This is a genomic window from Marinomonas sp. 63XJN7_7_ISO-PGPR-S23-202 (assembly GCF_056173505.1).
In genome coordinates this window covers 1,873,872-2,104,557 of the sequence record NZ_CM149677.1, presented here as the reverse complement: position 1 = coordinate 2,104,557, position 230,686 = coordinate 1,873,872, and the positions used below count along the sequence as shown (strand labels likewise).

Below are 230,686 nucleotides of genomic sequence, written 5' to 3'. Positions count from 1 at the left end.
GAAAAAGAGGTATCCCATGAGTGTGGAAACACTGATGACACTGGCCGAAAAAATGCCAAAAACCGAACTACACCTTCACATTGAGGGAACCTTTGAACCCGAACAGATGTTTGCACTGGCTGAACGCAACCAGATCCCGCTAAAATATTCGAACGTTGAAGACCTGAAAGCCGCTTATCAATTCACCAATCTTCAAGACTTCTTGGATCTGTACTATCAAGGCATGTCTGTCCTGTTAAAAGAAGCAGACTTTTACGATTTGACGATGGCCTACCTAACCAAAGTACATCAAGAAAATGTCGTGCATGTGGAAATCTTTTTTGACCCTCAAGGGCACCTATCCCGTGGAGTGGATTTCGAGCCACAAATCAGCGGCATTTATAAAGCGTTAAAAGACGCAGAAGAACAGTGGGGAATGACCTCCAAGCTCATTATGTCCTTTCTGCGCCATTTAAGCGAAGACAGTGCGTTTGAGACCCTAGAACTTGCCAAACCCTATCTTGATTGGATAGACGGCGTAGGATTAGACAGCTCGGAAATAGGCCATCCCCCAGAAAAATTTGCTCGCGTTTTCAAAGCCTGCCAAGAATTGGGACTGAAAGTCACTGCCCATGCCGGTGAAGAAGGCCCTGCTGACTACGTATGGCAAGCCATCGACCTTATACAAGTAGATCGCATTGACCATGGCAACAGAGCACTTGAGGATGAACAGCTCGTTAAGCAAATCAAAGCCCGCAACTTAACTCTCACCGTTTGTCCCTTGTCTAACCTAAAACTGTGCGTAGTTGATGAGTTAACCGATCACCCCATTAAGCACATGCTAAAGCTCGGCCTCAACGCCACCGTCAACTCAGACGATCCGGCTTACTTTGGCGGGTACATGGTGGACAACTACCATGCTTTGATAAAAGAGTCCGATCTGAGTAAAGCAGAACTGCACCAATTGGCCAAAAACAGCATTGTCGGCAGTTGGATGTCAGCGGATGCAAAGCAACAACATCTGACGACACTTGATCAACTGTTTAGCGCATCTTAATAACCACCTTGACCTTCGGAAAAGCAAAACAAGCGGGTCACCACCCTCTGTTTTGCTTTTTTATCGCCTGCTGTACGATTTTATCTAAAGTATTCTAGCGCTAGGCAGCCCCATTAAGATTTCTTATGATAGAATGCCCTCTTTTTCCATTAGAGCAAAATCCATGACTGAGACTTCTTCTCTTAACGATACATTTTTCCGCTTACCGAGTCGCCAACGTTACGACGAAGTCATCGCACTCATTAAGAAAAAGAACAGTATTTGGACCCTGGCCGATGCGCAAGGCTGCCTAATTCTCCCACTTGGCCAAGATAAAATCTTACCTATTTGGCCAACGCCTGAATTAGCGCTCTCATGGGGACAAAAAGACTATTCCAGTTTTAATCCCCTAGAGATTTCTAGCATGGATTGGACTGACAAATGGTTACCTGGCATGGAAAAAGATGGTTTTGATGTGGGCGTCGCTCCAAATCTTGCCGGTGAATGCATTGTGTCAAGCGCGCAAGAACACGCTGGTGATATTCAAGGTTAAATAACCTCGATAAACGTCTCTCCATAAGGATTGTGTGATGACATGGTCGATGATTCAACCCAATAAGCGAACAAGACGTTTTCCCGTCTTGCTTAGTCTATTTGCAGTCATCGCCATTTATGTCGTTCCTCTCATATCACAGCTGAACATGCAAGCTCATGGAATGAGCCACATGGATATGAATCCAACGATGCATCAGCATCACAACCTTCCCCATTCACCAACCAAACAAGTCATAGCCCAGCCACCATCATCGATGGAGCATATGAATGAACATGGTGGCAGGGAAAAAATGGCGGAATCGGGTTCCATGGACTTCCATGACCCGGATTATTCCAATAAGTCGATGGACGATGGTGATACCTTAGAACTTAGGGCGGCTTGCGGGTTCTGTACACTCCTCTTCCACCTCGCCTGCTTAGCGGTACTTATCTTTATCCTGCCAATCTTAGTGGCGACTTCTTATCCCGCTATATCTTATACTATTAGCACTCATCTCTTACCCTCGCGCTATTCAAGATTACAGCCAAGGGCCCCGCCAAACACTTCCCACGCTACGTTTATATCATCACACAGCGATCTATTGGCATAACATCCTGATGACGGCATATGACAACCAGTCACGTCATATCATCATGTAAGGTGGTTAACCAATAGAAAACTGGGACCTTTGACGATCACGGATAGGTTAAATAAGAGTTCCTCAAGGAACCTTTACGTCCATTGTTCACATCGTATTAACCGACGACGTCATCGAACCCAGGGCACCGATCGCTTATTTTATTGTTAGATAAGTTTCGCTCCTCTTTTGGAGACAACTTATCCTGTTAGACAGATGAAATTTATGTCCAATATACAGAACACAAAGAAGCCAGACGCTTCGAAAAATGCCATGTTATTATTGATCACCCGTTTACACTTTTATATTGGCATGTTTGTCGCCCCGTTTATTTTCATCGCGGCATTGACAGGCACCGTTTACGTATTAACCCCGCAACTTGAGGCTTATGTCTACAAGCACGAACTCAAGACCGACAGTACAGGGCCAAATAAACCCTTAACTGAGCAAATAGCCGCTGCTCGCCGATCCTTATCAAAAGATCTCACCCTATTTGCTGTGCGACCCGCACCGCTACCAGGGGACACCACTCGCGTCATGTTTCTCGATCCAAGCACATTATCGGGCGTTCGCTCCGTTTTTATTGACCCTCATAACTTAGCGGTTCGCGGCAGCTTAGGTGTCTATGGTACCAGCGGCGTCCTGCCCCTTCGTACTACTATCGATTACCTACATCGCACCCTATTACTAGGCGATTTGGGACGAAACTACAGTGAACTGGCCGCTTCTTGGTTGTGGATTGCCGCGCTAGGGGGCGTGTATCTTTGGTACAAGGGAGGTAAAAAGAACCAAACCAAGCTTGCCTCTCGCACACCCTATTTGAGAAAACGTAGAAGCCACTATCAACTTGGCTTAGTGATTTTTCTTGGACTGGTGTTCTTTTCAATTACTGGTCTGACTTGGTCTAAATGGGCCGGTGGTAACATCAGTACAGTCCGCCAACACATTGGCTGGGTCACACCCTACGTCTCTCTAGATATCAAAAAGACGGCGCACAGCACAGGCATGGGTGAGCATGCGAATCACCTTGGTCATTCAAACAACACCAATATGGCCATGGCTCAAACCGCACCATCCGCAACAGAAACCGACCCGCTTTTCGACAAGGTATTAAATACCGCGCGAGCAGCGGGCATCCATTCCACTAAGATTGAGATCAAACCACCAAGAAAAGCCAATACAGCTTGGTTTGTTCGTGAAATCCATCGGGAATGGCCCACTCAAGTCGACTCTGTCGCCATCGATGGCAGCACCTTAGCGGTATTAGATCATGCGCAATTTGCTCACTTCCCATTGATTGCCAAATTAATCCGTTGGGGGATTGATGCTCACATGGGCTTATTATTTGGTTTAGCCAATCAACTCATATTAGCCGCTTTTGGTTTGTCACTGTGTGTCATGATTGTTTGGGGATACACCATGTGGTGGCGTCGACGTCCAACCGCTGGAGCCACCTCCAAACCACTGCTTGATGCTTGGAGTAAACTATCGCCCACATGGAAAGCCATTAGCCTTCTAGTGAGCCTCTTTGTTGCGATCAGTCTGCCCGTGATGGGCATCAGTTTAGTCGTGTTTTTACTTATCGACGCGATTCGTTGGCAAAAACGGCTGCGAACCAAGACCACACTTCTCCAGTAAAGAAATCAAGCGCCCTATTCTAGACGGAATAGGGCATTTTTGTGGGTAGCCTGCCTTACCGCTTTATACTGCCATCTCTTCATATTACGTTGTCACAGTAAGATTTTTTTGAAATATTTATGAAACATTTTTCCATATTTTATACTATAATCAAACGTTTTCATCCTTCTGTTTGGTTTCTAATATGGTAAACGCATTAAATCGATACCGCTCTCCACTCAAACCCTTTCTTACTTTTTTTCTCATTACATTATGTACCTTAACCTTAAGCCGGCTTGCTCTGATCATCTGGCAACATGAACGGGTCGATTCGTTTAAAGATTGGCTCACCATATTAGGGTTTGGTTTGCGTATTGACTTAGCCTCGCTAGCCTACCTAGCCGCCTTACCCGCACTCTTTGCCGTACTGGTCTCCGGCATTCCTTATATTAATCGTGTCTGGGATATTGTATGCCGCATTTGGCTCTCGGCAGCCTTTGTTTTTTGTGTCTTTATGGAAGCGTCAACACCCGCCTTTATCAACGAGTACAATTTACGCCCAAACCGCCTGTTCGTTGAATATTTAATCTACCCCAAAGAAGTGTTTTCCATGCTTATGGCGGGGCATAAACTCACCCTTGCCTTATCGTTACTGGTCACGATTGCCGCTTTTGTGGGCATTTATTATTTAATGCGTAAACAGCACATCACCAACAAACCGCAACCAAAATGGTTTGAACGACCGGTTCTCGCCGTGCTCATTTTACTTCTTGGCGTATTAGCCGCGCGCTCTAGCTTGCAACATCGAGCCATTAACCCAAGCTATACCGCCTTTACCAATGATCCTTTGGTCAATAGCCTAACCCTCAATTCAGCTTACTCCATGCTCTATGCGGTCAGTCAGATGCAAGATGAGGTCAGCTCGTTTCAACTTTATCCGCAAATGAGCAAAGCAGACATTCTCTCCAACATACACAAATCCATGGGCCTAAAAGAAGCGGACTTTGTGTCGAAAGACTTCCCTACTTTGCACAAGCAAACCGCGACCCATCAATACAAACACCCCAAAAACCTCGTGATTATTTTGCAAGAAAGCCAAGGGGCACAATTTATTGGCAGCCTAGGAGGCCTACCGCTATCCCCTGAATACGACAAATTAGCCAAAGAGGGCTGGGCTTTTAACCAGCTTTACGCAACAGGCACGCGCTCTGTGCGAGGAATCGAGGCCGTCGTGACCGGGTTCGTCCCAACACCAGCACGCAGTACGGTTAAACTACCCAACTCTCAAACGGGCTTTTTCACCCTTGCGAAATTACTGGGACAGAAGGGATACGACACCAGCTTTATCTACGGTGGTGGTGCGCATTTTGATAACATGAAAGCCTTTTTCTTAGGCAATGGTTTCGACAGCATTATTGAAGAAAAGGACTTTGTAAATCCTGAGTTTATTGCCTCTTGGGGCGTCAGCGACGAAGACCTGTTCAAAAAAGCCAACGAGACATTTATTGAAAAAGCTCAGCATAACAGACCCTTCTTTAGCCTTGTGTTTAGTTCCTCCAATCACGACCCTTTTGATTTTCCTGATGGCAAAATTGAAGATTACAACACACCGAAAAACTCTCGTGAGAATGCGGTAAAATACGCGGATTACGCAGTAGGCAAATTTTTTGATATGGCGAAAAAGTCTAACTATTGGAAAAATACGGTATTTCTTATTGTCGCCGATCACGATGCTCGCTCCAGCCGACCAGAACTGGTTCCCATTACCAACTTCCATATTCCTGGATTAATCTTAGGCGCAGATGTTCCACCGCAGGAAGATCATCGTCTTATCAGTCAAATAGACCTAGCACCAACCCTGCTGTCTTTAATCGGCATCAACTCGTCGCACCCGATGATTGGACAAGACTTAACCAAACGAGATGCCAGTTATGTGGGCCGGGCCATCATGCAATTCAATCAGAACCAAGCCTTTATGCGTGGTAATCAGGTCGTCATCTTACAACCCAAATTGCCACCAAAGACCTTTATTTATCGAAATCATCGCTTAGAAGCCTCTAAGGATGTCAGTCCAAAGCTCATCAACGAAGCCATTGCCCATCCATTACTCGGCACTTGGCTCTATGAAGACAAAAAATACAACATACCAAGAGAAAGCGAGGAATAAACAAACAGAAGCCGAGCAATGCTCGGCTTCACATTCAATCGGTTAGCAAATTCAGACTCTTAATGTAAAGCCTTTTTGCTGGATAACGACGATCGCGAACCCTGCCATCAAATTTTAGAACGATGATAGCTAAGGACCTGCCCCTTAAAAGGTTTCAGCAAATAACCCGTTTCCAACGGTTTACTTTGACTATGTTGATACCCTAATGACACCATTTTCTTACTAAACACAGCATGATGACCCCGACCCGGATCAACCAAAATCACTTCACAATCTGGCGCTGCATGACAGTCAATAAAATCTGCTAGCATGTCCACATGGGAGCGCTCATACAACAAATCACTACCAATAATGCAATCATACTGACCTAATGAGGTCTCGCCATCTTGCCAACCAGTTCGTACAAATGGAATAGGACGATCCCCATTGAGCAATACGTTCGCACTCAAAAAACGCCCTGCTTCTGGGTGATAATCCGTCGCGGTAATATTGGCATGACGATGATTCAATACCAAACTGGCCAAACCAATACCACAGCCCACTTCTAAAATACGCAACCCATCGATGTTATGGGTATACATCAAATGCGCTAATATCTCACCTGAAGGCCAAATAATGCCGAATAACGGCCAAGTAGCAGAGGAAATACCCAGATTTAGAGCTTCATTATCATCATCAGAAAATTGTTGATTATCGCGAAGAGTACGTACGTGAATATCGGAAAGATCAAACTCTAATGTTTGATAACGCACACGAAAAGTTGACATAGTTGACCTAATTAACGCTCAATACTACTGAGCTAAGAGCGTCATACTAACCGTATCTTGGCCATTTACCTACTCAATAACACAAATTAAATGTTGCGTTATGTGCATAAAGCCTGCCCGTCCTACTAGACATACGATAGTTAAAGCCTCTCTAATCCCCTGCTAAGACATATCTAACCATTCGTTGAAAAATAAACCTCCCACAGAAATAAACGACCTAAACGCCAATAATAAGGAAAAAATGTGAATAAGTTGTCAGGATACTAACACCTGAACTGAACATACATATAATAAAACAATATTGATATTCATTATCATTAGTATTTATAAAACGCATTACATTTCGATATTTTTAGCTTTTATCACTCACAGGCAAGGTGTCACCTATGTTTTTTGTTCCCTTTCTAATCATGCTCCGAGAAGGACTTGAAGCGGCGTTAATCGTCAGCCTTATCGCAGGTTACCTTAAACGCACTCAACGCGGACATTGGATGCCAGCTGTTTGGGGGGGCGTTTTCAGTGCCGCACTACTCTGTTTAGCAATTGGTTATGGCATCAATGAAACCACGGGGGAGTTTCCTCAAAAACAACAGGAATTATTCGAAGCCATCGTTGCTGCCATCGCCGTTGGTATGTTGACCTACATGGTGTTTTGGATGCGTAAAGCAGCGGCCTCAGTCAAAACGGATCTACACAGTTCCATCGATAAAGCATTGGGCAAGTACCAAGGTTCTCGCCAAGGTTGGGCTTTGGTTTGCATGGTGTTCCTAGCGGTCGCCCGCGAAGGGTTAGAATCCGTCTTCTTTCTTCTCTCAGCCTTCCAGCAAGGCGCTGGTACTTCCGCACCACTAGGGGCGGTGACAGGCTTAGCTTTGGCCGTCCTATTGGGCTTTGCCATTTATTTAGGTGGTCTCAAATTACCACTGAGCGCCTTCTTCCGTTGGACCAGCTTATTTATTTTATTTGTGGCAGCAGGTCTTGCAGCAAGTGCCATTCGATCACTACACGAAGCAGGTATTTGGAATTACTTCCAAAGCATCGCCTTTAATGCCAGCGATCTACTCTCGACGCACAGTGTGTTTGGCACCTTATTAGAAGGTTTATTGGGGTATCAAGAAACCCCCACTATCAGTGAAGTTGCCATCTACTTTATTTATCTTCTTCCCGCGCTGTATTGGTTCTTCAAGAAAGATGATCTCACTTCCAGCCCCACGAGTCGTCCGGCGAATAGTGGGACGTCTTAGGTCAATCGGAATAACAAGTAAAACACTCTATTACAAACGCTCTACTCTTAAACAACAACGATACGGAGTCACTAATGAAAACTACTCTCTCAACGCTTGCTCTTGCTGTGTCTATCGCCGCTTGTTCAACCATGGCTCAAGCCAAAACACAGGCTTCTGATTTGGTCGCTCCCATTACCGACTACAAGTTCTACGTGATTGAACAAGTCGATGGTATGGTGAAAGATACGAAAGCCTTTACGGATGCGGTCATCGCAGGGGACGTGCAAAAAGCCAAACAACTCTATTCTCCTGCTCGTGTACATTATGAGCGAATTGAACCGGTTGCCGAATTGTTCTCTGACCTTGATGGCAGTATGGATGCCCGAGAAGACGATTATGCCAAAGGCGCAGAAGACCCCAACTTCACAGGCTTCCATCGTATCGAAAAAGCACTGTGGGCAGACAATACCACCCAGGGCATGAAGCCTTATGCAGAGAAACTTTATCAAGACACACTTGAACTGCATAAACGACTCACCAACTTGGCTTTCCCCCCTAGCGCAGTAGTAGGGGGCGCCGCGGGCTTAATCGAAGAAGTGGCTTCCAGTAAAATCAGTGGTGAAGAAGACCGTTACGCCCGTACCGACCTTGACGATTTTCAAGCAAATGTCGATGGGGCGCAAAAAATCGTCTCCTTGCTAAAACCCATTCTCATTGAGCAAAACCCTACTCTGGTCAAAAAGATCGACGGCAATTTCAAGCGTGTTGATAGTATTTTAGCGAAATACCGTACTCCAACAGGCTTTGAATCCTACGAAAAATTGACCAATCAAGATCGTCTGGCGTTAAAAGGTCCAATCACGGTATTGGCTGAAGACTTGTCTCTGCTTCGTGGCGAACTCAACCTTAATTAATCCATCATACGATCACATCAAACACCACGGTTTGATTGGTTTCAAACCGTGTGTTGCTTATGGAGAGAAACATGTCTGCTTTATTCCAGAACATCTGGCGAAAACCTGCTTTGTTCGCAGTGGCGACAGGGAGTTTGCTGGCATCTTGTAGTGCATTCGCCAGCGATGTCCCGCAATACAATGTCGTCGTCGACGATAAAAAGTGTCAGCCTATGGCCCTTACCGTTCCAGCAGGCAAAGTACAATTTATTATTCGTAACCAAAGTATGCGAGCACTGGAATGGGAAATTCTTGATGGTGTTATGGTCGTTGCCGAACGGGAAAACATCATCCCAGGCTTTCAGCAAAAAATGACCGTTACCCTAGAGCCTGGCACCTATGAGATGACCTGTGGCTTATTAACCAACCCTCACGGAAAACTTACCGTGCAAAGCGACGGTCAGAACAAACCTTATAAAATCACCAGTAACGATTTTATTGGGCCTATTGCCGAGTACAAATTCTATGTAATGAATGAAACCCGCCAATTGACTCAGGCGACTCAAGCCTTTACTGATGCCATTCGTGCCAACGAGATGGACAAAGCCAAGGCACTTTACAGCCAAGTGCGTGTGCATTATGAGCGGATTGAACCTATTGCTGAATTGTTTTCTGATCTAGATAACCGTATTGATGCCCGTGAAGATGCCTTTGCCATGGGGGCAAAAGACCCACACTTTATGGGGTTCCATCGTCTTGAATATAACCTCTGGAAAGCCAACAGCTTGGCAGATAGCAAAGCATTAGCCGATCAGCTTGATAAGGATGTGACCGAACTACAGGGCCGCATACGTAATCTACCCTTTCCACCCTCTACCGTCGTCGGTGGTGCGGCAGGCCTTATTGAAGAAGTGGCAGCCAGCAAACTCAGTGGTGAAGAAGATCGTTACGCCCACACCGATCTGGACGATTTCAACGCTAATGTGGAGGGAGCTCAAAAAATCGTCTTCTTATTCAAGCCGATGATGGACAAGATTAACCCCCCATTACAACACCGTATTGAAAACAACTTCAAACAGGTCAATGAGATTTTGGCACGCTACAAAACCGACACAGGCTTCGAACCTTATAACCAGCTATCTGAGCAGGACAGAAAGCGTTTAAAAGGGCCGATTACCGAACTGGCGGAAGATTTAGCAAAACTGCGCGGCAACCTTGGTCTGAACTAAGCAAGCACGCACAACATATTTGACAAGCGAACAAAAGGCCATGGGCGAAGACATTCGGCCCGTTCATCAACAACCGTTAACGCAATCCGCTGGAGCAGAGCGAAAGCGTAACAAGTGACCATATTTGAGGGGAATAACATGAATTGCCCGTTTCATTCTCTATTACAATCCAGACAGACACAAAAAAACAATCAAACAGAAAAAACCGAACAAAGCCACGACTCAATTGTCGAGGAGCGCCGTAATTTACTGAAAGGTCTTGGCGCCTTTGGCGGGGCTGTTGCTCTCGGTAGCGCCGTCTCTACTCAGGCACTGGCCGGATCAGAGGGTATGATGGAGAAAAACATGAAGGCGAAAGAAGATTCATTCGACGCTGAATTTTACACCAGCCGTCAAATGAAACAGCCTTTTTACGGCGAATATCAAAGCGGTATTTTAAATCCACCTCCTGCGTCAGCTTGTGTCGTATCCTTTGATGTGATCGCTTATAACAACGACGATTTAAAAGGCCTCTTTAAAACCCTCACCGAACGGGCAAGGTTTCTAACCCAAGGAGGCAAACCGCCCAGCACAGGGGATAAGTTTCCCCCGTTGGACTCTGGCATTGTAGGCACTTATATCAATCCAGATAACCTAACCCTTACCGTTGCACTGGGCGCCAGTCTGTTTGATGAGCGTTTTGGTTTAGCGGATAAAAAACCCAAGCATCTCGTCACCATGACACGTTTTCCAAACGATGCCTTACAAGCCGAAAGCTGCCATGGTGATTTATTAATTCAGTTCTGCGCAAATTCCCCCGAAACCGTGATTCACGCGATGCGCGACATCATTAAACACACGCCAGCCACATTGAGCGTGCGCTGGCGCCGAGACGGTTTTATCTCCAACCACGTGGCGGCAACAGCGGGTAAAGAAACCCCAATCAATCTACTTGGTTTTAAAGACGGAACGGTCAATCCCAATACAAAAGATCCAAAAGTGGCTAACGAAGTCATTCTCGTTACACCAGAAAACCAAGAACCCAAATGGGCTACTGGTGGCAGCTATTTGGCCGTACGAACCATTCGCTTTTTCGTCGAACAGTGGGACAGAACACCACTGCAAGAACAAGAAACCATTTTTGGTCGAGAACGTGATACAGGCGCACCGTTGGGCATGAAACACGAGCATGATATTCCTGATTACGCTCAAGACCCTGAAGGAAAAATCATCCCACTGGATGCCCATATGCGCTTAGCGAACCCTAGAACTCCAGGCTTTAATCAACACCAACTGTTACGCCGCGCTTATAACTACTCAGATGGTGTGACCAATGCTGGCCAACTGGAAATGGGACTGCTCTTCCTAGCCTATCAAGCAGACTTAAAGGCGGGCTTTATCACGGTACAAGAGCGCTTAAATGGCGAGCCACTAGAAGAATACATCAAGCCATTTGGTGGTGGTTATTTCTTTGCCTTACCAGGCGTGAAAAAACCAGGAGATTACTTTGCCCAAGAGCTGCTAGAAAGCTAGTCTCTTGTTTCTAGTGGAAAGGGAGATAAAGTGGCCTCTTCTCCCTTTCTGCCCGAGCATTATTACTATGTGGCTTCCGTCGCATACTGGTTAATCGCGGTTTGAATCAAATCAATGACAGACTGGGCAGCAAATTTACGTGGGACCGTGATCGCGTAGAAATTTTCAAACGCCTGTGGAATGCTTTCATAATCCTGCAGCAACTTAGCTTGAATCTCGTCTTTAACGACTACTGGTGGTAAGACAGATAAATAGCCACTGTCACGGGCTAACAATCGCAACATGGCCATATCGTCCACTTCCGCCTTAATCTCCGGCTGATATTGATGGGCGGCACAAAAAGATTCAAACGAAGAACGAATATCGGTATTTTTCCCCGGCACCACCCATTTTTTATCCCGATAGCCCTCTGGAAAGCCCGTGCTTGGCTTGTCACCATAAGGCCCGATAATGGCCACCGCTTGGCGGGCAACCAACTGGTTTTGCCAAGTGGTCTCTTGGCTTTCGCTTAAAATCGCTCGATTGGTTAACGCTAAATCCAACTCATGGTTCACCAAACCATTAAGTAAATCTGTCATCCCACGAGAAGACAAAGAAAAACTCACATGCTCACTTTCTAGTAACGGCTCAATAAAGCTCTCAATAAAATTTCTTGATAGATTACTCTGTATGCCCAAAGTAATGTGCTGCACTTGTGTGGCCCTGCCCTTTTGTAAAAAGTTTTCAAGTTCCTCACCGGTATTAAAAATGTCTTGCGCATAAGCCAACACGCGTCGCCCCACATCCGTCAGAATCAATTTGCGACCCTGGCGCACAAATAAGGTCACATTCAGGCTGTGCTCTAATTGCTTGATTTGTGCCGACAGAGCCGACTGGGAAATATGCAGAACGTCAGCCGCCTCCGTTAAGCTCGGACTCTTCGCAACCTGCCAAAAATAATACAAATGATGGTAATTCAATCGCGCCATAGGTCAGTCCGCCCATTCAGATAATTCAGACTCATTCTGCTTAGATACATACAAAAAACAGAACGATTGGTTTTAATATATGTATTTTTATTAACAAAATAAAGACTTCATAATACCTACATCCGATGTAAGTTCTTGTTTAGAGGTAATACATGTCTCTCATTGCTTTGAGTTTTTTGCCTATCTGCATCCCATTCGCCTACCTTCTCGGCGGCTGGTATGTTGGACGCGCTACAACTACCGCCGTGTCAACCAAAGCCACTTGGTTAAGCCGTGGTCTATTGGTCGTTTTCTTAATGACCTTTCCTGTTAGCTATTTCTTCGCGGATGCGTGGCAATCTTCTGACTTAATCCGTCACACCTCATTAAGTCAGGTCATGTTAGGATTAGTGACCATCATGGGCTGGGTACTGATTACCTTCTCCCGACACTACATGGCAGGACAAGCCAATAGCAACCAATACTACCGCTGGATGATGTTTACTTTGGCATCCGTTGCCATCACGGTGACAACTAACCACTTAATCATTTTCTGGTTGGGGTGGCTGGGCATTAGCTTGTCTCTACATAATTTGCTGACCTTCTATCCAGATCGGCCTCGTGCCATCCTAGCGGCCCATAAAAAATTCATCTTAGCGCGTATTGCAGAGTTGTCCTTGTTGGTGGCCTTTGTATTGCTTGGCCTACAACATGGCACCCTCTATATCAGTAATATTTTGAGCAGCTTAACCATCGACTCCAACGCGGGATACCACCTCACGACACCAGATCAAATCGCGGCGGTACTCATTGCTTTTGCCGCCTTAATCAAATGCGCTCAGCTGCCCTTTCATGGTTGGCTCATACAAGTGGTCGAATCACCAACCCCAGTCAGTGCTTTGCTTCACGCCGGTGTCATTAACCTAGGGGGTTACATGGTGCTGTTATTTACACCACTAGTCGCGCAAAGTACCGCCGCTCTTTGGTTACTGCTATTAGTTGCGGGGTTTTCGACCTTAGCCAGTGCCTTGGTAATGACCACTCGTATCAGCGTCAAAGTTCGTCTTGCTTGGTCCACCAGCGCACAAATGGGACTAATGTTGTTCGAATTCGCTTTAGGGATGTATGAGCTGGTGTTATTGCACTTATTGGCTCACTCTTTCTATAAAGCCTATTCATTCTTAAATTCCGGCAATGCGGTTAACGATCACCTTCGTCTACTGTTGTCTAAGCCCTTTGTTAAAGGTATGCCCAAAAAAGAAGTACCGAGCGGACAAGAGTGGTTTTCGACCATCGCCATCACCACCGCCTGTGTCGTCGTCGTAAAAGCCTTATTTGATTTTGAAGGCGCCTTTAGTACTTGGTGGTTATTTTCTCTGGCACTGACCGTCTTAATTATCCAGTGGCGAACATCCGAACATGCCCCCTCAAGCGTCTATACCATGATAGTGGGCCTCTTATTGTGTGTGGTTTACGCCACATTGAAAAAACTGATCGATATGACGATTCCTATTTCAAACATAGGTCATATTAGTGCCTTTTCTTTGGCCGACGTCTGGGCAATGCTGCTCTTTACCAGCCTCTTTGTACTGAATGCACTACTGTATTACCAAGTACACTGGCCGGCGGTGCGCAGGCTGTCTATTGCCTTGTTCGCAGGCCTGTATCTAGACGAATGGCTCACTCGTGTTGCCCTTAAAATCTGGCCCGTCACCTTACCTGCCAGAGCAAAGGAACAACATATTTCTCCTGTTACCATTAATTCACCCGCTAAACCATAGGAAGATTGCATTATGGTTATGACTCACACACAAGATCTGTCACCATCTGAGCCAATACTCAGTTCACGCCAGCAGGCAATCTTGACGCATGCGGCAAGTAACATCGCTCCCAGTTGGCCACTAGACAAACTCATTGCGGTTAACCCTCTGTGGTCCATGGTAAACCAACCCTATGATCAGGTCGCCAGTGAGCTATCGGCCCTAGCAAATGTTAAAACTCATCTGCCTCTGGAGACTTACGTAGCCTGGTATGAAGAAGGTCGAATCCAGCTCGATAAGTTGGAAAAAGCCGCCAAACAGTATGGCCTTACGCTATGCTCAACAGAACTGCTAAACCACTTAAGCAAACCGCGCTTTCAGCCGATTTCATGGCAGTCCATTGCTGACCTAGCGGACCAACAGCGCCCAGCGACCAAAATGTCATGGCATGATGAAATCACCCATCAAGTGAGTCAGTTCTGTGCGGCCCATTATCAAAAACAAAGCCCGACCTTAAGACAGAAAGACAGCCACCATGAGATTGGGCTATATCCTCATTGGTTAGAAATCACCACCGAAGACCGAGGCTTAAGCATTATCATGGGAGAAGCCAATCTCAGTCGTTTTTTCCACGAATTGCCTAAAGACCAAAACGAACTGTTTGCGTTGGCCATACGAGAACTTGGCATAAATGACGAAGCCTTAGCCGCCTACGCTCACGCCCTGCTGCTCGATATTAACGGTTGGAGTAGCTATCTTGCTTATTTAAACTGGCCCAGCAATACAGAAAGTGACCAACAAGAACACCATGTTATGGCGTTGCTTGCCATCAAAATGGCGTGGGAGCTGGTTATCTGGCGTTACTTAAATCACGCCAAACCAGCTTCATTGAGTAGAATAGCCAAGAAATGGACACTACAAAAAAAGAACATTGAATCTCTGTACAATGCACATCATGATGCCCTAGAGATACCTAAGATCTGGGCATTAGCGCTGGAATACAGCGAACAAGCCGATTTTCACCACATACTGCGAGAACCACTACCATCACAGGAGCCATTCGACAATCCACAGCTGCAGGCAATTTTTTGCATCGATGTTCGCTCCGAAGTGTATCGTCGTGCCTTAGAAAAACAATCTAATCATATTCAAACATTGGGGTTTGCAGGCTTTTTTGGTTTGCCCATTGAATACCAAGCAAAAGATACGCAGTTCGCCAGACCACAGTTGCCAGGCTTGCTCAGCCCTGCGATTACCGTGAGCGAAACCAAGTCGAACGCCAAGCACGTCCATCACCAACAAAATGAAGCCCGTTGGCATCGTTGGGGACACGCAGCCCCCGCTGCCTTTTCCATGGTAGAGTCCATGGGGTGGTGGTATGCCTTTAAAATGTTTAAACAGACACTCTTTCCAAAACGTCAAGTTCATCCGGCTAACCGTCTCGCTCCTGACACCCAATGGCAACTCACTCAACAGGGCATGGCATTAACGGACCAAGACAAGGCAAACCTAGCCAAAGGTATATTGGATACTATGGGGCTGAAACACTATGCTCCTATCGTTATGCTAGTCGGCCATGGTAGCCACACCAGCAACAACCTCCATGCTGCTGGACTAGAATGTGGTGCCTGTGGCGGACAAAGTGGTGAAGTGAATGTTAAAGTTTTAGCCACATTATTGAACGACACCAAAGTACGGACGCTTTTGAATCAAATGGGCGCCAATATTCCCGACACCACACAATTTATCGCGGCGCTACACAATACCACCACCGACCAATTGACTTGTTTTGAATCCGTCGATGGCCAAATCTCAAGCTGGTTAGAACAAGCCACTTATCTCGCACAAAAAGAGCGTGCCAAAAAGCTCGATGCGTCACTTGTCGACTTATCCAACCTAGAGCGCTTTCATGCTTTTATCCAACGGGCAAATGATTGGTCACAAGTCAGTCCTGAATGGGGCTTGGCAAACAACCACTCCTTTATCATTGCACCGCGCCATAAAACCCGTCATATGGACCTGAAAGGGAGAAGTTTTTTACACGATTACGATGCGAACCATGACCCAGATTTCAGCATTCTAGAACGTTTGCTAACGGCCCCTATGCTAGTAGCCCACTGGATCAATATGCAATACAACCTTTCCGTCACAGACAACTATAAGTTCGGTAGTGGTAACAAAGTACTGCACAACGCTGTAGGCGGTAATATCGGCGTATTTGAAGGCAATGGAGGGGATCTGCGGATCGGTTTACCGATGCAATCCATCAGCGATGGTACCAACTGGATGCACACACCGATTCGGCTCGCCGTCTACATCGACGCCCCTAAGCATGCAATTGAACAAATTACCGCTAAGCACGATATCGTCAGACAACTGATCGACAATGATTGGCTTTATTTATTCCAATGGGAGAATGGTAACAACATTGAACGCTTTTATAAAAAGGAATGGTTAAATACTTCGGCAGATAATTAAGCGGCAGATAAGTAAATGGACTGTTAAAAGATTACAGAGCCTTTGCACTATACTCTCGAACAGAGGTCAGTATTCAAGCTGCAACGACGAACCAATATGTTGCTATAACATACCCAAGTAAACCCCTTACCTCTCAGTCAGTTTGGGCATTTTTGCCCAAACTGGGCTCAATTCAAATTCACCATTTTTAAGCCTACTTGCACCACGATGTGACATTTTTTATAGCCAGTAGACCAATCGACAATAAATCCTCACCTCTTCCTTTTTTTATGCAATAAAAAGGCGAAATATTGAATATAAAAATCAACAAAACCATGTAGCATTTTGTAACAGAAACAAGGATTTTCTTATATAAATCTAACACACAACAAATATAATTATAAAACTTGGAGTGCTACATGAAAAAAAGATACCTAAACCTATCTTTAACCACCGCCCTTGCAACAACCGCTTTTCTTGGCCTAGCCTCTACACAAGCGTCAGCATCCGATTTAACCGTACGATTTGCATGGTATATGCCACCGCATACAGCTACGGCTAATCAAGCAGAAACCATTGCCAAAAACATCAAAGAAATGAGCCATGGTAGCATTAAAGTGCTTACCTATCCTTCTGGCTCTCTCCTCAAAGCCTCTAACATCGCCAATGGTTTAGCAAATAACACGGCTAATATGGGCATTAATGCCATGCACTGGTGGTCTAAATACGCTCCAGCGCTACAGTGGGATACCATTCCTTTCCTCGCTCCAAATGCGACAACATTACTAAAAGCATTACACGGTAAACTGGGTAAAGATGTTGATGCTATTTTAGAAAAGCACGGCGTTCACGTTGTTGCTTGGGGCTTCTACGGTTATGCTAAATCTTATGTAAACAGCAAAAAAACAATCATCAAGCCAGCAGATCTTAAAGGCTTAAGAATGCGCTCAGAAGGTAGCCTTTCAGCCATGTTCCTTAAGAGCCAAGGCGCCACTCCCGTTGCCATGGACTCCAGTGAAGTCTATACCTCCATGCAACGAGGCGCTTTAGATGGCGCCACATCGGGCCTATCTACCATCACGTCACGTAAATGGTACGAAGTAGGCAAATACGTTACCGCTATTCACTATGTTCCTTTGGTTTACCCTGTTCAAGTCAACCTACAATGGTGGAAAGGACTAACCCAACAACAGCGTGATCTGATCAGCAAAGCCGCTAAAGCGTCAGAAAAAGCAGCCGTTCAAGACATCGAAAATGAATTTACTAATGACATCAAGTTCCTGAAAGCGAAAGGCAACCACGTCACGCAATTAACTGGCAAGCAGTTAACGCCTTGGAAAGAAACCGCTGGCGTCATGGAACGTAAATTGTATCTTAAAGAAACAGGGGCAACTGGTCAGAAAATTCTCGATGACCTAAAACCCTACAGCAAGTAACACGCCTCCTTTTCTTCTAGGTATATTCAATGACACATACAACTGAAACATCCCCATTTGGCCGTTTGGTCAAATGGGTAAGGGATCTAACGGGAGGGCTGGCTAAATTAGTCAGCACCATCGCAGCCCTATCCCTCATCTTATTATCCATGTCCATCATTGCCGGTATCGTCCTACGCATGATGAACATAGACAACTCTTGGACTTACGATCTTGATTTATTTTGCTTAATTTGGCTGGCCTTTACGGGGGCCGTTGCGACGGCAATGGGCCGCCATCATGTAACAGCAGGTATTGCCCTAGAAAATATAATCGGACGAGGAAAACTACTGATCATTCTGCGTTTTTTAATCCTATTTAGCTTTTTGTGCTTTATGTCATACGCTGGCTTTTTGCAGGCATTAAACAGCTTCACCATGCAAGAAATCACTTTAGATGTGGTTCAGTGGCCAGTATGGATTGCTAAAGCGGCTATTCCTTTGGGAGCCGGTGTCTGGGCGGTGGCAGAATTACATAAGTTCATACTGGATATCAGCCAAACCGATTAGAAACATTGCTACGACACATGTTTTATAAATTCGCGACTTCGTGAAAAAAGTCTCGATTAATTAGTACTTATTGGAACTCATCAATGACCTTTACGATCACTATCTGTGCCTTGGCTGTACTCATGATTCTGGGGTTGCCAATCTCCGTATCACTACTTATTAGTGGTATGCTCGGTTACATGATAACCATTGGTGTTGGGCCTGGCATTAACGCGCTCACACAAACGGCCTACAGTGACCTCAATTCTTTTGTTATTATTGCCATTCCGCTCTATATCTACATGGGCCAGCTCATGCTCAAAGGAGGAGCAGGGAAAGACTTATTCAGCTTTGCTCATCGCATAACAAGAAAACTTCCTGGTGGTCTCGCCATCGCTGCCACCTTAGCCAGCACTATATTTGCCGCGATTTCAGGCTCCTCCACAGCAACGGCTGCCACCATCGGTTCGATTAGTATTCCAGAGATGCGTGAACGTGGTTACCCAAAACGGCTCAGTGCAGGCTGTGTTGCCGTATCGGGTACATTAGGGATTTTGATACCGCCAAGCATTTCATTCATTCTCTATTCATTAGTCACCAATAGCTCTGTTAACCAGTTGTTTTTAGCGGGCATTATTCCCGGCTTAATGTTGGCTGGATTGTTTTCTCTCTATTCCATCTATGCCATGCGTAAGCATCCCATTAACCCTACAAATAGCGAGCAATCGGCAGAGGCGAAAGCCCCTATCACCTTTGATATGATTGCCAGTTTGTTATTGATTCCAGTGGTGCTGGGCGGGATCTATACGGGACTATTCACCCCAACAGAAGCCGCTGGTGTCGGGGTAATCTATGCTCTATTACTGACCATATTTGTTAAACGCAGTTTATCACTTAAACTCTTCTGGCAAGCCACCATGGCCAGTGTCGAAACCAGCGCCATGATACTGATGTTAATCGCAGGGGCATCCGTATTTGGTAACACTCTGTCACTTCTGCAAGTGCCTCAAGACGTGGCGCAATGGATAGATTCACTGAATTTATCCGCCATTCAGTTTTTAATCTTAATCAACATCCTTTACTTAATACTCGGTATGTTTATGGATGCGGCCGCAGCAATTCTTGTCACTGTCCCCATTCTGTTACCAGCACTACAAGCATTGGATATCAACCTTGTCTGGTTTGGCGTGATTCTGGTTATCAATATGGAAATCGGGGCCGTGACGCCACCTGTTGGCATGAACCTATTTGTGGTTAAAGCCATCTGCGAAGATTACACCATTAAAGATGTACTGGTTGGCGCCTTTCCTTACGCCATGATGGGATTGTTAGGATTAGTATTGATTATGGTCTTCCCTGACATTGCGATGTTCTTACCCAACCTATCTCCAAATTAATCCCCAAGAGCGACCTATAGAAGAAATATAGGTCGCTCTTACTTAATTAATAAAAAAAAGCGAACCAAATGTTCTGATTCGCTTAAAGTAGGGGTCTCTAATTTATTGCCATCATCAACTAGGCTAGTTCTAACCTATGCATGACGATAATAGCCGTACTCATTTTCATATTCTTCGTATACATCACGGGGCATTTTCTTTGGCGCTCTCATCTTGTGAAAGGCCGCTTTCATGCGCGTTGCTTTGGCTTGCAAACGCTCAATACGTCTTGATACCGTTCGGCTTGTACGGCTGGCAGCATTGTCGATAGCATAATACATATCGGCTTGCCGCTCGTTTATCACCACTTCTTTCTGGCCATTGATTTTAACCAAGACTTGGCAGTGTTTGTCTTCACCACCCTTAGGACCGTTAACATCCGTCAACATAACGGTCACTCGTTGAATATTGTCATAACGGGAATTCAATGCAAAATTCAGACGACGTTTTACATAAGCTTTCAAGCTTTTAGTAAGAGATAAACGACGTGCTTGCACTTTGATTTTCATCTTCTTCTCCTTTACCCAAGAATGGATAAGTTATGTTTGAAACTTTAAGTTAGCTGCAAAATCTCCTAAGATATAATCGATTTATTCAGAAAAATAATCAGTTTTTCTCGAACTATTGGTGAAATATGATCAATTTCAAGCATTTGCATTACTTTTGGGTGGTGGCTAAGCAAGGTGGTATTGGCAAAGCCAGTGAGAAATTACATATCACACCACAAACCATCAGTGGACAAATCCAGTTACTGGAAGAACAGTTTGGCAAAGCCCTTTTCGTCAAGGTAGGACGTAATCTTAAGCTGACGGATACTGGCCGTATGGTACTCAGTTACGCCGACGAAATTTTCTCTCTGGGCAGCGAACTAGAACAATCCGTGCGCACCGCGTCGACCGATAGGACCCAATTGCTGCGAGTCGGTATTGCCGATTCCATCCCAAAGTCCATAGCCTATCGCCTCCTCGCTCCAGCCATGACACTAGAAGACCCGGTTCGATTGGTTTGCAAAGAAAACAGTTTAGAAGATTTACTTGGCGCACTGGCGCTGCATAAACTGGACTTGATCATCGCCGATGGGCAAATTCCCACGCAACTGGGCGTGAGGGGGTTTAACCACTTTTTAGGAGAATGTGGCACCTCTTTTATGGCCTCTCCCACGCTAATCGATACGTTTCAAACCACCTTCCCTGAATGCCTCGCAGGCGCGCCTTTTCTCATACCAAGCGACCAATCCTTGATCCAGATACAACTTTTACAATGGTTAGAAAAGCATAACATTCACCCAAAAATCACTGGCGAATTTGATGATCGCGCACTAATGAAAACCTTTGGGCAAGCTGGCGTGGGCGTGTTTATCGTACCATCGGCCATTGCAGAGGAAGTCGCTGAGCAATTCAAAGTCGAGATCATTGGCAACACTGAAGAAATTCGCGAACAATTCTATGCCATCTCGACAGATCAACGTCTCTCCAACCCTGCGATTATCGCGATTAATGACGCCGCAAAGGATTGGTTAAGCTAACCTTTGTCGCTTAATTAACCTAAATTTAGGAGCGCCCTAGAAATAAACAAACTTGCTGCTAGCGCATCATAGAAGGCTAAGCGATCAATCCTTAATCGCTTAGAAGACAGTGTCTACAAAAATGCTTCAGAGATTTGAGGAATAAAGGCAATTAACAAGGCAGCCACAAGCATGCCTCCTAATGTTGGTAGAGCACCAATAAACACACTTTGAACAGATGTTCGACTTATCTGATTGGCGATAAATAAGTTTCCTCCCAATGGTGGCGTCACAAAACCCAAGCCTAGACACACTATTAGAATAATCCCGAAGTGATACGTGCTGATACCATATTGACTGACTAGTGGATACAGCAACGGGGTAAGCACAATAATCGACGCCAAAGTATCCATAAAGCAGCCGATAAAGAGTAACAGCAAGATGATCAAGAGAATGGTGGCGACCTTTCCATCCATAAACCCTGATAGTGAGTGTGTCATTAACTCTGGCACCTGTTGTGAGGAAAGTAACTTCCCTAGCGCGACCGCAAACGGAATAAGAAACATCGCAACAACAGACATAATGGCTGACTTAGAAAGGATATCAAATATGTTAGTAACCTTTATTTCCTTATGCACAAACATGCCGATTATAAATGCGTAAAGCGAAGCCACGGCTGCGGATTCGGTTGGCGTGAAAACACCTGAGTAAATTCCTCCCAAAATGATTACTGGCGTTAGAATGGCCCATTTTGCCTCATAAATTGCTTTCCCACGGGTTCCCCATGTTCCGGCGGCTCTGGTTCCACCCCAGCCGTTCTTCTTCGATACCCAATACGCTGGTATTGCAATACCCAGCGCCAATAAAAACCCTGGCAAGATCCCGCTCAAAAACATGGCCGACACGGACGTTCCTGGTTGGGATAATGAATAGATGATCATAGGATTTGATGGTGGCACCAAAATCGCAATGACGCCAGAACAAGCCGTTACACCAGCAGCAAACCCTTTGCCATAACCTTGTTTAATCATTTCAGGAATGGTGATTGCCCCTATCGCCGCAACCGTAGCAGGCGCAGACCCAGATAAACCACCGAACAACAAACAAGCAAAAATAGTCACGATGGCAAGGCCGCCAGGCAAATGGCCAACAAATTCATCGGCAAGCCCTAATATACGTTTTGCTACGCCACCTGTCGCCATCAGTGTGCCAGCAAGAATAAACATCGGGATTGCGAGCAAGGGAAAACTATCAAGAGACTGATAAGCGTCCATGACTAATTCGATGGTGTTGAACCCCATAATGTAATAGCACAAAAACAGGACCGTTCCTAATGCAATCGCAACGGGAACTTGAAGAGCAATAAACGCAAAAAACGAGCACACCATCAGTAAAACTTCAAAACTAGACATGAGGCACCTCGTGCTCTTCTATTAAGGTTTTATTGGTAAGCAATAAATAAATTCGTTGTAACAGACGAATGATGGTTAAACCGAATATGGCAGGTAAAATAGATAGCGGTATCCAATAAGGAATTTCCATGCCTTCCGTTACCGTTCCCAACATGTGATGGAACTCTGCTGCATGTATTGAAGCAAAGATAAAACAGATGCTAAAAGCGATAAAAATTAGGTGTGAAATTAAGGCGATTACACGACGCCTAGTACACCACTTTTCTGAAACAGGGATCAAATCAATAATGACATGTTTATCAAGTTTGACAGCCCAAGGCACGCCAAGAAACACTATCATGATCATGAGCAATCGAGCGGCCTCATCTGTGTAGGCAGATGGCGAGTTCAACACATAACGATTAAATACTTCGATATTCAAGGAAACCATAATGTAGCCAAGCATAAGGCTACAGAGAAACTCTTCGAAATGTTTCTCTATTAATTTTATAGGCTTTAGCATAATAGGTACTACTTATGAAATTGGGCAGGTTGCCCTGCCCTGATGACGTTACTTAAAGCTTTTAATAGTCTCTTTCACCGTTTGGTAGAACTGCTTCTCACTGCTATTAAACTCTTTCGTCGCCACTTTACTAGCCGGCCCTTGAATAACATCCGCAAAGGCTTTTTTCTCAGCGGCCGTAGGCTCAATAACATTGGCACCCTTTGCTTTGAATTTATTAATTGACTCGGTTAAGACGGACTTAAAGAGTGCCGCATTGTTATGCACCGCATCATCAGCCGCTTTTTGAAGTTCATCCTGAATATTGTTTGGAAGCCTCTTCCAGGCAAGAGCATTCACTGTCATAAATGAGCCATGCGGTTGAAAGTTCAGCTCATTGAAATTGCCCGCCACTTCATCTAAACCAAATGCGACAGCGGTAATTGGAGGGATAGCCAAGCCATCAACGGTTCCCGTTTGAAGAGCTGTGTAAACCTCTGAAATACCTAATGTTGTCGCGCCAGCGCCAAGAGATGTAATAATGGTACGTTCAACATCGCTTGGTGTTACTCGCATTTTCAAGCCTTTCATATCGCTCGGCATGCTCACTTTCTTGTCCGTCGTTAAAATGCCACGGAATTCAAACGGCATTACGTAAAGCAAACGAAGATTCTTTTTCGCCATTAAGGCTTGGAGCTCATCCACTACTTTGCCGCCAAGCTTTCCATTTGGATAGAAAAGCTTCATCCCGGTTTCGACGCTGTTAAAAATATAGGGAATATCAAATACTTTAAAAGCGTGAACTGTCGTGCCTAAGTTTGCTCCAGAGGATTGAGCACCTTGTACGATAGAACCTAGCTGAGCTTTTTGAAGTAACTGGGTGTCATTACCTAAAGCACCGCCGAAGCTTGTCTTAATTTCAACTTTACCGTGGGTGTATTGCGCCGCTAAGTGTTGAAAGTTTGTTAGCGTCTTCCCCCATGGAGAAGATACCGGCATAGTTGTCGCCATCGTAAAATCATATTGCGCTGCAAATACAGAACTTGCAGTAAAGACAGTAAGCCCCAAAGAAAGTACTTTCGCTAAAGATATGAACTTCATTTTATTGTCCTTTGTTAACCTTGTTATTAGACGATTAAAGTTGGAGGCCCCAAAGCCCCCTTTCATTAAAGAGCAGACAAAATCTCCGCCGTGTTATGACGAGGTACATCACCGATTTCGGCCATCTTCTGATCAAGCGCAATGGTCAGCTCTCGAACAACCTCTTTGTATTCAGGTTTGCTATAACAGTTAAATAGCTCTAGAGGGTCTTCTTCACAGTCGAAAAGCTCCCACTCTTTCTCTTCACCACCCGGCTGTGTACCAGGTAAGTCAAAGCCTTCGTTGTACCAGAAAATTAATTTGTAGCGTTTATTACGAATACCGTAATGCGCATAGGCATTATGATGCTCATCGCTGTGCATCCAGTAACGGTGGTAGGCCACTGTTTGCCAATTCCTAGGAGTATTGCCTTCCAGTAAAGGACGTGCGCTTGTACCTTGCATATAACTTGGTACTGTGATTTTGGCGTAGTCTAGAAAAGTCGGTGCAAAATCCACATTGGAGATAATGTCATTGCAGACGCTTCCTGCTTTGATGCCATTGGGATAACGAATTAAGAATGGCATTTGGAAAGATTCTTCGTACATAAATCGCTTATCAAACCAGCCATGTTCACCTAAAAAGAACCCTTGGTCTGAAGTGTAAATAACGATGGTATTATCGGCTTGGCCTGTTTCATCTAGATAATCCAGTAAGCGACCAACACTTTCATCAATGGAAGCAATGCTGCGAACATAACGCTTGATATAACGCTGGTATTTAAAATGCGCTAACGCTTCATGAGTGTTAAAGGTAAATACTTCGCCAGTGGCTTTATCAATAAGCTTGAAATGACTCAAATCTTTTGGCGTAGGAATTTTGCGGTCTTTTGAGCCAATAAAGGAGGCTTCACCAACTTCTGCACCGCCTTCTGGTTGCACAAGACCTAAGTCGAAATACGTGATATCGCCATCAACACGCATTTTGGCGGCTTTAGCGGCTTTTGCACGGTTTTTGTAGTCATCCGTAAAGGTATCTGGAACCTTAATATCATCAGTGTAGATATCGCGATATTTTGGATGAGGCTCCCAAGAACGGTGTGGCGCTTTGTGATGACACATTAAAAAAAACGGCTTATCCGTAGAGGTTTCTCTCAGCCAATCAATGGATTTATCTGTGATGATGTCTGTCGCATAGCCAGACTCATGAACCTCTTTACCCATTTCAATAAATTCGGGGTCAAAATACTCCCCCTGCCCCGGTAAGACAGACCAAAAGTCAAAACCAGATGGCTCGTGATCTTCACCTTCTCCTAGATGCCATTTGCCTATCATTGCAGTCTGATAACCGCCCGTCTGAAGATGCTTAGCAACATTGGGGATGTGCTTATTAATCTTACTTGCTAAGGTCATGACGCCGTTTACATGGTTATAGTTACCACACAAAATGCTGGCACGGCTTGGTGTACAAATTGAGTTGGTGACATAACAATGGTTAAAACGCATACCTTCTTGACCAATACGATCAATATTTGGCGTTTTGTTTAAGCCATGACCATAGCAACTGATTGCTTTTGAAGCATGGTCGTCGGCCATGATAAATAGAATGTTTGGCTGCTTTTTCATGTTTATTTGACTACTCCCTATGAAGAAAGGCGGTTAACTTAGCGGCGGCTTCGTTAATGATTTTTTTATTACTTTCGATATGCGATTGAATGTCGTGCTTGGATATGGCAGCTTCAGCAATACAAAGCAGATGAACAAACTGTCCATGACGATCAAAAATGGCTTTTGAAAAACGTCTTATGCCTCGAATATTCCCTTCTACGTCGTAAACCACATCGGTTAGGCAAGTATTTTGAAGGCGGGATTTCAGTGATGCCTTAGACACCTTTTCTCTTTCCATTCCCGTTTCAAAAAAGGCATTGACATCAAATTGCTCGCGCACTTTATCCCATCCCATTGCGGCGAGGCTTAATCGAGAAGGCGAATCGAGTTCATACAACGGACGCTTGAATCCTGGATAGGCTTTCAAACGGAAGGCAACATTCTTAGACTCTTTTTTGGAAAGCCAATGCAACTGACTGTTTTCAATAAAAATGGCTTCACTGGACTGCTCAGATAACTCTGACACATCTTCTAAGACTTGTTCTAAGCAACTTAAGTACCCTTCAGACAGATTCATTTTTTTCTGTAAAGAGAAGTTACGGTAATACATCTTGTCTCTTGAACGATGTAAATACCCTTCGCTCTCAAGCGTACCAACAATACGAGAAGCCGTTGCCATCGGAATACCACACTTGCGTGAGATAGTGGCTAACGTTTCAGGTTTGTCACTTTGAGCAAATAGTTCAAGGACTTTTATTGTTCTTATTACTGGTGTTGATGTCATATTGATCTCCGATACCGAATCTTAGAAAAGAGAATTTATCGAGTAAACCATATAAGAAATTCATATTTCCATATATGAAACAAAGTCCATAACGCCATGTTTTAAAAAAATTTATTTAAAAATTTGCATTAGTAAGAACGAACTTAGAAGGGGAAGAAATCAATAGAATCCATCAGAATCAACTCCGTAATGGCTTGCATCCGACAGAGAGTTAAGAAGACACAAACCAAAAAGAGCATTGTCAAAAGAGCCGTTTTTACGCGAATTCGATTTCTAAGAGCGACACTTTCCTATGATCGCTCGACCAATCCAGACGGTTTGATCTGCCAAATCAGTTTGAAGCCTTTTGTGCCTAAATACAGAAACAAAATGGGAATGAATACGGTGTTGAAAGCAAACAAGGCTAATAAGGTGAGAAAGTCGTTCACTAGGCCGTTGAGTGTTTCTACATAGTGGCTGATTTTGTCTTTAAAATGGCTCAAACCAACAACATTTTGTTTTAAATTGTTCAACAAGCCATCGTTTGAGTTATCTGAACTCAGCTTTTGGATGGACTCTTGTATGGCACGAATCTGACGTTGTGTGCTTTTCATGCTCTGCTCTGTTTGCAAACGCTCGTCGTTAAGGGCGCTTTGCTTGTCTTCTAGGTCAGACAATGCCTTATCGTTATTAAACAAAATATCTAACGTGGATAACGCTTTTTTACGCTCGGTAATTTGCTGATTTAACGCCTCATTTTGCAGGATCAATTGTCTTAAATGGACACTCTCATCAGCCAGCACTTGCTGCTGTGTGTCGCGTTTTTCTTCGAGTGTTTGTTTGTCTTTATCAAGGGACTGTTTTAAATCCGCAGCGACACCCAGCCCTGTTGTGACCTCGTCCATATCGGCGGAATGTGCTTGGATTTTGTCCATGGTTTGGGTCTTCTCATGACTCAAAAAAGACACGTCCACCAGCGCGGACAATAACACCACCAACACCAATAGAAACTTGGCCCCCAACGCGCTCACAAATATTTTATAAGCGAATTCCGTAAAGCGACTTTTGATCCTGTATAAATAGCCAAACAGTAAGGCCGATAGGGTTAAAAACCCTTTGAAATAGACAGTGGAAATAATTTTAATCAGAATGCTTTGAAAAATCAGTGACGTGACCGCGATTTTCATCACACCGGAAAAATCTTCGATCATGTCGTTAAAGGGATCTAATAACTCGCCAATAGTCACCGAGCTGACAAACACACTGATCTGCACACTTTGCAGCACAGACACCGTGGCATTGAATAATTTAGCGAGCCCAAAAGCACTCAACGCCTGTACCAGTGACGACGAAATGTATTCCGACGCTTTGCTGTCCAACAAGCCCCACCAAGAAAAGACAATCGCCACAATAATCGCGATGTAGTAACCGTTTATAGTGCGTTTTGGCTTGATCACTCATTTCCCCTCGCTATGATATAGGCCAGATTACCGTATCTGGTGGGAATAAACGAGTAGTAAGGACAGGCTGAACTAATCCAGTAACAACCCCATACTGACTCGGGGCTCCACAGAAAAACCAAGGGCTTCATAAAACTGCACAACTTGTTTGTTGTCCTCTCGCACCTGTAAATTGACCTTAATGCAGCCTATTTCTCGCAAGGCGTCTAGTGCATGAGTCACCAAAGCTCTACCAATGCCTTCGCCTTGATGGTCAGGCCTTACAGACACAGCATATAGCCATCCACGGTGGCCGTCATATCCTGCCATGCAGGCTCCTACCAATTCCCCACCCTCCTTGGCAACAAAAATCAAGTCATCCACCTCGCGCTTCGCCGCCAACATTAAAGCGGGTTCATTATGAGCACCGTTATTGGGAAACAATTGCTGCCATAACTCAATCAAGTCCTGCTGATCATTGGGGTGATAGGTTTCAATCGCCATATTCTGCTTCCTTCCATTGCATTTAATACTGGGTTAAAACAACAATACGGCCTGATAGACCGTATTGTTCGTTGTAAATGTGCTAATCGTTTATCCTACTAGAAAGTCCTCCTAAAACAGAAGAAAGCCGGCTGAAATAATCACCCCAGAGCCTAGTAGCGCCATAATGCAATAGCCCATCACGTCTTTTGCCCCAAGCCCTGCAATCGCCAAGGCAGGCAAGGCCCAAAAAGGTTGGATCATATTCGTCCAAGCATCGCCCCAGGCAATGGCCATGGCCGTTTTTGCTGCATCCACACCCAGCGCCGCGCCCGCTGGCATCATGATAGGTGCTTGTACCGCCCACTGACCACCGCCAGAGGGCACAAAGAAATTCACCACACCAGCACTTAAAAAGGTAAACAATGGAAACGTCGTCTCATTGGAAATGGACACAAACAGCTGGGAAATAACCCCAGCGAACGACTGACCGGTTGGACCGACCGCCGTCATCATTCCCATGATCCCCGCGTAGAAAGGGAACTGCAGCAGAATGCCCGCACAATTCCGCGCCCCTTGGGAGACCGAATTCAACAAGCTCTTAGGGGTACCATGGAGCAAAATCGCCGTGAACAAAAAAGTAAAGTTCACGATATTCAAATTCAAAGCAAACCCTTTGGTCACAAAATAATAAATAATATGAGACCTTTGTACGATGTCACGAGCGACGCCAAGACGCGGCAAAAACAGACGAGAAAGCGGAGTTTATAGCGATAAATGAGCATTTTGAGTCTGTTTTTAACAAAGTATTGGCAAGCGCAGTAGTCGTACAAACGTCTCAATATAAGCAAAGCCCATAACGCCCAATAACCAAGACAGTAAACGGCTGTTCTCTAAACGCTCGGCAACTTCCAAAATCCACCCGCCCACGCGTTTACTACATGCATTGGCGATTGTCCCGTGCTGGGCATTACCATCACAAAAACCACTAAGGTCAATACAATGGCGAAAATAAACGGGTCAGGCAGATAACGTTGCAGTAATACTACAAAGAATTGGCTAATTTTTTGTAAGAGCGTTTTCTCTTGTGTGAGAGTGTTCATAAGTCTTCCTGTTTTTGTATTTGTTATAGGAGATACGAAACGATCGCCTGTAGACGACCGTTTTATTAATACCAATGGATAAGGCTTTTAAGATTGTGACTGACTAGAGGGTGACAGACTAACGAGACACCAACATGGCGACGCCCATGCCACCACCAATGCATAAAGTTGCCAAGCCTTTATGGGCATCTTGCTTATGCATTTCATTCAACAAAGTCACTAAAATACGACAGCCCGATGCGCCAATAGGATGACCCAGTGCCACCGCACCCCCATTAACATTGACTTTGCTGGTGTCCACGCCCAGTTCTTTATTGACACACAACGCTTGTACGGCAAAAGCCTCATTTGCTTCGATAAGATCCAAATCCGCCACCGACCAATTCACCTTCCCTAAGACTTTTTGCGTCGCCGAGATCGGGCCTGTTCCCATAATGCTGGGATCAACGCCTGCACTGCTGCAAGCTTCAATGGTGGCCAATACCGTTAAGCCTAAACGCTTCGCTTCGTCGTCGGTCGTCACCACAACCATGGCAGCACCGTCATTCAATGATGAGGCATTGCCCGCCGTAACGGTGCCTTCTTTATTAAAAGCGGGACGCAACTTAGCTAATGAGGCTTCACTGGTATCCGCACGGATTTGTTCGTCTTCTGAAACAATAATCGGCTCCCCTTTTCGTTGCGGAATGGAGATCGGAAAAATTTCATCAACAAAGCGCCCTGCTTCTCTGGCTTTAGCGGCTTTTTGCTGAGATTGAACAGCAAACGCATCCTGTTCATGGCGACTAATATCCCAACGGGAAGCAATATTCTCAGCGGTTTGCCCCATATGATAATCATTGAACGCATCCCACAGACCATCTTTTACCATGGAGTCCACCAACTCCCAGTTGCCCAATTTCTTACCACTGCGACTGTTCGGCAACACATGGGCCGCTTGGCTCATGCTTTCCTGCCCGCCAGCCACTACCATCTTGACATCTCCGTTCAATACGGATTGTGCCGCTAGTTGCACCGCTTTTAAGCCAGAGCCACAGACTTTATTGATTGTCATGGCTGACACCGTATGGGCTAGGCCCGCATGAATCGCCGTTTGACGAGCTGGGTTTTGCCCACAACCCGCCGTTAATACCTGACCTAAAATGACTTCGTCTATTTGCTCTTTTAACTCAGGCTGTTTGGCTAACAAGCCTGATAACAATTGCGTTCCCAATTGAACCGCACTCAATGAAGATAACGCTCCATTAAATGACCCTATGGGCGTTCTACCCGCAGCAACAATAACAGCTTTCATATCGGCTCCTTTGACGGTCTCTTATCTTTATGTATTTTCGTTTGTCGAAACAGCGTTTTACGACGCCTGCGCGAACTGCATCTCTGGTACATCATCCGGCACGATTAATTTACCCTGTGTTTTCGCCTGAATCTCTTCCACGGTCACACCAGGGGCACGCTCTTTAAGAATAAAAGCACCATTCTCTATTTCTAACCAGGCCAAATCGGTCAGCACTTTTTTGATACAGCCTTTGCCCGTCAAAGGCAAGCGACAAGACTCCAGCAATTTGGAATCGCCATCTTTAGAAGCGTGGGTCATGGTGACAATGATATTGTCCGCGCCGGCGACCAAATCCATCGCTCCACCCATGCCTTTCACCAATTTGTTTGGAATCATCCAAGAAGCAATACTGCCCTGAACATCCACCTCAAACGCCCCCAATACGGTTAAATCCACATGCCCACCACGGATCATCGCGAAGGATTCAGCCGAAGAAAAAATCGATGCCCCCTTTATCGCCGTGACCGTCTGTTTGCCCGCATTGATCATATCCGCATCAATGGTCTCTTCAGTAGGAAACTCTCCCATGCCCAATAAACCATTTTCGGATTGCAGCATCACCGCCATGTCTTGTGGAATATAATTTGCCACCAAGGTTGGAATACCAATCCCCAAATTGACATAAAAGCCATCTTTTAACTCTTGAGCGACTCGCTGCGCCATTTGTTCTCTTGTTAAAGCCATCTGACACCTCGTTATTCTTTTAGTGTGCGTTTTTCGATGCGTTTCTCAAAGGTACCAAGAACCACCCGATCCACGTAAATACCTGGCGTATGAATTTGCGACGGCTCTAACTCACCGACGTCAACAATTTCTTCCACTTCCACCACTGTGATTTTCCCTGCTGTGGCGGCAAGGGGATTGAAGTTTTGCGCCGTATGACGATAAATAACATTACCATAGCGATCCGCTTTCCAGCCTTTAACAATAGCAAACTCACCGGTAATGGCTTCTTCCAATAGATATTCACGCCCTGCAAAGACACGAACCTCCTTGCCTTCTGCAACCGGTGTGCCCACCCCTGTTGCGGTGTAGAAGGCCGGAATACCTGCGCCGCCCGCCCGCATTTTTTCAGCGAGGGTTCCTTGGGGCGTGAGCTCTACCTCCAGCTCACCATCAAGAAGCTGCTTTTCAAATAGCGCATTCTCGCCAACGTAGGAAGAGATCATTTTTTTGACTTGTTTCTTTTCTAACAAGAGACCAAGGCCAAACCCATCGACCCCACAATTATTGGAAACAATCGTGAGCCCCGTGGTCCCTCTGCGTTGAATTTCGGCAATCAGATTTTCTGGAATACCGCATAGACCAAAGCCGCCAGCAAGGATAGTCATATCATCTTCTAACCCCTGCATGGCTTCTTCATAACTGGAAACCACCTTATCAAACCCCGCCATTATTATTCTCCTTATGAATCGGTGTTTAAAACAGATAAGTTCAGTTTGACGGATCGTGACAAATAAATTAATTTTAATTTTTATATTTATTAATAAGTTTTACAAAACAAGGGCAGCAATGAATATAAAGCAACTACGGGCCTTTTTGTGTGTCGCGCAAAGCATGAGCTTTGCCAACGCTGCCAACCAACTACACCTATCGCAACCGGCATTGAGCTTATCAATCAAAAGCTTAGAAGCGAGCCTCGGCGGAAAGCTACTGACTCGCTCCACCAGAACGGTATCATTAACGCCCGAAGGGGAAGCCCTGTTGCCCATAGCCAAACGCTTATTAACACAATGGGAAAACGCCGAAGATGAAATGAAGCAACGTTTTGCCTTGCAACTAGGTAAAATCAGCATTGCGGCCATGCCATCCTTCGCTGCCTCCTTACTGCCCCAAGCCATTCGTCAATATCACCAACGCTTTCCCAACGTCCAAGTAACCATTGACGATGTACTATCCGATGCGGTGGTCGACATGGTCGCCAACAATCAAGTGGAGCTCGGCATTTCCTTTGAACCAGACACCCTAAATGACCTCACCTTCCACCCTCTGTACGAAGATTGCTTTATTGCCATATTGCCAAAAGACCACCCACTCACAGAGCAAAACAGCATCACTTGGCAAGCGCTCCTCGCCTACGACTTTATTACCCTACAACGTCCCTCCAGCGTACGCGCCTTAATAGAAAGCGCCCTGGCTAATGCTGGCATTCAACTCCATGTCGCCTTCGATGCCCACCAACTCGCCACCGTAGGACGCATGGTCAGCGAAGGCATGGGCGTCGCCGTCGTGCCCGCCCTTTGTCGCAAGCAAGCCAACGAACAAGGCGCCATCTGTCGCCCTATCACCACCCCCGATATCCGCTGGCAAGTTGGCGTCGTCTGCAAACCCAGATCCCACCTCTCCGTTGCCGCCGCCGCAATGCTGGATGTACTGATCGACTCTTATCGATCACTCGACATGGCCACCCTATAAACAAACACCTAATGATTCCAAGTAGCGTATCTCATCATTTCCAATTTCCTCAACTCACTACCCCACTATATCCACACTCATCCGTCATTTCCTCATCCACCCGTTATTCCGGACAGTAGTACGCGAAGGTGGGAACCTATTGTTGGCAACCTTCCTGTTCGACGGTGAACGTAAACAGCTAGGTCAATATGGGACGGGAGATTTTCTAAGCCACGTATTTGGCAATTATTGTTGTTTATTTCAAAATCCGTTTATACATAGCGTTCTCCTCGAGAAAGCCCAGCACCAATCTTAAATACGAGTAATCGCTTCTTTAAACACTTCTCGTAACCAGATCATTCCGAGGTCGGCATTTTGGTATTTGTGCCATTGCATGCGCTCATTTAAGTGAGGCAGTTCAATTGGCAACGCCATTGAAGTTAGTGCCATACCTTGAGAAATAGCTTTTTTAACCAGTGTATTTTGTAAAGTGGCAATACGATCTGTGCCAATCAATAAACTGGGTAAGCATGAAAAACTAAAGGTTCGGATTTGTATATTGCGGTGAATGCCAGCTTTTTCGAAGGAGTACGTCTCAAAAGAAGGGTTCGAGTTGGGTGGCTGCATACAAATATGTCCAGCAGAAAGAAACTTTCCGATAGTCATGTCACCGAGTGCAAGGTGACTTTGGCTCCATACGACACATCGAAACTCATCCTCATGAAGAGGTTCGCTTGGGTGATCGTCCGAACAGAAGATACTCGGTATGATAAGTAAATCGGCCTCACTTCGATCTAGCTCTTTTTTAGGATCACTAACCTGAGGGAGAAAGTTCAGTTTCACGCTACTGTTCTGCTCATGCACCACTTCTAATACATGAGGCACTAAGGTATAGAGCGTGTAGTCAGATACGCAAATTTTAAATTCTCGATCCGTGATGGTTGGGTCAAACTCTGGTGAGAGCATGAGTGACGCCTCAATGCGCCCCAATATCTCTCGAACAGGATGTTCTAATTGTTGTCCATGGGGAGTCAATACCATCTTACGACCGACTTGGGTCAATAGATCATCTTGAAAATAATCTCGTAATCGCGACAAAGAGTTACTCATCGCCGATTGGCTAAGGTGCAGCTCTTCCGCCGCCAAACTCACACTTTGTCGGCGAATTAACGCATCAAGCGCCACAAGTAAATTCAAATCTAACTTTCGAAAATGCATGGTTATTCTTCTTTTTTTGTTTTTGTTTTTTATAAAGAGAGACCTTTATCTGAAGCAGATTACACTCTTCGAATCGATCTTATCAATACATAATAGAAATACAATCCATTTAAACAATGCTTTTTTTTATTCTAGGATGATTTTCATCATAGCAAATCAGACGTAATCGTGAACATAACCATACGATGGCCACTTTTCTTTTTTTGTTCACAATAAAAATAATAAGGAGTTATCTATATGTTTCGTTTCTTTCCTACCAATTACGTTTGGGATTTATCGATTAACCTTGCCCTAGAGATGGGAACGAAAATTGGAGAAGTTCAAGAAATGTGTGGCCCTCTTCAAGCGTTTGCGGATAAACCTAATGCCGCTGCATCCATTTCCTTTCGTGAAAGTTGGTCAAAAATGGCGGACAAATTATACGAGTTGGCCGAAGAAGAATGACCCAGTGAACATTGAATACAAAAAGAACCAGTTTCTCTCAAAAGACACGAACCACATTATTTGCTTTGCTCACTGAGCTCGGTTTGAAGCTAAAACAGGACCTTGTGTCCACGGATCTTGCTTAGGAGAACGGCTGTCTAAGGTCGCTTTTCGCGTAATAGACAAAAAACTCTACCTCGACAGATAGGTTGTTTTCCTAGTTATTTTCCTACTAGGAAGGCAGTCATAAAAAATCAATAAAAATAACAAAATAAAAATAAGAGGCAACATACCATGAACAAACACCACGCCGGCTGGCCTCAGTCCATCCTTCTGCTGCTTGGCAGCTGTTTGCCCGTACTGGGAGCAGTACTCATTGCTCCCGTACTACCCAAGATGCAAGCGCATTTTGCTGACAATGCCATGACAGCGGTGTTAGTGCCTATTTCACTCACCTTGCCAGCATTGATGGTTGCCTTTTTCTCTCCCGTTGCTGGGTTGATTGCTGACAAATTAGGTCGCAAACGCATTCTGGTGTATTCCATGTTGATGTACAGCATTTGTGGAGTGTTGCCTATCTGGCTACCTACATTAGGAAATATCGTCATCAGCCGTGCTGGCATTGGTTTAGCAGAAGCCGCCATCATGACGTGCTGTACCACCTTAATAGGAGACTATTTTGATGGCAAGCGCCGCGAACGTTTGTTTGCCTTACAAATGGTTGCTACGTCTCTGTCTGCCGCTATTTTCATCTCTGTAGGTGGGGTATTGGGCCAAGAAAACTGGCGAACGCCATTTTGGCTTTATGCATCGGGCCTGTTGTTTCTTCCATTAATGGCATGGCTACTTTGGGAACCCGTTGCCAAAATCGACGATAAGATGACATATCAAGATGCAACAACCAAAGCTTTAGCGGCGCAACGTCAACCCATCCCATGGAAAGCACTAACCCCGCTCTATTTTCTCACCATAGTGACAGGCATAAGCTTATTTTTAGTACCAGTTCAGGCTGGTTATTTGCTCAACCTGATTTCGGTGGATGATCCAAGCAAAATTGGCTTAACCATGGGCGCCAACCAAGTCGGTATTTTATTAGGAGCGATTGGTTTCCAAGCGCTTGCTCGCTACAGCCGTACCAGCATATTCATTGCTGGCTTAACACTTACCGGTATAGGCAGCCTGTTAATGTCGCAAGCGAATCAATACACCTTGATGACACTCGCCGTTTCTCTTTCTGGGTTGGGTGTCGGACTGATGATGCCGACCTTAATCACTTGCATCATGTCTTTTGTGAACATGGCACAACGTGGCCGAGTAACAGGTGTCTTCACAGCAATGCTCTTTCTTGGTGAATTCATTAGCCCGCTCATCGTGCTTTCCATGACTCATGGAGACATCAGACAAATTCCTCACGCATTATTTGTCGTCGCTATCGGTCAGCTCGTCATCAGCGCCTTGATCGTCATTCGTATTGTCAAAATCCAACTTTCTGTCGCAGTACAAGGACACAACTTATGAAACTCGCCAGCCTTAAATCCACCCATCCTGACGGCTTATTAGTACTTGTCTCTAAAGACATGCGCCAAGCCTCGTTAGTCTCTGATATAGCACCAACATTTCAAGAGGCGATCAACCATTGGCATCGAGTCGAGCCGTTATTGCAAGCCCGTTATGCCCTATTAAATACAGGAGAGGACAAAACCGCCTTTGCTGCAAAGAAAATGAAAACAGTCTTTGGGTTCATTCAAGCCAAACCTTCCACCAGCTTTGCACCTATCGCCATCACCCCAGATGAACTTGGGGAGGATTGGCAAGATGGCCGTGTAAGCCGCCCTCTTACTATTTCTTGGAATAAACAATGGTTTGGTCACCCAAATGGCAAGGAGATGCACTTTGGTTTTCACCAACTGATCGCTCATGCATCGATCAATACGTTCAACCTAATCGCGCTCAACAGTAAGGAGAAAAACATGAGACTTTCAAGCAACCGCCGCATCGTGGATCTTTCCGACACATTGGATAATACCCCTTACACCGACCCACCACCGCTGCTACCTAAAATCGAATATACGGACCATCAACAAGGTTGGCCTGAAATGGCAGACATGTTTCCTGGGGTGAAAAAAGAAGACCTTCCTGGGATCAGAAGCCAGGGCTGTCGAGAGAATGCAAATTAGCCCGCACAATGGCACACACATGGATTTGTCTTGGCATTATGCCTCTGAATAAGTATCACAAAAACTATTGTGTTTTAAGACATAAAAATAATAAAGCCTTACTTGGATCAAATTATGAAAAACAATAAAATTTCTTTCGCCCTTTCAGCTATCACTCTAGGCATTGTAATGGGTATTTCCTGCCCCGCATTTGCCACAGAGGATCAAGCTCCCACTCCGGTTATGGGATTAGTCGATTTTGGAGCTGGTTTTTTACCTCCAGTCACTCCAATGGGTCTTTTTGCTACTCGAACTGCCTACTATAAAGCAAAAACGATGCATGGTGGTAACGGTAAGGATGTCCCAGGAGAAGACTTCTCAATGGGAATTTTAAGCGTTTCTGCTGCCTATGTTAAAATGACAAATCATAAACTTTGGGGAGGCAACTACGGTGTTGCCGCTGCCTTACCCTTTTTCAATATGAATGGGTCACTTGATATGTATGGTAACCATGTTGCCAGTAGTAGAACGTTTAACGTTGGAGATTTAGATTTCACACCTCTTATCGTCGCTTGGAAACCATCGCCAAATTTAGGGATAAATACTCAGTTTCAAATTCAGATGCCTACAGGTAGCTATGATAAAAACCGGTTCACCAACCCCGGTCTAAACCATTGGGCATTTACACCTAAATTTGCTGTTAGTTATATTAACGACGAAGGTTATGAGTTTTCCTCAAGCTTTGAGTTAGATATTAGCACACAAAATAAGGATACAGATTATACTAATGGCATTGAATACCTACATGAATTTGCTGTTGGTAAACACATTAATCATTGGACCATAGGTCTAGCTGGATACTATTACAAACAGCTCTCAGATGATAAAAAAGATGGCGTCACTTACAAAGATGGCAACCGAGGTAAAGTCGTTGCGATAGGACCTTCAATTCAATTTTTATCGCCACGACTACCAACAATAGACTTCCATGCTTACAAAGAGTTTGATGCAGTAAATCATGCAGAAGGGTATAACCTTGCTCTTATTGTTGCGCAAGCTTTTTAGAAAATAAAAGTGACATAACTAAGAGACTTATGTATAAAATAACCGTCTCTGAATAATGGCGTTTCTGATAAGGAGCGCCATTATCTTCTATAAACCTACTCAAGTAAAAGGCTTAAAATTGAGCCTTGCTGGTGGCCCAAGCAGATCTTTTAGACGAGATTTTGACAATACTCATCATTAAATAGCGTCGCGTTGTTTAAATTATCTTGATAAATAGAAATCTTATTTAAATCATTTACCTTAAAACAATATTCAAAGAGAAAGCTAATGAAAAACTAATCAGATATTTTTGCCAAAAAGATGTTGAACTTATCTATGGCAAGCGCTATTGCGTTATTAGTCGGCTGCGCATCACCCGCTCAATACCTCAAATAGACCTACCTATCATGATCCAAAAATGGTGATGCAGCATTGGCGACGACATGTTGAACAAAGAACCCTCAACCTTATTAGCCTTTAATGATGCTGTAAGAAAAAGTCGGGCTGATGCTTCTGCGACAGAAAGAGAACACTTAGCAATAACGCCAAATCGTACATTGATGATCAGCATATGCGGCTGTTTTATTTCCACAATATGATTACTACCCCCCTAAGCTGTGGTCAGACCGAGGCTTTTCTCTACCTCTTATAACTTAAATTTATATTCTATATAAGAATATATAGATCATTTTTTATTTCTTTTAATTCTTAAAACACGCTCTAGAATGCCTTTTATCCGATTCTTTTCTTTGCCATCAAACTAGGAGCCTATATGGGTTGGGACGGTTGGTTTTCGTTAACTCTTACCATTGTTGTTTTAGCTACATTAATCGTTTCACGCATTGGCCCTCACATTGTGATGATGGGAGCGCTGACCTTGCTCAGTTTATTTGGCATCTTATCTCCTAAGGAGGCCGTTGTAGGGTTTAGTAATACAGGATTAATTACGGTCGCGGCGATGTTTGTGGTGGCAGCAGGCATTCATTCCTCAGGCGGTGTCGATTTGTTGGTCAACAAGCTCTTGGGGTCACCAAAGTCCGAACGCTCGGCCTTGCTTCGCATATTTTTCCCGGTTGCTTTGCTGAGTGCTTTTTTAAATAACACGCCAGTGGTCGCCACTATGATTCCAGCGATTCATTCGTGGTGCAAAAAGATCAATATACCAGCCTCTAAATTAATGATCCCATTGAGTTATACGGCCATTTTGGGCGGTACGGTGACGTTAATCGGCACCAGTACAAATTTGATTGTTAATGGGCAATATAAAGCCTTAACGGGCCACGCAGGTTTTAGCTTGTTCGATATCACTGCCTTAGGTTTGCCCGTGGCCATTCTTGGCGGGCTATTTATGTTTATCTTCTTTCCTAAGCTGTTACCCAATAAGAAAGACAATCAAGCGTTTGCAAATGTTAGAGAATTTACTCTAGAAGTGATGGTGACAGAACATGGTCCCTTAGTGGGTCGATCCGTTGAAAACGCAGGCCTGCGTGATATCAAGCGCATATATTTGGTTGAGATTGAACGCAACGGTGCCAGTATTTCTGCCGTGTCGTCAGATGAGGTCTTATTTGCTAACGACCGCCTTGTATTTGCTGGCGATACGGAGGCGATTTCAGATTTACTAAAAATTCATGGGTTAAGTGCCCCACAACATGATGATCATCTGGACACTCTCAAAGAGCCGAAAGCAGGACGACGCCTTGTTGAAGCGGTTGTTTCACCTCACTGTGATGTCATTGGCAGCAATATTCGTAGTGCCCAGTTTCGTAACCGCTATGGGGCTGCGGTATTGGCCGTTGCCAGAGCGGGGGAACGGGTAAAAGGCAATTTAGGGAACATTACCCTGCGCGCAGGCGATACGCTTTTATTAGAAGCTCGTCCCGCCTTTGTCACTCGTCAACAATATAACAAAGACTTTTTGCTGATGAATGAGCTTGATCACGATACCCCACGCCATGAAAAGGCCTATTTAGCGTGGGCGATTCTCACGTCGGTTGTGGTTGCAGCGGGATTGGGCGTGATATCTATGCTCAATGCGGCTCTGTTAGGGGCTGGGTTGATGCTGTTAACGGGCTGTTTGAGCGTCTCTCAAGCGGAAAAAAGCATTGATTTAACCGTGATCATCACCATTGCTGCCTCGTTTGCCCTTGGCGCTGCCTTACAAAAAACAGGGGTTGCCGAGTATATTGCGACCAACATAGTGGCGTTAAGCGCTGGCAACGCCGTACTCTTGTTGATCCTCACGTACATCACTATCTCCATATTAACCGAAGTGATCACCAATAATGCCGCCGCTCTCTTAATGCTACCGATCGTATTAGAAATCACCAATAAGGCGGGTTTAAACCAAGAGCCCTTTATCTTCGCCATTATGATGGCCGCGTCGGCCAGCTTCGCTACGCCACTTGGCTATCAAACCAACCTAATGGTGTACGGGCCGGGGAACTATCGCTTTGGGGACTTCCTAAAAGTTGGCCTTCCCATGAACATCTTTGTCGGCATTATCACCCTTAGTCTATTAATTAACTTTTGGCCATTGCACCAATAATTAATCATCTATTCTCCTTAGTTAATACAATTACGAATCAAATAAGAAAGGATGAAAAGCGACTTCTAGGAGGTCGCTTTTAGCGTGTTTTTGGGTCGTAAAAAGGACTATCCTAATAATGATTGGTGACAATATGACCAGTCATTCCATACATAAAATAAAAAAGGATGTCATATATGAACAATCATGCAAATCGCGGTGTCGTCTATCAAGGTAATGGGACAGTCAAAGTTAATGCGATTCCCTTCCCTGAATTGTCTTTAGGAAAACGTCAGTGTCATCATGGGGTTATCCTGAAAGTCGTCACCACTAACATATGCGGTAGCGATCAGCACATGGTTCGTGGTCGAACCACCGCCCCAACAGGATTAGTACTCGGGCATGAAATCACAGGTGAAGTCATCGAGTGTGGACGAGATGTTGAGTTCATCAAAGTGGGTGATTTGGTGTCTGTGCCATTTAACATTGCCTGCGGCCGTTGCCGTAATTGTAAGGAAGGCAAAACGGGTATCTGTTTGAATGTTAACCCTGCTCGACCAGGAGCGGCCTATGGTTATGTCGACATGGGCGGCTGGGTGGGTGGACAAGCCGACTACGTCATGGTGCCTTACGCTGATTTTAACCTACTTAAATTCCCTGATGCGGACCAAGCCCGCGAAAAAATCCAAAGCCTCACCCTATTATCTGATATTTTCCCAACAGGCTACCACGGCTGTGTAACAGCTGGCGTTGGTCCTGGCTCTACCGTCTACATTGCAGGGGCAGGTCCGGTTGGTTTAGCGGCGGCGGCCTCGGCTCATTTACTAGGAGCAGCCTGTGTCATCGTTGGTGACATGATCGAAGATCGTCTGAATCAAGCCCGTTCATTTGGCTGTGAAACTATTGATCTAAAAGAAGATGGCGATATTCAAGATAAGATTGAAGCCATTCTTGGTGATCGCGAAGTGGATGCGTTCGTGGACTGTGTCGGTTTTGAAGCTCATGCTTGTGGCTGCAACCACCATCAAGAAGCCCCTGCTGTGGTATTGAACTCTGCGATGCAAATGACCCGTGCAGGCGGTCAGATCGGTATTCCAGGGCTGTATGTAACAGAAGACCCAGGCGCCCAAGATGATGCAGCAAAACATGGTAGCTTAAGCATGCGTTTTGGACTTGGATGGGCAAAATCTCATTCCCTACATACGGGTCAATGCCCTGTGATGAAGTACCATAGACAGCTCATGCAAGCCATCTTGTTTGATAAAATTGACATCGCTAAAGCCGTGAACGTGCAGATGATCTCCCTAGACGAAGCACCACAAGGCTATGCTGATTTTGATGGCGGCGCGGCGAAGAAATTCGTTATCGACCCTCATAAAATGGTGAGCTAATCAGTTAATTATGTGTCGTCCTAAAATAAGTTGACGGTTGTTAGGCCAGCTCCCGTAGCTGGCCTTTCTCTTTCCGCACTTGATTTGGTGTCTTCATTTTAATACTTAAATGATTATACATATTGACTGATTCATTAATCCAAACAGCAAGATCGTCGAAGGTCTGGCAATCATATATCAGAAACTCCAGTTTCAAAATGCCGTTCACTCTCTCTGCTAGAGCGTTTTGGTAGCCATCATACCCATCCGTCATTGATGGTCGCATTAAGTGAACTTGAGCCTGTTTATGTCAACGTATTTCAGGACTGCCTCCAAAAAAAAGCAGCTCCGTATAGTGCTTTTCTAAGCTGTGTATTTGGCGGTGAATACTTATTTCTGTCTCGTTTTTTAATTCAAAAGCAGTTAGCTACGAAGCCAAGATTCAACATTCTCGGTTGAGGGAATGCTTCCCTGATGGATCACTTTCTCATTCATAACAACCGCTGGCGTTCTCATCACGCCGTACGCCATGATTTGTTCTGGGCTTTGTATTTTCTCAACAACGATTTCAATGCCTGCTTTTTCGGCGATTTGCTTGAGTTTCTTTTCGGTGTTTTGGCATTTTGTGCAGCCTGAACCAAGTACTTTGAAGGTTTTCATTATTTTCCCCTGATGATTTTGTAAGAAACATGGCTTTATAAAAAAGCCACAAGGCCATTAAATACCCAGCCTAGTAGTGTGAATGACACCAATAAGATGGCGAATAAAACGGCTAATAATCGCCAATGCATGACTTGCTTGAGCAAGATAAATTCCGGAAAACTGGCGGCGACAGTGCTCATGCAAAACGCCAGTGCGGTACCGATTGGCAAGCCATTCACGATTAAACTTTCCATAATGGGAATCACGCCAACGGCATTGGAATACAAAGGAATGCCCAATAATACGGCCACAGGAACCGACCACCATTGGCGACCTCCTAAATTCGCTTCGATCCAGCCATTAGGAACAAAACCATGTAGCGCTGCGCCTAATCCCACGCCCACAATGACCCAGAGCCAAACGCGAGAAAAAATATCCGTGGTTTCTGTTTTGGCAAACTGATGACGCTCAGGCCAAGTCAATTTAGTGGGCTGGTTCGCTTCTGTTGCTTTATTGGCTGTCGTGTTTGTATTCGTCGCGGATTCTATTCGTCCCCGTTGTAAGGCTTCTAAAGCGAAAGATTGCAGCCAACGTTCGGCTTTGATGGCATCCAAAAACACACCGCCTAAAATACCGACGACCATGCCTGCCACCACATATAAGAGAGTGAACTTCCAACCCAGTAAACTCAACAGCAGCAACACAGCCACTTCGTTGATCAAGGGAGAGGTAATCAGAAACGACATGGTAATGCCGATGGGAATACCAGCAGAGGTGAAGCCTAAAAAAACAGGAATACTAGAGCAGGAACAAAAAGGTGTGATGGCTCCAAAAGCCGATCCTAATAGGTAACCAACAGCACGATGCTTGCCACTTAAATAATCTCGTACTCGCTCCACGTTTAATGAAGCGCGAAGCAAGGAGATCAAATAAATCATCACCACCAGTAAGACTGCGATTTTACTCACATCTTCGACGAAAAAGTGCATGGCGTCGCCGAGTTTGCTGGCTGGCGATAAGCCTAAAAGCTGGAAGGCAAACCAATCCGAAAATGCTGTAAATATCTGAAACATAGTTTGCCCCCGCTGGTAAGCATGGCATGGTGGTTTTAAGGACTCATCTTAGGTTCTTTTTTAGGTAATGCTTCCTAACCACTGTTTCCTAGTGACTTCGTTCTAACTCTCTATTCTTAGCTAGAGGGAAGCTGGCTTTTAAGAATGGCGATGTGTTTTTGCAGATCGTCAATTTCATCCAGCAGTTCAAGGGTTAGAGCCACACCCGATAAATTCAATTCCAAGCCTTCCATCAAGCGTTGTGCTCGTTGCAATCTTACTAAGGCATGAGAGTTAAAATACCAATCCGATGGTGACGGCTGCTCAATCGGTTCGACAATGCCGTATTCGACCATCTCGACGATGAGATCCACATGAGCTCCGCATCGCTCACAGAATTCCTCTAAGGTAAATATTCGATATTCACTTGGCGATTCGATAACCACTATCTCTGATTTGGTCATGATCTACCTCTCGAAAACGTGTCGTGGGTTAAAGTTGGCTTCACACTCAGACAATTGTCGATAAAGTGCTTCAGCTTCGGCGCTGTGTGTCTTAGGCAAATGCACTTGTAGTGTGACAATTTGGTCGCCAGGGGTCTTACCGCCTTTACCGAGCAGACCTTTGCCTTTGATGCGCAGCTTATTACCACTGCTGGCCCCTTTGGGAACCTTCACCTTCACTTTGCCACTGATGGTCGGTACTTCAATGGTTGCCCCTAAAGCCGCTTCCCAACAGGTAACGGGTAAGGTGAGTAAAATATTGACACCATCGACGGCAAAATAAGGGTGGGGAGCGAACTCGATTTCCAGTAATAAATCACCCGCTTTGCCATTGCCAACGCCTGCTTCGCCTTGTCCAGCCAAGCGAATATGCTGACCTTGTGTGACACCAGCAGGAATTTTGACATTTAGGGTCTTTTCTCTTTGTCTTGAAAAACCATTTTGATCAGGCTCAAACACCAAAAACGAAATTTGTCGTTGGCAGCCTGCATAGGCTTCTTCTAGAAATAAAGCAATTTTGTGGTGCATATCGCGACCACGTTGATTCGCTTGGCGTTGGAAACCATCTGCTTGATGAAATCTGCCTCCATTTGCTCCAAAGATAGAATAGAAGAAATCACTAAAGTCGCCACTCGAACTGTGGCTGTATTGTCTGTGGTCTGCCTGAGACGACTGCCAATCTGGCGGTGGCTGGAATCCACCATCGGCTCGCCGGGTTCCTTGCTGACGTAATAAATCGTATTCAGCGCGTTTTTCAGTATCTTTTAATACGGCGTAGGCTTCGCCTACTTCTTTGAATTGCTGCTCAGCATTGGCTTCTTTGCTGACATCAGGATGATATTTTCTGGCCAGCTTTCGGTAGCTCGCTTTTATTTCGGAGGCATCGGCTTGTTCACTGACGCCGAGAATCTTGTAGTAGTCTTTAAACTCCATGGTATTCTGCTTCCATCGTAACGTCACTCCTCTTACTAAAGATATTCGCTCGTAACGCTGCTATCGCGAATCACTAAACCTCCATCATAGGCTTTTTCTAATGAATTAGAGTTTAAATTTCAAACAAGCCTGATTTAGATCTATAAAACTCCATGCTTAATAAAAGCTAACTAAACCTGCCGTGTTTTTTTGTTATCAATACTTGTATGGCAACTTGCTGACAACAGCAAGATATCGCATTATGATCGTATCGAATGCGATACACTCGCCCTCTCTTTTTACCGTTCTTACATAACACGATGCCGAGCTTAAGGATACGCTGCATATTATGCCTGCTTTAAACAAATTCACCGGATGGCTGGTGTTAGGGACACTCGTTTTTTATCTTTTATCGGTCGCAGACTGGGTAAGTACCGCGTTGCCAACCTTATGTGCTTGGGGCGCTAATGCGGCAATGTGGAAAACTCTGCCCAAAGGCGCGAAACGTCAGGTGCTGATTTTAATGGGCATCGGCGTGCTTGCTCTGATCTTTGCAGCAACACAAGGCATTTGGATGACATGGCGGGAAGTACTGGCCATCAATTTACCCATGCTTGCCATGTTCGTTGCGGTGTCTTTTTTGGATTTAACCAGCTCAAGAGATACCAGCCGCCCTTTACCAAAAGGACTAAAAGCCATTGTGAATACGGCTTTTGGAGTTCAATTATTGGGGGCGGTGATTAATATGTCGGTCATTATGGTCTTTGCTGATCGAATGAAAGGCATCGGGCGCTTAAGCTCAACACAACAATTTGTCATCACTCGCAGCTTTTCCGCCGCCGCTTGGTGGTCGCCATTTTTTGTCGCAACCGGGGTCGCCTTGACCTATGCCCCTGGGATGAAATGGCAACACACGGTAATCCCCGGCATTTTCATGGGGTTAATGTCTGTGGCTTTTTCTACGATTCAAGCCTATCGACGCACCAAAGGCGATTTCGAAGGCTACCCCATCCGGCGTGAAAGCCTGTTTGTACCCTTGCTTTTGTCCATTGCAGTCATCATCTGCCATTTTACCTGGCAAAACGTCAGTATCTTGGTGCTTATTTGTCTGATCGCGCCAATAGCAACCATGTTACTCATGAAAGCTCGACCTAGAAAACAAGCGTTGCTGAGCTTTGTGGATGACAAATTACCCCGTATTGGCAGCCAATTTGCGCTGTTTCTTGCGGCAGGCCTGTTTTCAAATGGCATCAAAGCCATTATTTTGTGTTACCCACAGGTCTTTGATGTCGCGTCCTCTCATTTCAGTGTGTTTATCTTCGCCATAACCTTAGCAGGAATGATATTGGTCAGTTATGTCGGCGTTCACCCTGTCATCAGCGTCGCGGTTGTCAGCCCAATTTTGTTGCCTTTGCATCCTGAGCCGACCCAATTGGGTTTTCTCTTTTTTAGTGCTTGGGCCATCTCCACGGGGAGTAGCGCGTTAACAGGCCTCGGCTTATTGATGACTGGCCGTTATCAGGTACCCGCTAGCGTTATTGTCAAAAATAGCTGGCGATATGCCTTATGCATGTGGTTCCTTGCCTCGTTCGTGAACGCGGTCTTTTTATAATGGCGATTTTTCAAGCAAGCATTGAGGACAAATCTTTTATTAAGTGATAATACGTAGGGGCCTTCTCAAAGAAGGGGCGAGCATTGGCAAAAAAATCCACGTATAATCTGGGATAATTGCAGCAACAAATACAGGAACAAGGTTGTGAAAAAAGTATTTATCGATGGCGAAACAGGTACCACAGGCCTTCAAGTTAGAGATCGTTTAATCAAGCATCCGAACATTGAAATCATCAGTATTGATCCTGAAAAAAAGCGCGATGTCGAAGAAAAGCGTCGTTTGATGAAAGAAGCCGATGTCACCGTTTTGTGTTTACCTGACGATGCCGCAAAAGACAGTGTTGCGCTGGCGAAAGAAGAAGGCTGCCGCATTCTCGATGCCAGTTCAGTACATCGAGTGGCTGAGGGTTGGGTGTATGGCTTACCTGAATTGGATGCTACCCAACGCGAAAAAATTCAACAGGCGCAGTTTGTTTCTAACCCAGGCTGTTACCCTACCGGCGCGATTTTACTGCTTAAGCCCTTAGTAGAGGCAGGGTTGTTACCCTCTTCGGGGGATTATAGTGTCAACGCAGTGTCTGGCTACAGCGGTGGCGGTAATGCCTTGATTGATCGCTATGAAAGTACTCATAACGCTCCGGCATTCGCGGCTTACGGCTTGAACTTTAGCCATAAACACCTTCCTGAAATGCAAATGTGGGCTGGATTAGACAAAGCCCCTCTTTTTGTTCCCAGCGTTGGGCATTTTCGCCAAGGGATGCTGACCTTTTTGCCGATTCAGTTAAAAGATGGGGTCACCATGGCCCAGTTGCACACCAAGCTGGCGGAGGTATACGCTAAGGATACGTTCGTGACAGTAAACGATCTTAATGTGGTGAAAGACAACTCGGCGCCTTTCCTAACGCCCCATGGTTTGGAAAATACCAATCAAATCGAGCTATCTGTTTTAAGCGCACCAGACAACCAATCTGGCGTTCTCGTTGCGAAGTTAGACAACTTGGGTAAAGGAGCATCTGGTGCGGCGGTGCAAAACCTCAACATCATGTTAGGTTTTGCGGAAGACATAGCGGTTAATCTATAAGCTCTCTAGCCGCGACAGTGCCTTACTAAAAGTCACCCAAACAAAGCCCCTCTTTGCTAAGCCGCGAAGAGGGGCATTTTTTACTCCTTATTTTTTAGCGTTAATGTCACCCCTGTTGGTAAAAAACGTACACCTTTGCGGTTTTGCCATTCCCCCCAAATACCATTAGGCGCATAAAGCGCAAAGAGAATCGCAATCACCCCCAATCCCGCTAAATACCAAGCGCCATAGTTCCCGAAAAACTCCTGCAATAGAAAGAAAACGATGGCCCCTAATATAGGCCCTTCAAAGGTTTTTAGCCCACCGACTAATACCATAAACAACATAAAGACGGTCCATTGCACGCCAAAATAGGTTCTTGGTTGAAAGGTGACCGAACTGGCCAGCCACAATGACCCTGCCAGCGCACAACCAAAAGCGGCCACCACAAAGATGATCTGTTTCACCCGCATAACCCGAATACCAATCGACTTGGCAGCCTCTTCATCATCTCGAATCGCCTGGGCCGCTGCGCCAATACGGCTGTTCACCAACCAGAGAACAAGCCCTAACATGCCTGCCACCACCAGCAAGCCAAACCAAAAGTTAATATTACGCCGCAGCTCCGGAGCATACTGGTTCATGGCTAATAGCGACGTACCAGTTTCTCCTTGAACAATGGGATCAAACATCACTAAGATGCGAATGACTTCCGCTGTCACCCACATGGCAATAGCAAACTCCCCTTCTTTTAAGCGTAATGCGAATACCGAAATCACCAGAGCGACCACAGCACAAATCAACGCGCCCACTATAAACGCAGGGTAAGGAGACATACCAATGTCCACCAGACGCAGCGCAAAATAGCCTCCTAACCCCAAGAATGCCTGTTGCCCAACGGATACCAAGCCCGCATAACCAGCTAGCAAATTCCACATAACAGCCAGCAGAATATAAACAAACAAGGTTGTTAGTTTATCAACCACTAAGCCACTGCCCCAAAAAGGCACCGTCGCAAGTACGAGGAAGAGTAAGCCCCCAACCATTAAAGCGGGTCGACCTACTTGATACCAATGCTCGGTACTAAAACCTTCTGTATTCACTTGTGAAGAGATTTTCATTCCAGATCACCCATTTTTTATTTTTGTTTTTGTCACTTTTGACGGCAATGAGCCCGTTATAGAAAAATAAGACTGCTTGAGAAACATCCGCCAACCGCCCCGTTGATGGGCAATAGCGCTGTAAAACCGAGCCGTTAAAACAGCAAGAAACACAAGGTGTCCGGTTAATTGAAACCATTGTGCAGAGATTAACGTGGCACCCAGGCTTTGAGAGATGCCTAAGACAATGCCGCCAATCAAGGTCCCCCATAGGGAACCAATGCCACCGATGACAACGGCTTCAAATGCAAAGATTAATTGCACGGGGCCATCATAAGGTGTGATCTGCGCACGCATGGCTAAAAAAGCCCCAGCAAGGCCCGTCACCATCACCGCAATCGCGGACACAGAGCAGTGCACGGCGTTGGCATTAATGCCATTGAGTTCAGCTGCTTCAGGGTCGCTCGCTGTGGCTCGGATGGCTCGCCCAAGGCGAGTAAAACTCAGCATCAACTGCAATCCGGCTAACACTAGGATCGCGCAAGCAAAGGTTATCACCGGTAACTTACCTACGCTGATCTGATCGGTGAGTTGCCAACTATCCCAGGATAAATCGCCAATGTAATTGGCAAGGGAACGAGTATCTGATCCGAAGACGCCGTATAATCCATTTTGTAATACCGCTCCCAAACCAAAGGTCACCAGCAAGGGCAACAAAAAGCCCGCCGCCTGAGTTCGAGTAAACAAATATTTCTGCAATAACCAGCCCAGTATGCCCATGATAGGCAATGACAATAAAACAGACAGCCAAGGGGATAAGCCCAACACTTTCACACCAAACAACACGAGATAGGCGCCAAGGATGGCTAAATCGCCGTGAGCTAAGTTAATAAATTTGGCCACACCAAACAGCAGGGATAAACCCGCCGCGAGCATGGCGTAGTAACCGCCTAGTAGAAGGCCTTGAATAATGGCATCAAGCATTCTCAGTCTCCTCTGCTTCCAACCCAAAATACGCTTGCGTAATGGCTTTGTGTGTCAACTCATGCGAACAACCAGACAAGGCAACACGGCCTTCCAATAAACACAGCAAGTGATCAGAAAATTGAATGGCACGTTTTAAATCTTGCTCAACAATGATCATGCTGGTTACTTTGCTTTTTTTGAGCTGTTCAAGAGACTGGTATAAACCCTCTACAGCAATAGGAGACAAGCCCAACGAGACTTCATCTAATAGCAATACCGATGGGTTACACATCAAGGCACGGGCAATCGCCACGGCCTGACGCTGCCCACCTGATAAGCCACCTGCCACTTGATTCAAAATAGGCTCAAGCACTGGTAACGCGGCTACGACTTTGTCCAGTACCCAATCTCCTGAACGGCCGTGCTCAGCGGCGATTTGTAAGTTTTCACGCACCGTCATATCGACAAATAAACGCCGACCTTCAGGTACCATCGCCAGTCCACTGCGCACTCGTTGATGAGCTGGCCAAGCGGTAATGTCTTCGCCATTTAGAGTAATGTGCCCTGAGTCCACAGGATGTACACCACTTAAACTACGAAACAGTGTGGTTTTACCCGCCCCATTTGCACCCACAATGGCCAGTATTTCCCCCTTCTCTAGAGAAAATGAGACACCACGAACAGCCATCAATAAACCATGCTTGGCAACTAATTGGTCGACCATAAAAGCACTCATAGGGCCACCTCCAGCTCAGAACCAAGATAGGCTTTCATAACCTCATCATCACTCATCACATCCTTAGGATGTCCCTGGGCAATGACACGGCCTTCACTCATACACACTAAGCGATCAATTACTTTGAGCAAGGCATGGAGAATATGCTCGATCCAAACAATGGTCAGCCCATCGTCTTTTAATTGACTAATCAGTGTGACCAATTGATGAAGTTCGCCTTCGGTTAATCCTCCACCAATCTCATCTAATAGCAGTACTTTAGGCGCTGTTGCCAACGCGCGGGCAAGTTCTAAGCGCTTACGATCCAACAAACCCAACGCCGCTGCAGGACGGTTCGCCAACGGTGACATCCCCGTCTGAATCAAAGCCCGTACAGCGAATGCTTCCGCCTCATACCCAGTCAGCCCCGCGCCATTGGTCGCCGCTGTGAGCAGGTTTTCAAATACCGTCATCCCTAAAAAGGGTCTAGGAACCTGATGGGTTCTGGCGATGCCGGCATGACAGCGTTGGGCCGCATTTGTCGCCGTTATATCAATATCTTGATAGGTAATGACTCCGGCTGACGGTGCTGTCGAGCCGGCTAATACACCAAATAAAGTCGTTTTTCCGGCCCCATTGGGACCCACAATGCCAACGGCTTCCCCCTTATTCGCAGAAAAATTCACCCCATGAAGAACCTGAAAAGCACCATAGTGTTTATCAATCCCGATTCCGGCAATGACCGACGTCGAACCAAGCGTCATCCTTTAACCCCCTATTCTATAAGGCGTCATTGTGCTCGTCACTTTGACCAGAGGATGGTCCGCATTGGACACAATATTGAGCGCAAACTCCCATGGCCCTTGTTGTGCTTTCACCCACTGCACGCCCACTAACCCCGTGGTCGCACAGTTGGGAACAGGGCCTTTGGTAAAGTCGATAATGCCGACGGCGGTTTCAGTGCGTAATTTCGTGATGGCCATCACCAGTGCAACTTTGTCTTTAGGTGCATTGGATTGAATCAGGGCTTCAATGGCAGCATCAAACAAAGAGGCTGTAGCCCCCACTTGCTGATTCCATTGTTTTCCTGTGCTTTTCTCAAAGCCACTCGCGATTTGTTGACTTGACAGCCCTGTTGATCCTGAAGCAAATGGAAAGTCTTTATGCCAATAGGCCCCAGCAGCTAAGCCGTAACCCAAGCGTCCTAATGAATTCAGTTCGGCAGGAAACAAACCTGCTTTTGCTAATTGCGCAATTTTCACCCTCTGTGCATAGCCTTTTTGCGCCGCTTGTCGCCAAAATACGGGGAAATCTGGTGGAAATGGGAAGGTATTAAAAATCTCGCAATGTTCTTTTTTAAATAAGTTAATTTGTTGAGAAAAATCACTGGCACCGTCTTCATACGGACCCGCATCAATCACGGTATAGCCGGCTTTTTCTAAATCAGGGATAAGCAAATGCCGAATAGAATTACCATCGGCGTCATTTGGTAATAACATACCAACACGGTTATTGGTTTTTACCTTACTCCATTGATCAATATACAGTTTGGAAAAATCCGCTACCCCAAAACAAAAATGGTAGGTCCATTTAAAAGGCGATGGCTGGCCAGGTTTGGCCCCACGGCCGTAATAAAAACTTTCCCATGGCGCCGTGGTCGATAAGCATGGTACCCCTGCGGCCTCACAAGCATCGGCAACGGGGTTCACCGTTTCCGGTGTGGATGAGGTCAGCATTAAATCAATGTTTTTGCCGTTAATCAGATCAGAGGCAACCTGACTCGCGCGTATTGTGCTTGATTGTGTATCGCCAAGAAAGAATTCCAACGCATACTGCACACCATTAATATTCAAGCCATTGGCCAGTTGCTTATGAACCTGCTTCAGAAGAAAATCGTCCCCTTGGGAAAAGGAACTGAGCGGACCTGATCTCGGCATCACGTACCCGATACGGATCACATTATCTGGATTAGCGAATAGAGACGATGACCCTAACAATCCAAGAGAAACAATACCTCCACTGGCACCCTTTATGAATTGACGGCGAGAGACAGACGAACGAATCAATGTGTTCTTAGACATTATTAAACTTCCTTTATTTTTATTATTTTGCTGAATCAATCACGAGCAAAAGGATTGCAACGAACATGCCGTCAATCGAAAAATCTAAGAAAGTTATTTTAATACATTGATTTATAATGACTTTCGTTAAGTATCACCCGCCCCACTATCATTTTTGAGCTGCCGTGACTTATTCATTTCGTCAATAAAAACCAAAAGTCGATCAAACAATATGATGATTTCATAAACAATATGAGACCTCTGCACGATGTCACGAGCGACGCCAAAACGCGGCAAAAAAAGATGAGAAAGCGGAGTTTATAGCGATAAATGAGCATTTTGAGCCTGTTTTTAACAAAGTATAGGCAAGCGCAGTAGTCGTGCAAAAGTCTCAATATGGCACGGAAGAGGCTGCCTTCAGAAGGAGGTTATGCGCAAGGTTCTGCCGCTTGGATCCTGGCGTGTTGTCGCAACCATAATAAATGCTGTTGATAAAATGGCAGCTCCGCCATGCCATGTTGGCGTGCTTTTTTATAAATGCTGGCCACAAAGATATCAGCAATGGAGAAATGCTTTCCTATGGCAAATGGTGAGTCTGCACACAACTGCCCCATTAACTGATTTAGACAAGTCGCGATCCAATGCCCTCTAAGCTCACGTTTAGACTGCTCCGTCAGCTCTGGCCGAAACGCTTTGAGTACCGTTCTATTTTGAGGCGAATGAATACTCGCATTAACGTATTCACATACACTTCGAACCGCCGCTCTTTCCAGAGCAGAGCCCCCTATCAGCTTATCCTTGGGGAAGGTTTCTTCTATGTATTCAATAATGGCCATGGATTCTACAAGCGTATGACCCGACACCGCTAAACAAGGCACATAGCCAAAAGGATTAATTTCACGGTAGGTGGTATGCAACGCCTCGTTGGTCACTTCGATTCGCGTATAAGGAATACGCTTATAATCCAGAACCCACTCCACTCGTTCGGAACTATTGGAACCTTGTGCACTGTATAAAATGAGCTCTTGCAACATAAACACCTCTTGTTTCTATCTAACCCGTTACTAATCTTATAAGGCAATTTTGGCATAAACCACTGTATTACTGACTTTGCCATTTGGTAGGATGCGCCATTAATGGTGCCACTAATTTGAGGCGTTTACTTTCCACTATTGAATCCTTCTCCCTTCGCTCATTATCATTAGGTTTTCATAACCATATGAATCACCCCATAGATAAACAATAGTAAACCTAAACTCGCTAGTGGAATTGGCTCCACTCACTGCGCAAGATAGCCAACACCACCGTATCCCACCATTGACCTTTGAAAAATCGATGTTCGCGAAAAATAGCCTCCTGCCTCATTCCTAACGATTGACACAAGCGCACTGCGGCGACATTTTCTCGAATCGTTTCAGCATAAAGCCGATGAATACCAAGTTCCGCAAAGCCAAAACTCACTAATGCTTTTGCCGCTTCCCGAGTTAGTCCTTTTCCTTGGTATAGCCTAGAGACTCCACACCCTATCGAAGCTTGGTGGTCTGATTCTAAACGTAGGCAAACCGTACCAATAAATTTTCCGCTACTTTTATGCTCAATCGCTAGTTGAAAAGCTTTTCGGGGCACCTCATGCGACTGATCAATAAATAACTTAGTTAATTGTCTGTATTTGTCAGGATCGCAATCATCCTCATTATAAAATCGCTGATATTTATCATCCTGAGATATCGCAACAAAAGAGGCCTCATCATCAAACTGCATATCACGAAGTAGCAATCTTGGCGTATCAAGCTTAAACATTTTATACCTATGACTTTGTTGAACAATAAAGTTTAGATTACCAACATAACATTCATAATCGTTATCCAGCTCATCAATTTGAAAGCCAACCCTTAATATAAACAGCTTAACCCCAAAATCTACAACACTTTTCCATTGATTCCAGACAATGGTGTATTTTGGGGGAATACTAAAGACCATTTCCAATTATTTAAACTCAAGCATGAAGGAGTCAACGACCTTCGAACGGCTGTGCCGAATAGGTAAAAAGCTGAGCCCGAGAGCCACTGCTCCGTGATAGACTAATTTTTACGATGTGTTTCTGAAAGGATTGTGGCAGCCCTTTTCTAGTAAAAAGAGTACCAACGATCTTACAGTAGATTGGTTGCGGGAGCCGCTGTTTATAGCATAAGAAAGGGAACCAACGACCTTCGAACGGCCGTGCCGAATGGGTAAAAGGTTGAACCCAAGAGCCACTGCTCCATCCCGCGTCAGATTTGTGATCTTGTCACAAGCAAATTTGCATTGCATTGAAGTGGTTGCGGGAGCCGCTGTTTATCACATAAGAAAGGAACCAACGACCTTCGAACGGCTGTGCCGAATGGAAAAAAGCTGAGCCCGACGAGCTACCAGACTGCTCCATCCCGCGCCAGATTTGTGACCTTGTCACAAGCAAATTTGCATTTCATTGAAGTGGTTGCGGGAGCCGGATTCGAACCAACGACCTTCGGGTTATGAGCCCGACGAGCTACCAGACTGCTCCATCCCGCGTCAGATTTGTGATCTTGTCACAAGCAAATTTGCATTTCATTGAAGTGGTTGCGGGAGCCGGATTCGAACCAACGACCTTCGGGTTATGAGCCCGACGAGCTACCAGACTGCTCCATCCCGCGTCAGATTTGTGACCTTGTCACAAGCAAATTTGCATTTCATTGAAGTGGTTGCGGGAGCCGGATTCGAACCAACGACCTTCGGGTTATGAGCCCGACGAGCTACCAGACTGCTCCATCCCGCGTCAGATTTGTGACCTTGTCACAAGCAAATTTGCATTTCATTGAAGTGGTTGCGGGAGCCGGATTCGAACCAACGACCTTCGGGTTATGAGCCCGACGAGCTACCAGACTGCTCCATCCCGCGTCAGATTTGTGACCTTGTCACAAGCAAATTTGCATTTCATTGAAGTGGTTGCGGGAGCCGGATTCGAACCAACGACCTTCGGGTTATGAGCCCGACGAGCTACCAGACTGCTCCATCCCGCGACTAATTCTTTTTTCACAAAGTGAAACGTTAAGATAGGCGTTAACTTAAAAGCAACGATTTATTTTGCTTTCCCCGTCTCAACGAGGTGCGTATTATAGGTAAGTTATAAGAATAGTCAACAGGGAATTATCCATTTTGCCTTTTTTATTTTAAAAAAGAAAAACTTAGCGTGAAATAATGCAAATAAAACGCAACAACAATGTTCAATCATCTATGTATTGTATTTTATGATTACAACACTATTAACATCCTCAACAACCATTCATCATGCTTGAGAAGAGTATGCGCTATTGGAGAAGAATCGTGTCAAATAGTATTGAAAAAATTCTTAAAAAGTCTTCCTTACCCGCGAATAAAAACGCTGCCTTACCGGGCAGGCAGGAACCGCTTTCTATCTCTGGCATTCATGCCGTCAATTCAGAATCCATGACACGTCAACCAAGTGCCGATGAAAGTGAAGTTGTACTAGGAATGGGTTGTTTTTGGGGAGCTGAACGTCAGCTCTGGAATACGCCTGGTGTTGTGACCACATCGGTCGGCTATGCAGGCGGCTTCACGCCTAACCCAACCTATGAGGAAGTCTGTTCAGGGCAAACGGGTCATGCTGAAGTGGTAAAAGTCTTATTTAATAAAAAAGAAACGTCATTAGAAGCTATTTTGAAAGTCTTTTGGGAAAACCATGACCCAACACAGGGAATGCGTCAAGGCAACGATATTGGTAGTCAATATCGTTCTGCTATCTATGTCATGAGTGATGACGATATTGCCATCGCAGAAGCTAGCAAAGCGGCCTATCAAAAACAGCTCTTAGAAGCAGGCTACGCGATGATCACCACCGAGATAGAACCTCTAGAAGCTTACTATTTCGCGGAAGAGTACCATCAACAGTACTTACACAAAAACCCAAATGGCTATTGTGGACTCGCGGGCACTGGCGTCAGTTGCCCCATTGGCTTAGGCGTATAAACACGGAGTCTATCCACAAAATAGTCCGTTTTATTCATTACATTGAAGACGTAAAAAAGCCCGAGTTACAAAGTAATTCGGGCTTTTTTCATCCATCTATCGGTAAAGAAAAGACTTAACCGTCTAGGTTGATATTGTACTCGTGATCGTTGTAAACCACTTTGACTGAATCAGTACTGTTTACATGACCATCACCGTTGGAGTCAAATGATGTATGATCCGCAATACCAGAGTTGCCACTGCCAAAAGTTGCCACATCGTGACCATCAACTTTAACGTGTTTGTCGGTGACCGACACATGGGCTGATAGGAAGCTTTCAATCGCGTCAGCCGACGCATCCTTACCTGGGTCACCATTAGCACCAGACAATAAATCCGTTATGTCTAACGCATCATCTTTGGCATTAAAGTCAGTAATGGTATTGGTAGCGCCTTTATCTAAAATAAATAAATCATCACCAGACCCGCCAGTAAGGACGTTATGACCAGATCCACCGTCCAAGACGTCATTACCAGAGCCACCAAATAGCATATCATCACCATTACCACCTAATAAGTAGTCATTACCGTCTCCGCCATATAGTGTATCATTACCATCATCACCGATAAGCCAATCATTGCCACCCTTACCGTCAATAATATCGTCTCCGCTGGTACCATAAATAGTATCATTAAAAGATGTACCAGAAAGGGAGTGGTGCCCAGGATGATTTATGCCACTTATAACAAAACCACCATTATAAGAACCCGCTGCATTTTCTATAGCCGATGCACCAGACTCAAAAGTGGTGCCTCTCGATTCAGTAACCGTACTTCCTGTACCATGAACGGTAATATTAATGCTATTGGTGACCGAATCACCGTCCTTATCAACCACGGTATACTCGTAATTCACGTCTTGAGAATGACCTTTACTTAATGATCCTATGAGACTATCACTGGCCGTATAGGTGTAGTGGCCATCAGCACTTACACTAAATACGCCCTGATCATTAGTAATGGTACTGACGCCATCAACAGTAGAAAGTTTATCTCCAGGCTGACTCACGCTTGCGACGACATGGTCTACAGGGTCGTCAGCAGTCGCTTCCGTATGTAATGCACCTGTTATCGAGTTTAGTGAATCCGAGTTAACGGGCTCTACATGAGCCACAATAGAGTACGTATCCGTTTGATTTTCAGGAGTCGTTACAGTCGTCACAACTTGGTTATTACTGTCTAAGAAACCATCCAAAGACACTTTGTAACTAACACCATTCACCTCCACCAGTACCGGTGTACTGGGTATACTCAAAGCCAGCGAATCACCCGTCTGATAGCCTGAGTTCTGTGTCTCATCTACTTTAACCAGCGATGATAAATCAACTGTTTTCTCCATTCCATTAATCACCAAAGTGGCATTAATACTTAACTTCGTTGACTCTAAACGATCCTCACTCCCACTTGTCGCCTTATTGACATGTGTCAGTCTAGCAACAACGAATTCATCTCCCGTGTTAACATTGTTCAATGAACCAGCACTTTCAACATGCAATGAGCTTCTATCATCGGGCACCTTCTCGCCCCAAGTCAAGAAAGTATCCGACAGACTATGGCTATCTCTATCAGTATCATGAAACTCATCATTAACAAATTTAACTGACGTTGCAGCCATAGCCACACCCAAGTCTAGCTCTGCGTGCTGAGCTGACATATGAGCGGACTCACTGTCACCGCCAACACTTTCTGTTGAAGTTGCTTCTGCTGTGACTGTAAATTGATCCGAGCCATTCGGAACAGTAATTGTTATATGAAGATCTTTTAATTCTTTATCCGCTGTTTTACCACTAACTAACCAATCTCCATTTTCTTGTTTGGTAAGATTTATACCTTGATTATCGTCTGCTGTGACTTTTGCATTTTCAGGAATGCCTTTTAACGTGATCCCTGATAACGTTTCACTACCATCGCTATCAGTAAGTGCAGCAGACACATCAACCAAAAACTCTTGGCTAGTGGCCATTTTTTCAATTGTTGTATCACCTTGGTTTGGCCCAACTAGCGTTCCATTTCCATAGATAACACCTTCAATATGGTTACTACCTTGGACATCTAGTGATTGTGTTCCATTTGTGATACGTATATTTTCGAGTGTATTAACCTGTGTGTCACTATTATTATTAGTCCCATAACTAACATCTAAACCTGAACCATCACCTGATAAGAAAATGTAATCCTTCATTGCATCACTGCTTTGAGATACATTATTTCCATCAACAGAGTGAAGGGGTTTCAATTTCTCAGATTGAGTGTCATAAAAACCACTTCCAGGATGAATTACAAATATATCCGCATATCCTTTGGTACCATGAGCATTACCACCATTAGAGTAATATTCAATAGCGCCTGCATTAGAAGACCCAGGGTTAGCTATCTCTGGTTCAGGATCACCTTTGGTCAACCATACATGAACGCCATCACCAATCTTGATAATTTGCCCATTTTGAACATCAAAACCGCCAGGCTGACCACTACCACCATTAACCTGAAGAATGTCAGTCGCACTAGAACTCACACTTGACTCCGTTGGTGTGACCGTAAGCTCAACTTTAGGCGCATCAGCAACCGGTTTAATATCCACTGCTAGCGTGGCTTCGTCTCCTTCTAGCCCGTGGCTATCAACCGGTTTAAAGCCAATATGAGCGTAATCAGCTTGCTGATTACCTACTCCTGTACCGCCATAACCATTAACACCAGACTCATTTTCACCGGGAACAAAACGAACATGCCCCCCATCAAATTGTGCCTTAGTCAATTCACTTCCAACGACCACTGCGTGCCAGCTTCCATTATCATCTTGGACTTGCAGTTCACCGCCACCTGAAAGCTGAGTCACTTTGATACTTAACGACGAGTCGCTATTCGAATCACTAATATTAAGCTCACTCCAGCTAAGCGACAAAGCCGTATCCTCAACACCCTCTACACTACCACCAGAGGCTGTTGGCATATTATCGACCGTGACATTGATCTCTTTTGTCGCACTCGCTGTACTGCCATCACTTGATTCAGTCGATGTCGCTTTAAACGCTAAAGAGAAGCTACCTGAATAATCATCCGGAGCCTTGATCGACATATTATTAAAATCAGTCGTCGTACCAAGATCAATCACTTGATTTGTCGATTCGAAGGTATAGGTAACAGGGTGACCTTGCGAATCAGTAATGGTTAACGTCGTACCAACAGGTGCACCCGTCACGGTGGTACCCAAGGTTTCAGAACCATCTTTATCAGGGGTGGTGACCGTAAAACCAGTAAGAGGAATATTGGACGTACTTGGCCCTTCATCGCGTACCTCAGGCACGTAATAATCTAAGTGACCATCATCATCACTTACTGCGATGCCAGCGTCTTCAATCGCTTTTACATCGGTAAATAATTCAAAGTGCTCAGTATCTAATGTGACGGGGGCGCCACCATTTATACTGACGGATACATTGTAATCACCTGGCCCATTTTGATTATGGTGAGCAAACACAATCGGATAATACCCTGACTCTTCCACCGTAATCGTCTTACTATCAATCGCCCCTTTATCATGCCCCCATTCCGCTTGGGCATCGACTTCTGCACCAACTTTAATATAGAGACTATCGTCTCCAGTACCAGTAAATTGGTATGTACTTCCTTTCTCAAGGTAGATAAATCCATTAATGACCGTTAGCGTACCAACGTCCTTAGATGGCGCAGCAAATATGCCATCTACGGTTGAACTCACGGCAGCGGTAGAATCACTATGACTAGCAACAATTTCAGCTAATCTATCAGGAGCAACCCCCTTACCACCTACTGCATTATGACCGGCTCCTGAATCCACATTATTCCAAACATGGTAGTTCAGGCCATTAGAGTGCACACTATTAGTGGTATCAAACTCTGGCGTATCAGCTACTGCGGCTATTTTAATGGATAACGTATCACTGGCCCCAGTTGACGTTGTATAAGTCACTTGTGGAACATCACCAGACCAATTTGCCGTTGGTACAAATTTATAGGAACCATCTGCATTTAAGGTTAGGGTGCCGACATCTTTCCCTTCATCAACCCCGCTAGTTCCTTTGATAACAACCGTACTACCCACCGAATATGATGTATTATCGCCCTCAACTGTAAAGGTAGAAACCTTCAGCCCACCATCTAAGTCTGAATCGTTAGACAACACACCGTTGTCAGCATTAACTGATAAAGTATGGTCTTCTATTCCATTCCCTATATCTGGTTGGGTATGAGTAGAGTGGTCTACATCAACAGCACTACTATCGTGAGCCGTTGCAGTGTTGCCAGCAGCATCCGTAGCTTTTGCAGTAATACCTAGTGAGAAGTTTGTGTTTCCGTCTGGTACTGTCATCGTGAGATCTTTATCGATAGAATCAAGAGCCTCACTATTATGAGGTACATTGATTGACCATGTACCATCAGGATTTTTAGTACCTTCACTAAGGGTTGCGTTATCTGGTACTCCTGTAATAGTAACAGTCAACGTCGCTGCGTTATCCGCAACACTGGTTACTGCGGCACTAATATCAACGTTATATTCGTAAGTTGTTTCCGTATTCGTCAGGGCAACCCCATCCCCTTTACCAAAACCAAAACCTTCAATGTTACTAAAGGCTAGCTTATCTCCAGTATCTTTGTCGACCAAGATACCATTCATATTGCCTAGGCCATGTACATCACAAAGGAAAGTAATGGACTCAAATTTATAATGATCAGCAGTCTTACCTAGATATAAAACATCTGTACCCGAACCACCGTTTACGACCCCTCCTAAATCATTAATAGCAATAATATCATTACCTGCCCCTGTATTAATGGTCGATTTCCACATATTGCCATCAACCACAACAATATCATTGCCGTCTCCAGTATCAATGTGTGAACCCAGCATTGTACCATCCACAACAACGGCATCATTGCCGCCTTCTGTATGAATACTAGATTGCAGCATTGTTCCATCCACTACAACGGTATCATCTCCACCTTCTGTATCAATACTAGACAACAGCATCTGACCATCAATATGAACAGAGTCATTACCAGCACCTGTATTAATAGTAGAAGATCTCATGTTTCCGGTCGTTTCAACAACATCATTTCCATTACTATCAATAGTATCTGTATTAATGGACGAACCAATAAGCTCCCCATCCACTTTTATTTGATCATTTCCATCACCTAAAAAAGCAGAAGATTGACTAAGGTCACCATTAACAATAACCACATCGTTCCCGTCTTTGGTAACAATGGTTGAGCCTTTTAAGTCACCTTCAAACTCAAGTAGATTGTCATTATCATTTGACTTAATAACATCATACTGAACCGTATCCTTCGCAAATACTTCATCATTAGATTCAGATGGCATCTGGTAGACACCTGTAACTTTATCGGTATGCACAGGAACATCTGTTGTATCAGGCTCAGTTACTGTTGCAGCGGGAACAACCAAAGGCGCTGATGGATTAAATACAATACTATTGATATCCTTTGTCTCCGTCGGTTCATAGAGCGCAAAGTCCCCACCACCTAATGCCGATGCCTCTAAACCAAACTGAACTATCTTAGTCTGTCCAAACGTACCTTTTTCAAGCTGAACTTCCGTTTCAGATTTAATGTTCTGCTGACCATTAAGGAATGAAGACAAACTACCCAAAAGCTGAGCAGATTGAGACGCAACGGTCGTTGTATTGATATGTGAAAATTCAACAGAAATACCCGCGTCAACCGTTACCGTCGTATCCAGGATCGCACTGTCTGTTCCTGGCGCTGACACGTTACCCGCTGCATCGGTAATGGTCGCTGTCACGGTCAACGTCGCGCCGTCTTTTGGCGCCGCCACCGTCGTCGATACGCCCTCTGCTGCGATTTGAGCCGCTGTCAGTACCATCTCCTTGCCGTTCACCGTCAAGGTATCGCCTTCTACCGCGCCTGTGCCTTTCAAGCTGATGCTCACCTTCACGTCTGTGGCACCATCCAACTCGGACTTGCTGATGTAGCCGTCGTCGTTGCCATCTGTTGTGATGGTCACACCTGGCGCACCCGCCGCCGTCGTATCCAGGATCGCACTGTCTGTTCCTGGCGCTGACACGTTACCCGCTGCATCGGTAATGGTCGCTGTCACGGTCAACGTCGCGCCGTCTTTTGGCGCCGCCACCGTCGTCGATACGCCCTCTGCTGCGATTTGAGCCGCTGTCAGTACCATCTCCTTGCCGTTCACCGTCAAGGTATCGCCTTCTACCGCGCCTGTGCCTTTCAAGCTGATGCTCACCTTCACGTCTGTGGCACCATCCAACTCGGACTTGCTGATGTAGCCGTCGTCGTTGCCATCTGTTGTGATGGTCACACCTGGCGCACCCGCCGCCGTCGTATCCAGGATCGCACTGTCTGTTCCTGGCGCTGACACGTTACCCGCTGCATCGGTAATGGTCGCTGTCACGGTCAACGTCGCGCCGTCTTTTGGCGCCGCCACCGTCGTCGATACGCCCTCTGCTGCGATTTGAGCCGCTGTCAGTACCATCTCCTTGCCGTTCACCGTCAAGGTATCGCCTTCTACCGCGCCTGTGCCTTTCAAGCTGATGCTCACCTTCACGTCTGTGGCACCATCCAACTCGGACTTGCTGATGTAGCCGTCGTCGTTGCCATCTGTTGTGATGGTCACACCTGGCGCACCCGCCGCCGTCGTATCCAGGATCGCACTGTCTGTTCCTGGCGCTGACACGTTACCCGCTGCATCGGTAATGGTCGCTGTCACGGTCAACGTCGCGCCGTCTTTTGGCGCCGCCACCGTCGTCGATACGCCCTCTGCTGCGATTTGAGCCGCTGTCAGTACCATCTCCTTGCCGTTCACCGTCAAGGTATCGCCTTCTACCGCGCCTGTGCCTTTCAAGCTGATGCTCACCTTCACGTCTGTGGCACCATCCAACTCGGACTTGCTGATGTAGCCGTCGTCGTTGCCATCTGTTGTGATGGTCACACCTGGCGCACCCGCCGCCGTCGTATCCAGGATCGCACTGTCTGTTCCTGGCGCTGACACGTTACCCGCTGCATCGGTAATGGTCGCTGTCACGGTCAACGTCGCGCCGTCTTTTGGCGCCGCCACCGTCGTCGATACGCCCTCTGCTGCGATTTGAGCCGCTGTCAGTACCATCTCCTTGCCGTTCACCGTCAAGGTATCGCCTTCTACCGCGCCTGTGCCTTTCAAGCTGATGCTCACCTTCACGTCTGTGGCACCATCCAACTCGGACTTGCTGATGTAGCCGTCGTCGTTGCCATCTGTTGTGATGGTCACACCTGGCGCACCCGCCGCCGTCGTATCCAGGATCGCACTGTCTGTTCCTGGCGCTGACACGTTACCCGCTGCATCGGTAATGGTCGCTGTCACGGTCAACGTCGCGCCGTCTTTTGGCGCCGCCACCGTCGTCGATACGCCCTCTGCTGCGATTTGAGCCGCTGTCAGTACCATCTCCTTGCCGTTCACCGTCAAGGTATCGCCTTCTACCGCGCCTGTGCCTTTCAAGCTGATGCTCACCTTCACGTCTGTGGCACCATCCAACTCGGACTTGCTGATGTAGCCGTCGTCGTTGCCATCTGTTGTGATGGTCACACCTGGCGCACCCGCCGCCGTCGTATCCAGGATCGCACTGTCTGTTCCTGGCGCTGACACGTTACCCGCTGCATCGGTAATGGTCGCTGTCACGGTCAACGTCGCGCCGTCTTTTGGCGCCGCCACCGTCGTCGATACGCCCTCTGCTGCGATTTGAGCCGCTGTCAGTACCATCTCCTTGCCGTTCACCGTCAAGGTATCGCCTTCTACCGCGCCTGTGCCTTTCAAGCTGATGCTCACCTTCACGTCTGTGGCACCATCCAACTCGGACTTGCTGATGTAGCCGTCGTCGTTGCCATCTGTTGTGATGGTCACACCTGGCGCACCCGCCGCCGTCGTATCCAGGATCGCACTGTCTGTTCCTGGCGCTGACACGTTACCCGCTGCATCGGTAATGGTCGCTGTCACGGTCAACGTCGCGCCGTCTTTTGGCGCCGCCACCGTCGTCGATACGCCCTCTGCTGCGATTTGAGCCGCTGTCAGTACCATCTCCTTGCCGTTCACCGTCAAGGTATCGCCTTCTACCGCGCCTGTGCCTTTCAAGCTGATGCTCACCTTCACGTCTGTGGCACCATCCAACTCGGACTTGCTGATGTAGCCGTCGTCGTTGCCATCTGTTGTGATGGTCACACCTGGCGCACCCGCCGCCGTCGTATCCAGGATCGCACTGTCTGTTCCTGGCGCTGACACGTTACCCGCTGCATCGGTAATGGTCGCTGTCACGGTCAACGTCGCGCCGTCTTTTGGCGCCGCCACCGTCGTCGATACGCCCTCTGCTGCGATTTGAGCCGCTGTCAGTACCATCTCCTTGCCGTTCACCGTCAAGGTATCGCCTTCTACCGCGCCTGTGCCTTTCAAGCTGATGCTCACCTTCACGTCTGTGGCACCATCCAACTCGGACTTGCTGATGTAGCCGTCGTCGTTGCCATCTGTTGTGATGGTCACACCTGGCGCACCCGCCGCCGTCGTATCCAGGATCGCACTGTCTGTTCCTGGCGCTGACACGTTACCCGCTGCATCGGTAATGGTCGCTGTCACGGTCAACGTCGCGCCGTCTTTTGGCGCCGCCACCGTCGTCGATACGCCCTCTGCTGCGATTTGAGCCGCTGTCAGTACCATCTCCTTGCCGTTCACCGTCAAGGTATCGCCTTCTACCGCGCCTGTGCCTTTCAAGCTGATGCTCACCTTCACGTCTGTGGCACCATCCAACTCGGACTTGCTGATGTAGCCGTCGTCGTTGCCATCTGTTGTGATGGTCACACCTGGCGCACCCGCCGCCGTCGTATCCAGGATCGCACTGTCTGTTCCTGGCGCTGACACGTTACCCGCTGCATCGGTAATGGTCGCTGTCACGGTCAACGTCGCGCCGTCTTTTGGCGCCGCCACCGTCGTCGATACGCCCTCTGCTGCGATTTGAGCCGCTGTCAGTACCATCTCCTTGCCGTTCACCGTCAAGGTATCGCCTTCTACCGCGCCTGTGCCTTTCAAGCTGATGCTCACCTTCACGTCTGTGGCACCATCCAACTCGGACTTGCTGATGTAGCCGTCGTCGTTGCCATCTGTTGTGATGGTCACACCTGGCGCACCCGCCGCCGTCGTATCCAGGATCGCACTGTCTGTTCCTGGCGCTGACACGTTACCCGCTGCATCGGTAATGGTCGCTGTCACGGTCAACGTCGCGCCGTCTTTTGGCGCCGCCACCGTCGTCGATACGCCCTCTGCTGCGATTTGAGCCGCTGTCAGTACCATCTCCTTGCCGTTCACCGTCAAGGTATCGCCTTCTACCGCGCCTGTGCCTTTCAAGCTGATGCTCACCTTCACGTCTGTGGCACCATCCAACTCGGACTTGCTGATGTAGCCGTCGTCGTTGCCATCTGTTGTGATGGTCACACCTGGCGCACCCGCCGCCGTCGTATCCAGGATCGCACTGTCTGTTCCTGGCGCTGACACGTTACCCGCTGCATCGGTAATGGTCGCTGTCACGGTCAACGTCGCGCCGTCTTTTGGCGCCGCCACCGTCGTCGATACGCCCTCTGCTGCGATTTGAGCCGCTGTCAGTACCATCTCCTTGCCGTTCACCGTCAAGGTATCGCCTTCTACCGCGCCTGTGCCTTTCAAGCTGATGCTCACCTTCACGTCTGTGGCACCATCCAACTCGGACTTGCTGATGTAGCCGTCGTCGTTGCCATCTGTTGTGATGGTCACACCTGGCGCACCCGCCGCCGTCGTATCCAGGATCGCACTGTCTGTTCCTGGCGCTGACACGTTACCCGCTGCATCGGTAATGGTCGCTGTCACGGTCAACGTCGCGCCGTCTTTTGGCGCCGCCACCGTCGTCGATACGCCCTCTGCTGCGATTTGAGCCGCTGTCAGTACCATCTCCTTGCCGTTCACCGTCAAGGTATCGCCTTCTACCGCGCCTGTGCCTTTCAAGCTGATGCTCACCTTCACGTCTGTGGCACCATCCAACTCGGACTTGCTGATGTAGCCGTCGTCGTTGCCATCTGTTGTGATGGTCACACCTGGCGCACCCGCCGCCGTCGTATCCAGGATCGCACTGTCTGTTCCTGGCGCTGACACGTTACCCGCTGCATCGGTAATGGTCGCTGTCACGGTCAACGTCGCGCCGTCTTTTGGCGCCGCCACCGTCGTCGATACGCCCTCTGCTGCGATTTGAGCCGCTGTCAGTACCATCTCCTTGCCGTTCACCGTCAAGGTATCGCCTTCTACCGCGCCTGTGCCTTTCAAGCTGATGCTCACCTTCACGTCTGTGGCACCATCCAACTCGGACTTGCTGATGTAGCCGTCGTCGTTGCCATCTGTTGTGATGGTCACACCTGGCGCACCCGCCGCCGTCGTATCCAGGATCGCACTGTCTGTTCCTGGCGCTGACACGTTACCCGCTGCATCGGTAATGGTCGCTGTCACGGTCAACGTCGCGCCGTCTTTTGGCGCCGCCACCGTCGTCGATACGCCCTCTGCTGCGATTTGAGCCGCTGTCAGTACCATCTCCTTGCCGTTCACCGTCAAGGTATCGCCTTCTACCGCGCCTGTGCCTTTCAAGCTGATGCTCACCTTCACGTCTGTGGCACCATCCAACTCGGACTTGCTGATGTAGCCGTCGTCGTTGCCATCTGTTGTGATGGTCACACCTGGCGCACCCGCCGCCGTCGTATCCAGGATCGCACTGTCTGTTCCTGGCGCTGACACGTTACCCGCTGCATCGGTAATGGTCGCTGTCACGGTCAACGTCGCGCCGTCTTTTGGCGCCGCCACCGTCGTCGATACGCCCTCTGCTGCGATTTGAGCCGCTGTCAGTACCATCTCCTTGCCGTTCACCGTCAAGGTATCGCCTTCTACCGCGCCTGTGCCTTTCAAGCTGATGCTCACCTTCACGTCTGTGGCACCATCCAACTCGGACTTGCTGATGTAGCCGTCGTCGTTGCCATCTGTTGTGATGGTCACACCTGGCGCACCCGCCGCCGTCGTATCCAGGATCGCACTGTCTGTTCCTGGCGCTGACACGTTACCCGCTGCATCGGTAATGGTCGCTGTCACGGTCAACGTCGCGCCGTCTTTTGGCGCCGCCACCGTCGTCGATACGCCCTCTGCTGCGATTTGAGCCGCTGTCAGTACCATCTCCTTGCCGTTCACCGTCAAGGTATCGCCTTCTACCGCGCCTGTGCCTTTCAAGCTGATGCTCACCTTCACGTCTGTGGCACCATCCAACTCGGACTTGCTGATGTAGCCGTCGTCGTTGCCATCTGTTGTGATGGTCACACCTGGCGCACCCGCCGCCGTCGTATCCAGGATCGCACTGTCTGTTCCTGGCGCTGACACGTTACCCGCTGCATCGGTAATGGTCGCTGTCACGGTCAACGTCGCGCCGTCTTTTGGCGCCGCCACCGTCGTCGATACGCCCTCTGCTGCGATTTGAGCCGCTGTCAGTACCATCTCCTTGCCGTTCACCGTCAAGGTATCGCCTTCTACCGCGCCTGTGCCTTTCAAGCTGATGCTCACCTTCACGTCTGTGGCACCATCCAACTCGGACTTGCTGATGTAGCCGTCGTCGTTGCCATCTGTTGTGATGGTCACACCTGGCGCACCCGCCGCCGTCGTATCCAGGATCGCACTGTCTGTTCCTGGCGCTGACACGTTACCCGCTGCATCGGTAATGGTCGCTGTCACGGTCAACGTCGCGCCGTCTTTTGGCGCCGCCACCGTCGTCGATACGCCCTCTGCTGCGATTTGAGCCGCTGTCAGTACCATCTCCTTGCCGTTCACCGTCAAGGTATCGCCTTCTACCGCGCCTGTGCCTTTCAAGCTGATGCTCACCTTCACGTCTGTGGCACCATCCAACTCGGACTTGCTGATGTAGCCGTCGTCGTTGCCATCTGTTGTGATGGTCACACCTGGCGCACCCGCCGCCGTCGTATCCAGGATCGCACTGTCTGTTCCTGGCGCTGACACGTTACCCGCTGCATCGGTAATGGTCGCTGTCACGGTCAACGTCGCGCCGTCTTTTGGCGCCGCCACCGTCGTCGATACGCCCTCTGCTGCGATTTGAGCCGCTGTCAGTACCATCTCCTTGCCGTTCACCGTCAAGGTATCGCCTTCTACCGCGCCTGTGCCTTTCAAGCTGATGCTCACCTTCACGTCTGTGGCACCATCCAACTCGGACTTGCTGATGTAGCCGTCGTCGTTGCCATCTGTTGTGATGGTCACACCTGGCGCACCCGCCGCCGTCGTATCCAGGATCGCACTGTCTGTTCCTGGCGCTGACACGTTACCCGCTGCATCGGTAATGGTCGCTGTCACGGTCAACGTCGCGCCGTCTTTTGGCGCCGCCACCGTCGTCGATACGCCCTCTGCTGCGATTTGAGCCGCTGTCAGTACCATCTCCTTGCCGTTCACCGTCAAGGTATCGCCTTCTACCGCGCCTGTGCCTTTCAAGCTGATGCTCACCTTCACGTCTGTGGCACCATCCAACTCGGACTTGCTGATGTAGCCGTCGTCGTTGCCATCTGTTGTGATGGTCACACCTGGCGCACCCGCCGCCGTCGTATCCAGGATCGCACTGTCTGTTCCTGGCGCTGACACGTTACCCGCTGCATCGGTAATGGTCGCTGTCACGGTCAACGTCGCGCCGTCTTTTGGCGCCGCCACCGTCGTCGATACGCCCTCTGCTGCGATTTGAGCCGCTGTCAGTACCATCTCCTTGCCGTTCACCGTCAAGGTATCGCCTTCTACCGCGCCTGTGCCTTTCAAGCTGATGCTCACCTTCACGTCTGTGGCACCATCCAACTCGGACTTGCTGATGTAGCCGTCGTCGTTGCCATCTGTTGTGATGGTCACACCTGGCGCACCCGCCGCCGTCGTATCCAGGATCGCACTGTCTGTTCCTGGCGCTGACACGTTACCCGCTGCATCGGTAATGGTCGCTGTCACGGTCAACGTCGCGCCGTCTTTTGGCGCCGCCACCGTCGTCGATACGCCCTCTGCTGCGATTTGAGCCGCTGTCAGTACCATCTCCTTGCCGTTCACCGTCAAGGTATCGCCTTCTACCGCGCCTGTGCCTTTCAAGCTGATGCTCACCTTCACGTCTGTGGCACCATCCAACTCGGACTTGCTGATGTAGCCGTCGTCGTTGCCATCTGTTGTGATGGTCACACCTGGCGCACCCGCCGCCGTCGTATCCAGGATCGCACTGTCTGTTCCTGGCGCTGACACGTTACCCGCTGCATCGGTAATGGTCGCTGTCACGGTCAACGTCGCGCCGTCTTTTGGCGCCGCCACCGTCGTCGATACGCCCTCTGCTGCGATTTGAGCCGCTGTCAGTACCATCTCCTTGCCGTTCACCGTCAAGGTATCGCCTTCTACCGCGCCTGTGCCTTTCAAGCTGATGCTCACCTTCACGTCTGTGGCACCATCCAACTCGGACTTGCTGATGTAGCCGTCGTCGTTGCCATCTGTTGTGATGGTCACACCTGGCGCACCCGCCGCCGTCGTATCCAGGATCGCACTGTCTGTTCCTGGCGCTGACACGTTACCCGCTGCATCGGTAATGGTCGCTGTCACGGTCAACGTCGCGCCGTCTTTTGGCGCCGCCACCGTCGTCGATACGCCCTCTGCTGCGATTTGAGCCGCTGTCAGTACCATCTCCTTGCCGTTCACCGTCAAGGTATCGCCTTCTACCGCGCCTGTGCCTTTCAAGCTGATGCTCACCTTCACGTCTGTGGCACCATCCAACTCGGACTTGCTGATGTAGCCGTCGTCGTTGCCATCTGTTGTGATGGTCACACCTGGCGCACCCGCCGCCGTCGTATCCAGGATCGCACTGTCTGTTCCTGGCGCTGACACGTTACCCGCTGCATCGGTAATGGTCGCTGTCACGGTCAACGTCGCGCCGTCTTTTGGCGCCGCCACCGTCGTCGATACGCCCTCTGCTGCGATTTGAGCCGCTGTCAGTACCATCTCCTTGCCGTTCACCGTCAAGGTATCGCCTTCTACCGCGCCTGTGCCTTTCAAGCTGATGCTCACCTTCACGTCTGTGGCACCATCCAACTCGGACTTGCTGATGTAGCCGTCGTCGTTGCCATCTGTTGTGATGGTCACACCTGGCGCACCCGCCGCCGTCGTATCCAGGATCGCACTGTCTGTTCCTGGCGCTGACACGTTACCCGCTGCATCGGTAATGGTCGCTGTCACGGTCAACGTCGCGCCGTCTTTTGGCGCCGCCACCGTCGTCGATACGCCCTCTGCTGCGATTTGAGCCGCTGTCAGTACCATCTCCTTGCCGTTCACCGTCAAGGTATCGCCTTCTACCGCGCCTGTGCCTTTCAAGCTGATGCTCACCTTCACGTCTGTGGCACCATCCAACTCGGACTTGCTGATGTAGCCGTCGTCGTTGCCATCTGTTGTGATGGTCACACCTGGCGCACCCGCCGCCGTCGTATCCAGGATCGCACTGTCTGTTCCTGGCGCTGACACGTTACCCGCTGCATCGGTAATGGTCGCTGTCACGGTCAACGTCGCGCCGTCTTTTGGCGCCGCCACCGTCGTCGATACGCCCTCTGCTGCGATTTGAGCCGCTGTCAGTACCATCTCCTTGCCGTTCACCGTCAAGGTATCGCCTTCTACCGCGCCTGTGCCTTTCAAGCTGATGCTCACCTTCACGTCTGTGGCACCATCCAACTCGGACTTGCTGATGTAGCCGTCGTCGTTGCCATCTGTTGTGATGGTCACACCTGGCGCACCCGCCGCCGTCGTATCCAGGATCGCACTGTCTGTTCCTGGCGCTGACACGTTACCCGCTGCATCGGTAATGGTCGCTGTCACGGTCAACGTCGCGCCGTCTTTTGGCGCCGCCACCGTCGTCGATACGCCCTCTGCTGCGATTTGAGCCGCTGTCAGTACCATCTCCTTGCCGTTCACCGTCAAGGTATCGCCTTCTACCGCGCCTGTGCCTTTCAAGCTGATGCTCACCTTCACGTCTGTGGCACCATCCAACTCGGACTTGCTGATGTAGCCGTCGTCGTTGCCATCTGTTGTGATGGTCACACCTGGCGCACCCGCCGCCGTCGTATCCAGGATCGCACTGTCTGTTCCTGGCGCTGACACGTTACCCGCTGCATCGGTAATGGTCGCTGTCACGGTCAACGTCGCGCCGTCTTTTGGCGCCGCCACCGTCGTCGATACGCCCTCTGCTGCGATTTGAGCCGCTGTCAGTACCATCTCCTTGCCGTTCACCGTCAAGGTATCGCCTTCTACCGCGCCTGTGCCTTTCAAGCTGATGCTCACCTTCACGTCTGTGGCACCATCCAACTCGGACTTGCTGATGTAGCCGTCGTCGTTGCCATCTGTTGTGATGGTCACACCTGGCGCACCCGCCGCCGTCGTATCCAGGATCGCACTGTCTGTTCCTGGCGCTGACACGTTACCCGCTGCATCGGTAATGGTCGCTGTCACGGTCAACGTCGCGCCGTCTTTTGGCGCCGCCACCGTCGTCGATACGCCCTCTGCTGCGATTTGAGCCGCTGTCAGTACCATCTCCTTGCCGTTCACCGTCAAGGTATCGCCTTCTACCGCGCCTGTGCCTTTCAAGCTGATGCTCACCTTCACGTCTGTGGCACCATCCAACTCGGACTTGCTGATGTAGCCGTCGTCGTTGCCATCTGTTGTGATGGTCACACCTGGCGCACCCGCCGCCGTCGTATCCAGGATCGCACTGTCTGTTCCTGGCGCTGACACGTTACCCGCTGCATCGGTAATGGTCGCTGTCACGGTCAACGTCGCGCCGTCTTTTGGCGCCGCCACCGTCGTCGATACGCCCTCTGCTGCGATTTGAGCCGCTGTCAGTACCATCTCCTTGCCGTTCACCGTCAAGGTATCGCCTTCTACCGCGCCTGTGCCTTTCAAGCTGATGCTCACCTTCACGTCTGTGGCACCATCCAACTCGGACTTGCTGATGTAGCCGTCGTCGTTGCCATCTGTTGTGATGGTCACACCTGGCGCACCCGCCGCCGTCGTATCCAGGATCGCACTGTCTGTTCCTGGCGCTGACACGTTACCCGCTGCATCGGTAATGGTCGCTGTCACGGTCAACGTCGCGCCGTCTTTTGGCGCCGCCACCGTCGTCGATACGCCCTCTGCTGCGATTTGAGCCGCTGTCAGTACCATCTCCTTGCCGTTCACCGTCAAGGTATCGCCTTCTACCGCGCCTGTGCCTTTCAAGCTGATGCTCACCTTCACGTCTGTGGCACCATCCAACTCGGACTTGCTGATGTAGCCGTCGTCGTTGCCATCTGTTGTGATGGTCACACCTGGCGCACCCGCCGCCGTCGTATCCAGGATCGCACTGTCTGTTCCTGGCGCTGACACGTTACCCGCTGCATCGGTAATGGTCGCTGTCACGGTCAACGTCGCGCCGTCTTTTGGCGCCGCCACCGTCGTCGATACGCCCTCTGCTGCGATTTGAGCCGCTGTCAGTACCATCTCCTTGCCGTTCACCGTCAAGGTATCGCCTTCTACCGCGCCTGTGCCTTTCAAGCTGATGCTCACCTTCACGTCTGTGGCACCATCCAACTCGGACTTGCTGATGTAGCCGTCGTCGTTGCCATCTGTTGTGATGGTCACACCTGGCGCACCCGCCGCCGTCGTATCCAGGATCGCACTGTCTGTTCCTGGCGCTGACACGTTACCCGCTGCATCGGTAATGGTCGCTGTCACGGTCAACGTCGCGCCGTCTTTTGGCGCCGCCACCGTCGTCGATACGCCCTCTGCTGCGATTTGAGCCGCTGTCAGTACCATCTCCTTGCCGTTCACCGTCAAGGTATCGCCTTCTACCGCGCCTGTGCCTTTCAAGCTGATGCTCACCTTCACGTCTGTGGCACCATCCAACTCGGACTTGCTGATGTAGCCGTCGTCGTTGCCATCTGTTGTGATGGTCACACCTGGCGCACCCGCCGCCGTCGTATCCAGGATCGCACTGTCTGTTCCTGGCGCTGACACGTTACCCGCTGCATCGGTAATGGTCGCTGTCACGGTCAACGTCGCGCCGTCTTTTGGCGCCGCCACCGTCGTCGATACGCCCTCTGCTGCGATTTGAGCCGCTGTCAGTACCATCTCCTTGCCGTTCACCGTCAAGGTATCGCCTTCTACCGCGCCTGTGCCTTTCAAGCTGATGCTCACCTTCACGTCTGTGGCACCATCCAACTCGGACTTGCTGATGTAGCCGTCGTCGTTGCCATCTGTTGTGATGGTCACACCTGGCGCACCCGCCGCCGTCGTATCCAGGATCGCACTGTCTGTTCCTGGCGCTGACACGTTACCCGCTGCATCGGTAATGGTCGCTGTCACGGTCAACGTCGCGCCGTCTTTTGGCGCCGCCACCGTCGTCGATACGCCCTCTGCTGCGATTTGAGCCGCTGTCAGTACCATCTCCTTGCCGTTCACCGTCAAGGTATCGCCTTCTACCGCGCCTGTGCCTTTCAAGCTGATGCTCACCTTCACGTCTGTGGCACCATCCAACTCGGACTTGCTGATGTAGCCGTCGTCGTTGCCATCTGTTGTGATGGTCACACCTGGCGCACCCGCCGCCGTCGTATCCAGGATCGCACTGTCTGTTCCTGGCGCTGACACGTTACCCGCTGCATCGGTAATGGTCGCTGTCACGGTCAACGTCGCGCCGTCTTTTGGCGCCGCCACCGTCGTCGATACGCCCTCTGCTGCGATTTGAGCCGCTGTCAGTACCATCTCCTTGCCGTTCACCGTCAAGGTATCGCCTTCTACCGCGCCTGTGCCTTTCAAGCTGATGCTCACCTTCACGTCTGTGGCACCATCCAACTCGGACTTGCTGATGTAGCCGTCGTCGTTGCCATCTGTTGTGATGGTCACACCTGGCGCACCCGCCGCCGTCGTATCCAGGATCGCACTGTCTGTTCCTGGCGCTGACACGTTACCCGCTGCATCGGTAATGGTCGCTGTCACGGTCAACGTCGCGCCGTCTTTTGGCGCCGCCACCGTCGTCGATACGCCCTCTGCTGCGATTTGAGCCGCTGTCAGTACCATCTCCTTGCCGTTCACCGTCAAGGTATCGCCTTCTACCGCGCCTGTGCCTTTCAAGCTGATGCTCACCTTCACGTCTGTGGCACCATCCAACTCGGACTTGCTGATGTAGCCGTCGTCGTTGCCATCTGTTGTGATGGTCACACCTGGCGCACCCGCCGCCGTCGTATCCAGGATCGCACTGTCTGTTCCTGGCGCTGACACGTTACCCGCTGCATCGGTAATGGTCGCTGTCACGGTCAACGTCGCGCCGTCTTTTGGCGCCGCCACCGTCGTCGATACGCCCTCTGCTGCGATTTGAGCCGCTGTCAGTACCATCTCCTTGCCGTTCACCGTCAAGGTATCGCCTTCTACCGCGCCTGTGCCTTTCAAGCTGATGCTCACCTTCACGTCTGTGGCACCATCCAACTCGGACTTGCTGATGTAGCCGTCGTCGTTGCCATCTGTTGTGATGGTCACACCTGGCGCACCCGCCGCCGTCGTATCCAGGATCGCACTGTCTGTTCCTGGCGCTGACACGTTACCCGCTGCATCGGTAATGGTCGCTGTCACGGTCAACGTCGCGCCGTCTTTTGGCGCCGCCACCGTCGTCGATACGCCCTCTGCTGCGATTTGAGCCGCTGTCAGTACCATCTCCTTGCCGTTCACCGTCAAGGTATCGCCTTCTACCGCGCCTGTGCCTTTCAAGCTGATGCTCACCTTCACGTCTGTGGCACCATCCAACTCGGACTTGCTGATGTAGCCGTCGTCGTTGCCATCTGTTGTGATGGTCACACCTGGCGCACCCGCCGCCGTCGTATCCAGGATCGCACTGTCTGTTCCTGGCGCTGACACGTTACCCGCTGCATCGGTAATGGTCGCTGTCACGGTCAACGTCGCGCCGTCTTTTGGCGCCGCCACCGTCGTCGATACGCCCTCTGCTGCGATTTGAGCCGCTGTCAGTACCATCTCCTTGCCGTTCACCGTCAAGGTATCGCCTTCTACCGCGCCTGTGCCTTTCAAGCTGATGCTCACCTTCACGTCTGTGGCACCATCCAACTCGGACTTGCTGATGTAGCCGTCGTCGTTGCCATCTGTTGTGATGGTCACACCTGGCGCACCCGCCGCCGTCGTATCCAGGATCGCACTGTCTGTTCCTGGCGCTGACACGTTACCCGCTGCATCGGTAATGGTCGCTGTCACGGTCAACGTCGCGCCGTCTTTTGGCGCCGCCACCGTCGTCGATACGCCCTCTGCTGCGATTTGAGCCGCTGTCAGTACCATCTCCTTGCCGTTCACCGTCAAGGTATCGCCTTCTACCGCGCCTGTGCCTTTCAAGCTGATGCTCACCTTCACGTCTGTGGCACCATCCAACTCGGACTTGCTGATGTAGCCGTCGTCGTTGCCATCTGTTGTGATGGTCACACCTGGCGCACCCGCCGCCGTCGTATCCAGGATCGCACTGTCTGTTCCTGGCGCTGACACGTTACCCGCTGCATCGGTAATGGTCGCTGTCACGGTCAACGTCGCGCCGTCTTTTGGCGCCGCCACCGTCGTCGATACGCCCTCTGCTGCGATTTGAGCCGCTGTCAGTACCATCTCCTTGCCGTTCACCGTCAAGGTATCGCCTTCTACCGCGCCTGTGCCTTTCAAGCTGATGCTCACCTTCACGTCTGTGGCACCATCCAACTCGGACTTGCTGATGTAGCCGTCGTCGTTGCCATCTGTTGTGATGGTCACACCTGGCGCACCCGCCGCCGTCGTATCCAGGATCGCACTGTCTGTTCCTGGCGCTGACACGTTACCCGCTGCATCGGTAATGGTCGCTGTCACGGTCAACGTCGCGCCGTCTTTTGGCGCCGCCACCGTCGTCGATACGCCCTCTGCTGCGATTTGAGCCGCTGTCAGTACCATCTCCTTGCCGTTCACCGTCAAGGTATCGCCTTCTACCGCGCCTGTGCCTTTCAAGCTGATGCTCACCTTCACGTCTGTGGCACCATCCAACTCGGACTTGCTGATGTAGCCGTCGTCGTTGCCATCTGTTGTGATGGTCACACCTGGCGCACCCGCCGCCGTCGTATCCAGGATCGCACTGTCTGTTCCTGGCGCTGACACGTTACCCGCTGCATCGGTAATGGTCGCTGTCACGGTCAACGTCGCGCCGTCTTTTGGCGCCGCCACCGTCGTCGATACGCCCTCTGCTGCGATTTGAGCCGCTGTCAGTACCATCTCCTTGCCGTTCACCGTCAAGGTATCGCCTTCTACCGCGCCTGTGCCTTTCAAGCTGATGCTCACCTTCACGTCTGTGGCACCATCCAACTCGGACTTGCTGATGTAGCCGTCGTCGTTGCCATCTGTTGTGATGGTCACACCTGGCGCACCCGCCGCCGTCGTATCCAGGATCGCACTGTCTGTTCCTGGCGCTGACACGTTACCCGCTGCATCGGTAATGGTCGCTGTCACGGTCAACGTCGCGCCGTCTTTTGGCGCCGCCACCGTCGTCGATACGCCCTCTGCTGCGATTTGAGCCGCTGTCAGTACCATCTCCTTGCCGTTCACCGTCAAGGTATCGCCTTCTACCGCGCCTGTGCCTTTCAAGCTGATGCTCACCTTCACGTCTGTGGCACCATCCAACTCGGACTTGCTGATGTAGCCGTCGTCGTTGCCATCTGTTGTGATGGTCACACCTGGCGCACCCGCCGCCGTCGTATCCAGGATCGCACTGTCTGTTCCTGGCGCTGACACGTTACCCGCTGCATCGGTAATGGTCGCTGTCACGGTCAACGTCGCGCCGTCTTTTGGCGCCGCCACCGTCGTCGATACGCCCTCTGCTGCGATTTGAGCCGCTGTCAGTACCATCTCCTTGCCGTTCACCGTCAAGGTATCGCCTTCTACCGCGCCTGTGCCTTTCAAGCTGATGCTCACCTTCACGTCTGTGGCACCATCCAACTCGGACTTGCTGATGTAGCCGTCGTCGTTGCCATCTGTTGTGATGGTCACACCTGGCGCACCCGCCGCCGTCGTATCCAGGATCGCACTGTCTGTTCCTGGCGCTGACACGTTACCCGCTGCATCGGTAATGGTCGCTGTCACGGTCAACGTCGCGCCGTCTTTTGGCGCCGCCACCGTCGTCGATACGCCCTCTGCTGCGATTTGAGCCGCTGTCAGTACCATCTCCTTGCCGTTCACCGTCAAGGTATCGCCTTCTACCGCGCCTGTGCCTTTCAAGCTGATGCTCACCTTCACGTCTGTGGCACCATCCAACTCGGACTTGCTGATGTAGCCGTCGTCGTTGCCATCTGTTGTGATGGTCACACCTGGCGCACCCGCCGCCGTCGTATCCAGGATCGCACTGTCTGTTCCTGGCGCTGACACGTTACCCGCTGCATCGGTAATGGTCGCTGTCACGGTCAACGTCGCGCCGTCTTTTGGCGCCGCCACCGTCGTCGATACGCCCTCTGCTGCGATTTGAGCCGCTGTCAGTACCATCTCCTTGCCGTTCACCGTCAAGGTATCGCCTTCTACCGCGCCTGTGCCTTTCAAGCTGATGCTCACCTTCACGTCTGTGGCACCATCCAACTCGGACTTGCTGATGTAGCCGTCGTCGTTGCCATCTGTTGTGATGGTCACACCTGGCGCACCCGCCGCCGTCGTATCCAGGATCGCACTGTCTGTTCCTGGCGCTGACACGTTACCCGCTGCATCGGTAATGGTCGCTGTCACGGTCAACGTCGCGCCGTCTTTTGGCGCCGCCACCGTCGTCGATACGCCCTCTGCTGCGATTTGAGCCGCTGTCAGTACCATCTCCTTGCCGTTCACCGTCAAGGTATCGCCTTCTACCGCGCCTGTGCCTTTCAAGCTGATGCTCACCTTCACGTCTGTGGCACCATCCAACTCGGACTTGCTGATGTAGCCGTCGTCGTTGCCATCTGTTGTGATGGTCACACCTGGCGCACCCGCCGCCGTCGTATCCAGGATCGCACTGTCTGTTCCTGGCGCTGACACGTTACCCGCTGCATCGGTAATGGTCGCTGTCACGGTCAACGTCGCGCCGTCTTTTGGCGCCGCCACCGTCGTCGATACGCCCTCTGCTGCGATTTGAGCCGCTGTCAGTACCATCTCCTTGCCGTTCACCGTCAAGGTATCGCCTTCTACCGCGCCTGTGCCTTTCAAGCTGATGCTCACCTTCACGTCTGTGGCACCATCCAACTCGGACTTGCTGATGTAGCCGTCGTCGTTGCCATCTGTTGTGATGGTCACACCTGGCGCACCCGCCGCCGTCGTATCCAGGATCGCACTGTCTGTTCCTGGCGCTGACACGTTACCCGCTGCATCGGTAATGGTCGCTGTCACGGTCAACGTCGCGCCGTCTTTTGGCGCCGCCACCGTCGTCGATACGCCCTCTGCTGCGATTTGAGCCGCTGTCAGTACCATCTCCTTGCCGTTCACCGTCAAGGTATCGCCTTCTACCGCGCCTGTGCCTTTCAAGCTGATGCTCACCTTCACGTCTGTGGCACCATCCAACTCGGACTTGCTGATGTAGCCGTCGTCGTTGCCATCTGTTGTGATGGTCACACCTGGCGCACCCGCCGCCGTCGTATCCAGGATCGCACTGTCTGTTCCTGGCGCTGACACGTTACCCGCTGCATCGGTAATGGTCGCTGTCACGGTCAACGTCGCGCCGTCTTTTGGCGCCGCCACCGTCGTCGATACGCCCTCTGCTGCGATTTGAGCCGCTGTCAGTACCATCTCCTTGCCGTTCACCGTCAAGGTATCGCCTTCTACCGCGCCTGTGCCTTTCAAGCTGATGCTCACCTTCACGTCTGTGGCACCATCCAACTCGGACTTGCTGATGTAGCCGTCGTCGTTGCCATCTGTTGTGATGGTCACACCTGGCGCACCCGCCGCCGTCGTATCCAGGATCGCACTGTCTGTTCCTGGCGCTGACACGTTACCCGCTGCATCGGTAATGGTCGCTGTCACGGTCAACGTCGCGCCGTCTTTTGGCGCCGCCACCGTCGTCGATACGCCCTCTGCTGCGATTTGAGCCGCTGTCAGTACCATCTCCTTGCCGTTCACCGTCAAGGTATCGCCTTCTACCGCGCCTGTGCCTTTCAAGCTGATGCTCACCTTCACGTCTGTGGCACCATCCAACTCGGACTTGCTGATGTAGCCGTCGTCGTTGCCATCTGTTGTGATGGTCACACCTGGCGCACCCGCCGCCGTCGTATCCAGGATCGCACTGTCTGTTCCTGGCGCTGACACGTTACCCGCTGCATCGGTAATGGTCGCTGTCACGGTCAACGTCGCGCCGTCTTTTGGCGCCGCCACCGTCGTCGATACGCCCTCTGCTGCGATTTGAGCCGCTGTCAGTACCATCTCCTTGCCGTTCACCGTCAAGGTATCGCCTTCTACCGCGCCTGTGCCTTTCAAGCTGATGCTCACCTTCACGTCTGTGGCACCATCCAACTCGGACTTGCTGATGTAGCCGTCGTCGTTGCCATCTGTTGTGATGGTCACACCTGGCGCACCCGCCGCCGTCGTATCCAGGATCGCACTGTCTGTTCCTGGCGCTGACACGTTACCCGCTGCATCGGTAATGGTCGCTGTCACGGTCAACGTCGCGCCGTCTTTTGGCGCCGCCACCGTCGTCGATACGCCCTCTGCTGCGATTTGAGCCGCTGTCAGTACCATCTCCTTGCCGTTCACCGTCAAGGTATCGCCTTCTACCGCGCCTGTGCCTTTCAAGCTGATGCTCACCTTCACGTCTGTGGCACCATCCAACTCGGACTTGCTGATGTAGCCGTCGTCGTTGCCATCTGTTGTGATGGTCACACCTGGCGCACCCGCCGCCGTCGTATCCAGGATCGCACTGTCTGTTCCTGGCGCTGACACGTTACCCGCTGCATCGGTAATGGTCGCTGTCACGGTCAACGTCGCGCCGTCTTTTGGCGCCGCCACCGTCGTCGATACGCCCTCTGCTGCGATTTGAGCCGCTGTCAGTACCATCTCCTTGCCGTTCACCGTCAAGGTATCGCCTTCTACCGCGCCTGTGCCTTTCAAGCTGATGCTCACCTTCACGTCTGTGGCACCATCCAACTCGGACTTGCTGATGTAGCCGTCGTCGTTGCCATCTGTTGTGATGGTCACACCTGGCGCACCCGCCGCCGTCGTATCCAGGATCGCACTGTCTGTTCCTGGCGCTGACACGTTACCCGCTGCATCGGTAATGGTCGCTGTCACGGTCAACGTCGCGCCGTCTTTTGGCGCCGCCACCGTCGTCGATACGCCCTCTGCTGCGATTTGAGCCGCTGTCAGTACCATCTCCTTGCCGTTCACCGTCAAGGTATCGCCTTCTACCGCGCCTGTGCCTTTCAAGCTGATGCTCACCTTCACGTCTGTGGCACCATCCAACTCGGACTTGCTGATGTAGCCGTCGTCGTTGCCATCTGTTGTGATGGTCACACCTGGCGCACCCGCCGCCGTCGTATCCAGGATCGCACTGTCTGTTCCTGGCGCTGACACGTTACCCGCTGCATCGGTAATGGTCGCTGTCACGGTCAACGTCGCGCCGTCTTTTGGCGCCGCCACCGTCGTCGATACGCCCTCTGCTGCGATTTGAGCCGCTGTCAGTACCATCTCCTTGCCGTTCACCGTCAAGGTATCGCCTTCTACCGCGCCTGTGCCTTTCAAGCTGATGCTCACCTTCACGTCTGTGGCACCATCCAACTCGGACTTGCTGATGTAGCCGTCGTCGTTGCCATCTGTTGTGATGGTCACACCTGGCGCACCCGCCGCCGTCGTATCCAGGATCGCACTGTCTGTTCCTGGCGCTGACACGTTACCCGCTGCATCGGTAATGGTCGCTGTCACGGTCAACGTCGCGCCGTCTTTTGGCGCCGCCACCGTCGTCGATACGCCCTCTGCTGCGATTTGAGCCGCTGTCAGTACCATCTCCTTGCCGTTCACCGTCAAGGTATCGCCTTCTACCGCGCCTGTGCCTTTCAAGCTGATGCTCACCTTCACGTCTGTGGCACCATCCAACTCGGACTTGCTGATGTAGCCGTCGTCGTTGCCATCTGTTGTGATGGTCACACCTGGCGCACCCGCCGCCGTCGTATCCAGGATCGCACTGTCTGTTCCTGGCGCTGACACGTTACCCGCTGCATCGGTAATGGTCGCTGTCACGGTCAACGTCGCGCCGTCTTTTGGCGCCGCCACCGTCGTCGATACGCCCTCTGCTGCGATTTGAGCCGCTGTCAGTACCATCTCCTTGCCGTTCACCGTCAAGGTATCGCCTTCTACCGCGCCTGTGCCTTTCAAGCTGATGCTCACCTTCACGTCTGTGGCACCATCCAACTCGGACTTGCTGATGTAGCCGTCGTCGTTGCCATCTGTTGTGATGGTCACACCTGGCGCACCCGCCGCCGTCGTATCCAGGATCGCACTGTCTGTTCCTGGCGCTGACACGTTACCCGCTGCATCGGTAATGGTCGCTGTCACGGTCAACGTCGCGCCGTCTTTTGGCGCCGCCACCGTCGTCGATACGCCCTCTGCTGCGATTTGAGCCGCTGTCAGTACCATCTCCTTGCCGTTCACCGTCAAGGTATCGCCTTCTACCGCGCCTGTGCCTTTCAAGCTGATGCTCACCTTCACGTCTGTGGCACCATCCAACTCGGACTTGCTGATGTAGCCGTCGTCGTTGCCATCTGTTGTGATGGTCACACCTGGCGCACCCGCCGCCGTCGTATCCAGGATCGCACTGTCTGTTCCTGGCGCTGACACGTTACCCGCTGCATCGGTAATGGTCGCTGTCACGGTCAACGTCGCGCCGTCTTTTGGCGCCGCCACCGTCGTCGATACGCCCTCTGCTGCGATTTGAGCCGCTGTCAGTACCATCTCCTTGCCGTTCACCGTCAAGGTATCGCCTTCTACCGCGCCTGTGCCTTTCAAGCTGATGCTCACCTTCACGTCTGTGGCACCATCCAACTCGGACTTGCTGATGTAGCCGTCGTCGTTGCCATCTGTTGTGATGGTCACACCTGGCGCACCCGCCGCCGTCGTATCCAGGATCGCACTGTCTGTTCCTGGCGCTGACACGTTACCCGCTGCATCGGTAATGGTCGCTGTCACGGTCAACGTCGCGCCGTCTTTTGGCGCCGCCACCGTCGTCGATACGCCCTCTGCTGCGATTTGAGCCGCTGTCAGTACCATCTCCTTGCCGTTCACCGTCAAGGTATCGCCTTCTACCGCGCCTGTGCCTTTCAAGCTGATGCTCACCTTCACGTCTGTGGCACCATCCAACTCGGACTTGCTGATGTAGCCGTCGTCGTTGCCATCTGTTGTGATGGTCACACCTGGCGCACCCGCCGCCGTCGTATCCAGGATCGCACTGTCTGTTCCTGGCGCTGACACGTTACCCGCTGCATCGGTAATGGTCGCTGTCACGGTCAACGTCGCGCCGTCTTTTGGCGCCGCCACCGTCGTCGATACGCCCTCTGCTGCGATTTGAGCCGCTGTCAGTACCATCTCCTTGCCGTTCACCGTCAAGGTATCGCCTTCTACCGCGCCTGTGCCTTTCAAGCTGATGCTCACCTTCACGTCTGTGGCACCATCCAACTCGGACTTGCTGATGTAGCCGTCGTCGTTGCCATCTGTTGTGATGGTCACACCTGGCGCACCCGCCGCCGTCGTATCCAGGATCGCACTGTCTGTTCCTGGCGCTGACACGTTACCCGCTGCATCGGTAATGGTCGCTGTCACGGTCAACGTCGCGCCGTCTTTTGGCGCCGCCACCGTCGTCGATACGCCCTCTGCTGCGATTTGAGCCGCTGTCAGTACCATCTCCTTGCCGTTCACCGTCAAGGTATCGCCTTCTACCGCGCCTGTGCCTTTCAAGCTGATGCTCACCTTCACGTCTGTGGCACCATCCAACTCGGACTTGCTGATGTAGCCGTCGTCGTTGCCATCTGTTGTGATGGTCACACCTGGCGCACCCGCCGCCGTCGTATCCAGGATCGCACTGTCTGTTCCTGGCGCTGACACGTTACCCGCTGCATCGGTAATGGTCGCTGTCACGGTCAACGTCGCGCCGTCTTTTGGCGCCGCCACCGTCGTCGATACGCCCTCTGCTGCGATTTGAGCCGCTGTCAGTACCATCTCCTTGCCGTTCACCGTCAAGGTATCGCCTTCTACCGCGCCTGTGCCTTTCAAGCTGATGCTCACCTTCACGTCTGTGGCACCATCCAACTCGGACTTGCTGATGTAGCCGTCGTCGTTGCCATCTGTTGTGATGGTCACACCTGGCGCACCCGCCGCCGTCGTATCCAGGATCGCACTGTCTGTTCCTGGCGCTGACACGTTACCCGCTGCATCGGTAATGGTCGCTGTCACGGTCAACGTCGCGCCGTCTTTTGGCGCCGCCACCGTCGTCGATACGCCCTCTGCTGCGATTTGAGCCGCTGTCAGTACCATCTCCTTGCCGTTCACCGTCAAGGTATCGCCTTCTACCGCGCCTGTGCCTTTCAAGCTGATGCTCACCTTCACGTCTGTGGCACCATCCAACTCGGACTTGCTGATGTAGCCGTCGTCGTTGCCATCTGTTGTGATGGTCACACCTGGCGCACCCGCCGCCGTCGTATCCAGGATCGCACTGTCTGTTCCTGGCGCTGACACGTTACCCGCTGCATCGGTAATGGTCGCTGTCACGGTCAACGTCGCGCCGTCTTTTGGCGCCGCCACCGTCGTCGATACGCCCTCTGCTGCGATTTGAGCCGCTGTCAGTACCATCTCCTTGCCGTTCACCGTCAAGGTATCGCCTTCTACCGCGCCTGTGCCTTTCAAGCTGATGCTCACCTTCACGTCTGTGGCACCATCCAACTCGGACTTGCTGATGTAGCCGTCGTCGTTGCCATCTGTTGTGATGGTCACACCTGGCGCACCCGCCGCCGTCGTATCCAGGATCGCACTGTCTGTTCCTGGCGCTGACACGTTACCCGCTGCATCGGTAATGGTCGCTGTCACGGTCAACGTCGCGCCGTCTTTTGGCGCCGCCACCGTCGTCGATACGCCCTCTGCTGCGATTTGAGCCGCTGTCAGTACCATCTCCTTGCCGTTCACCGTCAAGGTATCGCCTTCTACCGCGCCTGTGCCTTTCAAGCTGATGCTCACCTTCACGTCTGTGGCACCATCCAACTCGGACTTGCTGATGTAGCCGTCGTCGTTGCCATCTGTTGTGATGGTCACACCTGGCGCACCCGCCGCCGTCGTATCCAGGATCGCACTGTCTGTGGACGTCGCTTCGTTACCCGCCGCGTCTGTCACATCCGCTTTCACAGTCAACGTGCCATCGGCCAGACCACTTAGGTCCGCACTGGTTGTAAACTTGCCATCCTCACCCACGGTCGCGGTGAACGTCTCTGTGTGCGCAGTACTGTCCGTCACCGTCAAGGTCACTGTCCGACCCGTTTCAACATTCGAAGTGGTCCCTGACAAGGTCACCGTGGTTGATTCAGCAGCGCTGATATCGCCGTCGCCGACGATCGTCAAGTCGATGCTCGGCGTACCATGGTTATCTATAATAACGGTAGTGGCACTATCATCTGCCACCACACCTGTCACACCGTCAACATGTACACTGAATGTTTCATCTCCTTCTGAAGTTGAGTCATCAATGGTCGGAACGGTTAAGGCAACACTTGTCACACCTGCCGGAATGGTTAGCGTACCATCAGCATTAATGACCAACGGCTGCGTTTTTCCATTAGCATCAACATAGCTCGCTGTCATTGTGCCAATATCATTGGCGCTGGCAGTAATAAAGTTCGTCGTCAACTTAACGGTAACATCGGTTGGAGAGGCTTGATTTAGAGAAAGGCTAAAAATAGCGTTCTCACCCTCAGGCGTGGAGCCATTATCATCAATACTGGCAATAACAGGTTTAGAAACATCGTCATCAATAATTGTTCCAGTTCCACTTACACCACCCACGGTCAACGTGAAGGTTTCATTTGGCTCATTAGTCTTATCATCAACCGTGGGAACATTAGCGGTAAAATTTGTTACGCCTGCGGGCACGGTAATCGTGCCGTTATTATTGTTCACCACACCATTCGTAAACGTAATGCCAGAGGCAACCACATCGCCCGGACTCGTGGTTATATTAGATAGAGTTAAAGTAAATGTTTGTGCTGCGGTTGTGGCACCTGAAAGCGTCACACCAAAGGACACATTTTGCCCTTCTGTCGCACTTGCATCTGTAACCCGTGAAACATTAACTACAGGAGAAGTATCATCTCCTGTGGTCGTGCCTGTCACGTTGATAACGGAGGCAGAACGATCTCTTGAAGGTGTGGGTGTCGTATCAAAACCACCTGTACTTGAGGTAAAGTTATTATTTGTATCGTAACCATAGGTTGGCGTAACGGTTTCATTAAGACGTTCTACTGTAACAATATCAGCACTTTGTTCACTGACAATGATATCGTTACCCGCCGCTGGCGCGTTTTGAATTAACGTCGGGTCTTGCCCTGCTAAAATAGCTTGCTGGAGTGAGTTGGCGTCTGTTGATGAGTCTTGAGCTAAAGAAGAGGTATCGCCCGGCGTATAGACCTCATCGTTCATATCAACAACGGACTCACTGCCTATTACTATTTGAGTCCCATCGACAAAATTAATGGTGGCACTGTCACTTGGCCCGGTTATAACTTTTTCACCGAAATAAATAGGATCACCGACGTGTATTACACGCTCTTGTCCATCTAATGAACGAACAATGACGGTTCCAGTTACTTGAGAGAAAAAGCCAATTGGGCTGCCCATTTTTGCAAACGAAGTCTGATTGTCGCTCATTATGTGGTTTCCTAAATAAGACGATTAAATTTCTAATTAACGTCAGAGTAGGACATATAAAAAAATGCCGCTATTGTACCTTGGTACAATAGCGGCATTTTTTTTACACAATTCTTACTCTACATCATGAACACAAGCAATTTAACGCTTTAGCCCACGATAAAAAGGCAGTAATAGGTTGCTTACATCAATTAATGAGCAGTCATCAATATCAACACACCAAATAGGATTCGATACCAGCCAAATGCGACAAACGTAAATCGCTGCAAAAAGCTCATAAAGAGTCTCATCACAACATAAGCACTGATGAAAGCCACCACGAACCCAACGAGGAGTGGTATCCACTGCTCGTTAGCGAAGTCTTTATAGCTGGACAAGAGATCATAACCGGAAGCCGCAATCATCACAGGCAAGGCCAATAAGAAAGAGAACTCCGCACTCGCCTTACGACTCAAACCAACATACAAAGCACCCACGATTGTTGCACCAGCACGGCTTGTTCCTGGAATCAATGCAAATACTTGGGCGATACCAATCCATAAAGCTTGTTTAAAGTTGAGATCATCAAGCTCTACTACCTTAGGGGTTTTGTCTTTTATCACTCTCTCAGTAATCAAAAAGATGACCCCACCAACAATAAACATAGTCGCCACAACGGTAACCGAAAACATGTCTTTGATTTGGTGTCTAAATAAAAAACCGACAATAGCAACAGGCAAAAAGGCGACAAACAATTGAATCCATAAGCGAGTGTGCTGAAAAGTAAAGCGCTCTTTATAGTTAGCCACAACAGCTAAAATTGCAGCCAATTGAATGATAACTTCAAACGCTTTCGTGCCACTTGTTTGCTGCATCCCCAACCATTGACTAACAACGATCATATGCCCCGTTGAAGAGATAGGCAGAAACTCTGTCACCCCCTCAACTAACCCTAAAATGATACTTTGAATGAGATCCACAATACGATTCCAACTAGGTGATTAATACGAATAAAAAAAGCATAGGAACTATAAAGAAATATCTCTAAAATAAAAATGAAAAAAACGAGATAACAACGTAATTTTGCTCTTACTATTTCAATAGCCTGTTTAGGATGAGATTGTCCTAGACGAATTACCGTAAAGCAAAATCCCTTTCTTCATTAATTGCTATCAATTCGTCAAAACTCTATAATTCGCGCATGTTTAATTTTCACTGTATAAGTGTGGTGTGACGCGTTACCAAATCGCAACACATAAAGCACCTCCCCATCGCATGTCACCAAACGGTCATCATGCAGATGTCATAGTCTTATGACGACAAATTTCCGTTCATGCCGAGAAAAACAGAATACGAACCACAGACATTTAAGTTTGGTAATGCATGACCTTAGTTAAGAATAGCGATTTAGAAGGTAGTAAATGATCGAATCAATAAAACGAGACTGGTTCTCAAACATCAAAAACGACACCCTCTCTGGTACGGTTGTCGCCCTCGCCCTCATTCCCGAGGCCATTGCTTTTTCCATCATTGCTGGTGTTGACCCAAAAGTTGGTCTTTACGCCTCATTCTGTATCGCTGTTGTCATCTCTTTCTTTGGTGGACGGTCTGCCATGATTTCAGCGGCAACAGGCGCCATGGCACTGGTAATGGTTAGCCTTGTCAAAGAACACGGTCTTCAGTATATGCTTGCGGCCACCATACTCACTGGTGTTTTTCAAATTATCGCAGGGTATTTAAAACTGGGCAATCTCATGCGCTTTGTCTCCAAATCCGTTGTGACGGGTTTTGTGAACTCGCTGGCTATTTTGATTTTTATGGCGCAACTTCCCGAATTGACTAATGTAACATGGGTGGTGTATGCAATGACTGCTGCAGGACTGGGGATTATCTATCTATTCCCCTATGTCCCCGTCATAGGAAAATCATTACCGTCCCCATTGGTCTGTATTGTCGTTCTGACTGTCTTCTCTATTTATAATGGGCTAGACATTCACACGGTCAGCGATATGGGATCACTACCCGATTCGTTACCAACTTTTTTGATACCAAACGTACCATTTAACTTAGACACGCTGTTAATCATCCTACCCTATTCTCTTAGCTTAGCTGTTGTTGGTCTACTCGAATCCATGATGACCGCAACCATCGTCGACGAACTCACTGATACTGGCAGTAATAAAAACCGTGAATGTAAAGGCCAAGGGGTTGCCAATGTCTTCACTGGCTTTATCGGAGGTATGGCAGGGTGCGGCATGATTGGCCAAACGGTTATTAACGTAAAATCTGGAGGACGTGGCCGTTTATCCACCTTTATTGCAGGTTTGTTCTTATTGATCATGGTGGTGTTTCTTGGCAAATGGATCGGACAAATTCCAATGGCGGCATTAGTTGCTGTCATGATCATGGTATCCATCGGTACTTTTTCTTGGGACTCCATCATTAATTTAAAAAAACACCCTATGTCGACCAATATCGTGATGATTGTCACCGTCTGTGTTGTTGTCGCTACCCATAACCTATCGATTGGTGTGCTCGTCGGCGTTTTATTGGCTTCTCTTTTCTTTGCCAATAAAATTGGGCGTTTTATGGTTGTTAAAAGCGACATAGATGAACAAGGGGCTCATCGAACTTATAAAGTCGTTGGGCAAGTATTTTTTGCTTCCTCAGATCAATTTAATTCGTCTTTTGACTTTAAAGAAGCCCTTGATAGCGTCACTATTGATCTATCTGACGCACACTTTTGGGATATCACGTCCGTCGCCGCTTTGGATAAGGTGGTCATCAAATTCCGTCGTGAAGGTGCCGAGGTCAATGTTATTGGCTTGAATGAAGCCAGCGCCACGGTGGTGGACAAATTTGGGGTGCACAACAAACCAGAAGAAGCAGACAAACTGTTGAACGGCCACTAAGACGCTCACAAGGAGAACAAAAATGACAAATGTAATTGCCTGTATTGATGGTTCTTTTCTGTCGGAATACGTAACAGACGCTGCAGTATGGGCGGCCACTAATATTGAGTCACCATTAACATTCTTACATTCGCTAGAAAAAAGCATGACGTCTAACAGCGACCTATCAGGTTCTATTGGTTTGGGCAGCCGAGAGCATCTCCTTGCTGAGCTGACAGAACTGGATGAGAAACGTGCAAAGCTCGCTTTAGAACATGGCAAAGACATGCTCCATAAAGCAAAAGCCCATGCCGAAGAGCAAGGGGCTCAAAATGTCAGCATTATGCAACGCCACGGCGATTTGGTGGACACGCTAATCAGTCTAGAATCTTCTACAAAATTAGTCATCCTTGGACGTAATGGTAGCGAACACGCCATGTCAGCCAACACAATCGGCTCTCATATTGAACGAGCGGCACGGGCGTTACATCACCCTATCCTGATCACTGTTGGGGAGTTCAAAACACCGAGCAATTTTATGATTGCCTACGATGGTCGTGAAGCCGCTGACAATGCCATTGCTCGTATCGCGCAAAGCTCTTTATTGAAAGGACTGACCTGTCACATGGTCATGGCAGGAGAAGACACCCCAGCCAGAAAAGAAAAGTTCGCCAGAGCTCAGGCTATTCTGGAAGCAGAAAACTTCAAGGTAAATGCATCTTTGATCGCAGGTGATATTTATCCAGTTTTGACTCAATATCGAAATGAAAACAACATCGAACTCATGGTGATGGGAGCCTATGCGCACTCAAAAGTGCGTCAATTTTTTGTTGGCAGCAACACCAGTAAAATGATCATCGAAAGCGATATTCCATTGCTCATCTTGCGCTAGTATAGACAAGTAGTCATCCTCCCATAGAACAATGGGCAGCATGTTATCGTCACGCTGCCCATTGTTAATGTTTACGCCCACTCCCTTTTGACATGATATAAATTGTCATCAAAACGTCACGCTTCCCATTGATAAAATCTGCTATATTCGATTTTCCATATATATGAAATTTCACATATAAACTAAAAGCCGTGCCAAATACTATGTTTGAAAAGACACCCCTTGATCCAACAATTTTTTTTAAGGCCATTGCCGACGAAACCCGTTTGCGTTGTTTATTACTCATTGCTCATTATGAAGAACTCTGCGTGTGTGAGCTGATGGCCGCCCTGAGAGAAACACAGCCCAAAGTGTCGCGTCATCTTGCGCAACTGCGAAAAGCTGGCCTACTAACAGACAGAAAACAGAGCCAATGGGTATTTTATTCCCTTAACTCACTCCCTCAATGGGCGCATGACGTCATTACCGTCACCCTTGAACACCAGCAACACTGGTTAAAGGGTAATTTTCTTCAACTTGAACAGATGGGTAGCCGACCAGAGCGACTCGTTACCTGTTGCTAACCACGCCATAATATTAGGAGATAACCATGACTATAAAAGTAGGCATAAACGGTTTTGGCCGTATGGGACGACTTTCTTTTCGTGCCGCATTTGACTGGGACGACATTGAGTTTGTACAAATCAATGACCTCCAAGGCAATGCGGCTACTTTAGCGCACCTCGTCAACTTTGACTCCGTTCATGGGCGTTGGCAGCATGAAGCAGGCAGCGATGGCAACAATCTCATCATTAATGACAAGATTATTCCGTGCACACAACACAGCACCATTGGGGCAACAGACTGGTCACAATGCGATGTTGTCATTGAAGCTACAGGCGTTATGAAAACAAAGTCAGCCCTACAAGCCTACTTAGACCAAGGCGTAAAACGTGTGGTCGTGACGGCCCCAGTCAAAGAAGAAGGCGTGCTGAATATCGTTATGGGCGTGAATGATGGCGATTACGACCCTCGCTTACATCCAATCGTGACAGCCGCTTCATGCACCACCAACTCACTTGCACCTATTGTCAAAGTATTACAGGAAGCCATTGGCATCAAACACGGCTCCATGACCACCATTCACAACATAACCAACACCCAAACCATCATTGATGCACCACACAAAGACCTACGCAGAGCACGCGCTTGCGGTAGCAGTTTGATTCCAACCACAACGGGATCAGCAACGGCTATTACCCATATTTTCCCAGAGCTAAAAGGTAAATTAAACGGTCATGCTGTACGTGTACCGCTGACCAATGCCTCGTTAACCGACTGCGTGTTCGAAATGGAGCGCCCCACCAGCGCAGAAGAAATCAACCAATTATTAAAGATGGCTAGCGAACAAGGGCCTCTTAAAAATATTCTGGGTTATGAAGAGCGCCCCCTAGTTTCCATTGATTACCAAACCGACCCTCGCTCAAGCATTGTCGATGCATTAAGCACACTCGTCATCAATCACACTCAAGTGAAGCTCTACGTTTGGTATGACAATGAATGGGGCTACGCCAACCGAACCGCCGAGCTGATGAGAGAAGTTGGCCAATTAGACCAAACACTTTAAGTCTAGGCTCACTGAGCAAATGACCTATCGTTTCGAATAGTCAGAGAAGAAAGTAAAACAACCATGCTATCACAATTACCAAAAAGCGTTCGTCAGTACCTGATCGTCACGGGAAATTACTGGAGTTTCACCCTAACCGACGGCGCATTGCGCATGCTGGTTGTCCTCTACTTTTATCAACTGGGTTACGGCGCTCTGGACATTGCCCTGCTCTTCCTCTTTTACGAGTTCTTTGGGGTGCTAACCAATCTATTTGGTGGCTGGCTTGGAGCAAAATGGGGACTCAATCGCACCATGAACATTGGCCTTTTCATGCAGGTTGTCGCCCTTAGCATGCTCTTATTGCCAGCAAGCTATTTATCCATTCCTTGGGTCATGGCGGCACAAGCGTTATCCGGCATCGCAAAAGATCTCAACAAAATGAGCGCGAAAAGTGCCATAAAAACACTTGTTCCTAAAAATGCCAGTAGCACTTTATACAAATGGGTTGCGCTATTAACAGGTTCAAAAAATGCACTTAAGGGGGTGGGCTTTTTTCTAGGGGGGTTCTTACTCAGTGCCATTGGTTTTCATCATGCTATTTTAAGCATGGTAATTGGCCTTGGCATCGTATGGCTTGCCAGTTTATACCTACTCAAAGAGGATTTAGGCAAAGCGAAAAACAAGCCCAAGTTCTCGCAAATGTTCTCCAAAAGCAGAGAGATCAATATCTTATCGGCCGCCCGACTGTTTTTGTTCGGCGCTAGAGATGTCTGGTTCGTCGTTGCCATCCCCGTCTATTTAACCAGTCAGTTCCATTGGGATCACTGGCGTGTCGGCAGCTTTCTTGCTCTGTGGGTAATCGGCTATGGCCTCGTACAAAGCCTTGCCCCTCACCTCACAGGCAAAAAGCAGAACCAAACGCCAAGTGGCAGTCAAGCCAGATTTTGGGCGATATTATTAACCCTAACGCCTGCCGCAATTGCCATCGGCATGCAAAACTTTGATCAGACACTAGAGATTTTATTAGGTGGGCTCATCTTATTTGGTGTTATATTCGCGATTAATTCGTCATTACACAGCTACTTAATCGTTCACTACGCCAGTGAAGATGGCATCTCATTAGATGTGGGCTTCTATTACATGGCCAATGCGATGGGAAGACTCATCGGCACTGTTTTATCCGGTTGGGTGTACCAAGATGATGGCATTATTCCTTGTCTTTGGGTGTCCTTTGGTTTTCTTGCCCTTACCAGCCTTATCTCGTTCTGGCTACCTAAAGACAGCCACACGATCCATAGATAGCAACTCATCAACACCAAGTAGAGTATTTAACCTGAACCTACTTGGTGTTTCACTCAAAGCAAGGCATTTAGTTCGACTCTACGGCTTTAATATGAAGCGCACCAACTTCTGCTTCCGTCACTTCAACCCGAGTTCCCGCTTCAATTGTCTCGTTGCTGATCAAGGACCAAGTCACTCCAGAATAATGATGAGTCGCTAATTGCGTTGGAGACACAGTGTCCTGTAAAACAAATTGATAACCGACAAAGTCACTTTTGGTTTTTTTTGAGCTCACATTTGACTGCATTCGTTTGAGCGGTCGCCATAAAATGATCGCCGCAATCACAGTAAACACACCCGTGCTCAAAAATGCACTTAACACATCCTGAGGGAGTATCCCAACGAACAATAAAGCCCCTGTCACCATTGCAGACAGACCGACAAAAAACAGCACAAAAGTAGAAAACCCTAGTACAGCGACCTCAATGACCAGCAGAATAAGGCCCGCAACAAAAAAGCTTTGCGCCAAATTGTTGATAAACCAATCCATGACCTAACTCTCCTTCGTCATTTTTTGAATAATTGTCATGGCTTGTGCAACAACAGCAGAAGCCTCCGTCGCCCCATCAGGCAACAAGACAACAGACGATTCTTTAGCGATTGCCCGTTTCGCTTCAATGGCCTTACTCGCTAAATCCAGTTGAATAGCTTTTTGTCCCTCTTCTGTAGCAGCCGCTTCACCCACTTGACGCAACGCCTCAGCTTGAGCTGATGCCACAGCAACGATGGCCTTTGCTTCACCTTCGGCACGCAACACCTGTTCTTCCTTATCCGCTTCTGCCGCTAATACCACAGAGGCTTTTTCACCTTCGGCACGATTAATCGCCGCTTGACGATCCCCTTCTGACTCTAAAATTTGCGCACGTTTCACCCGCTCTGCTTTCATTTGTGCTTCCATCGCTTCCATAACGGACTGCGGTGGCACAATGTCTTTGATCTCATAACGGAGTACTTGAATTCCCCATGGACCGGACGCGTCGTTAATCGATGCTACAATATTGGTATTTAAAACATCACGTTCTTCAAAGGTTTTATCCAATTCCATTTTACCTAACTCAGACCGCATTGTTGTTTGCGCTAATTGAGTGACGGCGAAAACATAATCCTCTACCCCATAAGTGGCTTTATAAGGATCTAACACGCGAAAATACAACACCCCATCAACACTGAGGGAAATATTGTCTTTTGTAATGGCGCTTTGTTCAGGCACATCCACCGCCTGTTCTTTCAAAGAGCGCACAGCTGAAATACGATCAATAAACGGCAAAATAAAGTTCAAACCAGCCTCTTTGGTGGATTGATACTTACCAAAACGCTCAATCACATAAGCCTGATTTTGAGGGACAAATTTGATCGAATTTTTTAATAAAACGACCGCTAATACAAATATTAAAACCTGTACGTTCAGTACATAGTGAAGTAGATCTTCCATCGTTATCCTTCCTTAAACACGCAATTTGAGCCTTATTATTGACCCACAACGAGCAATGCACAAAAATACAAGCAACATGCTCCATTCATCGATACCATAGTAGGCTGGTTTAATGCACAAAGTCATTAACAAAAGCACATTTCAAAGTAAAACGATTGTTACCACACGAATGCACTCACTGCATTCAGACAATAAAAGAGCCTCTTTATGACCTCTAAGAGTTCGATCCGATATCAACATATTGAAGATTTTCAGGGCTTAGTCATCAGCGAAGCTTCCCTTAGCTTGTTAGATTTCCAGCCCCACTTCCATCTTGATTTTCATATTGGCTTAATAACAAATGGCGTGTTTCGACAAACGCATAAAGGTCAGTCGATGGATTTTTCACAACAGCACATTTGCTTTATGCCGCCGGGAGAGGTGCACGATGGACGCGGTGTTGGCAATGAGCGACATCAGCTCACGACCTTTCGAGTTCCGCCCATTTTATTGCAGACGGCCTTGTTAGACAGACACCCAGATTCATTAACACCGAATATTGAAAGCTTTGCTCCTGCCGTAATTCACCATGGGACGCTTGCTCAGGCTTTTAGTAAGCTTAGTCAGGCACTAAAGCCCGATAGTCAAGCAAGCCAACTATACAAAGATAGCTTGTGGACCAACGTATTAGCAGAACTCTTCACATTGCTCGATAAAACACCCAAACAGGAGCCGCACTGGGGATTAAGTGATCAGCAACTAGGTCAATTACGGGACTACTGCGACAGTCATCTCGAACAAAAAATCACGTTGGATGAACTAGCCCATTTAACGGGTCTCACTCGTTTCCAATTTATAAGGCACTTTCAGAAACGAACAGGTCTGGCACCACATGCTTGGCTACTAAGACTAAGACTGGAACGTGCTTGCACTCAGTTAAAAGACACGAAAAACAGCCTAACCGACATTGCTGCCAATGTCGGCTTTTATGATCAAAGTCACTTTCACCGTGCCTTTAAAAAAGCTTATCAAATTGCGCCATCGCGTTATCGCTACGGCGCATAAACAATGGTTCACAAACAACGATTATACAGTGCGTTCAGCAAAGGACTTGGCAGCATGAATGAACGCATCAACACCTTCTTTTGGGGTTCTAAAAGACGTCACTAAGCGAACCACACCTTCTTCCCAACGCCCACCATAAAAAGCAAAACCTTCAGAATGCAGGTGATCAATCATGGCCAAAGGCAAGGTGCAAAACAACATATTCGCCTGGGCAGGCGTATTAATTTTTACACCCGGTATGGATTTTAGCCCTTCTTGCATATGCGCCATCATCGCATTCGCGTGAGAGGCATTGGTTAGCCATAAATCGTCTGTCAGATAGGCAATCATCTGGGCCGATAATAAGCGCATTTTCGAATGCAAATGTCCACCGCGCTTACGACGAAAAGCCAATTCCTTCACAACCCTATCAAAAGACAACCCTTTCTCTTCAAGGGGTTGCTTAAATACCACAATAGCTTCCGACGCCATGGTGCCATTCTTCGTCGCGCCAAACGAGACAATATCCACTCCCGCTTTCCATGTCATTTGCGCGGGAGTACAGCCCAATGATACCAGCGCATTAGCAAACCGTGCACCATCCATGTGAACTGGTAACCCTGCCCCTTTTGCTACACTGGTTACAGCGCGAATCTCTTCTAATGAATAAACACTCCCCACCTCAGTCACTTGGGAAATACTCACCGCAGCAGGCTGGCAAGAATGCACATCGCCAATTTTCTGAGTCACCGCCTTTTTTAACCACTCTGGATCAATTTTAGCGTTTTCACCCTTAATACCAACAAAGCGCGCACCACCAGCATAAAACTCCGGAGCGGTATTTTCATCTTGCAATAGATGGCTTTCTTTGTGGCACAAGACACTCCCCCAAGGTGGCGTCAACGCACTGATACTCAACACATTTGCCGCCGTACCAGTAGACACTAAAAAAACCTCAACCTCACACTCGAACAATTCAGACAACTTATGAGTCACCAGCGCAGTGCTCTCATCATTCCCGTAAGGCATAGCATCCCCTTGAGAAGCCTCTATCATGGCTTGAAAAACCGACTCAGAGGCACCGGCAATATTATCACTGGTAAACGCGACCTTCATTGAACTACTCCTTGATTGATTCTTTGTAAGCATTATCATGCCAGCTAATAGCAAGAATGACTTGGATTTTTGTGCAGGCATTTCATTTCGTAGCGATTAACGTCGTTAACTAACCAATAAAAAAGCGAGTATGCATCAACATACTCGCTTTTTTATTTTCTGGTACATGTGAGGTAAGTGTTAAAACTTATTCCTCGTCTTCTTCAGCCCATTTTAGTGAGCGAGAGACCGCTTTTTGCCAACCTTTATAGCGCTTAGCGCGCTCTCCATCCGCCATGGCCGGCTCAAAGGTATGATCAATTTCGTAATTTTCTTGAATTTCGTCAATAGATTCCCAGAATCCCACCGCTAGACCCGCCAATAGCGCTGCGCCAAGTGCGGTGGTTTCCGTCAATTTGGGGCGTTCCACTTTGGTACCAACAATGTCCGCTTGGAACTGCATTAAGAAATCGTTTGCAACCGCGCCACCATCAACTTTCAATGTGGCCAGCTCCATACCAGAATCCTGTTTCATAGCATCCACTAAATCACGGCTTTGAAACGCCACTGATTCAAGAGCAGCACGAACAATATGGTTACGGTTCACACCACGTGTTAGACCAACCATGATGCCACGGGCATGAGGATCCCAATATGGTGCCCCCATGCCCACAAAAGCCGGTACCAGATATACGCCATTGCTGTCTTCCACTTTCGAAGCAAAGTAATCGGTATCTTGTGCATCGCGAATAATACCCAGCTCATCACGCAACCATTGAATCGTCGCGCCTCCCATGAAGACTGAGCCTTCTAGCGCGTAATTCACTTCGCCTTTGGCGCCAACGGCCAAGGTGGTAATCAAACCATGTCGAGATAGTACGGGCTTGGTTCCTGTGTTCATCAGCAAGAAACAACCAGTGCCATAAGTATTTTTCGCCATACCTTCTTTGACACAAAGCTGACCAAACAAGGCAGATTGCTGATCCCCTGCAATCCCTGCTATTGGCACACGGGTACCATCTTTACCACCAATATTCGTATCACCGTAGATTTCGCTGGAGCCTTTAACTTCTGGCAACATGGACTCAGGAATGCCTAACTCTTCTAGCATTCGTTTATCCCACTCCAACGTTTTAATATTAAATAGCATGGTGCGAGAGGCGTTGGTATAGTCTGTAACATGCACTTTCCCACGCGTCATGTTCCAGATCAGCCAAGAATCTACGGTACCAAATAGTAATTCTCCGTTCTCAGCTTTTTCGCGAGCGCCTTCTACATTGTCGAGAATCCATTTTACTTTCGTACCAGAAAAATAAGCGTCTATGACCAATCCGGTGTTTTCACGGACATAATCTTCTAAGCCGCGAGCCTTAAGCTCATCACAAATATCAGCAGTACGGCGACATTGCCACACAATCGCATTATAAACAGGACGTCCAGTATTTTTATCCCATACTACGGTTGTTTCACGCTGGTTAGTAATACCAATCGCGGAAAGTTGATCAGGTTGAATGCCACTTTTCGCCAGCACCTCAGCTAATACAGAACTTTGGCTAGACCAAATTTCCATTGGATCGTGCTCAACCCAACCAGATTGGGGGAAATACTGGCTAAATTCCCGTTGAGACACCGCCACAATATGGGAATGTCGATCAAAAATAATGGCACGGGAAGAGGTGGTTCCCTGATCTAGTGCGACAATGTAATGTTTATTTTTAGCTTGCTCTGACATTGTTGTTCTCCTTATTGTTATGATTTATTTTTTTACTGCTGACGCCATCGAAACAGACTGTTCCAATTCAATTTTCTCTTCTATATTCGCTGGTAAAGAAGGGCTCACGAACCGTGTATAAATAAACGCTCCCAATTGCGCGCCTAAAATAGGACCAACAATCGGTACCCATGCATAAAGCATATGACGACCACCCGTCATCACAACATGCCCCCACCCCAGAAAATCAATCAAAAGACGCGGAGCAAAATCACGAGCGGGGTTCATTGCAAAGCCTGTTAACGGCCCAACAGATGCACCAATAATAGCGACGACTAACCCAATGAAAAGCCCTGCAAGGGGTCCCTTAGCACCACCATTTTTATCATCAGTCAGCGCCAAAACGCAGTACATTAATAATGCAGTGATACTCAGCTCCACTAGCATGGCATGAAAATAACTGATATTAGCATTGGCAAATGTGGTAAAGATGCCTGCGGTTTGCAAGCCTGAGGCGGTACCTCGCACAACATGATGCGCTAACTCCCATTCAGAAATCACCGGACCATACAGGAAGTATGTCAAACTGACTCCAAGCGCGGAACCAACAAACTGAGCAATGATAAAGAAAGGCACTTTGCGCCATTCGAACCCCATAAAGGTCGCAAGTGCTAAGGTGACGGCAGGGTTAATATGTGCCCCCGAGACACCAGCAACGGCATAGATAGCAATAGCCACCGCAAGCCCCCAGATAATACTAATCTCCCATTGCCCATATTGGGCACCCGTCGTGACCAAAGCGGCCACACACGCCGTACCGATAAACATAAATAAACCGGTGCCTATCGCCTCCGCAATGCACTCCCCCATCAAGGTAGGCTTAGCTAACTCTTTCATCTTAGTTATCCCCTGTATTTTATTATTATCTTGAACTGCAATGAGTCATTCACTGTCTGTATTTGTTTCGATATTTGATGATTTGTTTTCGTTATACAACGAATTTTCTATTTTCCACATAAAATTTTCGAAATACAACAAAAACGTTTTCGTTATCCCACTAATCTACCCACGAGTCAAGCATTGCAAATAGATTTTTTGCATTCACTCTATAATTTAGTACTATCAATAATTGAAATTTATAAGATTTTAGGCATGAGTTTTAGTTAGGCGCCATAAAAAGGCGTAGACAGGGAACGCACGGCAAAGCCTATCCCACATTGGGCGAGATAGTCATAGCAAAGAACAAGAGGAATATTTTTTAGAAAACAAATAGTTAATGTAACTGAGGGCCTTTATTGTATTGATCAATCCATTGCGTCATTTTGTCAGCAGACATAGGTCTAGCAATATAATATCCTTGTCCTAGATGACAACCTATCTCGATCAGCGATTGCATATGATCGAATGATTCAACACCTTCCGCTATCAAGTCGTATTTAAACGCCTGGCTAAGCTCAGCAACACAAGCAACAATCGCTCTATCGTCCTGATTTGACAGTATGTTCTGGATAAAGCTTTTATCGATTTTTAACGTGTTCAGAGGCAACTTTTTCAAATAATTAAGAGAGGAATACCCCGTACCAAAGTCGTCTAGTGCGACTCGAACCCCCAATTCACAGCAGGCTTTCACTACTTCAACGGCACTGTGTATATCCGCCATTGAAACAGTTTCTAAAATCTCAATTTCTAATAACTTTGGGCTAATGTTGGGCATGTTATTCAACAACCGCTCAAGTTGCTGAACAAACCCTTTGCTAAGCAAATGGGCTGGGGCAATATTGACACTGACAACAAGGTCTTCTCTGTCCCAAATGGCAAGTTGTCGCAACGCTTCTTCCAATACCCACTCCCCTATGACAATCCCTGTAGTGGGATGTTCCAACGCTTCTGAGAAATCACCTGGGTACAAAAAACCACTATTTGGATGATTCCAACGAATAAGCGCTTCAACCCCTTTTAAACGATGATTTACCATATCAACCTGCGGTTGGTAATGAAGTTCAAACTCATGACGAACAACACCACGCTCGGCGGCTTGCAAAATGGCTCTTCGTTCATGTAAGCGGCGCTCTTCCTCCGGATCAAAAAAAACAATGTTATTTCTGCCTAGGTTTTTCGCTTGATACATGGTTTGATCCGCCCGCCGGACAACGGTATCAGCGTCTAAACTATCATTGGAGACTAAGGTAACACCAATGCTTGCAGACACCTGAACAACGCTTTCAAATTCTTCAATCTCAATAGGCTTGTTAACGACTTCAAGTAACTGGTTAAGAAATTCAATACACTGCTCTTCATTCACAACACCGCGCAATAACAGTACAAACTCATCACCACCAATACGAGACAGAGTGTCGTTTTTTCGCATGATTTGCTTAAGTCGATCCGCAATTGTAATAAGAACGAAGTCGCCAATATCATGACCATAATTATCGTTCACGGGTTTAAAATTATCTAAGTCGAGGAATGCAACGGCGGTGGGATCTTCATCAACAATCGCCGCTTGTAAGTGTTTCAGCAGAAGTGGTCGGCTAGCTAATCCCGTTAAATTATCATAATGCGCCATATCGTGAAGTTTCTTTTCCAACTCTGCACGATGCACCGCACTGATGACAGCACGTATTAATTGGGGACTTTGTAATTGATTTTTCAATAGATAATCACTCGCCCCCAAACGCATGGCTTCTGCTGCAACCTCTTCATCACCAAGCCCAGTTACCATAATAACCGCACATCGATTTTCCAATGTAGTACGAATGCTGTTGAGCAAAGTGAGCCCTGAATTTATCCCTAAGCGGTAGTCAACAATGACACAGTCAAACTCACCCCCTTGCAGAAAATTCATGGAATCTTCCAAAGAAGACGCCTCAGATACAAACGTTTCTATGTCAGATTTAGCCAACATCCTACATAAACGCTCTCGATCCACATCGTCATCATCAACGATCAGTAACCTTAGCACATTAGCATCAACATCAACATCAAGGGTCTTTGAAACATCCATGCCTGCATCCTCAACCATTTAATTCCACCGCATTTTTATAGGCATTTAATAAGGTAGCTAATTTCGCAAATTGCGGTCCAACTTCAGACTTAACCATATAACCTGCAACATTGTTCGCATAAGCCCGAGAACGGTCAGTGTCATCATTTGATGTCGTCAGAATAAAAATGACCGTGTCTTGCAAATTTTTACTATCACGAATGTACTCTAAAAACTCAAAACCATTCATAACGGGCATATTTAAATCCAACAACACCAAAAAGGGTGACTTTATAACCTTATCTGGGTGTGTTTTTTCCAGTATTTCTATGGCCGTTTTACCCTCTTCCGCATGAATAATATCGATGTCCGGTGCGACTTTTCTCAGACTACGGGTGATCGACTCTGCTGACACATCATCATCTTCGACAATAAGAACACTTAATTCTTTACTCATGGGTATCTTTCCTTAAAAATCGCGGCCACCAAACATGGAAGGTAACGCCGCGTTGATGTTCGTTTTTCTCCACACTAACACGCCCCCCATGTGTTTCGACCAAACGTCGACTAACAGAAAGGCCGATGCCCGTTCCACTTCGTTCACTGGATGTCACCGTTTGAAATAAACGGAAAATACGTTGATACGCGGCTTCTGGAACACCAGGCCCATCGTCACAAACGCTAAAATGGCAAAAACTATTTTCGACCATGCAACGCACGACAATCGTGCCCGATTCCTGATCATGATGCTTAATGGCGTTACTGATTAGATTACGCATCACCGTTTCCAGCGGAGTCCATACCGACGTAAAACGCTCAAACTGGACATCTCGTATTATCTTAATCCCTTCGGGCACCTCTAATAATTCGACGATATTATCAAGCAGTGTATTAATGTCGATTTCCTGAATGTTAGACTCGACATTGCCTGCTCGTGCATAAGTCAATAAATTGTCGATGAGTTGTTCCATCCGCTTAATGCGAACATCAATTCGATTGAGATTATGGGTGACATCTGGAAGTGCGTCAGGACCAAGGTCTTCTTTAATCCATTCAAGCAAATCCGCAATCCCCCGCAACGGCGAACGCAAATCATGGGACGCAACATAAGTAAACTCTTCTAAATTGGTATTGGTTTCCCGCAGCTTTTGTTCCATACGTTTACGCTGTGTGATATCCAATAAAGAGACTAGCACCATGTCATTATTGTCTTCGTCTTCAAAGGGACTGAGCCCTATTTCCACAGGAAACTCACGACCATCTTTATGCAAAGCGGTCAAATCTCGTCCCACCCCCATCATTCGAGGCATGGGGTTTTGATGAAAGGAACGACGCAAATGATCATGGTTTTTTCGATAACGACTTGGCAGCAACATGGCTAAAGGTTGATTCAACAACTCATCCGAGGTATAGCCAAAACATTGACACAACATACTATTCGTTAAACGAATCACGCCATCAGAATCCACAACCAGCACACCATGAGGCGCATCTTCGATGGATCGTTGAAACATATTTCTCGCACGATCTCGCATGGAAAGATCGATCAAAGTCGCTAAAACAAAGGTTTGGCCTTTCTGTTCTATCGGGTTTAAACCAATTTCTATTGGAATGTGCTTGCCGTCTTTACAGCGCGCAAACAGAGCCTGCCCTTTGCCCATTTTGCGTTTGTGAGGATGCTTGAAAAAGCCTTGCATGAGTTTTTTATGGTTGGTTTGAAACTGACTAGGTAGCAACGAGTCAACATCCATACCAACAAGCTCATCTGTTGAATAGCCTAATATGTCTGATAAAGTCTCATTCGCTAAGAGAATAACAGAATCTGTATTCACCACCATGCCGCCCATCGGCAAATAGGTTAGCAGTTGAGAAAAAAAAGATTCGTCATCTAAGTCATTATTCTTTAATATTTTTTTTCCCTCTTTGACGTCACTTTTTGTCATTATCTATTCCATATAATAATTTGTTATAGATTAATGCAGGGATGATAAATCAGCAATTAGTAAATTTACAATATATTCCTATACAAATTGTTACTCTTCTCCTGCAACCACAATTTTCTACCGTGACTAGTTTCTTTTCGTCAACACAACCGTCGCTTGCAATCGACTTCTGCCAAAACGAGACATTTTTTCGAACTCATCCCGAGCAATCGGTACATATTGACAATCCAATGGGCTTGGCGGATCGTCTGATAATTTTTTATCATCCTCTAGGTCTGGGTCATGCACGAGAACACTGTGCTCGTCATAACCAGACATCACCACCCAATGGGGAGATTTTTTGCCATCCATGCGAAAAGTACTAATCAGGATAATTGCAAGCGCCCCTGAATCAAACGCTTCAATCAACTGTACTAACGGCATCACAACATAATGTATTGGTATACTCTCCTCATCGCATTGCTTGACAAAGCCTTGATGCACTCGCCTGATGACGTTTTTCTTAAGCTCATCCCGTACACTGTCAACAAACAACGGCCCGTCTTCACTCAACCAAATATTGGCAGTCAAACCTCGTTTCTCGGCCGCCAGCGCCAATCCCATAGGATGACACCCGCCATGTCCCGATGTCATAAATATCGTTGTCGCTTCTCGCCAAATTTCCAACTCATCATCTGGCGTTGCTTGGTAACTTGGATGCAAAGCAGACAACACCATCTGCAACGAGGCTGGACCACAAGTAAAGGGCGTGCCTTGCGCTAGCCAGGGAATCGCTCGTGTCGTTTGCTCATCTCCCGCATGGCGAAGACGCTTTTGCATACGAATAGCATCTGTCTGATCTTCATAGTACGCATCGTAATGACCAAATTCTCGGTACCCCATTTTTTGGTATAAACCAATCGCATTATGATTCACATCGCTCACTTCTAAGCGTAGCAGCAATTTTCCCTTTTTGACGGCCTTCTTCTCACAAGCTTGGATCAATAGCTTGCCCACCCCAAGACCTCGCGCCTCTGGTGATACAGCCAAAGAGTACAAACGTGCCAAATGCGTACCTTGTCGAAGATGCAATAAGGCATACCCTAAGAGCGTCTGATCAGACACGGCAACTAACAGCGCAGAACCTGAACCCGTTATAGCACGGCGAAAGCTACGTCGACTCAAACGATCGCCAGAGAAAGAGCGCTCTTCAAGCACCAGAAGAGATTTCAGGTCATCCAATGTTGCTAAACGAACATCGCCAGAAGTGATTGCTGCAGAGGAGTGAGCCAATGTTGTGAGTGTTGTCATGTGTCGCCTTAGAAAAGACAAAAGGTCATAGGTTCGTTTTTTAGAGTTTTCGCCACAAGCAAAGGCAACGAGAAACACCAAAACCACGAGAGAGATTTTCGCGAATTCTAGGACGAAACCTGTTTAAAAGATAGCCTAAAAAAATCATCGAAAAAAACATTTTATTCTTCATTTTAGTCTATTGTTAAAACCGAAAATAAAGCGCACTATCCGCACAAATTCAGGGTGTTTTTTTATCCCTCTTTTTAACACCACGACACTTAAACAACGTTACACAAACGCAACTATAAGGAAAAGCAGAACACATGTCACAGACATACATCGTTGTTGATCAGGCCAAAGATTGGTCCGCGTTTTTACCCAGCGATCGAGTGATCACCTTCACTCAATACCTAAACTTAGCGACCACCAAAAGCCAAGGACGCACGCGCATCATCAACCTGTGTAAAAGCAGTAAATACCTATCGGATGGCTATTACTGCTCGTTACTGGCAGAAAGCCGTGGTCATCACGTAATGCCATCTGTTCGTGTGTTGAATGACCTGAGTAAAAAAGATCTCTATGAGTTAGAGATTTCTCAATGGTTGCCCTTGTTAGCGAAAAAACTCGCCAAGCCAGACGCCCCAATGGACATGAAGTTCCACTGTGTATTTGGCCGCACCATTCATCCAGAAATGAAGGAGTTTGCACGTAAACTGTTCGAAAGTTTCCCAAGTCCAGTACTCGAAGTCACCTTAAAATTTCGTAAAGAGTGGCAAGTCACCGCACTGCAAACCACCTCGCAAAGTAAACTAAACGACGAGGAAGAAACCCTATTCGCCGAATCTCTGGAAGCCTTTAGCAATAAAGTATGGAGCAAAGGTCGCATTCAACGCGCCGCCAAATTTGACATGGCGATTTTGCTGAACCCAGAAGAAAAACTTCCACCGAGCGACGGCCAAGCGATTAAAAAATTCATCCAAGCGGGTAAGCAACTTGGCATCCACGTAGATACTATTGGTCCAAAAGACATTATGCGTCTGCCTGAATACGATGGTTTATTTATTCGCGAAACCACCAACATAGACCACCATACCTACCGCTTTGCGAAAAAAGCCGAGGGGTTAGGCTTGGTTGTTATGGACGACCCACAGTCCATCATGCGTTGCACCAACAAAGTCTACTTGGCTGACTTATTCAACACCCACAAAGTACCTTGCCCGAAAACACGCATTGTCCATAAGGGAGAGAGTAACGTAGAAGACGCATTAGAAGCGGCCATCAGCTACCCAATGGTGGTGAAAATTCCCGATGGCGCCTTTTCTAGAGGTGTGATCAAAGCCGAGAATCGCGAAGCCTTAACTGAGAGTTTGAACACGCTTTTCAAGAAATCTTCTTTACTCTTGGTGCAAGAATACCTTTACACAGAGTTTGACTGGCGCATTGGTATTTTAAACAACAAGCCTCTTTTTGCCTGTCGCTACTACATGGTGAAAAACCATTGGCAGATCTACCAACATAGCGATAGCAAAAGTCAAAGTGGTGGCTTTGATACCTTGCCCACATTTGAAGTGCCACGCCGGGTACTACAAGCGGCCATCGCAGCCACCAAACCCATTGGTGATGGCCTATACGGCGTTGATGTGAAAGAAATTAATGGCCGTGGCTACGTCATCGAAGTCAACGATAACCCAAGCATCGACCGTGGCGTAGAAGACAAATACATAGGCGATGAACTTTACATGCAAATCATGTCGGAATTTTTACGTCGTATGCAAGTGAAACGGGGCGATTCCCCAACCTAAGGGCATGTAGGTTGGACTTTAGTCCAACAAACCATAAAAGATCAAAGCGACTGATCTACCAAGCCCTATCCTCTTTTGCCTTCAAGAGGATAGGGTTGTTTCTTAGATTTTTATGTATATTGGACACTTCTCAATGACTTTGACCTGCCAGTTTATTCCGCCCTGCTGGGCGTGTTACTTTTGCCAAGCGATGCAAAAGTAACCAAAAAACCATGTTTAACGAGAAGCGTGTGAACAACTACTTTTATACAACCCACTTTATCTAAACGCTATATTACGTAAGGCATGGATTCGTCTTTCGATGGTGTACAGAATATTTTTAACTGGCCCTGAAACGCCATACAATCGCGCAATCGGGATTGCGTCGAACTGACTTTTTCAGGGGGTCAAGTTCAAATGGTGAAGACAACCAATAAGCGAAGCCCTTTAGCTAACAGACTGACCATTCAGCCAATCGTCAACAATGGAAGGTACCAATGAGCTGGCGTTGCCTCTAAACAGTTTAAAGCCCGTCGGTCTTATATCAATTTGCTTGGTCACAATGATTTTCTCAGCGTTATATCGTGCTTTTTTCAGGATATCCGCAGCGGGGAAGACGGACAGAGAGGTCCCTACTACAAGCACTTTTCCCGCCGCAACAAGTTGCTTTCTCGCTGTTTCATAATGGTGAATTTGTTCGCCGAACCAAACAATATCGGGCCTCAGTTGACTCCCCTCTTCGCATAGATCGCCCATTTGTATGGGCTTGCCTTGGTCATAAAGATAAAGCAAGGCATCATTGACGCTGCTTCGAGCGTTTTTAAGTAATCCATGAACATGGATTACCTTACTAGAACCAGCGCGTTCGTGGAGGTCATCAACATTTTGAGTGATGACAACCACCTCATATTTTTCTTCGAGCTTTGCCACCGCATAATGAGCAGGATTAGGCGAGGCCTCAAAGGCTTCTTTCCTTCTTTTATTATAGAAGTCTAAAACAAATTGCGGATTCGCCTCCCACGCCTCGGGCGTTGCCACATCGGCAACGTCAACATTATTCCAAAGCCCGTTGGAATCACGAAAGGTCTGTAAGCCACTTTCCGCGCTTATCCCTGCACCAGTAAAGACAACAATTTTATTAGGGTTGATCTCGGGCTTCACATTCACCTCTACCACTTAACGCCACACAAATAAAAATACAATATGGCATTAAGCACTCTCTGCAAACAAAACACGTAATATACTAACAATACTACAACACGACGAGAAAGCGCTATCAAGTCGCGATTCAACCTTATTCGATATCCAATAATGATGGGAAAGCTTTTTCGTGAACACTTAACCATGCTGATTTAAAATTAACTGGCGAAGCGTCATAAAGTATCATTAGAAGAGGTATATCAGCATCCCTTTATCGGCTTTAGCCCTCGTACCAGCATTCGACAATACACGGACAAGCTGTTTGAAAAGAAAGGGATACAGCTAAACTATCACCTAGAAGTGCAACAGCTAACGACCATGATGGGACTTATTTCTGCTAATCACGGAATCAGCATCACAACGGGATTAACCTTATTTCAATTCAAACATAAAAACATTGTCATCATTCCCTTTGAAGACATCAATATTGAAAGAGACATTTACCTAATTCAGCTTAAAAATCACACCCAGCCAAACCATATCAAAATATTTTCAGACTTTATCATTAATCAATCGAAAACATTCAATAAAACAACTTCTTTTCTTTAATTGTAAAAAAGGCGAATAAATTCGATCTATTCGCCTTTTTTACGCTAACAACTGGATATATTAACCACTAGGATACTATCGGTATTTTTATAACACTTAATAAAAGCCAAAATAACACAATGAGACTACACCCAGTCTATTCACAATTTTAATCCGCCAAGAATTCATCCACCGCAGCTAAAGCTTGTGTACCATAAATAACGGACGGTCCACCGCCCATCATAACGGCCACATCAATGGTTTCGACTAACTCTTGCCTTGTGGCGCCTGCATGAATTGAAGCTTTAGCATGAGAGGCAATACAGCCATCGCAACGCGCAGCAATGCCGATACCTAGTGCCATTAGCTCTTTTACTTTGTTAGATAAGGCTCCTTCGCTCATAGAAGCCTTATACATGGTCATGAAGCCATCCAAAATGGCAGGAGATGACTTGCGGTACTCCCTCGCAAAGACATTTTGCTCTTTATTAATCTCTTTATAACTTTTCATCCACTCACCTCGTATCAGATTATTTACGACTAATTCCATTAAAGAATAAGCTTATAATAAACTGATAGAATGAAAGCGTTTTGATATAGAGCAATACTTGGTGACTCAATCTATTTGTTTCTGAGCAACCACTCTTTTTTTAAGATAGCGTATTGAAGTGTATTCTCGTACTTAGGCGTTCCATCTGGGTGGTTGACAAATGAGACAAATTCCACAAAGCATCCCTCCTTACGCATGCCAAGCCTTTCGCTTAATGCTTGTGATTTAATATTATCATCTTCTACAAAGGCATAGAGTCGTCTGGCATTTTTATCCATAAACAAATAATCAAACAGTGCATGCGCACTTTCGCTCGCGTAGCCCTTCCCCTCAAACCGCCCATTAAAATTCCACCCAACATTGTAGGTATCAGCCTCTTGTCCGTTTTGGATATAGCGCTCTTCTGGGTGAAAAAAAAGCTCACCGATTAGCTCACCAGTGTCTCTTAAAGTGACAGCAGCACACCATTCATCTTGACAACGCTCTTTCACTTTTTGCTTTGCTTCCTCAAGTGTGGTGATTTTATCGTCCAGAAAACAATTCACACGAGGCATTGACAAGTATTCGAATAAACCGTCGACATCGGTTTCGAAAAAAGATCGGATTATTAATCGGTTTGTCTCTAGGTCTTTCATGAAACCCCCTAAATAGAATGAGGGTCTAACTGTGAATAACATCCTAGAATAAAGCAACACTATTGGCGACAAAATGACAGAAAGGGGAAAAAGAGACAGGCAAGCAGTAACGACTGCCATTCAAGACAAACGCCGTCACTGCTTCTTTAACTATCAATTAGGTTAACGTGACCGATCCATAGCTTGGCTCTGAATGCGCTTTCGATAAGGCCGATGCCGCGTGGGGCATGAGTAAATTAACAGGCTCAGGAAAAGCTGTGTCCTCTAGCAAAGGAGTGATAACTGCTTGTGACCACGCCATTTTTCTATCATCTCGTGGGGAGACCCCTAAATGCTTGCGATAACAACGGCTAAAATGTGGCGTGGAAATAAACCCGCAAGCTGTCGAAATTTCGACAATGGACATACTGGATTGCTTCAACAGCTGACGCGCCCGATCCAATCGCAGTCGTAAGTAATAACGCGATGGCGAACAATCCAAATACTTATGGAACATACGTTCTATCTGGCGACGAGACACCCCGACAAAGACGGCCATCTCATCCAACTCGATCGGCTCTTCCAAGTTGTTTTCCATCAATTGAATGACATCCAATAACTTGGGCGTACAACTTACGCCATTGTTGACTTGACGCAATGGCATGCGCTGTATATCGGACTCACCACGAATACGTTCACAGATAAACATGTCGGACACCGCATTCGATAATTTAGCACCATGTTGACGAGCAATCACCGTCAAAAACATATCCATTGGAGCGCTGCCACCCGATGAGGTTAAGCGGTTACGATCAATAGAAAACAGCTGGTTATTACTCTTCACCTTGGGGTAATTTTCTTGCAACGCTGTTAGACATTCCCAATGAATACTGCATTGATAGTTATTCATTAGCCCAGCATGAGCCAACACATAAGCACCAGTACAAATGCCGCCAAGAGTGACATTCTGCCGAGCCTTTTGCTGTAACCAAGAAACCTGCTTAGAAGTATAGGAACGTGTAATGTCCAATCCACCTGCGACAAAAATGAAATCGAAGTGGGGGGCATCCTGCATTGAAAAATCCGCACTTAAACTCAACCCATCGCTCGCGGTCACCGCCTGTCCAGTTTCCGAGATAAGCTGCCAACTGTATAATTCCTCAGCAGATAACTGATTGGCCATACGAAGAGGCTCAATCGAAGAGGCTAACGCGATCATGGTGAAATGATCTAATAGAAGAAACCCAATCTTAGTCACTTTTTTATTTGGCTTATGAGCGGTTTCTGCCGTTCCTATCAACATAACTTATCCCTCCTAAACAATGCTTCGTTTAACTAAGCAAAATATAGACCAATTAGTAGAAGTTTGTCAGCTATGCAGAAATAACCCGCTCATATAACGATAACGATGCCCTTTAAAAGTATTGATGTTAAAACGCACCGATTAGGCACACCTCTGCCCATTAATTGAACATCTATTGATCACTAAAACAAGTTTACATATCAATCACAACATCCGTTTTCGCAACAGTACAACAAGACAACACATAGCCCGCTTCCACATCCTCGTCAGTAATACCGCCGTTATGTTCCATTTGTGTCTCCCCGTTGGTAATCAGTACTTTACAAGTACCACAAATCCCCATACCGCAGGCTTTAGGAATCATCAAATCCAATCTCGCTGCCGCATTATGCAGGGTTTCCCCTTGAGGCACCTGAATACTCTTACCTTGCTTAACAAACGAAATGGTCTTCATATCCGTTTCTACAATGGATTCAGCCTCTGCTTGAGCGACCTCTGCCAATTCAATCGCATCTTCAACGACTTCCACCGGCGTCGCACCAAACGACTCCTCATGGTAGTGAGACATATCAAACCCTTTCTCCGTTAAAAGGGTTTTTATCGCTCGCATATAAGGGGCAGGTCCACAGCAAAAAATTTCTCGTTCCATGAAGTCAGGTGCAATCATGTTCAGTTTTTCGATATCTAAAAAGCCTCGATAACCATGCCAAGCTAAGCCGTTTTCCATGCGCTCCACAATCATATATAGACTAAAATTATCCACTCGCGACGCCATGTGATCGAGTTCACGAGCAAAAATAACGTCTCTAGGTGAACGGGCACTGTGAATAAAAGTAACATCGACCTCTGCATTGGTATCAAAGTACCAGCGCGCCATCGACATGACCGGTGTGATGCCGACACCACCAGACAGCAATAGAACCTTTTCAGCAGGAAAATCAATGCAGTTAAATTGACCAACAGGCCCATGCACAGCAAGTTCTGTCCCTACCGTCATGTTCTCATACAACCAATTAGACACTTCTCCACCTGGCACCCGCTTTACGGTGATCGAAAAGCTATACGGCACAGAAGGCGAACTGGAAATGGTATAAGAACGCATCACCTGCTTCCCGTTGATTTCTAATTCCAATGTGACAAATTGTCCCGGTTTGAAAAAGAACATCACAGGTTGTTGTGCCATAAAGCAGTAGGTACGAACATCCCAAGTTTCGTGAATCATCTTCACACAACGTACATTATGTCGACCATTGACCCATGTTTGGGTATGGACGGGAGCAAAATAATCTGTGTTGACCGCCGTAGTATTTGAATCACTCATAAAGGCTTCCTAACTAAAAGATGATGAGATATCGGCCATTCTCGTTTGAGTTGCTCAACGCAAATTAACCATTAACGACACGAAGTTGCTCAATGCAGTCACTCCCCCAGACAAAGACCATTTCCATCATTTCATGACGTCGATTTAAATACTTTGGCATGTCGTGAATAGACATTTTTATTCAAACCATTTAAGAGAAGATAGCCTTTCACAATCCTCTTCCATCTATTCTTTTTGTTATGAAGGATCCAGAAAGATGAAGCAAATAGATTTAATAAACATACGGCATAATTCGCTTGATGAAGCTCGCGCTTCAGTAACAAGCTCACTTGAACAACGCCAACAGAACTATTCCCTTAGTGCTGAACTTTATAATGATCCACATACATTTCGTATCGACATGGAAGAGATTTTTCACAAAGAGTGGCTATTTGTGGGCATGACCAGTGAGATCCCTAAAAAAGGCGATTACTTCACCGTCGAGATTGGTCAAAACCCCGTCTTCCTCGTACGCGATGGCGACGGCAATGTGAATGCTTTTCACAATACCTGCCGCCACCGCGGTTCTGTCATTTGCACCGAACACCGGGGCAAAGTGGCAAACTTAGTGTGCCCTTATCACCAGTGGACCTATGATTTAAAAGGCAACCTCTTGTTTGCTGGTACAGAAATGGGCAAAGACTTCGATATGAAAAAACATGGACTCAAACCCGCTCATTGCAAAACGGCTGGTGGGTTCATCTTTGTTTGTTTAGGAAAAGACGCCCCAGATGATGGTTTCAGCGACTTTTTAGCCACGTTAGAAGAATACATGGCGCCTTATGATGTAGAAAATACCAAACTGGCTGTCGAATCCAATATGCACGAACAAGCCAATTGGAAACTCGTCCTCGAGAACAACCGTGAATGCTACCATTGTGCCAACAACCATCCTGAATTGCTTAATACCTTACTGGAATGGGATGACACTAACGATCCACGAGCTCCTCAGGACTTTCTCGACCACTATCAATCTCAAGCCGACAAATGGGACGCCGAAGGCATTCCTCACAAACATCAAAGCTTTGGTAGCCGACAACGCAACCGCATCGTGCGCATGCCGCTTAAGAAAAACACCAAAGTGATGACTATTGATGGCGGTGCAGGCTGTCAAAAAATGTTGGGGCGCATTAAAAACCCAGAACTTGGCTCCATGCGGATATTGCACCTACCTAATTCCTGGAACCACATGCAATCCGATCACTTTATCGTCTTTAGAGTCTTGCCTATTTCCCCGCAAGAAACCATGGTGACCACAAAGTGGTTTGTCCATAAAGACGCCGTCGAAGGTGTGGATTACGACCCTGAACGACTACGCCAAGTTTGGGATGCTACCAACGACCAAGATAGAATACTCGGCGAGCGCAACCAGCAAGGCATTAACTCCATCGGCTACGAACCTGGCCCCTACTCCGAAACCTTTGAATATGGAGTGATTAACTTCTTGGATTGGTATTCAGACACGATTCTCAAACATCTGAAAGGCTAAATGCATAACGTACGTGTAGAGTCATTGCGCTCCACACGTACGACTTCTCTTAAACACTTATCTCGCAATAGGCGCCATCGCCATCATCAATCGAAAAAACACCCATTATTTTTTGATCTAAATACACTCAGTCAAAAATCCAATAGAAATAAAGGCACATGCCACCCATAAAAAAACGCCTTAACTCGAATCAAGTTAAAGCGTTTTTTTAATGACTTTATTAGATTAGAGATACGCCTGCATGATGGTTTTGACTTCAGGGAGGATGGTGGCATTACTTTCGATGATTTCTTGGCAAACCAGTTTGACGAAATACGTTTGCTCTGGGCATTCATTTAGCCAAGAGACAAGGCAAGTATCAACTTCTTTTAAGTCTTTAGCGGTGTCCACTGGCGCGCCAATACCGATGAGCTTCTCTTTAAAATCCACTTCATCGATTAAATCTACGATCATCATTTCGTCTACTCCCTTCCCCAACGAATAGCATATATCTAACGAATAACATTTTCTTCAATTAATAGGTCAAAAATGGCTTTAGCTTTCTCAGCAGCACTTTCATTTTTCATGACTTTACCGGATCCACCTTGTGGTTTCGCAGTAGCGGCTTTAAAGCGATCTGCCGCTGTCTTAGCCTTCACGGTTTTCAAACGCTTAGGACGAGGTTTCGCTGGAGCCTCTTGCCAATCTACACGAATTTGGTCCACTTCACCATGCGTGTTTACACTTTCCATACGTACACGCTGCCCTGGCCCAAACGCACTTTGGCGAGCTGGTGCTGCCGCATTATCAACACTGGCAATAAAGGGTAACTTAACCGTTACAGAACGGCGTTGACCACGAGGCAATGCTAGCAACACCTCAGCAACACCGTCTTTAATGGAAACAATATCCGCCACCCGAGCCACGACTGGCCAACCAAGCTTTTCCGCCAACAGATAAGGCACCATACCTGAAGATTCACCACTTTCTGAGCGAACACCTGTGAGCACAATGTCAATTTTTTCTTGTTGCAAATAATCACTTAGCGCGGGGACGGCATCCGCTGTCTCATCTTGCTTCAAGACGGTCATAGCGGGTAATCCCATACCAGCATATTGACGAAGCACGGGCTCTTCTGGATTACCAACATGCAACACAGAAAGCTTTTCACCTGCAAGCTTCAAGCCAAGCTCAACACCTCGGCCATCTTGCTCAGCACGACGAGCGCGACCCGATTGAGGATGGCGACCAATTGATATCAAGGAAACAACGTTAGGCTGCATCGCTTTGCTCCTCTTGTGAACCCTTCTTACGAGCTTGTGCCAACAACATTAACTCAGCCAAAATGTCTTCACTATCACCGATGACACTCAAGGCAGCGCGTTTCACCATATCACACCCCGCGTCCGTGTTGATGGCAACCACTTTGTCACATTGACCAATACCCTGCATATGCTGAATCGCACCCGAGATGCCCACAGCAAGATACACACGAGCCGTCACCCAAGTGCCCGTCGCACCAACCTGACGGAAACGTGGCATAAACCCATCATCCACCGCAACTCGACTGGCCCCTTCGGTAGCACCAAGAATCGTTGCTGCTTTGTGGAATTGATCCCAATTATGAATGCCGTTACCCGCCGAAAGAATAAACTCGGCTTCGGCAAGCGGAATGGCACTAGGATCAACGTCCATCAAACCTTTGTCTTGCAACGCAGGCTCACTCACCGAGATACCATCCACCTCAATGGCCAATGCTTCATGACGCGTTTCGTCAATGGCTTCGCCACACTCTTCTAACAACATCAGAATACGTGGCGTTTGACGAGAAATATCAAGGCTACCACCGCCACCACGACAGACCGTTTGCTCGCTAGACACTTGCCAAGCCTGAGCGGCTGGGCGCTCACCTAAACGCGCGGCCAAGCGCGAGCCTAAATCACTACCGCCATGAATACTGTCTGGAAACAGCCAGTGCTTAGGTGCCAATTGAGCTTCAATATGCGTCAGCGCGGTTAATCTTGCCTCGGGCGCAAAACCTTCGTATTCGCTAGCGGATAAATGAATCAAGCGATCCACACCGGCCAAATCATAATGGGTTTCTTTACTCTCGCCAAAGCACACCGCCACCACAGCGCCATTACCTTCAATCGTTGAGGCCATGGTATGTGCTAGACAGAGAATATCTTTATCGTGACCGGATAAGCGACCTCCGACCATATCCGGCACCACCACAATGTAGAAATCGGGATTGTCCACTTTATGAAGTGGCAATACCGCCTCTTGGTTCGCCGCAGAACGCTTGTTGCCCACGCCCGCTACAGCGTTGCCTTTTAAGCGATCAATACGTTTGAGGCCATTCGGACCAATGAACCCAACTTGGTGAGGGTTCTTACGGAGAAGACCACTTGGCCCTCTCACCTCTCCTTGTACAGCATTAGCCACCGAATCATGGAGTGGATGCAGCCTGTTACGGGCAATCCACTCTCTGCGAGGATCGCGTCGAATGATGTCGCTCATTAATGCACCTCTTCAATCAATTGTCCGGCGAGAATTTCGGCAATGTCTTTTACTTCCGGACGCGGTTCAACCACCCCTTCCAGCATAGCTGTACATTGCTGACAACCAACGGCAACCAATTCTGCACCGGTTGCTGTCACATCCTCCATACGCATATCCGCAATACGACGTTCACCAGGGATATCGGTAATGGGCGCACCGCCACCACCGCCACAACAACGTGAACGGAATCTAGAGCGCTCCATTTCAGCAACCTCAATACCAAGGGAACGCAGCAAGTCTCGTGGTGCTTCGTACTCACCATTGTAACGGCCTAAGTAACATGGATCATGGTAGGTCACCTTGCCACCTTTAAACGTATCCAGTTTCAGAGAACCAGCCTGAACCAATTGATTCAAGAACGTCGTATGATGAAGCACTTCCACACCCTTTAACGCCCCCTCGGTATCAAAGTCCGCGTACTCATTGCGTAAACAGTGGTAAGCATGGGGATCCGTGGTAACAATTTTCTTGAAAGAGTATTGAGATAAGGTAGCAAGGTTACGTTTTGCTAAACTTTGGAACGTGGCATCATCCCCAAGACGACGCGCCACATCACCGCTATCACGCTCTTCATCCCCTAGGATGGCAACGTCTACGTTAGCCGCTTTCATCAATTTTACGAAGGAACGTAAGATACGTTGGCTACGCATATCAAATGCACCGTCAGACACCCAGAACAAAACATCCGCCTGTTTTTTCTCTTTCATCACAGGCAAGTTTTGATCTGCCGCCCAGTTAGTGCGACTGCCCGGCGCGTAACCATTTGGGTTGTCCGTCGCGATAATATTTTCGAGAACCTCCGACCCTTTATTAGGTGTATCGCCCTTTTCCATGGTTAGGAAGCGGCGCATATCGACGATCGCATCGACATGCTCAATCATCATTGGGCATTCTTCAACGCAGGCACGACACGTCGTACAAGACCATAATGTATCCGCTTCGATCAAACCCGCTGTAATAATGTTGTTCGCCCCACCTTTAGCATGACCAACTTCTTTACCTGGGTAAGGGCTACCGGCGTACTTCGCATCCGTACCACCAGCAAGACCCACAACCATATCTTGAATCAATTTTTTCGGGTTAAGGGGCTGACCCGCTGCAAAGGCAGGACACATAGCCTCGCATTTACCACACTGTACACAAGCATCAAAGCCAAGTAATTGGTTCCATTTGAAATCACTTGGCTTAGCAACACCGTGTGACTCGCCTCCCAATGGTGCCGGTTTTAGCCCGGTGGATCGACCACCACCAAAGCGCTCAGGGCGACGGTGAAACGCAAGATGCAAGGCTCCAGCAAAGGCGTGCTTCATGGGACCACCCCAGCCCATGCCGAAGAGCAACTCTCCTAAACCAACGATGACGCCTACACTCAGAATCAATGTCAGTAGTACACCGCCAAACCCTTCTGGTAGCACACCTGCCACAGGCAGCGTTAACACAATAAAGGTGAGCGCAAAGGTAATCAGGCTCTTAGGCAAACGCATCCAAGGGCCTTTGGATAAACGCGAAGGCGGATTCAAACGACGCTTGAAAACAAAAAATGCGCCACAAAGCATAAGCACCAAAGCGCCCAACAGTAGCCATGCGACAATTTTTTGCTCTACGTGAAAAACATACACCGCAATGACAAGCACCATAGACAACACAAAGCCGCCCGCTGTCGCAACGTGCGTTCTAGACATGTATTTGTCACGTTCAACAACGTGGTGCAAATCGTTAAGGTAACGCCCTGGCATCGCCATCAGGCCAGCAATGAAATTCACTTTTTCAGGCTGCCCTGCACGCCATAGACTGATACGGCGCAAGGCACCGATAACGCCAAGTGCCAGAAGCACAATAATCAGAATAGAAGGTAACCAGTCGATAACCATCTTTCACCCTCATCTAGTAAAAGCGGGGGCAGCTTAGCTGCCCCTTGGGTTCAGTTTCAGTTGGTTTAGTTGAGTACGGCTAAACGTTAAAGGTCTTTGCACAAGCGCAGCGCATCATACATGGCGGCGTGTGTGTTGCGTTGAGATACGCAATCCCCCAAACGCCACAAGATCATGCCATCGACTTGTTCAGACAACACAGGCTGAGGTTTAATATCAAACAATGCTTCAACATCAATCTGCCCCTTGTTGTAAGACGCCTCTTTCAGAGCGTAGTACAGCTCTTCATTGGGACGAGTACCGTTCTCAATCACAATTTGATCTACCACGCGCTCTTCTTGCTGACCGGTATATTCGTTCTCAAGTACCGCCACCAAGCTGCTGCCTTCGCGATATACTTTTTCAAGAATCATGTCAGATGTCATGATCACTTCTTTCTCGTATAGCGAGCGGTAGTAAGTTGGGAAGGTCGTACCACCGATACCCACACCGGGCTTGATATCATCAGTGACCAGCTCAACCAAAGACCCTTTAGACGCCAGATAATCCGCCGCAGACATACCTGAGAATTCACAGATAGTGTCGTAGATCAAAACGTTTTTACCGGGTTCGACTTTGCCACTTAGAATGTCCCAAGAAGAGACACATAAGCCTTCATCAGCCCCCCACTCAGGGTTTTGTTCAACGAATGGGCGACCGCCTGTTGCAAGAATACAGACATCTGGTTTGAACTCTTTAATCAGCTCTTCATCGGCCGAAGTACCAAGACGCACATCCACACCTAGACGATCTAGCTCCATCACCAACCAACGCGTAATACCTGCAATCTGGTCACGTTGTGGCGCTTTCGATGCCAGAGTAATTTGACCGCCTAACTCTTCAGCACGCTCAAGTAATGTCACCTTGTGTCCACGTTCTGCCGCAACACGTGCCGCTTCCATACCGCCAGGGCCACCACCGACAACAACAACATTACGAACTGGCCCCGTTGTTTTCTCGATAATATGAGGCAACCCCATGTACTCTCGAGAGGTCGCCGCGTTTTGGATACACAGAACATCAAGACCTTGGTATTGACGATCGATACAGTAGTTTGCCCCCACACATTGACGAATTTGGTCAACCTGATCCATTTTGATCTTCGCGATAAAGTGAGGGTCAGCAATGTGAGCACGTGTCATCCCGACAAAATCCACATAACCCGCTTCGATAATACGCTTCGCTTGGTTAGGGTCTTTAATGTTTTGCGCGTGAATAACAGGCACACTCACGACTTCTTTAATACCCGCTGCCAAATGTAGGAATGGCTCGGGTGGGTAGCTCATGTTGGGAATAACGTTTGCTAAGGTGTTGTGCGTATCACAACCAGACCCCACCACACCGAAGTAATCGATAAGACCCGTGTCGTCATAGTACTTAGCAATTTGCTTCATGTCTTCGTGATTTAGACCATCTGGATGGAACTCATCCCCCGTGATACGCATACCCACAACAAAATCTGGGCCGACTTCAGCACGAACCGCTTTCGCCACTTCAAGACCGAATTTCATACGACCTTCAAATGTGCCGCCCCATTCGTCAGTACGCTTATTCACACGAGGCGACCAGAATTGGTCAACTAAATGTTGGTGAACGGCAGATAATTCAACACCGTCCAAACCACCTTCTTTAGCACGACGTGCCGCTTGCACAAAGTCACCCACAATGCGCCAGATTTCTTCCACTTCGATGGTTTTACAGGTTGCACGGTGAACGGGCTCACGAATACCGGATGGCGACATTAAGTTCGGCCAGTTTTCGCCGTCCCAACGGGAACGCCGTCCCATGTGGGTAATCTGAATCATAATCTTGCCGCCGTGCTTGTGCACCGCATCCGCAAGATTTTGGAAATGAGGAATAATACGATCCGTCGATAAGTTGACGGAACTCCACCAACTTTGAGGGCTATCAATAGACACCACACTGGAACCACCACAAATACACAAGCCACAACCGCCTTTGGCTTTTTCTTCGTAATATTTCACATAACGGTCTGTCGTCATGCCGCCATCAGTCGCATATACCTCCGCGTGAGCCGTACTGACAATACGGTTACGTATGGTCAATTTGTTGATGTTTAATGGCTCAAATAACGCATCATACTGGGACATAACAAGACCCCCGTCCTTATAAAAAATACCAAACTAAAAATCTAAAAAACACAAGAAAGCGCTCCCTGGTTTTGCGAGCGCATTGGCTGTGAAAATTTACAGAGGAGACACTTCAAAATACCCTACATCGCAACCTTCTTCTGCGGCGCTTTGTGTTTGAATCGCTTGAGTGCGAATCGTCAACCCCTGACTTTTAGCCACTTGATCTAACGCACCAGCAAACCAGCCAGTAAACATGTAATCCACCTTGCGGTTGACTTTTTTACCGTGGATTTTTTCGTAGTGGTAAACAAAAGCGGAATTTTCTAAACGCACTTTTGCAGTGCCTTTTTCAACGTCTAACGCCTCAGTGATAAAAAAGCCCCAGCCACGTTGAGATAAGCGTTTCAAATAGTGATGCCACACTTCATCGCCCGTAAAACCATGACACTCGGCTTCTTGTTCACACCAAAAATAGGCGGATTTGTAGCCAGCTTTATAAAGGATCTCAGCGTAACGCTCAGCACCAATCTCATCCTCTATTCCCATATGGTTATTAACAAAAAAGTGACGTGGTACATACAGCATAGGCAAAGCGTCTGTTGTCCAAACACCGGTTTCATCGTCTACTTGGATGGGCATTTCAGGGGCATGTGAACTCATTTTACTTCCTCATTAAACGGTCTATTTTTTGTAACTTGTCATATCTAACTGAGTTTCGGCGGATAGCGTGACTATTCGCCCCAGACTTCGCGCAGCAAGCTCACCCAGTTCTCACCCATAATTTTGCAAACTTGGCGCTCACTAAAACCATGTTTTAATAAGGCTTCCGTCAAATTTGGAAACTCACCAACCGTACGAATGCCTTTTGGATTAATAATCTCACCAAAACGTGTCAACCGACGGGCATAGCCCTTGTCATGGGTAAGGTATTCAAAAAAGTCTTCGCCATGGCCTTGAGTAAAATCTGTACCAATGCCAATCGCATCTTCCCCTACGATGTTGTAGATGTATTGAATGGCTTCGACATAATCGTCAACCGTGGCATTCACCCCCGCTTTTAAAAACGGTGTAAACATCGTCACCCCAACAAACCCGCCATTATCGGCAATAAACTTAAGCTCTTCGTCGGAGCGATTGCGTGGGTGTTCTTTCAGACCAGAAGGTAAGCAATGAGAGTAAGCAACCGGCTTTTTAGACTCGATAATGACTTCTTTAGCGGTGTTTGGACCAACATGTGATAAATCACACAGCATGCCGACACGATTCATCTCAGCCACGATTTCGCGACCAAAGCCAGAGAGCCCCCCATCACGCTCGTAGCAGCCAGTACCTACTAGGTTTTGTGTGTTGTAGCACATCTGCACAATGCCCACGCCAAGATCTTTAAAAATCTGCACGTAGCCGATTTGATCCTCAAAAGCGTTAGCATTTTGAAACCCCATCATCACGCCTGTTTTGCCTTCTTCTTTAGCGCGGTAAATGTCTTTGGTTGTGTAAACCTTGGTCAGCAAATCACTGTTGGTATCAATCAGCTGATTCATCTGGGCAATATTACGTACCGTACCCTCAAAGTTTTCCCAAAAGCACACAGTGCAATTAGCGGCCGTCAACTTGCCCTTTGCCATGTCTTCGAACAACTCACGATTCCAATTCGCACAAATCAAACCATCGATCACAATAGCGTTATCATGTAATTCTGCTGCGTTCATTGTTTTTCCTTACCTCTCGGTGTGGGGCTTTTAATCTAGTTATAAGCAATGAACTCAGTGTAATTTCTCGGTTGGTGGGATAGATGGCTGGAAACGACTAGAGGTAGACTAAAAGCGACGAATCGCGACAAGCATGTCGTGGAGGCTCACTAAGAAACTTTTTCTGTATTGTTGACCCAGAAGGCAAGAGTATCACTTGATGATTTCGTCCCCTCTTTATTAAAGGGCAAGGCTAGAATGGGACGATTCTTTTGGTTCCAATCAATAATGTTGAAACGCCATAGCGTCTCGCCAAACAACGGCGTTGCCACATTTAGGCCGCCTTCTCTATAATGTCTGCTATTCCAACAGTCCATGCAGTTTTACAAGGCGGTATTAGATGCAGGTTATGTCGTTTTTTTCTAAAGTTGTGCTAGTGACAGTGTTGGTTGCTGTAGCAGGTTGCAGTTCATCTCCAACAGGACGTAAGCAGTTTGCGGTGTTACCTGATAGCGAGATGAATAAAATGGGAGTGGCGTCTTTTTCATCCATGAAACAAGAAACACCAGCCTCTTCTAATACAAAACTCAACCGAGAAGTGCAGTGCGTTGCAGACGCCATCATTGCAGTGTTACCCGCCCCATACCGCAATCAAAAATGGGAAGTGGTGTTATTTAACGATAAGCAGGTTAATGCATTTGCCTTACCCGGTTATAAAATTGGGGTATACACAGGGCTATTGAAGGTTGCGAAAAACCCATCCCAATTAGCCGCCGTCATTGGTCATGAGATCGGCCATGTGATAGCAAGACACAGTAATGAACGACTATCAACACAACTCGCCACTAGCCAATTATTATCCTTAGGCTATCAAGTCAGTGGTGAAGAATCCGCAGAGAAAAAAGCGCTTTTCCAAGCCTTGGGCATTGGGGCGCAAATCGGTATCATTTTGCCGTTTAGCCGAACACAAGAATCAGAAGCGGATTTACTCGGCTTACAATACATGGCAAAAGCGGGGTTTGATCCTAGGGAAAGCGTTAAATTATGGCAAAACATGAGTAAAGGCAGTACCAGTCAAACACCTGAATTGTTATCAACCCACCCGGCTAATGCTTCTCGTATTCAACATTTACGAAACAATATGCCTAACAACCTCGCCATTTATGAAGCCTTGGTTGCGAAACATAAACAGGCACAATGCAGCGCATAGAAAAGGCCGCCAATTGCTTGGCGGCCTATCTGGTTTCGCTGGTCATAATGCGCCCCTTTTATCTACTTTGTTTGGCTTTCAAAAACGACACCAGTTCGTTTTCCTTGATGACCTCTATCTGCTTACCCCGCCGGATAGAGAGGCTCGCTGTTTTAGCTTCTTGCGCGCCAATGATAATGATATTGGGGATTTTCAGCTCAAAGCCGCGTTTAATTTTACGACCAACAGAATGGTCACTAAACTCACACAGCACATTGATGTCTTCTTGCTCTAGGTTGACGCGTATTTGATTAGCGTAGTCTAAGACGGAATCATCCACTGTCACTAATGCAACGGGTTGTGGATGCACCCATTCAGGCAATACACCTTGCGACACTTCGAGCAGTATGCCGATCCATCGTTCTATCGAGCCATATACTGCTTGGTGCAAAATAATAGGGCGTTCCACTTCGCCTTGGTCATTATTGAATTCTAGGGCAAAGCGCTCTGGCAAATTGAAGTCCAGTTGGACCGTTCCACATTGCCAAATTCGTCCCATGGCGTCTTGTAATGCCAGCTCTATTTTCGGCCCATAAAATGCCCCCTCACCGACTTGGATCTCATAGGGAACCTTTTCTAACTGACAAGCCGACTTAAGTATCTCCTCCGCTCGGCGCCAAGTCGCCTCATCACCTAGAGCCTGCTCTGGTTGAGTGGAGATTTTCACCTCTAAGGCTTGGTAACCGTAGTCGTTATAAATTTGTTTAGCGCGCTTAAGAAATAAGCAGATTTCTTGTTTAGCCTGAGACCAAGCACAAAAAACATGGGCATCGTCTTGAGTAAACTGTCGTAAACGTAGGCTACCATTTAACGACCCAGACGATTCATTACGATGCACTAGACCAAATTCAAACAGCCTAAGTGGTAAATCACGATAGCTGTGTACACCCCGTTTATACATCAGTATATGAGCGGGACAAGACATCGGTTTCAACGCATATTCTTGATCACCGTTTTGCTCGCCACCAAAGAACATATCGTCTGCATACATAGCCATATGACCTGAAACCTGCCACAGGGACTTTTTCATAAGCTGAGGCGTACGCACTTCTTTAAAACCATATTGGCGATAACAGCGTCGCATATGTTCTTGTATCTTTTGGAACAAATACCAGCCATTTGGGTGCCAAAAAAGCATTCCGGGGGCTTGCTGTTCTGAGTGAAATAGATCGAGCTGTTCTGCTAGTTCGCGATGAGTTTTCATTTCTTTCTCCTAATGAAAGACATTGAGTGAAAAACTCTGAGCGAATAACAAGAAATAGACATTAAAAAAGCCCTCTGGCAATTCGCTCAGAGGGCTTTTTTAATCAAACAGCAACTACCCTCCAAACAACCTTGTGGTCGTGGTGGTAGCGGTGTTGCCTTTGAAAAAACAAAATAATTGGTTCATAACCAATATTTTTATCACTTAAACGCCATGATGACAACAATTAAAAAATAAATGGCGCCGATCCGTCTAGAAGCTCAACCCAAGCTCCTTTAATGCCAACTCACATTGTTCTGCATTTTTAAATTGTATGGCTGACATACCAACCGCTTTAGCCCCTTCTACGTTATAGGACATATCATCGATAAAAACGGTTTCAGAGGCTGTTAAGTCATATTGGCACAACAATAACTGGTAAATTTCTGCTTGAGGCTTCATAACACCAATATTAGCTGATACAACGACACCATCAAATTCAGACCAAAAGTCATAGGTCGACTGTAGATACTCCACCGTCTTAACTACATTATCGGTGAGTGCGTAAACACCATAGCCTGCTGCTTTCACACGCTTCAGCAAATCGATGGATCCAAACAGCAAAATCTGGGAGTGTTTGACATAATAAAACAGTCGCTCACACTCTAATTCAGACAATCCCATGGACGCCTGATATTGATGCTTGGCTTCTGCTTCAGTCACTAGTCCTTTATTCAGGTCCACCCAGATATGACTATGGAAAAGGTCTTTTGCATACTGCTCCAGATCTTCCATGTCACCGAAAGTCAACCTTACTACCTCAATAGGAGACCAACGAACCATCACATTGCCGATATCAAACACGACGTTCTTAATGTTGCCTAGTTGCATCTATTCACCTTCGTCATATTGGCACAGCCGCACAGCAGACCATCATAGAAAAACCAATCTTACCGAGGATTTTATCGAGACGTTATGTCAAAAAGATGACTTTTTATTTTCTTTATATCGTAAAAAAACAACACACATCGTCAGTCTTTCTCATCGCGTTACCAGTATATTAAGCTTCAGATTTTGAGAATATAATCAGCCTTTTTATTCTATTTATGACAATCAATTAAATATGCCTAAACTAACGATATAGGGAACCCCATACTATTGCCAAAACAGAGCTGGGGAAAAACGAAGATAAGACGTCTTATTAATCATTTATTTACCTAGTGATAATTTTTCCATATAGTTAGCAAGACTTTGAGCCCCTAAGTCTTGAGAGTTTTTCAGAGCATGATAAACACCAGCTTGATCATCCGTTTTTCTTTGTTGCCCCAATTTTAGCTTACCTTCAATATGTGATAATTCCACTTTAAAACCCACAATAGCAGGCAGGAGTTTATCCCTAAACTCGTCCGTGATGACATCTCGTTTAACAAGAAGCTCAGGTTCATACTGATGCACAACTTCTTCAACCGCTTCAAGGGTTTGTTTGTCGTTTAAAAGGGATACTTTCCCATATGCATGTACGGCAGCATAATTCCAAGTCGGCACCGCTGGTGATTGAGCATACCAGTTAGGAGATATGTAGCTATGGGGGCCAGAAAATACAATTAAGACATCCGCTCCCTCAAGCTCTTTCCAGTGAGTGTTAGCTTTAGCACAGTGACTATAAAGAACCCCATTCTCCCCTTCGTCAGAATGTAAAACAAATGGAATATGCGTTCCTGTCAGTGAGGTTGACACCATTATGCCAAAGCCGAATTCATTGATGAAATCATGAATAACAGATCTATCTTGCATTTTAATATTGTTCGGAATATACATAGAGTTCCTTTTCTAATAAGAGGCTGCTAGCACCTGAGTAAACCAGCATAGTCACCATTTTTTAGGATATAGTTAGCCTTTAGTTACGTGTTTTTTATAATCGCCATTTTTTCGTATATCAATCTATTTTATAATGCTGAATTTAACGTCAGCTCTTGTATATCGGTTATATCCACTTCCCTGTTAAGTAAACGTTTATACTTGATTAATTCGTCTTTAGGGATAACGGGCACTTCGATGCCTTGATAGCATAGTGGTATTGATTTAGAAAAGTCTATTTCCAACCTATGCCACGAGCCATCGTGGGCAGATTGAATTCGAGTCTCCTGAGATAAGCCAATTTCTATTTTTTGTGAATGATAGATTAGCTGAAAATACTCTAAATCCCAGCCATATTCAGCGTAGCGCATTAAAGGCTTTGAAAGGTATGAAGAAACCCTAGCTAACAGTTTGTTGGCGTCTGAATTACGGATATATAGGTCAATATCAGCAACTTCTCGACTGCCTCCGTGAATGGTTGCCGCCAACCCACCAACAATCTGGTAGCCAATGCCTTCTGACTCCAATATTCCCTTAAACCAACTCAAAGCGTCTTTCACTCTATCACTCATCTAGAGACCTTATTCATCTGATGGTACAAACGTCTGATATACAAACTGGCTAAAGCCCTCAGTTAGCTTTTTTGTATGCCAACCATTGAAAAGTGATGACTTGCAATATTGAAACCTTCACGTAAATAAAACTTATGTGCGGGAAAACGCTGAACACCAGAATCTAAGTGAATTTGCCCACAACTATTTTCCAAAGCATAGGATTTGAACCAATCCATTAAAAACTTACCCACACCACGGGAACGACACTCAGGGTTGGTAACCAAATCTTCGATGTAAATATGTTTACCCCACGCGAGTTTTTCACCAACGCTGAACCCAGCGACAGCCAACACACCCTCTGATGATTTAACATAGACAACTTGATAGCCATTCGATTGCTGTTTGTCGATTTGAGCAGACAAAGAATCGACATTATAAGTCGTACGAAGTTGTAACAACACTTCCAGTACGGATGCATAATCAGAGTTTTTCTTTAAAAATTGGACTTCCACTTTATTGTCCCTTTAACAGCTAGACGGAATAACGACTCAATAATGCAAGTTCGTATGATTGAATGTAACATACTTTTCTTGAGTGCAAGAGAGCAGATTGGAACGCTTTGGAGACAAATAAGACGCCCATCACAGTCGTTACAGGTTACTCACCGGAAAATTGCCAGCGAAGTGAGTATTTTATTGGCCAATATAGAAACGGCCTGTATCCTTACACCGTTTTTAGGCCTCTCGGTAAGTTCGGGCGGTGATTAAGGTAGGTTTTAATGAATATAGTGTTTCTTGGAACGTCATCCGGTGTTCCTACTAAAACTAGGAATGTGACGGGCATCGCCGTTCGTGAAGGCAAAGGCAGTGGTTGGTATCTTATCGATTGCGGGGAAGGAACACAGCATCAAATTCTGCATACCAATTTGTCGGCCAACTCCTTGCAAGCCATCTTTATCACCCATATTCATGGTGATCACTGCTATGGCCTCCCGGGCATTCTCGCGAGCGCGGGAATGAGTGGCAGAAAAGAGCCTTTGAAGATTATTGCACCAAGTGGTGTGAAAGAATGGGTTGAGGCCACGCAACAGCATACCCAGTTATATTTGCCGTTTGCATTAGAGTTCATAGACTCTGATGATTTACCGTCTGTCGATTTCAGAAATGTACGAGTGGAGACAGAAGCGCTTTCCCATAGAGTACCATCTTATGCCTATAGCTTTACTGAGAAAGATATCAACCCTAGTTTGGACGTTGAGAAGTTGGCGTTACATGACATCCCTAGAGGCCCACTTTGGGGACAATTAAAAAAGGGGCAAGATATTGAGCATAATGGCAAATTGCTCAGTAGTAACGACTACCTGCTATACGATAAGCACCCGCGCAAAATGATTATTGCAGGAGATAATGACCAGCCTGAACGGCTATCGCAATTTAGTCACGGGGCAAACGTGCTTGTTCATGAAGCCACTTACACAAAGGAAACCGCCGAAAAAGCGGGAAATAGCTATGGTCATAGTTATGCTGAGCAGGTAGCGGAATTTGCTCAGCGCACCAATATTCCTAATTTAGTGCTGACACACTTTAGCCCGCGCTACCAATCCAACCCCAACGCCTCCCCCTCCATAGAGGATATTTACCAAGAAGCCAAAGCCTGTTACTCAGGTAGGCTATATCTTGCCAATGACCTTGACGAGTACCAGCTGAACAAATCAGGTGAGTTAAAGAAAGTTTAGGGGAAGCCATGTAACCAGTCTAGTCGTCCCTGAATAATGGCGTTTCAGGCAAGAAACGCCATGCTATTTTTGGATCTTTCCAGTGGCAAAATTATTTTCAGCCACAATCTTCTTAAAAAGACTCCAAAATATGGGGAGCAATAAAGCCACTTCAGTAGCTTACGTAGGTTCTGACCACAGGCGCTTAAGAGCACGTTCATCGCATCGCCTAGTATGCCTTTTAAGAAGCACCGTCTGAGTTTACCATCAGATTTTAAATGACCGATGATGGGTTCTACACTGTTTCGTCTTCCCATCCAGCGTTTCTCTTTCTTGGGTACACCGCGTTTTTGACCTGTAACCAAGACTTTAATGTCTTCCACGCCCGATCCTTTATATCCTCGGTCAACAAAGCAGGTTTCCGGTTTTTTTCCTGTCAGGGTTTCCACTTGTTGAAGTTGATCTTTCAAGGTATGGCCATCATAAGGATTGCCTGGATAGCTTCTTGCGCCCACAATAAAGGATTCTTTAGCCGTCACCGCGATACTGGCTTTCACACCAAACTCATAGCGTTTATGCGCTTTGCCTTTGGAGATACAGTCCACATTGGGTTCATGCAAGCTGTAGAGTTTGTTTTTGCTTTGGCGGGTTTGTTTTAGTAATCGATAAGCTTGGTTGAGGGTGTCTTCTTGCTTTTGGTTAAGTGTTAATCCTTGTCGCTTTACTTGCCGATCAATGTCCCGCAATACCCGCCCTAAGAAGCCTTTAACTTGCTTAATCGCCTTTCTCATTCGTTTGTATTGTTTGGCATGCCCATAGCGTCCAATCTTTGGCATTAACTCACAGCAGGCTTTGTCATAGGTTTGTCTTAGCGTGATAGCGAGATCTTTTGCCACTTGAGTGAGTTGCTGTCGTGCCTTGTTGTAGAGTTTGGCATCGGTTGGGAAGGTGATGTTTTTTTCTTGTACCGTGGTATCAACAATCACACGCTTTAGACTCGCAGACTTGATCACTTTTAGCTTTAGCCCTGCTTGTATTGTCTGAGTAAGCAGCCATTCACGGCCTTCTTCTCCTAACCGTTTTCGCCATTTAACAAGACTGGCTGGATGGCACGGGAAGTCATGTTGAAAAAAGGTTTCGCCGCAAAAGTATTGGTAGTAAGGCGATTCAAGCCATTGCTCTAAGACCATTTCATCAGACAAATTATACAAATGCTGTAAATACAGTAGCCCTACCATCAAGCGAGTCGGCAGAGCCGCTGCGCCAACCGTCGCGAAATGCGTCCCCAATTCGATATCCAACCGATCCCAATCCAGCACTTTAGCCAACCGAACGAGTGCATGGTTGGGGTTAATAATATCGATTAGCTGAGGCCGGAATAAATCCTTCTGAGGATCTTGCTTTGTTTGACGAGGCTTCATAAAAACTCACTGATTCTGCAACTTTTTGGGGCTAAAGCGCCATTATTGGCGAGATTTTAGTCCTTAGCATTATACAAAAGGCATTGCATTTCAATAGGTTGAGCTTATTTCAGGGACGACTTGATAGATAGGACTCGAATTATCCGCAAAGCCTCCTCGTGATGTACCAACACCTCAATAACCGGTACGCTTTAGCGCGTCCGGCGCGAAATTGATTGATTTGTTAGGCATTATCGATATCCTGGTACCATCAATTCATGCCCTGTTATATCGCTTGCAACTTGGTCAATAAAATTATCTACACCTTGATTCATGAACTCTGTCAGCAACCAGTTATGCTGACATTCAAAATGATTTAGCAATTTTTTGGGATCATATCTAGTTAGCTCACTTAATCTGTGCATCGCAACAAATATCAACGAAGGGATTGGCCAGTGTAGTATACCCACTCCTCGATCGTTTCTTTTGTAATACCAAAGCCTCTGATCACCAAAGATGTATTTGATATCACGTCTAATTTTTTCATGATATTTAAGAAGCCTAGCCATCCGATCAGATTTTTTAATTCCACGAGACGTATCCCATCTGAAGCGTCGTTTTCTACGGATTACAAACTTATCTGATTCGCTTTTGTCAATTTCCCAACCTCGCTGCCGAGTCATGACTTTAACGTCACAGTACTTGGCGTCTGTTATTTCGGCGCAAAACCACGCTTCCGACCCATTAGACTGCCTTACAAAGCGTGGATTTTTGATTGGAATAAAAAGATCTTGGGCACCTCTGTAAGTAACCGTATAAGCTCGATGAATGAACGGAAGGTTGTACATCACATCTTTTAACGACACTTCGACTCCAGACACGTTAGAGCCATAGTATTCGTTGAGAGCAACGAAGATTCCCTTGTGTTTTATAACTGAAATTTCGTTTGAGAGTGAAGTTCTAGTCCCAATTGATTTACCTGATACTCCGTGAAGCTGAGAAAATATAATACCCTTTGTCTCCAGTAAAGCCTTCGCGGCGTTCAACACACAGTAGTATGTGGCGATTGCGCGAGATTCGTTAGGCATTGTAAGGCTGGCTCTGTAGAAGTTTTCAGCTTGTTGCCATAGCAATTGAGCTTTCTGAGTTGAGTGCCGCTTAAGCCATAACTCAACATAGTCGAATTTATCAGCTACCAATACTGTAGGAGCATCGAAGGCAGGATTAATGAAAGCCTTATGGGGGCGTACCGGAGACTTTCTTATTTTTATTACTCTATGGACCATATTTCCCTTTGCCTAACGCTATCATAAGCCGCAACCGGCCAGAGCGTTTTTTGGGCTAAACTGCCGCTTGCGGCAAGCCCAAAAAACGAGACGGATGGGCGTCGGTTTGATGGTTTTGTTACAACTTTTTACTTGTAATTGAAATCGTAGCCCTGCGCGCACCTTATTGCTTCCATCAACCTTTTCTTTTCGGCACGATCTCTTACGTTATTTTTTACAAGCAAATCTAAACCATTCAGCGATTTTCGAATGTACAGATACTGTTTGTTAACCACAGAGTCATCTGTATGTATTGCTAATGTTTTAGATAGCAAACTAAACTTCTCATGTACACTTGGATCCTCAATATGCTCATCCAAGTATATCTTTATGTCGCTAATCAGATGCGGTATTAAATCAAGATCTATTTGACTTCTCGATCGCTTCCCGGAGTTAGTTTCGAGAAGCTTCTCTTCCAACCCCATGTGGACACATATTAACTCCTCTCTATTAAGAGAGTTAAATTCGCTATCGAAGCGAAATTTTCTCTTCTTCTCACCCCTTCCACTATTACCAATGATACTGTTTTCAAAAAACACATCAATCAATTCATCAGAGTCATAATGACAGTCAGATTCAGATATCTTCCCGGTTTCAACTCGATTCTCATATATGGATATGAAGTCCTCACAGTGGAACGTTTTCCTTCCCAATTCAGAAAATATGGAGAGTATTTTCTTTAGACCCGGAATCTTTTGTCCTAGTTCGTCTTGCAACTCATCAATGAATAGTTCAGAGTATTTTTTGGCCGTGTTAGCTACTGTACTAGCGGATATCCTATTATTACCTTTTTCAACCTCAACCTTACAGCATTCTTTGATGAAAACGACATAGTCTCTAGGTCTTCTATAGGTCCTTGTTGTAATAAAGTCCCAAATGGATGATTTAGTCACGATGCCATTATAATTTTTCCCAGTTTCAATCTTTTCATTTTTAAAGATTGAAAACCAACTATCATTGAAATCACACTCTCCAGAAATATTCAAGGTCTTATTTATTCTGTGCGCTAGCATTTCTTGCAAAGTGTCGACTCTCCATTCGAGCTCTACACTTACATCCCGCCACTTGTTCTTATCATTATCTCTGACTTGCGAATAAATCTCTTTTAATATAAAAACTATTGGGTATGCCCTCAACCCTTGTCTTTCAGATTCAGACTTAACCGATTTAGCAACTCGAAACAGACAAGCCAACATTGAGAAGTATGTTCGGTTACTCTCGTTGCTTATATCTGGAGAAACATTATTAAACCCTATATCAAGACTATCAAAAAGCACATAATAACTCATATCTTTGCTAGCTTCGCGATAGAATGTCGACTTTAAAAAATCCCTTACCAATCGTATATCTTTGCTAGCAACATTTCTCTCTTCAGATTTAGAACCACCAATAGATCCAAATCCAGTAGGGAGGGTCGCAGAAAACCCCTTTTTAACTACCGATTGTATTTGCTCATATAGTGACTCTGTTTCCTGAGGGCAGATGTCATTTAACTGCTTCCTAACTTTTGAATCAAGATTGCTATTTTTAAGAAGTAACTTACATAGGCTACTATATATAAGGAGTTCCCATAAAAGCGTATACTGGAACCCAGATGGCGCATTAATATCTGAGTAACCCCTCAGATTTTCAATCGGATAATCTGAAAAAGTTAAATTTGCTGAGCAGCTATTAACCCGCAAACTCTTTACATGTTCGAGAATAGCAGTTTTTCCTGTGCCTTTACGCCCGATCACGAATATAGCTTTGCCATCCTTAACCCTCTTTAGCCAAGGTGGCTCGTAGAACAAACGACCACTTTCATCATTAGCTTCTTGCATCCAGCTGTCATATATCTTTTCTAGCCCATTCATGACCTCTCCTTAGAAAAATAAACCTTAACTTTCAATTAACTTTATAGAAACACTTTATTTTGTAGCTCAATTGCTTAATTTAATTCGCCTACTACCTATCGTAGAGCATAGTTCAACAGTTTAATAGTGAGCATGTGCGTTTATCCAATAAATCGGCATGTGTGTTATTCTAGTTTTAGCTATTTAGATAAATTTAGCTAACATCATGATTTATATAAAAATATTTATCATAATGAGCGTTCAGGCTTCGACCAAAACAAGCACACTTGTTTTACCTAACAACCGTGCATCAGGAGCGGGAGAAATATGTGGTTTTCGTCTTCCTATACGCAATCCTTACACTTTAATCTATTTTCAAATAAGTGCCAATTAGAACATGTTGATATCTGATTGAAATTGACCGTTGGGGTCAAAACCCTTTTCGAGAAAGCACATCAGAATAGTTAGCTTGGATGACGGTAATCAAGCCGTAGAAGCAGCTTCGACGCAACGAAGTTGCGCGACCCTATGGAGTTTCAGAGTCAGTTAAAAATGCCCTGTCTCTATCCTCAAAACCAATCTATGCCTTGATGAGGCTCTGCATTGACAACATCATATCTTTATGAGGAAACGAGGCGCTGCTCTTAAAAGCGAATTTTTGGTTACTTTTTGGGCGCTTGCAAAAAGTTACCCGCTCAGCAGAGCGGAATAAACGAGCAGCTCAAAGTAATTGAGTGGAAACAAATATACCGGAAGACCCAAAGAACAACCCCATCCTAGCCTTCCCCTTAAAAAAGGGGAAGGAACAAACCTCTTACAAGTACCGCCCTTCCAAGTGTTTTCTAAAATGCGCTGCATTTAACACTTCCCCTGTGGCGCGTTTAACTAGGTCATCCGTGGTATGAAGCGAAGCTTGTGACCAAATGTTGTCGCTTAACCATTGGAAGATTGGGCTTAAGTCACCACCTTGGATAACGGCGTCAAAGTCGACGTTTTGTATCATAGTGGCTTTGTATTGCGCAGCATACATGGCGCCTAGCGTATAAGACGGGAAATAACCAAATGCGCCATCTGTTTTGTGCTAAAAGTAACTTACATATATTATGTCTAAAAATTAGTATGTTAGGTGGTTTAAATGAGTGCACAGGTCTATTCGTATCAACGATTCTCAAGTCATTTACAAAAAAGAGGATCGTCTCTCAAAAGACAACAAGACTATGCTAGAGAAGTCGCCGAAAAATTCGGCTTATCTCTTAATAAAAGCCTAACTATGACGGATGAAGGCAGATCCGCCTTCCATGCGGATCATGTAAAAAATGGTGCGCTAGGTGCTTTTATAGAAGCTGTTGAAAAGGGTATTGTTGCAAGAGGTTCGATCTTAATCGTTGAATCATTAGACCGATTAAGCAGACAAAGTGCTTTGAAAGCACAAAGACAATTTATTGAGCTCATCGAGCACGAGATAACAATTATCACTGCATGTGATGAGCAAATCTACAATACTGAAACTCTCTTAAAAGACCCCTCGAAACTGGTTCTATCAATCGGTGTTATGATGAGAGCTCATGAAGAGTCTCTAGCTAAGCAAAAAAGATCAATAAAGTTTATCCAAGGGAAGCTAAAAGAATTTAATGAAACAGGAAAAGCTGATGTTACCGGCCCTGTGCCATTTTGGATATCAAGAAAAAATAAAAATTTTCAACTAAACGAACATGCAAGTGTAGTAAATAAAATAATCAACTTATATTTAGATAATGTTGGACTAAATCTTATAGCTAGAGAGCTAACTGAGTCTGGTATCAAACCTCCAAATATACTGAAAGGAGTTAAGCCAAAGAAGCCAAGAAAAAACGAATCTTGGGGTGTAACAACTATAAGAAAAGTTCTTGATAATAAAGCGCTTTATGGTTGTTATGCTTTCAGTATGAGTCACCTAATAGACGGAATAAAAAAAAGCGAATCTTATGAATTAAAGAATTATTATCCAAATCTTATATCAGAAGATCAATATAATTTAATTCAAGAAAGAAAGAGAAAAAAGAAAAGTAGTAGAGAGTCATATAAAAAAAGCGTGTACATTTTGACGTCGTATGGCAGAGGGCGTTCAGTATGCGCACATTGTGGTCAATCTCTAGTTAGTCAGTTACAAAAACAAATGAATCGAAAAAAAGAATACACTCAAAGTGTTTTGAGAATTCACTGTACTAAGCATAAAGAAACAGCTAACTGCTGTAGTAGCGTCAAAGCTGGAGATCTAGAAAATCACTTTATTCATGCAGTTATAGCTAATGTAGATAAGCATTTATTTGAGCCTCCTGAAAACGGCAAAAAATCTATCGAATCTACTGAAGCAACTATTAATATATTGACTGAAAGATTAAATAATCTTATGCAATCTTTTGCTGAAAATAACGTAGATGCTGTTAGAAAAGCAGCCATGAAGCAAATTACAGCGATTGGTAACGAAATATCGATTAATGAAAAAGAGCTCGAAAGATTAAAAAGCGAATATTCATATGAATATATAAATAAAGAACAAGAGAAAAGAATAAAATATTTAGCTTTAGAAGCACAGAATTTCGAAAATTCTAAAGAACGCTCTCAATTGAAGCAAATATTAATGCAATCTATAAAAAGAATACGAATAGATCTTAAAACTTTAGAATTAGAAGCCATATTTTACAACGGAAGAGTCTTATCAATTCGGAGAAAAGATGGTAAATTCATCAGCAATGTATATGTTAATGACAAAAATGGTAACAACATATATAGAAAACTAAACAATATAGAATGATTTTTATACTGGATTCATAAGGGCGTAGCACCTTGTGCCGACGTTTATGAGGAACGAATAAGCATAGTCGGTCACTATGTGTATCTCTAGATCTATAAAGCTCAAATACTATTTTATTTTTGCCCTCTTTCAGAGGAATGATCGAGTAAGATTATTAATCAATATCAATCTATAAAAAAATAGGGATCTCAGCAGAGCCCTATTTTTTATTAATAACTAAAAATCGAATAAATCTAACTCATTTAAAGCTTGTTCAATACTACAACCCTCTTCTTCCTCACCAGAATCAGATTGTTTTTTATCTTCTACTTTAACAAATGATGATTTTATTGAATCAACGAAAGCAACAGTAGAAGCATCTGATGAAAATAACACATACATTAAATTAGTCATTCTCTTCTGAAAAGCAATCATTTCATCAGCCCTATGAATAGTTTTTTCTTTTATCATATGTTTTATCATTAATTCAATAAAAAGCACATGCTCTTTTTGAAGCTCTTTAATAAAATCGCTATCAACATTTATCTTTTTAATTTGGTCAATATACTTATAATGACTATTTAGTAGTATTCTTATTTCATCAGGTTTCATATCGCTCTCTCCATTTTATTATTGTTGTTATCAGAGTCATTTAATTTTTTAGTTATCTTCTCTATAAATTGATCTGACATTCCAATTTTCTTGAGAATAAAAACTAATTTTTTTTCATATTTTTCAAGTCTTATTCTCTTCTTATCTAATTCAGAAGAGATAAATTTTATCTTTTTCTTTATAGAATCAGATCGATTTAAAGTATTAGCTAAACGCTTAGAAGCTTTTTGTTCTACTTTCCATTCTTTTCTAGTTAATCTCCGCCTTCTAGGGCCATCCCGAGTAAGCCCGCACGGAATACCAACATTTGTATAATATTCATCTTGAAAAGCTCTCATAGCATCGCTGTATGCTTTCAGTTTGATTTTTGCGCTCTGAGAGCTAACTGTATTACGAGCTGCAATACCATCGTGCACAGCCCCAATATCAAGTCTGTTATTCTTATCTAGCTCAGAAACTAGATAAAAATGACAATGCCAATATGGTTCATCAGAATGGACAACGACTGACTTTAATTGATCGCCATACTTTTTCGAAAGAAATTCGACAGTAAGTTTCAGCCATTTTTGTAGATCTTTATTATCAAAAGAAATTTCATCTGTACGAGCTGGATATGAAGCGACTCCAGCTACTAGAATAAGTCCATCTTTTCTAAACTTTCGACCAATATTATCTTTAGCTAATTCCGCTTGTTTTTCGGCAAAATCAAGAACCTCTAATGGATCTACACCATGGATCAATATTGGCACTTTTATTTCAGAAACATGTGGGCAAGAATTAGGAACTCTTACTGCTTCATTAATAACATTCATAGCACTTTGACGTTTATTATTTTTACTTGATACTCTAGAGTAAGCTTCGACATGAATAAATTGATATCCTTCCACAAACAATTTCTCTTTTTTATAATATTTTTAAATAATATCAGTTTAAAGAAATAAATAAAAATACAAGATTTTATATATATAACATAACTTATATAAAGACAAAAATAACAATAAAAATAAGAGTATGATTTAGAAGTGTTTTTTTTAAATATTTTATATTAAAATAGAAATAAAAATTATTTTTTATATTTTTTAAAGATGAATTTCATGAAAAATAATCCAATTATTCTTGCGAAAAACATTTACTTTTTATTAAAAATATGCTACCCTAAAGATCTAATTAAGTTTTTGAAAAGCTAACTTTCTACAAACAATTCTTATATATACATTCAACCATCATTCATCAAATACATATTATTTATAAAAATAATAAAGAGGCATATACTCGATTATCTCGCGAAGCGGTATAAAAAAACGATCTTCAATCGATTTCAGCGAAACAGACAAGATTTTTTGAAAACAAACAAAACAGCCCCTATTTTTTTTAAAAATTTTCCATAAAAATCAAAGACTTATAAACCACTATTAGCTAAGAAGAAATAGCAGCATCGTAGATAGTCGCCCCTGAAAAACTCTCAACCTATTGAATCTAATGTGTTTTTATAAGATAGTTAATATCTAAATCTTGCTATAAATACGCCATAAGGCCCAAAAAGTTGCAGAACAGGTGAGTTTTATGAAGCCTCGTCAGACACAGACCATACCGCAAAAGGATTTATTCCAACCTCAGCTCGTTGACATCATTAACCCCAATCATCCTTTAGTTCGACTGGCTAAGATCATTGATTGGAAGCAATTGGACTCAACGCTTAGTGCCCATTTTTCAAGCGTTGGTGCGGCCGCGTTGCCAACGCGTCTTATGGCGGGATTGCTGTATTTGCAGCACTTGCATAATTTGTCTGATGAGCTGGTGCTAGAGCAATGGCTTGAATCGCCTTATTACCAATACTTTTGCGGCGAAACCTTTTTCCAGCACGACTTCCCGTGCCATCCAACCAGTCTTGTTAAATGGCGAAAACGGTTAGGAGAAGAAGGCTGTGAATGGCTGCTTACCCAGACGATACAAGCAGGATTGAAACTAAAAGTCATCAAACCAGCGAGCCTAAAACGAGTCGTGGTAGACACCACGGTACAAGAAAAAAACATCACCTTCCCAACCGATGCCAAGCTCTACAACAAGGCTAGAGAGCAGCTCACTCAGGTCGCCAAAGAACAAAACATCACGTTAAGACAAACCTACGACAAAGCCTGTCATGAGTTAATGCCAAAAATTGGACGCTATGGCCACGCCAAACAATATAAGCGGATGAGAAAAGCGATTAAGCAAGTCAAAGGCTTTTTAGGGCGAGTCCTGCGAGATGTTGATCGGCAAGTAAAACGACAAGGATTAACGCTCACTCAAAAGCAAGAAGACACACTCAACCAAGCCTATCGATTACTAAAACAAACTCGCCAGAGCAAAAACAAACTGTATAGCTTGCATGAACCTAATGTGGACTGCATATCCAAAGGCAAAGCGCATAAACGCTACGAATTTGGTGTAAAAGCGAGCATAGCCGTAACAGCAAAAGAATCCTTCATTGTGGGAGCCAGAAGCTATCCAGGTAATCCTTATGATGGCCATACCTTGAAAGATCAACTTCAACAAGTTGAAACCCTAACAGGAAAAAAACCGGAAACCTGTTTTGTTGATAGAGGGTATAAAGGATCGGGCGTAGACGATATTAAGGTGTTGGTTGCAGGTCAAAAACGTGGTGTACCAAAGAAAGAGAAGCCATGGATGGGAAGACGAAATAGCGTAGAACCCATCATAGGACACCTCAAATCAGATGGAAAACTCAGACGATGCTTCTTAAAAGGCGTACTAGGCGATGCGATTAACGTGATCTTAAGTGCCTGTGGTCAGAACCTACGTAAGCTACTGAAGTGGCTTTATTGTGCCCCATATTTTGGGCAATTTTTAAGGCGATTATGGCTGAAAATAACTTTTCTACTGGAAAGACCCAAAAATTGCATGGCGTTTCTTGCTTGAAACGCCATTATTCAGGGACGACTAGATACTCAACCACACGGCAACGAAAGGTGCTTAGAGCACGTAGGAGTCATAGAATTTTATTTTACGTGCTTCTTATCGGTTTCTGCTTAAAAGAGCTCTCGTGCTATCACGAGAGAGCATCTAATCCAAATTAACACCCTTCCTCTTTATATGCCTTCTTATTACAGTAGATATCTCTACAGCTCTCGTGATCTAGATACTCATCCATTTCTGCCTTTAACGTCTTTAACTGTAACCTTCCATCTAAAAACCTCGAACTCTTTTTAGTTTATTTGCATCTATCTCTTTATATTGTGATGATCAGTTACATTTAAAATTTTATTTTAATTCCCCGTCACTCTTTAACACTAAAAAAATAGTTTTCTTCCTATGTGTTTCATACTAGTACAAGTATATTTCTGCCTTTGTGTTTCATACTAAAACAAGTATATTTCTATCTCTGTATTTCATACTAAAACAAGTATATTTCTGTCTTTGTGTTTCATACCAAAACAAGTATATGACTACATAAATCTCCAATAATGAACCACCCCGCCCCAAGGGGCGAGGTATCGGTGTTTCATTCGAACATCGCTAACTGATTCGAGCTGTGTAATTTGACATATTTCTCTTCATTCCCTTGGTTTTTCACATAGTTTCCTATTGTAGACTCATCGCCATGTTTCCCTACCGTGCTACAAAAATATCCATCTGACCAAAACTCACCACCCCACAGCAATTGCTTTACCTGTGGACATCGCTTGAAAATATGTCTCGCTGTTAAACTTTTTATCATCGTAACAAGTTTCGTTACACTGTATGTTGGCACTGACTGAATAAGAAAGTGTACATGATCTTGATCCGTTCCAATTTCAAGAAATTTAATTTGGTATCTCTTCTCTATTTCCAAGCAAACAGCTTTTAGTTCTTGGTCTACTGCCACATCAAATACCACTTTTCTATATTTGGCAGGAAAAACCAAATGGTACAAAAGTACGGTGACATTGTGTCTTTTGTGAATAAATTCGCTCATGTACTCAGTTTAGTGATTTACGCCGCAAGCGGCGAGGAATTAAACCCGAAGAGATTAAAAGTTTTATTTAGATAATAAAAAAGGGCTTATTCAAGATTGAACAAGCCCTTTTTAATATCTATTCAGTAACTAGTAAGTCATAGACGCATATAGACCATACGATTTTTTTTCAATAATTGGAGCAACGACGAGATTTCTTACGCTCATCCCCATACCACTTATTGCATATTGAACACCCACTGCTAATGCCGCTCCAGCTGCGACATCGTGCCAATAATGGTATTTACCATGTACCCGTGAATAACCTACAAAACTTGCAGCGGTGTAGGCAGGAAGTCCATAACTCCAGCCATATCGCATTTGTAAGAATGCTGCCCCTTGGAATGCAGCTGAAGTATGCCCTGATGGAAATGAGTTGTTATCCATACCGTTGGGACGCTCTTCACTCACAGCTAGTTTAAGTGTGTGTGTAGCAACTGAAGTCCATAATGCCCCCTCAGCCCATTGCCCTGTTCCATCATAATCATTTTTCATTAGTGAAATCATACCTGCGACCAGTGGAATCCCTATTTGTAAGTTATCTCCTGCACGAACAATGCTGTCATCAGCATGAACTACACTTACATAAGAAGCAGAAAAAACAAGCAAAGCGATCTCAGATATCGCCTTAAAACCACGATAACCAGTGCTTTTTCTGTTTTTGTTGAATTTTGAGCGTAAAAATCCGCCCCAATCGCTTTCGGCTGGGTTACATAAACAATGCATTCTAGTTACCTTGTAGGATTGAATTAATTAGATTTTGAATACCACTTAGTCAGTGTTGTGAAATCATAAATGTGAAATCCTTTGAAATCAATAAAGATCCCACAAAAAGATTTCACAAATTATTCAAAATCATTTTTTCACCCACAAATTAACGGTGTGATAATGACAAAAGAATGGTTTACAGCAGCAGAGCTCGCTGGACTCGACGGCATGCCTGCACACGCAACAAACGTAACTCGTAAAGCGAAAAGTAAAAATTGGAAGCACAGGCAAATTGCAGGATTAAAGGGCGTGAATTTTGAATATCACGCAAGTAGCTTACCCAAAGAAACCCAAGCAGCACTTGGATTAGAAGATGTAAGTAAGCCTATACAGGTTGAAAGCAATGATTCGGACATGCTTACAATTCAAATCTATTCAATGAAAGGTAAAACATGGAGTAAAGCTAAAGTTGTAGCTCATATGACACTGCCTAAGAGTTATTTGCCAGACGCTAAGCAAAACGAACTCTTAGCTATAGAAGTCCCAGATAACACTATGCAGCCAACTCTAAACAAGGGGGAAGTCGTTTTAGTATCAAAGGTCTCTACTAAGACAGTATCAACAGGTCTATTTGTTGTAGAAACAAGCACGGAAGTTACTATAAGACGTTTAAAACCTAATGTAGCAGCTACACAGATTAAGGTGTGTTGTGATTCTGAACAATATGATGATGAAACATTGAGTAAGGATGAGTTTAAACAGTCTACTCGAGTGCTTGGTAAAGTCATCGGGACTATGATCAAAGCAGTAATGTAAATTGTTTTAAAACTTTAGGATCCACACCAAAAGCCGCGAATGAGCCAGTACAGATTAAACAAAATCCATTGATTCTGATACTGGCCAAGGTTCAGCTTTACCAAAAATTGATTCAATGCCTTCTATTATTTCTGAAATATCATCAAGATACAAAATCCTGAGATTTTTTATCGCTCGCGAACAGGCCACATAAAGCAAATTCTGCGTATTAATGTGCTTTTCTTGAACTACAGAATTAGCTAGTAATTGTTTCTTCCCTTCCTCATTTTCTTGCACAACCTTGAAATAGTTTTTAAATTTATCTCTATTCTTGCTGCCAAAGTTATGCTCTAAGATAATAGCAACATTTTTATATTCTTCGCCCTTAGTACCATGATAGGTATGGAAACTAATCTCACCTGTTTCAATACCATCAATAAAGTTAACCCAGTTTATTAAAGATGTAATTGATAATTCTAAAATCTCACTAACCTTACTTTTGGCTTCACTTTCGACTTCTGAACCATCATTCATTAAAGCACTAATACTATCCAATAATGTTTCTTTAAACGTGGCAGGAGAAATAACATTATCTTTTTCATAATTAATTCGATTCATTAATATATGAGCCAACTCACCTTTAATCTCATTGTTTTTAATTTGCACAACAATTGAATCTATCCAATCTTTAAACAATAAAACTCTGCTATTTTTAAGGTTATGTATAACTAAGCTAGCCTTAGAGAAAGTGATATATTTGCTTGCTGCCCCAAAAATATCATAATAGGAAACCTGTTCTTGCTGTATGTCTCGGTAGAGTTTCACGAAATGATAAATGGCTAAAACCGTTGGGTGCAACTTTTCTAACTGTTGAGACAATACTTGAGTACTTATATTCTCATAAAAAATCACTGACTTTTGAAATACCTCATAGACATCGCCAAAATTATTAAATTTTGCCATGAGCTTGTTTGTTAATACTAAGCAATGAATTTTAGACTCTCCACCCACTAAGAATCCTGACTTATTATTTATGATGAGATCTTTTTTATATTCAGAGAGAAACTCTTGAGCTGTAGCTAACTTATCTACTGCATCATTGTAAATAAAACGAACAGACCCATTATTTCGATTGTCGAAGATAGGGACTTGTACAATTTCATCAACTCGAATGTTATTTGCAACATCAATAATTTGTTGGTGTGAACGCCGATTGAATTCCTTCTTGATAGTATTAAGCCCATTATGAAGTTCTACGATATTCCGCCCAACACCACTATCGTAAATACATTGAGCAGTATCTCCAAAGTAACCTACCATCCACTTTTTCTTATTCTTTATCGCATAATCATGAATAGTTTTGAGGAAATTAATCACGTTTTTATGCGTATCTTGATATTCATCAATAAAAAAATAAGGATAACTATCAATAATAATGCGACAAAGGGTAGGATACCTCTGAACAAGCTTCAATCCATACTCAAGCAAAGTATCATGGCTAAACTTCATATAATGAAGCCTGTCTGAATTTACCTTGCTATCATAGTTAACACGCGTCTCCTCCCCTGTTTCAATTTTTTGTAAACACTCTTCAAGTCTTTGTTTTTTATATAGCCTACTAACGACATATTGAAACTTATCTACACTCTTTAGATATTCATCCAGAGAATCTAGTTTATTAATCTCGGTGTTATTTTTATAAGCATCTCTAAAAGGTTTAGCATTAAGGTTTTTAGACTGATAGAAAAGATCTTTAGTCTGTATAGCAAACTCAATGAACTCATGTTGCAGTGATTCATCAAGATCATTAAAAAATTTTGCTTTTTCAATAGCAAGTTCTTCTTGATTTTTTTTTATAACCTCTTTTATCTTCTCTTTATGACATATCAAAAGCTCAGGCTGAGCTCTTTTTATTATTTCCCATAACCTTTCATGAATGGTTGAAACATCTACGATCTCTGAATTTCCTAATCGGCCCTTGATTTCATTCACTGCAACATTGGTATAAGTAATACATACCACTTTTTGTGAGTTTTTTTTGTCGCCTATTTTTCTGGTAGCAACGTATTTTAACGTTTCGATAAGTGCATAGGTCTTACCAGCTCCAGCACCAGCATTAAAAAGAAAACTTTTGAAGTTATTAACATACTCATTAATATTTTCCTGAATAGCTAACTCTATACTCTCATTAGATGTCATCGACTATAGCCTCCACATTCTCTATTACTATATCTTCAACTTCTACCTCAGCGACAGCATTACTTAGTGAAGATTCATCATTATTTTTCAAACATTCTTCAAGCCATTCAAAACCATCATTTATGTAATTTGGTAGAAGCGGTAAGCCTGCTTGCTTTTCTGACGAAAGAAGACTAAATAACAATTCATTGGAAAATTCACTTTTACTGGCAGAAAGTTTTTTCTGTAATTTATATGAATTCTGGATTAAATTTTCACGAGACTCTTCACCACCTTCCATTAATATCTCGTTATAAACTTTTGGCTTACATATTTTAAGAACTTCATTAATTACGTCATTTTGATAGTTGGTCAGAATCAACGCTTCTTCTAGACTTGTTGCGTGCTGCCCCTCGATAGAATCTTTTTGGAAGACAACAAAAAGGTTATCATCTTTAAAATACTCTATATCATGGATATTTTTTGCTAACTCTTTAGACTTGTGTTTTAGCCTATGATTGAACTCAATTAGGGTTGTATTAGTTGTAGAACGATTATTAAGATCAATAACTTGAACATAGATAGGCTTCGACCCTTCTTCGTAAGGCATATCTCCTTCATTGGCTTTCTGCCCACATACTTCACAAGATTCGTTTTTTTCGTGTTTTTCTCCTTTCTCACACTTCTCGCGCTTGATATCTAAATCAGTCACGATCAAACTAGGGACTCTAAGTTTTTTTGCTAATGGGAGATACAGTTTACCGTGCGCACCATTGATGTTAAATACCGAGATATAGTATTTGCTAAGAGTCTGGTGTCTTTCCAAGTAGTAGTTCAGCAAAGTTTCTTCTGTAATCCCTTCAACAAAAATAACCGCGTCTGAAAAGAATAACTCTGAAACTTTGTACTTAATATGTTTTTTAATAAAATTAAGTTTTTTACCTTGCTGATCATCCTCACTCGAAACGATAGAGTCATCAGTAAGATTTATGGCTTCAGCACATTTGTTAATTGAGGCTAAATAGTTAAGATTATTAAAGGTATTACTGCTGTGAATCTTACTATTGACAATGTGAGATGAGTGAGTGGTAATCGCTATTTGACACTGTAAAGCTTTTTTTTCTTTTGAAGAGCTATTTACTACCTCAAGCGCCTTTTTTACTGCATTATCGATACGCTTGATAAAAAACTCTTGCATCTGAGGATGCATAAAGGCTTCAGGCTCTTCAATAAATAGCAGATTAATGCAACTAAAATGACTTTTTCCTTCATAACTATCTACAAAATGGATGATTTCACCAATAATGTTCAATAGGTTGATATATCCTAAGCCGAACTGATCTTCTGGAATGTAGTCATCGCCATCCATGAATTTATATTTAATTAACCCTCTCATTATTGCATCATAATTAACGTTGCCTGACAAATTCAAATCTATTTTATCAGTGCTTTCCAGCTCACTCAACACACTAGAAATATCAGAACTTTTAGAACTAACATTATAAGATATCAGTTCATTTATAGATTTAATACTTGCTTTCAAATTTGATCGAGAGCTTTTATCATTAGTAAACTGAAAATCAACTATTTTGTTAAATACATTACTTAACACATCTTTTTTAAGGTGACGATTAGCTTTAATTTCTTTAATTTTGATGAATTTTTTTAAAGAAAAATTTGCCACTAAATCGCCAAGAATATCTAAAAATTGAACTTGATAAAGATTGCCTTCTGCTTGAATCTCATTTGTTTCTCTAGAAAGCAAAGCGTAAAAAATCTCAAATTTCTCAGCATCATCCGAATCTATGAAGCCATTTCGAACCGCTTCTTTAAATTCAAGCTCTTCGTTTAATACTACCTTAACTCTAATTTCTACACTGGTTAATTTTCCATTATTTTTTTCACTTATTGAAATAAAATGGGCAAGATGATTAATCAAATCTTCATTATTAAAATCAACTTTAATTCTCAAATTAAACTCTAAACTAGGTGTTTCTAAGCTTTCAAATTTTGTTTCTTTATTAACTTTAAAAGCCTGACTATATTGATGAAACAAATCATTTAAATAGGAGAGATTAAAATCTGAAGCTAAGGGTTGCTGTGTATTATTGCATAATAGATTCAGTGCATTTACAACGGTCGTCTTACCTGAGTTGTTCTTACCTATAATTAAGGTTGTTGAAGGTGCAATAATCGAATCAGGAAGATCTTCCTCTACATTAATATCGATGTTTTTAGGCTCGACAAAACATATAGCATTATGTTCTGTACGAAATTTTCGATAATTCTTGATAGTTAGACTTTCTAAATACATATTTTTTCCTTTGGTATTATTTAAATCCATTAAGTTATTGAAGTTACCATCTCAATTAAGTACTGAAGTAAATCATCTTTTGATTATAGCCTCAAGTTACAAATACCGCCCTTCTAGATGCTTTCTAAAATGCGCGGCATTCAGCGTCTCGCCCGTTGCGCGTTTAACTAGCTCATCGGTGGTGTGCAGCGAAGCTTGTGACCAGATGTTGTCGCTGAGCCATTGAAATATTGGCGACAAATCACCGCTTTGAATAGCCGCTTCTACATTCACTGTTTTATTCATCGTTGACATAAATTGTGCTGCATACATAGCGCCTAGAGTGTAGCTTGGAAAGTAGCCAAAACTTCCTCCAGACCAATGGATGTCTTGCATACAGCCATTTTTGTAATTGTGAGTTACTTTCTTGCCTTTGAGGTCTGTCCAGTGGATGTCTTGCATGCAGCCGTTTTTGTAGTTGTCTTTGGTGGAGATGCCAAGGGACGCTTTCATCTTCTCGTCCCACAATGCTGGCACGTCTGTGTGTTCTATCACGCCATTGATCAAGTCGCGTTCGATCTCGTAACGCATGATCACATGTGCTGGGTAGGTGAGTTCGTCCGCATCAATGCGAATAAAGCCTTTTTCTACTTGGGTGTAGATTTTATAAAGATTTTCTTCGTCGAATACAGGATCTTGCTGTGCATTAAACGCCTGTTTAGACAAACGCGATAAGTGGTGAATAAAGGGTTTGCTGCGGCCAATCTGCATTTCGAAGAAGAGTGACTGAGATTCATGAACGCCCATAGAGCGCGCTTCGCCCACTGGTAATCCAGCAAAGGCTTTTGGCAAGCCTTGTTCGTAGCGGGCGTGGCCTGTTTCGTGAACGATGCCCATCAAGGCTTGCACGAAGTCTTTTTCATCATAACGGGTGGTAATGCGCACGTCCGTTGGTACGCCACCGCAAAATGGGTGAACACTTTGGTCGAGTCGGCCACGGTTAAAGTCGAATTGCAGCAGCTTCATCACTTCTAAGCCAAGGGCTTTTTGCGTCTCAGTGGAAAAGGTGCCTGACGGCAAAAGGATGGATTCTGACTTCTGCTTTTCTAACACGGTTTCGATTAACTCTGGCAACCAGGTTTTCACGTCAGTAAATAAAGTATTCAGCGACGCCGTTGTGGTGCCTGGCTCGTATTTGTCTAGCATGGCATCGTATGGTGTAAGACCAAGTGCTGCACCACGAATCTTGGCTTCTTCACGGGATAGAGCGACAACCTCTTTCCAGTTTTTCTCAAGGCCTTGCCAATCATTTTCTTGACGCTGCGTACGCCATGCATGTTCGCACGTAGAACCCGCGATGGACTGCGCTTGTACTAAATCTTCTGGAACGATGGTCGCTTGCTGCCATTGGCGTTTCATCTCGCGTAGGCTGGCTTGTTGCTCGCTACTTAACGATTCTTGCTCCGCGTTGCCAAACCAGTCTTCTAACTGTGGCTGGGTGGATAAACGATGAACATGAACGGATAACTCTGCCATGGCGTTTGAGCGTGCTTCGCTACCACCCGATGGCATGTTCGCTGCGGCATCCCAACCCAGTATAGATTGAGCATGGTTAAAGTGATTTAGTGTTTGGTAGTGTGCTGTTAACTTGTCGTAATAAGACATAATTTGTTTTTTTCCTATTCGAATAAAATAGACGCTGTCGGTTTCTTTTGGCGTCGCTGTAGTTGAGGCTAGCTTAGCAACGATTGAACCTCCGTTGTATCAAATACTTACCCTACGCCTGTTTCTTTCATAACCTGTTCAATAACGTTTTCAATCCACGCTATAGTAAGCCAATCTGGTGCGGCCGCAGCCCGAGAAAACGCAATTTCAACGGCGGGAAGGCTAGGCAAAAACTCGCTGTCGATGATATCCAATGCGTCATTCATGCTAATGCTGGCAATAGCGGAGATGGCTTTTTCTGCCACTAAAAGACGTTCAATAAGGGCGAGATTGTCAGTAACGCAATACAATCGGTAATCTATGCCCTTCTTCTGTAATCCATCGATAGCGCTAGAATGGAACTTACAACTTGATTCGTATAGGGCCAACGGCAACGGCTTATAAGCCTGCCAGTCGAACCCTTTTTTCGCCACCCAAACGCCTTTGTCCTGAAACAAGGTTAAACCTTCGTCACTGTTGGGGGTTCGCGTCACCAAAGCCAAATCCACCTCCCCCTTATCCATCAGTTCTCTTAATTCAGCCGATGTGCCAGTACGCACTCGAAAACGAATATTCGGCTGCATGGCTTCCATTACAGACATAATAACGAGGAGTAAATTCGCAACATAATCATTAGGGCAACCAAAATTAAGTAAAGCTCCTTGTTGTGGGCCTTTAATGGATTGCAAAGCACTTTCTTGCAGTTGCAGTATTCGCCGTGCGTAATGCACTAGCTGCTGGCCGTCTTCGGTGAGTACTTGATCTCGCCCTTGTTTGCAAAACAGCTCCGTACCGACCTGCTCTTCCAGTCGCTTCATCTGCATGCTAATGGCCGATGGTGTACGAAAGGTTTGCATGGCGGCTCGCTGAAAACTGCCATGGTCGACAATCGCCACTAAGGTTTTTAATAGTTCCGTATCCACTGCCTTCCCCTCGCGACTCTAGCCTCGTTACTTTAGCCAAATTACGTTAACTCAGTCGCCTTCTAATTTATTCATCAAAACGCGTTATGCCAGCCTTCAATTTAATTGGCTTTTTTCTGTTGCTTTCTTATTGCAAGATCAAACCATCAACTTACGAAGGAAAGAGATATGATTCTGCACGATTTTTTGCCCTCAGGGAACGGTTATAAAATCCGTTTATTATGCGCCTACTTGGGCCTCAACGTGACATTAAAAGAATATGATATTACTAAAGGGGAAACACACACAGAATCCTTTTTAGCCATAAACCCGAATGGCAAAATACCAGTGCTTGAATTGGATAATGGGCAATGTTTAAGCGAAAGTAACGCGATACTGCTCTATCTTACAGAACAGAATCACCTTACTCAGCAGCATCAGTCTGCTTTGTTGCCAGCCGACCCTATCCTTAAAGCCAAAGTCTATCAATGGTTATTTTGGGAGCAATACAACCACGAGCCAAACATTGCTTCACCGCGTTTTTGGTTGACCCATAACGCCATGACGGATCTAAAAAAACGCATGCTGCCGGACCGAATTCAGCAAGGTCACGCGGCGTTGAAACGGATGGATGACACCTTGGCAAAACACACGTTTTTGGTGGGAGACGCGATGACGTTAGCGGATATTTGCTTGTTCCCTTATACCCATGTGGCAGAGGAAGGCGGTGCTTATCAATTGTCTGAGTATCCGAATATTCAACGCTGGATTAAACAGATTGAAGCCTTGGATTGGTTTATACCCATTACTCAAGGGTGATACACCTCAAGCGCTCTTTAATAGAACTATCGAGAGCTTAATATATTGACTTTCTAATGCTTTTTTTGCGTTTTCAGTGACAATTCATAGCCACAAGCATGAGCATATTTAAGAAGCGTCGCCCAACTTGGGTTCGTATTGCCTCGTTCTAAGCGACTGATATTGCTTTTTTGCGTATTCATCTTTTCGGCAACTTGCTCTTGTGTTAACCCAGCTTTTGTTCGCATAGAAAGCAGTTGATCAATTAAATTAAACTCTGCTTCAAGCTTATCGTATTCCGCTTTGACATCAGAATTCTTGAAGGCGCGTTGTTTCAGTTTTTGTAAACTCATCTTTTTTGAACTTCCTTCTGGCGTTGACGTGCAAGCTTCAACTCATTTTTTGGCGTTTTTTGTGACTTTTTAACAAAAGCATGTAAAACATAAATATGCTTTCCTTTTAGGAAGCAAAACAAACTCCGCCCAATACCTTCTTGAGCCTTTGCTCTAATCTCAAACAATCCATTCCCCATAGAATCTGTATGAGGCGGACCTAAATTCGCGCCATGCTTTTCCATCAGCTCTAACAATCTAATCATTCAACCATTCATCAAACACAAAAAGCGTCATCCACACGCACGTCGGTCAGCACCGAGTTGGCAATAAAACAGGCTTCATGGGCTTGATGATGAAGCTCTTTTAACACCTCTGAGCTGGGCCTTTCACCAACAAAAGTGACGGTGGGTCGTAATACTACTTCTGTCATCATTTGTTTACCGTTAGGACCACTAGCCAAGACGCCCATAGCCTTATCGGTATACTGGTCGACAATAAGCTTTTTACGAGAGGCGAAGTCTAAAAAGAACAACATGTGACAGCTGGATATAGACGCTACAAAGGCTTCTTCAGGATCAACATTTTCCGCCACAGACATAGGCAAAGGAACAATATGTGGTGAAGACGAAGCTGGCACGGCCACGCCCCCTTCGAATTGCCATTCATGGACACGACTGTATTTTTTGTCCGAAAATAACTGTGAGCCTCGTTTCCACTCAACCGTTGCAAAATACTCCGACATTACTGTAGCCTCCTCGTCAAAACTCACTTAAGAGCATTCTCTTTACCTTGCTAATTTAATACGGGATAATGAAAAGTTTATACTCTAAGTTAATCTCAGGTATCTAGTTCTGCAATGCTAACCAGTCTTCTAACTGTGATTGAGCCGATAAACCAAGTGAATCGACAACCCTGCCATAGTACTTGAGTGATTTAGTGTTTGGTAATGTGCTGTTAACTTGTCGTAATGAGACATAATCGGCTTCTATTCCAGTTCAAATGCTCTAGCTATCTTATTAGAGAGAAAAAGATGGGAACAGCGTCCCACCCGGTGCATCTAGGTAAAATCGTTTTATACTTTTTAAAATAACAAAGCTATCTAACAAGTTACATAAGGAAAAATAGAATGTTTAACAGGGAATCAATTATAAAACTTCTTACTCCTGTATTGATATCACTTATTTCATGCTTATCTTTATCCGCATGTTCATCATTGTCAGCTAATGATGACACGAAAAAACCAAAAAAAATTAGGGTACAAACCGAATGGGGAAAATATTCATTTTATAATGCTCAATCTCAATACTTACAGAACTATGGTTTTGCAAAGAAATCAATTTGTGCGATATCATTAATGAACAGTTTTTCACTCAATATTGATAACATAGAAGGGTACGTATTAGAAAAAAATAAACGTGAAAAAAAGTTCGAAGAAGTCGTAAATGAAGGAGTAAACATACTCAAAAAAAGCCCTCTACACTCTGAGGTCAGCAACAATAAGCTACATGAATTCGTTTATCAAAACCTGCTGCAGAATGAATTACTTCTAAGTTATATTTCAATGACAAATAAGCGTGCTAAAGAAAACTCAGAAAACAGTAATAGATCAAATTTTTTAATTAAAATTGACGACTATAAAAAATTCTATGAAATATATCATTGTTCATCCGTTCTTAACTATAATATAGAATAAATATGCTGATTCATAAAAAAAGCCGAGATATCTTTACAAGAAACGTCTCGGCTTTTTATCTTTAGCTTTTCTATTGCTCTGCTCTTAAATTTTTGCCCTTATAAGCTGAAAACTCTTATTTATGACAACCACAGTCTGTGTGTTCGTCGCTCAGTGCTTGCCAGTTTTTTAATTTGCTGGTGCCGCCGATGCCTGCATTGAAGCTGTTGGTTGGGTCGGTTTTTTGATAAAACTCACGCAACGCGGGTTTCGCAACGTATTCGTGGCCGACGTTGTGCTCGGCTGGATATTCCGCGCCACGAGCATCGTAACTAGATAGAATCTGCTTCTTCACCGCTTTCGCATCAACGCCTTTTTTCATAATGTAGTTTTGGTGCATGACGTGGCAAAAGAAGTGACCGTAGTACATTTTTACGGCGACTTTGTCTTCGATGTCTTGTGGTAGCTCTTCGAACCAATCGCGTTCATTGCGCGGAAATGCCACGTCTATGGTCATGATGGAACCAAGATCCTTACCATTCATCACATGATAACGACTCAATGCGCCCCCCGTCACAAAGCGATGCAGGATGGCTTGATCGGCTTCTCGCTTGGTACACGCAAAGTAACCGCCTTCGTTATCTTTAAAGAAGTTGTCTAAATAGGCTTGCGCTTCATCAACTCCATCGTTACTGGTTTCCACAATCCAGTGATGTTCGTATTTTTCACGAAAATCTTCCATGCGCTTTGGCAGATGATTGGGGAAAAGTTGACTCATATACTGCATCATGATGTCGGAAAATTTGGTCGGCATGAACTTAAATTTGCCAGCCCACCTATCAACCGTACGCTTTAAAGCAAACATTTTTGGAATGTATTTGGTGCCAAGTTTGTCGATCACCAAATAGCTGTCTTTGCCGTATTTTTTACTGATGTCGTAGCTGCTGTTATGCATGTATTCGCCAGACACAGGTAGATTTTTAAAGGTCGACAGCATGTCGCGGCGCATTTGTTCCATCACCGCAGGATCATTGGTGCCAATGTAGAAGACTTGGTACTTTTCTGGAATAGGAAAAGTATCGATGCGCACGGCAAAGACAGCCAGTTTGCCTGCACAACCGGAAGCCTCGTACAAACGTCGTGGATCATTGTTAAAACGTGATGGCGTCTCGGCATCGACGTCTCGAATACGCTCATGATATTCGTTATCAGAACCGCGTTTTTCTGGGAAGTGAATGTCTTTTTCTTGATAGGTTTTGTTTTGCAAATTTGTGAGAATGTCTTCTGGATCGCTTCCCAACTCAATGCCTAAGTTGTTCACCAATTGCAGTTCGCCATCGCCGTTCACTTGAGCAAACAACGACATTTCGGTATAAGCGGGACCACGCTGAACCAGGGCACCGCCTGAGTTATTACACACCCCGCCAACAATAGACGCGCCAATGCAAGAAGAACCAATTACTGAGTGAGGCTCCCGGCCGTATGGTTTAAGCGTGTCTTCCAAGCCAAATAATGTACTACCGGCTAACCCTATGATTTGTTTACCCTGATCGATAAGTTGAATATCATCGATGCGCATGGTGCTGATAATAACAATGGGGCGATCATAGCCCGTACCATTGGGCGTTGAGCCGCCCGTTAGCCCTGTATTGGCCGCTTGCATAATGACGATCACGTCAGCCTTCACACAGGCTTGTAAACACCGCCAAATTTCAACCAAACTACCAGGACGAACAACGGCATAGGCCTTGCCACCGCCAAGGCGAAAGCCTTGACTATAGGGTTTTGTCTTGTCTTCATCGGTTAAAGTGTATTGATTTCCTACGATGGCCTTTAACTCAGCGGCCAGATCTGAACTGCGGGGTGCTGTCATAAGAATAAGTTTGCAACCTATTGAGAGAAAGAAGCAAGTATACTCGACTTAACGACGAGTAAAAAACACCCAACAGATAAAAAGCCTTGAAGGAAACATAAAGAAAGCCAGAAAATCAACAAAAAGTGCGTATTTTTAGGATAAATGGCTGCTCCCTGGTTTTACTATATTCTCTACTTTCCCTAGCCCTATTCTATGTTGCTCATCGCCGCAGTATCCTTTTAAGATAATACGGTCACCATCCTCTACAAAGGTGCGCTGTTCACCATTGCTCAATGTTATGGGCTCTTTTCCACCAGCGGTTAGTTCTAAAAGCGAACCGGATTCTTCGCGAGTTGAACCCGATTGTGTGCCGCTGCCTAGCAGGTCTCCCGGCTTTAAATCACAACCATTAATGGTATGGTGAACAACCATTTGAGCGATAGTCCAATAGGACTCTTTAAAATTACTGGTTGAAAGACGCTCAGCAGGCTGGTTATTTGAGCGCATTTTTTCCGTTTCGATCCAGACCTCTAGTTTAATATCAATCGCACCCTGGGTACGGTTGGTTGCCGAATCAAGGTAATCAAGCGGTTGAGGATCCCCTGCTTCTCGCGTCCAATGGCAACGATAAGGGGCCAACGCTGCCATGGGCACAATCCAAGGGCTTAGACTAGAAAAAAAGCTTTTCGATAAAAAAGGCCCTAACGGTTGATATTCCCAAGCTTGAATATCTCGCGCTGACCAATCATTAAACATGGACACGCCAAACACATGCTGTTCCGCCTCCTCAATGGCGATGGGCTCACCTAGCGAATTGCCTGTGCCAATGAAAAATCCCAGTTCTAACTCATAATCAAGACGCTGACAGAGGCCCAGTGCAGGACGGTCAGATTCTGGTACCTTTAACTGCCCTGCTGGCCGCGTAAAAGCCTCTCCTGAGATACGAATGGAAGACGCTCGCCCATGATAAGCAACTGGCACCCATTTATAGTTTGGCAACAACGGATTATCGGGGCGAAACAAGGCTCCTACCCGCGAAGCATGATGTACAGACGTATAAAAATCCGAGTAATCACCAATCTGACAGGGAAGATGAAACACCACATCGGCCTGAGGTATAAAACAGGGCTCTACCACTTCTTTGTATTCAATGTGACTGAATAACGCCGTTAATCGCTGACGCAGTGCGCCCCATTGATCGCTCCCTAATCCCATTAATGGATTGAGTGTACTTTGCCTAACAGACTCTCGTAACGGTGGGCTTAGGTCATCAAATAATCCCGCTTCTTCAAGCAGGCGAAGGTTCGCCACTTGATCACCCAGCCCCACACCGATTGAATGGCTTTGTTCCTCAGCGGAAAAGACGGCATAAGGTAGATTCGCTAATGGAAACTCACAACCTGGCGCGTTGGCACTAGCCAACCAACTTTTCAGTTTTTTCATACTCTCTCAATACCTTCTTTTAACCGCTCCAAACCTTGAACCTGATTGTTATGCTTGGTTCCCGACAACCCCACGGGCCACTTGATCTCGCTCAATTGACTCAAATAAAGCCTTAAAGTTACCTTCGCCGAAGCCATCGTCCCCTTTGCGCTGGATAAACTCAAAAAAGACAGGACCTAGCTGATTCGTCGAGAATATTTGCAGCAATAAACGAGGAGCGGTTTCTGTTGTGCCATCGAGTAAAATACCACGACTTTTTAGCTCATTTACCGCTTCACCATGACCGGGTAAGCGCTCTTCAAGCATCTCGTAATAGGTATCTGGCGGGGCGGTCATCAGCTCAATTCCACTGGCACGCAGTGAGTCAACACTGGCGAATAAGTCTTCTGTTCGCAGGGCGATATGTTGAATTCCTTCCCCATTGAATGACATAAGAAACTCTTCAATTTGTCCCGTACCATTGGATGCCTCTTCATTCAACGGAATACGAATTTTACCATCCGGCGCGGTCATGGCCCGTGAGGTTAGACCGGTATATTCGCCTTTGATATCAAAGTAACGAATTTCCCGAAAGTTAAACAAGGACTCATAAAAATGACTCCAGTGTGCCATACGACCTTTATAAACATTATGTGTCAGGTGATCGATCTCATAAAAACCGTGACCTTTAGGATGCCGATCCACCCCGGGTAAGAACTCGAAATCAATATCATAGATTGACGCCCCTTCTTCGTAACGGTCAATCAGATAGATAGGAGCTCCCCCAATGCCTTTAATAGCAGGCAACCTAAGTTCCATGGGGCCGGTCGGAATCTCCATTGGCTTAGCCCCTTTCGAGAGCACATAACGATAGGCTTCATGGGAGTTTCTTACCCGAAACGCCATACCTGATGCCGCATTACCATGCTCCTGACCAAAATAGTAAGCCTCGCTGGCTTTTTCTTTATTTAAGATAAAGTTGATGCCACCTTGGCGGTAAAGCGCCACGTCTTTCGAACGATGTGTTGCGACCAACTCAAACCCTAGGAGACGAAACACCTCTGTGATTTTGTCTGGATTAGGGCCGGAGAACTCAACAAACTCAAAACCATTTAAACCAACCGGATTATCAAACAGATCTGTCATTTCTGCATTCCTATTTAAGTATTTGGATAATTGTGCTTCATGCAGTGCAAATAGTGTTTTCAGATCTTTATAGGGGGAGGCATCGCCATGCCACGGACACTACGGGACAAGTGGAGCGCGATGGATAATGATAAGCGGCCACCAGCAGGGTTAATCATGATGACTATCCGATAGACGAGCAGGCTGAATAGATTCCCAGCATTCTACGTAGTCTTTTTGTCGTTCTGGGGCATTGGCAGCAAATGTTGTCATACGTTGTGGGGCACTCGTTTCAAACATAAAGGCAAGCGTACCCTCTAATTTGTTTGGAGCCAATGACGATGTGGACGCTTTGGTATAAGCCTCATGGTCAGGCCCATGGGGTGCCCCAGCGTTATGAAGACTGGCGCCACCTGGGAGAAAGCCATTCGGCTTCGCATCATACACCCCATAAATCAGCCCCATAAACTCGGACATAACATTACGATGATACCAAGGCGGCCTAAAGGTATTGTCCGCCACTAACCAGCGGTTACCAAATACCACGACATCAATATTCGCCACGCCTGCTCGTAAGCCAGGTGAACTCAATACGGTAAAGATAGAAGGATCAGGATGATCATAGCTGATGGAGCCTAGCGTATTAAAACGCCTCAAATCATAGCGATAAGGCGCGTGATTTCCATGCCAGCCTAGGACATCGAATGGAGAGTGATCAAGGGTAAATTCACGAAAGTCCCCTTCTCGTTTTTCGATCACCCATGTGTTGATGGGTTGTTCAATATAGTTCGCCACAGGGTATTCAAAGTCACGTTCATTCGCTAGACCATTGGCCCCGATAGCACCACGATGAGGTAATTCAAAAGGGGTCCCATAATTTTCTAACAAATACAGCTGGGTCGTCTGTTCACCGATAAACTCGACAAAAGCAGAACGCGGGATAACCGCGAGATGACCAACCTCAACTTCTAATACGCCAAATTCGGTACGCAAGGTTATCGCCGCACTGATCGGCATCACAAGCATTTCGGCATCATGGTTTTGAAAGACGGGTTGCTGTTCTGGATTCAGGGTAGTAATACTCGCGGACATGCCCGTTTGAGATGTCGCTCCCCCAGCAATGGTCAAGGTACGTACCGATTGCACCCAATGCCCTGCAACGTCGGCTAATGGACACCATCTAAGGGGATCAAACGCAATGTGTGTATTGCTCTCATCGGCTTGGGATACCCAGTTAGTGACCCCCACCCTTTTTCCATCAGCGCGATGGGCAACGCTTGGTCGGATGCGATACAACCAACTGCGTAAATTATGCCCTTGGCCTGCCGTAAAAGACGAACCACTAATCTGCTCCGCATACAAACCAAATGGGCAACGCTGAGGACTGTTCTGCCCAATTGGCAACACACCAGACAGTGCCTCAGTCGAATGATGATTTCTAAAGCCGCTGAGATAGAACATAACTGAGCTCAACATAGCGAATGAAAAACCATAAAATCATTTCAAATGAAATGAGTCAAGCGATTTTTCGTCACTCTTCTTAAGGAGAAGTTCAAAGAAACCCTATACAATGCCCAACAATATTTTATCGTTAGACTCTCTGTTTGCGTGTTAGAAGGTAGGACATGTTTGATCTCAATAGCTTTATTCCATATCGTCTTAATCAGGCGGCCCAAAAAACCTCTGAGGCCTTGGCCCGCAAATATCGAAAACAATTTGGTTTGAGCATTCCTGAATGGCGTGTTCTGACACATCTAGGTCGTCATGATAAGCTTTCTGTCAGAGATCTAGAAAAGTCCATTGGCTTAGCCAGAGTCGCCGCCTCACGTGCTGGAAGCAATCTTTGCAACAAGGGTTGGGTCAAAAAAATAGTCAATGAACAAGATCGTCGTTTGGTGGAATTTTCCCTCACCGACGCTGGCCGAGAAAATTATGAGCGCGTGACTCTTTTTGCCGAGTCGACTGAAGCCTTACTGCTAAAATCACTCGCGGAGTCTGATCGAAAAAAATTACTGGAGTTACTGGATAAGATCGAAGAAAGCGCCAGACAGATAATTTGATAGAGAGTTTTGGAATCAGATTAAATCGAAGTTAAAACATCATTTTCATTGCTAACAAAAATGACTGAGCCTTATTTACTCAAAGGAAAATTGCTCAATTAAGCCGCTAATTGTTGACTGAATAAATGAGAAAATCCGATATCAGCAATGATATCGGATTTTCTATGAGGATTCAGTTCAGCCTTCTAGGCCTTAATAACATGCTTAATGTCGCAGGTCTCAGACCTTTACTCATACATTTAAAGGCTGTATCAAAGCCAATACGCAAGCGCCTAAGCAACAACATTGATACGCTGTCCAATAGATTGCCCACTCAAGTTACGAGTAGGCGAGCTTGCTTGAACCTTACTAACATTGTGATCATCACTGTCACCATCACGCTCTGGGGCTGAGGTTGACTCGTTAACTTCTTGCGCAGAATAATGGGCTTTCGGGGTACTCACTGTACTCATAGATGATGAGCTCATGTTTGAACTAACATTCATTGTTTCTCCTCCAGTCTATTAAGCTATAAAATTAATAGCTGAATAGACGTTAACATTCCTTTCTGAAGCGAATCTTAACAATAAAAAAGAATGTTAGTTCAATCCTAAACGCTTACCCACCAAACACAACTGTCCGCTTACCATTCAAAAACACACGTTTTTCGATATGACATTTCACCGCATTAAACAAAGTAACACGTTCAATATCTTGACCTTTTGCCACCAGATCTTCCACATAGTGAGCGTGATTCACAACTTGGATACCTTGGGTGATGATCGGCCCTTCATCTAAATCGTTGTTCACGTAATGGGCCGTGGCACCCACCATTTTCACCCCTTTTTCCCACGCTTGGTGATAGGGGCGAGCCCCCTTAAAACCAGGCAATAGAGAATGGTGAATATTAATCGCCCGGCCATCCAAGTATTCACACATGTCAGGAGACAATACTTGCATATAGCGGGCGAGAACCACCAGCTCAGTATCGTATTGCTCGATCAAACTCTTTACTTGTGCCTCTTGCTCTAGTTTGGTTTCCGCTGTGATGGGCAAATGGTAATACGGGATGCGATGCCATTTAGCGAGCTCTTCTAAATCCGGGTGATTTGAGATAATCACCGTCACATCAATGTTCAACTGCCCAGTTCGAAAACGATAGAGCAAATCGTTCAAACAATGGTCGTATTTTGAAACCATGATCGCCACACGAGGACGATGGTTTGGCTCAGTCAGTGTCCATTCCATGTTGAAGTCTTTTGCTCGTGCCGAAAACTCCTGATCGAATACACTGGCACTAAACCCTTCTTTTTTAGGTAAAAACTCAACACGAATAAAAAATCGCCCTGATTCTCTATCATCAAAGGAGTGAATTTCATCTACATAATGACCCGATTCCGCCATATAGCGGGTAACCACGTCAACGGTACCAATAATACTTGGACAGCTAGCAGTAAAAATCCAAGGGGCGATTTTTGTTGTCATAAGAGTCTCTCAGATAAAAAGTGTTAAATACGACCAAAGTTTGATATCAGGCCTCGATCACAAGACCATATTCCATGCTGGCATCTTGAAGCCATAACCAGATATAGTCCGCGAAGCTACGTCTTATAATGAGTTCAAATGCGTTGTCGCCAGTGCGGCGCAACATCATTGCGCCACTTTTGGCAAACACACTGGACACCACCTTACCAACAGGGAAAACACTCGGGTGAACATCAATTGGCGTTGATTTTTTCAGTACATCAACCACATTGTCGCCAGAGAGTTGCAAGATAGTGTAACCACCACTCACATTCACTAAGGAATAATGCCCTGAGACAGAGGTTTGAAAATCGCTTTCCAATTGAAACGCGGTCGTCGCAGGTACGACGATAAACCATTCATCAGGCGATACCCAACGTACGCTGATATCGCCTTTTTCACCCGATTTCTCCACACTGGTCAGTGGTGTCGTTGGTAAAGCCACACCCAGTACGCTTTCGATTTCTGCCAATTGAGCCTCATCAGGCTTGGCCCGTAGGATCAGTAAACCTTGCAGCGACTTCTCTTTAAGATGCACTCCACCTTGGCCTTGCCCACGACTTGCCAGCGTCTCTAAATCCGCATGGTGTAATGGACTTTCTCCAACGATATCGGCTGGGATTTGATTCATCACCATTTTGCCTTTCGTCGCCTCTACTTGTTCATTAAGCATTGCATCAGACATTTTGGCGCTCCCCCTTTGGATCTAAAAATACTGGGCTGCATATTTCCGCTTCGACAACACGGCCATCAACCAAGGGGTAATAGACTTTTTGCCCCATTTTATCGTGACCGCCTTTCACAAATCCCATGGCGACAGAGCGACCTAAATTGGCACTCCAATAACTGGATGACACATGCCCTACCATCGGCATAGGAATAGACGCTTTCGGGTCGAATACCCCTTGTGCACCTTCTGGTAGCACCACACTTGGATCTGTGGTCTTTAAACCCACTAATTGCTTGCGATCTTTTCTGACACAGTCTTCACGCTGCATGCCACGTTTGCCGATAAAGCTAAACGGTTTTTGCATGGACACCGCCCAAGGCATACCCAAATCAAATGGGTGCACTGAGCCATCGGTATCTTGACCGGCAATAATAAAGCCTTTCTCCGCACGCAAGATGTGCATGGTTTCTGTACCATAAGGCGTTAAGTTGAACTGTTTACCCTGTTCAAACAAAGCTTTCCAAACGTGCATACCGTAATTAGCTTGAACGTTGATCTCGAAAGACAGCTCCCCAGTGAAGGAGATACGGAACACTCGAGCCGGTACACCAGCAACGGTCATGGCTCTCCAATCCATAAAGGACATGCTTTCTTTGGATACATCCCCATCCGTCAGGGTTTCTAATAAGCGACGGCTGTTCGGACCAGAGATGGTCATGGTCGCCCAATGATCCGTTACACTGGTAAAATATACTTCCAGTTCTGGCCATTCTGTTTGATGGTAAAGCTCTAGCCACGACAACACATGGGCTGCCCCACCGGTTGTGGTTGTCATTAAGAAATGATTTTCCGCTAAGCAAGAGGTTACCCCGTCGTCAAAGACCATACCGTCTTCGCCACACATCAAACCGTAACGACATTTGCCCACCGCCAGTTTCGCCCAAGCATTGGTATACACACGGCCTAAGAACTCACGAGCGTCTTTACCTTGAATATCAATTTTCCCCAGCGTAGACGCATCCAAGATACCCACCGACTCACGAGTCGCTAAGCACTCTCGGTTCAACGCTTCTTGCATGGTTTCCCCTGCTTTTGGGTAATACCATGGGCGTTTCCACTGACCAACGTCTTCAAACTTCGCACCATGCTCCATATGCCATTGATGCATAGCGGTGTAGCGTTTTGGTTCAAACAACTCGCCACAATCACGTCCAGCAATCGCCCCAAAGGTCACTGGGGTGTAATTCGGACGGAAGATTGTTGTCCCCGTTTCTGGAATGGATTGCTTCAAGTATTTCGCCGCAATCGCCATGCCGTTGATATTGCCCAGCTTACCTTGATCGGTACCAAACCCCATCGCAGTGTAGCGTTTAACGTGTTCGATGGATTCAAACCCTTCTCGACAAGCCAACTCAATACCCGCAGCGGTCACATCATTTTGCAAATCGACAAATTGCTTAGGCGCTTTGTGAGTCGGTTTTGGATGCGGAATATGAAACAAGGCCATAGGCTCAGCCTCATTCAAGGTTTCCGTTTCGGGAACACTCACATCGGCTGTTTTCATCGTCAATTTTTCTAACGCCGATTGCGCGGCATTCATACCTTGCTCAAGTGCCGCAGCCGTTGAGTAAGCGCCATTAATCGCGCCCGCTGTTAATTGCTGTTGCTGACTTGGTCCAGGCAAAAAGCCAACCACCTCATCACTCCACACGGGTCTTGAGCCAGTATGGCAAGATAAATGAATAACAGGGCTCCAGCCGCCAGAGCTGGCAACGGTATCCGCTTTTACTTCAATCACCGACCCCTCTACTTGATCACCCGCCTCATTAAGCTTGGCAATAGAGACACCAGTGACACGTTTGCTGCCTTGCACATCCACTACACCAGAACCGAGCATCACCGTCATACCACGTTCACGAGCCGCTTCGACCAAAGCACCTTTTGGATTCTTACGGGTATCAACAATCGCCACCACATTGTGGCCAGCATCATGCCAATCTAACGCCGCACGATAGGCATTATCATTGGTGGTCATCAGAACCAAGTCCTTACCTGGTACGACGCCGTAACGCTGAATGTAGGTGGATACGGCATTGGCAACCATACAGCCAGGCACATCATTATTGCCATAAACCAAAGGACGCTCATGTGCACCCGTCGCCAAGACAACCCACTTGGCACGCACACGATGCAAACGCTGACAAATTTGTCCATTGGGCGCTTTGTCAAAAGACTGATCTGTTAAGTGTTGATGAATGGTCAAAAAGTTATGATCGTGATAACCATTCACCGTCGCATGAGAGAGCAGTTGCACATTATCAAAGCTGGCCAACTCTTTGACGACGTCGTCAACCCATTCTGTTGCGGGTTTGTTGCCAATGCTTTCTTTACTGCTTAATAAGCTGCCGCCAAATTCGTTTTGTTCATCCGCTAAAATCACTCGTGCACCGCCACGAGCCGCCGTCAATGCTGCCATCAAGCCAGCAGGGCCACCACCCACCACCAGCACATCGCAATGTTGATGCATATTGTCATATCGGTCAGGGTCGTTTTCTTTTGGCGAACGACCAAGACCTGCGGCTTTACGAATATAAGACTCGTAGGTTTCCCACATGGATTTTGGGTACATAAAGGTTTTGTAGTAAAACCCTGGTGGCATCATCTTCCCACCAAGCTTGCCCACCCAACCCATTAAATCGTTATCGACGTTGGGCCAGCCATTGGTCACTTTACACACTAAACCATCATACAAGGCTTGTTGAGTCGCACGTACGTTAGGAATTTGTGTGGCTTCAGTGGCACCCAATTGCATAATCGCGTTAGGCTCCTCTGCCCCAGCGGCCACAATGCCACGAGGTCGGCTGTATTTAAAACTACGTCCGATAATGTCCACGCCATTGGCCAACAAAGCGGAGGCCAAAGTATCGCCTTCGTAGCCTTTGTACTGTTTGTCGTTAAAAGTAAAGGTGATCGGTTTGGATCGATCAATACGACCGCCAGCGGAAAGTCGACGCGTCTCTTTATGTGTCTGTTGAGCCATGAATAAATCCTCTACTCAGCAACAACACTTGGTTGTTCACCAAGCTTGTAGACTTCTTTGATTTCGTAGGTTTGCGTATTACGCGTTATATTAAAGAACTTACGACAGCCTGCCGAATGCACCCACAATTCATGGTGCACCCCTCGTGGGTTACGACGAAAATACAAAAACTCCCCCCATTCTTTGTCTGAGCACGCATCTGGGTCTTTAGGCCGTTCTATATGGGCTTGACCTGCGGGGTGAAATTCTTCTTCATCGCGACTTTCACCACAATGAGGACAATAAATATGCAACATGGAACTTTCTCCTTTCCAGCCAACCTTTCTTTGCCAGAATGTCCTACTAGAATAAAAACGTAAAATCTAGCGCTAGTGAGCCACACCAGCTGCGCCGTGTTCGTCAACCAAGGACCCATCGTGAAAACGAAACATAGAAAACGGCTTCGCTAATGGGTGCATTTCGCCCTTCGCCAACGACGCAGCAAACACATTGCCTGACCCTGGCGTGGCTTTAAAACCACCCGTTCCCCAGCCACAGTTAAAAAACAGATTTTTGACGGGGGTTTCACTGATAATAGGGCAAGCATCCGGCGTCGTATCAACGATACCGCCCCACTGACGGTTCATGCGCACTCGGCTGAATATTGGGAACATTTCGACAATCGCTTGAATCGTATGCTCAATGGTGCTGTAAGATCCCCGCTGGCCGTAACCGTTATAACCATCGATCCCCGCGCCAATCACCAAATCCCCTTTATCGGATTGTGATGCGTAACCATGTACTTGGTTAGACATGACCACGGTATCGAGAATCGGTTTGATCGGCTCAGACACTAAGGCTTGCAAAGGGTGCGACTCCAACGGCAATTCAAAGCCTGCCATCTTCGCTAACACACTGGAATTTCCAGCAACCACACACCCCACACGATCGGCTTTAATATCGCCATAGCGTTTGGTTCTCACCCCGACGACTGTATCGTCTTCAATGATCAAATCTTCCACTTCGGTTTGTTGGATCAAATCCACACCGTGAGCATCGGCTCCACGGGCAAAGCCCCATGCGACGGCATCGTGACGTGCAATCCCAGCTCGTGGCTGCCAAGACGCGCCAAGCACTGGGTAGCGAGTGTTCTCGGAGCAATCTAATACAGGGACAATTTCTTTGACCTGTTTAGCGTCCAACACCTCTCCATCGATACCGTTTAAGCGGTTGGCATTGACACGTCGTTCAATATCACGCATATCCTGTAAAGTATGACCCAGATTCAAACAACCACGTTGAGAAAACATGACGTTATAGTTCAAATCCTGAGACAAGCCTTCCCAGAGTTTCATAGCGTGCTCGTATAAATGTGCTGCCTCATCCCACAAGTAGTTGGAACGCACAATAGTGGTATTACGAGCCGTATTACCGCCCCCCAAGAACCCCTTCTCGATCACCGCGACGTTGGTCACACCAAACTGTTTAGCAAGGTAATAGGCCGTCGCCAAACCGTGACCGCCACCGCCAACGATGATCACATCGTATTTCTTTTTCGGGGTTGGGTTACGCCAAACTCGTTGCCAATTTTCATGATGACTGAAACTATGCTTCAGCAACGCAAAGCCTGAATAATGCTGCATTTGGTCAGTTCCCTATATAGACAAAAACCTACTGATGACAGCCACGATGATACGGGCTGTGATTTACAGAATTATGCTTGGAAACGTCCACACCATGACGATTTACGACAGAGGGGATGGCGGCTTTGGGTAAGCCCATCGCTCTAAGGGCCGAGCTGTTTTTGATTGACCTCAAAACGCCCCACCTTTTATATAAAAAAATTAAATCACAACGAAAAATCTGCACACATTTATTTGCAAACAAATGCTTGCAATCTTATAGTCCTGCAAAGCGTCGCTCAATCAGGCTACGGCCATGCCGCCTATCAAACCTGAATTAACAAATGAAAAACGCACTTTCTCTCGGATTGTACCGGATACCATCGCGTTTCAAGCTCTGGCCCATCCTGTGCGGCTGAATATTTTAGGGATACTACGCATTAATGGTCCGACGACCGCTTCTTTGCTGGCAGAACGCCTAGGGCAGAACAGTTGATTAAAAAGCTCGATGGCCTCCTGCTGGAGGCGCTAGAAAATGCGCCAAAGCCTTATGAAGATGCGGCAAAAAATTGGCTGCCATTTTCCATGATGGTGCATACCTTCCCCTATCTCGGACATCTTCCTTATCGCAACGAGGACGAGGCGTTATGAGGAAACAAATCAGTTTCTATGCTCTGCTGATAGCCGAGGCTTTTTCAATTTCCAGTACCATGCTCTCGTCGATGGCTATTCCTTGGTTGGTGTTAACCATCACAGGCAGCCCGGTGCTAACGGGGCTAGTCGCCATGACGGAAATGATTCCTTATGTCATTGCCAAAGTGCTGGGGGGGCCTTTGATTGACCGGATCGGGGCAAAAAAAATTGCCGTTTTCTGCGACACCTTCTCTGTCATGATCATAGCATTGATCCCCCTGCTCCATTGGATGGATAAGCTCAGTATGCCAATACTGTTTCCTGTGGTGTTTCTGATGGGATTGCTTCGCGGACCAGCCGATGCAGCCAAAAGTTCACTAGTTCCAGATATTGCCGAACTGACAAAAATGCCTCTCGAACGACTTACTGGCATGGCTGGAGCCACTCAACGACTCGCATCAACCATTGGTACCGCTGGAGCAGGAGCATTAATTGCCTTAATGGGACCAAGTCAGGCTCTTGCTATTAATGCCATTGGCTTCACCTTTAGCGCCCTAATTATCGCCATTGGCATTCCTTTGATTTCTCCCGCCAAACACATCCAGACAGAGGGAAAAATTACTTCTTATGTTAAAGAGTTATTGGAAGGCTGGCATTTCTTGCGTAAAGATGTGGTTCTGGTCAGCATTGTCCTCATGGTGGCTGCTACCAACTTGCTGGACCAAGCCTTTTTCGTGGTGATGATGCCAGTGTGGGCTAAAACAAACGCCTACGGCACTGAAATGTTAGGAATAGTACTGGCTGCTTTTTCCGGCTCATCAGTACTGGGCTCCATTATCGCTAGCTTTATAGGGAGTCGTATGCCTAGGTTACCCGTCTACGTTATCGCTTTTTTACTCACGGGATTTCCCCGTTTTTTGGTATTTGCTCTTAGTGCCCCGCTGCCAATGGTTTTTATGACGTTATCAATCGCCGGATTGGCTGCGGGCTTTATCAACCCGATCTTATTTGCCGTGCTATTCGAGAGAACCCCGAAAGCTATGACAGGTCGGGTTATGTCTATTTTTCAGGCCGCCTGTTTTGCCCTGTTACCATTTGGTGGATTACTTGGCGGCACATTAGTCAGCTTCAGTGGACTTTCCAACACTTTTATGGCTATCGGAGTAATCTATCTGATACTGACCCTATCACCCTTAACAATAAAAGGGTTTCGTGATTTTGGTAAACGAAAAATCAACGATTTTGAGGTGTCTTAGCCTTTGCGTTTTTACCGTAGTTAAATTCATCTTAGATATCAACAATAACCAACACATTCAGTGTAGATAAGAGCATCAGCCAATATAAGCCACGGACACTGAAAGATATGTTGCTAGCAAACTTTTGACCAGCTCTCAAACTCCCTTATTATCTGAGTCCAAAGATGGCGTTTCACTTTTAAAACAGCCTTATTCAGGGGCGACTATATAATCAGCTTTTGCATTGCTATATTGGTCGTTTTATATCCGTTTGACTTGTATAAGTTATATGCCGCTGTGTTATCTTCAAACACATGCAACCCGATCTTTTTAATAATTTACTAGCGTACCCTTTTACGCCTAAATTCTGCATATACAAAAATTAGACAAGGAAAAAACCGTGTTTATACCTATACGGAATCAACACTATAAAGCTCTTTGTGCATCATCGATTATTTCATTAATAATCTCTGACACGCTTTGTCTTTTCTTAATACACTCTACTGTCTGCCCTGCCCAATGAGGCATGGCCTCAATATGCCCAGAAATGCCTTTGTGGAGTTCTACTGCAGCATATTTTGGAATGTTTCTTATTTCACCCGTAATAGGATCACAGGATGTACCCACATAGTCACCTTCAAACGCCATAGCGGATTCAAGAGAAGAACGAAGCACTCGATGCGGCGCGTCTGGCCAACCGATAGAAAATTTGTCGGTATAAACCGTATCGGTAGCATTAGCATGAATTAATGCTTCGACATAATCAGGATGGGCCTCGGTTTCATAAGCAGCTAAAAAACGTGTCCCGCATCGAACCCCAGCAGCGCCAGCCGTCAACACGGCAGCAAGAGATTCTCCCGAACCAACGCCACCACCAGCAAGAACAGGGATATTTACAGCACCGATCACTTGATCGAGCAAGGCGAATATATCAATCGTACCACGGACGTGCCCACCCGCCTCAATGGACTGTACGGTGATAAAATCACAGCCCGCCTCTTCGGCCAATAGCGCTTCTTCTAATGAGCCCACTTGCCAGCTGGTGATGGCCCCAGCCTTTTTGGCGACATCAACTAGCTTTTTATCTGGTTTAGCCAAAAAAAAGTCCACCACATCCAACAACCTAGCAGCAACTTTCACCGTTTCGATATCAATCGGCTGATACAAGAGAAAATTCGCCCCAATCTTTTTGGATGTCAGAGCATAGGTTTCTTGAACGATCTTTTCTATCACTTCCCCGCTGTAGCCCGTTAACGACAGCATGCCTAAGCCACCCGCATTGGCAACCGCTGAGGCTAAACTTGGTGTAGAAGTACCTTTCCCCATTGGGGATTGTTGAATGGGGACATCACAACCCACCAAACGAGTAAATTCTGTTTTTATCATACTGAGCTCCTTTTGGCTGGATAGTGAAGGGACTAAACGTTATACAAAACGCTTTGTCAGATTCGCCACTCTATGAGCAAGAAATTCTGCCGATAATAAATCTTGGGGGTGGACGGTGCCATTTGTGGATTGAGCAACGACACCAAGTTGGCAACCAAGTCGGTTCACATCCATTGTTTCGCCATAAGAAGCATCTAAACCGACCCAAAGCATACCGTGCTGGCTAGAAAGCGTAGAAAAATATTGCAAAGTATTCGTTTGATCACCATTTAGCCCAGTTCCAGAGGTAATGCCTGCGGCCAGTTTTCCGGATAAGCTCTGATTCGTCCAAAAAACACTCGTTGCATCAGCAAAGGCTTTGAATTGAGCGGATACATTTCCCATATAGGTTGGAGAGCCAAAGATAACGGCACGGCATAAAGACAGCTCATCTAGAACAGACGCCTTAATAAATCGGCCTTCGATAATGTCAGTCCCCTGAATGCAGTGTGAGAATGTACTCAACCCTGCCAATTCAATTGCTCTTTGCGCCGCTGACATTAGCGTTGCCGTTATGTCCGTTTTAGAAAAATAGATTAACGCAACATCCGCCACATTGAATTCCCCCTAGAAATACCACTTAATCAAATCATTCATCCTGTCGACTACGATATAACGCCGCATGTTCAAGACAATACTCGCCCGATAGCTCTGTCATTATCTGAGCTCCTTGCAGCATTGCTGGTAGTTTGCCATAGGCCCAGACGCTTATCTCCTCACCTGACTCTTGGCAAATCACAGGAATACAGACTTTCCGATACCCATCTGGAAAGGTAATTCTTTCCAACGCGTCCATTTCGGTTAAGACGTCTTCTGATACGTCGAACACTTGCCCTTTGACGGGGTAGCCTTCACCGGACTGTAAAACAAGCCAAGGTGAAAAGCGTTCGCCGATTAGATATAGCGGGTAGCGCTCTTTGGTTGCAAAGTCTCCTCGATAACGAATACCTTTATTCGTTTTAAAGTTGGGAAACCCTTCTTTTAATGTTCCAAATACAAATACCTTGTGCACAAAACATATTCCTTATTCATGGATTCACCATTATCACACTCTGTCAGTTAGTTTTTCCACCCACTGAGCTCGCCATTCTGGTGCTGGGTAGCTTTCTGGCCAAAATTCGGTTTGTTTGGCAATAAGCCCAGTTTCTATGTCGACGGTATGAAAGGTAATGGCGCGATCAGTTCGTGTACCGTCTGAGACGGTTACGTCGGTAACAACTTGGCGCTCTTCAACGACGATGCTGTTTAGTTGAAAGGTCCATATCCCGCTAGCAGGATAGTGGCTATTGAGATTGGCAAAGTTGTCTCGCCCTAAAATGACCTCATTGCTCTGCGGCCATTCACAACGAAAATTTTCCGCTAAATATTGGCTAGCGGCAAAGAAATCATTGCTTCTCATGGCCTGCCAATACGCTAGAACAACTTGTTTTGCTTCCATAGCAACGTTTACCTCAAGCATTTTTTCATTTATGAACCCTGTCGTTAAGGCACTTTATTTGCTGTCATGACTCGGTTCAATAGGGATCAATTTGGTGCGGACAACACCAAACACAGCAAGACAAGCCCCCAACAATGCGATAACTGACAAGATTAATCGGTAATGCACATTATCAATAAAAAAGTTTATGAGACTTGGGAGGAGTATTAATGCATAGCCCGCAAATTTGAATTTCATTGTTGCGGGGTCAATTGTCAACCATTGATCGCAATGTGGACATTGCACTTCAATTCTTTTTCCGCCTTTTTGAACATTTTTAAAGGCTTTGTTTTTGCTAGTGGTGTGACAAGATGGGCATTTCATTTGGGCTTCCTTAGTGTCTTAGTTGTGGACAAAGCAAATCACCCCATTCGTTTATTGACCATAAATAATATTACGATTGACTCTATATACTTCCTCAAAATTGACTAAAAACGAATATAAAACCCATTACTAAACTTACAAAACCGCTTTTTACTTTCATAAAAAGTCCCAGATCTTCCGCCGAGCCAGAAGATTGGTAGACTTCGCTGCACAATAAAACAAACAGAAAAATAAAGAGAGTCCTCCATGATCTTAACCGATGCTACGACGGCACAATCAAGTATTCGTGCGCAAAAAATCGTGTTTGCCCTAGTCGGCGCTGTTATCCTTATCACCACTTACTTAGGTAAAATGCCTTCAGGTATCATTGGTGCAATGGGCATTATGGCTGTTGTCGGCTTTATTCTAAATTATATTGGGGACAGGACCCCCATTATCAACCAATATTTCGGTGGCGGAGCTATCGTTGTCATTTTTGGTTCTTCTTACCTTTTCCACAACAGCGGCTTATTTCCACAAAACTCTATCGACACCATGACGACTTTTATGAAGAGCGGTGGTTTCTTAGGGTTTTACGTGGCAAGTTTGGTCACTGGTTCCATTTTCGGCATGAAAACAGAGACTTTGAAAAAAGCCGCTCTGCGTTACATTCCAGTGATTTTGGCCTCCGCAGCCGTCGCTTGTTTACTAACAGGGACGCTGTCTATGCTGATTGGTAAAGGTTTCTACCACGGATTCATGTACATTGGTCTGCCTATCATGGGCGGCGGTATGGGTGCGGGTGCTGTACCACTGGTTCAGATTCTTCACTCAACAACAGGGATCGACTCTACCACACTGATGTCTACTATGGTGCCTGCTCTACTGATCGGTAATGCTATTGCCATCATTATGGGTGGTTTGCTAAATAAACTGGGGACGGTCATCCCTAGCTGGACAGGTAACGGCGAGTTAATTCGTGGCGAAATCAATCTAGAGCCTGAGTCAGAAAAAGAAGCCCCTATTACCGTCAAGACGCTAGCAACAGGCGGACTATTAGCGATTAGCATGTTCTTCTTAGGCGCTTTACTGCACAGTTTCATTGATATGCCTTTATATGCATTGATGATTATTTCTGTTGCCATCATTAAAGTATTGAACCTAATGCCTGTCGAACTAGAACAAGCGGCTCAGTCTTGGTTTAAATTTGTTGTTGGCAATTTAACCCCTGCACTCCTTGTGGGTATCGGTGTGGTTTATACCAACATTAATTTGATCCTTGATGCCTTAACACCCATGTACTTCGTTCTTGTATTAGCCACTGTGATTGGCGCAATGATTGGTGCTGGTCTAATGGGTCGTTTAATGGGCTTTTACCCTATCGAGTCTGCCATTACTGGTGGTCTTTGTATGGCCAATATGGGTGGAACAGGTGATGTTGCGGTATTGGCTGCGTGTAAACGTATGAACCTCATGCCTTTCGCTCAGATCTCATCACGAATTGGCGGTGCATTTATGCTGATTCTGGCTTCGATCGTAATCCAAATGTTCTCTTAAGTCTTCTTAATAAGCCATCCCTAGAGAGAAGCCTGTAACGGCTTCTCTCTTTTACTTCACTTCTCTTTTCCCTCCTTACTCATTATTTGTACATGTTGTATACTAGCGTTTCTTCTTTTATTTACCCTGATTCGCGAATGACCTTAAAGTCCTATCTTGCCCTGATCACATTATCGACCATTACCATTATTGTGGTTGCTGTGGGTGTGGTATTTGGTTACTCCTTAAAACAAACCTACCTAGAAGGCATCAGTCAGCGAGGCATAGAACTGGCCCGAGTCGTGGCCCACGATGAAAAGGTCATTAAAGCCGTTCAGCAAAGCAATTCAGGTATACCGACCTCACTTGAACACTATATTGAGACCTTACGTTCCAGTACAGACGCCTCTTTTATTGTTGTAGTAAATAAACACGCCATTCGTTTGAGTCACCCTATTCCCACACGCGTAGGTAAAAAATTCGTAGGTAATGATGTTTACGAAGCACTGGATAAAGGGCGTGATTATACGGATGTCGCCCGAGGCTCTTTAGGCATGGCCATTCGAAATTTCACACCCATTCGTGTAAATGGCAAAATCATTGGGGCTGTGAGCATTGGTTATTTGTCGAAGCCAACAGGGGATCTAATCTATCGACACTTGCAAGAAGCGGCCCTTCTCGTTGGTTTTGTCTATTTACTAGGCATCGTTATTGCTGGTTTTTTTATCATCAAACTAAAACGGACCTTTTTAAGCCTTGAACCAGAGGAAATTGTCCAGAAGTTTAAAGAACAAGAGTTACTGCTCGATAGTATTCGCGATGGCATTATCGCCATCGACACCCACCAAAAGATCACCACAATCAATAATACCGCCGTTGAATGGCTCGACAGAAATATCCCCAGTCGCTATCAGGTCATCGGGGATCAACTTAGCAATCACTCTCAGGCTTTGTCACATTTTGCACTGGAAGCCAATGGCCAGTTATCAAAACGTGACTTCCATATTGGCAAAGTGGCGTTTTACGCTAACCTTTATCCTATGCATCACAAAAAAGGCCAATATGGCTACGTGATTGTGTTTTTCCCTAACTATGAAGAAAAATCCCTTGAGCAAGAGCTGATTACCACAAAAAACTACGCAGATTTATTGCGTGCTAAAACCCATGAGTATTCTAATCGGTTAAATGTTTTGTCAGGCATGTTGCAAAGCGAGCGCTATCACGATGCCGTCGAATATTTGCAACAAGAAAGCGACGGGTATCAGAAGATTCTCAGACAAGTGATTCACTCCATTGAAAACAGCGCTGTAGCTGGATTAATCCTTGCCAAGCAGAACAAAGCGCTTGATTCTAAAGTAGAGTTTCATATCGATGCTGACAGCTATTTAGGAGGCTACCCTGCCCAAGTCTCGGAGAATTTAGTAACATTACTTGGTAATTTAATTGATAATGCTCTACTGGCTGCCTGGTCCAATCGCGATCAGACCCCTCCAGAAATTAGTCTCTATATCAGTGACCGCAGTGCACATATTATGATTGAATTAGAAGACAGCGGTGCGGGCATTCCAGACGATTTAGAAAATCGTATTTTGGATTTTGGCATCAGCAGTAAACACAGCTCAGAACAGCATGGTATCGGCTTATACCTAGTGAAAAAAATTGTCGATCAATATCAAGGCAGCTTGGATTGGGAACGTAGTGAAGCCCATACGACCGTCTTTAGCGTGTATTTAGATAAACAGGCACTAACGAGATGAATATGATTCCTGTCATGGTCGTCGAAGACGATATTCGAGCCAGCTATGTGCTCGAAAACACTATAAACCAGCATAACGAGTTTCAAGTCGTTGCGGTATGCGAGAGTGTGGCGGAAGCCCTTTTAAAAGCGGACGCCTTCTCCCCAGAACTGATCATGGTAGATATTACGCTACCCGATGGCGATGGCATTGACTTAATTCGTCAATTAAAAAGCCGTAACTTTGACGGCACCTTCATCATGACAACCGCAGAGCGTGAAACCTCAACCATAGAAAAAGCCATCCAGTTAGGTGTCATGGACTATCTGGTTAAGCCCCTACGCATGTCTCGTGTATTACAAGCTTTAACAGACTACCTTGATTTAAGAAAGCAGTTAGCCAGAGCCGGAAAAATTGATCAAGAAGGTATCGATGCTCTGTTTCGTAAGCCAGTATCACTAGCGAATCGACGAAAAACCCCAAAAGGTATTGATGAAAAAACACTCGAAGTATTGAACGAGCATTTAGAGACATTAGGGGAAAACGACTTTACCGCAGAAGAAGTAGGCAATGCGATCAATTTGAGCCGCATTACCACACGACGCTACCTTGAATATTTAGAAGAGTGTGGACAAGTCACCATGACACTCGACTATAAAACGGGTGGTCGCCCTAAACAGCGCTATACAAAAACCTCTTCGTCTTGATAAAACCCATCAAGTTAACAGGGTCGTTAGCATAGTGATGTACCTAGTTCATCGCTTGCTGCGACCCATTGCTCGAAAAGCCTAGAATACTTCGCTCGGACCGTAACATTTCATCTTGGAGAACAGCGCAATGGGACGAATGAAGCGTTGGTTTACTCACCTACTTGGCGCCAAAAGACCGATTACTCATATTATTTTGGTCGGCATCGACTATCCAAGCTACGCCCTAGCACAGGCCTTGCAAAATACCCATACTCATTTAAAAATCGTTGCCTTTATTGACGACGAGCCATGGGTGAATAAAACTCAAATGCATGGTATTACCATTTATTACCCAAGCGATTTATGCGCACTGATTAAAAAACATAGCGCTAAATGGGTTATTCAAATTGACGGCCAGAAGCCCAAACTCGCACCTGAAGTCATTCACGAAATTCAAACAAGTAAAGCGACTCTATTACACTTTCCCTCCGATATAACCCTCGAAGAGCAAATCGATCAACTAAAAACTATCCCTAATAAAATACGATAAGACAATCGCATTTAATATCAAATCAAACACAGGTGATGAAGGCACCTCATGACTCATCACCATGCTGGAAGATCAGCAGTAGAAAACGGCCTTCCTCCAAATAGGGTGATGAGTCGAATACGAAGTGATTAAGTGAAATAGCCTATTGATAGGCGACGGAAGTAGCGGAGTGAGATGCCATAGCAACCGTTTGGCTAGGCGAATTGACAGCATTCAATAAAGCTTGTTTAGAAGACATTGCCACAACGCCTAAGTGATCTTTCGATGCCGCTTTAGGAAGGTTGATATCACCTCGTTGAGCCAAGATAGTTTGCAAGACACCTACATTCACTTTGTCTTGCCCTTCTTTTATCTTATTCAGTTCATCAGGCGTTAGCGAAGCGACTTTACCGCCCGGTAAGTAGATGGCCCCTGTTGCAAAATCAACACCAAAAGCTATCACTCCAGGAACAAAGAAAAACAGTAGCCCAAGCGCATCCAATACTGCCACGCCCACATCAATCCTTCCAGACTCTTGACCGCGACGATCAGGGTATAGAATCGTTCCGCAAGCCGTTAGCTGAGTCACCAGTAGTGCTGCCACGATACCGCGAGTCATCGTTCGAGCCATCGTTTTATTGTTTGAACTTACCATTGCTTATCCCCGTATTACCGTTAGTAGAAGTACTCTATCCTTGAATCTATAAACAGGCAAACTATGCTGTTTTAGATTCACAAAGCTTTCGATCTAGAATAGCTTCCTGACAAACACAGTGAAAGACGAAAAATAAAAAGCCCTTTTCTTTAGCCAGCAGAGAACTAAATACCCCCAACCAATAAAAAGATCAATAAAAAAATCTAATGGATAAATCTCTTTTTTCCGTTATGATGCAATTCAAAGTCATAAAAATTGACAAAAAAATAACAATAAATTGACAAAAATTACAACGACAAGGGATATGAAAATGAAACAAGCAAACTCTGCTCAGCATTTATTCTCTTTTTTAATGAAAGATAAAATTGTCGCCTCCCCCGGTTTTAACCGTTGGCTTGTCCCTCCCGCCTCTATTGCCATTCATTTATGCATTGGTTCTGTTTACGCTTGGAGCATTTTCAACCCAGCGCTAACCAAAGAGTTTGGCGTTGTGACCAGTGCTGCAGAAGACTGGAGTTTAAGCAGTGTCGTTTGGATTTTTTCAGTAGCTATTGTGTTTTTGGGGCTTGCTGCCGCCATCGCAGGAAAGTGGCTTGAAGAGGTTGGGCCTCGTTGTGTTGGCGTCACTGCAGCCTTTCTTTGGGGCGGTGGCTTTATTATTGGGAGCATTGGTATTTCCACCCACCAATTATGGCTTCTCTATTTGGGGTATGGTGTATTAGGCGGCTGTGGCTTAGGGCTTGGCTACGTATCTCCTGTATCGACCCTGTTACGCTGGTTCCCTGATAAAAGAGGTATGGCAACGGGTATGGCAATCATGGGGTTTGGTGGTGGTGCTATTATTGGCGCGCCACTAATCACTTATTTATTAGCAAAGTTTGCCACGGCACCGACTTACCTTGGTTCTGAATCAGCCGTTCATTTAATCACAGAAGGCGGTAAGCGTTTTGCTGAATTGGCAAGTGGTAAGGTAGAAGTGGTGGTCGCAACGGCTGCGGAAGCCGCTAAACTGCCTTCGCCTGGCGATGCTGGTGTATATGTGGTTGGCACAGGAAATACTGGCGCCTCTAGTGTGTTTCTTACCCTTGGCATTGTTTATTTTATTATTATGATACTGGCTTCTTTCGCATACCGTATTCCAGCGAAAGACTGGAAACCGGAAGGATGGATTCCACCCGTTAAAGACAATGCCATCAGCAAAATGATCACGACCAATAGCGTCCATATTGATCAGTCGTTAAAAACCCCACAATTTTGGCTTTTGTGGATTGTATTATGCTTTAACGTTACCGCAGGAATTGGTGTCATTGGTATCGCTAAAACTATGATGACAGAAATTTTTGGGACAACTTTGCCCACGATCGCTACCGCCAGCTTTGCCGGCACCTATGTTCTAATGATTTCAGTGTTTAATATGTGCGGCCGCTTTTTCTGGGCATCGGCCTCCGACTTTATTGGCCGCAAAAACACGTTTCATTGCTTTTTTGTCATCGGTACACTTTTGTACCTTTCCATTCCTTATGCCGCCTCTGCCGTCAGCGCCGATCCATCCGTCACTTGGCTTATTTTATTTTATGCGGCAACCATGATTATTTTTACAATGTATGGTGGTGGTTTTGCGACTATCCCTGCGTATTTGGCCGATATTTTTGGCACTCTTCACGTTGGCGGTATACATGGGCGCTTATTAACCGCCTGGTCAACTGCGGGCGTTCTTGGGCCGTTTGTTATTACGTATTTAAGAAACTTATCAGTCGAAAATGCCATCACGAATTTAGCCAGCAAGATCGATCCCGCCGCATTTCAAGCCAAGTTTAACGCACCTATCAGTCAATTAAATGAGTTAGTGGCGGCCAAAACGGTCACGGTTGCCAAGTTAATGGAAATAGCCCCGATAGGCACGATTGACCCAACCTCTAGCCTGTACAACACAACCATGTATGTCATGGCTGGCTTATTAGTGATTGCATTTTTTGCCAATCTAATGGTAAGGCCTGTTCAAGCGAAACATCACGTAGGTCATACTCACCCAGACCTAAAGGCATAACGCGAAAACGGCACTGTCCAGAATAATCTGATCAGTGCCGTGATTTATACAGTGCGACATTGTCAATATCAGCCAGATTAAAACAGAGAGCCAATAATACTCTCTTTTAAAGGAGCGACTATATGATCAAACGAATCTATGCGATGCCTATAGCTAAACAAATTGCTCTATTGGTTTTTCTTGTCTCTATTTTGTCATTTGGGGCACTTAGTTTTTTGGTCTCTAACAAAGTTCATGATGGCTTTACAAACAACATGGAGCACGAACTGCAAACCAGCGCCGACCAAGTCGACTATATGTTAAGCTTCTACAACAAAAATCTAATGGAGAGTACCGATAGATTAGCTGATATATTTTTTACTCTCTTTCCTGGCGGCATTAAGGTCAGTGATACGAAAACCGTCAAAATCGGTCAATATGAAAGCCCCCTTGCAACCAACTCAGGCGAAACCATCAATTTAAACTTCTCTAAACCAGATCAATTCACCAAAATGACGGGGGGCACCGCGACCGTTTTTATCCGCTCTGGCGACGATTTCCTTAGAATTAGCACCTCCTTAAAAAAAGCGGATGGTACAAGAGCGTATGGTACTTTTCTAGGAAAAAACCATCCAGGTTATGCTCGACTAATAAAAGGCAAAGCCTATGAAGGCCCAGCCACTTTATTTGGGCGACACTACATGACCAAATACGTTCCTTTTAAAAATGCGAATGGGAAGGTCATAGGAATTTTGTATGTCGGGTTTGACTATAGTAAAGGCATGAAAGAGTTGGAAAACACCATTAATGGCTTATCTTTTGGTAAAACGGGTAAAGCGACGGTCATTAATCTCAAAGAAGGGAAAGACTTCGGCAAGATCATCATTGATGCAAAAAATAGCGGTAAGTCTTTTAAGGACATTGGTATCAAAGATCCTGAAAAACTGCTTTCCAAAATGAAGAATAATCAAAAAGGCATCTTCTATTATCAACAAAAAGTAGATGGTCATTTGGTTGATAAAATCATGGCTTTTAAAAAAGTGGATAGCTGGCACTGGGGTGTCATAACAGGTGGCCCCGTCAAAGACTTTACCAAAACAGCCGATTCAGTTCTGCAAAACTTAATTATCTTTTCTGTTATCTGCGCTATTGCTCTGGTTATGCTGATTGCTTTTTTTGTGAAACGCCTTCTTGCACCACTCAAAGAAGTCGGCAACGACTTAGAAAAGCTAGGTGACGGCAACCTGTCAAAACACCTCTTCACGAGCCGAAAAAACAGTTTGGATAACAGCAATAACGAGATCGATATTTTACTTAGGCATGGGCAAGACACCATACATCAGCTCAGATCCATGCAAAGAGATATTAAAAAGTGTGTTGAGCTGATATCCAGTGCCAGTGAAGAGGTTCAAAAAACAGCATTCTCCGCCTATCAAGGCATAACAAAACAACAAACAGAAACTGATTTAGTCACTGCCGCTATTAGCCAACTGGTGACATCTGTTGATGAAGTATCAAGAGGCGTCACGAATACGACCAATGAAACACAGCGTGCCGATGAAGAAACCAAATCTGGAACACAAATTGTTGATCAAGTCGCCGAAGACATGCAAAGTCTGGCAAACATTATCGGCAAAGCATCTAGCGTCATGCTGAAAGTTGAAAAAGAAAGTGAGCGAATCAGCTCTGTTTTAGATGTCATTCGCAGCATAGCAGAGCAAACAAACTTGCTCGCATTAAATGCTGCCATTGAAGCTGCAAGAGCTGGTGAGCAAGGTCGTGGATTCGCTGTCGTCGCAGATGAAGTCAGAACATTGGCCAACCGAACCCAAGAAGCCACCACAGAAATAGAAGAAATGATCCAACTTCTTCAACAACTATCAAAGCAAGCGTCTAGCGAAGTACAAAACGGCCGAGAACAAGCAGAAAGCAACGCCGAAAAAGCATTACTGGCTAATGAGGGCCTGCAAAAAATCACCCAGTCTGTCAGCTTAATCAATCAAATGTCTATCAACATCGACAGGTCAATCACCGAGCAATCAGAGGTAACCAATCACATCAATGAAAACCTCAATAACATTAAGGATGTTTCAAAAGAAACCTTAGATGGTGTAGATAAAATGACGGATACCACTAAAACCTTGTCTGACACGTTAGTCAAGCTTCACTCATCCGTTGATAAGTTTACATTATAAGCTTTGCTGTAATTAGGGTTTTGTTGTTGAGCTGACTTCTAGAGAAATTAGCATGAAAAATAGGTCAGCTTAAAGTGCTCAGGATCGGATTTAAAGCAATCAATACAAGACCGACAGACACAACGGCGGTCAATATGATGTGCCGCTAAAAGAGCCAGCAAGGAGTCGGGAATGATGTCATGAAAGCACCAACAGTCGCCCTGCGCGTTACATGCATTCTCCCTAGCACATATTGGGCATATTGCCTCACTCTTTTCTTGGTCCATACCATCACCGTTAGAGAATAATAAGCAAAAAAAATCCCTGCCTAGGCAGGGATTTTACTATAAAGATTTATAGTGAAATTATCGACTTACCAGCCAGTAATTTCTTTAAGTGCAGAACCGATGTCCGCTAGAGAGCGAACTGTCTTAACACCTGCATCTTGTAGTGCAGCAAATTTCTCATCAGCCGTACCTTTACCGCCAGAAATGATCGCACCAGCGTGACCCATACGCTTACCAGCAGGTGCCGTTACACCAGCAATGTAAGACACAACAGGCTTAGTCACGTTTGCTTTAATGTAAGCAGCCGCTTCTTCTTCCGCTGTACCACCGATCTCGCCGATCATAACGATCGCTTCAGTTTGAGGATCGTTTTGGAACATTTCTAAAATGTCGATGAAGTTAGAACCTGGGATTGGATCACCACCGATACCAACACAAGTAGATTGACCGAAGCCTGCGTCAGTCGTTTGCTTAACCGCTTCGTAAGTCAATGTACCAGAACGAGACACGATACCAACTTTACCTGGCAAGTGAATGTGGCCAGGCATGATACCGATTTTACATTCACCCGGTGTGATAACACCTGGACAGTTAGGACCGATTAGGCGAACACCCAGCTCGTCACACTTCACTTTGCAGTCAAGCATATCAAGTGTTGGTACACCTTCCGTGATACAAACGATCAACTTGATACCAGCGTTCGCTGCTTCAAGGATAGAATCTTTACAGAAAGGCGCAGGTACGTAGATAACAGATGCTTCTGCGCCTGTTTCTTCTACGGCTTCTTTTACTGTGTTGAATACAGGGAGGCCTAGGTGAGTTTGACCACCTTTACCTGGTGTTACGCCACCAACCATTTTCGTTCCATAGGCAATTGCTTGCTCAGAGTGGAATGTACCTTGGCCGCCAGTGAAACCCTGACAGATTACTTTAGTATCTTTGTTAATTAGAACAGACATTATTATTTGCCCTCCGCAGCTTTAACAACTTGTTCAGCTGCGCCTTTAAGACTTTCTGCAGCAATGATGTCTAGACCAGAGTTCGCTAGAACTTCACGGCCTTTTTCTGCGTTAGTACCTTCAAGACGTACAACAACAGGCACGTTAACACCTACTTGCTCTACCGCACCGATGATACCTTCAGCAATCATGTCACAACGTACGATACCACCGAAGATGTTAACCAATACCGCTTTAACATTGCTGTCAGAAAGGATGATTTTGAATGCTTCAGCAACACGCTCTTTCGTTGCACCACCACCTACGTCTAGGAAGTTAGCAGGCTTACCACCGTGTAGGTTAACAATGTCCATTGTACCCATTGCTAGGCCAGCACCGTTTACCATGCAACCAACATTACCATCTAGTGCAACGTAGTTTAGTTCCCACTGTGCTGCATGCGCTTCACGCTCATCTTCTTGAGATGGATCGTGGAACTCTTGCATTTTTTTCTGACGGTACACTGCGTTGCTGTCGATGTTGATTTTACCATCTAGACAGTGAAGATTACCTTCGTCAGTGATAACAAGAGGGTTGATTTCTAGTAGTGCGAAATCGTAGTCGTGGAACATTTGCGACAAGCCAAGGAAGATCTTAGTGAACTGCTTGATTTGAGCAGCATTTAGACCCATTTTGAACGCGATTTCGCGTGCTTGGTAAGGCTGTGCACCCACTAGAGGATCGATGATCGCTTTGTGGATTAGCTCAGGGGTTTCTTCCGCCACTTTCTCGATTTCAACACCGCCTTCAGTAGACGCCATGAAAACCACTCTACGAGTTGAACGGTCAACAACGGCACCTAGGTACAACTCGTTCGCGATATCGGTGCAAGATTCAACTAGGATTTTAGCAACTGGCTGACCTTTTTCGTCAGTTTGGTAAGTTACAAGGTTTTTACCTAACCAGTTTGCTGCAAATGCTTTTACTTCATCATAAGAATCAACAAGTTTTACGCCACCAGCTTTACCACGGCCACCTGCGTGCACTTGAGCTTTTACAACCCACTTGTCACCACCAATTTTTTTCGCTGCTTCCACGGCCTCTTCAGGCGTGTCTACTGCGTACCCTGTAGATACTGGCAGGCCGTATTCAGCAAAAAGCTGTTTAGCCTGATATTCATGTAGGTTCATTTGATTCTTCCGCTCATATAAATGATTGAGATAAGCTCCGCCCATTAAGGGCAGAAATTACCGGCTCAAGGCCGGCAAATCGAATTACGTATTAACGCTTTTTACGGTTAGCAATATGAATTGCATGACCGTCAACAGCCAATGCAGCTTCATGCACCGCTTCACTCACTGTTGGGTGAGCAAAGACAGTCAATGCAATATCTTCTGCAGTTGAGCCGAATTCCATTGCGATGACGGCTTGTGCAATCAAATCAGCAGCTTGACCACCGATAATGTGGCAACCTAGGATACGATCCGTTTCTTCATCCGCGATGATTTTTACGAAACCGTCAGTATCATTTGCTGCCATCGCACGACCAGATGCCGCAAATGGGAATTTACCCACTTTGTATTTAACCCCTTCCGCTTTAAGCTCTTGCTCGTTTTTACCAACCCAAGCAAGTTCTGGATGAGTATAAATAACAGATGGGATGCAATCGTAGTTCATTTGTGCTTTATGGCCAGCAATAATATCAGCGACCATAACACCTTCTTCAGACGCTTTGTGTGCCAACATCGGACCACGTACGATGTCACCAATAGCGAAAACGCCAGGAACAGAGGTGCGGCACTGTTCATCTACGAATACAAAACCACGCTCGTCCAAGTCTACACCAGCATCGCCAGCTAAACAGCCATCAGTGAATGGCTTACGGCCAACAGCAACGATCAGCTTGTCAAACGTTTCTTTTTGCTCTTCACCTTTTGCATCAAGGTAAGTCACTTCGACTTCTTCACCGTTCACTTGGCTGCCAGTTACACGAGCGCCAGTGCGAATATCTAGATCTTGTTTCTTAAAGATCTTGGCGGCTTCTTTAGAAAGATCCTGGTCACATAGGCTTAAGAACGACTCTTGCGCTTCAAGCACAACGACTTCAGAACCCAAACGAGCCCAAACAGAACCTAACTCAAGACCGATGACACCAGCACCAATGACGCCAAGACGTTTAGGCACTGAACGGAACTCCAACGCCCCTTCGTTATCAACAATGATATCGCCAGTACGAGGAGCTGGTGGAATGTTCACAGGTACAGAACCCGTCGCTAGAATAACGTTTTCTGCTTCCAACGTTTGTACAGAACCATCGTGCGCAGTGAATTCCACTTTTTTGTTAGCAAGCAATTTACCAAAACCTTCAAAGCTCGTTACACCGTTTGCTTTGAAAAGGCCTGCAATACCACTGGTCAATTGATTAACAATTTTGTCTTTGCGATCAACCATGGTATTAACATCCATGACCACATCACCAACAGTGATACCATGAACACCGTAAGACTCTTTCGCGTCATGATATTTGTGAGAGGAATCTAGAAGCGCTTTCGATGGGATACAACCCACGTTCAAACAAGTACCACCTAGACGAGGTTTATCTTCTTTGTCCAACCACTTTTCGATACAAGCAGTTTTAAGGCCTAGTTGAGCTGCACGAATAGCTGCAACATAACCACCAGGGCCACCACCGATTACAATAACATCAAATTTAGTAGACATATGCGTTTCCATTTATCTTGTCGAACTGTTGTGGCCCTTTTAAGACCACAACAAAGTCAATTCATAACATTTGTTCTGCTACGAATACTTAGATTTCTAGTAAAAGACGAGCTGGATCTTCTAGAAGCTCTTTGATTGTCACCAAAAATTGTACGGCTTCCTTACCATCAATCATACGATGGTCATAAGAAAGCGCTAGGTACATCATTGGCTGGATAACAACCTGACCATTAACCGCCATTGGACGCTCTTGGATTTTATGCATACCCAATATAGCGGTTTGTGGTGGGTTAATGATTGGCGTTGACATCAAGGAACCGAACGTACCGCCATTGGTAATGGTAAAAGTACCACCTTGCATGTCATCTATGCCCAACTTACCATCACGGCCGCGAACAGCGAAGTCCATAATGCTAGATTCGATATCAGCAAGCCCCATGGCTTCTGTATTACGAAGTACTGGAACCATCAAACCACGATCAGTCGATACGGCGACACCGATATCTTGGTAGCCATGGTAAACCATATCATTACCGTCAATAGAGGCGTTCACCGCAGGGAAGCGTTTAAGCGCTTCAGTCGCTGCTTTTACAAAGAAAGACATGAAACCAAGCTTAGTACCGTTATGGGTTTTCATGAACAATTCTTTGTACTTCTTACGGATCTCCATAACAGGACCCATGTTCACTTCGTTGTACGTCGTCAACATAGCGGCTGTTTGTTGAGCTTCAACAAGACGCTTCGCGATTGTGGCACGTAAGCGTGTCATTGGAACACGTTTTTCTATGCGACCATCCGCACCCAATGCAGGCATAGCGGCAGGTGCCGCTTTCGCTGGTGAAGCAGACGCAGAAGGTGCTGCCGCTGGTTTGGCTTTCACAGCGGCATCAACGTCTTCTTTTGTAATACGACCACCTTTACCAGTGCCTTTCACTTGAGACGCTGTTAAGCCCGCTTCTGCTAGGGCCTTGCGTGCAGCTGGACCTGCAACACCGTCTTCGTCGCTGTCTGACTCTGCAGCAGCTGGAGCCGTCTCTTCAGCAGCTGGAGCGGCTGCAGAGCCAGAAGCACCTACTAGGAATGTACCAAGTACTTCCGCGCTTAGTACCGTCTCGCCTTCAGCTTTTAGGACTTCACCGATTACACCGTCAGCTGGCGCAACCACTTCAAGCACAACTTTATCTGTTTCGATATCAACGATATGCTCGTCACGAGCACACGCTTCACCTGGCTGTTTGTACCAAGTAGCAACTGTGCCGTCTGCGACAGATTCTGGGAAAGTTGGTGTTTTGATTTCTACTGTTTCTGTTGCTGAAGAAGCTGCTGCTGGAGCAGCTTCTTTCTTCTCAGCCGGTGCGGCAGGCGCTGCCGCACCAGATTCAAAAGTAGCAAGGACTTCCGCACTTAGAACAGTGTCGCCTTCATTTTTATGAACTTCTTTTAGTACGCCATCAGCGGGTGCAACCACTTCTAAAACAACTTTGTCTGTTTCAATGTCGACAATGTGCTCATCACGGGCGCAGGCTTCGCCTGGCTTTTTGTACCAAGTAGCGACGGTACCGTCTGCTACGGACTCTGGGAAAACAGGTGCTTTAATTTCAATACTCATTTTATACCCTTATCTCTCTGACAGGCTATGGTGCTAACCAACAATGGCTGCGTTGACTAGCGCTTCTTGTTCTTCAACATGGACAGACATATAACCAGCGGCAGGCGCTGCGGACGAAATACGACCAGCAAAACGAATAGACAGTTTTGGATATAGCTTTTCCAACACTCGAGTCATACGGTGACGGTTAGAATGCCAAGCACCTTGGTTTTTAGGCTCTTCTTGACACCAAACCAAACTCTCAACATTTTTGTATTGCCCCAACACTGACTCAAGGTCATCGTATGGGAATGGATACAATTGTTCTAAACGAATCACTGCGACATCATCTTTTTCAAGTTCATCACGACGATTAATCAAATCGTAGTAAACTTTACCACTACACAACACAATGCGTTTTACCTTGTCTGCTTCAATGGCTTGCGACGTTTCTGGCAACACTGTTTTGAAGCTGCCTTCGGCCAACTCTTCTAATGTTGAGATCGCTTGCTTATGACGCAACAAACTCTTAGGAGACATGATAACAAGCGGACGACGCATAGGGCGAATGGCTTGACGGCGAAGAATATGGAAAATCTGTGCTGGTGTTGTTGGAACACATACTTGAATATTGTATTCCGCACACAACTGCATAAAGCGCTCAAGACGAGCAGACGAATGCTCTGGGCCTTGTCCTTCATAGCCATGCGGCAACAACATGGTCAAACCACACAAACGTCCCCATTTATGTTCACCACTAGTAATGAACTGGTCAATAACCACTTGTGCACCGTTCGCAAAGTCACCAAACTGCGCTTCCCAAATGACCAAGCCTTTTGGAGAGGTTGTAGAGTAACCATATTCGAACGCTAACACCGCTTCTTCAGACAAGAAAGAATCATAAAGATCTAAAGTAGGCTGATCATCAGAAAGGTGTTTTAGTGGGATGTATGTACTGCCGTCTTTTTGGCTATGAATCACGGCATGGCGATGGGAGAAAGTACCACGACCTGAGTCTTGACCTGTTAGACGAATAGGATAACCCTGCTCTAGCAAGGTTCCAAAAGCTAACGTCTCTGCGTATCCCCAGTTAAGAGGCAACGCACCTGCTGTCATTTTATCGCGATCTTGGTAGATTTTCTGAACTTGACGCTGAACCACAACACCGTCAGGAATAGCCGTTAGTTTTTTCGCCACTTCTTGCAATTGAGCAAGCGGATAAGTTGTGTCACCCGCATCCGTCCACTCGACTCCAATGTAGGGTTTCCAGTCAACAAACAACTCCGATTTAGGCTCAAGTACTAGACTCTTCGCAACATGACGGCCATCGTCTAAGTCCTGGCGGTTCTCACCAACCATTTCTTCAGCTTGGGCTTTCGTTAAAACATTCTCAGCAACCAAGCGTTCCGCATACAATGTACGAGTTGTTTTTAACTTGTTAATCACACTGTACATCAAAGGCTGAGTACCTGAAGGCTCGTCCGTCTCATTATGTCCACGACGACGGTAACATACCATGTCGATGACAACATCGCGACCAAACTCGTAACGGTAGTCTAATGCCAATTGAGTAACAAACAACACAGCCTCTGGATCATCTCCATTTACATGGAAAATAGGCGCCTGAATCATTTTCGCAACATCGGTTGCATACTCAGTAGAACGTGAGTCATCCTGACGGTTAGTCGTAAAACCAACCTGGTTGTTAATAACAACGTGAACCGTACCACCCGTGCGGTAACCACGTGTTTGAGACATCTGGAATGTCTCCATCACCACGCCTTGCCCTGCAAATGCAGCGTCACCATGAATCGAAATAGGCACAACGGTTTTACCGATTGTATCTTTACGACGATCCTGACGAGCACGAACAGAACCCTCTACTACTGGCGAAACAATTTCCAAGTGTGATGGGTTAAAGGACAACGCAATGTGCACCTCACCGCCCGAGGTCATTACATTAGAAGAAAAACCTTGGTGGTATTTAACATCACCAGAGGTATTAACCAGTTTTTTACCTTCGAATTCGTCAAACAGATCTTTAGGGTTTTTCCCTAACGTATTAACTAACACGTTTAAACGACCACGGTGGGCCATACCAATCACAACTTCTTTCGCTCCTAATGAGCCAGAGCGTTGGATCAGCTCGTTTACCATTGGAATTAAGCTCTCACCACCTTCTAGGCCAAAGCGCTTCGCCCCTGGGTAACGACTCGCTAAGTATTTTTCAAGACCTTCTGCGGCGGTAAGCCGCTCTAACAAATTCTGACGAGTTTCTGGGGAAAATTCTGGGCGGGATCGAACAGATTCAACACGTTGCTGTAACCAAGCTTTTTCTTGGGTATCAACAATGTGCATAAACTCATAACCTATAGAACTACAATAGGTTTTTTCAAGCTCAGCAATGATTTCGCTTAGCTTCATAGATTCCTTGTTAAAGAACAAAGAACCCGTTTTAAATTGAGTATCAAAGTCAGCACCCGTTAACTGGTGGTAACTAATATCAAGGTCAGCTACTTTTTCACGCTTTCGAAGCCCTAGCGGGTCTAACGATGCGTGCTGATGACCTCGAACACGGTAAGCATTAATCAGTTGTAACACATTGATTTGCTTCTGCTCATGGTCTGAGCTTGCAACAACACCCGTTGATACAGGCATTGCGCGAAATTTATTTTTGCCAATTTCTAAAAATTGCTGCTGAATTACTGAGTGCGGTAGATCTGTTGATTGAGCCTCACTTACGCGAGGTAGTTGATCAAAACATTTCCGCCACTCTTCCGATACAGAGTTCGGATCGACTAGGTAGCTTTCAAACAACCCCTCAACATATTCCAAGTTTCCACCTGAAAATTGAGAAGTGCTCCATAGCAACTCCATTAAACTTTCGTGCATTCTCGATCACCCTTATGTTCGAGCCAGCTACCGGAGTCCCGGTATGAATTTATCATGCATTCGATAACTCCAACAGGCCCGTTAAGGCCATAAAGCCTCGATTTATTGTTAACTTGCCACCACAATTGTTTTGTACACTTATGCGTTAAACTCATGTGTAGAGAGGATTTATCCTATCCAATCAATTAAGCGAAACATAATCAGTACCGCTTTAAAGTACTGTTATGCTAGCACGTAACAAATTCTAAAGCGTTTTGATTGCATTCTCTATATTGAAACATGCAAAAACGGCGGCATTGAACAATTCCATTCAAGCCGCCTAGACTTTAGCTTCCTCTTACCATCTAGATCCGGTTAAGAGAAAGCTAAGATCGATCAGGTTGCTCGTTGCAAAAGCATGGTGCGAATATTACCGATTGCTTTCGTAGGGTTCAAACCTTTCGGACAAACACTCACACAATTCATAATACCGTGACAACGAAACACGCTAAATGGATCGTCTAACTCGCTTAGGCGCTCTTGAGTTGCTGTGTCACGACTGTCCGCTAAGAAACGGTATGCTTGCAACAAGCCAGAAGGTCCCACAAATTTATCTGGGTTCCACCAGAAAGATGGACAGGCGGTTGAACAACATGCACACAGAATACATTCGTACAAACCATCTAGCTTTTCACGCTCTTCAGGACTCTGCAGACGTTCAATAGCAGGCACTGGCGTATCATTAAGAAGATAAGGGCGAATTTTCTCATACTGCTTATAAAACTGCCCCATATCTACAACAAGGTCACGAATTACTGGCAAACCTGGTAGTGGTCGCAACACTAATTTGCCATTTTTCACGGCTTGTGAAACGGGTGTAATACATGCCAGGCCATTTTTACCTGATATATTCATCCCATCAGAGCCACACACACCTTCACGGCAAGAGCGACGCAGAGAGATAGTTGGATCTTGCGCTTTTAACAAATTCAACACATCCAATACCATCAGATCTTTACCCGCAGGCAAATCAATTTGGTAATCCTTCATGTATGGCGCATCATCCACTTCAGGATTGTAACGATAAATACTAACTAACATTCTGAGTTACTCCTTAGTATTTGCGAATCTTAGGCGGGAAAGGTTCCATTGTTTTGGGCGCAAAATTCACATCACGCTTAGTAACGGCTTTGCTTCCAGAATGGAACAACGAGTGCTTCAACCAATTTTCATCATCACGCTCAGTAAAATCATTACGAGCATGGGCACCACGGCTCTCTTTACGGAATTCAGCTGGAATGGCGGTTGCTTCAGCAATCTCCAACAGATTCTCAAGTTCCAGCGCCTCAATACGTGCGGTATTGAATGCTTGACTCTTATCTTCAAGATTTAGGTTTTCAACACGCTTACGAACCTTTTCAAGCTCTTTCAAGCCTTTTTGCATGGATTCGCCATCACGGAATACACCAAAGTACAATTGCATCACTTTTTGCAGATCAGCTCGAACCGCAGCAACACTTTCTCCACCTGTTGTATTGTTCAATCTCTCTAAGCGAACCATCGCTCTTTCGATGTCGGTGTCATCCGCATTGAGCGACTCAAACCCTTCATCCAAAGATTTTTTAACATGCAAGCCAACGGAACGACCAAACACAACAAGGTCAAGTAGAGAGTTACCACCCAAGCGGTTAGCACCGTGTACAGATACGCAAGCGGCTTCGCCACATGCATACAAGCCATGAATGATAGCGTCTTGTCCAGCTTCGTCTTGCTTCAAGGCTTGCCCACTCACATTCGTAGGAATACCGCCCATCATATAGTGACAAGTTGGGATAACTGGGATCGGCTCTTTCACTGGATCAACGTGAGCAAAGGTACGCGAAAGCTCAAGGATACCTGGTAGACGTTTATTAAGAGTTTCCTCTCCCAAGTGATCCAATTTTAGAAAAACGTGATCTTTATCTGGACCACAACCACGTCCTTCAAGAATTTCAATAACCATTGCACGCGCAACAACGTCACGACCCGCAAGGTCTTTCGCATTAGGCGCATAACGCTCCATGAAGCGTTCACCATCTTTGTTGATCAGATAGCCACCTTCACCACGACACCCTTCAGTAACAAGCGTACCCGCGCCATAGATGCCTGTTGGGTGGAATTGCCACATTTCCATATCTTGGGCAGGGAAACCTGCACGCAATGCCATCGCAACACCGTCACCCGTGTTAATGTGAGCATTGGTAGTCGATTGGAAAATACGGCCAGCACCACCGGTAGCAATAACCGTTGCTTTCGCTTTTAAATAAACGGTCTCGCCTGTTTCAATACAAATTGCAACAACACCGACCACGGCATCGTCTTTATTTTTCACCAAGTCGATTGCATACCACTCATTGAAGAAAGTCGTGCCGCCTTTAAGATTACCTTGATACAGAGTATGCAACAGCGCATGACCTGTACGGTCCGCAGCAGCACAAGTACGTGCCGCTTGAGTGCTATCATTTGGACCTTTAGATTGGCCACCAAAAGGGCGCTGATAAATACGGCCATTTTCTTTACGAGAAAATGGTAACCCCATGTGCTCAAGCTCAAAAACGGCTTGTGGACCAACAGAACACATGTACTCGACCGCTTCTTGGTCAGCAATGTAATCTGATCCTTTTACGGTATCGTACATATGCCAACGCCAGTCGTCATTTGGGTCCTCACTAGCGATTGCACAAGTAATACCACCTTGAGCCGATACTGTATGAGAACGCGTTGGAAATACTTTGGTGATACAGGCCGTGTGCAAACCAGATTCAGTTAACTGAAGTGCGGCGCGCATACCAGAGCCGCCACCGCCAATCACGATGGCATCAAAAGAAATCGTACGAATATTAGCCATTACTTATAGCCCCCAAAGAACCTGAATGCCCCATACGATGTAAATAAACATCAATAAACCGCACAGAGCTTGAAAAAAGAAACGAATACCAGTTGGCTTAATATAATCAGTAGAAATTGACCACAGACCAATCCAAGAATGCATGCCAATGGACAACAATGTCATCAAACTGAAAACACGCATCCAAGTTGAACTGTAAAGCGCACTCCACTGTTCAAACGTAAGATGAGGGTGCAATAAAAGATAACCGATAATAAAAATGGTATAGAGCGACAATACCACAGCGGAAATACGCTGCATCATCCAGTCATAAAGACCAGAGCGGCCAAAGCTTGTAATTTGAGTTACCATATCCACACCCCAGCTAACACAATTAGAACCACTGCAATAAGAATGTTTGCAATAGCTGCATTACGTCCACTTTCTAATTCTTCAAAGTGTCCCAAATCCATAAACAGGTGTTTAACACCTGCGACGAAGTGATACATCAATGCTGATACGACACCCCAGATAACAAACTTAGCAAGGAAGTTTGTCTGAAGCATATTCACAACCTGATCAAATCCTTGTTGAGACTCTAAAGAAACATCGAACGCATACAATAAGAAAATCAAACCTATAAATAGGATAATCCCCGTCACACGATGAATAATAGATACGATTGCTGTTAACGGCATTGATATTGTTGAAATATCAAGGTTGACTGGTCTTTTTTTATTCACGACTATTTACACCATCTTATTAAGTGAATGGTCCATCACGACCCAATTTCTATCTGCGAACCTAACGAAATTTTTACATTACGTTGTCGCACCATAGGCCTATTCGAAAATTGCATCGATTTGCAAACGACATTTTCTGTTCAAGCAACTACTCTTGAATGGTATACGCCGACAAATCAATGAAATCATCGGGAATGCAATTATAGACTAGCGAAAATTGGGAAGACAAATAGACTGGAGCTAGGGTTTTCAATGGTCGCCATTCACAAGCTGAATGTACCCATAAGCCGTAACAATAATGGTACTTAATTACAGCTTAGATATTGTTATTTAATAAAAAATATTTATTATTTTTCAACTACTTAAATAACAAAAAGGATTAAAAATCTTTATGAGAATGGTTTTTATTGTCAGATAATTACAAATAAATTTACAATATTGTAAACTCTTTGCAAGTGTAGAAGATTGACTTTTATAGTGCTGAGACAGTATTTTTTCCCCACCTTCTGGGTCAGGAGGGTCTTTTTTGACTTCTTAGCCCCGGACCAGAATTCGAAGGAGAGCATAAATGGCCGATAAAAAAGCACGACTTACCGTAGACGGAATCGATAAAACCATCGAACTTCCCGTTATTTCAGGCACCCTTGGCACAGATGTTATTGACGTACGTGGTTTAGGTGCAAATGGTGTTTTCACTTACGACCCTGGCTTTATGTCCACAGGCTCATGCGAGTCTGCTATCACATACATTGATGGCGAAGCTGGCATACTGCTACATCGAGGTTATCCCATCGCTCAACTTGCTGAGCACTCAGACTATCTAGAAACCTGCTACCTTCTGCTTTACGGAGAACTCCCAACAGCAGAAGAGAAAAAAGAATTTGTCGACATGGTTGGCGCTCATACTATGGTCAACCAGTCGATGCATAAGTTTATCGAGGGGTTTAGAAATGACGCCCACCCGATGGCGATTATGTGTGGATTAGTTGGCGCCCTGTCCGCTTTTTATCAAGATCACATGGACATCACCAATCCAAGACACCGTGAAATTGCTGCATTCCGCTTAATTTCCAAGATGCCAACACTGGCGGCAACTTGCTACAAATATTCTAAAGATCAGCCCGTTATGTACCCTCGTAACGATTTGTCCTATGCTGAGAACTTCCTTTACATGATGTTTGCAACACCTTGTGAAGAATATAAGGTCAACCCTGTTTTTGCGAAGGCAATGGACACCATTTTTGTCCTGCATGCAGACCATGAGCAGAATGCTTCAACCTCAACCGTCCGCCTTGCTGGCTCTTCAGGTGCGAACCCATTTGCCTGTATTGCTGCTGGCATTGCAACACTATGGGGACCTGCCCATGGTGGAGCAAACGAAGCGGTTCTTACCATGTTGGAAGAAATTGGTGACGAAGATCAAATTGAAAAATACATTGCCAAGGCCAAAGACAAAGACGACCCATTCCGTTTAATGGGCTTTGGACACCGTGTCTATAAGAACTTCGATCCGCGCGCCAAAGTAATGCGTGAAACTTGCGATCAGGTCTTAACAGAACTTGGTCAATCTGATGATCCGTTGCTAAAAATTGCAAAACGCCTAGAGCAAATTGCCCTTGAAGACCCTTATTTCATAGAGCGTAAATTGTATCCAAACGTTGACTTCTACTCTGGCATCATCATGAAAGCGATTGGCATCCCAACGAGTATGTTTACGGTTATTTTTGCGATGTCCCGCACCATTGGCTGGATTTCTCACTGGAACGAGATGATCAGTGGACCTTATAAAATTGGCCGTCCACGTCAATTGTATGTTGGTAAAACCCAACGCGACTATCCAACCAAATAATCATTAGCTGTTCGCTAATAATTACAACTAAAAAACGCGCCTTTCGGCGCGTTTTCTTTACTAAACTTCCATCACCTAATATCGATAATTTAAATTCTGCTATTCGTCTTCTTCAACGATTTCGGTAATCGTTTTAGAAGCGCATTTCACACACTCCCCCTCAATCCAAACATCATTCCCTTTTGCGTATTCCACGGGATTTTTCATCCCTAAGTCCATCTCCATGCACTCATTACACCAAGTCTGAGATAAAAAATCCGCTTGCTCGGCCTCATCTCTGACATAAAAGTCACGCTTGATAATTTTATCTTGCTGGTCAGACACTACTGGGCTCCACTGTATTTAAAATATTCAATATTGTTGCTCACACTCGGAGCACTCGAATCGGTAGAGGATACAGGATCTGGTGTTTGCGAGGTAGCAGCAGACTGCTGAGTCGTCTCGACAGTATTTGCTGAAGGCATTTCTGCCCCACCAGTATCCGCCTGTGTCGCTGAAGCCTCTACCACCGGAGCCTGCGTCAAAGGCGGCGGTGAATCGGCCTGTAATAAGCTACTCAACTGAATACTATCCATCAATTTTTGCTTATCACCGTTGATGGCAACAGAGAACACGACAGAGTTATTGGTCGCTTTCACCACATACACATCTCTCACCACCCCCACACTCTCTAAATATTGCTGAATTTTCTGCATGGCAGCGTAATTCGTAACACCGGAAACAGACAAATCAAGGCGACTCTCCGAGGCACTGTTTCGAACCGCAGCATAACGTTCAGATAATGCCTTTGCCATATCGGCACTGGCTTGATCTGCTAAATCCTGCAAGTTAGAGCCAGTCAGCGAAAATTGCTGGGTATCATTACCGATTATCATCAATAAACTTCCCGTCAAGGAACCCGCATATTGCGACACACGCAATGCCGCGATAGCATCAGTCTGGTAGCGTTGACTAGCGCTTCTGATAGTGTCTACAAAAAAGCCCCACACATCCGAAGGCGAAATAGCCGCAGCATCCACTGAGTCCATCAAAGGCGCATAAATGGGCACGCCATAGTTTGTCGATGACACAGCTAAGTCATTCAATAATGGCGAAGGAGAGTTTGCACCAGATAAAGTACGAACCCCATTATTATCATCCACCGCCCAAACCAACACGGACGGTCGATTATTCCCCCACACAGGTAAGTTGTGCTGAGTCAAAAATTGGTCGATTGACTCGTGATAGAAAAACACATTGATCTGCTTACCCGCCACCAAATCACCATTTACTGGCAGCAAATCCTTCAATGAGGTCACAGAATGCTGCGCAACCCATGTTGGAGCGGCTTTTTGCGCTTCTTGTAACAGGTCGCCAGTTATTGCCGTTTTATCGCCCGACACTCTAATCAACACTTGCTTGACCGCTTGAGAAAATGCATCGCTTAACATTTGATCTTCAGACTCGGTGGCCGGTAATTTAATACTGGCTCGATATAAATCTTTAACCGGAACAGCAGACGCCATCGACACATAAAAAATACTGATTAAAAATAAAAAAATACGGATTTTCATAGCCCCTTCCTTCGTTTATTTGCTTATTCTACTGCCTTAATGCCAAAGAACCATAGCCCTAATGTGCCACTATGTTAAAATGCCCTCTTTTCCCCGCACATGATAAGGCATAGGCAATGACCAAATCGGATAAAACATCGATTAGTTATAAAGACGCAGGCGTTGATATCAACGCTGGAAACCAACTTGTTGAGCGCATCAAAGGCGTTAGCAAAAAAACTCGCCGTCCAGAAGTAATGGGGGGGTTAGGTGGATTCGGCGCATTAACCCGCCTTCCGACGAAATACAAAAACCCTATTCTTGTTTCGGGTACTGACGGCGTTGGCACTAAACTTCGCCTAGCCATGGACCTCAATCAACACGACACCATTGGCATTGATTTAGTCGCCATGTGCGTTAACGACCTCGTTGTTGCAGGCGCAGAGCCCCTTTTGTTCTTGGACTATTACGCGACAGGTAAATTAGATGTTGACGTGGCAGCAAGCGTCGTCACCGGCATTGGCGAAGGCTGTATGCAAGCGGGCTGTGCACTGGTTGGCGGCGAAACGGCAGAAATGCCAGGCATGTACCACGATGGCGATTACGACTTGGCAGGCTTCTGTGTCGGCGTTGTTGAAGAAGAAAAGATCATAGATGGTAGCAAAGTGACCATTGGCGATAAACTGATCGCTCTTGGCTCCTCAGGCCCTCATTCTAATGGCTACTCTTTGATTCGAAAAATTCTCGACGTCAGCAAAGCCGATCTCAATCACAAGATCGACGGTGTTGCACTGAAAGATGCGCTAATGCAACCCACTCGCATTTACGTTAAATCCATTCTTAAGCTAATGGAAAGTATCGATGTGAATGCCCTCGCTCATATTACTGGCGGTGGCTTGCTTGAAAACATCCCGCGCGTTCTTCCTGACAATACAGCGGCACGTATTGACGCTTCTAGCTGGAAACGCCCCGCTGTGTTTGATTGGTTACAAGAACAAGGAAATGTTGAACAAGAAGAAATGTACCGTGTTCTTAACTGCGGCGTTGGTATGGTATTGTCTATTGATGCCAACAAAGCCGATGAAGCCTTAGCCATTCTAAAAGCAGAAGGTGAAAATGCTTGGGTTATTGGTAACATTTGTGAGCGTACGGATAGCAAAGAGGTACTTATCTCTGACCTAGAGGCACAGGCATGAGTTTCCCCATCGTTGTCTTAATTTCTGGCAGCGGTAGCAACTTGCAAGCTTTGATTAATCAAAGCTTGCAAGGGAGCTTAAACATAACCATCAGCGCCGTGATCAGCAATAAGGCCGACGCTTATGGACTCGAAAGAGCCCAAAAAGCGGGTATACCAACTCATGTGCTGGATCATAAAAGCTATGACAGCCGCGAAGAGTTTGATACAGCATTACAATCTGCTATTGACCAATACCAACCCAAGTTAGTGGTGTTGGCTGGCTTTATGCGAATTTTAACGGAAGATTTTACTCGGCATTACGAAGGAAGAATGCTCAATATTCACCCTTCTTTATTGCCCAAGTTTAAAGGGTTAAATACGCACCAACGCGCGATTGATGCCAAGGAGACAGAACATGGCGTGTCGGTACACTTTGTAAGTGCAGAACTGGATGCTGGCGCGGTGATTGTACAAGCGCGGACTCCAATAGAACCATCGGATACAGCCGATACGCTTGCCGAAAGAGTTCATAAACTTGAGCATATTATATACCCTTTAGCGATAAAGTGGTTTAGTGAAGAACGCCTGACACACCAGGACAAATATGCTTTTTTGGATGGTCAAAAACTGCCCGTGAACGGCATTGATTATCAGGAAAAGCCATAATGATGTGAGGACAGACGAGTATGATATATCTAAAGAAGTCACTATTTACTTTGGTAACCTTAATGACCATATCATTACTCCCTGTCCAAGCAGCCAGTTCCGCCGACTCTTTTTTAACCCCCTACTCCGCTGTCTACAGTACTATTTGGTCAAAAGGCATCAAACTAAAAATTGAAGGAAAACAAATACTTAAAAAAACCTCTAACAATCAATGGGACTTTATTTTCACTGCAGATAGCCTTATTGCTTCCCTAGATGAAAGGGTACATTTTGAGGTAAAGAATCACCAAATACTCCCTCTTCATTATCAGTATAAAAGCAGCTTACTTGGCAAAAAACGCAGTGCCGTACTGGACTTTGATTGGCATTCAATGAAGGTACGCAACGATGTTAAAAATATACCTTGGTACATGCCAATCGAGCCTAATACTGTCGACAAGTTGAGCGTTCAGTTGCAAGTTAGAGAAGATGTAAAACTAGGAAAAAAACGATTCAGCTATAAAATTGCTGATGGAGGACACATTAAGACATGGACCTTTAAACGAGACAAAGAAGAAACCATTAACACCAAACTCGGACGCATTAAAGCCATTAAAGTCACCCGGACAGATAACCTCGATAGCGGAAGAAAGTCCTCATTTTGGTTCGCTCCTAAGTATGATTACCTTTTAGTTAAGCTTGTTCACAAAGAAGGTGGTCAATCGTACGACCTAGATATTGAATCCTTTAAAAAAGGCTAATTTTAGCTTACGAATGACGCGGCTCCAATTGCTCAGAGTAGTTAATATTAATCAACTCCGCCTCTTCACACCAACTTAAAGACTGGCAACCATGAAATTCATAAAACGCCATGACGCTTTTTTTCATATTTTGAGCAAGAAAAGCGGATAAAGCAGATAACGCAGTCGAAACGGGAAGAACTGCATGCAATGGATGACGACCTGTTGGTGTCACAATGTAATGGATTTTCTCCGGCTCACGTTTGATGGCATCGAGTAAAGCATGAAAAACATTTGAAGAAACACAAGGGCTATCACAAGGCGAAAGCAGTAGAAATCGACTCGTTGCGTTATGTAAACCCACCATAACGCCTGATAAAGGACCTAAATTTTGATAATCCGCTAAGTCTGTTATCACCTCAAAACCTAGCGCCTTATAGTCCTCTTGATGTTGGTTTGCGTTAACCACGACCACAGATGTTAATTCTTTTAAGGCCATCGCCACGGACACCACCATAGGCACGCCTCGAAAGCACTGTAGCCCCTTCTCCTTGCCTAACATTCGCTGGGCTTTGCCACCAGCCACTATCAGAGCAGAAACCTCTTCATTATCATCATGATGAAAGGACACAGTCGTAACGCTCCTAAAAGTCACATTCTATAACCACCATACAATGGGTTGAGCAGTGAAGATATCTATCAACCACAAATCTAATGAACCAGTTTAGGCGAGTTTTGCACCAATAACGCCAAGGACAAACGATCTTTCGTGTGGGTTTTTTTAAAGATTGCCGTTAAATGCGCTTTAACCGTTCTTTCAGTAATGTCCATTTCAGTCGCTATTTGCTTATTAGATAAACCATTTGAGACAAGTGTCGCCACATCACGCTCTCTATCTGACAGGTCCACTAGCGTGTCTTTTTCGTCTTCCCCCCTCAGTAATGAATCTTGCTGATCATTATGTGTGCTTGTTTCTGTTAACGACGCGGATTGAGCAATCAGCCTATTGATAAATGCCTTCCCTCCCCAAATTTCTCCAGAATCAACCACGGATAACACTAGCTTCAGTTGTTCTCTTCCTATGTAAGGAGAACACTGCCCTAATACACCAACAGAGAAAAGTCGCAGCGCGGCAGCTTGGCTCGCTTGATTAGGAAATACAATTATAATTTGTTTAGGGTACTTACTTTGTAAAGAAACAACACTCTCCACATTGGCTGAAAAATTTTTATCCGCCAAATAAATGAAACAGTACTTATACTTTTCTTTTGAGGCCAAAGCGCTATCGATTTCACTAAAGTCATGCTCACGGAACAGCGTAGCATTAGAATCAACCACGTTATTCCAATGATTCCAAACAGCCTCATCAGTACTCAGACACAATATCTTCAAAGTATTCCTCTTTCTTTATGCAATACTGATAATAAATCTTACGAAACTCTGCCTATTAGAATCGTTAACTTTTGTTACACAACGGCTATTTCTAAAAGAAATTTGTAATTATCGTTCATGCAGTGCATTCTCTTTGGCCTTTAAGATGGGTTTAAACAAGTACTGCAAAAGTGTTTTTTTACCCGTAACGATATCAACCGTTGCTTGCATACCAGGAATAATTGGCAGTGGATTTTTTTTGGTCCCAAGGTAATTATGATTAGTTCGCACCCGAACCAAATAATAACTTCGTCCTTCTCTATCAGATTTATCGACAATGGTATCGGCACTAATGGTTTCTACATGGGCTTTTAACCCCCCATAAATAGAAAAATCATAAGCGGTCAGTTTCACCATAGCAGGTAGACCTGGCTTAATAAACCCAATGTCTTTAGGTTTTATTTTAGCCTCAATCAATAGAGTGTCATCAATGGGTACGATATCGATTAAGTCCATCCCTGGCTTGACAACGCCACCGATGGTATTAATTTGAATCTGTTTAACAATGCCATTCACAGGTGAGCGCACTTGTGTCCTAGACACCTTATCTTGTAATGAGAAATTCGCTTGCTTCAATTGGTCTAACTTATTTTGCACCTTATTAAGTTGCTCTTGCGCATCAGACATAAACTTTGCATCACTTTCCACAAGTTTATTTTGTGCTTCCTTAAGCGCCGAGTGAGCCCGAGGGATTGCAAGCTCCGTGGCATTAAGCTCTCCTTGTATTTTATTCACATCACTCTCTAACTGTAACAGCTCTACTCTCGAGACCGCTCCCTGCTTAAAAGCAGGTCTTGTCAAAGTAAGCTCTTCAGACGATAACTTGTAGCTTTTCTTAAGGTTTGCTAACTTCGCTTTTTGTTCAATGATTTCTTGTTTTTTTTGATCGACCTGTTGTTGGAAAACTTGTTTGTTTGCTTGCAATGACTCTATTTGACTATTATACAAATCCATCTCACGAGCGACTAAATTCGGATACTTTTCAGCAAAAGACTGACTAAAAACAGGTTTCTTACCATCTACTTCCGCTTGTAAACGAACAGAACTGGCGTATAAGTTCGTTGATTCTGCTTCCTGTTCACGAAGGGAAGACAAGGCTGTGGAGTTATCAATGGTCATCAGTATTTGACCTTTTTTCACAGTAGCCCCTACTTGGGTGTTAATTGTCTTTAATATACCGCCCTCTAAGTTTGAAACTTGTTGAACCTGCTGCGAGGGAATCACCGTCCCAACCCCAACCGTTCTCTCCGTTAACGTTGTATGATCCGCCCAAACTGCCGCAATGGCGAGAAAGATAAAGATCACCCACAAAATGATACGCCCCCCCCGTGGACTTTTAAGCATTAAGGCGGAGTTGCGATCACTTAAGAACTCAAGGTCTCTTTGTGCTATATTTTTTTTACTGTTTTTCATATGCTTAGCTAACCTTCAGCCGGCCTTGTCGTAACGCTTCATGCACTTGTGCTTTCGGTCCATCTGCTATCAGACGACCATTATCCATGACAATAATTCGATCTACCATATCGAGCATAGATGCTTTATGGGTAATGAGTATTAACGTCTTATCTTTCATGGTATTCATTAATCGACGCTTCATACGAGCCTCCGTAGTGTTATCCATTGAAGCCGTCGGTTCATCTAAAATAAGAATTGGTGGATCAAAGAGTAACGCTCTGGCAATGGCAATACTTTGTCGCTGTCCACCGGATAGTTGCATACCACGCTCTCCAACAATACTATCCAAGCCATTCGGCTTACGGTTAGCAAACTCGGAGACACCAGCTAATTCAGCCGCACGAACAACGGCTTCATCTTCCATATAGGGCACCCCCATCAGAATATTGTCTTTGATGGAACCGTAAAACAGGGTGACATCCTGGGAAACTGACCCCACATTACGACGCAGATCCGTAGGGTTGATTTGTCGGACATCCACTCCGTCAACACGTACAGCACCATCAATAGGGGTATACAACCCTGTCATCAATTTACCTAAGGTCGACTTACCGGAGCCAATTCGGCCAATAATGGCGACTTTTTCACCCGCATTAACAGTGAAGTTTATATGACTAAGCGCGGCCTGTTCTTGCTCTGGATAAGCAAAGCTTACTTCATCAAACTGAAAGCCCCCTTCAAAACGAGGTCTATGCACAAACTTAACGTCATCCGGATTTTCAACAGGTGACCCCATAATGCTGTTAAGGGCGGTAAAAGCTGATTTGGCTTGGTTATACCGAGTGGCCAACCCCGCAATCTGACCCACAGGACCAAGCGCACGACCAGTCAGCATAACCGATGCGACAAGCGCCCCCATTGACATATGTCCTTCTGAGATTTGGTACACGCCAACAATCACAATCACCACTGTGGTTAAATGTTGCACCATCATGGCAAAGGACGAACAAGATTGTGACAATTGACGGGTTTTTACCCCCCAATCAGCGATGTTACCCACTGCACTTTCCCATTGTTTTTGTAAGACGCCTTCAGCATTATTTAACTTGACGCTTTCGGCGTTATATAAGCTTTCAATGAGTATGGCGTTTTTCTGGGAAGAAGTCTTTTGACTTTCTTCTATTGAACGTTTTAGAGGCACCTGAACAATAAAGCTGTAACCCAAAATCAAAAAAATACTCACAATGGGAATATAACCAACAGGCCCACCTATCAACCAAATCACCGCGATAATGAGAAACATAAAGGGAAGATCAACCAATGTGGTAATGGAAGCAGAAGTGATGAAGTCGCGGATACTTTCAAATTCCTGAAGGTTTTTTGCAAATGCACCGACCGATTTCGGCCTAGACGACATAGTAATATTGTTAACCCTAGAAAAAATCTTCGAAGAAATGAGAATATCTGACTTTTTCCCTGCAATATCAATAAAGTAGGCTCGCAGTGTTCTGAGAAGAAAATCAAATATATAAATGGTTACCACGCCAACAGCCAATACCCATAATGTATCAAACGAGTTATTTGGTACCACTCGATCATATACGTTCATTGTAAACAGAGGGCTGGCCACCGCAAAAATATTGATCAACAGCGAAGCAATAAAGACATCTCGATAAATCCGCCAAGATTGCGTAATCGTCCCCCAAAACCAGTGTTTATGGGAGGCCTTTTCATCTTCATGCTGAGAGCGTCGATCAAACTTGTATTGAGGACGAACGAAAAAACAATAACCTGAATAGGTTTCATGAAGATCGTCTAGCTCAACCTCTACCTCCCCTTCCCCCGATTCTGGGCGGAGTATCGTTGCCGTATGGCCGTTCTTATCGACACGCAGCAAAATACAAGCTTGTTTATCATGCAAAAGCAACACCGCAGGCAACACCATATCGGGTATTTTACCAAACGGGCGCTTTACAAAACGCGAGCTAATACTGATGCGTTTAGCCGCACGCTTAAACATTTCAGGTGTCATTTCGTTATTCGTAATGGGCAAGCCCGATGCGATGGAATCCGCCGAATAAGGGTTATGAAAATATTTACTCAGCAAAACCAAGCAATCTAACAAGGGATTGGGATATTCTAACGATGCCCCATCAATTTTCCATTGAGGCTTAGGAGGGACTGGCTCGTCCTCATCATTTTCTGATGAGGACGTTTCATTTTGCGGCTCATTACCTTCTAACTCTTCATTTTCCAAGTCAGTATCAGATGACTCATCCTGTTCCTTTGTCGTATCATCTGGATAAGGTGTCGTCTCAAGTGAAGCAGAATCGTTCTGTTTTGGACTGGTGGAGTCAGACATACTGCAGATACCCTTTAAAATATTGTAAAAAACATAGGTTTATTTTGCTAAGCTTATACATAATGACTATAGAATAGAGCTTATTACAAGCGAAGGGAAGAACGCTTCTTTATAGAGACAAACATATAAGTTAATACATAACAGGAGCTTAGATGCTTTACGCCAAATTAAACAAAGAAGGGCATATCATCGATGTTGCGACGTCGCAATCCGATGAGTTCACACAACTTGTCGCCCCTAATGATCCCGTTGTTGCCGCGCTTCTTGAAGAAAAGCTTAAGTCATCTGAAGCCAGCACCGAAGACATACTAAAAAATTCGGACAATGAAATGATGAGGATTCTAGAAGACCTTATCGACCTGCTAAGTTCCAAACGATTGATTCAATTTACCGAGCTCCCTTTAGCGGCCCAGAAAAAATTACTCAGTCGTAAGTGGATTCGTGGTGTGCACAGTAACAACTACGATGAGCACCTTATTCTAGAGGACAGCCACAAAATGAACGGGCATGAAGACTCTCTTATTTAATCTTCATGCCTATTGCGAGCCCTCAGCGTTATGTCACTATACCGCCAGATAGATATTACATATCTGACGGTAGGCCAATTGCGTATCCTTGTCCACCCACAACATCAAAACGCTGCAAAGTAGACAGTTGATTTACACTCTCTATTCCCGTTGCAATGACTTGAATATTTAAGCTGTTGAACATTTTACACAGAGTCTGCATAAAAAAGGACTCTGACTCCCTACCCGAAACCAACTTCGTATAAGAAGGATCGACTTTAACATAATCAGGCATCAAAACTTGTAAATAGTGGAAGGCCGAAAACTGCTTACCAACATTATCAATGCCAAAGACTACCCCATGATGCTTTAGCATTTGAGATAAATCAAAGGCATAATCTTCTGAAGCGAGAACGCTTTGTTCCGATATTTCAAACACCAAAAAGTGGCGTAATCGCTCATCTAGCCCTTTCAATATACCATCCAACCAATCAATAAAGGACGGTTTAATAAAGGCCGATGCCGAGATATTGACAGCCAATGGAGAGGTCAAACGATCCTGACGTACTTTAATGTAGGCAATAACCCGTTCAATAATCACTTGGTCTACTTGGTCACCTAAATCAAACTGCTCTGCTAAACCAATAAAGTAGCCAGCATGATATTGCTTACCTTCATATTCAAGACTGGAAAACACCTCCTCATGTAGGGTTCCTAACTCACCCTCGAATAATGCAACTCTTTGCTTACGTAAAGTAAAGGCTCGGTGCTCAATGGCATATTCCAACATTTCCCGCCATTCGATACGACCAATCGCCATTTCCTGACCTGTTTTGACGTCAAACACTCGACAGGTATTTATACCCGCCATTTTGGCCTCTCGCAATGCGGCATCGGCTTGTGCCATAGCACTAGAAACGTCAATGTCTCCGCTAATAACCACCGCTCCGATATTAGCAACCGCATCGGAATAACTGATCTTAGACGTCACTAACTCCAATAAACTCTCCATCATGTCATTCACAAGATACTTCAACCTATCCTGATCAACATTGGGAATCAGAATTACAAAGTCCGCACCAGACAAACGCGCAACCGTCGCGGCCGATGGTAAGCTCATCACTTTACCGGTTAATATTTGAGCCGCCGAGCGAATAAATAAATCCGCCGCCTCATACCCTCTCTCGTTATTTAACTTGGCCAGGTCAGTCAAACTGATTAAGGCGATTCCATCCATGGTTCGATCATTACTCGCGAAATACGCTTTCGCTTGCCGATCAAAAAAATGTCGATTGCCAAGCCCACTAACAGGGTCTTGAAATGCTTTAGATTGCAGCCATTGCACCGCGTTTGCCTCAGCCTCAAACTCCTTCTCTAGTTTTTCAGCCATTCTATTCATAGACAAAACAACAGATTTGAGCTCTCGCGTTTTAGGGATCTTAGTCATTTTTAAAAAGCGACGCTGCTGAATCGCTTCCGCTTGCTTCTCAACTTCTGACAGCGGTTTAAAAAGCCAACGTAATCCCAACCAACCCAATGCAACCATTACTAATCCAATCACGATAAATGATATAAGTAAGTCACGTGAGGCTAGCCAAAGCTGGTAATAGCCGTACCCAGCACTGCCAGTAATATACACTTGCCCCAACTCGTTCCAACCATTTGATACAACCGCATTCGCAACAGGGACATTAAAATTAATCAGATGAATAAACCACTGCGGGACCCCCACAATTTTGGTTTCATTTTTACGGATAAGATCGGTGTTATCGGCATAAAAATGCACGCGCACTTCTGAAAAATAACCACTGTCAAATACTGCATTGACTGTACTAACGATGGATGCTTTATCTTTGTCGGCCATGTAACCGGACAATGACATACTTAACGAGGTCGCACTGTCCTGAGCCGTTGATGCTAATTGGTTGACTAGATAACTTTTTGTCGTATTAAAGTTAATTCCCATCACGGCAATCAGGACCAACGACAAGATGACAACAATCATCATCAGCAACTGGCGGAATAATGTCATCTGATTCTCCTAGTTATTGTACTTAGCAAAACGGTTGTTAAGATCTCTCCAAAGACTCAATCGAGAAGAGCCACCCACTAGAATCCCTCGCCCTTTTTCCTTAGATAACCATAAATTTCGCGCATTAAATGAATAAATTGGCTTTAGATCAGGCCGTCTAGAAGCTGGCTCCAATTCTTTATTTAAATTATCTAATATCACAGGAATAGAAGTCGGCGTATGGTAATAAGCCAATACCATATGATGCTGATTTAACGTTAATGATTTAACGTATACAAGACGCAGCTTATCATCGGGGACACCAATCTCCCTAAGCGTAAAATACTTGGCAATGGTGAAATCTTCACAATCTCCCCCATCGGTTGCCAGAAACTCAATCGGCGTCGCCCAATAATCCTCTTTTCCCCAATGCTTAAGATCGCTCACAAACGGTATCTGATTAAAAAAGTTATTCACCACTTCTAATTTTCTAACAATGGGGAGTTTTTTAGAGTTAGCGACTAAATGACGCCATGCCAGTATACGCTTCTCCGCCCTTGGGCCATACTCTTTGCCGATTTTTGCGGCCAAAGCCAAATATTTTTTCGACACATCCGCTTGTAAATCAATTTGAGGCAAGATGCAAAGAAGCAGCAACACAACTATGAGCCGCCATTTTTTTCCATTGAGAATCGAAAGATAATGCATCAGTCCAATTGACCTATGACAGCCATGATAACTTATTTAGAAAACTTAGCATTAAAGTCTGCTAACTGTTCCGGTGTCGCGGCTGGCTGGTATTTCTCTTTCCAGTCGTTATAGGGCTCACCGTAAACATACTCGCGAGCGGCATCGTAATCGATGTCTAGACCTCTCTTTTCAGCTTCTGCAAGATACCACTTACTTAAACAATTACGACAAAATCCGGCCAAGTTCATCAAATCAATATTTTGTACGGATTTATTATCATCTAAATGCTTCAAAAAGCGACGTAATACAGCGGCTTCAATTTCGGTTTGCTGATCCATTATCTTCTCCTAACACGCTTGATTAAACCGCAATCTCTTTATTAAACAGAAATAATAGCGGGAATAGACCTAATAGCGACGGTATTCATTATCCCAAATATCATGGTTTTCGGTGCTGATGCTCTACTGGTTGCTGACGCCATTGAAAGGACTGAGATGAGACCATAAAATCACGCAAAGGTTGCATATTTTTTTGGGTCAACTGTTCAATAGCATAAGCACACGACTCTAACGTCGATAACGCCTCACCCTTTGGTGACTTACGGATTGTATACTCGTTGTGAGGAGGTGAAACAAAATGCCACGATACCATCTCTTGCAACCTAGGTATCGACAAAAAAAGACGCTTTGCTTTTCGCCACGTCGCATCAATCAACACAATACCATCAACATCCTTTTTCTCTTCTTTTGACACCTGTTCAATGGGGATTGAGCCTTCACTCGGAAAAACTAACCGCCATTGATCAAGTGGCAATGCATCTAATATTCCATGTAATTCCTCGCTGTCCTCCGACGAAATGCAACGCAATAAAGGTAACCCCAACCGCAACAAAGTCAGTGTATTCTTAGCATGTTTCGCTTCTTTTGGGTCTTGAATGACCAGCACAGGCAATGTGTTGTTGATAGTAGGTATCCATTGACAGACACACTGACTCGCCAAAAAAGAACAACTCTCACAAATCGGACGACGCGGACGATACATGCGTTACACTAACTTTGCCAAATACGCCTTCACAACTTGATCCCAACCTAAATCAAGCGCTTCAACTGTCAAGGCATGGCCGATAGACACCTCCGTAATTCGGCCAGTTTGACACAAAGCTTCAACGTTTGTTAAATCCAAATCATGACCAGCATTTACCCCCAAACCAACGTCTAGGGCAGCTTGAGCGGCCTCTTGATAACGCTCTGCAATGGCCTCAAAACCATCTTTGCCGTAATGACTCGCGTATTCTTCCGTGTACAGTTCCACACGATCGGCACCAACCTCCTTCGCTAAGACCATATTATCAGCATCTGGATCCATAAATAGCACAACACGAATGCCTTTCTCTTTGAGTTTAACAATAATTGGACGCAATGCATCCTGATCGCGCGCCACGTTCCATCCGTGATCGGAGGTTAATTGATTAGGATCATCCGGCACTAAGGTACATTGATGAGGGGCCACCTCCAGCACGACATTAAGAAACGGCTCATCTGGGAAGCCTTCGATATTCAGTTCTGCATCAGGATAGTGCTTAAGTAACTCTTTCAAATCATAAGCATCTTGGTACGTAGCATGCCTTTGGTCAGGTCTTGGGTGAATAGTAATACCAAATGCCCCCAAATCTAACGTGCGCTTCGCCATCTCCACCATATTCGGATAATTTCTGCCGCGAGAATTGCGTAGTAGGCCTATTTTATTCAGATTAACGCTCAAATGTGTCATATAACTTCTCTCGTTATCATTGTCTTCGCTCCGCCATCATAACAGTAGTATGAATATGCCTACCATTATAGAGAAAGGCACTGAGCGCTTCACTAAACTCTTACACTTTGTTATCACGCACGCCCCTTCAAGAAGCATTATGGTAAACTTCCCAAGGGAAAGTGCGAATAGCAAGCTTTTACCCACATGCTGATTCCTACGAGGATATAAGCCGTTAGAGCAATGCAGGAGCAATTGCCAGTACAAGAGGACTTGTTCGCACCTTCCCTAGTGAATAAGAACAAACAGATTCGTTTTGCCGTCTCTGTAAAAGAGGAATAAGTGATGAAGTATGAAGCATTCCAAAGCATTTATGATCGCGCGGCCCAGCGCCATGGAGGTACACAGGCAATAGAACAAATCTTAAATAAACCATTCTCGACTGAGGCACTCAAACAAATAACGGATGATAGATGGTTAGCGGCTTTTTCTCAAAAAATATTTCAATCAGGCATTAACTGGCAGGTCGTACGAAATAAATGGGATGGCTTTGAAGATGTTTTTTTTGGCTTCGATATCGAAAAAATGCTCTTGATTCACGACGAGATGTGGGAAGAAAAAGCCAAAGACACACGCATTATTCGCAACTTAGGCAAAGTTATGACCATTCGGGAAAATGCGTTAATGATCAGCGAATGCCAAGCAAAACATGACACGTTTGCAGCCTTTATTGCTGACTGGCCGACAGATAACATCGTTGGCCTATGGATGTACTTAAAACAACACGGGAAACGACTGGGTGGCAACACCGGCCCCTATACATTACGAACAATGGGCAAAGACACCTTTTTATTGACCAAAGACGTCGAAGGCTACTTACGCCAACATAAAATTATGACCACGGGAAAAAACACTCAGTCCGCCTTATTCGCAGCACAAACTGCGTTTAACCACTGGCACAACGAAAGCGGCCGCTCTTTAAGTGAAATTAGCCAATGCATTGCAATGGGGGTCAATTAATTGCAATAGCCCATCAATTAAGAAGGATGCGAAGTCATCCTCCAACATAAGAGCCATTATAAACACGCTACAAAACATACATTAGGAGAAAACATGGCCGATTTACGCATCGACATTATTTCAGATTTATCTTGTCCATGGTGCTACTTGGGATACAGCCGCCTAAAACAAGCCTTAGATCAGTTAGGCGATAATTACCTTATAGATCTGCATTGGCAACCATTTGAATTACATCCCGATCTACCAACAACAGGCGCGGATAGAGAGACTTATCTAGGTGAAAAGTTTGGCAGCCAAGAGCGCCTTAATGAAGCAACCCACGCGCTTCAACAAGTTGGGCTTGAGAATGGTATTACCTATAATTTTTCGGATAAGGACCGTGTCCCTAATACCAAGCTTGCCCATCAGTTTGTTGCAGCCGCAAGCCAAGTCAAACTTGATACGCCGCTAAGCTTAGCGTTATTTGATGCCTATTTCACACAAGGTAAAGACATTGGACAAAAAAACGTTCTAGAAGACGTAGCACAAAGCATTGGCATGAAAGACAAGGACATTCAGCTTGCCTATGAAGAGAAAACTCGAAAGCTGGTTGATAAAAAAATCCAGCAGCTTACTCAAGTCGATATAAAATCCGTTCCAACTTACGTGATCAATGACAAGTATATGTTACATGGCGCCCATCAACCTGAATCCTTTCTAAAAGTATTGAGCGATATTGCTGAGGACACCGTTAAAGGTTAACTCCTGCTATCTAGCATGCTGTGTACAGATTGACAGTCATTATTAATCTGTACACTCTCTATACAGAGAGGAAATCTATTAGACTTCACTAATACATAAATTTTTACCTTTTGATAATCATTAGCATTTGCACTAAAATCTCTTTATCTAATACTATTGAGAGTGATTTTCATTTATGTATGTATGTCTTTGTAACGGTGTCACCGACAAAAAAGTGAAGGAAGTAATTCAGGAAGGTGCGACCACAATGCGTGAGCTATATAAGCAGACTAATCTGGGGAATCAATGTGGCAAATGCTGCCAATGCGCTAAAAAAATACTTAATGATGAATTGATTAATATTGCAGAAACACAGATTCAAATTCAAGTTGCCTAAAGGCTCTCACTCAACAGTAAGAGCCTCCAAGCAAAGAATGCAATACTACATTTGAGACTGAAGATAGTTTTCAATACCAGATGTTTTGATCAAAAGCTGTTGCGTTTCCAACCAGTCAATCTGCTCTTCTTGCTCTTCCTGAATTTTCTCAAGCGTATCACGGCTCATAAAATCCAGTTTCTCTTCACACTGCTTAATGACGTCTTTTAGCATCGCCAGTGTGTCTAATTCCAACTCTAGATTCGCGGCAATCATTTCTTCGCTGTTTTCACCAATGCGTAAACGACCAAGATCTTGCAAATTGGGCAGGCCTTCCAAAAATAAGATTCGCTCAATCAAGCGATCCGCATTTTTCATTTTTTGGATCGACGTCTTATAATCCGCTTTATCCAGTTCACTAAAGCCAAAATCTTTAAACATACGGGCATGAAGGAAATATTGGTTAATACCCACTAACTCGTTCGCTAGCACCTTATTTAAACCCGCGATAACAGCCGAATCACCTTTCATCAAAAACTCCTTCAATTAGCTCATCTGAGACTGAATGTAATTTTGCATACCAATCTTATCCATTAGACCAAGCTGCTGCTCTAACCAATAGACATGATCCTCTTCAGTATCAAACAAAAGCTTCTCTAGGATTTCTCGAGTTTGATAATCGCCTTCAGATTCACAGATAGCAATGGTCTTACGAACGCCCTGAACCACTTCTAACTCAAGAGTCAAGTCATTCGACATCATCGAACGAGCGTCTGTTCCCACCAGCAAATCACGACGTTTGGTCATACAAGGAACGCCTTCAAGGAAAAGAATACGTTTGATAATCCAATCGCAATGTTGTTTCTCTTCGTCCATCTCATGGTTTAAGCGTTCATACAGTTTTGCTAATCCCCAATCATCATACATACGAGAATGAATGAAGTATTGGTCAATCGCAGCCAATTCATTGGCCAGCAACGCGTTTAAACTATCAATAACTTTTTGACTACCTTTCATGATTCTTTCCTCCTAGGCGCCTCGATAAGGCTGAAAACTCATATCTACTAAAACGATTAGCTTACCCTCCCCATTATCTATTAATACAACAAAAAGAATAAGGAAAATTTAATAAGAAATTTTAATCATCTAAAAGGTCTCCCTCTATTTTAGCAGGCTTCCCTTCACCTGTTTTCACTTCTAACCGGTCAATGCGCTGGAATCCACGAGGCAATTTCAGACCTCGACGACCACGCTCACCACTATAATCCATTAAATCTTTCTCAACAAATGACATAAAGCGCTTACCTGCATAGGCCATTAAAAGATCGTCAGACAATACACTGGCCATCGCAATCAGCAACTCTTCTCGTTCGGCGGCTCGGGCACTTGGAATGCTCAACATTTTATTGCCTTTCCCTTTGGCCATTTTGGGCAAAGAAGCCACATCAAATACCAACATGCGCCCTTCATTGGACACCACCACAACCTTTCCAGATTCAGGGTCATCTACCAATACCGGCGCCATTACTTGCGCGCCTTTGGGTAAACTCAGTGTGGCTTTACCTGCTTTGTTTTTAGCGTAAAGGTCTTTTAACTGAGCAACAAAGCCATAACCTGCATCGCTGGCAATCAAATAGTGAGCGTCTTCATTATTCAGCACCGCTGAAACAATGGTGACACCACTTTCTAATGAAATACGCCCCGTAATCGGCTCACCTTGTCCTCTAGCTGAAGGCAGAGAATGAGCCTTAATAGAATAGGTTCGACCATTCGACGCCAATAATACTAACGTTTGATTAGAGCGTCCCTTCGCGCTCACCAAAAAGCCATCACCGGATTTATAACTCAGCCCTTCTACATCGAGGTCATGCCCCTTACCAGCCCGAATCCAACCTTGTTTCGAGATCACGACGGTAATGGGATCGTTTGATAACAATGCTTCTTCACTAAATGCCTGCGCTTCTTTACGTTCAACAATGGGAGTACGACGCTCATCACCAAAGTCGTCTATTGCCTCACGAATTTCAGTAGAAATCAGTTTTTTTAGTTTGCTATCGGAAGCCAACAAGGCTTCTAGGTGTTTACGCTCTTTCTCAAGCTCATTTTGTTCAGCGGTAATACGCATCTCTTCCAGTTTGGCAAGATGGCGCAATTTAAGCTCAAGAATGGCCTCGGCCTGAATATCGCTTAACGAAAAGCGAGACATCAATTCCACTTTTGGCTTTTCTTCGTTACGAATGATTTCAATCACTTCATCAATATTTAAAAAAGCTATGAGCAAACCTTCTAAAATATGCAGTCGATTGATTACCTTATCTAAACGGAATTGCAAACGACGTCTGACCACATTGATACGAAAACGCAACCACTCCGCTAAAAAGCTTGGTAACGTCTTCACTTGTGGCAAGCCATCTAGACCGATTACATTCATGTTCACACGATAGGATTTTTCCAGATCCGTTGTGGCAAATAAATGCGTCATCAGTGCTTCAATATCGACTCGATTAGACTTAGGCACAATGACTAATCGGGTCGCATTTTCATGGTCCGATTCATCACGTAAATCCACGACCATAGAGAGTTTTTTAGCGGGATTTTTATCTTGCATTTGAGCCGCTATCTGCTCAAGAATTTTACTCCCTGACACTTGATGCGGTAGTTCGCTTACCACCACCTCTCCCTCAATAATCTCATAACGAGCGCGCGCTTTAATCTGACCTTTGCCGGTTTCATAAAGCTTACGAATATCGGCCCGGGGAGTAACAATCTCGCCACCTGTCGGAAAGTCAGGCCCTTGAACAAACGCCAGTAAATCGTCCAAATCTGCTTTTGGATTGTTCAAAAGATGAATACACGCTTCACCGATTTCACGTAAATTATGGGGAGGAATATCGGTTGCCATGCCTACGGCAATCCCTGTTGTGCCATTCAACAGTAAATTCGGCAGACGTGCTGGCAGGACAGAAGGTTCCTGTAACGTGCCATCAAAGTTTGGCACCCAATCCACGGTGCCTTGAGACACTTCTTTCAGCAGTACATCCGAGTATTTAGATAAACGAGACTCGGTATAGCGCATGGCGGCGAAGGATTTAGGATCATCTGGCGCTCCCCAGTTGCCCTGTCCATCGACCAATGGATAACGATATGAAAATGGCTGAGCCATCAATACCATGGCTTCGTAACAAGCACTGTCACCATGAGGGTGAAACTTACCTAATACATCACCCACGGTACGAGCAGACTTCTTATACTTAGCTGTCGCCTTCAGTCCCAACTCGCTCATCGCGTAAATGATACGACGCTGAACAGGTTTTAAACCATCACCAATATGAGGTAATGCTCGATCTAAGATAACGTACATCGAATAATTCAAGTACGCTTTTTCTGTATAGTCTTTCAATGAAAGCGTTTCATTGGACTCAAAATTTGACAACTCACTCAAGGAGGATTTCCTTCTAACACGATTTTAGTGCAGGTTTATGAGCACTCGTCTCATAAATAAATTAACTGTGCGTACTATAAAGAAACACCCTTGCTAACTGCAACCTTCACACCCATTTTATGATGGAAAGAAGGGGCTTCTCATGCTTCAATAAAGACGTAATGATAATCAGGAAAGAATGGCGATGATGAAGGTAGTCCAAAAATGCTAACGCAAACTCACTACAGCCTAGGAAAAGAAGCCCATTCCATAGTGTTACATCATTGCGATAATCTTCGTGTTCACCTAGAAACCCTCACCCAAGCAACCAATCCGACACGATTTTACCATGGTTTTCAACACACTTTTCTGTTCGTATTAAAAGGGGAGGTATTTCTCAAATATGAACAAGAAGACATGCTACTGAAAATGTACCAAGGTGTCTTACTCCCCAAGCTAAACACGACGATTGCCACGCTACTGACCCCTCAGGTAGAAATTTGTGTCATTACTTTTTTTCGTGAGCCCAATACAGTTAACGAGAACGAATTTAAAAAAGTGTCTTCCGGTACCGTTGAAGCCTTACCAGAACGCCTAGGGGTGACATCTTGGCCTCTCTGGCATGGGAGAAATGGGGCTGTCAGCATTAATCTTTACCCAGCACACTACAAAGAATCAACCTACTATCACAAAAACACGGGACAGTTTTTATTGCCTCTAAATGGCGAATCATTAATGGTAAGCATCTGTATGAAGGCAGCGGAGAAACTCTCTGTTCATGGACTATTTATAGCCCAAAAAACGCCCAAAGCGTTTTATAATATAAGTGATAACAGTACGACTGTGCTCAGCATTTACACTCCGCCCCCTGAAAAAGGGAGAGTGATGTTACTGGCTAAACCTCTCAATGACTAAACACCAAAGAGGTCAATACATGATCCTCCCACTGCCCATTGATTTTTAAATAATCACGCGCCATTCCTTCTTTTAAAAAGCCTAAACGAGCAAGGACGGCCGCGCTTTTTTCATTTCGGGGCATATAGTTAGCCTGTATACGATGGATACCACTTTGCTTGCACATATATTCATTGCCAGCACTGAGTGCCTCATGCATCAAGCCTTTGCCTTGTTCCCCTTCTCGCAAACTATAGCCTAAATGACAGGCTTCAAAGACGCCGCGCACAATATTAGAATAATTAGCATACCCCACCATTCGCTGCTCATCCTTTGTCAAAAAGCACAAAGTCACGGCTTTATCCTCTAAAAAATCACGGCGCATTTCTTCCACCCTGAGCCGACAAACTTCCAAGGAGTAATAGGACTCACTTCTAGCAGGCTCCCAAGGGGCGAAAAAGTCTTTTTCTTGCCTTACATATTGCTGCAACAAAGGCACCTGAGACCGATCAAGCACCTTTAGAATCCCTCTCTCCGTTTCAATATAAGGAAAGCGCGATGAATAATCGGGAGCCTGGGACTGAATAAACAACCGATCATCAAGTACTTCAATTAGGCGTAACGCATGACTCTTAAACCAAAACTGCTCCCCAAGATATAACACCCGATTCAATACTTTATTCTCTTTCCAGGCCTCGGCATGCTTTCTATCTGACCAATAGGTGATGAAGATAGAGCTCTCTCCATCGTACTTTTCCTCCCCCAAAAAACCCAACTCATCTTTTGCCTGATCGGATATTTTAGACATCATGACATGGTAAGACATATCATCTAAAAGTAAGGTGGAGGTCAACACAACAGCGTAGTAAGGAGGCTTGAAGGAAGGTAGAAAGGTCATAAAAATCCTGCATTAAAAACAGTGCGCTAGTAAAAAAACATGCTCGCCCCATCTTACCAACTTGACGATGAAAGGAACGAGCATGGATATGTGCGCATTTGTGATGTTACTAGTTAGCAGCGAAAGTCACTAGGCTAAATAGGTTGAACCTTGCAACACTTTTTTATAAATCTTAATCAGATTTTGCTGGTCCTCATCAGACAGCGAACTCGCGGCTACTTTATCAGCATATCTTGAGGTTAACGCTTTTTCATCGTAACTGACGTATTTCAGTACATCCTGAACACTATCGCCCATTAATACATGATCAATTCTAAAGCCGTCGTCAGTCAAGTATACATCTACCGACGGTGTATCTCCGAATAAATTATGCAGATCCCCTAAGGTTTCTTGATACGCCCCTACCAAGAAGAATCCCATTAAGTAATCATCATCTTTTGGCGGTGGCGGTAACGGCAAAGAGGTCTCAATACCCTGTCCATCCACATACTGATACAAACACCCATCAGAGTCACAGGTGACATCTTGAATTTTCCCACGAAAAGACGGCGCTTGGTCTAACCCTTGTAGTGGCAACACAGGAAACAACTGATCAATCCCCCAAGCATCCGGCATGGATTGAAAGACAGACAAATTAACAAACAGTTTTTCCGCCAAACGCTCATTGAGTTCATCCATCACAGGACGATGACTACGATTACGATTATCCAACTTCGGTAATAAATTCCGACAGGCTGCAAGAAACAGATTCTCCGCTTGGGCCCGTTGTTCAAGATTTAACTGGCCATGATTATAGAGCGTCAGACTATCGTTAAAATCGTCCAACAAATCATGGTAAATTTCCACTAAAGAACGAGTATCAACCTCATTGCCTCCTTTTAAACTCTGGTAGCAGCTCCACAATCGTTGTATTTCCAATACCGCATCTTCATGGGGGGCTTCAATTGGTAAAAGCTCGGCGCCATACGAAAAAACATCGGCAATCATCATGGCATGATGAGCGGTTACTGCACGACCAGATTCAGAAATCAAATTAGGGTGAGGTAAATCATATTGTTCGCACACATTGTGGAACGCAAACACAACATTGTTCGCATACTCGCTGATACTGTAGTTCGCTGAATAGGCATTCTGACTACGTGTTCCTTCGTAATCCACCCCCAAACCACCACCAACATCAACCCATTTCACTGGCACTCCCATCTGGTGCAGTTCAGAATAATAACGAGCACATTCTTTTAGACTGTTTTGAATATCCCGAATACGGGTAATTTGAGACCCTAGATGAAAGTGAATCAGCTCCAGACAATCCAATAACGCCAAATCCCGTAAACGATCAACGGCACGCAGCAATTGCGACGTGGTCAAACCAAATTTAGATTTCTCTCCTCCACTGTTGCCCCAGTGAGTGGTACAAGTCGAGGCTAAACGGATACGAATACCAATACGTGGCTTCACTCCAATTTTATGGGCTTCTTCTAGAATCCAATCCAATTCATGTAACTTTTCGACAACAATAAAGACCTGATGACCCATTTTCTCCGCCATCAAAGCTAGATGAATGAACTCTCGGTCTTTATAGCCATTACACACAATGATGCCATTAGGATTTTGGTGCATCGCCAGCACGGCCATTAGCTCTGGTTTACTCCCCGCCTCTAAACCTACCGTGGAGGAATTATCAGGCTGACAACCTGCAATCTCTTCTACCACACGGCGCTGTTGGTTAACTTTAATGGGGTAAACAATGGCATAATTCGCCTGATAGTCATAATACTCAATTGCCTGACAAAACGAATCGGTAATTTTTTCAATTCGAGAATGCAAAATATTAGGAAAACGCACCAAACAAGGGTATGGAATACCCTGACTTTTAAGCTGTTTCGATAGCTCAGTCAGATCGATACTCTTTTCTCGATCAGGTAATGCAATTGTGCGTCCCTCTTCATTAATTGAGAAAAAGCCCGCACTCCAATGATTAACGTTATAAAGCTCAAGCGAATCTTTGACTGACCAAGGCGTCATTTTGCCTCCTACTAAAATAAACCATGTAACGGTACTAGGTCCTAAGTCTTAACTCAGCACAGTATTGTTGATAACTCATCAAACCAGCAAGCAGAAACATGATAGTTTGTACTAATAATAAAAAAGCGGAGTCAGGAACCCAATCCCAACACCGCTTCGTTGACTCTTTAAAAAGGCTTAGGAGACGTGCTCACCATGAGCCTGCTTATCCGCATGATAAGATGAGCGCACGAGAGGCCCACAAGCCGCATGTTTAAAGCCCAGCTCTTTTGCCACTTCTTCATAGCGAGCAAACTCTTCTGGCGGAACAAAACGCGCCATTGGGAAGTGGTGCTTAGACGGCTGTAAATACTGACCAATTGTCAACATATCAACATGATGGGCACGCAAATCTTTGAGCACCTCAACAATTTCTTCAAACGTCTCTCCCATCCCTACCATCAAGCCAGACTTAGTGGGCACATCGGGACAACGCTCCTTGAAATTTTTCAACAAATCCAAAGACCATTGATAGTCGGAGCCTGGACGAACTTGACGGTAAAGACGAGGAATCGATTCCAAGTTGTGATTAAACACATCTGGCGGTGCAATTTCGAGAATATCTAATGCCGACTCCATCCGTCCTCGGAAATCCGGCACGAGGGTTTCGATCTCGATTGAAGGACTTAACGCACGGGTTTCACGTATACAGTCAACAAAGTGCTGAGCCCCGCCATCACGCAGATCATCACGATCCACAGAGGTAATGACCACATACTTCAATTTCATGTCACGAATGGCAATCGCTAATTCTTTCGGTTCATCTGGACTCAATGGGTTAGGACGACCATGGGCCACATCACAGAAAGGACAGCGTCGGGTACAAATCTCCCCCATAATCATGAAGGTTGCGGTACCATTACTAAAGCACTCACCCAGATTAGGGCAATTCGCCTCTTCACAGACAGACGCTAATTTATGCTCACGCAGTGTTGCCTTAATACGAGCAATTTCAGGCGAAGCAGGCATACGTACACGTAACCAGTCCGGCTTACGTGGAATCTCTTCAGTTGGGATAACTTTTACAGGTATACGCGCCATCTTATCGGCGCCGCGAAGTTTCTCGCCCTGGACGACGCGTTTGCGTTCTGCAGTCATTTTATTTCCACCCTTTTTGGATCGTCGGATTGGCATATCCGAGCTGCCCAGCCAGCGCATTAGCTAGCTGAGTTTTAACTTGTGAAAAATCAATATCATTAGTGAGACGAGCCATATCAACCATTTGTAATCCTTGATAGCCGCAAGGATTAATTCGATTAAATGGTGTCAGATCCATATCGACATTTAGCGCCAAACCATGAAAAGAACACCCCCTTCGAATCCGTAAACCGAGGGAAGCGATTTTCTTCTCATCAACATAAACACCAGGCGCATCTGGCTTGGGGTAAGCTTGTATATCGTTATGATTTAATACATCAACAATGGCATTTTCAAGCGCACTCACCAACTCTCTAACGCCTATTCCTAGGCGTTTAAGATCTATCATAACATAAACGACTAGCTGACCGGGTCCGTGGTAAGTGACTTGACCTCCTCTATCTACTTGAATAACCGGAATGTCACCAGGTGCTAACAAATGTTCTTGTTTACCAGCTTGGCCCTGAGTGAAAAGAGAAGGATGCTCTAACAACCAGAGCTCATCTTGATCTTCTTTAGTACGGACTTGGGTAAAGTGTTTCATCTTTTCCCAAGTTTCTTCGTAAGTGACGGTTCCTAGATCACGAGCAATCAGATCCTGATCCATTACATAACCATCTTAACAAATTCAATATCCATTAAATCAGAGTGAAGAGCAGATAACTGCTCTTCACCTGTTGCTAGAATACGAAAGCTATAACTAACGAAACGCCCCTTGCTAGAACGGTTTATCCCAGTTGCCTTAGGATCCAACTCCGGTGCATGCACCTTCAATCGTTCAATAATTTCAGCGTGTCCACCTTCAACGTCAACGGACACCACCTTGATCACGTAATTTTCACAAGGAAATTCAATTTTTGGTGCATCCACCGCGTTGGCAGCTTGGTCACCATTTTTCGTAATTAAAGCCATTAATATTCCACTTGGCCGTTAGGGCCTAAAACAAATTCATAAAAAACAGTTTGATCTTATCGAACATACGTTTGAAGAAACCACCCTGCTTAACGGGTTCAAGCGCAACAACATTACGCTCCAGAATGGTATTACCGTCACTACCAACGATAATTTTACCCAAAACCTCTCCCACCTTAATAGGGGCTTCAATCACAGGTTTCAACTGTAATTTAGCAGGAATTGATTTAGCATCCTGACGCGGTAACGTCACAAACACATCTTTAGTAAAACCAACTTTCACACTATCTTTAGCGCCGCCCCAAACGGTGGCATTAGCAATAACTTGGCCCTTACTATATAGCTTACGGGTTTGATAGTAACGGAAACCGTAATCCAACAGTTTTTGCGACTGAGTCGCACGCGCTTCGTCTGTTTTCGTGCCCATAACGACAGAAATCAAACGTGTGCCATTACGAAGAGCAGAAGCGGCTAAACAATACCCTGCCGCTTTAGTATGACCCGTTTTCAAGCCATCGACAGAAGGGTCCCACCATAATAGGCGGTTACGATTTGGCTGACGGATGCCATTATAAGTGAAATATTTCTCTTTATAGAAATGATAATTCTGGGGGTAATCATTAATGATTGCTCTGGCTACAATCGCAATATCGTGGGCGCTAGAGTAATGATCGGGTATAGGATACCCCGTTGCATCAGAGAAGTGTGAGTCCTTCATACCAAGCAATTTAGCATGCTGATTCATCAAATCAACAAACGCAGACTCGCTACCGGCAACATGTTCTGCGATGGCAACAGTCGCATCGTTACCTGACTGCACAATCATTCCTTGAATCAAGGTTTTTAGTGGCACGACACTACCTTCACGAAGAAAGGTTCGAGACCCCCCCATACGCCAAGCCTTCTCACTGATTCTTACTTTATCATTCAGTGAAATATCACCACGAGCTAACTCATACTCAGTGACATACGCTGTCATCAGTTTGGTTAAACTGGCTGGTGGCAATTTCTCGTCAGCATTATGCTGAACAATAATATCGCCCGTTTTAGCATCCATTAATATGTAACTTTTAGCGGCTATTTCAGGCGGAGCAGGAATAAAAGTAGGTTCTGCGCGAAGTGCAGTGGCTGTTAAACCTAGAAATACGGATAAGAATATTAGGAATCGCTTCATACTGTACAACATCGTCTCATTGGAAAAGTTCACAAATGATACTAGAGGCAATTTTGAATCTCTAGTACGCCAACACCGTCTTTACGGAACCAAAGCAACACGTATGGGTTTTGTAAAGCCTGCATTCTGTAACTTTTTCTGCCACAAGGCCAACGCTTCATCGTTTGAATAAGGTCCTAAAAACACCTTAAACAACCCATCACTTTGCTTGATTATCGTTATTTTTATCTGTGTATCAAATACCTGTATTAGCCTATTTTTTAGACGCTCAGCAGCCTCTTTTGTTGAGAAAGCGCCTGCTTGTAAGTGATTAAAATTTAGGCTTTTCTTAACGGATTGATGATGCTCTTTAGCATGCTCTGAAGCCAATACTATAGGGGGGTTAACTTCTTTTTTAGAAGTGCCCGCTGTGTATAAACCTGGATGATAAGTAGCGCCTTTAGGAACCGTAATGGCCTGAATACGCACATGCGCAAGCCCCTTTTTTTCGAACCCTAACCTCACCGCTGCAGCGTAAGACAAATCAATTAACCGGTTACCATGGAACGGCCCTCTGTCGTTCACCCGAACAATCACAGTACGGCCATTTCCTAGGTTTGTTACCTTCAAATAGGTTGGTATCGGCAGGGTTTTATGGGCGGCTGAGAAAGCGTACATATCATATTTTTCCCCATTTGATGTGGTATGACCATGAAACTTCAGTCCATACCAAGACGCCGTCCCTTCTGCGACATAACCTTTTGCCGATTTCATCACCCAATACTTCTTTCCCCAGACTTCATAAGGGCTTTTATTCCCCCCAACACTTCTTGGTTCCCATTTGGGCACCAAATCGGGTAAATGATCTACCTTTACATCATGATCTGGCGCTTTATCTTGCAAAAGACTATAACGCCCTCCTCCAGATGCTCGGTCGTAATCAAGTGGCTGTGCAAAGTTACTCACACAGCCACTCAACGACAACAACGAAAGCATGGAGAACACAAGGAGGCTAGTGCGCATTACTACCTATTCTCTTTGCAAGCTCAAGTACCGCCATCGCGTAACGCCTACTTGGATTGTAATCCATGATTGAGTAGAAATTTTCATAAGCCAACCAATAGGTTGTTTTACCCTTTGCTGTGTGCAATCCGATCAACCCCATTTTTTCAGGTAGAAATGGCTGACTAGGCGAGACACCCAACTTAGACCATTCTTCTGCTGTCTTCACTGGTTTACGTTGAAAATTCACCCAACTCGACACTTTATCAGCATTTTTTACCTGAGCTAAAACCACACAAGGCTTATCATATTCCCAGCCATGATGCTTCATATAATTTGCGACACTACCAATGGCATCCGCATCAGACTTCCAAAGATCCACATGCCCATCGCCATCAAAATCTACGGCTAATTTTTGGTAATTAGACGGCATAAACTGCACCATACCCATAGCACCTGAATAGGAGCCATCCGTTGCACCAATTTTCCAGCCTTCCTTGCGAGCAAGTAGCAAATAAGCCCGCAGCTCATCTTGGAAGTAGTCTTGACGACGGGGATAGTTAAACGCCAAGGTCGCTAAGGAGGTAAACACATCTTTTCCTCCTGTAATACGCCCGTAGTAGGTTTCAACACCTATCAATGCAACAATAACATGCCAATCAACACCATATTCTTTCTGCGCTTTTTGCAGCCAATAGCGATTTTTCTTGGCAAATGCTCGCCCTTCCTTAATGCGCTTTTTAGTCAGAAAATTTTTCCGATAGTCATAAAAAGGGGTGATCACTTCAGGCTGGTTATTAGATTTCGTAATAACCGTTTCACGAGGTTTAATACGCGAAAAAGCCAACTCTAACGTTGCTTTGTTATAATGATCTTCTCGCACCATCCGCTTAATAAATGCCTGCACTTCAGGGTCTGCGGCATAGGAGTCTTTATAAGAGTCTGGGGCATCTTTCAACAGTTCGTTACTGACCCCAAGTCGATTCCCTTCCTGTAATGTTTCTTTGCTTTGGCTCAGGGTGCTACACCCAGACAGACCAAGCACTAGTAACATCCCTAATGCTAGTTTTATCATCATCTCGCTCTTTTATGTGTTTGCACTGACATCAGAATTCCAAAGGTCGCCATAATAGTAATAATAGAGGTGCCTCCGTAACTCACGAGTGGCAAGGGTACCCCAACTACAGGCAAAATGCCTGAGACCATACCAATATTTACAAAAACATAAACAAAAAACGTCAAAGTCAGACTGCCCGCCAACAAACGCGCGTAATTATCTTCTGCATTGGCAGCAATATATAAGCCACGAGAAATCACTAACAAGTAACCAAACAGCAGCAGACAACAGCCAATCAGGCCAAACTCTTCTGCTAATACCGCGATAATAAAATCCGTATGGCTTTCAGGTAAAAAGTTAAGTTGTGCTTGCGTGCCTTCCATCCACCCCTTGCCATATAAGCCTCCCGAGCCAATGGCTGTTTTTGACTGAATAATATTCCAGCCTGCGCCTAATGGATCACTTTCGGGATCAAGCAGCGTTAACACACGCTGACGTTGATATTCGTGCATGAAATGCCATAGCACATAACCGGCAACAGGCGCCAAAACAGCGGCCCCCACAATATAGCGCCACCCAAGTCCCGCCAAAAACAAAACAAAAATCCCTGATACCGCCACAAGCAGTGCCGTTCCTAAATCAGGCTGTTTGGCAATCATCAATACTGGCACAATAATCAAGCCAAGTACCACTAAAACTTCGTTATACCTAGGCGGTAATTGCCGATCAGAAAAGTACCAAGCAATCGTCATGGGCATAACGATTTTCATCAATTCAGAAGGTTGAAAACGCAACCCTCCAGGTAACCCTAACCAACGCTGAGCTCCCTTAGCTCCAATACCAAACAGTAGTACAGCAATTAATAAGACGACAATAAAAGCAAATAAAGCAGGGGACGCTCGGCGCATATACTTTGGAGGGAGCTGAGCAAGCCCTAAACACACGCCCATTCCAATAATAAAACGCACCCCTTGACGCTCTACCATAGCGATATTTTCACCTGATGCCGAATACAGCACAATCAAACCGCCAGCCATCAATAACAATAAAGCGCCGAGCAACAAGATATCCAGATGGATTAATTTCCATAGACGAGCATTAGTAAACGCCACCACCCTTTCAAAAAAACTATCTCTCACTTGCTATTACCTTTTAAATAGTCATAACGCTTGGGATATTTTCCATCAATGTAAGCATCAAATAATTTTTTAGTTAATTCGGCAGGCTTTGCTGCACTACCACCGTTTTCAAATATTGCAAATATCGCAATTTTGGGTTTCTTAACCGGTGCAAAAGCAATAAACAAAGCATGGTCATGCAACCGCTTAGCCAATTTACTGGCCTCATATGTTTGGCCATCTTGTAAACTAAACACCTGTCCGGTACCGGTTTTACCAGCAATAGTATAATCCGTCCCCCGTATACGGCGCCCTGTTCCTTTAGGGTCGGTAATGACCTTCTGCATGGCCGTAATAATTTTCTTCCAATTGCTTTGATCTTTTAGAATCAAATTATGCACGCCACCTTTACCGTCAAAAGTCGCTGGCTTATTGCCAATATCCTTCACCATTCGTGGGTAATAGTAATGTCCACGAGCAGCAAGAATGGATACGGCCGTTGCCATTTGCATAGGCGTTGCCACCATATAACCTTGTCCAATACCTACGTTCACAGAGTCGCCTGTATACCAAGGCTGGTTGTATTTCGCTCTTTTCCATGCTTTAGAGGGCAAGATGCCATCACTTGCACCATATAAATCCAGCAAATAGCTTTTGCCAAAACCAAACCGTGATAAAAAGTCATGAATAGGTGTGATCCCCATCTTATCCGCTAATTGATAAAAATAGGTATCCACAGACTCAATAATGGCGCGCTGAAGATTAATCCAACCATGTCCGCCACGCTTCCAATCTCGATACTTACGGCCACCAGGGTTAATTTGATAATAGCCTTTTGCAAAATAACGTTGAGTCCATGAAGCGTAGCCATATTGTAGTCCGGCTAACGCCATATAGGGCTTAATCGTCGAAGCGGGCGGATAGCCCCCTCGTAACGCCCGATTAAACAACGGCAACCTTTTCGAATTACGCAGAGCAGCATAGTCTTTACTTGAGATACCTCGGACAAATAAGTTCGGATTAAATCCAGGCTTAGAAACGAGGGCTAAAATCCCCCCGGTATTAGGGTCAATCGCGACGACAGAACCTTTATAGTCTCCTAACAAATCGTAAGCATATTGCTGCAACCGAGCATCTAAATACAAGTGGAGGCTTTTACCCGGTACGGGCGGTGTCCTTCCCAACTCCTCCATGATGCGCCCACGGGCATTGACTTCAACCTTACTAATACCAGGCTTACCAAATAAAACATGCTCATAATACCCTTCCACCCCTGTTTTACCGATGAAAAGGGCCCCTTGATAGTCTTGTTTATTGACTCGATCTAGATCTTTTTCGGTGATACGGCCAACATAGCCAATGGCATGAGCGAATGCTTTACCGTAAGGGTAGTAACGCGTTAGCTGTGCCTCAACTTGCACACCATCTAATTTATACAAATTCACCGCAACACGTGCCCACTGGGCATCCGTTAGCTGAGGTTTTAATGTGATAGGTTGATAGGGTCGACGATACTCTTTGAGCTTTTGCTCAAAGTCGTGCCATTCGTCTGGAGTGATTTTGATAATGCCCGCCAGCTGTTTTTTTAACCAAGCAACACTTTTAATTCGCTCGGGGACAACGGTTAAACTGTGTATTGGCCGATTATCAGCTAATACAACGCCATTGCGATCATAAATCAAGCCACGAGTTGGCGGAATAGAAAGCAATAATACTCGATTATCGTCCGCTTTGGTTTCATAGACCTTATGCTCCAGTATTTGTAAATAAAACAAACGCCCCAGCAAAACACCAACGAGAAGCAGTACAAAAATAGACGAGGCAATAATACGATTTCGAGTAACCTGCCTCTCTTGACGATAATTTCGAAAGTTTTGATGTCGATGGCTCACCTAACGCCCCTTTAGCGGTGGTATGGATGATTGTTCATCAAAGTCCAAGCACGGTAAATCTGCTCGGCTAAAAGAATCCTTACCATTGGATGAGGCAATGTTAAACGAGACAACGACCATACCTGGTCGGCCCGCCCTGTACACCTGGGATCCAGTCCATCAGGGCCACCGACGAGCAAACTCACATTATAGCCGTCCATGCGCCATTGTTCGGTTTGTCCAGCAAGCTGCTCCGTAGACCATTCTTTTCCTAACACTTCCAAGGCAATCACCTTATCGCCAGATGGAATTGCCTCGAGCATTGCGTCGCCTTCCTTACGAATCGCCTTGGCGATGTCTGTGTTTTTGCCACGAGGTGACATGGGAATTTCTAATAATTCTAGAGCAAAATCCTTAGGCAGACGTTTAGCATATTCGTCATACCCAGCTGTCACCCATTGGGGCATTTTATTGCCTATGGCAATCAGTCGAACGCGCATTACAGATGCCTTACATTACTTCTGGTTTGATATCCCATAATTTTTCAAGATCATAGAAAGATCGAGCTTCTTCTGTCATCACATGCACAACAACATCATGCAAATCAACCAAAACCCAATCACTTCCCATACCTCGGCCTTCGGAACCAAGAGGTTGAAGTCCCTGTGACTTAAGATGCTCAAACACATTTTGTCCAAGTGCATTCACATGACGCTTAGAAGTACCGGTACAAATAACCATGTAATCCATCATGTCAGTATGATTTGCTACGTTCAACACAGTAATCTTGTCCCCTTTTACATCCTCTAACGCTTCGACTGCAAAAGCTAAGATTTGATCCGCTGTGAAGTTAGGTTGACTCATATTTTTACATTTTCCTATAGGTATAAATTATTTTGCTTAATGTAGTTCTGTACTGGTTCGGGCAATAAATAGGCAATGGACTCTTGCTTTTTGCAAAGCGCCCTTATCATGCTAGAAGAGATCTCTAGAGACGGCAACATTTCGAACCAGACAAACCCTGAGGGCGCGCATTGTAACTCATGAGCAGAGGTGGCACGACAATTTTCACAGAATGTCTGCAACTCTGAAATAAAATCAGGTTCCCATCCTGGACGAGACACCACAAGAAGATGCGCATACTCTATTAATGCCTGCCAATTATGCCAAGTTGGCAGTGACAAAAAGCTGTCCATGCCCAACACCATAATAAGCGGCTCGTCCGGCCCGACCTCTTGACGAATTTCTTTTAAGGTATCAATCGAATAGCTCGGACCTTTACGCAAAATTTCGCGTGAATCCACTAATAGCCGCTCATCACAGGAAATCGCTTTTTCAACCATATCAAGACGCTGCTGTGCCGTGACACTGGGCTGACCTTTATGAACTGGTTGATAGCAAGGAATCAGCCGTAAAGCTCTAAAGGCAAAACGGTCCACAATTTCTACCGCCGCACGCAGATGACCATTATGGATAGGATCAAATGTCCCCCCCATCATCGCGGTACCAGCAGGATGTTTTTTCTCTTTTAAGGATGAACGTGTCGCAGAATTAATTATCACGGGTATGACCATCACCCAATACGATGTATTTTTGACTGGTTAATCCCATCAACCCTACAGGACCGCGTACATGTATTTTATCCGTTGAAATACCAATTTCGGCACCGAGTCCATACTCAAACCCATCAGCAAATTGGGTTGATGCGTTAACCATCACCGATGAAGAGTCCACTCCCGCCATGAAAACGCGAGTTTTTGCATAACTGCCAGAGACGATTGCGTCCGTATGATGGGATCCATACTTGTTGATGTGCAAAATTGCCTCATCAATATCACCCACTAGCTTAACAGATAGCTTAGGCGCTAAATATTCCGTATACCAATCTTCTTCCGTGGCCGACGCTACAGACGACGAAATGGCTTGGGATGCATCACAGCCAACTAATTCAACCCCTTTTTCTTGATAAGCAGCGACGAGTCGAGGCAGAATATCTTTCGCCACCTGCTTATGAATAAGCAAAGACTCCATCGCGCCACACACACCATAACGTCGAGTTTTAGCATTCATACAAATCGTAAATGCCTTATCAAGATCCGCCTCATCATCAATATAAACATGACAATTACCATCAAGGTGTTTAATTACGGGGACTCGTGCATCCTGGCTAATACGCTTGATTAAGTTCTTGCCACCACGAGGCACAATCACATCCACATATTCAGCCATAGTAATGAGTTTTCCGACGGCATCGCGATCTACCGTATTTAACACCTGCACCGCTTCTTCTGGTAAACCTGCCTTTTTTAGTCCCACACTCACTGCCTGCGCAATAGCTTGATTGGAATAAAATGCTTCCGAACCACCGCGTAAAATGGTCGCATTGCCAGACTTTAAACATAAACTTGCCGCATCAATCGTCACATTGGGTCGTGACTCATAAATAATGCCAATGACCCCTAAAGGTACACGCATTTTGCCAACCTGAATGCCTGATGGTCTATACACCATATCCGTTATTTCACCAACAGGATCAGGTAACGTCGCCACTTGTTTAAGCCCTTCAATCATGCCATCAATACGAGCATCGTTTAGCAGTAGCCGATCTAATAAGGCAGCATCAAGCCCTTTTTCTTGACCGTTAGCCATGTCTTTAGCGTTCTCTTCGATCAATCGAGGTCGTGCTTCTTCCAGCGCCTTTGCCATGGCAAGTAAAGCGTCATTTTTTTGTGCAGTGGAAGCTTTAGCAAGAAGGCGAGAAGCAGATCTCGCTTGCTGACCAATTTGATTCATATAAGATTCTAAAGACATCATTTGAACTCTAATTAAGTAAACATAAAATGAAAACCGCAAAAATATCGCTGTCGGCTTAACCTTGACAGTATACTATCATAATATTTTTAGTGATTTTGCTCAGAATTAAGGGAAAAAGGAAACCAAATTGTCTGCATTTCGTAATTTCACCTTTTCTATCATTGGGATTGCTCATTCTTGTTATAAAGAGAAGTTTGGTATTCCTCGTCAACCTGGGCTCGTCACAGAAGCCACCGCCCGCATTGAGCTGATAGCCCCTTATAATCGACTCGATACACTAGACGGGCTGGAACAATTTTCTCATATATGGGTACAGTTTATTTTTCACGGCTGCTTAAATGAGAAGTGGAAAGCGAAAGTTCGCCCTCCCAGACTTGGAGGCAAAGAAAAATTGGGCGTGTTTGCCACCCGCGCAACCCATAGACCGAACCCAATAGGTCTGTCTGTGATTAAGTTGGGCGAAATTTATCAAGAAGAGAAAAAAGTATTTATTGATTTACACGGAGCAGACCTACTAGACGGCACCCCCATTATCGATATAAAACCTTACCTCCCCTATGCAGATAGCATTCCTAATGCACAGGGTGGGTTTGCCCCGTCCCCTTCCCCAGTGAGAGAAGTGCACTTTTCACCGCTAGCAAACCAACAGTGTCAGGATTATAAAGCATTGCATAATCGAGACATTGCCACTTTAATTAAACAAATTGTCCAACAAGACCCTCGCCCTTCCTATCTCGCAGGGCAAGTAGATCGAGAACACGGCACAACTGTTTGGGATATCAACGTGAAATGGTGCGCTCGTGATGATCATATGGAAATCCTCTATCTAGAGAATGTGGAAATAAATTGAGAGCACACCTATACGAGAAAGTGGCCACACGAATACTTCATAATAAGTAACAGATGGGCATGCAATTGATTGAAAGACGAGCGGAGAGTGTTATGAATAAGAAAGACTTCCTAAAAACTTACAAGACAATCAACAAGATGAACCTCTCGACAGACACTCAATCGGATCCCGCTCTGCAAGAGCCAAAGCTGTATCGCTCAGAACAAGATGAAAAACTGATCAAAGAAATGCATTTTGCCAAATTCCAGAAAAACTTACACAGAACCCAACACAGCGAAGAGTTTAAAAAGCTCGTTGAAAAGGAAGAATGGGACGAGCAAGACATGCAAAAACTGCTTGCCAGTTTACGCTAACCTAGCTAGGAAACAGACTATACCCATAGTTATCCACATGTTTTGTGTATAGTTTTCCTGTCAATGTGTTAACGCAAAATTGACAAAAATTTTTGATAAAAAAACGGGCCGAAGCCCGTTTTTCTATTCACTAAGATTTTACTTATCTAAATCTTAGTTTTGGTTTTCTAGTTGTGCTTTGATCAAATCACCGATAGTGGTTGGACCGTTTGCTTCAACTTGTTGCTTCTCTGAATGAGACTTAAGCGCTGCTTTCTCTTCAGTTGCATCTTTCTGCTTGATAGAAATAGCAATAGTACGGGCTTTACGATCAACATTGATGATCGCAGCTTCAACTTTATCGCCTTCTTTCAATGCAGTTGTTGCATCTTCAACACGCTCACGACTAATTTCAGATACTTTCAACGTCGCTTCAACACCATTAGCTAGAGTAACAACCGCACCTTTTGCATCAACAGATGCAACAGTACCATTGACGATAGCGCCTTTGTCGTTTTCAGCAACGAAAGCAACAAATGGGTCTTCTTCTAGCTGTTTAACGCCAAGAGAGATACGCTCGCGTTCAGCATCGATAGACAATACAACGGTTTCAAGCACATCGCCTTTCTTGTATTGACGAACCGCTTCTTCACCAGCTTCATCCCAAGATAGATCAGATAGGTGAACAAGACCATCAATGCCGCCATCAAGACCAATGAACACACCAAAGTCTGTGATAGACTTGATTGCGCCAGAGATTTTGTCGCCTTTGTTGAAAGATGTAGCAAATTCTTCCCATGGATTCATGGTGCACTGCTTGATACCCAAAGAGATACGACGACGTTCTTCGTCGATATCAAGGATCATAACTTCTACTTCATCACCGATCTGAACGACTTTAGATGGATGAATGTTTTTGTTCGTCCAATCCATTTCAGATACGTGAACAAGACCTTCTACACCTTCTTCAAGCTCTGCGAAGCAGCCGTAATCAGTCAAGTTAGTT

187 protein-coding genes, 5 tRNA genes and 3 pseudogenes (2 of these 195 only partly in view) are annotated in these 230,686 nt (G+C 45.4%); 63 read left to right on the top strand and 132 right to left on the bottom strand.

The window, feature by feature from the left end; translation table 11 throughout:
• From xdhC to AC0VYG_RS09595, 6 genes are all read left to right on the top strand, one after another.
• On the top strand, positions 1-2 hold a 2-nt sliver of the coding sequence (gene xdhC, locus AC0VYG_RS09620; protein ID WP_475432079.1) for a xanthine dehydrogenase accessory protein XdhC. 802 nt of this gene lie to the left of the window's left edge; only 2 of the gene's 804 nt are visible here; the start codon falls outside the window, past its left edge; only part of the stop codon is in view: it crosses the left edge, with 2 bases visible at positions 1-2.
• A gap of 14 nt (positions 3-16) precedes the next feature.
• Positions 17-1,036, top strand: a complete 1,020-nt coding sequence (locus AC0VYG_RS09615) for an adenosine deaminase (protein ID WP_475432078.1) — start codon at positions 17-19, stop codon at positions 1,034-1,036.
• 163 nt (positions 1,037-1,199) lie between these two features.
• Positions 1,200-1,568, top strand: a complete 369-nt coding sequence (locus AC0VYG_RS09610) for a DUF2750 domain-containing protein (RefSeq protein WP_475432077.1) — start codon at positions 1,200-1,202, stop codon at positions 1,566-1,568.
• A gap of 37 nt (positions 1,569-1,605) precedes the next feature.
• Positions 1,606-2,160, top strand: a complete 555-nt coding sequence (locus AC0VYG_RS09605) for a DUF2946 domain-containing protein (RefSeq protein ID WP_475432076.1) — start codon at positions 1,606-1,608, stop codon at positions 2,158-2,160.
• A 252-nt stretch (positions 2,161-2,412) separates the two neighbouring features.
• Positions 2,413-3,825, top strand: a complete 1,413-nt coding sequence (locus tag AC0VYG_RS09600; protein WP_475432075.1) for a PepSY-associated TM helix domain-containing protein — start codon at positions 2,413-2,415, stop codon at positions 3,823-3,825.
• A gap of 184 nt (positions 3,826-4,009) precedes the next feature.
• Positions 4,010-5,971, top strand: coding sequence for an LTA synthase family protein (locus AC0VYG_RS09595; RefSeq protein WP_475432074.1), 1,962 nt, complete (start codon positions 4,010-4,012; stop codon positions 5,969-5,971).
• A gap of 107 nt (positions 5,972-6,078) precedes the next feature.
• Here the strand turns inward: AC0VYG_RS09595 and AC0VYG_RS09590 are convergent, their stop codons facing one another.
• Positions 6,079-6,738: a class I SAM-dependent methyltransferase gene (locus tag AC0VYG_RS09590; RefSeq protein ID WP_475432073.1), complete on the bottom strand. Its 660-nt coding sequence runs from the start codon at positions 6,736-6,738 to the stop codon at positions 6,079-6,081.
• A gap of 386 nt (positions 6,739-7,124) precedes the next feature.
• Here AC0VYG_RS09590 and efeU point away from each other — a divergent pair, with 386 nt between their 5' ends.
• The 4 genes from efeU (at position 7,125) to efeB (ending at position 11,598) form a co-directional block, all read left to right on the top strand.
• The gene (gene efeU, locus AC0VYG_RS09585; protein ID WP_475432072.1) at positions 7,125-7,982 is read left to right on the top strand and encodes an iron uptake transporter permease EfeU; all 858 of its coding nucleotides are present in this window, start codon (positions 7,125-7,127) and stop codon (positions 7,980-7,982) included.
• Between the two features lie 74 nt (positions 7,983-8,056).
• Positions 8,057-8,878 (top strand): iron uptake system protein EfeO, encoded by an 822-nt coding sequence (efeO, locus tag AC0VYG_RS09580; protein WP_475432071.1) that lies wholly within the window; start codon positions 8,057-8,059, stop codon positions 8,876-8,878.
• 71 nt (positions 8,879-8,949) lie between these two features.
• Positions 8,950-10,086, top strand: coding sequence for an iron uptake system protein EfeO (efeO, locus tag AC0VYG_RS09575; protein WP_475432070.1), 1,137 nt, complete (start codon positions 8,950-8,952; stop codon positions 10,084-10,086).
• Positions 10,087-10,224: 138 nt separating this feature from the next.
• Positions 10,225-11,598 (top strand): iron uptake transporter deferrochelatase/peroxidase subunit, encoded by a 1,374-nt coding sequence (gene efeB / locus AC0VYG_RS09570; protein ID WP_475432069.1) that lies wholly within the window; start codon positions 10,225-10,227, stop codon positions 11,596-11,598.
• A gap of 65 nt (positions 11,599-11,663) precedes the next feature.
• Here efeB and AC0VYG_RS09565 read toward each other — a convergent pair whose 3' ends face one another.
• Positions 11,664-12,566, bottom strand: a complete 903-nt coding sequence (locus tag AC0VYG_RS09565; RefSeq protein WP_475432068.1) for a LysR family transcriptional regulator — start codon at positions 12,564-12,566, stop codon at positions 11,664-11,666.
• Positions 12,567-12,718: 152 nt separating this feature from the next.
• Here AC0VYG_RS09565 and AC0VYG_RS09560 point away from each other — a divergent pair, with 152 nt between their 5' ends.
• From AC0VYG_RS09560 to AC0VYG_RS09540, 5 genes are all read left to right on the top strand, one after another.
• Positions 12,719-14,326 (top strand): NADH-quinone oxidoreductase subunit L, encoded by a 1,608-nt coding sequence (locus AC0VYG_RS09560; protein WP_475432067.1) that lies wholly within the window; start codon positions 12,719-12,721, stop codon positions 14,324-14,326.
• A gap of 12 nt (positions 14,327-14,338) precedes the next feature.
• On the top strand, positions 14,339-16,783 hold the full coding sequence (locus tag AC0VYG_RS09555) for a YbcC family protein (protein WP_475432066.1): 2,445 nt from the start codon (positions 14,339-14,341) through the stop codon (positions 16,781-16,783).
• Between the two features lie 398 nt (positions 16,784-17,181).
• Positions 17,182-18,198, top strand: coding sequence for a TRAP transporter substrate-binding protein (locus tag AC0VYG_RS09550; protein ID WP_475432065.1), 1,017 nt, complete (start codon positions 17,182-17,184; stop codon positions 18,196-18,198).
• 29 nt (positions 18,199-18,227) lie between these two features.
• The gene (locus AC0VYG_RS09545) at positions 18,228-18,746 is read left to right on the top strand and encodes a TRAP transporter small permease (protein ID WP_475429743.1); all 519 of its coding nucleotides are present in this window, start codon (positions 18,228-18,230) and stop codon (positions 18,744-18,746) included.
• Positions 18,747-18,829: 83 nt separating this feature from the next.
• The gene (locus AC0VYG_RS09540; RefSeq protein WP_475432064.1) at positions 18,830-20,122 is read left to right on the top strand and encodes a TRAP transporter large permease; all 1,293 of its coding nucleotides are present in this window, start codon (positions 18,830-18,832) and stop codon (positions 20,120-20,122) included.
• 134 nt (positions 20,123-20,256) lie between these two features.
• On the opposite strand, the gene AC0VYG_RS09535 is transcribed toward AC0VYG_RS09540, so the two are convergent.
• Positions 20,257-20,670: an HPF/RaiA family ribosome-associated protein gene (locus AC0VYG_RS09535; RefSeq protein ID WP_199478257.1), complete on the bottom strand. Its 414-nt coding sequence runs from the start codon at positions 20,668-20,670 to the stop codon at positions 20,257-20,259.
• A 125-nt stretch (positions 20,671-20,795) separates the two neighbouring features.
• Between AC0VYG_RS09535 and nhaR the strand changes: the two genes are divergently transcribed.
• Complete coding sequence (gene nhaR / locus AC0VYG_RS09530) at positions 20,796-21,686, top strand: transcriptional activator NhaR (protein WP_475432063.1); 891 nt, start codon at positions 20,796-20,798, stop codon at positions 21,684-21,686.
• Between the two features lie 113 nt (positions 21,687-21,799).
• Here nhaR and AC0VYG_RS09525 read toward each other — a convergent pair whose 3' ends face one another.
• From AC0VYG_RS09525 to AC0VYG_RS09470, 12 genes and pseudogenes are all read right to left on the bottom strand, one after another.
• Positions 21,800-23,077, bottom strand: coding sequence for a TRAP transporter large permease (locus tag AC0VYG_RS09525; RefSeq protein ID WP_475432062.1), 1,278 nt, complete (start codon positions 23,075-23,077; stop codon positions 21,800-21,802).
• Positions 23,070-23,579: a TRAP transporter small permease gene (locus tag AC0VYG_RS09520; RefSeq protein ID WP_475432061.1), complete on the bottom strand. Its 510-nt coding sequence runs from the start codon at positions 23,577-23,579 to the stop codon at positions 23,070-23,072. The genes AC0VYG_RS09525 and AC0VYG_RS09520 overlap by 8 nt, the downstream gene beginning before the upstream one ends.
• Before the next feature lie 48 nt (positions 23,580-23,627).
• A complete protein-coding gene (locus tag AC0VYG_RS09515) occupies positions 23,628-24,659 on the bottom strand; it encodes a TRAP transporter substrate-binding protein (protein WP_475432060.1) in 1,032 nt (343 codons plus the stop codon).
• Positions 24,660-24,724: 65 nt separating this feature from the next.
• Entirely contained in the window at positions 24,725-26,263 is a 1,539-nt protein-coding gene (locus AC0VYG_RS09510; RefSeq protein WP_475432059.1) for a sulfatase family protein, read from the bottom strand.
• Positions 26,264-26,273: 10 nt separating this feature from the next.
• Positions 26,274-27,029 (bottom strand): helix-turn-helix domain-containing protein, encoded by a 756-nt coding sequence (locus AC0VYG_RS09505; protein ID WP_475432058.1) that lies wholly within the window; start codon positions 27,027-27,029, stop codon positions 26,274-26,276.
• A 290-nt stretch (positions 27,030-27,319) separates the two neighbouring features.
• A complete protein-coding gene (locus AC0VYG_RS09500; RefSeq protein ID WP_475432057.1) occupies positions 27,320-28,465 on the bottom strand; it encodes a hypothetical protein in 1,146 nt (381 codons plus the stop codon).
• A gap of 75 nt (positions 28,466-28,540) precedes the next feature.
• A complete protein-coding gene (locus tag AC0VYG_RS09495; protein ID WP_475432056.1) occupies positions 28,541-28,951 on the bottom strand; it encodes a GNAT family acetyltransferase in 411 nt (136 codons plus the stop codon).
• 111 nt (positions 28,952-29,062) lie between these two features.
• Positions 29,063-29,599, bottom strand: a pseudogene (locus AC0VYG_RS09490) (TIGR00366 family protein); the annotation flags it as partial.
• A 224-nt stretch (positions 29,600-29,823) separates the two neighbouring features.
• Positions 29,824-30,033 carry a TIGR00366 family protein gene (locus AC0VYG_RS09485; RefSeq protein WP_475432055.1) on the bottom strand — a complete coding sequence of 70 codons (210 nt, stop codon included), beginning with the start codon at positions 30,031-30,033 and terminating at the stop codon, positions 29,824-29,826.
• A gap of 118 nt (positions 30,034-30,151) precedes the next feature.
• Complete coding sequence (locus AC0VYG_RS09480; protein ID WP_475432054.1) at positions 30,152-31,327, bottom strand: acetyl-CoA C-acetyltransferase; 1,176 nt, start codon at positions 31,325-31,327, stop codon at positions 30,152-30,154.
• 57 nt (positions 31,328-31,384) lie between these two features.
• The gene (locus AC0VYG_RS09475; protein WP_199478229.1) at positions 31,385-32,053 is read right to left on the bottom strand and encodes a CoA transferase subunit B; all 669 of its coding nucleotides are present in this window, start codon (positions 32,051-32,053) and stop codon (positions 31,385-31,387) included.
• Between the two features lie 11 nt (positions 32,054-32,064).
• Entirely contained in the window at positions 32,065-32,763 is a 699-nt protein-coding gene (locus AC0VYG_RS09470) for a CoA transferase subunit A (RefSeq protein WP_475432053.1), read from the bottom strand.
• Between the two features lie 118 nt (positions 32,764-32,881).
• On the opposite strand from AC0VYG_RS09470, the gene AC0VYG_RS09465 reads away from it, so the two are divergent.
• Entirely contained in the window at positions 32,882-33,784 is a 903-nt protein-coding gene (locus AC0VYG_RS09465) for a LysR family transcriptional regulator (RefSeq protein ID WP_199478227.1), read from the top strand.
• Positions 33,785-34,075: 291 nt separating this feature from the next.
• Here the strand turns inward: AC0VYG_RS09465 and AC0VYG_RS09460 are convergent, their stop codons facing one another.
• A complete protein-coding gene (locus AC0VYG_RS09460) occupies positions 34,076-34,981 on the bottom strand; it encodes a LysR family transcriptional regulator (protein ID WP_475432052.1) in 906 nt (301 codons plus the stop codon).
• A gap of 237 nt (positions 34,982-35,218) precedes the next feature.
• On the opposite strand from AC0VYG_RS09460, the gene AC0VYG_RS09455 reads away from it, so the two are divergent.
• The 6 genes from AC0VYG_RS09455 to fdhA all read left to right on the top strand — a co-directional run bounded on the left by AC0VYG_RS09455 (position 35,219) and on the right by fdhA (position 42,522).
• Positions 35,219-35,425 carry a hypothetical protein gene (locus AC0VYG_RS09455; RefSeq protein ID WP_475432051.1) on the top strand — a complete coding sequence of 69 codons (207 nt, stop codon included), beginning with the start codon at positions 35,219-35,221 and terminating at the stop codon, positions 35,423-35,425.
• A 273-nt stretch (positions 35,426-35,698) separates the two neighbouring features.
• Positions 35,699-36,922 carry an MFS transporter gene (locus AC0VYG_RS09450; RefSeq protein ID WP_475432050.1) on the top strand — a complete coding sequence of 408 codons (1,224 nt, stop codon included), beginning with the start codon at positions 35,699-35,701 and terminating at the stop codon, positions 36,920-36,922.
• Positions 36,919-37,581 carry a hypothetical protein gene (locus tag AC0VYG_RS09445; RefSeq protein ID WP_475432049.1) on the top strand — a complete coding sequence of 221 codons (663 nt, stop codon included), beginning with the start codon at positions 36,919-36,921 and terminating at the stop codon, positions 37,579-37,581. Before AC0VYG_RS09450 ends, AC0VYG_RS09445 begins: the two co-directional genes overlap by 4 nt.
• A gap of 114 nt (positions 37,582-37,695) precedes the next feature.
• Entirely contained in the window at positions 37,696-38,625 is a 930-nt protein-coding gene (locus AC0VYG_RS09440; protein ID WP_475432048.1) for a SphA family protein, read from the top strand.
• Positions 38,626-39,376: 751 nt separating this feature from the next.
• Positions 39,377-41,152 carry an SLC13 family permease gene (locus AC0VYG_RS09435; protein ID WP_475432047.1) on the top strand — a complete coding sequence of 592 codons (1,776 nt, stop codon included), beginning with the start codon at positions 39,377-39,379 and terminating at the stop codon, positions 41,150-41,152.
• 176 nt (positions 41,153-41,328) lie between these two features.
• Positions 41,329-42,522, top strand: a complete 1,194-nt coding sequence (fdhA, locus tag AC0VYG_RS09430; RefSeq protein WP_475432046.1) for a formaldehyde dehydrogenase, glutathione-independent — start codon at positions 41,329-41,331, stop codon at positions 42,520-42,522.
• Positions 42,523-42,562: 40 nt separating this feature from the next.
• Here the strand turns inward: fdhA and AC0VYG_RS09425 are convergent.
• The 5 genes and pseudogenes from AC0VYG_RS09425 to AC0VYG_RS09405 form a co-directional block, all read right to left on the bottom strand.
• Positions 42,563-42,787, bottom strand: a pseudogene (locus AC0VYG_RS09425) (integrase core domain-containing protein); the annotation flags it as partial.
• A gap of 137 nt (positions 42,788-42,924) precedes the next feature.
• Positions 42,925-43,161, bottom strand: coding sequence for a thioredoxin family protein (locus tag AC0VYG_RS09420; RefSeq protein ID WP_475432045.1), 237 nt, complete (start codon positions 43,159-43,161; stop codon positions 42,925-42,927).
• A gap of 35 nt (positions 43,162-43,196) precedes the next feature.
• Complete coding sequence (locus AC0VYG_RS09415; RefSeq protein ID WP_475432044.1) at positions 43,197-44,216, bottom strand: permease; 1,020 nt, start codon at positions 44,214-44,216, stop codon at positions 43,197-43,199.
• Positions 44,217-44,332: 116 nt separating this feature from the next.
• Positions 44,333-44,659 carry a chaperone modulator CbpM gene (locus AC0VYG_RS09410; protein ID WP_199478220.1) on the bottom strand — a complete coding sequence of 109 codons (327 nt, stop codon included), beginning with the start codon at positions 44,657-44,659 and terminating at the stop codon, positions 44,333-44,335.
• A gap of 3 nt (positions 44,660-44,662) precedes the next feature.
• Positions 44,663-45,658, bottom strand: coding sequence for a DnaJ C-terminal domain-containing protein (locus AC0VYG_RS09405; RefSeq protein ID WP_475432043.1), 996 nt, complete (start codon positions 45,656-45,658; stop codon positions 44,663-44,665).
• Positions 45,659-45,959: 301 nt separating this feature from the next.
• Here AC0VYG_RS09405 and AC0VYG_RS09400 point away from each other — a divergent pair, with 301 nt between their 5' ends.
• Positions 45,960-47,222, top strand: a complete 1,263-nt coding sequence (locus tag AC0VYG_RS09400; protein WP_475432042.1) for a hypothetical protein — start codon at positions 45,960-45,962, stop codon at positions 47,220-47,222.
• Between the two features lie 144 nt (positions 47,223-47,366).
• Complete coding sequence (argC, locus tag AC0VYG_RS09395) at positions 47,367-48,302, top strand: N-acetyl-gamma-glutamyl-phosphate reductase (protein ID WP_475432041.1); 936 nt, start codon at positions 47,367-47,369, stop codon at positions 48,300-48,302.
• Between the two features lie 80 nt (positions 48,303-48,382).
• On the opposite strand, the gene AC0VYG_RS09390 is transcribed toward argC, so the two are convergent.
• The 12 genes from AC0VYG_RS09390 to AC0VYG_RS09335 all read right to left on the bottom strand — a co-directional run bounded on the left by AC0VYG_RS09390 (position 48,383) and on the right by AC0VYG_RS09335 (position 56,160).
• A complete protein-coding gene (locus tag AC0VYG_RS09390) occupies positions 48,383-49,402 on the bottom strand; it encodes a branched-chain amino acid ABC transporter permease (RefSeq protein ID WP_475432040.1) in 1,020 nt (339 codons plus the stop codon).
• Between the two features lie 6 nt (positions 49,403-49,408).
• On the bottom strand, positions 49,409-50,365 hold the full coding sequence (locus AC0VYG_RS09385) for a branched-chain amino acid ABC transporter permease (protein ID WP_199478217.1): 957 nt from the start codon (positions 50,363-50,365) through the stop codon (positions 49,409-49,411).
• On the bottom strand, positions 50,358-51,083 hold the full coding sequence (locus AC0VYG_RS09380) for an ABC transporter ATP-binding protein (RefSeq protein ID WP_475432039.1): 726 nt from the start codon (positions 51,081-51,083) through the stop codon (positions 50,358-50,360). Before AC0VYG_RS09380 ends, AC0VYG_RS09385 begins: the two co-directional genes overlap by 8 nt.
• On the bottom strand, positions 51,080-51,826 hold the full coding sequence (locus AC0VYG_RS09375) for an ABC transporter ATP-binding protein (protein WP_475432038.1): 747 nt from the start codon (positions 51,824-51,826) through the stop codon (positions 51,080-51,082). Before AC0VYG_RS09375 ends, AC0VYG_RS09380 begins: the two co-directional genes overlap by 4 nt.
• A gap of 3 nt (positions 51,827-51,829) precedes the next feature.
• A complete protein-coding gene (locus tag AC0VYG_RS09370; protein ID WP_475432037.1) occupies positions 51,830-53,143 on the bottom strand; it encodes an ABC transporter substrate-binding protein in 1,314 nt (437 codons plus the stop codon).
• Positions 53,144-53,550: 407 nt separating this feature from the next.
• Positions 53,551-54,156, bottom strand: a complete 606-nt coding sequence (locus tag AC0VYG_RS09365) for a glutathione S-transferase family protein (protein WP_475432036.1) — start codon at positions 54,154-54,156, stop codon at positions 53,551-53,553.
• Between the two features lie 226 nt (positions 54,157-54,382).
• The gene (locus AC0VYG_RS09360) at positions 54,383-55,102 is read right to left on the bottom strand and encodes a GNAT family N-acetyltransferase (RefSeq protein ID WP_475432535.1); all 720 of its coding nucleotides are present in this window, start codon (positions 55,100-55,102) and stop codon (positions 54,383-54,385) included.
• 493 nt (positions 55,103-55,595) lie between these two features.
• Positions 55,596-55,672: transfer RNA gene (locus AC0VYG_RS09355), tRNA-Met, on the bottom strand.
• 45 nt (positions 55,673-55,717) lie between these two features.
• Positions 55,718-55,794, bottom strand: a tRNA-Met gene (locus AC0VYG_RS09350).
• Positions 55,795-55,839: 45 nt separating this feature from the next.
• Positions 55,840-55,916: transfer RNA gene (locus AC0VYG_RS09345), tRNA-Met, on the bottom strand.
• Between the two features lie 45 nt (positions 55,917-55,961).
• Positions 55,962-56,038: transfer RNA gene (locus AC0VYG_RS09340), tRNA-Met, on the bottom strand.
• A 45-nt stretch (positions 56,039-56,083) separates the two neighbouring features.
• A tRNA-Met gene (locus AC0VYG_RS09335) sits at positions 56,084-56,160 on the bottom strand.
• Positions 56,161-56,464: 304 nt separating this feature from the next.
• Here AC0VYG_RS09335 and msrA point away from each other — a divergent pair.
• On the top strand, positions 56,465-57,127 hold the full coding sequence (msrA, locus tag AC0VYG_RS09330; protein WP_475432035.1) for a peptide-methionine (S)-S-oxide reductase MsrA: 663 nt from the start codon (positions 56,465-56,467) through the stop codon (positions 57,125-57,127).
• A gap of 115 nt (positions 57,128-57,242) precedes the next feature.
• Here msrA and AC0VYG_RS09325 read toward each other — a convergent pair whose 3' ends face one another.
• Together AC0VYG_RS09325 and AC0VYG_RS09320 are read right to left on the bottom strand one after the other, a co-directional pair.
• Positions 57,243-87,161, bottom strand: a complete 29,919-nt coding sequence (locus AC0VYG_RS09325; protein ID WP_475432034.1) for a hypothetical protein — start codon at positions 87,159-87,161, stop codon at positions 57,243-57,245.
• Between the two features lie 191 nt (positions 87,162-87,352).
• Positions 87,353-88,120, bottom strand: a complete 768-nt coding sequence (locus AC0VYG_RS09320) for an undecaprenyl-diphosphate phosphatase (RefSeq protein WP_475432033.1) — start codon at positions 88,118-88,120, stop codon at positions 87,353-87,355.
• 441 nt (positions 88,121-88,561) lie between these two features.
• Between AC0VYG_RS09320 and AC0VYG_RS09315 the strand changes: the two genes are divergently transcribed.
• The 5 genes from AC0VYG_RS09315 (at position 88,562) to arsJ (ending at position 93,813) form a co-directional block, all read left to right on the top strand.
• Positions 88,562-90,052 carry a SulP family inorganic anion transporter gene (locus tag AC0VYG_RS09315; protein WP_475432032.1) on the top strand — a complete coding sequence of 497 codons (1,491 nt, stop codon included), beginning with the start codon at positions 88,562-88,564 and terminating at the stop codon, positions 90,050-90,052.
• A gap of 22 nt (positions 90,053-90,074) precedes the next feature.
• Positions 90,075-90,923 (top strand): universal stress protein, encoded by an 849-nt coding sequence (locus AC0VYG_RS09310; RefSeq protein WP_475432031.1) that lies wholly within the window; start codon positions 90,075-90,077, stop codon positions 90,921-90,923.
• 203 nt (positions 90,924-91,126) lie between these two features.
• Positions 91,127-91,486, top strand: coding sequence for a metalloregulator ArsR/SmtB family transcription factor (locus tag AC0VYG_RS09305; protein ID WP_475432030.1), 360 nt, complete (start codon positions 91,127-91,129; stop codon positions 91,484-91,486).
• Between the two features lie 26 nt (positions 91,487-91,512).
• On the top strand, positions 91,513-92,529 hold the full coding sequence (locus tag AC0VYG_RS09300) for an ArsJ-associated glyceraldehyde-3-phosphate dehydrogenase (protein ID WP_475432029.1): 1,017 nt from the start codon (positions 91,513-91,515) through the stop codon (positions 92,527-92,529).
• A gap of 63 nt (positions 92,530-92,592) precedes the next feature.
• Positions 92,593-93,813, top strand: a complete 1,221-nt coding sequence (gene arsJ, locus AC0VYG_RS09295) for an organoarsenical effux MFS transporter ArsJ (RefSeq protein WP_475432028.1) — start codon at positions 92,593-92,595, stop codon at positions 93,811-93,813.
• A 67-nt stretch (positions 93,814-93,880) separates the two neighbouring features.
• Here arsJ and AC0VYG_RS09290 read toward each other — a convergent pair whose 3' ends face one another.
• Together AC0VYG_RS09290 and AC0VYG_RS09285 are read right to left on the bottom strand one after the other, a co-directional pair.
• Positions 93,881-94,342 carry an NfeD family protein gene (locus AC0VYG_RS09290; RefSeq protein WP_475432027.1) on the bottom strand — a complete coding sequence of 154 codons (462 nt, stop codon included), beginning with the start codon at positions 94,340-94,342 and terminating at the stop codon, positions 93,881-93,883.
• A gap of 3 nt (positions 94,343-94,345) precedes the next feature.
• A complete protein-coding gene (locus AC0VYG_RS09285) occupies positions 94,346-95,284 on the bottom strand; it encodes an SPFH domain-containing protein (RefSeq protein WP_475432026.1) in 939 nt (312 codons plus the stop codon).
• 207 nt (positions 95,285-95,491) lie between these two features.
• Between AC0VYG_RS09285 and AC0VYG_RS09280 the strand changes: the two genes are divergently transcribed.
• Positions 95,492-96,328 carry a helix-turn-helix domain-containing protein gene (locus AC0VYG_RS09280; protein ID WP_475432025.1) on the top strand — a complete coding sequence of 279 codons (837 nt, stop codon included), beginning with the start codon at positions 95,492-95,494 and terminating at the stop codon, positions 96,326-96,328.
• Positions 96,329-96,349: 21 nt separating this feature from the next.
• Here AC0VYG_RS09280 and AC0VYG_RS09275 read toward each other — a convergent pair whose 3' ends face one another.
• From AC0VYG_RS09275 to AC0VYG_RS09245, 7 genes are all read right to left on the bottom strand, one after another.
• A complete protein-coding gene (locus tag AC0VYG_RS09275) occupies positions 96,350-97,423 on the bottom strand; it encodes a threonine aldolase family protein (protein ID WP_475432024.1) in 1,074 nt (357 codons plus the stop codon).
• Positions 97,424-97,610: 187 nt separating this feature from the next.
• Positions 97,611-99,134 (bottom strand): glycerol kinase GlpK, encoded by a 1,524-nt coding sequence (gene glpK / locus AC0VYG_RS09270; protein ID WP_475432023.1) that lies wholly within the window; start codon positions 99,132-99,134, stop codon positions 97,611-97,613.
• A gap of 24 nt (positions 99,135-99,158) precedes the next feature.
• Positions 99,159-100,010, bottom strand: a complete 852-nt coding sequence (locus tag AC0VYG_RS09265) for an MIP/aquaporin family protein (protein ID WP_475432022.1) — start codon at positions 100,008-100,010, stop codon at positions 99,159-99,161.
• Positions 100,011-100,386: 376 nt separating this feature from the next.
• A complete protein-coding gene (locus tag AC0VYG_RS09260) occupies positions 100,387-102,117 on the bottom strand; it encodes a putative bifunctional diguanylate cyclase/phosphodiesterase (RefSeq protein ID WP_475432021.1) in 1,731 nt (576 codons plus the stop codon).
• A 10-nt stretch (positions 102,118-102,127) separates the two neighbouring features.
• On the bottom strand, positions 102,128-102,553 hold the full coding sequence (locus tag AC0VYG_RS09255; RefSeq protein ID WP_475432020.1) for a response regulator: 426 nt from the start codon (positions 102,551-102,553) through the stop codon (positions 102,128-102,130).
• Positions 102,546-104,039 (bottom strand): PAS domain-containing sensor histidine kinase, encoded by a 1,494-nt coding sequence (locus AC0VYG_RS09250; RefSeq protein ID WP_475432019.1) that lies wholly within the window; start codon positions 104,037-104,039, stop codon positions 102,546-102,548. The genes AC0VYG_RS09255 and AC0VYG_RS09250 overlap by 8 nt, the downstream gene beginning before the upstream one ends.
• Before the next feature lie 126 nt (positions 104,040-104,165).
• Entirely contained in the window at positions 104,166-105,329 is a 1,164-nt protein-coding gene (locus AC0VYG_RS09245) for a GNAT family N-acetyltransferase/peptidase C39 family protein (RefSeq protein WP_475432018.1), read from the bottom strand.
• A 305-nt stretch (positions 105,330-105,634) separates the two neighbouring features.
• Between AC0VYG_RS09245 and AC0VYG_RS09240 the strand changes: the two genes are divergently transcribed.
• Positions 105,635-107,113 (top strand): RimK family protein, encoded by a 1,479-nt coding sequence (locus tag AC0VYG_RS09240; protein ID WP_475432017.1) that lies wholly within the window; start codon positions 105,635-105,637, stop codon positions 107,111-107,113.
• 426 nt (positions 107,114-107,539) lie between these two features.
• On the opposite strand, the gene AC0VYG_RS09235 is transcribed toward AC0VYG_RS09240, so the two are convergent.
• Positions 107,540-108,253, bottom strand: coding sequence for an SIR2 family NAD-dependent protein deacylase (locus AC0VYG_RS09235; protein ID WP_475432016.1), 714 nt, complete (start codon positions 108,251-108,253; stop codon positions 107,540-107,542).
• 201 nt (positions 108,254-108,454) lie between these two features.
• On the opposite strand from AC0VYG_RS09235, the gene AC0VYG_RS09230 reads away from it, so the two are divergent.
• A complete protein-coding gene (locus AC0VYG_RS09230) occupies positions 108,455-108,841 on the top strand; it encodes a LysR family transcriptional regulator substrate-binding protein (RefSeq protein WP_475432534.1) in 387 nt (128 codons plus the stop codon).
• Between the two features lie 148 nt (positions 108,842-108,989).
• On the opposite strand, the gene AC0VYG_RS09225 is transcribed toward AC0VYG_RS09230, so the two are convergent.
• From AC0VYG_RS09225 to AC0VYG_RS09210, 4 genes are all read right to left on the bottom strand, one after another.
• The gene (locus AC0VYG_RS09225; protein WP_475432015.1) at positions 108,990-109,331 is read right to left on the bottom strand and encodes a carboxymuconolactone decarboxylase family protein; all 342 of its coding nucleotides are present in this window, start codon (positions 109,329-109,331) and stop codon (positions 108,990-108,992) included.
• Positions 109,332-109,441: 110 nt separating this feature from the next.
• Positions 109,442-110,005, bottom strand: coding sequence for a GNAT family N-acetyltransferase (locus AC0VYG_RS09220; protein ID WP_475432014.1), 564 nt, complete (start codon positions 110,003-110,005; stop codon positions 109,442-109,444).
• Between the two features lie 157 nt (positions 110,006-110,162).
• On the bottom strand, positions 110,163-111,287 hold the full coding sequence (gbdR, locus tag AC0VYG_RS09215; RefSeq protein ID WP_475432013.1) for a choline metabolism transcriptional regulator GbdR: 1,125 nt from the start codon (positions 111,285-111,287) through the stop codon (positions 110,163-110,165).
• A 193-nt stretch (positions 111,288-111,480) separates the two neighbouring features.
• Positions 111,481-112,608 carry an FAD-binding oxidoreductase gene (locus tag AC0VYG_RS09210; protein ID WP_475432012.1) on the bottom strand — a complete coding sequence of 376 codons (1,128 nt, stop codon included), beginning with the start codon at positions 112,606-112,608 and terminating at the stop codon, positions 111,481-111,483.
• 256 nt (positions 112,609-112,864) lie between these two features.
• Here AC0VYG_RS09210 and AC0VYG_RS09205 point away from each other — a divergent pair, with 256 nt between their 5' ends.
• Positions 112,865-114,136: an aromatic ring-hydroxylating oxygenase subunit alpha gene (locus AC0VYG_RS09205; protein ID WP_475432011.1), complete on the top strand. Its 1,272-nt coding sequence runs from the start codon at positions 112,865-112,867 to the stop codon at positions 114,134-114,136.
• 225 nt (positions 114,137-114,361) lie between these two features.
• On the opposite strand, the gene AC0VYG_RS09200 is transcribed toward AC0VYG_RS09205, so the two are convergent.
• The 8 genes from AC0VYG_RS09200 to AC0VYG_RS09165 all read right to left on the bottom strand — a co-directional run bounded on the left by AC0VYG_RS09200 (position 114,362) and on the right by AC0VYG_RS09165 (position 122,700).
• On the bottom strand, positions 114,362-114,592 hold the full coding sequence (locus AC0VYG_RS09200; protein ID WP_067016380.1) for a hypothetical protein: 231 nt from the start codon (positions 114,590-114,592) through the stop codon (positions 114,362-114,364).
• A gap of 35 nt (positions 114,593-114,627) precedes the next feature.
• Positions 114,628-115,398, bottom strand: a complete 771-nt coding sequence (etfB, locus tag AC0VYG_RS09195; protein ID WP_067016377.1) for an electron transfer flavoprotein subunit beta — start codon at positions 115,396-115,398, stop codon at positions 114,628-114,630.
• On the bottom strand, positions 115,388-116,635 hold the full coding sequence (gene etfA, locus AC0VYG_RS09190; RefSeq protein WP_475432010.1) for an electron transfer flavoprotein subunit alpha: 1,248 nt from the start codon (positions 116,633-116,635) through the stop codon (positions 115,388-115,390). The genes etfB and etfA overlap by 11 nt, the downstream gene beginning before the upstream one ends.
• Positions 116,635-118,548, bottom strand: a complete 1,914-nt coding sequence (locus AC0VYG_RS09185) for a (Fe-S)-binding protein (protein WP_475432009.1) — start codon at positions 118,546-118,548, stop codon at positions 116,635-116,637. The genes etfA and AC0VYG_RS09185 overlap by 1 nt, the downstream gene beginning before the upstream one ends.
• Before the next feature lie 86 nt (positions 118,549-118,634).
• Positions 118,635-120,698 (bottom strand): dimethylglycine demethylation protein DgcA, encoded by a 2,064-nt coding sequence (dgcA, locus tag AC0VYG_RS09180; RefSeq protein WP_475432008.1) that lies wholly within the window; start codon positions 120,696-120,698, stop codon positions 118,635-118,637.
• 96 nt (positions 120,699-120,794) lie between these two features.
• Positions 120,795-121,340, bottom strand: a complete 546-nt coding sequence (locus AC0VYG_RS09175) for a DUF5943 domain-containing protein (protein ID WP_475432007.1) — start codon at positions 121,338-121,340, stop codon at positions 120,795-120,797.
• 71 nt (positions 121,341-121,411) lie between these two features.
• Positions 121,412-122,389, bottom strand: coding sequence for a dipeptidase (locus tag AC0VYG_RS09170; protein WP_475432006.1), 978 nt, complete (start codon positions 122,387-122,389; stop codon positions 121,412-121,414).
• 149 nt (positions 122,390-122,538) lie between these two features.
• Positions 122,539-122,700: a hypothetical protein gene (locus AC0VYG_RS09165; RefSeq protein ID WP_475432005.1), complete on the bottom strand. Its 162-nt coding sequence runs from the start codon at positions 122,698-122,700 to the stop codon at positions 122,539-122,541.
• 68 nt (positions 122,701-122,768) lie between these two features.
• Here AC0VYG_RS09165 and AC0VYG_RS09160 point away from each other — a divergent pair, with 68 nt between their 5' ends.
• A complete protein-coding gene (locus tag AC0VYG_RS09160; RefSeq protein ID WP_475449907.1) occupies positions 122,769-123,578 on the top strand; it encodes a M48 family metallopeptidase in 810 nt (269 codons plus the stop codon).
• Positions 123,579-123,636: 58 nt separating this feature from the next.
• Here the strand turns inward: AC0VYG_RS09160 and thrS are convergent, their stop codons facing one another.
• The 5 genes from thrS to AC0VYG_RS09135 form a co-directional block, all read right to left on the bottom strand.
• Positions 123,637-124,821 (bottom strand): threonine--tRNA ligase, encoded by a 1,185-nt coding sequence (thrS, locus tag AC0VYG_RS09155; protein WP_475432003.1) that lies wholly within the window; start codon positions 124,819-124,821, stop codon positions 123,637-123,639.
• 252 nt (positions 124,822-125,073) lie between these two features.
• A complete protein-coding gene (locus AC0VYG_RS09150) occupies positions 125,074-125,691 on the bottom strand; it encodes an HAD family hydrolase (RefSeq protein WP_475432002.1) in 618 nt (205 codons plus the stop codon).
• A gap of 318 nt (positions 125,692-126,009) precedes the next feature.
• A complete protein-coding gene (locus AC0VYG_RS09145; RefSeq protein WP_475432001.1) occupies positions 126,010-126,618 on the bottom strand; it encodes an FMN-binding negative transcriptional regulator in 609 nt (202 codons plus the stop codon).
• Positions 126,619-126,746: 128 nt separating this feature from the next.
• Positions 126,747-127,229, bottom strand: a complete 483-nt coding sequence (locus AC0VYG_RS09140; protein ID WP_475432000.1) for a MazG-related protein — start codon at positions 127,227-127,229, stop codon at positions 126,747-126,749.
• 62 nt (positions 127,230-127,291) lie between these two features.
• The gene (locus AC0VYG_RS09135) at positions 127,292-127,723 is read right to left on the bottom strand and encodes a GNAT family N-acetyltransferase (RefSeq protein ID WP_475431999.1); all 432 of its coding nucleotides are present in this window, start codon (positions 127,721-127,723) and stop codon (positions 127,292-127,294) included.
• A gap of 266 nt (positions 127,724-127,989) precedes the next feature.
• Here AC0VYG_RS09135 and rnz point away from each other — a divergent pair, with 266 nt between their 5' ends.
• A complete protein-coding gene (rnz, locus tag AC0VYG_RS09130; protein ID WP_475431998.1) occupies positions 127,990-128,946 on the top strand; it encodes a ribonuclease Z in 957 nt (318 codons plus the stop codon).
• A gap of 44 nt (positions 128,947-128,990) precedes the next feature.
• Here rnz and AC0VYG_RS09125 read toward each other — a convergent pair whose 3' ends face one another.
• From AC0VYG_RS09125 to AC0VYG_RS09110, 4 genes and pseudogenes are all read right to left on the bottom strand, one after another.
• The gene (locus tag AC0VYG_RS09125) at positions 128,991-130,346 is read right to left on the bottom strand and encodes an IS5 family transposase (protein ID WP_475431997.1); all 1,356 of its coding nucleotides are present in this window, start codon (positions 130,344-130,346) and stop codon (positions 128,991-128,993) included.
• A 230-nt stretch (positions 130,347-130,576) separates the two neighbouring features.
• Complete coding sequence (locus AC0VYG_RS09120; protein WP_475431996.1) at positions 130,577-131,611, bottom strand: YaaC family protein; 1,035 nt, start codon at positions 131,609-131,611, stop codon at positions 130,577-130,579.
• Between the two features lie 128 nt (positions 131,612-131,739).
• Complete coding sequence (locus AC0VYG_RS09115) at positions 131,740-133,503, bottom strand: P-loop ATPase, Sll1717 family (protein WP_475431995.1); 1,764 nt, start codon at positions 133,501-133,503, stop codon at positions 131,740-131,742.
• Between the two features lie 793 nt (positions 133,504-134,296).
• A pseudogene (locus AC0VYG_RS09110) lies at positions 134,297-134,551 on the bottom strand (carboxypeptidase M32); the annotation flags it as partial.
• Between the two features lie 66 nt (positions 134,552-134,617).
• On the opposite strand from AC0VYG_RS09110, the gene AC0VYG_RS09105 reads away from it, so the two are divergent.
• The gene (locus AC0VYG_RS09105; protein WP_475431994.1) at positions 134,618-136,276 is read left to right on the top strand and encodes a recombinase family protein; all 1,659 of its coding nucleotides are present in this window, start codon (positions 134,618-134,620) and stop codon (positions 136,274-136,276) included.
• 216 nt (positions 136,277-136,492) lie between these two features.
• Here the strand turns inward: AC0VYG_RS09105 and AC0VYG_RS09100 are convergent, their stop codons facing one another.
• Together AC0VYG_RS09100 and AC0VYG_RS09095 are read right to left on the bottom strand one after the other, a co-directional pair.
• Entirely contained in the window at positions 136,493-136,867 is a 375-nt protein-coding gene (locus AC0VYG_RS09100; RefSeq protein WP_475431993.1) for a hypothetical protein, read from the bottom strand.
• Positions 136,864-137,754, bottom strand: coding sequence for a plasmid recombination protein (locus AC0VYG_RS09095; RefSeq protein ID WP_475431992.1), 891 nt, complete (start codon positions 137,752-137,754; stop codon positions 136,864-136,866). Before AC0VYG_RS09095 ends, AC0VYG_RS09100 begins: the two co-directional genes overlap by 4 nt.
• Before the next feature lie 676 nt (positions 137,755-138,430).
• Between AC0VYG_RS09095 and AC0VYG_RS09090 the strand changes: the two genes are divergently transcribed.
• Positions 138,431-139,786: an IS5 family transposase gene (locus AC0VYG_RS09090; RefSeq protein ID WP_475428916.1), complete on the top strand. Its 1,356-nt coding sequence runs from the start codon at positions 138,431-138,433 to the stop codon at positions 139,784-139,786.
• Between the two features lie 583 nt (positions 139,787-140,369).
• Here the strand turns inward: AC0VYG_RS09090 and tnpA are convergent.
• On the bottom strand, positions 140,370-140,822 hold the full coding sequence (gene tnpA, locus AC0VYG_RS09085) for an IS200/IS605 family transposase (protein WP_475431991.1): 453 nt from the start codon (positions 140,820-140,822) through the stop codon (positions 140,370-140,372).
• 129 nt (positions 140,823-140,951) lie between these two features.
• On the bottom strand, positions 140,952-141,587 hold the full coding sequence (locus AC0VYG_RS09080) for a phosphatase PAP2 family protein (protein ID WP_475431990.1): 636 nt from the start codon (positions 141,585-141,587) through the stop codon (positions 140,952-140,954).
• A 162-nt stretch (positions 141,588-141,749) separates the two neighbouring features.
• Between AC0VYG_RS09080 and AC0VYG_RS09075 the strand changes: the two genes are divergently transcribed.
• Complete coding sequence (locus tag AC0VYG_RS09075; protein ID WP_475449906.1) at positions 141,750-142,385, top strand: helix-turn-helix domain-containing protein; 636 nt, start codon at positions 141,750-141,752, stop codon at positions 142,383-142,385.
• 54 nt (positions 142,386-142,439) lie between these two features.
• Here AC0VYG_RS09075 and AC0VYG_RS09070 read toward each other — a convergent pair whose 3' ends face one another.
• The 4 genes from AC0VYG_RS09070 to AC0VYG_RS09055 form a co-directional block, all read right to left on the bottom strand.
• Positions 142,440-144,563, bottom strand: coding sequence for a UvrD-helicase domain-containing protein (locus AC0VYG_RS09070; protein WP_475431988.1), 2,124 nt, complete (start codon positions 144,561-144,563; stop codon positions 142,440-142,442).
• Entirely contained in the window at positions 144,553-146,856 is a 2,304-nt protein-coding gene (locus tag AC0VYG_RS09065) for an ATP-dependent nuclease (RefSeq protein ID WP_475431987.1), read from the bottom strand. Before AC0VYG_RS09065 ends, AC0VYG_RS09070 begins: the two co-directional genes overlap by 11 nt.
• 96 nt (positions 146,857-146,952) lie before the next feature.
• Entirely contained in the window at positions 146,953-148,500 is a 1,548-nt protein-coding gene (locus tag AC0VYG_RS09060) for a carboxypeptidase M32 (RefSeq protein WP_475431986.1), read from the bottom strand.
• 107 nt (positions 148,501-148,607) lie between these two features.
• Positions 148,608-149,462: a LysR family transcriptional regulator gene (locus tag AC0VYG_RS09055; protein WP_475431985.1), complete on the bottom strand. Its 855-nt coding sequence runs from the start codon at positions 149,460-149,462 to the stop codon at positions 148,608-148,610.
• A gap of 168 nt (positions 149,463-149,630) precedes the next feature.
• Here AC0VYG_RS09055 and AC0VYG_RS09050 point away from each other — a divergent pair, with 168 nt between their 5' ends.
• Positions 149,631-150,260 (top strand): glutathione S-transferase family protein, encoded by a 630-nt coding sequence (locus AC0VYG_RS09050; RefSeq protein ID WP_475431984.1) that lies wholly within the window; start codon positions 149,631-149,633, stop codon positions 150,258-150,260.
• A 53-nt stretch (positions 150,261-150,313) separates the two neighbouring features.
• Here the strand turns inward: AC0VYG_RS09050 and AC0VYG_RS09045 are convergent, their stop codons facing one another.
• Genes AC0VYG_RS09045 through AC0VYG_RS09035 form a run of 3 tightly spaced genes read right to left on the bottom strand, consistent with a single transcriptional unit; the run spans position 150,314 to position 151,316 of the window.
• The gene (locus tag AC0VYG_RS09045; RefSeq protein WP_475431983.1) at positions 150,314-150,592 is read right to left on the bottom strand and encodes a helix-turn-helix domain-containing protein; all 279 of its coding nucleotides are present in this window, start codon (positions 150,590-150,592) and stop codon (positions 150,314-150,316) included.
• Complete coding sequence (locus AC0VYG_RS09040; protein WP_245659081.1) at positions 150,589-150,837, bottom strand: type II toxin-antitoxin system RelE/ParE family toxin; 249 nt, start codon at positions 150,835-150,837, stop codon at positions 150,589-150,591. Before AC0VYG_RS09040 ends, AC0VYG_RS09045 begins: the two co-directional genes overlap by 4 nt.
• 11 nt (positions 150,838-150,848) lie before the next feature.
• Positions 150,849-151,316: an OsmC family protein gene (locus tag AC0VYG_RS09035; protein ID WP_475431982.1), complete on the bottom strand. Its 468-nt coding sequence runs from the start codon at positions 151,314-151,316 to the stop codon at positions 150,849-150,851.
• Positions 151,317-151,700: 384 nt separating this feature from the next.
• Between AC0VYG_RS09035 and AC0VYG_RS09030 the strand changes: the two genes are divergently transcribed.
• Entirely contained in the window at positions 151,701-152,267 is a 567-nt protein-coding gene (locus AC0VYG_RS09030; protein ID WP_475431981.1) for a hypothetical protein, read from the top strand.
• 115 nt (positions 152,268-152,382) lie between these two features.
• Here AC0VYG_RS09030 and dld read toward each other — a convergent pair whose 3' ends face one another.
• From dld to hmgA, 4 genes are all read right to left on the bottom strand, one after another.
• Positions 152,383-154,119: a D-lactate dehydrogenase gene (gene dld / locus AC0VYG_RS09025; protein ID WP_475431980.1), complete on the bottom strand. Its 1,737-nt coding sequence runs from the start codon at positions 154,117-154,119 to the stop codon at positions 152,383-152,385.
• 135 nt (positions 154,120-154,254) lie between these two features.
• Positions 154,255-155,544: a fumarylacetoacetase gene (gene fahA / locus AC0VYG_RS09020; RefSeq protein ID WP_475431979.1), complete on the bottom strand. Its 1,290-nt coding sequence runs from the start codon at positions 155,542-155,544 to the stop codon at positions 154,255-154,257.
• Positions 155,545-155,592: 48 nt separating this feature from the next.
• Entirely contained in the window at positions 155,593-156,669 is a 1,077-nt protein-coding gene (hppD, locus tag AC0VYG_RS09015; protein WP_475431978.1) for a 4-hydroxyphenylpyruvate dioxygenase, read from the bottom strand.
• A 150-nt stretch (positions 156,670-156,819) separates the two neighbouring features.
• Positions 156,820-158,109, bottom strand: coding sequence for a homogentisate 1,2-dioxygenase (gene hmgA / locus AC0VYG_RS09010; protein WP_475431977.1), 1,290 nt, complete (start codon positions 158,107-158,109; stop codon positions 156,820-156,822).
• 164 nt (positions 158,110-158,273) lie between these two features.
• Here hmgA and AC0VYG_RS09005 point away from each other — a divergent pair, with 164 nt between their 5' ends.
• Positions 158,274-158,708, top strand: a complete 435-nt coding sequence (locus AC0VYG_RS09005) for a MarR family winged helix-turn-helix transcriptional regulator (protein ID WP_475431976.1) — start codon at positions 158,274-158,276, stop codon at positions 158,706-158,708.
• A gap of 272 nt (positions 158,709-158,980) precedes the next feature.
• Here the strand turns inward: AC0VYG_RS09005 and AC0VYG_RS09000 are convergent, their stop codons facing one another.
• The 6 genes from AC0VYG_RS09000 to AC0VYG_RS08975 all read right to left on the bottom strand — a co-directional run bounded on the left by AC0VYG_RS09000 (position 158,981) and on the right by AC0VYG_RS08975 (position 165,543).
• Positions 158,981-159,193: a hypothetical protein gene (locus AC0VYG_RS09000; protein ID WP_475431975.1), complete on the bottom strand. Its 213-nt coding sequence runs from the start codon at positions 159,191-159,193 to the stop codon at positions 158,981-158,983.
• A 112-nt stretch (positions 159,194-159,305) separates the two neighbouring features.
• Positions 159,306-160,172 carry a formyltetrahydrofolate deformylase gene (purU, locus tag AC0VYG_RS08995; RefSeq protein ID WP_475431974.1) on the bottom strand — a complete coding sequence of 289 codons (867 nt, stop codon included), beginning with the start codon at positions 160,170-160,172 and terminating at the stop codon, positions 159,306-159,308.
• Between the two features lie 46 nt (positions 160,173-160,218).
• Positions 160,219-160,896, bottom strand: a complete 678-nt coding sequence (locus tag AC0VYG_RS08990; RefSeq protein WP_475431973.1) for a sarcosine oxidase subunit gamma — start codon at positions 160,894-160,896, stop codon at positions 160,219-160,221.
• Positions 160,889-163,921 (bottom strand): sarcosine oxidase subunit alpha, encoded by a 3,033-nt coding sequence (locus AC0VYG_RS08985; protein WP_475431972.1) that lies wholly within the window; start codon positions 163,919-163,921, stop codon positions 160,889-160,891. Before AC0VYG_RS08985 ends, AC0VYG_RS08990 begins: the two co-directional genes overlap by 8 nt.
• Positions 163,922-163,932: 11 nt before the next feature.
• Positions 163,933-164,217: a sarcosine oxidase subunit delta gene (locus tag AC0VYG_RS08980; RefSeq protein ID WP_475431971.1), complete on the bottom strand. Its 285-nt coding sequence runs from the start codon at positions 164,215-164,217 to the stop codon at positions 163,933-163,935.
• Positions 164,218-164,289: 72 nt separating this feature from the next.
• Positions 164,290-165,543, bottom strand: coding sequence for a sarcosine oxidase subunit beta family protein (locus AC0VYG_RS08975; RefSeq protein WP_475431970.1), 1,254 nt, complete (start codon positions 165,541-165,543; stop codon positions 164,290-164,292).
• Between the two features lie 295 nt (positions 165,544-165,838).
• Between AC0VYG_RS08975 and AC0VYG_RS08970 the strand changes: the two genes are divergently transcribed.
• The 3 genes from AC0VYG_RS08970 to AC0VYG_RS08960 are packed head-to-tail and all read left to right on the top strand — an operon-like array spanning position 165,839 to position 167,411.
• Positions 165,839-166,018, top strand: a complete 180-nt coding sequence (locus AC0VYG_RS08970; protein ID WP_475431969.1) for a winged helix-turn-helix domain-containing protein — start codon at positions 165,839-165,841, stop codon at positions 166,016-166,018.
• On the top strand, positions 166,015-166,173 hold the full coding sequence (locus tag AC0VYG_RS08965; protein WP_475431968.1) for a hypothetical protein: 159 nt from the start codon (positions 166,015-166,017) through the stop codon (positions 166,171-166,173). Before AC0VYG_RS08970 ends, AC0VYG_RS08965 begins: the two co-directional genes overlap by 4 nt.
• Complete coding sequence (locus AC0VYG_RS08960; protein WP_475431967.1) at positions 166,170-167,411, top strand: MFS transporter; 1,242 nt, start codon at positions 166,170-166,172, stop codon at positions 167,409-167,411. The genes AC0VYG_RS08965 and AC0VYG_RS08960 overlap by 4 nt, the downstream gene beginning before the upstream one ends.
• 405 nt (positions 167,412-167,816) lie before the next feature.
• On the opposite strand, the gene AC0VYG_RS08955 is transcribed toward AC0VYG_RS08960, so the two are convergent.
• The 5 genes from AC0VYG_RS08955 to AC0VYG_RS08935 are packed head-to-tail and all read right to left on the bottom strand — an operon-like array spanning position 167,817 to position 170,616.
• Positions 167,817-168,776, bottom strand: coding sequence for an NAD(P)H-dependent flavin oxidoreductase (locus AC0VYG_RS08955; protein ID WP_475431966.1), 960 nt, complete (start codon positions 168,774-168,776; stop codon positions 167,817-167,819).
• Positions 168,777-168,815: 39 nt separating this feature from the next.
• Positions 168,816-169,370, bottom strand: a complete 555-nt coding sequence (locus AC0VYG_RS08950; protein ID WP_475431965.1) for a flavodoxin family protein — start codon at positions 169,368-169,370, stop codon at positions 168,816-168,818.
• Between the two features lie 34 nt (positions 169,371-169,404).
• The gene (locus tag AC0VYG_RS08945) at positions 169,405-169,827 is read right to left on the bottom strand and encodes a gamma-glutamylcyclotransferase family protein (RefSeq protein ID WP_475431964.1); all 423 of its coding nucleotides are present in this window, start codon (positions 169,825-169,827) and stop codon (positions 169,405-169,407) included.
• 33 nt (positions 169,828-169,860) lie between these two features.
• On the bottom strand, positions 169,861-170,253 hold the full coding sequence (locus AC0VYG_RS08940) for a nuclear transport factor 2 family protein (RefSeq protein WP_475431963.1): 393 nt from the start codon (positions 170,251-170,253) through the stop codon (positions 169,861-169,863).
• A 54-nt stretch (positions 170,254-170,307) separates the two neighbouring features.
• Positions 170,308-170,616 (bottom strand): TFIIB-type zinc ribbon-containing protein, encoded by a 309-nt coding sequence (locus AC0VYG_RS08935; protein ID WP_475431962.1) that lies wholly within the window; start codon positions 170,614-170,616, stop codon positions 170,308-170,310.
• Positions 170,617-170,862: 246 nt separating this feature from the next.
• Here AC0VYG_RS08935 and AC0VYG_RS08930 point away from each other — a divergent pair, with 246 nt between their 5' ends.
• The 4 genes from AC0VYG_RS08930 (at position 170,863) to AC0VYG_RS08915 (ending at position 175,106) form a co-directional block, all read left to right on the top strand.
• Positions 170,863-172,152: a 2-hydroxycarboxylate transporter family protein gene (locus AC0VYG_RS08930; protein WP_475431961.1), complete on the top strand. Its 1,290-nt coding sequence runs from the start codon at positions 170,863-170,865 to the stop codon at positions 172,150-172,152.
• 137 nt (positions 172,153-172,289) lie between these two features.
• Positions 172,290-173,888: an ATP-binding protein gene (locus AC0VYG_RS08925; RefSeq protein WP_475431960.1), complete on the top strand. Its 1,599-nt coding sequence runs from the start codon at positions 172,290-172,292 to the stop codon at positions 173,886-173,888.
• Positions 173,885-174,574: a response regulator gene (locus tag AC0VYG_RS08920; protein ID WP_475431959.1), complete on the top strand. Its 690-nt coding sequence runs from the start codon at positions 173,885-173,887 to the stop codon at positions 174,572-174,574. The genes AC0VYG_RS08925 and AC0VYG_RS08920 overlap by 4 nt, the downstream gene beginning before the upstream one ends.
• 130 nt (positions 174,575-174,704) lie before the next feature.
• Positions 174,705-175,106, top strand: coding sequence for a nucleoside-diphosphate sugar epimerase/dehydratase (locus AC0VYG_RS08915; RefSeq protein ID WP_475431958.1), 402 nt, complete (start codon positions 174,705-174,707; stop codon positions 175,104-175,106).
• A 142-nt stretch (positions 175,107-175,248) separates the two neighbouring features.
• Here the strand turns inward: AC0VYG_RS08915 and AC0VYG_RS08910 are convergent, their stop codons facing one another.
• A complete protein-coding gene (locus AC0VYG_RS08910; protein ID WP_475431957.1) occupies positions 175,249-175,740 on the bottom strand; it encodes a hypothetical protein in 492 nt (163 codons plus the stop codon).
• A 310-nt stretch (positions 175,741-176,050) separates the two neighbouring features.
• On the opposite strand from AC0VYG_RS08910, the gene AC0VYG_RS08905 reads away from it, so the two are divergent.
• The gene (locus AC0VYG_RS08905; RefSeq protein WP_475431956.1) at positions 176,051-177,787 is read left to right on the top strand and encodes an OFA family MFS transporter; all 1,737 of its coding nucleotides are present in this window, start codon (positions 176,051-176,053) and stop codon (positions 177,785-177,787) included.
• A 122-nt stretch (positions 177,788-177,909) separates the two neighbouring features.
• A complete protein-coding gene (locus tag AC0VYG_RS08900) occupies positions 177,910-179,961 on the top strand; it encodes a methyl-accepting chemotaxis protein (RefSeq protein ID WP_475431955.1) in 2,052 nt (683 codons plus the stop codon).
• Positions 179,962-180,008: 47 nt separating this feature from the next.
• Here the strand turns inward: AC0VYG_RS08900 and AC0VYG_RS08895 are convergent, their stop codons facing one another.
• The 10 genes from AC0VYG_RS08895 to sdhC all read right to left on the bottom strand — a co-directional run bounded on the left by AC0VYG_RS08895 (position 180,009) and on the right by sdhC (position 191,954).
• Complete coding sequence (locus tag AC0VYG_RS08895; RefSeq protein WP_475431954.1) at positions 180,009-180,227, bottom strand: cysteine-rich CWC family protein; 219 nt, start codon at positions 180,225-180,227, stop codon at positions 180,009-180,011.
• An 86-nt stretch (positions 180,228-180,313) separates the two neighbouring features.
• On the bottom strand, positions 180,314-181,186 hold the full coding sequence (sucD, locus tag AC0VYG_RS08890) for a succinate--CoA ligase subunit alpha (RefSeq protein WP_067016293.1): 873 nt from the start codon (positions 181,184-181,186) through the stop codon (positions 180,314-180,316).
• Between the two features lie 2 nt (positions 181,187-181,188).
• A complete protein-coding gene (gene sucC, locus AC0VYG_RS08885) occupies positions 181,189-182,355 on the bottom strand; it encodes an ADP-forming succinate--CoA ligase subunit beta (RefSeq protein WP_475431953.1) in 1,167 nt (388 codons plus the stop codon).
• 91 nt (positions 182,356-182,446) lie between these two features.
• Complete coding sequence (gene lpdA, locus AC0VYG_RS08880; protein ID WP_475431952.1) at positions 182,447-183,886, bottom strand: dihydrolipoyl dehydrogenase; 1,440 nt, start codon at positions 183,884-183,886, stop codon at positions 182,447-182,449.
• 88 nt (positions 183,887-183,974) lie between these two features.
• Positions 183,975-185,495, bottom strand: a complete 1,521-nt coding sequence (gene odhB / locus AC0VYG_RS08875; RefSeq protein ID WP_475431951.1) for a 2-oxoglutarate dehydrogenase complex dihydrolipoyllysine-residue succinyltransferase — start codon at positions 185,493-185,495, stop codon at positions 183,975-183,977.
• Between the two features lie 33 nt (positions 185,496-185,528).
• Positions 185,529-188,366, bottom strand: coding sequence for a 2-oxoglutarate dehydrogenase E1 component (locus tag AC0VYG_RS08870; protein WP_475431950.1), 2,838 nt, complete (start codon positions 188,364-188,366; stop codon positions 185,529-185,531).
• A gap of 375 nt (positions 188,367-188,741) precedes the next feature.
• Positions 188,742-189,446, bottom strand: a complete 705-nt coding sequence (locus AC0VYG_RS08865) for a succinate dehydrogenase iron-sulfur subunit (RefSeq protein WP_475431949.1) — start codon at positions 189,444-189,446, stop codon at positions 188,742-188,744.
• Between the two features lie 13 nt (positions 189,447-189,459).
• Positions 189,460-191,232, bottom strand: a complete 1,773-nt coding sequence (gene sdhA / locus AC0VYG_RS08860) for a succinate dehydrogenase flavoprotein subunit (RefSeq protein ID WP_475431948.1) — start codon at positions 191,230-191,232, stop codon at positions 189,460-189,462.
• Positions 191,233-191,235: 3 nt separating this feature from the next.
• The gene (sdhD, locus tag AC0VYG_RS08855; protein WP_475431947.1) at positions 191,236-191,583 is read right to left on the bottom strand and encodes a succinate dehydrogenase, hydrophobic membrane anchor protein; all 348 of its coding nucleotides are present in this window, start codon (positions 191,581-191,583) and stop codon (positions 191,236-191,238) included.
• Complete coding sequence (gene sdhC, locus AC0VYG_RS08850; protein WP_475431946.1) at positions 191,577-191,954, bottom strand: succinate dehydrogenase, cytochrome b556 subunit; 378 nt, start codon at positions 191,952-191,954, stop codon at positions 191,577-191,579. Before sdhC ends, sdhD begins: the two co-directional genes overlap by 7 nt.
• Positions 191,955-192,522: 568 nt before the next feature.
• On the opposite strand from sdhC, the gene gltA reads away from it, so the two are divergent.
• Positions 192,523-193,803, top strand: coding sequence for a citrate synthase (gene gltA / locus AC0VYG_RS08845; protein WP_475431945.1), 1,281 nt, complete (start codon positions 192,523-192,525; stop codon positions 193,801-193,803).
• A 99-nt stretch (positions 193,804-193,902) separates the two neighbouring features.
• On the opposite strand, the gene AC0VYG_RS08840 is transcribed toward gltA, so the two are convergent.
• Positions 193,903-194,127, bottom strand: coding sequence for a hypothetical protein (locus AC0VYG_RS08840; RefSeq protein WP_475431944.1), 225 nt, complete (start codon positions 194,125-194,127; stop codon positions 193,903-193,905).
• Complete coding sequence (locus AC0VYG_RS08835) at positions 194,127-195,356, bottom strand: DUF2066 domain-containing protein (protein WP_475431943.1); 1,230 nt, start codon at positions 195,354-195,356, stop codon at positions 194,127-194,129. The genes AC0VYG_RS08840 and AC0VYG_RS08835 overlap by 1 nt, the downstream gene beginning before the upstream one ends.
• Before the next feature lie 116 nt (positions 195,357-195,472).
• Between AC0VYG_RS08835 and purM the strand changes: the two genes are divergently transcribed.
• From purM to AC0VYG_RS08820, 3 genes are all read left to right on the top strand, one after another.
• The gene (gene purM / locus AC0VYG_RS08830) at positions 195,473-196,531 is read left to right on the top strand and encodes a phosphoribosylformylglycinamidine cyclo-ligase (protein WP_475431942.1); all 1,059 of its coding nucleotides are present in this window, start codon (positions 195,473-195,475) and stop codon (positions 196,529-196,531) included.
• Positions 196,528-197,178 (top strand): phosphoribosylglycinamide formyltransferase, encoded by a 651-nt coding sequence (gene purN / locus AC0VYG_RS08825; RefSeq protein ID WP_475431941.1) that lies wholly within the window; start codon positions 196,528-196,530, stop codon positions 197,176-197,178. The genes purM and purN overlap by 4 nt, the downstream gene beginning before the upstream one ends.
• A 62-nt stretch (positions 197,179-197,240) precedes the next feature.
• Positions 197,241-197,918: a DUF3108 domain-containing protein gene (locus AC0VYG_RS08820; protein ID WP_475431940.1), complete on the top strand. Its 678-nt coding sequence runs from the start codon at positions 197,241-197,243 to the stop codon at positions 197,916-197,918.
• Between the two features lie 7 nt (positions 197,919-197,925).
• On the opposite strand, the gene mobA is transcribed toward AC0VYG_RS08820, so the two are convergent.
• The 4 genes from mobA to AC0VYG_RS08800 form a co-directional block, all read right to left on the bottom strand.
• A complete protein-coding gene (mobA, locus tag AC0VYG_RS08815) occupies positions 197,926-198,528 on the bottom strand; it encodes a molybdenum cofactor guanylyltransferase (RefSeq protein WP_475431939.1) in 603 nt (200 codons plus the stop codon).
• 80 nt (positions 198,529-198,608) lie between these two features.
• Positions 198,609-199,289: a helix-turn-helix transcriptional regulator gene (locus AC0VYG_RS08810; protein ID WP_475431938.1), complete on the bottom strand. Its 681-nt coding sequence runs from the start codon at positions 199,287-199,289 to the stop codon at positions 198,609-198,611.
• A gap of 108 nt (positions 199,290-199,397) precedes the next feature.
• On the bottom strand, positions 199,398-200,741 hold the full coding sequence (locus tag AC0VYG_RS08805) for an HlyD family type I secretion periplasmic adaptor subunit (protein ID WP_475431937.1): 1,344 nt from the start codon (positions 200,739-200,741) through the stop codon (positions 199,398-199,400).
• A 4-nt stretch (positions 200,742-200,745) separates the two neighbouring features.
• Positions 200,746-203,085, bottom strand: a complete 2,340-nt coding sequence (locus AC0VYG_RS08800; RefSeq protein ID WP_475431936.1) for a type I secretion system permease/ATPase — start codon at positions 203,083-203,085, stop codon at positions 200,746-200,748.
• Positions 203,086-203,237: 152 nt separating this feature from the next.
• Between AC0VYG_RS08800 and AC0VYG_RS08795 the strand changes: the two genes are divergently transcribed.
• Positions 203,238-203,612, top strand: coding sequence for a hypothetical protein (locus AC0VYG_RS08795; RefSeq protein ID WP_475431935.1), 375 nt, complete (start codon positions 203,238-203,240; stop codon positions 203,610-203,612).
• Positions 203,613-203,667: 55 nt separating this feature from the next.
• Here AC0VYG_RS08795 and AC0VYG_RS08790 read toward each other — a convergent pair whose 3' ends face one another.
• The 5 genes from AC0VYG_RS08790 to AC0VYG_RS08770 form a co-directional block, all read right to left on the bottom strand.
• Positions 203,668-205,623 (bottom strand): bifunctional diguanylate cyclase/phosphodiesterase, encoded by a 1,956-nt coding sequence (locus tag AC0VYG_RS08790; RefSeq protein WP_475431934.1) that lies wholly within the window; start codon positions 205,621-205,623, stop codon positions 203,668-203,670.
• Between the two features lie 9 nt (positions 205,624-205,632).
• A complete protein-coding gene (locus AC0VYG_RS08785; RefSeq protein WP_475449905.1) occupies positions 205,633-206,262 on the bottom strand; it encodes a transglutaminase-like cysteine peptidase in 630 nt (209 codons plus the stop codon).
• 80 nt (positions 206,263-206,342) lie between these two features.
• Positions 206,343-206,630: a DUF1244 domain-containing protein gene (locus AC0VYG_RS08780; protein ID WP_475431932.1), complete on the bottom strand. Its 288-nt coding sequence runs from the start codon at positions 206,628-206,630 to the stop codon at positions 206,343-206,345.
• Between the two features lie 100 nt (positions 206,631-206,730).
• The gene (locus AC0VYG_RS08775; RefSeq protein WP_475431931.1) at positions 206,731-207,333 is read right to left on the bottom strand and encodes a DTW domain-containing protein; all 603 of its coding nucleotides are present in this window, start codon (positions 207,331-207,333) and stop codon (positions 206,731-206,733) included.
• A 3-nt stretch (positions 207,334-207,336) separates the two neighbouring features.
• On the bottom strand, positions 207,337-208,062 hold the full coding sequence (locus tag AC0VYG_RS08770) for a pyridoxine 5'-phosphate synthase (protein ID WP_475431930.1): 726 nt from the start codon (positions 208,060-208,062) through the stop codon (positions 207,337-207,339).
• Positions 208,063-208,386: 324 nt separating this feature from the next.
• Between AC0VYG_RS08770 and AC0VYG_RS08765 the strand changes: the two genes are divergently transcribed.
• The 3 genes from AC0VYG_RS08765 to AC0VYG_RS08755 all read left to right on the top strand — a co-directional run bounded on the left by AC0VYG_RS08765 (position 208,387) and on the right by AC0VYG_RS08755 (position 210,178).
• Positions 208,387-209,061 (top strand): DNA-3-methyladenine glycosylase I, encoded by a 675-nt coding sequence (locus AC0VYG_RS08765; protein WP_475431929.1) that lies wholly within the window; start codon positions 208,387-208,389, stop codon positions 209,059-209,061.
• Positions 209,062-209,154: 93 nt separating this feature from the next.
• Positions 209,155-209,802, top strand: coding sequence for a DsbA family oxidoreductase (locus AC0VYG_RS08760; RefSeq protein ID WP_475431928.1), 648 nt, complete (start codon positions 209,155-209,157; stop codon positions 209,800-209,802).
• A 175-nt stretch (positions 209,803-209,977) separates the two neighbouring features.
• Positions 209,978-210,178 carry a bacterioferritin-associated ferredoxin gene (locus tag AC0VYG_RS08755; RefSeq protein ID WP_475431927.1) on the top strand — a complete coding sequence of 67 codons (201 nt, stop codon included), beginning with the start codon at positions 209,978-209,980 and terminating at the stop codon, positions 210,176-210,178.
• A gap of 45 nt (positions 210,179-210,223) precedes the next feature.
• Here the strand turns inward: AC0VYG_RS08755 and bfr (AC0VYG_RS08750) are convergent, their stop codons facing one another.
• The 3 genes from bfr (AC0VYG_RS08750) to parC all read right to left on the bottom strand — a co-directional run bounded on the left by bfr (AC0VYG_RS08750) (position 210,224) and on the right by parC (position 213,599).
• Positions 210,224-210,688: a bacterioferritin gene (gene bfr / locus AC0VYG_RS08750; RefSeq protein ID WP_475431926.1), complete on the bottom strand. Its 465-nt coding sequence runs from the start codon at positions 210,686-210,688 to the stop codon at positions 210,224-210,226.
• 15 nt (positions 210,689-210,703) lie between these two features.
• Positions 210,704-211,174, bottom strand: coding sequence for a bacterioferritin (gene bfr, locus AC0VYG_RS08745; protein ID WP_067016238.1), 471 nt, complete (start codon positions 211,172-211,174; stop codon positions 210,704-210,706).
• A 121-nt stretch (positions 211,175-211,295) separates the two neighbouring features.
• On the bottom strand, positions 211,296-213,599 hold the full coding sequence (gene parC, locus AC0VYG_RS08740; RefSeq protein WP_475431925.1) for a DNA topoisomerase IV subunit A: 2,304 nt from the start codon (positions 213,597-213,599) through the stop codon (positions 211,296-211,298).
• 204 nt (positions 213,600-213,803) lie between these two features.
• On the opposite strand from parC, the gene AC0VYG_RS08735 reads away from it, so the two are divergent.
• Positions 213,804-214,493, top strand: a complete 690-nt coding sequence (locus tag AC0VYG_RS08735) for a hypothetical protein (protein WP_475431924.1) — start codon at positions 213,804-213,806, stop codon at positions 214,491-214,493.
• Here AC0VYG_RS08735 and AC0VYG_RS08730 read toward each other — a convergent pair.
• The 14 genes from AC0VYG_RS08730 to AC0VYG_RS08665 all read right to left on the bottom strand — a co-directional run bounded on the left by AC0VYG_RS08730 (position 214,483) and on the right by AC0VYG_RS08665 (position 228,495).
• Positions 214,483-215,370 (bottom strand): GNAT family N-acetyltransferase, encoded by an 888-nt coding sequence (locus tag AC0VYG_RS08730; protein WP_475431923.1) that lies wholly within the window; start codon positions 215,368-215,370, stop codon positions 214,483-214,485. The two genes, AC0VYG_RS08735 and AC0VYG_RS08730, sit on opposite strands and share 11 nt — an antisense overlap.
• Positions 215,371-215,499: 129 nt before the next feature.
• Positions 215,500-217,395, bottom strand: coding sequence for a biosynthetic arginine decarboxylase (speA, locus tag AC0VYG_RS08725; protein ID WP_475431922.1), 1,896 nt, complete (start codon positions 217,393-217,395; stop codon positions 215,500-215,502).
• 177 nt (positions 217,396-217,572) lie between these two features.
• Positions 217,573-218,532: a lipoyl synthase gene (gene lipA / locus AC0VYG_RS08720; RefSeq protein ID WP_475431921.1), complete on the bottom strand. Its 960-nt coding sequence runs from the start codon at positions 218,530-218,532 to the stop codon at positions 217,573-217,575.
• A gap of 1 nt (position 218,533) precedes the next feature.
• Entirely contained in the window at positions 218,534-219,178 is a 645-nt protein-coding gene (lipB, locus tag AC0VYG_RS08715) for a lipoyl(octanoyl) transferase LipB (RefSeq protein WP_475431920.1), read from the bottom strand.
• A complete protein-coding gene (locus AC0VYG_RS08710) occupies positions 219,178-219,483 on the bottom strand; it encodes a YbeD family protein (protein WP_475431919.1) in 306 nt (101 codons plus the stop codon). Before AC0VYG_RS08710 ends, lipB begins: the two co-directional genes overlap by 1 nt.
• Positions 219,484-219,508: 25 nt before the next feature.
• A complete protein-coding gene (locus AC0VYG_RS08705; RefSeq protein WP_475431918.1) occupies positions 219,509-220,657 on the bottom strand; it encodes a D-alanyl-D-alanine carboxypeptidase family protein in 1,149 nt (382 codons plus the stop codon).
• Between the two features lie 81 nt (positions 220,658-220,738).
• Positions 220,739-221,659 carry a septal ring lytic transglycosylase RlpA family protein gene (locus AC0VYG_RS08700; protein ID WP_475431917.1) on the bottom strand — a complete coding sequence of 307 codons (921 nt, stop codon included), beginning with the start codon at positions 221,657-221,659 and terminating at the stop codon, positions 220,739-220,741.
• The gene (mltB, locus tag AC0VYG_RS08695) at positions 221,649-222,716 is read right to left on the bottom strand and encodes a lytic murein transglycosylase B (protein ID WP_475431916.1); all 1,068 of its coding nucleotides are present in this window, start codon (positions 222,714-222,716) and stop codon (positions 221,649-221,651) included. Before mltB ends, AC0VYG_RS08700 begins: the two co-directional genes overlap by 11 nt.
• The gene (rodA, locus tag AC0VYG_RS08690) at positions 222,713-223,834 is read right to left on the bottom strand and encodes a rod shape-determining protein RodA (protein WP_475431915.1); all 1,122 of its coding nucleotides are present in this window, start codon (positions 223,832-223,834) and stop codon (positions 222,713-222,715) included. The genes mltB and rodA overlap by 4 nt, the downstream gene beginning before the upstream one ends.
• Positions 223,831-225,705 (bottom strand): penicillin-binding protein 2, encoded by a 1,875-nt coding sequence (mrdA, locus tag AC0VYG_RS08685; protein WP_475431914.1) that lies wholly within the window; start codon positions 225,703-225,705, stop codon positions 223,831-223,833. Before mrdA ends, rodA begins: the two co-directional genes overlap by 4 nt.
• Positions 225,706-225,716: 11 nt before the next feature.
• A complete protein-coding gene (rlmH, locus tag AC0VYG_RS08680) occupies positions 225,717-226,184 on the bottom strand; it encodes a 23S rRNA (pseudouridine(1915)-N(3))-methyltransferase RlmH (protein WP_475431913.1) in 468 nt (155 codons plus the stop codon).
• 10 nt (positions 226,185-226,194) lie between these two features.
• Entirely contained in the window at positions 226,195-226,548 is a 354-nt protein-coding gene (rsfS, locus tag AC0VYG_RS08675; protein WP_067016214.1) for a ribosome silencing factor, read from the bottom strand.
• A gap of 14 nt (positions 226,549-226,562) precedes the next feature.
• The gene (gene nadD / locus AC0VYG_RS08670; RefSeq protein WP_475431912.1) at positions 226,563-227,246 is read right to left on the bottom strand and encodes a nicotinate-nucleotide adenylyltransferase; all 684 of its coding nucleotides are present in this window, start codon (positions 227,244-227,246) and stop codon (positions 226,563-226,565) included.
• On the bottom strand, positions 227,236-228,495 hold the full coding sequence (locus tag AC0VYG_RS08665) for a glutamate-5-semialdehyde dehydrogenase (protein ID WP_475432533.1): 1,260 nt from the start codon (positions 228,493-228,495) through the stop codon (positions 227,236-227,238). The genes nadD and AC0VYG_RS08665 overlap by 11 nt, the downstream gene beginning before the upstream one ends.
• 130 nt (positions 228,496-228,625) lie before the next feature.
• Between AC0VYG_RS08665 and tsaA the strand changes: the two genes are divergently transcribed.
• A complete protein-coding gene (gene tsaA / locus AC0VYG_RS08660) occupies positions 228,626-229,348 on the top strand; it encodes a tRNA (N6-threonylcarbamoyladenosine(37)-N6)-methyltransferase TrmO (protein WP_475431911.1) in 723 nt (240 codons plus the stop codon).
• Positions 229,349-229,440: 92 nt separating this feature from the next.
• Positions 229,441-229,701, top strand: coding sequence for a hypothetical protein (locus tag AC0VYG_RS08655; protein ID WP_475431910.1), 261 nt, complete (start codon positions 229,441-229,443; stop codon positions 229,699-229,701).
• 153 nt (positions 229,702-229,854) lie between these two features.
• Here AC0VYG_RS08655 and rpsA read toward each other — a convergent pair whose 3' ends face one another.
• Positions 229,855-230,686: the final stretch of a 30S ribosomal protein S1 gene (rpsA, locus tag AC0VYG_RS08650; RefSeq protein ID WP_475431909.1), read on the bottom strand. The gene runs 851 nt beyond the window's last position; 832 of the gene's 1,683 nt are visible here — the last part of the coding sequence; its start codon lies off the right edge, out of view; it ends in the stop codon at positions 229,855-229,857.

Bases quoted from the DNA above. Each gene is read 5' to 3' on its own strand.
- AC0VYG_RS09615 (WP_475432078.1), top strand. From the start codon at position 17: ATGAGTGTGGAAACACTGATGACACTGGCCGAAAAAATGCCAAAAACC.
- AC0VYG_RS09610 (WP_475432077.1), top strand. From the start codon at position 1,200: ATGACTGAGACTTCTTCTCTTAACGATACATTTTTCCGCTTACCGAGT.
- AC0VYG_RS09605 (WP_475432076.1), top strand. From the start codon at position 1,606: ATGACATGGTCGATGATTCAACCCAATAAGCGAACAAGACGTTTTCCC.
- AC0VYG_RS09600 (WP_475432075.1), top strand. From the start codon at position 2,413: ATGTCCAATATACAGAACACAAAGAAGCCAGACGCTTCGAAAAATGCC.
- AC0VYG_RS09595 (WP_475432074.1), top strand. From the start codon at position 4,010: ATGGTAAACGCATTAAATCGATACCGCTCTCCACTCAAACCCTTTCTT.
- AC0VYG_RS09590 (WP_475432073.1), bottom strand. From the start codon at position 6,738: ATGTCAACTTTTCGTGTGCGTTATCAAACATTAGAGTTTGATCTTTCC.
- efeU (WP_475432072.1), top strand. From the start codon at position 7,125: ATGTTTTTTGTTCCCTTTCTAATCATGCTCCGAGAAGGACTTGAAGCG.
- efeO (WP_475432071.1), top strand. From the start codon at position 8,057: ATGAAAACTACTCTCTCAACGCTTGCTCTTGCTGTGTCTATCGCCGCT.
- efeO (WP_475432070.1), top strand. From the start codon at position 8,950: ATGTCTGCTTTATTCCAGAACATCTGGCGAAAACCTGCTTTGTTCGCA.
- efeB (WP_475432069.1), top strand. From the start codon at position 10,225: ATGAATTGCCCGTTTCATTCTCTATTACAATCCAGACAGACACAAAAA.
- AC0VYG_RS09565 (WP_475432068.1), bottom strand. From the start codon at position 12,566: ATGGCGCGATTGAATTACCATCATTTGTATTATTTTTGGCAGGTTGCG.
- AC0VYG_RS09560 (WP_475432067.1), top strand. From the start codon at position 12,719: ATGTCTCTCATTGCTTTGAGTTTTTTGCCTATCTGCATCCCATTCGCC.
- AC0VYG_RS09555 (WP_475432066.1), top strand. From the start codon at position 14,339: ATGGTTATGACTCACACACAAGATCTGTCACCATCTGAGCCAATACTC.
- AC0VYG_RS09550 (WP_475432065.1), top strand. From the start codon at position 17,182: ATGAAAAAAAGATACCTAAACCTATCTTTAACCACCGCCCTTGCAACA.
- AC0VYG_RS09545 (WP_475429743.1), top strand. From the start codon at position 18,228: ATGACACATACAACTGAAACATCCCCATTTGGCCGTTTGGTCAAATGG.
- AC0VYG_RS09540 (WP_475432064.1), top strand. From the start codon at position 18,830: ATGACCTTTACGATCACTATCTGTGCCTTGGCTGTACTCATGATTCTG.
- AC0VYG_RS09535 (WP_199478257.1), bottom strand. From the start codon at position 20,670: ATGAAAATCAAAGTGCAAGCACGTCGTTTATCTCTTACTAAAAGCTTG.
- nhaR (WP_475432063.1), top strand. From the start codon at position 20,796: ATGATCAATTTCAAGCATTTGCATTACTTTTGGGTGGTGGCTAAGCAA.
- AC0VYG_RS09525 (WP_475432062.1), bottom strand. From the start codon at position 23,077: ATGTCTAGTTTTGAAGTTTTACTGATGGTGTGCTCGTTTTTTGCGTTT.
- AC0VYG_RS09520 (WP_475432061.1), bottom strand. From the start codon at position 23,579: ATGCTAAAGCCTATAAAATTAATAGAGAAACATTTCGAAGAGTTTCTC.
- AC0VYG_RS09515 (WP_475432060.1), bottom strand. From the start codon at position 24,659: ATGAAGTTCATATCTTTAGCGAAAGTACTTTCTTTGGGGCTTACTGTC.
- AC0VYG_RS09510 (WP_475432059.1), bottom strand. From the start codon at position 26,263: ATGAAAAAGCAGCCAAACATTCTATTTATCATGGCCGACGACCATGCT.
- AC0VYG_RS09505 (WP_475432058.1), bottom strand. From the start codon at position 27,029: ATGACATCAACACCAGTAATAAGAACAATAAAAGTCCTTGAACTATTT.
- AC0VYG_RS09495 (WP_475432056.1), bottom strand. From the start codon at position 28,951: ATGGCGATTGAAACCTATCACCCCAATGATCAGCAGGACTTGATTGAG.
- AC0VYG_RS09485 (WP_475432055.1), bottom strand. From the start codon at position 30,033: ATGAACACTCTCACACAAGAGAAAACGCTCTTACAAAAAATTAGCCAA.
- AC0VYG_RS09480 (WP_475432054.1), bottom strand. From the start codon at position 31,327: ATGAAAGCTGTTATTGTTGCTGCGGGTAGAACGCCCATAGGGTCATTT.
- AC0VYG_RS09475 (WP_199478229.1), bottom strand. From the start codon at position 32,053: ATGGCTTTAACAAGAGAACAAATGGCGCAGCGAGTCGCTCAAGAGTTA.
- AC0VYG_RS09470 (WP_475432053.1), bottom strand. From the start codon at position 32,763: ATGGCGGGGTTTGATAAGGTGGTTTCCAGTTATGAAGAAGCCATGCAG.
- AC0VYG_RS09465 (WP_199478227.1), top strand. From the start codon at position 32,882: ATGAATATAAAGCAACTACGGGCCTTTTTGTGTGTCGCGCAAAGCATG.
- AC0VYG_RS09460 (WP_475432052.1), bottom strand. From the start codon at position 34,981: ATGCATTTTCGAAAGTTAGATTTGAATTTACTTGTGGCGCTTGATGCG.
- AC0VYG_RS09455 (WP_475432051.1), top strand. From the start codon at position 35,219: ATGTTTCGTTTCTTTCCTACCAATTACGTTTGGGATTTATCGATTAAC.
- AC0VYG_RS09450 (WP_475432050.1), top strand. From the start codon at position 35,699: ATGAACAAACACCACGCCGGCTGGCCTCAGTCCATCCTTCTGCTGCTT.
- AC0VYG_RS09445 (WP_475432049.1), top strand. From the start codon at position 36,919: ATGAAACTCGCCAGCCTTAAATCCACCCATCCTGACGGCTTATTAGTA.
- AC0VYG_RS09440 (WP_475432048.1), top strand. From the start codon at position 37,696: ATGAAAAACAATAAAATTTCTTTCGCCCTTTCAGCTATCACTCTAGGC.
- AC0VYG_RS09435 (WP_475432047.1), top strand. From the start codon at position 39,377: ATGGGTTGGGACGGTTGGTTTTCGTTAACTCTTACCATTGTTGTTTTA.
- fdhA (WP_475432046.1), top strand. From the start codon at position 41,329: ATGAACAATCATGCAAATCGCGGTGTCGTCTATCAAGGTAATGGGACA.
- AC0VYG_RS09420 (WP_475432045.1), bottom strand. From the start codon at position 43,161: ATGAAAACCTTCAAAGTACTTGGTTCAGGCTGCACAAAATGCCAAAAC.
- AC0VYG_RS09415 (WP_475432044.1), bottom strand. From the start codon at position 44,216: ATGTTTCAGATATTTACAGCATTTTCGGATTGGTTTGCCTTCCAGCTT.
- AC0VYG_RS09410 (WP_199478220.1), bottom strand. From the start codon at position 44,659: ATGACCAAATCAGAGATAGTGGTTATCGAATCGCCAAGTGAATATCGA.
- AC0VYG_RS09400 (WP_475432042.1), top strand. From the start codon at position 45,960: ATGCCTGCTTTAAACAAATTCACCGGATGGCTGGTGTTAGGGACACTC.
- AC0VYG_RS09390 (WP_475432040.1), bottom strand. From the start codon at position 49,402: ATGAAAATCTCTTCACAAGTGAATACAGAAGGTTTTAGTACCGAGCAT.
- AC0VYG_RS09385 (WP_199478217.1), bottom strand. From the start codon at position 50,365: ATGCTTGATGCCATTATTCAAGGCCTTCTACTAGGCGGTTACTACGCC.
- AC0VYG_RS09380 (WP_475432039.1), bottom strand. From the start codon at position 51,083: ATGAGTGCTTTTATGGTCGACCAATTAGTTGCCAAGCATGGTTTATTG.
- AC0VYG_RS09375 (WP_475432038.1), bottom strand. From the start codon at position 51,826: ATGACGCTTGGTTCGACGTCGGTCATTGCCGGAATCGGGATTGATAAA.
- AC0VYG_RS09370 (WP_475432037.1), bottom strand. From the start codon at position 53,143: ATGTCTAAGAACACATTGATTCGTTCGTCTGTCTCTCGCCGTCAATTC.
- AC0VYG_RS09365 (WP_475432036.1), bottom strand. From the start codon at position 54,156: ATGTTGCAAGAGCTCATTTTATACAGTGCACAAGGTTCCAATAGTTCC.
- AC0VYG_RS09360 (WP_475432535.1), bottom strand. From the start codon at position 55,102: ATGGTCTTTAGTATTCCCCCAAAATACACCATTGTCTGGAATCAATGG.
- AC0VYG_RS09325 (WP_475432034.1), bottom strand. From the start codon at position 87,161: ATGAGCGACAATCAGACTTCGTTTGCAAAAATGGGCAGCCCAATTGGC.
- AC0VYG_RS09315 (WP_475432032.1), top strand. From the start codon at position 88,562: ATGATCGAATCAATAAAACGAGACTGGTTCTCAAACATCAAAAACGAC.
- AC0VYG_RS09310 (WP_475432031.1), top strand. From the start codon at position 90,075: ATGACAAATGTAATTGCCTGTATTGATGGTTCTTTTCTGTCGGAATAC.
- AC0VYG_RS09305 (WP_475432030.1), top strand. From the start codon at position 91,127: ATGTTTGAAAAGACACCCCTTGATCCAACAATTTTTTTTAAGGCCATT.
- AC0VYG_RS09300 (WP_475432029.1), top strand. From the start codon at position 91,513: ATGACTATAAAAGTAGGCATAAACGGTTTTGGCCGTATGGGACGACTT.
- arsJ (WP_475432028.1), top strand. From the start codon at position 92,593: ATGCTATCACAATTACCAAAAAGCGTTCGTCAGTACCTGATCGTCACG.
- AC0VYG_RS09290 (WP_475432027.1), bottom strand. From the start codon at position 94,342: ATGGATTGGTTTATCAACAATTTGGCGCAAAGCTTTTTTGTTGCGGGC.
- AC0VYG_RS09285 (WP_475432026.1), bottom strand. From the start codon at position 95,284: ATGGAAGATCTACTTCACTATGTACTGAACGTACAGGTTTTAATATTT.
- AC0VYG_RS09280 (WP_475432025.1), top strand. From the start codon at position 95,492: ATGACCTCTAAGAGTTCGATCCGATATCAACATATTGAAGATTTTCAG.
- AC0VYG_RS09275 (WP_475432024.1), bottom strand. From the start codon at position 97,423: ATGAAGGTCGCGTTTACCAGTGATAATATTGCCGGTGCCTCTGAGTCG.
- glpK (WP_475432023.1), bottom strand. From the start codon at position 99,134: ATGTCAGAGCAAGCTAAAAATAAACATTACATTGTCGCACTAGATCAG.
- AC0VYG_RS09265 (WP_475432022.1), bottom strand. From the start codon at position 100,010: ATGAAAGAGTTAGCTAAGCCTACCTTGATGGGGGAGTGCATTGCGGAG.
- AC0VYG_RS09260 (WP_475432021.1), bottom strand. From the start codon at position 102,117: ATGGATGTTTCAAAGACCCTTGATGTTGATGTTGATGCTAATGTGCTA.
- AC0VYG_RS09255 (WP_475432020.1), bottom strand. From the start codon at position 102,553: ATGAGTAAAGAATTAAGTGTTCTTATTGTCGAAGATGATGATGTGTCA.
- AC0VYG_RS09250 (WP_475432019.1), bottom strand. From the start codon at position 104,039: ATGACAAAAAGTGACGTCAAAGAGGGAAAAAAAATATTAAAGAATAAT.
- AC0VYG_RS09245 (WP_475432018.1), bottom strand. From the start codon at position 105,329: ATGACAACACTCACAACATTGGCTCACTCCTCTGCAGCAATCACTTCT.
- AC0VYG_RS09240 (WP_475432017.1), top strand. From the start codon at position 105,635: ATGTCACAGACATACATCGTTGTTGATCAGGCCAAAGATTGGTCCGCG.
- AC0VYG_RS09225 (WP_475432015.1), bottom strand. From the start codon at position 109,331: ATGAAAAGTTATAAAGAGATTAATAAAGAGCAAAATGTCTTTGCGAGG.
- AC0VYG_RS09220 (WP_475432014.1), bottom strand. From the start codon at position 110,005: ATGAAAGACCTAGAGACAAACCGATTAATAATCCGATCTTTTTTCGAA.
- gbdR (WP_475432013.1), bottom strand. From the start codon at position 111,287: ATGTTGATAGGAACGGCAGAAACCGCTCATAAGCCAAATAAAAAAGTG.
- AC0VYG_RS09210 (WP_475432012.1), bottom strand. From the start codon at position 112,608: ATGAGTGATTCAAATACTACGGCGGTCAACACAGATTATTTTGCTCCC.
- AC0VYG_RS09205 (WP_475432011.1), top strand. From the start codon at position 112,865: ATGAAGCAAATAGATTTAATAAACATACGGCATAATTCGCTTGATGAA.
- AC0VYG_RS09200 (WP_067016380.1), bottom strand. From the start codon at position 114,592: ATGATGATCGTAGATTTAATCGATGAAGTGGATTTTAAAGAGAAGCTC.
- etfB (WP_067016377.1), bottom strand. From the start codon at position 115,398: ATGCAGCCTAACGTTGTTTCCTTGATATCAATTGGTCGCCATCCTCAA.
- etfA (WP_475432010.1), bottom strand. From the start codon at position 116,635: ATGAGCGACATCATTCGACGCGATCCTCGCAGAGAGTGGATTGCCCGT.
- AC0VYG_RS09185 (WP_475432009.1), bottom strand. From the start codon at position 118,548: ATGGTTATCGACTGGTTACCTTCTATTCTGATTATTGTGCTTCTGGCA.
- dgcA (WP_475432008.1), bottom strand. From the start codon at position 120,698: ATGTCCCAGTATGATGCGTTATTTGAGCCATTAAACATCAACAAATTG.
- AC0VYG_RS09175 (WP_475432007.1), bottom strand. From the start codon at position 121,340: ATGAGTTCACATGCCCCTGAAATGCCCATCCAAGTAGACGATGAAACC.
- AC0VYG_RS09170 (WP_475432006.1), bottom strand. From the start codon at position 122,389: ATGAACGCAGCAGAATTACATGATAACGCTATTGTGATCGATGGTTTG.
- AC0VYG_RS09160 (WP_475449907.1), top strand. From the start codon at position 122,769: ATGCAGGTTATGTCGTTTTTTTCTAAAGTTGTGCTAGTGACAGTGTTG.
- thrS (WP_475432003.1), bottom strand. From the start codon at position 124,821: ATGAAAACTCATCGCGAACTAGCAGAACAGCTCGATCTATTTCACTCA.
- AC0VYG_RS09150 (WP_475432002.1), bottom strand. From the start codon at position 125,691: ATGCAACTAGGCAACATTAAGAACGTCGTGTTTGATATCGGCAATGTG.
- AC0VYG_RS09145 (WP_475432001.1), bottom strand. From the start codon at position 126,618: ATGTATATTCCGAACAATATTAAAATGCAAGATAGATCTGTTATTCAT.
- AC0VYG_RS09140 (WP_475432000.1), bottom strand. From the start codon at position 127,229: ATGAGTGATAGAGTGAAAGACGCTTTGAGTTGGTTTAAGGGAATATTG.
- rnz (WP_475431998.1), top strand. From the start codon at position 127,990: ATGAATATAGTGTTTCTTGGAACGTCATCCGGTGTTCCTACTAAAACT.
- AC0VYG_RS09125 (WP_475431997.1), bottom strand. From the start codon at position 130,346: ATGAAGCCTCGTCAAACAAAGCAAGATCCTCAGAAGGATTTATTCCGG.
- AC0VYG_RS09120 (WP_475431996.1), bottom strand. From the start codon at position 131,611: ATGGTCCATAGAGTAATAAAAATAAGAAAGTCTCCGGTACGCCCCCAT.
- AC0VYG_RS09115 (WP_475431995.1), bottom strand. From the start codon at position 133,503: ATGAATGGGCTAGAAAAGATATATGACAGCTGGATGCAAGAAGCTAAT.
- AC0VYG_RS09105 (WP_475431994.1), top strand. From the start codon at position 134,618: ATGAGTGCACAGGTCTATTCGTATCAACGATTCTCAAGTCATTTACAA.
- AC0VYG_RS09100 (WP_475431993.1), bottom strand. From the start codon at position 136,867: ATGAAACCTGATGAAATAAGAATACTACTAAATAGTCATTATAAGTAT.
- AC0VYG_RS09090 (WP_475428916.1), top strand. From the start codon at position 138,431: ATGAAGCCTCGTCAGACACAGACCATACCGCAAAAGGATTTATTCCAA.
- tnpA (WP_475431991.1), bottom strand. From the start codon at position 140,822: ATGAGCGAATTTATTCACAAAAGACACAATGTCACCGTACTTTTGTAC.
- AC0VYG_RS09080 (WP_475431990.1), bottom strand. From the start codon at position 141,587: ATGCATTGTTTATGTAACCCAGCCGAAAGCGATTGGGGCGGATTTTTA.
- AC0VYG_RS09075 (WP_475449906.1), top strand. From the start codon at position 141,750: ATGACAAAAGAATGGTTTACAGCAGCAGAGCTCGCTGGACTCGACGGC.
- AC0VYG_RS09070 (WP_475431988.1), bottom strand. From the start codon at position 144,563: ATGACATCTAATGAGAGTATAGAGTTAGCTATTCAGGAAAATATTAAT.
- AC0VYG_RS09065 (WP_475431987.1), bottom strand. From the start codon at position 146,856: ATGTATTTAGAAAGTCTAACTATCAAGAATTATCGAAAATTTCGTACA.
- AC0VYG_RS09060 (WP_475431986.1), bottom strand. From the start codon at position 148,500: ATGTCTTATTACGACAAGTTAACAGCACACTACCAAACACTAAATCAC.
- AC0VYG_RS09050 (WP_475431984.1), top strand. From the start codon at position 149,631: ATGATTCTGCACGATTTTTTGCCCTCAGGGAACGGTTATAAAATCCGT.
- AC0VYG_RS09045 (WP_475431983.1), bottom strand. From the start codon at position 150,592: ATGAGTTTACAAAAACTGAAACAACGCGCCTTCAAGAATTCTGATGTC.
- AC0VYG_RS09040 (WP_245659081.1), bottom strand. From the start codon at position 150,837: ATGATTAGATTGTTAGAGCTGATGGAAAAGCATGGCGCGAATTTAGGT.
- AC0VYG_RS09035 (WP_475431982.1), bottom strand. From the start codon at position 151,316: ATGTCGGAGTATTTTGCAACGGTTGAGTGGAAACGAGGCTCACAGTTA.
- AC0VYG_RS09030 (WP_475431981.1), top strand. From the start codon at position 151,701: ATGTTTAACAGGGAATCAATTATAAAACTTCTTACTCCTGTATTGATA.
- dld (WP_475431980.1), bottom strand. From the start codon at position 154,119: ATGACAGCACCCCGCAGTTCAGATCTGGCCGCTGAGTTAAAGGCCATC.
- fahA (WP_475431979.1), bottom strand. From the start codon at position 155,544: ATGAAAAAACTGAAAAGTTGGTTGGCTAGTGCCAACGCGCCAGGTTGT.
- hppD (WP_475431978.1), bottom strand. From the start codon at position 156,669: ATGACAGATCTGTTTGATAATCCGGTTGGTTTAAATGGTTTTGAGTTT.
- hmgA (WP_475431977.1), bottom strand. From the start codon at position 158,109: ATGTTCTATCTCAGCGGCTTTAGAAATCATCATTCGACTGAGGCACTG.
- AC0VYG_RS09005 (WP_475431976.1), top strand. From the start codon at position 158,274: ATGTTTGATCTCAATAGCTTTATTCCATATCGTCTTAATCAGGCGGCC.
- AC0VYG_RS09000 (WP_475431975.1), bottom strand. From the start codon at position 159,193: ATGAATGTTAGTTCAAACATGAGCTCATCATCTATGAGTACAGTGAGT.
- purU (WP_475431974.1), bottom strand. From the start codon at position 160,172: ATGACAACAAAAATCGCCCCTTGGATTTTTACTGCTAGCTGTCCAAGT.
- AC0VYG_RS08990 (WP_475431973.1), bottom strand. From the start codon at position 160,896: ATGTCTGATGCAATGCTTAATGAACAAGTAGAGGCGACGAAAGGCAAA.
- AC0VYG_RS08985 (WP_475431972.1), bottom strand. From the start codon at position 163,921: ATGGCTCAACAGACACATAAAGAGACGCGTCGACTTTCCGCTGGCGGT.
- AC0VYG_RS08980 (WP_475431971.1), bottom strand. From the start codon at position 164,217: ATGTTGCATATTTATTGTCCTCATTGTGGTGAAAGTCGCGATGAAGAA.
- AC0VYG_RS08975 (WP_475431970.1), bottom strand. From the start codon at position 165,543: ATGCAGCATTATTCAGGCTTTGCGTTGCTGAAGCATAGTTTCAGTCAT.
- AC0VYG_RS08970 (WP_475431969.1), top strand. From the start codon at position 165,839: ATGCCGCCTATCAAACCTGAATTAACAAATGAAAAACGCACTTTCTCT.
- AC0VYG_RS08960 (WP_475431967.1), top strand. From the start codon at position 166,170: ATGAGGAAACAAATCAGTTTCTATGCTCTGCTGATAGCCGAGGCTTTT.
- AC0VYG_RS08955 (WP_475431966.1), bottom strand. From the start codon at position 168,776: ATGATAAAAACAGAATTTACTCGTTTGGTGGGTTGTGATGTCCCCATT.
- AC0VYG_RS08940 (WP_475431963.1), bottom strand. From the start codon at position 170,253: ATGGAAGCAAAACAAGTTGTTCTAGCGTATTGGCAGGCCATGAGAAGC.
- AC0VYG_RS08935 (WP_475431962.1), bottom strand. From the start codon at position 170,616: ATGAAATGCCCATCTTGTCACACCACTAGCAAAAACAAAGCCTTTAAA.
- AC0VYG_RS08930 (WP_475431961.1), top strand. From the start codon at position 170,863: ATGATCTTAACCGATGCTACGACGGCACAATCAAGTATTCGTGCGCAA.
- AC0VYG_RS08925 (WP_475431960.1), top strand. From the start codon at position 172,290: ATGACCTTAAAGTCCTATCTTGCCCTGATCACATTATCGACCATTACC.
- AC0VYG_RS08920 (WP_475431959.1), top strand. From the start codon at position 173,885: ATGAATATGATTCCTGTCATGGTCGTCGAAGACGATATTCGAGCCAGC.
- AC0VYG_RS08915 (WP_475431958.1), top strand. From the start codon at position 174,705: ATGGGACGAATGAAGCGTTGGTTTACTCACCTACTTGGCGCCAAAAGA.
- AC0VYG_RS08910 (WP_475431957.1), bottom strand. From the start codon at position 175,740: ATGGTAAGTTCAAACAATAAAACGATGGCTCGAACGATGACTCGCGGT.
- AC0VYG_RS08905 (WP_475431956.1), top strand. From the start codon at position 176,051: ATGAAACAAGCAAACTCTGCTCAGCATTTATTCTCTTTTTTAATGAAA.
- AC0VYG_RS08900 (WP_475431955.1), top strand. From the start codon at position 177,910: ATGATCAAACGAATCTATGCGATGCCTATAGCTAAACAAATTGCTCTA.
- AC0VYG_RS08895 (WP_475431954.1), bottom strand. From the start codon at position 180,227: ATGGACCAAGAAAAGAGTGAGGCAATATGCCCAATATGTGCTAGGGAG.
- sucD (WP_067016293.1), bottom strand. From the start codon at position 181,186: ATGTCTGTTCTAATTAACAAAGATACTAAAGTAATCTGTCAGGGTTTC.
- sucC (WP_475431953.1), bottom strand. From the start codon at position 182,355: ATGAACCTACATGAATATCAGGCTAAACAGCTTTTTGCTGAATACGGC.
- lpdA (WP_475431952.1), bottom strand. From the start codon at position 183,886: ATGTCTACTAAATTTGATGTTATTGTAATCGGTGGTGGCCCTGGTGGT.
- odhB (WP_475431951.1), bottom strand. From the start codon at position 185,495: ATGAGTATTGAAATTAAAGCACCTGTTTTCCCAGAGTCCGTAGCAGAC.
- AC0VYG_RS08870 (WP_475431950.1), bottom strand. From the start codon at position 188,366: ATGCACGAAAGTTTAATGGAGTTGCTATGGAGCACTTCTCAATTTTCA.
- AC0VYG_RS08865 (WP_475431949.1), bottom strand. From the start codon at position 189,446: ATGTTAGTTAGTATTTATCGTTACAATCCTGAAGTGGATGATGCGCCA.
- sdhA (WP_475431948.1), bottom strand. From the start codon at position 191,232: ATGGCTAATATTCGTACGATTTCTTTTGATGCCATCGTGATTGGCGGT.
- sdhD (WP_475431947.1), bottom strand. From the start codon at position 191,583: ATGGTAACTCAAATTACAAGCTTTGGCCGCTCTGGTCTTTATGACTGG.
- gltA (WP_475431945.1), top strand. From the start codon at position 192,523: ATGGCCGATAAAAAAGCACGACTTACCGTAGACGGAATCGATAAAACC.
- AC0VYG_RS08835 (WP_475431943.1), bottom strand. From the start codon at position 195,356: ATGAAAATCCGTATTTTTTTATTTTTAATCAGTATTTTTTATGTGTCG.
- purM (WP_475431942.1), top strand. From the start codon at position 195,473: ATGACCAAATCGGATAAAACATCGATTAGTTATAAAGACGCAGGCGTT.
- purN (WP_475431941.1), top strand. From the start codon at position 196,528: ATGAGTTTCCCCATCGTTGTCTTAATTTCTGGCAGCGGTAGCAACTTG.
- AC0VYG_RS08820 (WP_475431940.1), top strand. From the start codon at position 197,241: ATGACCATATCATTACTCCCTGTCCAAGCAGCCAGTTCCGCCGACTCT.
- AC0VYG_RS08805 (WP_475431937.1), bottom strand. From the start codon at position 200,741: ATGAAAAACAGTAAAAAAAATATAGCACAAAGAGACCTTGAGTTCTTA.
- AC0VYG_RS08800 (WP_475431936.1), bottom strand. From the start codon at position 203,085: ATGTCTGACTCCACCAGTCCAAAACAGAACGATTCTGCTTCACTTGAG.
- AC0VYG_RS08795 (WP_475431935.1), top strand. From the start codon at position 203,238: ATGCTTTACGCCAAATTAAACAAAGAAGGGCATATCATCGATGTTGCG.
- AC0VYG_RS08790 (WP_475431934.1), bottom strand. From the start codon at position 205,623: ATGACATTATTCCGCCAGTTGCTGATGATGATTGTTGTCATCTTGTCG.
- AC0VYG_RS08780 (WP_475431932.1), bottom strand. From the start codon at position 206,630: ATGGATCAGCAAACCGAAATTGAAGCCGCTGTATTACGTCGCTTTTTG.
- AC0VYG_RS08775 (WP_475431931.1), bottom strand. From the start codon at position 207,333: ATGTATCGTCCGCGTCGTCCGATTTGTGAGAGTTGTTCTTTTTTGGCG.
- AC0VYG_RS08770 (WP_475431930.1), bottom strand. From the start codon at position 208,062: ATGACACATTTGAGCGTTAATCTGAATAAAATAGGCCTACTACGCAAT.
- AC0VYG_RS08765 (WP_475431929.1), top strand. From the start codon at position 208,387: ATGAAGTATGAAGCATTCCAAAGCATTTATGATCGCGCGGCCCAGCGC.
- AC0VYG_RS08760 (WP_475431928.1), top strand. From the start codon at position 209,155: ATGGCCGATTTACGCATCGACATTATTTCAGATTTATCTTGTCCATGG.
- AC0VYG_RS08755 (WP_475431927.1), top strand. From the start codon at position 209,978: ATGTATGTATGTCTTTGTAACGGTGTCACCGACAAAAAAGTGAAGGAA.
- bfr (WP_475431926.1), bottom strand. From the start codon at position 210,688: ATGAAAGGTGATTCGGCTGTTATCGCGGGTTTAAATAAGGTGCTAGCG.
- bfr (WP_067016238.1), bottom strand. From the start codon at position 211,174: ATGAAAGGTAGTCAAAAAGTTATTGATAGTTTAAACGCGTTGCTGGCC.
- AC0VYG_RS08735 (WP_475431924.1), top strand. From the start codon at position 213,804: ATGCTAACGCAAACTCACTACAGCCTAGGAAAAGAAGCCCATTCCATA.
- AC0VYG_RS08730 (WP_475431923.1), bottom strand. From the start codon at position 215,370: ATGACCTTTCTACCTTCCTTCAAGCCTCCTTACTACGCTGTTGTGTTG.
- speA (WP_475431922.1), bottom strand. From the start codon at position 217,395: ATGACGCCTTGGTCAGTCAAAGATTCGCTTGAGCTTTATAACGTTAAT.
- lipA (WP_475431921.1), bottom strand. From the start codon at position 218,532: ATGACTGCAGAACGCAAACGCGTCGTCCAGGGCGAGAAACTTCGCGGC.
- lipB (WP_475431920.1), bottom strand. From the start codon at position 219,178: ATGGATCAGGATCTGATTGCTCGTGATCTAGGAACCGTCACTTACGAA.
- AC0VYG_RS08710 (WP_475431919.1), bottom strand. From the start codon at position 219,483: ATGGCTTTAATTACGAAAAATGGTGACCAAGCTGCCAACGCGGTGGAT.
- AC0VYG_RS08705 (WP_475431918.1), bottom strand. From the start codon at position 220,657: ATGAAGCGATTCCTAATATTCTTATCCGTATTTCTAGGTTTAACAGCC.
- AC0VYG_RS08700 (WP_475431917.1), bottom strand. From the start codon at position 221,659: ATGCGCACTAGCCTCCTTGTGTTCTCCATGCTTTCGTTGTTGTCGTTG.
- mltB (WP_475431916.1), bottom strand. From the start codon at position 222,716: ATGATGATAAAACTAGCATTAGGGATGTTACTAGTGCTTGGTCTGTCT.
- rlmH (WP_475431913.1), bottom strand. From the start codon at position 226,184: ATGCGCGTTCGACTGATTGCCATAGGCAATAAAATGCCCCAATGGGTG.
- rsfS (WP_067016214.1), bottom strand. From the start codon at position 226,548: ATGAGTCAACCTAACTTCACAGCGGATCAAATCTTAGCTTTTGCAGTC.
- AC0VYG_RS08665 (WP_475432533.1), bottom strand. From the start codon at position 228,495: ATGTCTTTAGAATCTTATATGAATCAAATTGGTCAGCAAGCGAGATCT.
- AC0VYG_RS08655 (WP_475431910.1), top strand. From the start codon at position 229,441: ATGAATAAGAAAGACTTCCTAAAAACTTACAAGACAATCAACAAGATG.